215 protein-coding genes, 6 tRNA genes, 1 rRNA gene, 3 other RNA genes and 2 pseudogenes (1 of these 227 running past the window's edge) are annotated in these 226,448 nt (G+C 67.3%); 105 read left to right on the top strand and 122 right to left on the bottom strand.

Annotated features, from left to right (window positions below):
* Positions 1 to 221: ribosomal RNA gene (locus BM009_RS14770) — 16S ribosomal RNA — on the bottom strand; the annotation flags it as partial.
* Between the two features lie 307 nt (positions 222 to 528).
* On the opposite strand from BM009_RS14770, the gene BM009_RS22650 reads away from it, so the two are divergent.
* Complete coding sequence (locus BM009_RS22650; RefSeq protein WP_175488045.1) at positions 529 to 705, top strand: hypothetical protein; 177 nt, start codon at positions 529 to 531, stop codon at positions 703 to 705.
* 39 nt (positions 706 to 744) lie between these two features.
* Here BM009_RS22650 and thiE read toward each other — a convergent pair whose 3' ends face one another.
* Positions 745 to 1,443, bottom strand: a complete 699-nt coding sequence (thiE, locus tag BM009_RS14775; protein WP_093297408.1) for a thiamine phosphate synthase — start codon at positions 1,441 to 1,443, stop codon at positions 745 to 747.
* Between the two features lie 141 nt (positions 1,444 to 1,584).
* The gene (locus BM009_RS14780) at positions 1,585 to 2,502 is read right to left on the bottom strand and encodes a class I fructose-bisphosphate aldolase (protein ID WP_093297409.1); all 918 of its coding nucleotides are present in this window, start codon (positions 2,500 to 2,502) and stop codon (positions 1,585 to 1,587) included.
* A 228-nt stretch (positions 2,503 to 2,730) separates the two neighbouring features.
* Between BM009_RS14780 and BM009_RS14785 the strand changes: the two genes are divergently transcribed.
* On the top strand, positions 2,731 to 3,237 hold the full coding sequence (locus tag BM009_RS14785; RefSeq protein WP_093297411.1) for a TlpA family protein disulfide reductase: 507 nt from the start codon (positions 2,731 to 2,733) through the stop codon (positions 3,235 to 3,237).
* Positions 3,238 to 3,400: 163 nt separating this feature from the next.
* On the opposite strand, the gene pgk is transcribed toward BM009_RS14785, so the two are convergent.
* The 3 genes from pgk to tkt all read right to left on the bottom strand — a co-directional run bounded on the left by pgk (position 3,401) and on the right by tkt (position 7,921).
* Positions 3,401 to 4,591 (bottom strand): phosphoglycerate kinase, encoded by a 1,191-nt coding sequence (pgk, locus tag BM009_RS14790; protein WP_093297412.1) that lies wholly within the window; start codon positions 4,589 to 4,591, stop codon positions 3,401 to 3,403.
* Between the two features lie 361 nt (positions 4,592 to 4,952).
* Positions 4,953 to 5,957, bottom strand: coding sequence for a type I glyceraldehyde-3-phosphate dehydrogenase (gene gap, locus BM009_RS14795; protein WP_093297414.1), 1,005 nt, complete (start codon positions 5,955 to 5,957; stop codon positions 4,953 to 4,955).
* A complete protein-coding gene (gene tkt / locus BM009_RS14800; protein ID WP_093297415.1) occupies positions 5,954 to 7,921 on the bottom strand; it encodes a transketolase in 1,968 nt (655 codons plus the stop codon). Before tkt ends, gap begins: the two co-directional genes overlap by 4 nt.
* Before the next feature lie 135 nt (positions 7,922 to 8,056).
* Here tkt and BM009_RS14805 point away from each other — a divergent pair, with 135 nt between their 5' ends.
* The 5 genes from BM009_RS14805 to BM009_RS14825 all read left to right on the top strand — a co-directional run bounded on the left by BM009_RS14805 (position 8,057) and on the right by BM009_RS14825 (position 9,565).
* On the top strand, positions 8,057 to 8,284 hold the full coding sequence (locus BM009_RS14805) for a hypothetical protein (protein WP_254772302.1): 228 nt from the start codon (positions 8,057 to 8,059) through the stop codon (positions 8,282 to 8,284).
* Complete coding sequence (locus BM009_RS14810) at positions 8,284 to 8,592, top strand: cell division protein ZapA (protein ID WP_093297418.1); 309 nt, start codon at positions 8,284 to 8,286, stop codon at positions 8,590 to 8,592. The genes BM009_RS14805 and BM009_RS14810 overlap by 1 nt, the downstream gene beginning before the upstream one ends.
* 13 nt (positions 8,593 to 8,605) lie before the next feature.
* Positions 8,606 to 8,765, top strand: a non-coding RNA gene (ssrS, locus tag BM009_RS14815) — 6S RNA.
* 21 nt (positions 8,766 to 8,786) lie between these two features.
* A complete protein-coding gene (locus tag BM009_RS14820) occupies positions 8,787 to 9,341 on the top strand; it encodes a 5-formyltetrahydrofolate cyclo-ligase (RefSeq protein WP_175488046.1) in 555 nt (184 codons plus the stop codon).
* Positions 9,338 to 9,565 carry a DUF2842 domain-containing protein gene (locus tag BM009_RS14825; protein WP_093297419.1) on the top strand — a complete coding sequence of 76 codons (228 nt, stop codon included), beginning with the start codon at positions 9,338 to 9,340 and terminating at the stop codon, positions 9,563 to 9,565. Before BM009_RS14820 ends, BM009_RS14825 begins: the two co-directional genes overlap by 4 nt.
* 166 nt (positions 9,566 to 9,731) lie before the next feature.
* On the opposite strand, the gene BM009_RS14830 is transcribed toward BM009_RS14825, so the two are convergent.
* From BM009_RS14830 to BM009_RS14845, 4 genes are all read right to left on the bottom strand, one after another.
* Positions 9,732 to 11,387, bottom strand: a complete 1,656-nt coding sequence (locus BM009_RS14830; RefSeq protein WP_093297421.1) for a M28 family metallopeptidase — start codon at positions 11,385 to 11,387, stop codon at positions 9,732 to 9,734.
* Positions 11,388 to 11,473: 86 nt separating this feature from the next.
* Positions 11,474 to 11,550 (bottom strand) — tRNA-Asp (locus tag BM009_RS14835).
* Positions 11,551 to 11,620: 70 nt separating this feature from the next.
* Positions 11,621 to 11,697, bottom strand: a tRNA-Asp gene (locus BM009_RS14840).
* Between the two features lie 46 nt (positions 11,698 to 11,743).
* Positions 11,744 to 12,850, bottom strand: coding sequence for an AI-2E family transporter (locus BM009_RS14845; protein ID WP_254772319.1), 1,107 nt, complete (start codon positions 12,848 to 12,850; stop codon positions 11,744 to 11,746).
* A gap of 244 nt (positions 12,851 to 13,094) precedes the next feature.
* Between BM009_RS14845 and BM009_RS14850 the strand changes: the two genes are divergently transcribed.
* Positions 13,095 to 14,561, top strand: coding sequence for an FGGY family carbohydrate kinase (locus BM009_RS14850; RefSeq protein ID WP_093297424.1), 1,467 nt, complete (start codon positions 13,095 to 13,097; stop codon positions 14,559 to 14,561).
* 9 nt (positions 14,562 to 14,570) lie between these two features.
* A complete protein-coding gene (locus BM009_RS14855) occupies positions 14,571 to 15,305 on the top strand; it encodes a carbon-nitrogen hydrolase family protein (protein WP_093297425.1) in 735 nt (244 codons plus the stop codon).
* Here the strand turns inward: BM009_RS14855 and BM009_RS14860 are convergent.
* Entirely contained in the window at positions 15,298 to 15,801 is a 504-nt protein-coding gene (locus BM009_RS14860; protein ID WP_175488047.1) for a DUF2306 domain-containing protein, read from the bottom strand. The two genes, BM009_RS14855 and BM009_RS14860, sit on opposite strands and share 8 nt — an antisense overlap.
* A 137-nt stretch (positions 15,802 to 15,938) precedes the next feature.
* Here BM009_RS14860 and BM009_RS22280 point away from each other — a divergent pair, with 137 nt between their 5' ends.
* Positions 15,939 to 16,751, top strand: a complete 813-nt coding sequence (locus tag BM009_RS22280) for a LytTR family DNA-binding domain-containing protein (protein WP_139216635.1) — start codon at positions 15,939 to 15,941, stop codon at positions 16,749 to 16,751.
* 67 nt (positions 16,752 to 16,818) lie between these two features.
* Here BM009_RS22280 and BM009_RS14870 read toward each other — a convergent pair whose 3' ends face one another.
* Entirely contained in the window at positions 16,819 to 19,518 is a 2,700-nt protein-coding gene (locus BM009_RS14870; protein ID WP_093297428.1) for a TonB-dependent receptor, read from the bottom strand.
* 179 nt (positions 19,519 to 19,697) lie between these two features.
* Between BM009_RS14870 and BM009_RS14875 the strand changes: the two genes are divergently transcribed.
* The gene (locus BM009_RS14875; protein ID WP_254772303.1) at positions 19,698 to 20,483 is read left to right on the top strand and encodes a DeoR/GlpR family DNA-binding transcription regulator; all 786 of its coding nucleotides are present in this window, start codon (positions 19,698 to 19,700) and stop codon (positions 20,481 to 20,483) included.
* A gap of 222 nt (positions 20,484 to 20,705) precedes the next feature.
* Here BM009_RS14875 and BM009_RS14880 read toward each other — a convergent pair whose 3' ends face one another.
* Positions 20,706 to 22,469, bottom strand: a complete 1,764-nt coding sequence (locus BM009_RS14880) for a class I adenylate-forming enzyme family protein (protein WP_093297431.1) — start codon at positions 22,467 to 22,469, stop codon at positions 20,706 to 20,708.
* A gap of 144 nt (positions 22,470 to 22,613) precedes the next feature.
* Between BM009_RS14880 and BM009_RS14885 the strand changes: the two genes are divergently transcribed.
* The 6 genes from BM009_RS14885 to BM009_RS14910 all read left to right on the top strand — a co-directional run bounded on the left by BM009_RS14885 (position 22,614) and on the right by BM009_RS14910 (position 30,451).
* Positions 22,614 to 23,837, top strand: a complete 1,224-nt coding sequence (locus tag BM009_RS14885) for a serine hydrolase domain-containing protein (RefSeq protein ID WP_093297433.1) — start codon at positions 22,614 to 22,616, stop codon at positions 23,835 to 23,837.
* 206 nt (positions 23,838 to 24,043) lie between these two features.
* Positions 24,044 to 26,068 (top strand): 3-hydroxyacyl-CoA dehydrogenase NAD-binding domain-containing protein, encoded by a 2,025-nt coding sequence (locus tag BM009_RS14890; protein WP_093297434.1) that lies wholly within the window; start codon positions 24,044 to 24,046, stop codon positions 26,066 to 26,068.
* A 275-nt stretch (positions 26,069 to 26,343) separates the two neighbouring features.
* Entirely contained in the window at positions 26,344 to 27,528 is a 1,185-nt protein-coding gene (locus BM009_RS14895) for an acyl-CoA dehydrogenase family protein (RefSeq protein WP_175488049.1), read from the top strand.
* Positions 27,529 to 27,688: 160 nt separating this feature from the next.
* A complete protein-coding gene (locus BM009_RS14900; protein WP_093297438.1) occupies positions 27,689 to 28,813 on the top strand; it encodes an acyl-CoA dehydrogenase family protein in 1,125 nt (374 codons plus the stop codon).
* The gene (locus BM009_RS14905; protein ID WP_093297440.1) at positions 28,813 to 29,688 is read left to right on the top strand and encodes an acyl-CoA thioesterase; all 876 of its coding nucleotides are present in this window, start codon (positions 28,813 to 28,815) and stop codon (positions 29,686 to 29,688) included. The genes BM009_RS14900 and BM009_RS14905 overlap by 1 nt, the downstream gene beginning before the upstream one ends.
* Before the next feature lie 145 nt (positions 29,689 to 29,833).
* Positions 29,834 to 30,451: a CAP domain-containing protein gene (locus BM009_RS14910; protein WP_254772304.1), complete on the top strand. Its 618-nt coding sequence runs from the start codon at positions 29,834 to 29,836 to the stop codon at positions 30,449 to 30,451.
* A gap of 7 nt (positions 30,452 to 30,458) precedes the next feature.
* Here the strand turns inward: BM009_RS14910 and mutL are convergent, their stop codons facing one another.
* Positions 30,459 to 32,297 carry a DNA mismatch repair endonuclease MutL gene (gene mutL / locus BM009_RS14915; protein WP_093297444.1) on the bottom strand — a complete coding sequence of 613 codons (1,839 nt, stop codon included), beginning with the start codon at positions 32,295 to 32,297 and terminating at the stop codon, positions 30,459 to 30,461.
* A gap of 152 nt (positions 32,298 to 32,449) precedes the next feature.
* On the opposite strand from mutL, the gene BM009_RS14920 reads away from it, so the two are divergent.
* The 7 genes from BM009_RS14920 (at position 32,450) to BM009_RS14950 (ending at position 38,345) form a co-directional block, all read left to right on the top strand.
* The gene (locus BM009_RS14920; protein WP_064313791.1) at positions 32,450 to 33,490 is read left to right on the top strand and encodes a rod shape-determining protein; all 1,041 of its coding nucleotides are present in this window, start codon (positions 32,450 to 32,452) and stop codon (positions 33,488 to 33,490) included.
* 16 nt (positions 33,491 to 33,506) lie between these two features.
* Positions 33,507 to 34,406 carry a rod shape-determining protein MreC gene (mreC, locus tag BM009_RS14925; protein WP_093297445.1) on the top strand — a complete coding sequence of 300 codons (900 nt, stop codon included), beginning with the start codon at positions 33,507 to 33,509 and terminating at the stop codon, positions 34,404 to 34,406.
* Positions 34,406 to 34,915: a rod shape-determining protein MreD gene (gene mreD / locus BM009_RS14930; protein WP_093297447.1), complete on the top strand. Its 510-nt coding sequence runs from the start codon at positions 34,406 to 34,408 to the stop codon at positions 34,913 to 34,915. The genes mreC and mreD overlap by 1 nt, the downstream gene beginning before the upstream one ends.
* Before the next feature lie 3 nt (positions 34,916 to 34,918).
* Positions 34,919 to 36,946: a penicillin-binding protein 2 gene (gene mrdA, locus BM009_RS14935; RefSeq protein WP_093297449.1), complete on the top strand. Its 2,028-nt coding sequence runs from the start codon at positions 34,919 to 34,921 to the stop codon at positions 36,944 to 36,946.
* Entirely contained in the window at positions 36,946 to 38,064 is a 1,119-nt protein-coding gene (rodA, locus tag BM009_RS14940; protein ID WP_093297451.1) for a rod shape-determining protein RodA, read from the top strand. The genes mrdA and rodA overlap by 1 nt, the downstream gene beginning before the upstream one ends.
* Before the next feature lie 101 nt (positions 38,065 to 38,165).
* Positions 38,166 to 38,241, top strand: a tRNA-Lys gene (locus BM009_RS14945).
* Between the two features lie 28 nt (positions 38,242 to 38,269).
* Positions 38,270 to 38,345: transfer RNA gene (locus BM009_RS14950), tRNA-Lys, on the top strand.
* Positions 38,346 to 38,515: 170 nt separating this feature from the next.
* On the opposite strand, the gene BM009_RS22290 is transcribed toward BM009_RS14950, so the two are convergent.
* Together BM009_RS22290 and BM009_RS14955 are read right to left on the bottom strand one after the other, a co-directional pair.
* Entirely contained in the window at positions 38,516 to 38,962 is a 447-nt protein-coding gene (locus BM009_RS22290; RefSeq protein ID WP_139216637.1) for a hypothetical protein, read from the bottom strand.
* 76 nt (positions 38,963 to 39,038) lie between these two features.
* Positions 39,039 to 39,287, bottom strand: coding sequence for a hypothetical protein (locus BM009_RS14955; protein ID WP_093297453.1), 249 nt, complete (start codon positions 39,285 to 39,287; stop codon positions 39,039 to 39,041).
* A 515-nt stretch (positions 39,288 to 39,802) separates the two neighbouring features.
* Here BM009_RS14955 and cyoA point away from each other — a divergent pair.
* The 5 genes and pseudogenes from cyoA to BM009_RS14975 all read left to right on the top strand — a co-directional run bounded on the left by cyoA (position 39,803) and on the right by BM009_RS14975 (position 45,098).
* Positions 39,803 to 40,717, top strand: coding sequence for a ubiquinol oxidase subunit II (gene cyoA / locus BM009_RS14960; protein WP_093297454.1), 915 nt, complete (start codon positions 39,803 to 39,805; stop codon positions 40,715 to 40,717).
* A gap of 3 nt (positions 40,718 to 40,720) precedes the next feature.
* Positions 40,721 to 42,676 (top strand): annotated as a pseudogene (cyoB, locus tag BM009_RS14965) (cytochrome o ubiquinol oxidase subunit I); the annotation flags it as partial.
* A gap of 33 nt (positions 42,677 to 42,709) precedes the next feature.
* Positions 42,710 to 43,378 (top strand): cytochrome o ubiquinol oxidase subunit III, encoded by a 669-nt coding sequence (cyoC, locus tag BM009_RS23015; RefSeq protein ID WP_302847368.1) that lies wholly within the window; start codon positions 42,710 to 42,712, stop codon positions 43,376 to 43,378.
* A complete protein-coding gene (cyoD, locus tag BM009_RS14970; protein ID WP_093297457.1) occupies positions 43,375 to 43,761 on the top strand; it encodes a cytochrome o ubiquinol oxidase subunit IV in 387 nt (128 codons plus the stop codon). The genes cyoC and cyoD overlap by 4 nt, the downstream gene beginning before the upstream one ends.
* 131 nt (positions 43,762 to 43,892) lie before the next feature.
* Entirely contained in the window at positions 43,893 to 45,098 is a 1,206-nt protein-coding gene (locus tag BM009_RS14975; RefSeq protein WP_093297459.1) for a DUF2252 family protein, read from the top strand.
* A 52-nt stretch (positions 45,099 to 45,150) separates the two neighbouring features.
* Here BM009_RS14975 and BM009_RS14980 read toward each other — a convergent pair.
* Positions 45,151 to 45,240: transfer RNA gene (locus BM009_RS14980), tRNA-Ser, on the bottom strand.
* A gap of 214 nt (positions 45,241 to 45,454) precedes the next feature.
* On the opposite strand from BM009_RS14980, the gene hspQ reads away from it, so the two are divergent.
* From hspQ to BM009_RS15005, 5 genes are all read left to right on the top strand, one after another.
* Positions 45,455 to 45,835 carry a heat shock protein HspQ gene (gene hspQ, locus BM009_RS14985; RefSeq protein WP_093297460.1) on the top strand — a complete coding sequence of 127 codons (381 nt, stop codon included), beginning with the start codon at positions 45,455 to 45,457 and terminating at the stop codon, positions 45,833 to 45,835.
* 136 nt (positions 45,836 to 45,971) lie between these two features.
* On the top strand, positions 45,972 to 46,277 hold the full coding sequence (gene rplU, locus BM009_RS14990) for a 50S ribosomal protein L21 (protein ID WP_064313799.1): 306 nt from the start codon (positions 45,972 to 45,974) through the stop codon (positions 46,275 to 46,277).
* Positions 46,278 to 46,307: 30 nt separating this feature from the next.
* Entirely contained in the window at positions 46,308 to 46,577 is a 270-nt protein-coding gene (gene rpmA, locus BM009_RS14995; protein ID WP_064313800.1) for a 50S ribosomal protein L27, read from the top strand.
* A 174-nt stretch (positions 46,578 to 46,751) separates the two neighbouring features.
* The gene (locus tag BM009_RS15000) at positions 46,752 to 47,297 is read left to right on the top strand and encodes a GNAT family N-acetyltransferase (RefSeq protein WP_093297810.1); all 546 of its coding nucleotides are present in this window, start codon (positions 46,752 to 46,754) and stop codon (positions 47,295 to 47,297) included.
* Positions 47,298 to 47,502: 205 nt separating this feature from the next.
* The gene (locus BM009_RS15005; protein WP_254772305.1) at positions 47,503 to 48,090 is read left to right on the top strand and encodes a TetR/AcrR family transcriptional regulator; all 588 of its coding nucleotides are present in this window, start codon (positions 47,503 to 47,505) and stop codon (positions 48,088 to 48,090) included.
* 59 nt (positions 48,091 to 48,149) lie between these two features.
* On the opposite strand, the gene BM009_RS15010 is transcribed toward BM009_RS15005, so the two are convergent.
* From BM009_RS15010 to obgE, 8 genes are all read right to left on the bottom strand, one after another.
* On the bottom strand, positions 48,150 to 50,114 hold the full coding sequence (locus BM009_RS15010) for an ATP-binding protein (RefSeq protein WP_093297462.1): 1,965 nt from the start codon (positions 50,112 to 50,114) through the stop codon (positions 48,150 to 48,152).
* 44 nt (positions 50,115 to 50,158) lie between these two features.
* On the bottom strand, positions 50,159 to 51,361 hold the full coding sequence (locus BM009_RS15015) for a serine palmitoyltransferase (protein WP_175488050.1): 1,203 nt from the start codon (positions 51,359 to 51,361) through the stop codon (positions 50,159 to 50,161).
* A 5-nt stretch (positions 51,362 to 51,366) separates the two neighbouring features.
* Positions 51,367 to 51,609 carry an acyl carrier protein gene (locus BM009_RS15020; RefSeq protein WP_066720263.1) on the bottom strand — a complete coding sequence of 81 codons (243 nt, stop codon included), beginning with the start codon at positions 51,607 to 51,609 and terminating at the stop codon, positions 51,367 to 51,369.
* 83 nt (positions 51,610 to 51,692) lie between these two features.
* Complete coding sequence (locus tag BM009_RS15025; protein WP_093297463.1) at positions 51,693 to 53,246, bottom strand: hypothetical protein; 1,554 nt, start codon at positions 53,244 to 53,246, stop codon at positions 51,693 to 51,695.
* Positions 53,247 to 53,281: 35 nt separating this feature from the next.
* Positions 53,282 to 54,187: an NAD-dependent epimerase/dehydratase family protein gene (locus BM009_RS15030; protein ID WP_093297465.1), complete on the bottom strand. Its 906-nt coding sequence runs from the start codon at positions 54,185 to 54,187 to the stop codon at positions 53,282 to 53,284.
* On the bottom strand, positions 54,184 to 55,329 hold the full coding sequence (gene proB / locus BM009_RS15035) for a glutamate 5-kinase (RefSeq protein ID WP_093297814.1): 1,146 nt from the start codon (positions 55,327 to 55,329) through the stop codon (positions 54,184 to 54,186). The genes BM009_RS15030 and proB overlap by 4 nt, the downstream gene beginning before the upstream one ends.
* Positions 55,330 to 55,371: 42 nt before the next feature.
* Positions 55,372 to 56,112 (bottom strand): suppressor of fused domain protein, encoded by a 741-nt coding sequence (locus tag BM009_RS15040; protein ID WP_093297466.1) that lies wholly within the window; start codon positions 56,110 to 56,112, stop codon positions 55,372 to 55,374.
* 51 nt (positions 56,113 to 56,163) lie between these two features.
* Positions 56,164 to 57,219 carry a GTPase ObgE gene (gene obgE, locus BM009_RS15045; protein ID WP_093297468.1) on the bottom strand — a complete coding sequence of 352 codons (1,056 nt, stop codon included), beginning with the start codon at positions 57,217 to 57,219 and terminating at the stop codon, positions 56,164 to 56,166.
* 191 nt (positions 57,220 to 57,410) lie between these two features.
* Here obgE and lptF point away from each other — a divergent pair, with 191 nt between their 5' ends.
* From lptF to BM009_RS15060, 3 genes are read left to right on the top strand one after another with little or no spacing between them, the layout of a single operon-like run.
* Positions 57,411 to 58,622: an LPS export ABC transporter permease LptF gene (gene lptF / locus BM009_RS15050; protein WP_175488051.1), complete on the top strand. Its 1,212-nt coding sequence runs from the start codon at positions 57,411 to 57,413 to the stop codon at positions 58,620 to 58,622.
* On the top strand, positions 58,619 to 59,716 hold the full coding sequence (lptG, locus tag BM009_RS15055) for an LPS export ABC transporter permease LptG (RefSeq protein WP_093297470.1): 1,098 nt from the start codon (positions 58,619 to 58,621) through the stop codon (positions 59,714 to 59,716). The genes lptF and lptG overlap by 4 nt, the downstream gene beginning before the upstream one ends.
* A 38-nt stretch (positions 59,717 to 59,754) precedes the next feature.
* Positions 59,755 to 60,843, top strand: coding sequence for a hypothetical protein (locus BM009_RS15060; protein WP_093297472.1), 1,089 nt, complete (start codon positions 59,755 to 59,757; stop codon positions 60,841 to 60,843).
* 6 nt (positions 60,844 to 60,849) lie between these two features.
* Here BM009_RS15060 and BM009_RS15065 read toward each other — a convergent pair whose 3' ends face one another.
* Together BM009_RS15065 and BM009_RS15070 are read right to left on the bottom strand one after the other, a co-directional pair.
* Positions 60,850 to 61,635 carry a polysaccharide deacetylase family protein gene (locus BM009_RS15065; RefSeq protein ID WP_093297473.1) on the bottom strand — a complete coding sequence of 262 codons (786 nt, stop codon included), beginning with the start codon at positions 61,633 to 61,635 and terminating at the stop codon, positions 60,850 to 60,852.
* Between the two features lie 125 nt (positions 61,636 to 61,760).
* Positions 61,761 to 62,867, bottom strand: coding sequence for a fatty acid desaturase family protein (locus BM009_RS15070; RefSeq protein ID WP_093297475.1), 1,107 nt, complete (start codon positions 62,865 to 62,867; stop codon positions 61,761 to 61,763).
* A 150-nt stretch (positions 62,868 to 63,017) separates the two neighbouring features.
* Between BM009_RS15070 and BM009_RS15075 the strand changes: the two genes are divergently transcribed.
* The gene (locus tag BM009_RS15075) at positions 63,018 to 64,175 is read left to right on the top strand and encodes an N-acetyltransferase (RefSeq protein WP_093297476.1); all 1,158 of its coding nucleotides are present in this window, start codon (positions 63,018 to 63,020) and stop codon (positions 64,173 to 64,175) included.
* 49 nt (positions 64,176 to 64,224) lie between these two features.
* On the opposite strand, the gene BM009_RS15080 is transcribed toward BM009_RS15075, so the two are convergent.
* The 8 genes from BM009_RS15080 to BM009_RS15115 all read right to left on the bottom strand — a co-directional run bounded on the left by BM009_RS15080 (position 64,225) and on the right by BM009_RS15115 (position 71,503).
* Complete coding sequence (locus BM009_RS15080) at positions 64,225 to 64,488, bottom strand: hypothetical protein (protein WP_093297478.1); 264 nt, start codon at positions 64,486 to 64,488, stop codon at positions 64,225 to 64,227.
* A 93-nt stretch (positions 64,489 to 64,581) separates the two neighbouring features.
* Positions 64,582 to 64,860, bottom strand: a complete 279-nt coding sequence (locus tag BM009_RS15085; protein ID WP_093297479.1) for a hypothetical protein — start codon at positions 64,858 to 64,860, stop codon at positions 64,582 to 64,584.
* A gap of 221 nt (positions 64,861 to 65,081) precedes the next feature.
* Complete coding sequence (gene xth / locus BM009_RS15090; RefSeq protein WP_093297481.1) at positions 65,082 to 65,852, bottom strand: exodeoxyribonuclease III; 771 nt, start codon at positions 65,850 to 65,852, stop codon at positions 65,082 to 65,084.
* Between the two features lie 10 nt (positions 65,853 to 65,862).
* Positions 65,863 to 66,207, bottom strand: coding sequence for an iron-sulfur cluster insertion protein ErpA (gene erpA / locus BM009_RS15095; RefSeq protein WP_093297482.1), 345 nt, complete (start codon positions 66,205 to 66,207; stop codon positions 65,863 to 65,865).
* 40 nt (positions 66,208 to 66,247) lie between these two features.
* Positions 66,248 to 67,423, bottom strand: coding sequence for a M23 family metallopeptidase (locus tag BM009_RS15100; RefSeq protein WP_093297483.1), 1,176 nt, complete (start codon positions 67,421 to 67,423; stop codon positions 66,248 to 66,250).
* 123 nt (positions 67,424 to 67,546) lie between these two features.
* Positions 67,547 to 68,350: a ferritin-like domain-containing protein gene (locus tag BM009_RS15105; RefSeq protein WP_175488052.1), complete on the bottom strand. Its 804-nt coding sequence runs from the start codon at positions 68,348 to 68,350 to the stop codon at positions 67,547 to 67,549.
* On the bottom strand, positions 68,347 to 68,817 hold the full coding sequence (locus BM009_RS15110) for a peroxiredoxin (RefSeq protein ID WP_093297485.1): 471 nt from the start codon (positions 68,815 to 68,817) through the stop codon (positions 68,347 to 68,349). The genes BM009_RS15105 and BM009_RS15110 overlap by 4 nt, the downstream gene beginning before the upstream one ends.
* Positions 68,818 to 68,827: 10 nt before the next feature.
* On the bottom strand, positions 68,828 to 71,503 hold the full coding sequence (locus tag BM009_RS15115; protein WP_093297486.1) for a bifunctional [glutamine synthetase] adenylyltransferase/[glutamine synthetase]-adenylyl-L-tyrosine phosphorylase: 2,676 nt from the start codon (positions 71,501 to 71,503) through the stop codon (positions 68,828 to 68,830).
* Positions 71,504 to 71,583: 80 nt separating this feature from the next.
* Here BM009_RS15115 and BM009_RS15120 point away from each other — a divergent pair, with 80 nt between their 5' ends.
* The gene (locus BM009_RS15120; RefSeq protein ID WP_093297487.1) at positions 71,584 to 71,784 is read left to right on the top strand and encodes a hypothetical protein; all 201 of its coding nucleotides are present in this window, start codon (positions 71,584 to 71,586) and stop codon (positions 71,782 to 71,784) included.
* Between the two features lie 3 nt (positions 71,785 to 71,787).
* Here BM009_RS15120 and BM009_RS15125 read toward each other — a convergent pair whose 3' ends face one another.
* From BM009_RS15125 to BM009_RS15135, 3 genes are read right to left on the bottom strand one after another with little or no spacing between them, the layout of a single operon-like run.
* Positions 71,788 to 72,120, bottom strand: a complete 333-nt coding sequence (locus tag BM009_RS15125) for a 2Fe-2S iron-sulfur cluster-binding protein (protein WP_093297489.1) — start codon at positions 72,118 to 72,120, stop codon at positions 71,788 to 71,790.
* Positions 72,117 to 73,235 (bottom strand): cysteine desulfurase family protein, encoded by a 1,119-nt coding sequence (locus BM009_RS15130; protein ID WP_093297819.1) that lies wholly within the window; start codon positions 73,233 to 73,235, stop codon positions 72,117 to 72,119. Before BM009_RS15130 ends, BM009_RS15125 begins: the two co-directional genes overlap by 4 nt.
* A complete protein-coding gene (locus BM009_RS15135; protein ID WP_093297490.1) occupies positions 73,232 to 74,308 on the bottom strand; it encodes a cysteine desulfurase family protein in 1,077 nt (358 codons plus the stop codon). The genes BM009_RS15130 and BM009_RS15135 overlap by 4 nt, the downstream gene beginning before the upstream one ends.
* Here BM009_RS15135 and BM009_RS15140 point away from each other — a divergent pair.
* Positions 74,282 to 75,058 carry an alpha/beta hydrolase gene (locus BM009_RS15140; RefSeq protein ID WP_302847366.1) on the top strand — a complete coding sequence of 259 codons (777 nt, stop codon included), beginning with the start codon at positions 74,282 to 74,284 and terminating at the stop codon, positions 75,056 to 75,058. The genes BM009_RS15135 and BM009_RS15140 overlap by 27 nt on opposite strands.
* 13 nt (positions 75,059 to 75,071) lie before the next feature.
* Here BM009_RS15140 and BM009_RS15145 read toward each other — a convergent pair whose 3' ends face one another.
* The 4 genes from BM009_RS15145 to BM009_RS15160 all read right to left on the bottom strand — a co-directional run bounded on the left by BM009_RS15145 (position 75,072) and on the right by BM009_RS15160 (position 77,515).
* Positions 75,072 to 75,959, bottom strand: a complete 888-nt coding sequence (locus tag BM009_RS15145) for an alpha/beta hydrolase (RefSeq protein ID WP_093297493.1) — start codon at positions 75,957 to 75,959, stop codon at positions 75,072 to 75,074.
* Positions 75,960 to 76,192: 233 nt separating this feature from the next.
* Positions 76,193 to 76,381 carry a hypothetical protein gene (locus BM009_RS15150; RefSeq protein WP_093297494.1) on the bottom strand — a complete coding sequence of 63 codons (189 nt, stop codon included), beginning with the start codon at positions 76,379 to 76,381 and terminating at the stop codon, positions 76,193 to 76,195.
* Positions 76,363 to 76,575, bottom strand: coding sequence for a hypothetical protein (locus BM009_RS15155; RefSeq protein ID WP_093297496.1), 213 nt, complete (start codon positions 76,573 to 76,575; stop codon positions 76,363 to 76,365). Before BM009_RS15155 ends, BM009_RS15150 begins: the two co-directional genes overlap by 19 nt.
* On the bottom strand, positions 76,547 to 77,515 hold the full coding sequence (locus tag BM009_RS15160) for a threonine ammonia-lyase (RefSeq protein ID WP_093297497.1): 969 nt from the start codon (positions 77,513 to 77,515) through the stop codon (positions 76,547 to 76,549). Before BM009_RS15160 ends, BM009_RS15155 begins: the two co-directional genes overlap by 29 nt.
* 154 nt (positions 77,516 to 77,669) lie before the next feature.
* On the opposite strand from BM009_RS15160, the gene BM009_RS15165 reads away from it, so the two are divergent.
* Both BM009_RS15165 and BM009_RS15170 read left to right on the top strand, forming a co-directional pair.
* Positions 77,670 to 78,896 carry a type III PLP-dependent enzyme gene (locus BM009_RS15165; protein WP_093297499.1) on the top strand — a complete coding sequence of 409 codons (1,227 nt, stop codon included), beginning with the start codon at positions 77,670 to 77,672 and terminating at the stop codon, positions 78,894 to 78,896.
* A 200-nt stretch (positions 78,897 to 79,096) separates the two neighbouring features.
* Entirely contained in the window at positions 79,097 to 80,176 is a 1,080-nt protein-coding gene (locus tag BM009_RS15170; RefSeq protein WP_093297500.1) for a 1,9-bis(guanidino)-5-aza-nonane synthase, read from the top strand.
* 416 nt (positions 80,177 to 80,592) lie between these two features.
* Here BM009_RS15170 and BM009_RS15175 read toward each other — a convergent pair whose 3' ends face one another.
* Positions 80,593 to 81,366, bottom strand: a complete 774-nt coding sequence (locus BM009_RS15175; RefSeq protein WP_093297820.1) for an SDR family oxidoreductase — start codon at positions 81,364 to 81,366, stop codon at positions 80,593 to 80,595.
* A 102-nt stretch (positions 81,367 to 81,468) separates the two neighbouring features.
* Here BM009_RS15175 and BM009_RS15180 point away from each other — a divergent pair, with 102 nt between their 5' ends.
* The gene (locus tag BM009_RS15180; RefSeq protein ID WP_093297501.1) at positions 81,469 to 81,870 is read left to right on the top strand and encodes a winged helix-turn-helix transcriptional regulator; all 402 of its coding nucleotides are present in this window, start codon (positions 81,469 to 81,471) and stop codon (positions 81,868 to 81,870) included.
* Between the two features lie 9 nt (positions 81,871 to 81,879).
* Here the strand turns inward: BM009_RS15180 and BM009_RS15185 are convergent, their stop codons facing one another.
* Entirely contained in the window at positions 81,880 to 82,947 is a 1,068-nt protein-coding gene (locus tag BM009_RS15185) for an extracellular catalytic domain type 2 short-chain-length polyhydroxyalkanoate depolymerase (RefSeq protein WP_093297503.1), read from the bottom strand.
* A gap of 290 nt (positions 82,948 to 83,237) precedes the next feature.
* On the opposite strand from BM009_RS15185, the gene BM009_RS15190 reads away from it, so the two are divergent.
* Positions 83,238 to 84,002 (top strand): alpha/beta hydrolase family protein, encoded by a 765-nt coding sequence (locus BM009_RS15190; protein ID WP_175488053.1) that lies wholly within the window; start codon positions 83,238 to 83,240, stop codon positions 84,000 to 84,002.
* 211 nt (positions 84,003 to 84,213) lie between these two features.
* Here BM009_RS15190 and pspF read toward each other — a convergent pair whose 3' ends face one another.
* Positions 84,214 to 85,260, bottom strand: coding sequence for a phage shock protein operon transcriptional activator (gene pspF / locus BM009_RS15195; protein ID WP_093297506.1), 1,047 nt, complete (start codon positions 85,258 to 85,260; stop codon positions 84,214 to 84,216).
* Between the two features lie 403 nt (positions 85,261 to 85,663).
* Between pspF and pspA the strand changes: the two genes are divergently transcribed.
* The 8 genes from pspA to BM009_RS15235 all read left to right on the top strand — a co-directional run bounded on the left by pspA (position 85,664) and on the right by BM009_RS15235 (position 88,905).
* Positions 85,664 to 86,332, top strand: coding sequence for a phage shock protein PspA (pspA, locus tag BM009_RS15200; protein WP_093297507.1), 669 nt, complete (start codon positions 85,664 to 85,666; stop codon positions 86,330 to 86,332).
* A 3-nt stretch (positions 86,333 to 86,335) separates the two neighbouring features.
* A complete protein-coding gene (pspB, locus tag BM009_RS15205; RefSeq protein ID WP_093297509.1) occupies positions 86,336 to 86,608 on the top strand; it encodes an envelope stress response membrane protein PspB in 273 nt (90 codons plus the stop codon).
* Between the two features lies 1 nt (position 86,609).
* The gene (pspC, locus tag BM009_RS15210) at positions 86,610 to 86,981 is read left to right on the top strand and encodes an envelope stress response membrane protein PspC (protein WP_084580530.1); all 372 of its coding nucleotides are present in this window, start codon (positions 86,610 to 86,612) and stop codon (positions 86,979 to 86,981) included.
* A gap of 11 nt (positions 86,982 to 86,992) precedes the next feature.
* On the top strand, positions 86,993 to 87,322 hold the full coding sequence (locus BM009_RS15215) for a hypothetical protein (protein ID WP_175488054.1): 330 nt from the start codon (positions 86,993 to 86,995) through the stop codon (positions 87,320 to 87,322).
* A gap of 14 nt (positions 87,323 to 87,336) precedes the next feature.
* On the top strand, positions 87,337 to 87,603 hold the full coding sequence (locus tag BM009_RS15220) for a hypothetical protein (protein WP_093297510.1): 267 nt from the start codon (positions 87,337 to 87,339) through the stop codon (positions 87,601 to 87,603).
* A gap of 196 nt (positions 87,604 to 87,799) precedes the next feature.
* A complete protein-coding gene (locus BM009_RS15225) occupies positions 87,800 to 88,078 on the top strand; it encodes a hypothetical protein (protein ID WP_093297511.1) in 279 nt (92 codons plus the stop codon).
* 24 nt (positions 88,079 to 88,102) lie between these two features.
* Positions 88,103 to 88,351, top strand: coding sequence for a hypothetical protein (locus BM009_RS15230; protein WP_093297513.1), 249 nt, complete (start codon positions 88,103 to 88,105; stop codon positions 88,349 to 88,351).
* Between the two features lie 149 nt (positions 88,352 to 88,500).
* Positions 88,501 to 88,905 (top strand): SufE family protein, encoded by a 405-nt coding sequence (locus BM009_RS15235; protein WP_093297514.1) that lies wholly within the window; start codon positions 88,501 to 88,503, stop codon positions 88,903 to 88,905.
* A 186-nt stretch (positions 88,906 to 89,091) separates the two neighbouring features.
* On the opposite strand, the gene BM009_RS15240 is transcribed toward BM009_RS15235, so the two are convergent.
* From BM009_RS15240 to BM009_RS22300, 13 genes are all read right to left on the bottom strand, one after another.
* Entirely contained in the window at positions 89,092 to 89,391 is a 300-nt protein-coding gene (locus BM009_RS15240; protein WP_093297516.1) for a hypothetical protein, read from the bottom strand.
* Positions 89,388 to 89,924, bottom strand: a complete 537-nt coding sequence (locus BM009_RS15245; protein ID WP_093297517.1) for a J domain-containing protein — start codon at positions 89,922 to 89,924, stop codon at positions 89,388 to 89,390. The genes BM009_RS15240 and BM009_RS15245 overlap by 4 nt, the downstream gene beginning before the upstream one ends.
* Positions 89,925 to 89,996: 72 nt before the next feature.
* Positions 89,997 to 90,375, bottom strand: an RNA gene (gene rnpB / locus BM009_RS15250) — RNase P RNA component class A.
* A 41-nt stretch (positions 90,376 to 90,416) separates the two neighbouring features.
* Positions 90,417 to 90,974, bottom strand: coding sequence for a hypothetical protein (locus BM009_RS15255; protein WP_093297519.1), 558 nt, complete (start codon positions 90,972 to 90,974; stop codon positions 90,417 to 90,419).
* A gap of 105 nt (positions 90,975 to 91,079) precedes the next feature.
* Positions 91,080 to 91,781, bottom strand: a complete 702-nt coding sequence (locus BM009_RS15260; protein ID WP_093297520.1) for an N-acetylmuramoyl-L-alanine amidase — start codon at positions 91,779 to 91,781, stop codon at positions 91,080 to 91,082.
* Between the two features lie 43 nt (positions 91,782 to 91,824).
* Complete coding sequence (locus BM009_RS15265) at positions 91,825 to 92,676, bottom strand: CheR family methyltransferase (protein ID WP_254772306.1); 852 nt, start codon at positions 92,674 to 92,676, stop codon at positions 91,825 to 91,827.
* Entirely contained in the window at positions 92,673 to 93,758 is a 1,086-nt protein-coding gene (gene cheB / locus BM009_RS15270; RefSeq protein WP_093297522.1) for a chemotaxis-specific protein-glutamate methyltransferase CheB, read from the bottom strand. The genes BM009_RS15265 and cheB overlap by 4 nt, the downstream gene beginning before the upstream one ends.
* Before the next feature lie 25 nt (positions 93,759 to 93,783).
* The gene (locus BM009_RS15275; RefSeq protein WP_093297523.1) at positions 93,784 to 94,149 is read right to left on the bottom strand and encodes a response regulator; all 366 of its coding nucleotides are present in this window, start codon (positions 94,147 to 94,149) and stop codon (positions 93,784 to 93,786) included.
* A 76-nt stretch (positions 94,150 to 94,225) separates the two neighbouring features.
* Positions 94,226 to 94,654, bottom strand: a complete 429-nt coding sequence (locus BM009_RS15280) for a chemotaxis protein CheW (RefSeq protein ID WP_093297825.1) — start codon at positions 94,652 to 94,654, stop codon at positions 94,226 to 94,228.
* The gene (locus BM009_RS15285) at positions 94,654 to 96,972 is read right to left on the bottom strand and encodes a chemotaxis protein CheA (protein WP_093297525.1); all 2,319 of its coding nucleotides are present in this window, start codon (positions 96,970 to 96,972) and stop codon (positions 94,654 to 94,656) included. Before BM009_RS15285 ends, BM009_RS15280 begins: the two co-directional genes overlap by 1 nt.
* Positions 96,973 to 97,069: 97 nt before the next feature.
* Positions 97,070 to 98,983, bottom strand: a complete 1,914-nt coding sequence (locus BM009_RS15290; RefSeq protein ID WP_139216640.1) for a phosphatase PAP2 family protein — start codon at positions 98,981 to 98,983, stop codon at positions 97,070 to 97,072.
* 304 nt (positions 98,984 to 99,287) lie between these two features.
* Entirely contained in the window at positions 99,288 to 99,932 is a 645-nt protein-coding gene (locus tag BM009_RS15295; protein ID WP_093297528.1) for a histidine phosphotransferase family protein, read from the bottom strand.
* A 247-nt stretch (positions 99,933 to 100,179) separates the two neighbouring features.
* Entirely contained in the window at positions 100,180 to 100,323 is a 144-nt protein-coding gene (locus BM009_RS22300; protein ID WP_121078233.1) for a lmo0937 family membrane protein, read from the bottom strand.
* Positions 100,324 to 100,459: 136 nt separating this feature from the next.
* Here BM009_RS22300 and BM009_RS15300 point away from each other — a divergent pair, with 136 nt between their 5' ends.
* On the top strand, positions 100,460 to 101,116 hold the full coding sequence (locus BM009_RS15300; protein WP_093297529.1) for a DsbA family oxidoreductase: 657 nt from the start codon (positions 100,460 to 100,462) through the stop codon (positions 101,114 to 101,116).
* Positions 101,117 to 101,199: 83 nt separating this feature from the next.
* Positions 101,200 to 102,072 (top strand): hypothetical protein, encoded by an 873-nt coding sequence (locus BM009_RS15305; protein WP_093297531.1) that lies wholly within the window; start codon positions 101,200 to 101,202, stop codon positions 102,070 to 102,072.
* A 149-nt stretch (positions 102,073 to 102,221) separates the two neighbouring features.
* On the opposite strand, the gene BM009_RS15310 is transcribed toward BM009_RS15305, so the two are convergent.
* Positions 102,222 to 102,587 (bottom strand): M67 family metallopeptidase, encoded by a 366-nt coding sequence (locus tag BM009_RS15310; RefSeq protein ID WP_093297532.1) that lies wholly within the window; start codon positions 102,585 to 102,587, stop codon positions 102,222 to 102,224.
* A 54-nt stretch (positions 102,588 to 102,641) separates the two neighbouring features.
* Between BM009_RS15310 and BM009_RS15315 the strand changes: the two genes are divergently transcribed.
* From BM009_RS15315 to mtgA, 3 genes are all read left to right on the top strand, one after another.
* Positions 102,642 to 103,598 carry an RluA family pseudouridine synthase gene (locus tag BM009_RS15315; protein WP_093297533.1) on the top strand — a complete coding sequence of 319 codons (957 nt, stop codon included), beginning with the start codon at positions 102,642 to 102,644 and terminating at the stop codon, positions 103,596 to 103,598.
* A 60-nt stretch (positions 103,599 to 103,658) separates the two neighbouring features.
* Positions 103,659 to 104,564 (top strand): RNA polymerase sigma factor RpoH, encoded by a 906-nt coding sequence (gene rpoH, locus BM009_RS15320; RefSeq protein ID WP_093297535.1) that lies wholly within the window; start codon positions 103,659 to 103,661, stop codon positions 104,562 to 104,564.
* Positions 104,565 to 104,701: 137 nt separating this feature from the next.
* The gene (gene mtgA / locus BM009_RS15325; RefSeq protein WP_217644213.1) at positions 104,702 to 105,370 is read left to right on the top strand and encodes a monofunctional biosynthetic peptidoglycan transglycosylase; all 669 of its coding nucleotides are present in this window, start codon (positions 104,702 to 104,704) and stop codon (positions 105,368 to 105,370) included.
* Between the two features lie 141 nt (positions 105,371 to 105,511).
* Here the strand turns inward: mtgA and BM009_RS15330 are convergent, their stop codons facing one another.
* The 5 genes from BM009_RS15330 to BM009_RS23165 form a co-directional block, all read right to left on the bottom strand.
* Positions 105,512 to 105,772, bottom strand: a complete 261-nt coding sequence (locus tag BM009_RS15330; RefSeq protein WP_093297538.1) for a hypothetical protein — start codon at positions 105,770 to 105,772, stop codon at positions 105,512 to 105,514.
* Positions 105,773 to 105,843: 71 nt separating this feature from the next.
* A complete protein-coding gene (locus tag BM009_RS15335; RefSeq protein WP_093297540.1) occupies positions 105,844 to 106,167 on the bottom strand; it encodes a YbaB/EbfC family nucleoid-associated protein in 324 nt (107 codons plus the stop codon).
* A complete protein-coding gene (locus BM009_RS15340) occupies positions 106,164 to 107,822 on the bottom strand; it encodes a DNA polymerase III subunit gamma/tau (RefSeq protein WP_093297541.1) in 1,659 nt (552 codons plus the stop codon). Before BM009_RS15340 ends, BM009_RS15335 begins: the two co-directional genes overlap by 4 nt.
* Before the next feature lie 76 nt (positions 107,823 to 107,898).
* Positions 107,899 to 107,996: signal recognition particle sRNA small type (gene ffs / locus BM009_RS15345), an RNA gene on the bottom strand.
* A gap of 67 nt (positions 107,997 to 108,063) precedes the next feature.
* A complete protein-coding gene (locus BM009_RS23165; protein ID WP_302847367.1) occupies positions 108,064 to 108,192 on the bottom strand; it encodes a hypothetical protein in 129 nt (42 codons plus the stop codon).
* Positions 108,193 to 108,375: 183 nt separating this feature from the next.
* Here BM009_RS23165 and BM009_RS15350 point away from each other — a divergent pair, with 183 nt between their 5' ends.
* Complete coding sequence (locus BM009_RS15350; RefSeq protein WP_093297543.1) at positions 108,376 to 109,152, top strand: carbonic anhydrase; 777 nt, start codon at positions 108,376 to 108,378, stop codon at positions 109,150 to 109,152.
* On the opposite strand, the gene BM009_RS15355 is transcribed toward BM009_RS15350, so the two are convergent.
* The 3 genes from BM009_RS15355 to BM009_RS15360 form a co-directional block, all read right to left on the bottom strand.
* On the bottom strand, positions 109,136 to 109,786 hold the full coding sequence (locus BM009_RS15355; protein ID WP_093297544.1) for a sigma-70 family RNA polymerase sigma factor: 651 nt from the start codon (positions 109,784 to 109,786) through the stop codon (positions 109,136 to 109,138). The two genes, BM009_RS15350 and BM009_RS15355, sit on opposite strands and share 17 nt — an antisense overlap.
* A 96-nt stretch (positions 109,787 to 109,882) precedes the next feature.
* Positions 109,883 to 110,020, bottom strand: coding sequence for a hypothetical protein (locus BM009_RS22655; protein WP_175488055.1), 138 nt, complete (start codon positions 110,018 to 110,020; stop codon positions 109,883 to 109,885).
* A gap of 65 nt (positions 110,021 to 110,085) precedes the next feature.
* Positions 110,086 to 110,883 carry a response regulator gene (locus BM009_RS15360; RefSeq protein ID WP_093297546.1) on the bottom strand — a complete coding sequence of 266 codons (798 nt, stop codon included), beginning with the start codon at positions 110,881 to 110,883 and terminating at the stop codon, positions 110,086 to 110,088.
* A 273-nt stretch (positions 110,884 to 111,156) separates the two neighbouring features.
* On the opposite strand from BM009_RS15360, the gene BM009_RS22660 reads away from it, so the two are divergent.
* From BM009_RS22660 to BM009_RS15370, 3 genes are all read left to right on the top strand, one after another.
* On the top strand, positions 111,157 to 111,327 hold the full coding sequence (locus BM009_RS22660; protein WP_175488056.1) for a NepR family anti-sigma factor: 171 nt from the start codon (positions 111,157 to 111,159) through the stop codon (positions 111,325 to 111,327).
* 12 nt (positions 111,328 to 111,339) lie between these two features.
* The gene (locus tag BM009_RS15365; protein WP_093297547.1) at positions 111,340 to 112,908 is read left to right on the top strand and encodes a sensor histidine kinase; all 1,569 of its coding nucleotides are present in this window, start codon (positions 111,340 to 111,342) and stop codon (positions 112,906 to 112,908) included.
* A gap of 269 nt (positions 112,909 to 113,177) precedes the next feature.
* Positions 113,178 to 113,312: an entericidin A/B family lipoprotein gene (locus BM009_RS15370; protein ID WP_093297549.1), complete on the top strand. Its 135-nt coding sequence runs from the start codon at positions 113,178 to 113,180 to the stop codon at positions 113,310 to 113,312.
* A gap of 42 nt (positions 113,313 to 113,354) precedes the next feature.
* On the opposite strand, the gene tatC is transcribed toward BM009_RS15370, so the two are convergent.
* The 8 genes from tatC to argS form a co-directional block, all read right to left on the bottom strand.
* Positions 113,355 to 114,152, bottom strand: coding sequence for a twin-arginine translocase subunit TatC (tatC, locus tag BM009_RS15375; protein ID WP_093297550.1), 798 nt, complete (start codon positions 114,150 to 114,152; stop codon positions 113,355 to 113,357).
* The gene (locus tag BM009_RS15380) at positions 114,149 to 114,598 is read right to left on the bottom strand and encodes a twin-arginine translocase TatA/TatE family subunit (protein ID WP_093297552.1); all 450 of its coding nucleotides are present in this window, start codon (positions 114,596 to 114,598) and stop codon (positions 114,149 to 114,151) included. The genes tatC and BM009_RS15380 overlap by 4 nt, the downstream gene beginning before the upstream one ends.
* Before the next feature lie 98 nt (positions 114,599 to 114,696).
* Positions 114,697 to 114,930, bottom strand: coding sequence for a twin-arginine translocase TatA/TatE family subunit (locus BM009_RS15385; RefSeq protein ID WP_093297553.1), 234 nt, complete (start codon positions 114,928 to 114,930; stop codon positions 114,697 to 114,699).
* Positions 114,931 to 115,036: 106 nt separating this feature from the next.
* Complete coding sequence (gene scpB / locus BM009_RS15390; RefSeq protein ID WP_175488057.1) at positions 115,037 to 115,636, bottom strand: SMC-Scp complex subunit ScpB; 600 nt, start codon at positions 115,634 to 115,636, stop codon at positions 115,037 to 115,039.
* Positions 115,633 to 116,367, bottom strand: coding sequence for a segregation and condensation protein A (locus tag BM009_RS15395; protein WP_093297554.1), 735 nt, complete (start codon positions 116,365 to 116,367; stop codon positions 115,633 to 115,635). Before BM009_RS15395 ends, scpB begins: the two co-directional genes overlap by 4 nt.
* 204 nt (positions 116,368 to 116,571) lie before the next feature.
* The gene (nagZ, locus tag BM009_RS15400; protein WP_093297555.1) at positions 116,572 to 117,576 is read right to left on the bottom strand and encodes a beta-N-acetylhexosaminidase; all 1,005 of its coding nucleotides are present in this window, start codon (positions 117,574 to 117,576) and stop codon (positions 116,572 to 116,574) included.
* Positions 117,577 to 117,618: 42 nt separating this feature from the next.
* Positions 117,619 to 118,332: an SPOR domain-containing protein gene (locus BM009_RS15405; RefSeq protein WP_093297557.1), complete on the bottom strand. Its 714-nt coding sequence runs from the start codon at positions 118,330 to 118,332 to the stop codon at positions 117,619 to 117,621.
* 5 nt (positions 118,333 to 118,337) lie between these two features.
* The gene (gene argS, locus BM009_RS15410; protein WP_093297558.1) at positions 118,338 to 120,062 is read right to left on the bottom strand and encodes an arginine--tRNA ligase; all 1,725 of its coding nucleotides are present in this window, start codon (positions 120,060 to 120,062) and stop codon (positions 118,338 to 118,340) included.
* Positions 120,063 to 120,438: 376 nt separating this feature from the next.
* Here argS and BM009_RS22305 point away from each other — a divergent pair, with 376 nt between their 5' ends.
* Complete coding sequence (locus tag BM009_RS22305) at positions 120,439 to 121,056, top strand: DUF5343 domain-containing protein (RefSeq protein WP_139216641.1); 618 nt, start codon at positions 120,439 to 120,441, stop codon at positions 121,054 to 121,056.
* Positions 121,057 to 121,058: 2 nt separating this feature from the next.
* Positions 121,059 to 121,571: a DUF4145 domain-containing protein gene (locus tag BM009_RS22790; protein ID WP_217644209.1), complete on the top strand. Its 513-nt coding sequence runs from the start codon at positions 121,059 to 121,061 to the stop codon at positions 121,569 to 121,571.
* A 39-nt stretch (positions 121,572 to 121,610) separates the two neighbouring features.
* On the opposite strand, the gene BM009_RS15420 is transcribed toward BM009_RS22790, so the two are convergent.
* Together BM009_RS15420 and BM009_RS15425 are read right to left on the bottom strand one after the other, a co-directional pair.
* Positions 121,611 to 122,765 (bottom strand): DUF1501 domain-containing protein, encoded by a 1,155-nt coding sequence (locus BM009_RS15420; protein WP_175488058.1) that lies wholly within the window; start codon positions 122,763 to 122,765, stop codon positions 121,611 to 121,613.
* A 4-nt stretch (positions 122,766 to 122,769) separates the two neighbouring features.
* Positions 122,770 to 124,269, bottom strand: coding sequence for a DUF1800 domain-containing protein (locus tag BM009_RS15425; RefSeq protein WP_093297559.1), 1,500 nt, complete (start codon positions 124,267 to 124,269; stop codon positions 122,770 to 122,772).
* 239 nt (positions 124,270 to 124,508) lie between these two features.
* Here BM009_RS15425 and BM009_RS15430 point away from each other — a divergent pair, with 239 nt between their 5' ends.
* Positions 124,509 to 124,790, top strand: a complete 282-nt coding sequence (locus BM009_RS15430) for a hypothetical protein (RefSeq protein ID WP_093297561.1) — start codon at positions 124,509 to 124,511, stop codon at positions 124,788 to 124,790.
* A 91-nt stretch (positions 124,791 to 124,881) separates the two neighbouring features.
* Here the strand turns inward: BM009_RS15430 and BM009_RS15435 are convergent, their stop codons facing one another.
* Positions 124,882 to 125,145, bottom strand: coding sequence for a hypothetical protein (locus BM009_RS15435; protein ID WP_139216642.1), 264 nt, complete (start codon positions 125,143 to 125,145; stop codon positions 124,882 to 124,884).
* 261 nt (positions 125,146 to 125,406) lie between these two features.
* Between BM009_RS15435 and BM009_RS15440 the strand changes: the two genes are divergently transcribed.
* Positions 125,407 to 126,222, top strand: coding sequence for a TorF family putative porin (locus tag BM009_RS15440; RefSeq protein ID WP_093297564.1), 816 nt, complete (start codon positions 125,407 to 125,409; stop codon positions 126,220 to 126,222).
* Between the two features lie 300 nt (positions 126,223 to 126,522).
* Here BM009_RS15440 and BM009_RS15445 read toward each other — a convergent pair whose 3' ends face one another.
* The 22 genes from BM009_RS15445 to BM009_RS22665 all read right to left on the bottom strand — a co-directional run bounded on the left by BM009_RS15445 (position 126,523) and on the right by BM009_RS22665 (position 151,499).
* Entirely contained in the window at positions 126,523 to 127,689 is a 1,167-nt protein-coding gene (locus tag BM009_RS15445; protein WP_093297565.1) for a deoxyguanosinetriphosphate triphosphohydrolase, read from the bottom strand.
* Between the two features lie 38 nt (positions 127,690 to 127,727).
* A complete protein-coding gene (locus BM009_RS15450) occupies positions 127,728 to 129,509 on the bottom strand; it encodes an SPOR domain-containing protein (protein ID WP_093297567.1) in 1,782 nt (593 codons plus the stop codon).
* A gap of 84 nt (positions 129,510 to 129,593) precedes the next feature.
* A complete protein-coding gene (ftsZ, locus tag BM009_RS15455) occupies positions 129,594 to 131,078 on the bottom strand; it encodes a cell division protein FtsZ (protein WP_093297569.1) in 1,485 nt (494 codons plus the stop codon).
* Between the two features lie 112 nt (positions 131,079 to 131,190).
* Positions 131,191 to 132,453, bottom strand: coding sequence for a cell division protein FtsA (ftsA, locus tag BM009_RS15460; protein ID WP_064313874.1), 1,263 nt, complete (start codon positions 132,451 to 132,453; stop codon positions 131,191 to 131,193).
* Positions 132,453 to 133,415 (bottom strand): cell division protein FtsQ/DivIB, encoded by a 963-nt coding sequence (locus BM009_RS15465; protein ID WP_093297570.1) that lies wholly within the window; start codon positions 133,413 to 133,415, stop codon positions 132,453 to 132,455. The genes ftsA and BM009_RS15465 overlap by 1 nt, the downstream gene beginning before the upstream one ends.
* The gene (locus BM009_RS15470) at positions 133,412 to 134,332 is read right to left on the bottom strand and encodes a D-alanine--D-alanine ligase (protein WP_175488059.1); all 921 of its coding nucleotides are present in this window, start codon (positions 134,330 to 134,332) and stop codon (positions 133,412 to 133,414) included. Before BM009_RS15470 ends, BM009_RS15465 begins: the two co-directional genes overlap by 4 nt.
* Before the next feature lie 163 nt (positions 134,333 to 134,495).
* Positions 134,496 to 135,386, bottom strand: coding sequence for a UDP-N-acetylmuramate dehydrogenase (murB, locus tag BM009_RS15475; protein WP_175488060.1), 891 nt, complete (start codon positions 135,384 to 135,386; stop codon positions 134,496 to 134,498).
* A 133-nt stretch (positions 135,387 to 135,519) separates the two neighbouring features.
* Positions 135,520 to 136,932: a UDP-N-acetylmuramate--L-alanine ligase gene (murC, locus tag BM009_RS15480; RefSeq protein ID WP_093297573.1), complete on the bottom strand. Its 1,413-nt coding sequence runs from the start codon at positions 136,930 to 136,932 to the stop codon at positions 135,520 to 135,522.
* Between the two features lie 12 nt (positions 136,933 to 136,944).
* Entirely contained in the window at positions 136,945 to 138,099 is a 1,155-nt protein-coding gene (murG, locus tag BM009_RS15485; protein WP_093297574.1) for an undecaprenyldiphospho-muramoylpentapeptide beta-N-acetylglucosaminyltransferase, read from the bottom strand.
* A complete protein-coding gene (locus BM009_RS15490) occupies positions 138,096 to 139,328 on the bottom strand; it encodes an FtsW/RodA/SpoVE family cell cycle protein (protein ID WP_093297576.1) in 1,233 nt (410 codons plus the stop codon). The genes murG and BM009_RS15490 overlap by 4 nt, the downstream gene beginning before the upstream one ends.
* On the bottom strand, positions 139,325 to 140,728 hold the full coding sequence (murD, locus tag BM009_RS15495; protein WP_254772307.1) for a UDP-N-acetylmuramoyl-L-alanine--D-glutamate ligase: 1,404 nt from the start codon (positions 140,726 to 140,728) through the stop codon (positions 139,325 to 139,327). The genes BM009_RS15490 and murD overlap by 4 nt, the downstream gene beginning before the upstream one ends.
* Complete coding sequence (mraY, locus tag BM009_RS15500; RefSeq protein WP_093297577.1) at positions 140,725 to 141,798, bottom strand: phospho-N-acetylmuramoyl-pentapeptide-transferase; 1,074 nt, start codon at positions 141,796 to 141,798, stop codon at positions 140,725 to 140,727. Before mraY ends, murD begins: the two co-directional genes overlap by 4 nt.
* Positions 141,786 to 143,171: a UDP-N-acetylmuramoyl-tripeptide--D-alanyl-D-alanine ligase gene (gene murF / locus BM009_RS15505; RefSeq protein WP_093297579.1), complete on the bottom strand. Its 1,386-nt coding sequence runs from the start codon at positions 143,169 to 143,171 to the stop codon at positions 141,786 to 141,788. Before murF ends, mraY begins: the two co-directional genes overlap by 13 nt.
* Before the next feature lie 154 nt (positions 143,172 to 143,325).
* Complete coding sequence (locus BM009_RS15510) at positions 143,326 to 144,741, bottom strand: UDP-N-acetylmuramoyl-L-alanyl-D-glutamate--2,6-diaminopimelate ligase (RefSeq protein WP_093297580.1); 1,416 nt, start codon at positions 144,739 to 144,741, stop codon at positions 143,326 to 143,328.
* Entirely contained in the window at positions 144,738 to 146,441 is a 1,704-nt protein-coding gene (locus BM009_RS15515; protein WP_093297582.1) for a peptidoglycan D,D-transpeptidase FtsI family protein, read from the bottom strand. Before BM009_RS15515 ends, BM009_RS15510 begins: the two co-directional genes overlap by 4 nt.
* Complete coding sequence (locus BM009_RS15520) at positions 146,438 to 147,139, bottom strand: hypothetical protein (protein ID WP_093297583.1); 702 nt, start codon at positions 147,137 to 147,139, stop codon at positions 146,438 to 146,440. Before BM009_RS15520 ends, BM009_RS15515 begins: the two co-directional genes overlap by 4 nt.
* Positions 147,139 to 148,086, bottom strand: a complete 948-nt coding sequence (rsmH, locus tag BM009_RS15525) for a 16S rRNA (cytosine(1402)-N(4))-methyltransferase RsmH (RefSeq protein WP_093297584.1) — start codon at positions 148,084 to 148,086, stop codon at positions 147,139 to 147,141. The genes BM009_RS15520 and rsmH overlap by 1 nt, the downstream gene beginning before the upstream one ends.
* The gene (locus BM009_RS15530; RefSeq protein WP_093297586.1) at positions 148,083 to 148,565 is read right to left on the bottom strand and encodes a division/cell wall cluster transcriptional repressor MraZ; all 483 of its coding nucleotides are present in this window, start codon (positions 148,563 to 148,565) and stop codon (positions 148,083 to 148,085) included. Before BM009_RS15530 ends, rsmH begins: the two co-directional genes overlap by 4 nt.
* A gap of 485 nt (positions 148,566 to 149,050) precedes the next feature.
* The gene (locus BM009_RS15535) at positions 149,051 to 149,338 is read right to left on the bottom strand and encodes a hypothetical protein (RefSeq protein WP_093297587.1); all 288 of its coding nucleotides are present in this window, start codon (positions 149,336 to 149,338) and stop codon (positions 149,051 to 149,053) included.
* Positions 149,339 to 149,435: 97 nt separating this feature from the next.
* A complete protein-coding gene (locus BM009_RS15540) occupies positions 149,436 to 150,416 on the bottom strand; it encodes a cysteine synthase A (RefSeq protein ID WP_093297589.1) in 981 nt (326 codons plus the stop codon).
* A 46-nt stretch (positions 150,417 to 150,462) separates the two neighbouring features.
* Positions 150,463 to 150,792: an Mpo1-like protein gene (locus tag BM009_RS15545; protein WP_093297833.1), complete on the bottom strand. Its 330-nt coding sequence runs from the start codon at positions 150,790 to 150,792 to the stop codon at positions 150,463 to 150,465.
* A gap of 71 nt (positions 150,793 to 150,863) precedes the next feature.
* Entirely contained in the window at positions 150,864 to 151,499 is a 636-nt protein-coding gene (locus tag BM009_RS22665; protein WP_175488061.1) for a PEP-CTERM sorting domain-containing protein, read from the bottom strand.
* A 201-nt stretch (positions 151,500 to 151,700) separates the two neighbouring features.
* Here BM009_RS22665 and BM009_RS22670 point away from each other — a divergent pair, with 201 nt between their 5' ends.
* From BM009_RS22670 to BM009_RS15575, 5 genes are all read left to right on the top strand, one after another.
* The gene (locus BM009_RS22670) at positions 151,701 to 152,210 is read left to right on the top strand and encodes a hypothetical protein (RefSeq protein WP_093297592.1); all 510 of its coding nucleotides are present in this window, start codon (positions 151,701 to 151,703) and stop codon (positions 152,208 to 152,210) included.
* 30 nt (positions 152,211 to 152,240) lie between these two features.
* A complete protein-coding gene (locus BM009_RS15560) occupies positions 152,241 to 152,639 on the top strand; it encodes a DUF1801 domain-containing protein (RefSeq protein ID WP_093297593.1) in 399 nt (132 codons plus the stop codon).
* Complete coding sequence (locus tag BM009_RS15565; RefSeq protein ID WP_093297594.1) at positions 152,636 to 153,154, top strand: DNA-deoxyinosine glycosylase; 519 nt, start codon at positions 152,636 to 152,638, stop codon at positions 153,152 to 153,154. Before BM009_RS15560 ends, BM009_RS15565 begins: the two co-directional genes overlap by 4 nt.
* Before the next feature lie 102 nt (positions 153,155 to 153,256).
* Positions 153,257 to 154,588 (top strand): sensor histidine kinase, encoded by a 1,332-nt coding sequence (locus tag BM009_RS15570; RefSeq protein WP_093297596.1) that lies wholly within the window; start codon positions 153,257 to 153,259, stop codon positions 154,586 to 154,588.
* A 114-nt stretch (positions 154,589 to 154,702) separates the two neighbouring features.
* A complete protein-coding gene (locus BM009_RS15575; RefSeq protein WP_093297597.1) occupies positions 154,703 to 155,830 on the top strand; it encodes a glycoside hydrolase family 43 protein in 1,128 nt (375 codons plus the stop codon).
* 147 nt (positions 155,831 to 155,977) lie between these two features.
* On the opposite strand, the gene BM009_RS15580 is transcribed toward BM009_RS15575, so the two are convergent.
* Positions 155,978 to 156,418 (bottom strand): hypothetical protein, encoded by a 441-nt coding sequence (locus BM009_RS15580; protein WP_175488062.1) that lies wholly within the window; start codon positions 156,416 to 156,418, stop codon positions 155,978 to 155,980.
* Positions 156,419 to 157,039: 621 nt separating this feature from the next.
* Here BM009_RS15580 and BM009_RS22675 point away from each other — a divergent pair.
* Entirely contained in the window at positions 157,040 to 157,180 is a 141-nt protein-coding gene (locus BM009_RS22675; RefSeq protein WP_175488063.1) for a hypothetical protein, read from the top strand.
* Between the two features lie 69 nt (positions 157,181 to 157,249).
* Here BM009_RS22675 and BM009_RS15585 read toward each other — a convergent pair whose 3' ends face one another.
* Positions 157,250 to 157,759, bottom strand: a complete 510-nt coding sequence (locus tag BM009_RS15585) for a hypothetical protein (RefSeq protein ID WP_093297835.1) — start codon at positions 157,757 to 157,759, stop codon at positions 157,250 to 157,252.
* Between the two features lie 221 nt (positions 157,760 to 157,980).
* On the opposite strand from BM009_RS15585, the gene BM009_RS15590 reads away from it, so the two are divergent.
* The 3 genes from BM009_RS15590 to aat all read left to right on the top strand — a co-directional run bounded on the left by BM009_RS15590 (position 157,981) and on the right by aat (position 159,926).
* A complete protein-coding gene (locus BM009_RS15590; protein WP_093297600.1) occupies positions 157,981 to 158,370 on the top strand; it encodes a hypothetical protein in 390 nt (129 codons plus the stop codon).
* 84 nt (positions 158,371 to 158,454) lie between these two features.
* Entirely contained in the window at positions 158,455 to 159,189 is a 735-nt protein-coding gene (locus BM009_RS15595; RefSeq protein WP_093297602.1) for a ParA family protein, read from the top strand.
* 2 nt (positions 159,190 to 159,191) lie between these two features.
* Positions 159,192 to 159,926, top strand: a complete 735-nt coding sequence (gene aat, locus BM009_RS15600) for a leucyl/phenylalanyl-tRNA--protein transferase (protein WP_093297603.1) — start codon at positions 159,192 to 159,194, stop codon at positions 159,924 to 159,926.
* A 35-nt stretch (positions 159,927 to 159,961) separates the two neighbouring features.
* Here the strand turns inward: aat and BM009_RS23240 are convergent.
* From BM009_RS23240 to BM009_RS15620, 4 genes and pseudogenes are all read right to left on the bottom strand, one after another.
* Positions 159,962 to 160,387 (bottom strand): annotated as a pseudogene (locus tag BM009_RS23240) (DUF2155 domain-containing protein); the annotation flags it as partial.
* The gene (locus BM009_RS15610; RefSeq protein ID WP_093297605.1) at positions 160,384 to 160,776 is read right to left on the bottom strand and encodes an NADH:ubiquinone oxidoreductase subunit NDUFA12; all 393 of its coding nucleotides are present in this window, start codon (positions 160,774 to 160,776) and stop codon (positions 160,384 to 160,386) included. The gene BM009_RS15610 and the pseudogene BM009_RS23240, both read right to left, overlap by 4 nt.
* Before the next feature lie 51 nt (positions 160,777 to 160,827).
* Positions 160,828 to 161,412 carry a cold-shock protein gene (locus BM009_RS15615; RefSeq protein WP_093297606.1) on the bottom strand — a complete coding sequence of 195 codons (585 nt, stop codon included), beginning with the start codon at positions 161,410 to 161,412 and terminating at the stop codon, positions 160,828 to 160,830.
* A 66-nt stretch (positions 161,413 to 161,478) separates the two neighbouring features.
* Entirely contained in the window at positions 161,479 to 162,021 is a 543-nt protein-coding gene (locus BM009_RS15620; protein ID WP_093297608.1) for a regulatory protein RecX, read from the bottom strand.
* 121 nt (positions 162,022 to 162,142) lie between these two features.
* Here BM009_RS15620 and BM009_RS15625 point away from each other — a divergent pair, with 121 nt between their 5' ends.
* The 8 genes from BM009_RS15625 (at position 162,143) to BM009_RS15655 (ending at position 172,812) form a co-directional block, all read left to right on the top strand.
* Positions 162,143 to 163,909, top strand: a complete 1,767-nt coding sequence (locus BM009_RS15625; protein ID WP_093297609.1) for a fatty acyl-AMP ligase — start codon at positions 162,143 to 162,145, stop codon at positions 163,907 to 163,909.
* Between the two features lie 405 nt (positions 163,910 to 164,314).
* A complete protein-coding gene (locus tag BM009_RS15630) occupies positions 164,315 to 166,579 on the top strand; it encodes a putative bifunctional diguanylate cyclase/phosphodiesterase (RefSeq protein ID WP_254772322.1) in 2,265 nt (754 codons plus the stop codon).
* 121 nt (positions 166,580 to 166,700) lie between these two features.
* A complete protein-coding gene (locus BM009_RS15635) occupies positions 166,701 to 167,249 on the top strand; it encodes an FxDxF family PEP-CTERM protein (RefSeq protein WP_093297612.1) in 549 nt (182 codons plus the stop codon).
* 143 nt (positions 167,250 to 167,392) lie between these two features.
* Positions 167,393 to 167,469 (top strand) — tRNA-Trp (locus tag BM009_RS15640).
* A gap of 467 nt (positions 167,470 to 167,936) precedes the next feature.
* On the top strand, positions 167,937 to 168,098 hold the full coding sequence (locus tag BM009_RS22680; protein WP_175488064.1) for a hypothetical protein: 162 nt from the start codon (positions 167,937 to 167,939) through the stop codon (positions 168,096 to 168,098).
* Positions 168,099 to 168,237: 139 nt separating this feature from the next.
* Positions 168,238 to 168,774, top strand: a complete 537-nt coding sequence (locus BM009_RS15645; protein ID WP_093297614.1) for an RNA polymerase sigma factor — start codon at positions 168,238 to 168,240, stop codon at positions 168,772 to 168,774.
* Positions 168,771 to 169,718: a FecR family protein gene (locus BM009_RS15650; protein WP_093297615.1), complete on the top strand. Its 948-nt coding sequence runs from the start codon at positions 168,771 to 168,773 to the stop codon at positions 169,716 to 169,718. Before BM009_RS15645 ends, BM009_RS15650 begins: the two co-directional genes overlap by 4 nt.
* 124 nt (positions 169,719 to 169,842) lie before the next feature.
* Positions 169,843 to 172,812, top strand: a complete 2,970-nt coding sequence (locus tag BM009_RS15655) for a TonB-dependent receptor (RefSeq protein ID WP_254772308.1) — start codon at positions 169,843 to 169,845, stop codon at positions 172,810 to 172,812.
* A 191-nt stretch (positions 172,813 to 173,003) separates the two neighbouring features.
* Here the strand turns inward: BM009_RS15655 and BM009_RS15660 are convergent, their stop codons facing one another.
* Together BM009_RS15660 and BM009_RS15665 are read right to left on the bottom strand one after the other, a co-directional pair.
* Positions 173,004 to 173,468: a hypothetical protein gene (locus BM009_RS15660; protein ID WP_139216646.1), complete on the bottom strand. Its 465-nt coding sequence runs from the start codon at positions 173,466 to 173,468 to the stop codon at positions 173,004 to 173,006.
* A gap of 60 nt (positions 173,469 to 173,528) precedes the next feature.
* A complete protein-coding gene (locus tag BM009_RS15665; RefSeq protein ID WP_175488065.1) occupies positions 173,529 to 174,389 on the bottom strand; it encodes an NPP1 family protein in 861 nt (286 codons plus the stop codon).
* Positions 174,390 to 174,798: 409 nt separating this feature from the next.
* On the opposite strand from BM009_RS15665, the gene BM009_RS15670 reads away from it, so the two are divergent.
* Positions 174,799 to 175,317 carry a PEPxxWA-CTERM sorting domain-containing protein gene (locus tag BM009_RS15670; RefSeq protein ID WP_139216647.1) on the top strand — a complete coding sequence of 173 codons (519 nt, stop codon included), beginning with the start codon at positions 174,799 to 174,801 and terminating at the stop codon, positions 175,315 to 175,317.
* Positions 175,318 to 175,341: 24 nt separating this feature from the next.
* Here BM009_RS15670 and BM009_RS15675 read toward each other — a convergent pair whose 3' ends face one another.
* Positions 175,342 to 177,279: a glycoside hydrolase family 127 protein gene (locus BM009_RS15675; RefSeq protein WP_093297622.1), complete on the bottom strand. Its 1,938-nt coding sequence runs from the start codon at positions 177,277 to 177,279 to the stop codon at positions 175,342 to 175,344.
* A 137-nt stretch (positions 177,280 to 177,416) separates the two neighbouring features.
* Here BM009_RS15675 and BM009_RS15680 point away from each other — a divergent pair, with 137 nt between their 5' ends.
* From BM009_RS15680 to BM009_RS15725, 10 genes are all read left to right on the top strand, one after another.
* Entirely contained in the window at positions 177,417 to 178,046 is a 630-nt protein-coding gene (locus BM009_RS15680) for a DedA family protein (RefSeq protein ID WP_093297624.1), read from the top strand.
* Positions 178,047 to 178,546: 500 nt separating this feature from the next.
* The gene (secE, locus tag BM009_RS15685; protein WP_093297625.1) at positions 178,547 to 178,744 is read left to right on the top strand and encodes a preprotein translocase subunit SecE; all 198 of its coding nucleotides are present in this window, start codon (positions 178,547 to 178,549) and stop codon (positions 178,742 to 178,744) included.
* A 16-nt stretch (positions 178,745 to 178,760) separates the two neighbouring features.
* Positions 178,761 to 179,300: a transcription termination/antitermination protein NusG gene (gene nusG / locus BM009_RS15690; RefSeq protein WP_010542827.1), complete on the top strand. Its 540-nt coding sequence runs from the start codon at positions 178,761 to 178,763 to the stop codon at positions 179,298 to 179,300.
* Between the two features lie 152 nt (positions 179,301 to 179,452).
* A complete protein-coding gene (locus BM009_RS15695) occupies positions 179,453 to 181,846 on the top strand; it encodes an ATP-binding protein (protein WP_175488066.1) in 2,394 nt (797 codons plus the stop codon).
* Positions 181,847 to 181,941: 95 nt separating this feature from the next.
* Complete coding sequence (locus tag BM009_RS15700; RefSeq protein WP_093297628.1) at positions 181,942 to 183,417, top strand: PAS domain S-box protein; 1,476 nt, start codon at positions 181,942 to 181,944, stop codon at positions 183,415 to 183,417.
* Between the two features lie 126 nt (positions 183,418 to 183,543).
* Positions 183,544 to 183,729 (top strand): CsbD family protein, encoded by a 186-nt coding sequence (locus BM009_RS15705; protein ID WP_093297630.1) that lies wholly within the window; start codon positions 183,544 to 183,546, stop codon positions 183,727 to 183,729.
* Positions 183,730 to 183,764: 35 nt separating this feature from the next.
* Positions 183,765 to 184,637, top strand: coding sequence for a hypothetical protein (locus BM009_RS15710; RefSeq protein WP_093297631.1), 873 nt, complete (start codon positions 183,765 to 183,767; stop codon positions 184,635 to 184,637).
* A 25-nt stretch (positions 184,638 to 184,662) separates the two neighbouring features.
* The gene (locus tag BM009_RS15715) at positions 184,663 to 184,920 is read left to right on the top strand and encodes a CsbD family protein (RefSeq protein ID WP_093297633.1); all 258 of its coding nucleotides are present in this window, start codon (positions 184,663 to 184,665) and stop codon (positions 184,918 to 184,920) included.
* Between the two features lie 29 nt (positions 184,921 to 184,949).
* On the top strand, positions 184,950 to 185,093 hold the full coding sequence (locus BM009_RS15720) for an entericidin A/B family lipoprotein (protein WP_093297634.1): 144 nt from the start codon (positions 184,950 to 184,952) through the stop codon (positions 185,091 to 185,093).
* Positions 185,094 to 185,149: 56 nt separating this feature from the next.
* Positions 185,150 to 185,332 (top strand): hypothetical protein, encoded by a 183-nt coding sequence (locus BM009_RS15725; protein ID WP_093297636.1) that lies wholly within the window; start codon positions 185,150 to 185,152, stop codon positions 185,330 to 185,332.
* Positions 185,333 to 185,426: 94 nt separating this feature from the next.
* On the opposite strand, the gene BM009_RS15730 is transcribed toward BM009_RS15725, so the two are convergent.
* Together BM009_RS15730 and BM009_RS15735 are read right to left on the bottom strand one after the other, a co-directional pair.
* Positions 185,427 to 186,035 carry a general stress protein gene (locus BM009_RS15730; protein ID WP_093297637.1) on the bottom strand — a complete coding sequence of 203 codons (609 nt, stop codon included), beginning with the start codon at positions 186,033 to 186,035 and terminating at the stop codon, positions 185,427 to 185,429.
* Positions 186,036 to 186,062: 27 nt separating this feature from the next.
* The gene (locus tag BM009_RS15735; RefSeq protein ID WP_254772309.1) at positions 186,063 to 186,374 is read right to left on the bottom strand and encodes a hypothetical protein; all 312 of its coding nucleotides are present in this window, start codon (positions 186,372 to 186,374) and stop codon (positions 186,063 to 186,065) included.
* Between the two features lie 169 nt (positions 186,375 to 186,543).
* On the opposite strand from BM009_RS15735, the gene BM009_RS15740 reads away from it, so the two are divergent.
* From BM009_RS15740 to BM009_RS15760, 5 genes are all read left to right on the top strand, one after another.
* Positions 186,544 to 187,626 (top strand): AI-2E family transporter, encoded by a 1,083-nt coding sequence (locus BM009_RS15740; RefSeq protein WP_175488067.1) that lies wholly within the window; start codon positions 186,544 to 186,546, stop codon positions 187,624 to 187,626.
* 660 nt (positions 187,627 to 188,286) lie between these two features.
* Positions 188,287 to 188,718, top strand: a complete 432-nt coding sequence (gene rplK, locus BM009_RS15745; protein ID WP_093297642.1) for a 50S ribosomal protein L11 — start codon at positions 188,287 to 188,289, stop codon at positions 188,716 to 188,718.
* Between the two features lie 4 nt (positions 188,719 to 188,722).
* Positions 188,723 to 189,415, top strand: a complete 693-nt coding sequence (gene rplA / locus BM009_RS15750; protein WP_093297643.1) for a 50S ribosomal protein L1 — start codon at positions 188,723 to 188,725, stop codon at positions 189,413 to 189,415.
* A 421-nt stretch (positions 189,416 to 189,836) separates the two neighbouring features.
* Positions 189,837 to 192,479: a TonB-dependent receptor gene (locus tag BM009_RS15755; RefSeq protein ID WP_093297645.1), complete on the top strand. Its 2,643-nt coding sequence runs from the start codon at positions 189,837 to 189,839 to the stop codon at positions 192,477 to 192,479.
* Between the two features lie 180 nt (positions 192,480 to 192,659).
* On the top strand, positions 192,660 to 194,474 hold the full coding sequence (locus tag BM009_RS15760) for a transferrin-binding protein-like solute binding protein (RefSeq protein ID WP_093297647.1): 1,815 nt from the start codon (positions 192,660 to 192,662) through the stop codon (positions 194,472 to 194,474).
* 72 nt (positions 194,475 to 194,546) lie between these two features.
* On the opposite strand, the gene BM009_RS15765 is transcribed toward BM009_RS15760, so the two are convergent.
* Together BM009_RS15765 and BM009_RS15770 are read right to left on the bottom strand one after the other, a co-directional pair.
* A complete protein-coding gene (locus BM009_RS15765) occupies positions 194,547 to 196,286 on the bottom strand; it encodes a hypothetical protein (protein ID WP_093297649.1) in 1,740 nt (579 codons plus the stop codon).
* Complete coding sequence (locus BM009_RS15770; RefSeq protein WP_093297651.1) at positions 196,286 to 197,980, bottom strand: Hsp70 family protein; 1,695 nt, start codon at positions 197,978 to 197,980, stop codon at positions 196,286 to 196,288. The genes BM009_RS15765 and BM009_RS15770 overlap by 1 nt, the downstream gene beginning before the upstream one ends.
* Positions 197,981 to 198,297: 317 nt before the next feature.
* Between BM009_RS15770 and BM009_RS23170 the strand changes: the two genes are divergently transcribed.
* The 3 genes from BM009_RS23170 (at position 198,298) to BM009_RS15785 (ending at position 204,281) form a co-directional block, all read left to right on the top strand.
* Entirely contained in the window at positions 198,298 to 201,990 is a 3,693-nt protein-coding gene (locus BM009_RS23170; protein WP_093297653.1) for a TonB-dependent receptor domain-containing protein, read from the top strand.
* A 170-nt stretch (positions 201,991 to 202,160) separates the two neighbouring features.
* The gene (locus BM009_RS15780; protein ID WP_175488068.1) at positions 202,161 to 203,261 is read left to right on the top strand and encodes a DUF47 family protein; all 1,101 of its coding nucleotides are present in this window, start codon (positions 202,161 to 202,163) and stop codon (positions 203,259 to 203,261) included.
* A 6-nt stretch (positions 203,262 to 203,267) separates the two neighbouring features.
* The gene (locus BM009_RS15785) at positions 203,268 to 204,281 is read left to right on the top strand and encodes an inorganic phosphate transporter (protein WP_093297655.1); all 1,014 of its coding nucleotides are present in this window, start codon (positions 203,268 to 203,270) and stop codon (positions 204,279 to 204,281) included.
* Between the two features lie 51 nt (positions 204,282 to 204,332).
* Here BM009_RS15785 and BM009_RS15790 read toward each other — a convergent pair whose 3' ends face one another.
* The 3 genes from BM009_RS15790 to BM009_RS15800 all read right to left on the bottom strand — a co-directional run bounded on the left by BM009_RS15790 (position 204,333) and on the right by BM009_RS15800 (position 211,149).
* Positions 204,333 to 207,185, bottom strand: coding sequence for a TonB-dependent receptor domain-containing protein (locus BM009_RS15790; protein WP_093297657.1), 2,853 nt, complete (start codon positions 207,183 to 207,185; stop codon positions 204,333 to 204,335).
* A gap of 444 nt (positions 207,186 to 207,629) precedes the next feature.
* The gene (locus tag BM009_RS15795) at positions 207,630 to 210,098 is read right to left on the bottom strand and encodes an SIR2 family protein (protein WP_093297659.1); all 2,469 of its coding nucleotides are present in this window, start codon (positions 210,096 to 210,098) and stop codon (positions 207,630 to 207,632) included.
* Between the two features lie 286 nt (positions 210,099 to 210,384).
* The gene (locus tag BM009_RS15800; RefSeq protein ID WP_093297661.1) at positions 210,385 to 211,149 is read right to left on the bottom strand and encodes a hypothetical protein; all 765 of its coding nucleotides are present in this window, start codon (positions 211,147 to 211,149) and stop codon (positions 210,385 to 210,387) included.
* A 777-nt stretch (positions 211,150 to 211,926) separates the two neighbouring features.
* Here BM009_RS15800 and rplJ point away from each other — a divergent pair.
* Both rplJ and rplL read left to right on the top strand, forming a co-directional pair.
* Positions 211,927 to 212,442, top strand: a complete 516-nt coding sequence (gene rplJ / locus BM009_RS15805; protein ID WP_064314118.1) for a 50S ribosomal protein L10 — start codon at positions 211,927 to 211,929, stop codon at positions 212,440 to 212,442.
* Between the two features lie 60 nt (positions 212,443 to 212,502).
* Positions 212,503 to 212,880 (top strand): 50S ribosomal protein L7/L12, encoded by a 378-nt coding sequence (gene rplL, locus BM009_RS15810; protein WP_066720675.1) that lies wholly within the window; start codon positions 212,503 to 212,505, stop codon positions 212,878 to 212,880.
* Between the two features lie 85 nt (positions 212,881 to 212,965).
* Here rplL and BM009_RS22320 read toward each other — a convergent pair whose 3' ends face one another.
* The 6 genes from BM009_RS22320 to BM009_RS15840 form a co-directional block, all read right to left on the bottom strand.
* Positions 212,966 to 214,012: a hypothetical protein gene (locus BM009_RS22320; RefSeq protein ID WP_175488069.1), complete on the bottom strand. Its 1,047-nt coding sequence runs from the start codon at positions 214,010 to 214,012 to the stop codon at positions 212,966 to 212,968.
* 130 nt (positions 214,013 to 214,142) lie between these two features.
* Positions 214,143 to 214,670, bottom strand: a complete 528-nt coding sequence (locus BM009_RS15820; protein WP_093297665.1) for a hypothetical protein — start codon at positions 214,668 to 214,670, stop codon at positions 214,143 to 214,145.
* Positions 214,671 to 214,791: 121 nt separating this feature from the next.
* A complete protein-coding gene (locus BM009_RS15825; protein ID WP_093297666.1) occupies positions 214,792 to 215,349 on the bottom strand; it encodes a hypothetical protein in 558 nt (185 codons plus the stop codon).
* Between the two features lie 173 nt (positions 215,350 to 215,522).
* The gene (locus BM009_RS15830; protein ID WP_093297668.1) at positions 215,523 to 217,427 is read right to left on the bottom strand and encodes a CocE/NonD family hydrolase; all 1,905 of its coding nucleotides are present in this window, start codon (positions 217,425 to 217,427) and stop codon (positions 215,523 to 215,525) included.
* 123 nt (positions 217,428 to 217,550) lie between these two features.
* Entirely contained in the window at positions 217,551 to 218,864 is a 1,314-nt protein-coding gene (locus BM009_RS15835; protein ID WP_139216650.1) for a hypothetical protein, read from the bottom strand.
* Positions 218,865 to 219,076: 212 nt separating this feature from the next.
* Positions 219,077 to 221,368, bottom strand: coding sequence for a TonB-dependent receptor (locus BM009_RS15840; protein ID WP_093297671.1), 2,292 nt, complete (start codon positions 221,366 to 221,368; stop codon positions 219,077 to 219,079).
* Positions 221,369 to 221,740: 372 nt separating this feature from the next.
* Here BM009_RS15840 and rpoB point away from each other — a divergent pair, with 372 nt between their 5' ends.
* Positions 221,741 to 225,895: a DNA-directed RNA polymerase subunit beta gene (rpoB, locus tag BM009_RS15845; protein WP_093297673.1), complete on the top strand. Its 4,155-nt coding sequence runs from the start codon at positions 221,741 to 221,743 to the stop codon at positions 225,893 to 225,895.
* Positions 225,896 to 226,057: 162 nt separating this feature from the next.
* A protein-coding gene (rpoC, locus tag BM009_RS15850; protein ID WP_093297674.1) for a DNA-directed RNA polymerase subunit beta' crosses the window boundary here: on the top strand, positions 226,058 to 226,448 show its start. The gene runs 3,893 nt beyond the window's last position; 391 of the gene's 4,284 nt are visible here — the first part of the coding sequence; the start codon lies at positions 226,058 to 226,060; its stop codon lies beyond the right edge, outside the window.

A 226,448-nucleotide genomic window follows, 5' to 3' on the forward strand; every position in this document is an offset into this window, starting at 1 on the left:
AACTAGCTAATCCTACGCGGGCTCATCTCAGGGCGATAAATCTTTGGTCTTTCGACATCATCCGGTATTAGCACCCCTTTCGGGGAGTTATTCCGAACCCCAAGGCAGATTCCCACGCGTTACGCACCCGTGCGCCACTAGATCCGAAGATCTCGTTCGACTTGCATGTGTTAGGCATGCCGCCAGCGTTCGTTCTGAGCCAGGATCAAACTCTCAAGTTTGATGTTCCACCACATAGCCGCCGGAATGTGCGACCATGCAGCAGCTCATTTCTAGGAGCCGTTCCTGCACATTCTTGTGGAACCGTCCGATCAGGCGAACCCGACCAAACAGCTCCCACGTATGGAAACGTGTAAGGACATGTATGAAACGGCTTGGCTTTTACCGAGCACCTTGCACCTAGAAGCTGCAAGACCCGGAGCCGCCGCCCACATGTCCCTTCATCTAAACCAACAATGTCAAAGAGCGACAAAAATCGACGCTGCGCCTTTCCCCTTTTTCCGGGGCGGCCGCTGCGCCTGAATTTCGGTGACCGCCGCTGCCTCAGTGAAGAGCACCGCGTCGGTGAAATGGCTTCTATGCGCCGTTCCCAACACCGTCAACGAGAAAATGAAACTTTCTGTCGTTTTCGTGACAGCACCCCAGAAAATGGCGGTTTTCTGCGGTTTTTGGTCGCCGCTGACGCCGTCGGGTATGACCTTTTGATGACCATCCCCGCCGAATCAGCGGCGAATCTCCCGAGAATCAGCCCTGCATTCCCGGAATCGCGGTGAATGCGCGCACCATTTCGGCCTCGTCGCCGCCCCACACGGCATGGCTCACCGCCAGGAAGTCGGCACCCGCCTGGACGAGCGGCGCTGCATTGGCCGGGGTGATTCCGCCGATCGCCACGCAGGGAATCTCGAACAGCGTCGACCACCAGGACAGGATCACCGGTTCGGGGCGATACTCGGTCGTCTTGGTGCTCGTCGGATAGAAGGCGCCGAACGCGACATAATCGGCCCCCGCCTCCCCGGCATCCATCGCCAGGTGGCGGCTGTCATGGCAGGTCACGCCGATCTGGACGTTGGGGCCAAGGATCGTGCGCGCCTCGCGGGCGTCGCCGTCCCCCTGCCCCAGATGCACGCCGTCGGCGCCGAGGCGCTTGGCCAGGCTCACACTATCGTTGACGATGAAGGCGACCTCGGCATCGGCGCAGATGCGCTGCAGCGGCTCGGCGAGCTTGGCGGCCTGGTGCTGATCGACATCCTTGACGCGGAACTGGAAGGCGGCAACCGGGCCGGCATCGAGCGCGCGGCGCAGGCGATCGGCAAAGCCGCCGGTCACGTCGAGCGGCGAGATCAGGTAGAGCTGGCAGGGCGGGCGCCGATCGTCGCGGACGAATTTCTCGGCAAAGCCATCGAGGTTCGCTTCGTCGTCGAGATCGTCGAAGGGATCGGACATTATGTACTCCGCTGCTGAAATCTGGCGGAACTCTACCGCCTTTGTCGGCGGGCCTTCCACCCCCTGTCGGTCGGGGTCAAGCAGCGGCAGTTATACGGCGGCGCCGTCCGGGCGAACCCGTCGGCGCCGCCGGGGCAGGTTTCAGGCCTCCTCGCCCTTGTAGATCGCTACCAGCTTGTCGAGCATCGCCAGCGCTTCGGCGCGGGGACGCTGGAAGGTATTGCGGCCGATGATCGAGCCCTGGCCGCCGCCGGCGAGAATGTCGCGGGCGTCCTGGTACACTGCATCCGCGCCCTTCGATGCGCCGCCCGAGAAGACGACGATGCGGCGGCCGGCGAAGCAGCTCTGCACGACATGGCGCACGCGGTCGGCCTGGTTGGACCAGTCGGTGCCTTCGTAGAGCTTCTTGGCTTCGGCCTGCTCGATGTTCGACGCGGGCAGCTTGACCTTGATGATGTGCGCGCCGAGCAGCGCCGCCATGTGCGCGGCATAGGCGCCGACGTCGAGCGCCAGTTCGCCTTCCTTGCTGAGCTTGCCGCCGCGCGGATAGGACCAGATCACCGTCGCGATGCCGACCGAGGCGGCCTGGGCGCGCATTTCCTTGATCTCTTCCATCATCTCAAACACGCCGTCGGCGCCCGGATAGATGGTGAAGCCGATTGCCGAGCAGCCGAGCCGCAGCGCATCGTCGACGCCGCCGGTCACCGCCTGGTCGATGCCGGTCGCCCAGCTGTTCGAGCTGTTGACCTTGAGGATCGTCGGGATCTGGCCGGCAAAGGTGTCGGCGCCTGCCTCGATCATGCCGAGCGGCGCGGCATAGGCCGAGAGGCCGGCGTCGATGGCGAGCTGGAAATGGTAATGCGGATCATAGGCATCGGGGTTGACCGCAAAGCTGCGCGCCGGGCCGTGCTCGAAGCCCTGGTCGACCGGCAGGATGATCAGCTTGCCGGTGCCGCCGAGCTTGCCCTGCATCAGGATGCGCGCGAGATTCGCCTTCACGCCCGGATTGTCGGAGCCGTAATTGTCGAGGATCGCTTTGACGGCCGGCGTAATGCCCATGATGGTTCCCTCAATGGTGTTCGATGCCGCGTCCCTATCGCGCCAAATTGGTAACGCAAAGGCTGACAACGCTGGTCACTTGCTGCGGAGCAAAACTTCTTTCGCAGTAGCGTAACAGCTCGGATACCTGCCGGTAAATTGGTGCTCCATTGGTGTACCCGCGGGTCGCGATTGACGCGGTGCGGCGGCGCGCTAGCCTGTGCTGGGGGAACAAGGGGGGACAGACTCATGTGGAATCGACGTCGGGTGCTGCAGGGAAGCGCTGCGTTGCTGCTGCCGAGCGTGCCGGCCAATGCGGCGCCGAAGCCGGTGGTGGGCCAGCCCGCTCCCGAAGCCGAGCTGACGCTGGTCAGCGGGGAGAAGCTCCGCCTGTCGGAGATGCGCGGCGACGTGGTAGTGCTCAACATCTGGGCGACCTGGTGCGTGCCCTGTCGCGAGGAATTGCCGCTGCTCGACCGCTATTACGCGATTCAGAAGCGCCATGGCCTGCGCGTCTATGCGCTGACCACCGAGTCTTCGGTACCGCTGCACAAGCTGAAGCCGCTGTTCGAGACGCTGAGCATCCAGCCGACGAAGAAGATCAAGGGGCCGTACGACGCCATCGATGGCGCGGTGCCGTCCAACTATGTGATCGATCGCGCGGGGGTGCTGCGCTACGCCGAGGCGGCAGCGTTCGATCTGGACGATCTGAACCGGGAGCTGGTGCCGCTGCTGAAGGAAGCCCGGCCGGATTAAGGGGCTTCGTATCCTCCCCCGCCAGGGGGAGGTGGCGCCGGAGGCGACGGAGGGGGAGGTCCGCGACCAACTGGCCGGCGTGCTTCCGCCCCCTCCGTCAGGCTGCGCCTGACACCTCCCCCTGGCGGGGGAGGATACGGCTTTGTTTCTGTCCGAGGGGGGGTCAGCGTGCCAGCGCAGCGACGCCGGGGAGTTCCTTGCCTTCCATCCATTCGAGGAAGGCGCCGCCTGCGGTCGAGACGAAGCTGAACTCACCCGCGACACCGGCCTGGTTGAGCGCCGCCACCGTGTCGCCGCCACCGGCGACCGAGACAAGCTGGCCTTCCTTGGTGAGCGCCGCCGCGGTGCGGGCGAGCGACACGGTCGCCGCGTCGAAGGGCGGGATCTCGAAGGCGCCCATCGGGCCGTTCCAGACCAGGGTCTTGCAGGTCTTGAGCACGTCGGCGAGCGCCTCGGTGGCGGCGGGGCCGACATCGAGGATCATCTCGTCCGCCGCGACCTCATGGACGTTGACGGTGCGGACCGGCGGGTTGGCGCGGAATTCCTTCGCCACCACCACGTCGTACGGCAGGTGGACGGTGCAGCCCGCGGCGTCGGCCGCGTCGAGGATCTCCTCGGCGGTACCGGTCAGGTCGTGCTCGCACAGGCTCTTGCCGACATCGACACCGCGCGCGGCGAGGAAGGTGTTGGCCATGCCGCCGCCGATGATCAGGTGATCGACCTTGGCGACGAGGTGCTTGAGCACGTCCAGCTTGGTCGAGACCTTGGCGCCGCCGACCACCGCCGCGACCGGATGCTCGGGGTTGCCGAGCGCCTTGTCGAGCGCGTCAAGCTCCGCTTCCATCTGGCGGCCGGCGAAGGCGGGCAGCTTGTGGGCCAGCCCCTCGGTCGAGGCGTGTGCGCGGTGCGCGGCTGAGAAGGCATCGTTGACATAGAGGTCGCCGAGCGCTGCGAAGCGATCGACCACGGCCGGATCGTTCTTTTCCTCGCCGCCGAAGAAGCGGGTGTTCTCGAGCAGCGCGATGTCGCCGTCGTTCAGCGTCGCGACCGAGGCGGCATCACCCTCCCAGTCGATATAGCGGACCGGGCGGCCGAGCACCTGCTCGAACGGCTTCACCATCTGGGCGAGCGAAAGCTCCGCGCTGGGATTGCCCTTGGGTCGGCCGAAATGGGCGAGGACCAGCACCTTGGCGCCCTTATCGGCCAGTTCGGCGACCGTCTGGATCGCGGCGCGCAGGCGCGTGTCGTCGCTCACCTTACCGTCGGCCATCGGCACGTTGAGGTCCTCGCGGACCAGCACCCGCTTGCCGGTGATATCGCCCATGTCGTCGAGCGTCTTGAAAGTGCGCGCCATGCTGAACCCCTCGCGTTTGAATTTGCTGCGCGAGCGGCATCCTGTCGGCGGAGCGCTCGCATCCTGCGCTTGTGCCCTTGTTCGCCGTGCCGCCCTCGCCCCACCATCGTCATCCCGGCGGAAGCCGGGATCCATTGGCCTGGACGTCTTCGCTCCTGCCTCGCCCGAGTGGCGAATGGATCCCGGCTTTCGCCGGGATGACAGAAGAAGCATTGCCCAGCGACACTAAGGCCGCCTTCGAGATGGGAGGGGCTGATCCTCGGGCCGATCGCCCGTGCAGCCGTCCTCCCCTCCCCTAGCCCCTCCCGCAAGCGAGAGGGGAATTTAGAAGAGTCCCCCGCCGAAGCGGAGGACTTCCGTCTTAGAGCCCCGCCATCACGGTCGCGGTATCGACCATGCGGTTCGAGAAGCCCCATTCGTTGTCGTACCAGCTGACCACGCGGACCAGCTTGCCGTCGATCACCGCGGTCTCCAGGCTGTCGACGGTCGAGGAGGCCGGCGTGTGCACGATGTCGGCCGAGACGATCGGATCGGCGGTGTAGACCAGCACGCCCTTGAGCGGGCCGCTCTCCGACGCCGCCTTCAGCACGGCGTTGACTTCCTCGACCGAGGTGTCGCGCTTCGGCATGAAGGTCAGGTCGACCAGGCTGCCGTCCGGCACCGGCACGCGGACGGCCGAACCGTCGAGCTTGCCCTTGAGCTCCGGGAGCACCTCGCCCACCGCGCGGGCGGCGCCCGTCGTGGTCGGGATGATCGACATCGCGGCAGCGCGCGCACGGCGCAGGTCCGGGTGGATCTGGTCGAGGATCTTCTGGTCGTTGGTATAGGCGTGGACCGTGGTCATCAGGCCGCGCTCGATGCCGATCGCGTCGTTGAGGACCTTGGCGACCGGCGCCAGGCAGTTGGTGGTGCACGACGCGTTCGAGACGATGGTGTGCTCGGCGGTCAGCTTGTCGTGGTTCACGCCGTAGACGACGGTGAGGTCGACATTCTTGCCCGGGGCCGAGATCAGCACCTTCTTGGCGCCGGCGTCGATGTGCTTCTGGGCATCTTCGCGCTTGGTGAAGAAGCCCGTGCACTCGAGCACGATGTCGACGCCGTTCTCGGCGTGCGGCAGGTTGGCGGGATCGCGCTCCGCGGTCACCTTGATGCGCTTGCCGTCGACGACGATGTCGTTCCCGTCGGCTTCGACCGTGCCCGGATACTTGCCGTGGATGCTGTCCCGCGAGAACAGCCAGGCGTTCGACTTCGCGTCCGAGAGATCGTTGATCGTGACCAGCTCGAGCCCGCTTTCCGGGCGCTCAAGGATCGCGCGTGCCACCAACCGGCCGATACGTCCGAAACCGTTGATCGCAACCTTGGTCATGCCTGTTCTCCGTTCAGCTTAGCGAGGATCTGCGGAACGATGGCGTCCGCAGTGAGACCGAAATGTTCGTAGAGCTTTAGATAGGGACCCGAAGCGCCGAAGCCATCGACACCGAAGCGCAAACCATCGTTTCCGGTATAGCGCTCCCAGCCGAAGGTGGTGCCAGCCTCGATCGACACCTTGAGCGCATCCTGCGGCAGGATGTCGCGGCGATAGCCGGCGTCCTGCGCATCGAAGCGCTCGAAGCAGGGGACCGACACGACGTCGGCGCCGATACCTTGGGCTTCCAGCGCCTCGCGCACGGCAACGGCGATCTCGACTTCGGAGCCCGTCGCCAGCAGCACCACCTTGCGCGGCGCCTCGGCCTCCAGCAGCGCATAGGCGCCGCGGGCCGAGCGGTTCTCGGCGGCTTCGGTGCGCAGCTGCGGCAGATTCTGGCGGCTGAGCGCGATCAGTGCGGGGCCGTCGGTCTTGGCGAGCGCGGCTTCCCAGGCCTCGGCGGTCTCGACCGCGTCGCACGGGCGCCACACGTCGAGGTTGGGGATCACGCGCAGGCTCATCAGATGCTCGACCGGCTGGTGGGTCGGGCCGTCTTCGCCGAGGCCGATCGAGTCATGCGTCATCACATAGACGACGCGGGCATGCTGGAGCGCCGAGAGGCGGATCGCGGCGCGGGCGTAGTCGGCGAAGACCAGGAAGGTGCCCCCGTACGGGATCACGCCGCCGTGCAGCGCCATGCCGTTCATCGCGGCGGCCATGCCGAATTCGCGGATGCCGTAATTGACGTAGCGGCCGCCATAATTGTCGGCGTCGAGCCGCTGCAGCCCCTTGGTCAGCGTGTTGTTCGAGCCGGTGAGGTCGGCCGAGCCGCCGATCGTCTCGTCGAGGATCGCGTTGACCGCTTCCAGCGCGAGCTCGGACGCCTTGCGGGTCGCGACCTTCTGCGGATTGGCGAGCAGGCTCTGCACATGCGGCTGGAGCAGGTTCGGCTGCACGTCGCCGCGGCGTTCCCAGCCGAGGCGATCGGGGTGCGCCGCGAGGCGCTCGGCCCAGGCGGCGTGCGGCGCGGCACCGCGGGCACCGGCGGCGAGCCACGCGTCGCGGACGTCCTGCGGGATCTCGAACGCCGGATGGTTCCAGCCGAGCGCTGCGCGCGCGGCAGCCACTTCATCCTTGCCCAGCGGCGAGCCATGGACCTTGGACGTGCCCTGCTTGTTGGGCGCGCCCCGGCCGATCACGGTGCGGCACTTGACCAGCACCGGCTTTTCGCTGGCGACCGCCTCGTCGAGCGCGCGGACGATATCCGCCTCGTCATGGCCGTCGCATTCGACGACGTGCCAGCCGGTAGCGCGGTAGCGCGCCGGAATGTCCTCGACCGAGGAGAGCGACACCGCGCCGTCGATCGTGATCTTGTTGTCGTCCCACAGCACGATCAGGCGGTTGAGCTTGAGATGCCCGGCGATACCGATGGCTTCGTGGTTGATGCCTTCCATGAGGCAGCCGTCGCCGGCGATCACCCAGGTCTTGTGGTTGACCAGGTCGTCGCCGAACACCGCGTTGAGGTGCCGCTCGGCGATCGCCATGCCCACCGCCATCGCCAGACCCTGGCCCAGCGGGCCGGTGGTGCATTCGACGCCCGCCAGCTCGAAATTCTCGGGGTGGCCGGCGCAGGGGCTGCCGATCTGGCGGAAGTTCTTGATGTCCTCCAGCGTCGGGCGGGCATAGCCGGTGAGGTGCAGCAGCGAATAGAGCAGCATCGAGCCATGGCCGGCCGACAGCACGAAGCGATCGCGATCGGGCCAGGCGGGGTCCGCCGGATCGAACTTCAGATAGCGCTGGAAGAGGACGGTCGCGACGTCGGCCATGCCCATCGGCATGCCCGGGTGACCCGAATTGGCGGCCTCAACCGCGTCCATGGAAAGCGCGCGGATGGCGTTGGCGCAATCGGCGAAGGATGCTGTCACGTAATATTCCCCGTCTGGTCGCGCACGCCTTTGGAAGCATGGCGCTCCGCCGTCAACCGTTCGGCGCAAGCGTTACGACCTGCATTAACCGTGCTGCCCTTGCCGCTGCGGCGAACCATGCTATCCGGCAGGATAATGTCCGACTTAGTAGCAGATCGTATCGAGCGAGCGCTGAAGCGTATCGAAGTCGCCGCGGCCGCGCAGTCGCAGGTGCGCACCAAGCTCGAGACCCGCAATGCGACATTGCGCACGCGGATCGAGTCGGCGCTGGTCGATCTGGACGCGCTGATCGCACGCGAGCGCGAGCTGGAAGCCCAGTTGGCCGGCGACGAGGAGAATGCAGCCGACGAGGAGCAGGGCTGATGGCGGAGATCACCCTCCAGGTCGCCGGGCGCAGCTACACGGTATCCGCACGCGACGAGGACATGCCGCATTTGCGCGAGCTGGAGGCGCGGATCGGACAGCATGCCGATGCCGCGCTGCGCGCGGCCAGCGGGCAAAGCGGCGAGCGCACCCTGCTCTATCTCGCGCTGATCCTCGCCGACGCGCTGGACGAGGCGGAGAAGAAGCCCGCCCCCGCGCCTGCCGTTCCCGACGGACTGTTGGAACGGATCGCCGATCGGCTCGAAGCCGTCGCATCGGCCCTTGAGGAAAGCGACGCGACGTCCTAGATTAGAGCCGTGGCGGGAACTGCCCGGTGCGAGCCTTAGCAATTATCCCTGAGGCTATAATCTTCATCCATGGGAGCTGTCCCTGTGCAGATCCTGGTCTGCAACACATGGTTCCCACCTGACGTTCTGTGCGTCGGTGGATATTCAGGCCAACGGCCCATGGTGGTTCCCGTCACACCTTGCCCGCGAAACCGATGCTGAGCGACAAGCCCGCCCTCCGGGCCCGGCTGCGCGCCGCGCGCGACCTGTTCGCAGCTGAATCCAGCACCGCGATCCGCGCCCCCGAAGCCTTTGTCGAACGGCTGACGCCCGGCATGATCGTCGCCACCTATTGCCCTGTGGGCAGCGAGGCCGATCCGACCCAACTCGCCGCCGCCGCCGCCGAGCGCGGCTGTGCCCTCGCCCTGCCTCACGTGATCGACCGCGCCGCGCCGATCCGCTTCCTCGCCTGGGAGATGGGCGCGCCGCTGGTTGCGGGGCCGTTCGGGCTGCGCCAGCCGGATACTGCCAGTCCCGAGGTCGCGCCGGACGTGATCCTGACGCCGCTGATCGGCTACGACCCCCGCCTCAACCGCCTCGGCCAGGGTGCCGGGCATTACGACCGCGCCTTTGCCCGGTTCGAGCAGGCGTGGCGGGTGGGCGTTGCCTGGTCCGCACAGGAAGTCCCTGCCCTCCCCGCCGACATCTGGGACGTACCGCTCCACGCCGTGGTGACCGAGCAGGGCATGCTGTGGCACGAAGAGCCATGAACCCCAGCTGGCGCAAACCCGCCGGGGCGCTGGCGATCGTCGGGCTGATCCTGGTCTGGGTGGTGCTGGTCGCGAGTTTCTCGGGGCAGATCGGGCGGCTGCCGATCCTGGTGCAGACGCTGGTCTATCTCGCGCTGGGGATCGTGTGGATCCTGCCGCTCAAGCCGCTGCTGCGCTGGATGGAGACGGGGCGCTGGCGGATGCCCCCTCCACCGCACCGCTGACGCGGCGGCGGAGGCCCCCTCCACCACGCCGCTGGCGCGGCGCGGTCCCCCTCCCCCGCTATCGCGGGAGAGGAGACACTAAGAGCAGCAGTAGAATAGCGTTTCCTCTCCCGCGAAGCGGGGGAGGGGGACCGCCGCCGAAGGCGGTGGTGGAGGGGGCCCTGCCTCAGCGCCGCTCCCGCACCGCCTTGAACTCCGACCCCGCCTTCCACGTCGGCCACCCCGACCCGTTCGCCAGTTCAGCCCCGATCGTCCCCAGCAGGTCGATGTCCTGCACCGCGCCCGCCAGGTTCCAGTCCGGCCCCCAGGCGTCGCAGGCCTGGTGGTAGCATTGGCCCGTATAGGCGTCGATCCACGCCTGCCCCGCCGCCACACCGCCCTGCTTGAGGTCTGACGCACCGGCGATGCCCATCAGCAGCAGCGTGGGCACGCCCTGCTTGGCGAAGGAGAAGTGATCCGCCCGGTAGAACAGCCCGCGCTCGGGCAGCCCCTCGGGCGTCACCCGCCGCCCCTGCGTCGCGGCGACGCGGGCCATGTCGTCCTCCAGCGTGTTCTGGCCCTTGCCGACCAGCACCACGTCGTTGGCGAGCCCCGCGGTCTGCAGGATGTCGAGCGTCAGGTTGGCAACGGTCTTGGCCATCGGCACCACCGGGTGCTGGGTGTAGTAGAGCGAGCCGAGCAGCCCGCGCTCCTCCGCCGTCCAGGCCGCGAAGACGACGCTGCGCTTCGGCGCCGGGCCCGCCTTCATCGCCCGCGCGATCTCGAGCAGCCCGGCGATGCCCAGCGCATCGTCATTGGCGCCCGCGCGGTAGATGCGGCCCTTCGCATCGGGCTTGCCGACACCATAGGCATCCCAGTGCGCGCCGAACATCACCGCCTCGTCGGGCCGTTCGCTGCCGGGGATCTTGGCGAGCACATTATAGCTGTCGACCTGCTCGGCGGTGACCGGCACGTCCGCGGTGAAGCGCACGCCTTCGAGCGGCACCGGCCGGAAGCTCGCCTTGCGCGCCTCGACGCGCAGCTTGGCAAGGTCCAGCCCGGCCGAGGCGAACAGGCGCGTCGCCGCCGCGCCCTCCAGCCAGCCCTGCAGCGCCACGCTGGTCAGCTCCTCGGACTTGCGGACGATGTCGTAATTCTCGCCGCCGCTGCTCACCACGACGTTCCAGCCATAGCCGGCGCCGGGCGTGTCATGGACGATCAGCGCGCCCACCGCACCGCGCCGCGCCGCTTCCTCGAACTTGTAGGTCCAGCGGCCATAATAGGTCATCGTCCGCCCGCCGAACTTGCCGGCGACCGGCTCGCCCTTCCCGGCCGCAAAATCGGGATCGTTGACCAGGAACACGGCGACCTTGCCCTTCAGGTCGACGCCCTTGAAATCATCCCACTGCCGCTCGGGCGCAGTGACGCCATAGCCGACGAACACCACCGGTGCGCCGGCGATTCGCGCGGCGGGATCGGGGCGAATCGTCGAGACGTAGAGGTCCTTGGCCTGCTCGACGGGCATCGCACCCTTGGGGCCGTCGAATCGCAGCGTCTGCGGCGGGCCGAGGCGGGTGTGGAGCAGCGGCACCTTCTGCAGCCACTGGCCGTCCGGACCGGCAGGCTCCAGCCCCAGCGCCTCGAATCGCGCGACCAGATAGCCGAGGGTGCGGTCCTCGCCGCGGGTGCCGGGTGCGCGGCCCTCGAACGCGTCCGACGCCATCGTGCGGACGGTCTGTTCGATTCGCTTCGAATCGGCAGCGATCTGGGCCGAGGCCGGAAAGGCGGTGGTGGCGAGGAGGAGCGCGGAGAGCGCGACGGTGCGAGCAGAAGTGCGGATCATCGCAGCGGCTTAGCGCAGAAACGGGAGGGCCTGCAAAGGGCCCGGCCAGCGCGCATGTCCCTCTTTTCCTGAGGAGATGCGCCGCATGGCGCGAGTGACGGGGCTCGAACCCGCGACCTCCGGCGTGACAGGCCGGCGCTCTAACCAACTGAGCTACACCCGCTTGCTTCCAAGCGAGGAAATCTTGAACGGCCAATCGCCGCCGGATTCCATAAGGAGTCACGCAAGGCGAGTGGCGCGAGTGACGGGGCTCGAACCCGCGACCTCCGGCGTGACAGGCCGGCGCTCTAACCAACTGAGCTACACCCGCTTGAGCCAAGCGAGGAGGCGGCACCTAGCCGCGTGTTTTCAGGCTGTCAACCGGATTGATCGAGGTTCGCGCGACGACGCGAACGAATGTCCGAAGGATCGCGCACCAGCGTGCCCTGCTCGAACAGGAAACCGGCGATATCGGGCTTGCCCGCGGCGTTGAGCACGGTCTGGATGATGATCAGCAGCGGCACCGCCAGCAGCGCACCGGTGGTGCCCCACACCCAGCCCCAGAAGCTCAGTGAGATCAGGATCATGATCGGGTTGATGGTCAGCCGGTGGCCGACGATCAGCGGGGTGACGACGTTCGCCTCGACGAGATGCGCCGCGATCATGATCGCCGGGGGCACCATCGCCGTGCCGATATCGGCATAGGACATGAGGCCCCCCACCGCGAGCAGCAGCGCGGCGATGACGGGCCCGATATAGGGGATGTAGTTGAGCAGCGCGACGAGGCCGCCCCACATCAGCGGTGTCGGCATGCCCATCAGCCACAAGGCGCCCGCGACGATCAGGCCGAGGGTGACGTTGATCAGCGTGATCGTGCCCAGATAGGCGGAGGTATCGTCCACCACGTCCTGGATCACCCGCGCCGTGGCCATCGCGCCGCCGAAGCTCGACCGGCTGGTGATCGCGCGCCGGCGCAGCCGGGTCCAGCCCGAGAGGAAGAAGTAGATGACGAGGATCGCGAAGAACATCTCGATCAGCGCCGACGGGGCCGAGGTGGTGAACAGGTCCATCAGCGACGTCGGCGGCTGCGCCGTCTGCACCACCGGCTGGCGCACCGGCGCCGAGGCGAAGTTGTTCAGCGTCTTGTTCACGAACCGCTCGAGGTTCGAATAGAAGCGGATCAGCGGTTCGAGATTGTGCTGGATCTTGGGGATGCTCTCGGGCAGCCGGCGGATCCACTGCCAAGCAGGCACCACGATCGAGGCGAGCGCGACGTTCGCCGCGGTGAGGAACAGCAGCACGCAGATGAACGCGGCGATCGGCGCCGGCAACCGGTGCCGCTCAAGCCATTCGAGCAGCGGCACCAGCGCGATCGCGATCACCAGCGAGGCGGTCACCGGCAGGAAGAAGCGCGAGCCTGCCTGGAGCGCGAAGGGCAGCGCGAGCACCAGGCCCATGCCGGCGATCAGCACCAGCGCGGCCATCAGCCGGTCGCGGCGCAGGCTCGGCTCCGGCTCTTCGTTTTCCCAGTCTTCCGGCAGATCGGCGGCCGCGATCGGATCGGGAACGCCCCCTGCGCCACCGCCGTCTCCACCCATCATCCCGGTACGCTGGTCCACGCGAAAATCCCCTTCTGGTACAGTGTAGAGGCGCGATTGTGTTGCGGCAATGCAAGGCTCTAACACGGCGCAATTGCGGCGGCAGGTGTTGCCAGCTAGCCTCAATTGCATGGCCGAATTGCTTCTGGTGATCGACGAGGGCACCACCTCGACTCGGGCGATGCTCTTCACGCCTTCCGGACAATGTGTTGCGAGTAGATCTGCAGAACTGACGCAGCATTATCCCGGTCCTGGCCTCGTCGAACATGATGCGGGCGAGATCTGGCGGCAGAGCCATGCCTGCGCCGCGGCGATGGTGACGCTGGCGGGCGGGCCCCAGCGGATCGCCGCGATCGGCATCACCAACCAGCGCGAGACGGTAGTGTTCTGGGACAAGGCGACCGGCGAGCCGCTCGCCCCCGCGATCAGCTGGCAGGACCGCCGCACCGCGCCCCTGTGCCAGGCGATGCGGGAGGCGGGCGAGGAACCCGGCATCCAGGCGCGCACCGGGCTGCTGCTTGATCCCTATTTCTCCGGCACCAAGATCGCCTGGGCGATGACCAACTGGCCGCAGCTCAAGGCCGCGGGCGACCGGCTGGCGATCGGTACGGTGGAAAGCTGGCTGGTGTGGAAGCTCACCGGCGGGCTCCACATCACCGATGCCACCAACGCCTCGCGCACCCTGCTGATGGGCCTGAACAACGGCGGCTGGAGCGACGGGCTGGTCGAGCAGTTCGATGCGCCGCGCCCCGCGCTGCCCGAAATCGTCGACTGCGCCGGCCGCTTCGGCGTGACCAAGGCATTCGGCGGCGCGATCCCGATCTGCGGCCTCGCCGGCGACCAGCAGGCGGCAACCATCGGCCAGGCCTGCATCACCCCCGGCGACACCAAGGCGACCTACGGCACCGGCGCCTTCGTGCTGACCAATGCCGGCACGCGCCAGCCCCGTTCGCGCCACCGGCTGCTGTCGACGGTGCTGTGGCAGCTGGGCGGGCGGCGCACCTATGCGCTGGAGGGATCGGTCTTCGTCGCGGGCAGCCTCGTCCAGTGGCTGCGCGATTCGCTCGGCCTGATCGCCACCGTGCAGGAGAGCGAGGTGATGGCGCGCTCGGTGCCCGACAATGCCGGCGTCTATTGCGTGCCGGCGCTCACCGGCCTCGGCGCGCCCTGGTGGCATCCGGAGGCGCGCGCGGCGATCTCCGGGCTGAGCTTTTCGTCCGGCCGCGCGCATATCGTCCGTGCCGCGCTGGAGGCGATGGCGCATCAGAGCCACGACCTCGAGACCGCCTTCGCCGCCGATGGCGCGCGGTGGGGCCGGTTGCGCGTCGACGGCGGCATGATCACCAACGACTGGATCGCGCAGGATCTCGCCGACATGCTCGCCCTCCCCGTCGACCGGCCCGATTTTGCGGAAACCACCTCGCTGGGCGCGGCGATGCTGGCGGGGCTCGGCTGCGGCATGTTCGACAGCCTCGACGACGCCGTGATGATGCGCGGCACGATCCGGACGTTCGAGCCGCAGATGGAGCCGGACGTGCGGGCGGCGCGGCTGGCGGGATGGCGGGATGCGATCAGCCGCGTCCTTGCCGGCGACTGAGCCTTTGCCGTGCGCATCGCCGCGGTCCAGTGCCGCCCCGTGTTCGACGACGCCGAACGGACCATCGCGGCGATCGTCGCGCGGCTGCGCTGGGCCGAGGCGGAGGGGGTCGATCTGCTGCTGTTCCCCGAGGCGTGGCTGCTCGGCCATGCCTATGACGCGGCCGTGATCCGGGCGCGTGCCGAAGTCGCCTCTAACGACGCCCTCCCCGCGCTGTGCGCGCGCATCGCCCGGTTTCCCACCACGCTCGTGGTCGGCGCGCTCGAAGCCGTTGATGGACAAGTCTTCAACAGCGCGGTGGTGATCGAAGCGGGCCGTATAGTCGGCCGCTATGCCAAGGCGCATCCGAACGAGGACGGCGTCACGCCGGGCACCGACTTTCCGGTCTTCGCGCGATCGGACCGGCGCTGGGGCATCAACATCTGCAACGACGCCAACTTCCCGGACGCCGCGGCGCGGCTGGCGGAGCAGGGCGCCGGCCTGATCCTGTACCCGCTGAACAACTTGCTGCGCCCCGAAACCGCCGCGCGCTGGCGCGAGAAGAGCCTCGCCAATCTCATCGCACGTGCGCGGGAGACCGGGTGCTGGGTCGCCTCGGCCGACGTCGCGGGAACGGCGAACGACCGTCTCAGCTATGGGTGCACGAGCATCCTGTCACCGGCAGGAGACGTAATGGCCCGGGTGCCGGAACTGGCAGAAGGCGTCGCGATGTTCGATCTGCCGGGAGCGACGGCGCTCAGCTGAACAGCCAGCTGCCGAGCAGTCGTCCCGGCAGCAACGTGAATAGTGCGGCGACCGCCAGCCCCAGATAGGTGAGCGACATCACCCGGCGGTGCGCCTCGATCCGGTGGCGGCGGGCGAGCAGGATGCCGCGCGGGATCATCAGCAGCACCACCACCGACAGCAGATGGATCGGGCTAAGGCTGCCGGTCATGCCACGCAGCCCGAAGCTGGAGAGCGCCGCGACCAGCATCAGCACCGCCCAGAGCTTGCCCAGCATGCGGTGCAGCGCATCGCCCTTGCGCCGGACCAGCACATAGGCGCCGAGCGGCAGCGCCGGCAGCACCGCGACCAGATGCATGACCAGCCAGAGGTTGCGCATGCTTGACCGGGCGACCGCGCCGCTTGCAAGGCCATGCACGAAGGCCAGCAGGATGGCACCACCGGCGATCACGCCCAGGGTGACGATCAGCCGGTCGCGCGCGGGGAGCAGGAAGCCGGAATGTGCAACGTCGTTCATCAGTATCTCCTTTCCGGCCATGATGCCGTCGGCCGCATCGCGGGCGAGCGGCTTTGCGGGAATGGTCGGATCGGCTTCGCGAGCGGCTCCCTCTACGCGCGGGCGTACCGTTCGCGAAGCGTGAACGGGCTCGCCGCATGATCGGCAAGCGCAGGCTGTTCGCGGAGCTTGCCATTCTGGGCGGGCTGATCCTGGTGCTGACGGCGCTCGGGCCGTTCGGATCCTATGCAACGCCGCTGGGGCCGCGCCTGCTGCATTGGGCGCTGTACCTCGTCACCGGCTATGCCTCTTTCCGCCCGGTGATCGCGGCCGGGAGCGCGCTCAGCCGCCAGACGGGGATGTCACGGCTCGTCGCGATTGCGGTCGCCTGCGTGTTCGGGGCCTTCCCGACCAGCATCCTCTTCGTCTTCGTGGCCGCCGGTCCCGCGTGGCGGTCGGTGACGGCCGCCAATCTTGCCGGCGCCTATCTGCAGACGCTGATCGTCGGCGCGACGGTGACGATCGTGCAGCTTCTCGCCGAGCGCGGCGCTGGTCCCGCCGACGCCGCCCCTGCCCCCTCAGCCACGCCGCTTCCGGATCCACAACCAGTCGCGGCTGTCGATGCGATCGAGGAAGAGGTCGCGCCCGCGCTGCTCGACCAGCTTCCGCCCCATCTTCGCGGACCGATCCTCTGCCTCGAGAACGAGGACCATTATGTCCGCGTGCACACCGCCCAGGGCAGCGCGCTGGTGCTGATCCGGATGCGCGATGCCGTCGCCCAGCTGGAGGGCCAGGGCGCGCGCGTCCATCGCAGCTGGTGGGTCGCGCGCCGCGCGGTGGCCGGTGCCGTCCGGCAGGATCGCAACTGGAAGCTGCGCCTGGTCGACGGTCGGGACGTGCCGGTGGCGCGCGCCAGCGTGCCGGAACTCCGCGCGCTGGGCTGGCTGGGCGACGAACCGCCCGCCGCCTGATCCATAAAAAAACCGGCCCCGGGGCGTACCCCAGGCCGGCCAGGTCAATCCTCGGGGAGAGGAAAGCTCAGAACTTCACGCCGATCCCGGCGAAGTAAGTGGTGCCGCTGCGCGTCTCGTTGTGCAGGCGGTGGTAGATGCTGTTGTACTGGACCTCTGTCTCGTTGGTCAGGTTGATCGCGTCGAGCGTCAGCCGCACCCGGTCGGTCACGTTGAAGAAGGCTGCGGCGTCGACATAGACGGTGCCGTCGAAGCCGTCCTTGCTCGCCGCGTTCTTGCCGTCATAGGCGGTGCGCAGATACGACGAACGATAGTTCATCGAGCCGCGGATGCCCCAACGCTTGGTATCATAATAGAGCGTCGCATTGGCGTTGGTGTTCGACAGGCCCGGGATCGGGCTGTCGACGCCCTTGTTCGGTGCGTTGGAGTCGAGCAGCGTCAGGTTCGCCGCCATGCCCAGCTTGTCGAACGGCGCAGGCAGGAAGGTGAAGTTGGTCTGCGCGGCCATCTCGACGCCGGTGACATAGGCCTTGGCGAGGTTCACCGGCTGGGTGAACTCGGCGACGATCGTGCTGGGGGTCGCGCCCGCCACCATCGAGGTCGGCAAGCCGGTGCTGCTGTAAGGCACGTTCAGCAGCGTCTGGCTGGCGACCAGGTTGCTGATGTCCTTGTGGAACACGCCCAGCGAGACGAGGCCGATCTTGCCGAAATACCATTCGGCCGAGGCTTCGACCGAATTGTCCTTGTAGGGCTTGAGGTTCGGGTTGCCGATGCTCGCGGTGATCTTGCCGTTATCGGCATTGGCGCTGCCCGAGGCCGCGACCGAGCTGAGGCCCGGGCGGTTGATGTTCTTGGCGGCGGCAACGCGGATCAGGAAGCTCGGCGTCACTTCCAGCGTGGCGTTGAGCGTCGGCAGCACGCCCGAATAGTGCGAGCTGGTGACGTTGGTGCCGATCGGCGTGTCGTTGCTGTTGGTGACATAGCCGGTGCTGTCGAGATCGGTGAAGTATGCCCGCAGGCCGATATTGCCGCGCAGGCGCATGCCGCCCAGCGGCGCGTTCCACTCGAGCTGGCCATAGCCGGCGGTGGTGGATTCGATCACCTTGTAGGTGTTCTCGATATCGGTCGCGCCAGCCACGGTGTGCGCGGCGTTGTAGGTCGCGAACGCCTTGGCATAGTCGCCGGTGATCCAGCTGGCCGCCTTGTTCTGGTCGAACACCACCGCGTAGGGCGTGACCGCCGTGCCGGTGACGTTGTGGAACTGGCCGTCATTGTAGATTTCCGAGCCCGAGGTATCGTAGCGGCGATAGCTGCCGCCGGCGCGCAGCGTGAAGACGTCGTTGAGCTTCAGCGCGGCGTTGCCCACACCTTCCTTCAGGCTGGTCTTGTTCCAGAATTCGCGGAAGTAGAATTCCTTGAACGTGTAGTTGGCCGGATCGGTGGTGTTCCAGCGATAGGCGTTGGTCGCGCCGGTGCCGTCGGCGTCATAGGTGGTCGTCATGCCGCCCTGCGCGCGCAGGTACAGCTTGTCGTCACACGGGGTGGTGTACTTCGAGTCCTCATAGCCGACATGGCCGTCGAAGGTCAGGCTGTCGCTGGCGTCCCACTTGCCGGTCAGCGCGATCTGGTTGAACTTGTTCTTGTTGAGCGAGCGGCGATGCTCGCTGGCATAGGTCGCCTTGTCGACGCTGATCGCATCGACGAAGCTGGTGCTGTCCCAGTGGATCGAATTGATCTTCGAGCCGGTGTCGAAGATCACCGAGCCCGAGGTATTATCCGGCCGCGTCGCCAGGTGATATTCGTCGCGATGGGTGGTGAACTCGCCGTGGAGCCCGTCGATCGTGAACAGCAAATTGTCGGACGGACGCCACTGGGTGGCGAGCGTCAGGCCGAGGCGCTCCTGCCTGGCATCCCATACCGACAGGCGGTTGCCCGAGGCGAACACCAGGTCGCCCGACTTGAACTTGGCCTGCTGGTCGGCGGTGAGCGCCGAGATGTCGAGGCCCTTGTCGAGATAGCCGGCGATCTGCTTCGCGCTCAGCTGCGTCGGCGAATAGGTGTTGTAGCCCTGCTCCTCGGTCTTGCGCTTCGAATAGGCGACCGAAAGGAGGATGCCGAAGCGATCGCCCCAATTCTGGCTGAGCATCGCGGCGACGCGCGGCTGCGCATCCTTGGTGAAGCTGTTGGTGCCGAGCTTGGCCGAGATCGCGCCGGTCAGCCCCTGCTTCTGCTCCAGCGGCTTGGCGGTGAACAGGCCGACGGTGCCGGCCATGCCGCCCTCGGCCTGCGAGGCCTGGTAGCTCTTCTCCACCTCGACGCGCGAGAACAGCTCGGAGGCGAAGATGTTGAAATCGAAGGCACGGTCGCGCGAGCGCTGGCCGCGGCTGTCCATCGCCGAATCGACATTGCCCAGCACTTCCATGCCGTTCAGCTGGACGCGGGTGAAATCGGGGCCGAGGCCGCGCAGCGTGATGCGGCGGCCCTCGCCGGCCTCGCGGTTGATGGCCACGCCCGGCAGGCGCTGGATCGATTCGGCGAGGTTGAGCTCCGGGAACTTCGCCATGTCCTCGGCGACGATCACGTCCTTCATGATGTTGGAATCGCGCTTCAGATCGCGCGCTTTGGCGAGCGAAGCGATGTAGCCGTTGACGACGATCTCGCCGTCTTCCTGGGCCTGCGACGCTGCGTCCTGCGCAGCGGCGGCCATCGAGATGCAGCTCGCGCCGACGGCCAGCGCGGCGAGCGCCGCGCGGTAGGTGAATGCCATAATGCCCTCCCTTGTGGTGTGTGGGGGCGTGCCTGCCCTGGCTGCCCCGCAGCGGCGCCTAGGTTCGGTTCATGACGCGTATGTGACATTGCATGTTGTTTTATGTGGGTTTGAACGTTCTCGTGTGGGTTCTCCAGGACCGGCATCGCTGATACAGTACTTGGATGGAAAGCTTGGACATGCCCGCCAGAGCCCCCTCGGCCCGCGCCACGCAGACCGCGCGGCTGACGACGTTGCTCGAATTGCTCGAGCAGCGCGGCCAATGGTCGATCAGCGAACTGGCCGAGCGGTTCGACGTGTCCGAGGAGACGATCCGTCGCGACGTCCGCCAGCTCGAACAGGCCGGGCGGGTGCAGAAGATCCATGGCGGCGTCTGCCTGCCGGGCGGCGTGCTCGAGCCGCCCTATCGCCAGCGGCTGCGCGACCAGGCCGAGGCCAAGCAGCGCATCGCCGAGCGCGCGGTGGCGCTGGTCCGGCCGGGCATGACGCTGCTGCTCGATTCGGGCACCACGACGCTGTGGCTGGCGCGCGCGCTGGGGCATGTGCGCGACCTGACGGTGATCACGAACAGCATGGAGATCGCGGCGCAGGTGCTCGGGCACCCGGGACAGCGGCTCTATGTGGCGGGCGGCGCGGTCGACCCCGACTATCACGCGGCGTTCGGCAGCGATGCGATCGACTATTGCCGCCAGTTCGCCCCCGACCTGACCGTGCTGTCGATGGGCGCGGTCGACCCGGTGCGGGGGTTCCTCGATTTCGACGCGGGCGAGGCGGCGTTCAAGCGCAGCCTGCTCCCCCAGGCACGGCGGGTGGCGGTGCTGTGCGATGCGACCAAGTTCGACAAGTCGGGCTTCGTGCATGTCGCCGGGTTCGGCGATGTGCACGACCTGGTGACCGATCAGGCACCGCCGCAGGAGATTGCGGCGGCCGCCGCTGCGGCCGGGACGGCGATACACCTGGTTTGAGGGGCTGATGCCTCATCCCGCCTGCAATGCTCTCCTCCCGCTTGCGGGAGGGGGACTAGAAGAAGTGGGAGGGGCTGGAAGGCTCTATCCTCCCCCGCCAGGGGGAGGTGGCGCCGAAGGCGACGGAGGGGGAGGTACGCGACCAACCAGCCGCCGGGCGTCCTCCCCCTCCGTCAGGCTGCGCCTGCCACCTCCCCCCGGCGGGGGAGGATACGCACTACCTCACGCCGCCTTGTCGGTGAGGAACAGCGCCTTGAGGTCCTTCTTCAGGATCTTGCCATTGGCATTCCGTGGCAGCGTCTCGGCGGAGAAGCGGATCGCCACCGGCACCTTGAACGCCGCGATCCGCTCGCGAACGAAGGCCTGCAGTTCCGCCTCGGTCGCCGACATGCCCGGCGCGAGATGCACCACCGCGACGGGCTCCTCGCCCAGCGTGCGATGGGGCACACCGATCAGCGCGGCGTCGGTCACCGCCGGATGCGCGTAGAGCACGTCCTCCACTTCCGACGAGTAGATGTTCTCGCCGCCGCGGATGATGATGTCCTTGGCGCGATCGACGACATAGAGGAACCCCTCCTCGTCCAGCCGGGCGAGGTCGCCGGTGCGTACCCAGCCGTCGCGGAAGGTCTCGGCGGTCGCCTCGGGCTTGTTCCAATAGCCCTTCACGATCATCGGTCCCTTGGCCCAGAGCTCGCCGACCTCGCCGACGGGCAGTTCGCGCACACCCTCGACATCCATGATCTTGAGCTCGGCGACCGGCACCGGCGGGCCGGCGCTGGTCGGCCGCGCGAGATATTCCTCGCCGAGGTGATGCGTCACCGTCGCCATCGTCTCGGTCATGCCCCAGCCATTGCCGGGCAGCGCGCCGAATTCCTGGAAGATGCGCTTGACCAGTTCGGGCGCCGAGGGCGCACCGCCATAGGAGATGCTCTCCAGGCTCGACAGATCGTAGTTGTGGCGCTCGGGATGTTCGAGCAGCTGCCAGGCGATGGTCGGCACGCCGCCGGTCTGGTTGACCTTTTCGCGCTGGATGATCTCCATCGCCTCGATCGGCTCCCAGCGGCGCATGAACACCACCGTGCCGCCCGCCGCGATCAGCGCCATCAGCCCGGCGCTGCACGCAGTGACGTGGAACAGCGGGATCACCAGCAGCCCGACCTTGTAGGGGGGCGCGGCCGGCGGCACCTCACCCCGGCGCAGCATCGAGCGGGCGACCGAATAGCCGGCAGTGAGGATGTTGGTCATCAGGTTGCGGTGCGTGCCCACCGCGCCCTTGGGGTTGCCGGTGGTGCCGCTGGTATAGAAGAGCGTGACGTCGTCCTCGGGTGCGACTGCCACTTCCGGGAAGGCGATGTCGGCCAAGTCGGCCCAGCTATTGCAGGTTCCCAGGATCGATTCGAGCGCGACCGCGTCGCCCTCCAGCGGTGAGCAGGCGCGGCTCACCACAACCTGCTCCAGATCGGGCAGCGCGGCATAGCACTGCTTGAGCCGCTCATGCCGCTCGCCGTCGACGAACAGCAGCTTGGCGCCCGAATCGCGCAGGCCATAGTCGAGCTCGGCGCCGGTCCACCAGGCGTTGAGCGGCACCAGGATCGCGCCGATGCTCACCGCGGCGAAGAAGATCGTCGGCCACTCGGGCAGGTTGCGCATCGCCAGCGCGACGCGGTCGCCCTTGGCCACGCCCTTGGCCTGCATCCACGAGGCAAGATGGCAGGTGGCGCGGTAGTTCGCCTCGTAGCTGACCCGCTCGTCCTGGTAGATGGTGAAGGGCCGGTCGCCATAGCCGCGCGCCAGCCGGGCGAGGATCGCGGCGGTGGGCGGGGCGTTCTTCCACACGCGCGTCGGCACGCCGCGGATCTCCACAGTATCCATTTCGAACTTGGCGCCGGGCGCGGTGAGCATGGCATCCACGGCGGCGAGCGGGGCTTTGGGCCAGTCGGGGGGCAAGGGCACGATCGGTTCAAGGGTCAAGGCAGCGCTCTCCATCGACTTTCTGAACTTTGGGTTTGGCTCGTTGACCAACCGGTGCCCACGTTAGTGTTGATTTGCCGCGCGCTCAAGGCAATAGAAAGCGGGCATCCGCCAGAAGGTGCATTGAACCGAATTCGAACGAGAGGTATGCCGCCAAGCATGGAAGTCGACGACCCGATCGCCCATGGATTCGATGCCGCCCGGCTGGCGCGGATCGATGCCTTTGTGAAGACGCGTTATCTCGACACCGGCAAGCTGCCGCATGCGCAGCTGCTGCTCGCGCGCGACGGGCGGATCGTCCATTTCTCGCACCAGGGTGCGGCGCGCGAGGGCGGCGCGGCAGTCGACGAATCGACTCTGTTCCGCATCGCCTCGATGACCAAGCCGATCACCAGCCTCGCCTTCATGATGCTGCTGGAGGAAGGGCTGGTCGCGCTCGACACGCCGGTGCACCATGTGCTGCCGGAGCTGAAGGGCGTCGGCGTCTATGCCGGCGGCGGCAATGGCGAGCCCTTCGACACGACGCCGACCGCGCAGCCGATGCGGATGGTCGACCTGCTGCGGCATACCGCCGGCTTCACCTATGGCTTCCAGGAGCGCACCCCGGTCGACGCCGCCTACCGCGCCGGGCGGATCGAGAGCTGGCACGGCAACCTCACGCTCGACCAGTTCGTCGCCACCCTCGGCACGCTGCCACTGGAATTTTCGCCGGGCGAGGCCTGGACCTATTCGGTCGCCACCGACGTGCTGGGGGCGGTGGTCGAGCGGCTGTCGGGCCTGACGCTCGACCGCTTCTTCGCCGAGCGCATCTTCGCGCCGCTGGGCATGCACAACACCTTCTTCCAGGTACCCGCCGACAAGGTCCATCGCCTCGCCGATTGCTGGACGATGAAGGAAGGCGAAAGCCGGGTGCTCTACGATCGCGGCGAGGCATCGGCCTGGTCGCGCTTCCCCCGGCTGCTGTCGGGAGGCGGCGGGCTCGTCTCTACCGCGCTCGACTATCACCGCTTCAACACGCTGATGCTGAACGGCGGCGAACTCGACGGCGTGCGGCTGGTCTCGCCCAAGACCGTCCAGCTGATGACGATCAACCATCTGCCCGGCGGCCGCGATCTCGCCAGCCTCTCGCGCGGGCTGTTCAACGAGACGACCAATGCCGGGGTCGGCTTCGGCCTGGGCTTCGCGATCAATCTCGACGTCGCCAAGACGATGATCCCCGGCTCGGTCGGCGAGTTCTACTGGGGCGGCATGTTCTCGACCGCCTTCTTCGTCGATCCCGTCGAGCGCCTCTCGATGGTGTTCATGACGCAATTCTCGCCGTCGATGCTCTACCCGATTCGGCGCGAGCTGAAGACGCTGATCTATTCGGCGCTCACGCGGTGATGGCGGACTTTTCTCGATCCTCCCCTGGAAGGGGAGGTGGCGCGCAGCGCCGGAGGGGTGTCCCCGCCTCGGCCGCAGCCAGACGCCCCCAGCGGCGACACCCCTCCGTCAGGCCTTCGGCCTGCCACCTCCCCTTGCAGGGGAGGATCTGCCTTCTCTTTACCCTCCCGGCCCCGGCCGGAACTGCGAACTAGGAGTTCGAACGCATGTCCGTGATTACCACCAGCCGTCAGGGCCCTGTCCTGATCCTCACCTCCGACAATCCGCCGGTGAACGCGCTCGGCGCGGCGGTGCGGCAGGGGCTGCAGGCCGGCATCGAGGAAGCCAAGGGTGACGATAGCATCCAGGCGGTCGTCATCCTCTGCGCCGGCAAGACCTTCTTCGCAGGCGCCGACATCACCGAATTCGGCAAGGCGATGGCCGAGCCGTCGCTGCCGGTGCTGGTCGACCAGATCGAGGCGCTCGACAAGCCGGTGATCGCCGCCGTCCACGGCACCGCGCTCGGCGGCGGCTGCGAAGTGGCGCTGGCATCGCACTATCGCATCGCCGTGCCCTCGGCGAAGTTCGGCCTTCCGGAAGTGAAGCTCGGCATCCTTCCCGGCGCCGGCGGCACCCAGCGCATGCCGCGCGTGGCTGGCGTTGAGGTGGCGCTGGAAATGGCCACCAAGGGCGATCCGATCTCGGCAACCCAGGCCAAGGACGCAGGCCTCGTCGACCGCCTCGCGGGTGAAGGCAGCCTGCTCGCCGACGCCGTCGCCTTCGCGAATGAGGTGATCGGCCAGCCGGTGTCGCGCTCCAGCGAGCGTCCGGTCACCGTCGATGCGGAGACCTTCGCGAAGTTCCGCGCGACCAACGCCAAGCGCTTCCGCGGGCTCGACGCGCCGAACACGATCATCGACATCATCGAGCAGACCGCCGGCAAGCCCTATGCCGAGGGCGTCCAGGCCGAGCGCATGGGCTTCATGAAGCTGATCATGGGCCAGCAGTCGGCCGCGCTCCGCCACATCTTCTTCGCCGAGCGCAAGGCCGCCAAGATCGACGGCATCGCCGACGACATCCAGCTGCGCGACATCAAGCGCGTCGGCGTGATCGGCGCCGGCACGATGGGCGGCGGCATCAGCATGAACTTCCTCTCGGCCGGCGTGCCGGTCACCATCGTCGAGATGGCGCAGGACGCGCTCGACCGCGGCACGGCCACGATGCGCAAGAATTACGAGGCGACCGCCGCCAAGGGCCGCATGACCGCCGAGCAGGTCGAGAAGGCGATGGGGCTCCTCAAGCCCACGCTCAACTTCGACGATCTCGCCGAGTGCGACCTGATCATCGAGGCCGTCTATGAGAGCATGGACGTGAAGAAGGACGTGTTCGGCCGGCTCGACAAGATCGCCAAGCCGGGCGCGATCCTCGCGTCCAACACCAGCTATCTCAACATCGACGAGATCGCCGCCGCCACCAGCCGCCCGCAGGACGTGGTGGGGCTGCACTTCTTCTCGCCGGCCAACGTCATGAAGCTGCTCGAGATCGTGCGCGGCGCCAAGACCGCCGACGACGTGCTGGCGACCGCCATGGCGCTGAGCAAGAAGATCAAGAAGGTCGCGGTGATCGCGGGCGTCTGCTACGGCTTTATCGGCAACCGCATGCTGATGCCGCGCCAGGTGGAAGCCACCAAGATGCTGCTCGAAGGCGCCACGCCCGAGCAGATCGACAAGGTCCATGTCGCCTTCGGCATGCCGATGGGGCCGTTCCAGATGGCCGACCTCGCCGGTGTCGACATCGGCTGGCACCGCGATCCCAACCGCATCGAGAATATCCGCGACGCGCTGGCCGCCGAGGGCCGCTGGGGCCAGAAGAAGGGCGCGGGCTTCTATGACTATGACGAGAAGCGACAGCCCTCGAACAGCCCGCGCGTCGCCGAGCTGATCGAGGAATGGCGCGGCAAGCTCAACGTGCCGAGCCACGAGATCACCGAGGAGGAGATCGTCGTCCGCACGCTCTACACCATGGTCAACGAAGGCGCCCTGATCCTCGCTGAGGGGATGGCCCAGCGGGCGAGCGATATCGATGTGGTGTGGGTCTATGGCTATGGCTGGCCGCCGTACCGGGGCGGGCCGATGTTCTGGGCCGACACTGAGGGTCTGAAGAAGATCGTCGAAGGCCTGGAGAAGTACGGCTTCGAGGTCGCCCCGCTGCTCCGCGAAAAGGCGGAGAAGGGCGAGAAGTTCAATAGGTGATGCCCCACGCTCCCTCTCCCCTTGGGAGAGGGAGGGAGGCGCGCAGCGCCGGAAGGGTGAGGGTGAGCGGGGATAACAGGCTAATTTGGCCACCCTCACCCTCCCACCGCCTGACGGCGGGACCATTCACTCCTCCCCGGCACGGGGAGGGGGACCAGCCGCAGGCTGGTGGAGGGGCGGCGGACGCAGTCCGCCGTCTGCGACAGCGTCCCCTCCACCACCGCCTTCGGCGGCGGTCCCCCTCCCCGTGCCGGGGAGGAATTTGGGAGAGGATGATGACCGAGCAGCTTGAGCAGTTCCGTACGGAAACCCGCGCCTGGCTGGAGGCGAAATGCCCAGCCACCATGCGGGAGCCGATCCGGTCCGAGAAGGACATTGTCTGGGGCGGGCGCAATCCCGACTGGGCGCATCCCGACCAGAAGCTCTGGATGGACCGCATGGCCGCGCGCGGCTGGACCGTGCCCGACTGGCCCAAGGCATATGGCGGCGGCGGGCTCTCCCCGGCCGAGACCAAGATCCTGCGCGAGGAAATGAAGCGCATGGGCGCGCGCACGCCGCTCAACAGCTTCGGCATCTCGATGCTCGGGCCAGCGCTGCTGAAGTACGGCACCGAGGAACAGAAGCTCGAGCATCTCCCCAAGATCGCCCGCGGCGAGATCCGCTGGTGCCAGGGCTATTCCGAACCCAATGCCGGTTCGGACCTCGCCGGCCTGCAGACCTGGGCCGAGGATGCCGGGGACCATTATGTCATCAACGGCCAGAAGGTTTGGACCAGCTATGCCGACAAGGCCGACTGGATCTTCTGCCTGGTCCGCACCTCGAAGGAGACCAAGCAGGGCGGGATCAGCTTCGTGCTGTTCGACATGGCCTCGCCGGGCGTCTCGACCAAGCCGATCCTGCTGATCTCCGGCTACTCCCCTTTCTGCGAGACCTTCTTCGACAATGTGAAGGTGCCCAAGGCGCAGCGCGTGCATGAGGAGAACAAGGGCTGGGACGTCGCCAAGTACCTGCTCGGCCATGAGCGCGAGATGATCTCGGGCATGGGGCTGGACCGCGCCGGCGGCAATCCGCTGATCGAGGGCGCGATCGCAACGATCGGGCTCGACGACCAGGGCCGGCTCGCCGATCCGATCCTGCGCGCCCAGATCGCGCTGTTTGAGGTGCGGATGCGCGCCTTCTCGGCGATGTCCGAGCGCTTCCTCGACGAGCTCAAGGCCGGCCGCGCCCATCCTGCCCAGCCGAGCATGATGAAATATGTCGGTACCGAGCTGAACAAGCAGCGCCACGAGCTGATCATGGCCGCCGGCGGATCGGCTGCGCTGGAATGGGAAAGCGACGCCTCGGCCAAGGGCGCGAAGCCCCGCGCCTGGCTGCGCACCAAGGCCAATTCGATCGAGGGCGGGACGAGCGAGATCCAGCTCAACATCGTCGCCAAGCGGATCCTGGAGCTGCCGGGCTGAGGGACGGACTTTCCCTCTCCCGCCTGCGGGAGAGGGAGGGAGCCGCCGACAGGCGGCGGAAGGGTGAGGGTGTGTGGGGCGAAGGATGGCCCCGCCCTTCGCCCTACTCACCCTCACCCCGACCCTCTCCCGCAGGCGGGAGAGGGAGATGGAGATACCGATGCCGCTCTACCTCAACGACGAACAGACGATGCTCCGCGACACCGCCCGCGAGTTCGTCGCCGAACATGCCCCCGTCCGCCACCTCCGCGCCCTTCGCGACGCCAAGGACCCCACCGGCTTCAGCCGCGACCTGTGGAAGCAGTTCGCCGAGATGGGCCTTACCGGCATCCTGATTCCCGAAGCCTCTGGCGGCCTGGGCTTGGGCCATGTCGAGGCGGGCGTGGTGCTGGAGGAGATCGGCCGCAACCTCACCCCCTCCCCCTTCCTCTCCACCGCCGTCGCTGCGGTCGAGGCGCTGAAGGGCACGGCGCACGCTGAGCGCTGGTTCCCCGGCATCGCCGCCGGCGAGGCGGTGATCGCGATCGCGCATGACGAGAAGCCCAAGTTCGGCCGCGCGGTGGCGCTCAAGGCCGAGCGCGCCGGTAACGGCTTCCGCCTGACCGGCACCAAGCGCTTCGCCCACCATGCCCATGCCGCCGACCTCCTCCTCGTCACCGCGCGCACCGCCGGCAGCGATACGGACGCGGCAGGCATCACCCTGTTCGCGATCGACCCCAAGGCCGCCGGGCTCGACCTCCGCCCCGAACGCCTCGCCGATTCCAGCCTCGCCGCGCACGCCAGCTTCGACGGCGTCGAAGTCACCGCCGATGCGGTGGTCGGCGAGATCGACGCGGGTGCCGATCCGCTCGGCCGGCTGCTGCGCGCCGCCGGGGCCGGCGCCTCGGCCGAGCTGCTCGGCGTCGGCGCAGGCGCCAGCGACATGACGCTCGACTATCTGAAGGAACGCAAGCAGTTCGGCACGCTGATCGGCAGCTTCCAGGCGCTCCAGCACCGCGCTGCGCATCTCTACAGCGAGATGGAGGTCGCCCGCGCCGCCACGCTCAAGGCGCAGCAGCTGCTCGATGCCGGCGAACCCGCCGACGAGGCGGTCGCCATCGCCAAGGCGATGACCGGGCTTGCCACCACGCTTGCGGTGCAGGAGGGTATCCAGATGCACGGCGGCATCGGCATGACCGACGAATATGACATCGGCTTCTACATGAAGCGCGCCCGCGTGCTCGCCGAAATGTTCGGCGATTCCAACTATCACGCCAATGCACTGGCGGAGGCAGCCGGCTACTGATGACCGACGCGACATCGCCCGAAGACTTGGTCGCTGGCCTCACGGCCCTGCTCGACGTCGAAACGCTCGATACCGATCTCTATCGCGGCGCGCGCCAGCCGGGCGGCGTCGGCCGCGTGTTCGGGGGGCAGGTGATCGCCCAGGCGCTGCAGGCGGCGCAGCGCTCGGTCGAGGACGGCAAGGTCGCGCATTCGCTCCACGCCTATTTCATGCGGCCCGGCGACGAGAACTACCCGATCCTCTACCGGGTGGTGCGCGATTTCGAGGGGCGCAGCTTCGCCAACCGCCGCGTGATCGCGATGCAGAAGGGCAAGCCGATCCTCAACATGGCGGCCTCGTTCCAGCTGCCCGCCGAAGGGCTGCACCATCAGGATGCGATGCCCGAGGTGCCGCCGCCCGAGGACCTCCGCTCCGAGGCCGAGCTGCGCGAGGCGATCCGCGACCAGATCCCGGAGAAGTTCAAGCGCTTCTTCCTGCGCGCCCGCCCGATCGAGATCCGCCCGGTGAGCCCGCGCAACTGGTTCAACCCCGAACCCCGCGAACCGCGGCAATATAGCTGGTTTCGCGTCATCGCCCCCCTGCCCGACGAGCCCGCGCTCCACCGCGCGATGCTGGCCTATGCCAGCGACATGACCCTGCTCGGCACCTGCATGCTCCCCCACGGGGTCAGCTGGATGAGCGGCCAGGTGCAGACCGCCAGCCTCGACCATGCGCTGTGGCTGCACGAGCCGTTCCGCTTCGACGACTGGCTGCTCTACGCGACCGACAGTCCTTGGGCCGGCCACACGCGCGGTTTCAACCGTGGCAGCATCTATGCGCGCGACGGCCGGCTGGTGGCGAGCGTGACGCAGGAAGGGCTGATCCGCGCCGCCTGACCATTCGTCTCGCGAGCGATCGTTTTCATCTCGCCTGCGCAATTATTACGCTTGATTATCCACGAGTCGTGCAGATAAACCCGGAGCGGGAGGTTCGGGGTTTATCCTTATGTCGTATCGCGTCTCCGCGATATGCAGCCTTCTCGTGTGGCTTTTCGCCGCAACGGCGCTGCATGCGCAAACTCTTGAGGAGTCGGTCCTCGCCCAGATCAACGCCGCACGGGCCGATCCTCGTGCCTATGCCGAGAAGCTCCGAGAATATCGCGGCTATTTCGACGGCGCCGTCGTCTACATGCCGGGCGACTATAACGGCATTCTCACCCGCGAGGGTACGGTCGTGGTCGACGAGACGATCGCCTTTCTCGAACGCCAGGCGCCGCTCCCACCGCTCACCCAGGCGGACATACTGGCGCTGGCTGCGGTGGACTTTTCCCGCGAACAAGGCGCGATCGGCGCACGCGGGCACCGCGGCGCCGATGGCAGCGATCCCGGCGTCCGCGTGAAGCGCCATGGCGGCGACATCTTCGTCGGCGAGGCGATCGCCTATGGCTTCGACAATGCCGAGGAAGTGGTGCGCCAGATGATCGTCGACGACGGCGTGCCCGATCGCGGCCACCGCCGCCTGCTGTTCGATTCCAAGCTCAAATTTGCCGGGATCGGCTGCGGGCCGCACAGCAAGATGGAGCATATCTGCGTCGTCGACGTCAGCGCGACCAAGGATGGCCGACCGGTGCGCCTCCACTACGCCCTGCAGCAGCGCTGATCGGCCGTCACTTCCGGCCGAACAGCTTCTCGATGTCGCCATGGGCCAGCTTCACCCAGGTGGGGCGGCCATGGTTGCACTGGCCCGAATGCGGGGTGACTTCCATTTCGCGGAGCAGCGCGTTCATCTCGGCGACCGAGAGGATGCGCCCGGCGCGGACCGAGCCATGGCAGGCCATCGTCGCGGCAACATGGTCGAGCCGTTCCTTCAGGCTCAGCGCCTCGTCGAAGCTGGCGAGTTCGTCGGCGAGATCGGTGACCAGGCCGTGGACGTCGCCGGTGCCGAGCGCGGCGGGCACGGCGCGGACCAGCATCGCGCGCGGGCCGAAGCGTTCGAGCTCGAGCCCGAAGGCGCGCAGTTCCTCGATCCGGGCTTCCAGGCGGTCGCAGCCGGGTTCGTCGAGCTCGACGACTTCGGCAAGGAGCAGCGCCTGACTGGGTACGGTGCCGCCGGCCATGGCGCGGCGCATGCGCTCCAGCACGAGCCGCTCGTGCGCGGCGTGCTGGTCGACCAGGACGAGGCCGTCCTGCGCTTCCGCCACGATATAGGTCTTGGCAACCTGGCCGCGGGCGACGCCGAGCGGGAAGTCGGTGGCGAGCGGGGCTTCGTGGCGCGCGGGTTCGGCGCGGGCATAGGGCGCAGCGGCGAAGAAGGAGCCGGAATCGCGGACGGCACCGGAATAATGCCTTAGCCCCTCCTCCTGAGAGGAGGGGTTGGGGTGGAGGGATTCCAGGTCATAGCTTGGTCTCGGTGAGACACTGCCCCACCCCAACCCCTCCCCTGAAGGGGAGGGGCTATGGCTCCCCCCGCCCCCCGGCTGCCACAGCCCCAGTGCCGCCTCGCTCGGCCGCTGGACGCTGCGATGCCCCGCAGCGTCCAGCGCCCGCCGCAGGCCGCTGACGATCAGCCCACGCGTCAGCGCCGGATCGCGGAAGCGCACCTCCGTCTTGGCCGGGTGGACGTTCACATCGACCACCTCGGGCGGCACGTCGAGGAACAAGGCCACGACCGGATGCCGGTCGCGCGCGAGCATCTCGGCATAGGCGCCGCGCACTGCGCCGACGAGCAGCCGATCCTTCACCGGGCGGCCGTTGACGAACAGATATTGGTGGTCCGCCACGCCGCGGTTGAACGTCGGGATGCTGGCGACCCCGCCGAGCACCAGCCCCTCGCGTTCGAAATCGATCGCCACGCTGTTCTCCTGCAGCGCCCGATCGGTCAGCGCCGCCACCCGCGCCGGCCGGCTCTCCCCGCCCTGCACGCTCAGCACGCGGCGGCCGTCATGCTCGACCGTGAAGGCGATGTCGGGCCGCGCCATCGCCAGCCGCTTCATCCCGTCGAGGCAGGCGGCATATTCGGCCCGCGTCGAGCGGAGGAACTTGCGCCGCGCGGGTACGCGCCCGAACAGTGCCTCCACCCGCACCCGCGTCCCCGGCGGCAGCGCGGCGGGGCCTTCGGCGATCCGCGCGCCGTTATCCACCGTCAGCGACCAGCCTTCGGCGCCGCGCACCCGGCTTTCCAGCGTCAGCTGCGCGACGCTGGCGATCGAGGGCAGCGCCTCACCGCGAAAACCGAGCGTTGCGACGTGCTCGATATCGTCGGTCGGCAGCTTGGAGGTGGCATGGCGCTCCAGCGCCAGCGCCATTTCGGGCGGCGCCATCCCGCAGCCATCGTCGATCACCTCGATCAATTCGATGCCGCCGCCGGCCAGCTTCACGGTGATCCGTGTAGCGCCTGCGTCGATTGCGTTTTCAACCAGTTCCTTCAGCGCACTGGCAGGACGTTCTACGACCTCGCCGGCAGCGATACGATTGACGAGGTGTTCGGGCAGGCGGCGTATTGACATGCCATTCGCTGTAGCCCAAGCGACGGCCTCCCGCGACCCGCATCCGCATGACACCAGGCCGGATTAAACTCCGTCCCGGAAAGGGTTCGGGCCAAACAATTTGTGCGAGCAGCCGGACGGGGGGCGCCCAACCCGGCAGGACGGATCAATAGATGGCTTTCTCCCGCATTTTCAAATTCATGTCGCATGACATGGCGATCGATCTGGGTACTGCGAATACCGTTGTTTATCTGCGTGGACGCGGCATCGTGCTGAACGAGCCGTCGGTCGTGGCGGTCGAGACGCTGAACGGCGTGAAGAAGGTCAAGGCGGTCGGTGACGACGCCAAGCTGATGATGGGCAAGACCCCCGGCTCGATCGAGGCGATTCGTCCGCTGCGTGACGGCGTGATCGCCGACATTGATGTCGCCGAAGAGATGATCAAGCACTTCATCCGCAAGGTGCACGGGCAGCGCCGCTTCATGCGCTGGCCGGAGATCGTGATCTGCGTGCCGTCGGGCTCCACCTCGGTCGAGCGCCGCGCGATCCGCGATGCCGCGTCGAACGCCGGCGCCAGCCAGGTGTGGCTGATCGAGGAGCCGATGGCGGCCGCGATCGGGGCCGACATGCCGGTGACCGAGCCGATCGGCTCGATGGTCGTCGACATCGGCGGCGGCACGACGGAAGTCGCGGTGCTCAGCCTGCGCGGGCTCGCCTACTCCACGTCGGTGCGCGTCGGCGGCGACAAGATGGATGAGGCGATCGTCTCGTACGTCCGCCGCAACCACAATCTGCTGATCGGGGAGGCCACGGCCGAGCGGATCAAGCAGGAAGTCGGCGTCGCCAAGCCGCCGGTCGACGGCATCGGCAAGACGATCCACATCAAGGGTCGCGACCTCGTCAACGGCGTGCCCAAGGAAATCCAGATCAACCAGGGCCAGATCGCCGAGGCGCTGTCCGAGCCGGTCAACACGATCGTCGAGGGCGTCCGCATCGCGCTGGAGAACACCGCGCCGGAACTGGCCGCCGACATCGTCGACCAGGGCATCGTGCTCACCGGCGGCGGCGCGCTGCTCCACGGGCTGGACGAAGTGCTGCGCGACGAGACCGGCCTGCCGGTCACCGTCGCCGACGATCCGCTGACCTGCGTGGCGCTGGGCACCGGCCGTGCGCTCGAAGATCCGATGTTCCGCGGCGTTCTCCTCCAGGTCTGACGAAAGGCCAACGGCGATGGCGCCGCCACGGAATCGGCGCCCGGGGTTTTCGCGACGGGCGCAATATGGGCTGTTCTTCAGCTATGTGGCGGCGATCGGCCTGTTGCTGATCGGCGGCGGCTTAGTGCTGGTCTCGCGCTACAACCCGCATCTGTTCGCCGCGCTGCGCAGCACCGTCGCCGAAGTGACCACGCCGGTCTCCTCTGGGCTCGATACGGTGCGGCGCGGCGTGGGCAGCGTGCCGACGGCGATCGGCAGCTATTTCGGCGTGCGCGGCGAGAATGCCCGGCTCAAGCGCCAGATCGAGGCCGAGCATGCCGCGCTCCAGCGCGCGCTTGGGCTCGAACGCGAGAACCAGCGACTGCGGCAGTTGCTCAAGGCCCGCGACGCCACGCCGGAGACGATCGTCGTCGCCCGACTGGTCAATTCCTCCGCCTCCAGCACCCGCCGCTACGCGACGCTCAACGCCGGCAGCTGGCAGCGCGTCGGCCAGGGCCAGCCGGTGCGCGACGGCGACGGGCTGATCGGCCAGGTGGTCGAAGCCGGGCCGAACGCTTCGCGCGTGCTGCTGATCACCGATCCGGACAGCACCATTCCCGTCCGCCGGGCGAGCGACGGGCTGCCCGCCATCGTCACCGGCAAGGGCGACGGCACGCTCGACGTGCGCGCCGCCAATGCCGCCGCCAACCCGTTCCGCACCGGCGATCTGCTCGTCACCTCGGGCACCGGCGGCGTGTTCCCGCCCAACATCCCGCTCGGCAAGGTCAGCGCGACCGGCCGCGATTCCTCGGTCGTCACGCCGGCGAGCAACCCCGACATGGCCGATTTCGTGATGGTGCTGCGCGTGTTCCTGCCCGAGCCTGCGCCGCCGCCCCAGGCCTTTCCGACCCCCGCCGCGACCCCCAAGGCCAAGTGATGGCGCTCGACCTCCAGCCGCTGGGAGTGCCCTCGCCGCGCCCCCGGGCGCGCTGGCTGGCGCCGCTGTCGATCGCGCTCGCCTCGCTGGTGACGCTCCTGCCGGTGGTCGCCACCGTGCCCTTCCTGCCGCCGTTCGGGCTGCTGATGCTGCTCGGCTGGCGATTGCTGCGACCCGATGCGCTGCGCGTCTGGGTCGCAGCACCGCTGGGGCTGTTCGACGATCTGCTCAGCGGCCAGCCCTTCGGCTCGGCGATGTTCCTGTGGATGGCATGCATGTTGATCATCGACGTGCTAGAGACGCGCATCGTGTGGCGAAACTTCTGGCAGGACTGGCTGATTGCCGCGGGCGCGACCGCCTTCGTGCTGATCGCGGGGCGGTTCCTTGCGTCCCCCATCTCGGCCAAGGTCGATGCGGCGCTGCTGTTCCAGGCCGGCGCGTCGGCGATGCTGTTCCCGCTCGCCTCGCGGCTGTGCGCCTGGCTGGACCGTGACGTGGTGAAGGCCTGAGCCATGGTGCGGATCACCGAAGCCGCCCAGACCTACAGCTTTTCCCGCCGCGCAGTCGTGCTCGGCGCGGCGCAGGGTGCCGTCGGCATGGTGCTCGCCGGGCGCATGGCCTGGCTGTCGGTCGTCGAGAACGAGCAGTACAAGCTCAAGGCCGAGAGCAACCGGGTCAACAACACGCTGATCCCGCCCCGCCGCGGCTGGCTGCTCGATCGTAGCGGCAAGCCGCTCGCCAGCAACCGCACCGATTTCCGCGTCGACCTGATCCCCGATCGCATCGTCGACAAGGACAAGCTGCTCGCCGAGCTCACCCGGCTGCTCAACCTCGCGCCCGAGGACCTCGCCCGGATCGAAACCGACCTCAAGCGTGCCGGCGGCTTCCGCCCGGTGCAGGTGGCGGAGAATCTCGACTGGGACCGCTTCGCCGCGGTGCTGGTCCGCCAGCCCGAGCTGCCCGGCGTGGCGCCGACCCGCGGCTATGCCCGCCACTATCCGCTCGGCGCCGGCGTCGGCCATCTGATCGGCTATGTCGGCACCGCCTCGGCCGAGCAGTTCAAGGCGGATCATGATCCACTGCTCGTCACGCCCGGCTTCAAGCTGGGCAAGGATGGGCTGGAAAAGACGCTGGACAAGCGCCTGCGCGGCAAGCCCGGCGCCAAGCGCGTCGAGGTGACCGCGCATGGCCGCCCGGTCCGCGAGCTGGAAACCCGTGCCGACCAGCCGGGCGAAAGCATCAAGCTCACCATCGACGCCGGTCTCCAGGAATATGTCGCACGGCGGCTGGGCACCAATTCGGGCTCGGCGATCGTGATCGACGTGGCGAGCGGCGACATCCTCGCAATGGCGTCGATGCCGGCCTATGATCCCAACAGCTTCTCCGACGGCATCAGCCAGACCGAATGGAAGATGCTGTCCGAGGACGATCACGTTCCCCTGATGAACAAGGTGCTGCAGGGCCTCTATCCGCCTGGCTCGACCGTCAAGCCGATGAACGGCCTGGCGCTGCTCGCGGCCGGCGTGGGGGCACATGACCGCGTCGTCTGCTCGGGTGCGCTGCGCGTCGGCAACGGCGTGTTCCACTGCCACAAGAAGGGTGGGCACGGACCGCTCGACCTCAAGAACGCGATCATGCAGAGCTGCGACATCTATTTCTACGAGATGGTCCGCCGCGTCGGCTATGATGCGATCGCGCCGATGGCCCGGATGCTGGGCATGGGCCAGAAGTTCGACATGCCCTTCACCACCCAGCGCTACGGCACGGTGCCGGACAGCGCCTGGAAGCTGAAGAAATACCATCACCCCTGGACGGTGGCGGATTCGCTCAATGCGTCGATCGGCCAGGGCTATGTGCTGGCCAACCCGCTGCAGCTGGCGGTGATGGCCAGCCGGCTGGGATCGGGCAAGATCCTCGTCCCGCGCCTGCTCGCCAACGGCCCGTCGGGCGCCCAGCCGCTGCCGGTGAGTCCGGAGGATCTCGCGATCGTGCGCGACGCGATGTACGGCGTGGTCAATGGCGGCGGCACCGGCGGCGCGGCGCGCATGTATGTGCCGGGCGTGGCGCTCGCCGCGAAGACGGGTACCGCGCAGGTCCGCCGCATCACCATGGCGGAGCGCCGCACCGGCGTGCTCAAGAACGGATCGCTGCCGTTCAAGATGCGCGACCACGCGCTGCTGGTGTGCTTCGCGCCGCACGACAATCCCAAATATGCCGCGGCGATCGTGCTCGAGCATAACGGCCACACCGTCCGCAACCTCGACGCGCCGCTGATCGGCCGGGACATCATGACCTATCTGTTCGATCGCGACCTGGCGATGAAGACGCTGGCCGAAGTGGAGCCCACCTGGGGCGGCGACTATACGACGCGGATGGCCGCGCAGTCGGCGGCGTTCCGCGCCGCGCAGGCCACGCCGCCGCCGCCGACGCCTGAGGACACGGAGGAAGCGGCGAGCAGCCTCGCCGATCAGGCCGCGAACAGCACCGCCGATTCGACCAAGCGCGACGTGGCGCCCACCGGCAGCGTGGAGGGCGACTGATGGCCCGGCCCGGCAACGGCATTGTCCCCATGCAAGTCGCGCAGCTGCCCTGGAAGGTGCTGTTCCTCGTCCTGGCGATCGGCGGCTTCGGCCTGGTCGTGCTCTATTCGGCGGCCGGCGGCAGCATCAAGCCCTGGGCGTTCAACCAGGGAATTCGTTTCCTGCTGTTCCTCGCCGTCGCGCTGGCGATGTCACGCGTGCCGGTACGGTTCTGGTCGCAATGGTCGCTGCCCATCTACGGCGCGCTGGTGGTCGCGCTGCTCGGCGTGGAGGCGCTGGGCAAGGTCGCGGGCGGCAGCCAGCGCTGGATCAGCCTGGGCGGCTTCCAGTTCCAGCCTTCCGAGCTGATGAAGCCGATGATCGTGCTGGCGCTCGCCCGTTTCTATGAAATGCTGCCGGCCAGCGAGACGCGCAAGTTCGTCGCGATCTGGCCTGCCTGCATTTTGATCGGAGTCCCGGCACTGCTGGTGATCATGCAGCCCGATCTCGGCACCGGGCTGATGATCACCGGCTGCGGCGTCATGGTGATGTTCCTGGCAGGCGTGCCGCTGCGGCTGTTCATCGCCGGTGCGCTGGCGGTGGCGGTGGCCGCCCCCCTCGCCTTCAACTTCGTGCTGCACGATTACCAGCGCAACCGCGTGCTGATCTTCCTCGATCCCGAGCGCGATCCGCTGGGCACCGGCTATCACATCACCCAGTCCAAGATCGCGATCGGTTCGGGGGGCATCTTCGGCAAGGGCTTCCTCCAGGGGACCCAGAGCCATCTCGACTATCTGCCCGAGGGCCAGACCGACTTCGCGCTGGCGACGATGATGGAGGAATGGGGGCTGGCCGGCGGCGTGTTCCTGATCGTCACCTTCGGCATGCTGATCGCCTGGGGGATCGGCGTAGGCATGCGCGCGAAGACCCGGTTCGGGCGGCTAACCGCAGCGGGGCTCTCGGGGACGATGTTCCTCTATTGCTCGATCAACATGGCGATGGTGATCGGCCTGGCGCCGGTGGTGGGCGTGCCGCTGCCGCTGATCAGCTTCGGCGGCACCGCGGTGATGACGTTCATGCTGTGCCTGGGAATCCTCCTCTCGATCGACCGCGACGGCCGCACCAAGACGCGCTGGTGATTTTTTCATTTTGGGGCTTTACAAGCCGCGAGGGGCGACGCTAAAGGCGCCCCTCCGATGCGGCGGTGCCCCACCAAAGGGCGCCTTGCAGAAGCCGGAATGGACACATAGCTCAGTTGGTAGAGCAGCTGACTCTTAATCAGCGGGTCCTTGGTTCGAGCCCAAGTGTGTCCACCACCGCCTCTGTCGATACGCCTTCCGGTATGGACACATAGCTCAGTTGGTAGAGCAGCTGACTCTTAATCAGCGGGTCCTTGGTTCGAGCCCAAGTGTGTCCACCAAACTTTCTAAGCAAAACCAAGTATTTATGCAAAGGTCCACCTCGCCGGGCGCTTTTGCGTTGCGGGCGCTTTTAGCGGATTTTTAGCAGCGCGACGGTTGCTGCTAAAAACAACGACAACCGCTCACGACAGCGCCCTGCACCGAGGGGATGCAAGGCGCTGGCAGCGCGTTAGTGGCGATGAAAACTGGCCGGGTCGGGCATGCAAATGAAGTCGTAACGGTCTGACGAGAACCAAATTGTTTCCGGACCGTATTCGCCGACAATATCGCTATAGGACATGATTGCTGTCCTTTGCTGTCCATCTGACCCCTTCCAGCGAAGGCCTTGAGAACCACCCATACTACCAGTGTCAGCAATAAAGCTGTTTGCGCGGACCGGGGTCGAACCGCTCGTTTGGACGCTCCAAACGGCGGGTTCCCCTATGTTCCTGTCCGCAATCAGCTTCACTTCTACAGGGCCATTACAATTATAAGTTATGGCACCCGCCACTGTGCCGTGCACAATTTTATCAAGCCGTTGACGCTCTCGCTCTCTGCTGACGAAAACTGTAATCGTGATGCCCCCGACAATCATCAGAGTAAGTATGACGGCAACCATTTTTCTGAATCGGGTCATCCCGCTACACTATCGAAATATCACACTCCGGCAAACGGTAGAGAAACGCCTCCGTTACCAAGGAATTTGGGATCCTTCACCGAACCATTTCCCATATCCGGTCCCGATGCCACAGCCCCCAAACACCATCGTCATGCCAGCGGCGGATGCAATTCAGGATGACCGGCATCTCGCGGCTGTCGAACTGGCCTGCGTCAATGCCCGCCTGAGTCTCGGCGGCAAAGGCATCGAACGACCCATAAGCTGCCACGAACGGCGAGCGTGGGGCGATGCGTGCCTGTTCAAGGCGCTGGACGCGGGCAAGGAGTGCGCGAGGCGATGCCATGTGGTCAGCCCTGCGCGATCTTCCGCCACTTGAACCCGACGCGGACCAGCACTTCCATGCCGGTCGTCGGGGGCAACGGTAACGCCGCGTTCGACATAGCCGATGGACTTGATAACGTTGGCTGGGGTTGCGGTGACCGCGAGCGTTCGCACGCTGCGGCCAGTAAGCTGTGTCCACCATCTCTCCGCTGTCTTTGCACCTCTTCACCTAGGGCCGGCACGTCCGTACCGCAGGCAACCTACGTCTGTGTGCCCCTCCCGGAGGTACCCACACCGCCGGCGACGCCTGATACCCGTCCAGTGATAGTCGATAGTTGCGCAGGTTAGCTGCCACCGTTGCAGCGCAACATGCGACCAGCCGCGCCAATCCGATCCAAGACCCCTCCGGCACCCGCATGTCACGTTCGCCCCAAGCGAGGACGCGTCCTCCTTAGACCGTCGCAACATGTCGAGGTGCAACGTGAGAAAGCAGCAAAGGCTCGCCCGATCGAGGCGACGCGCCGGGGTCGGATCGCTATGAGCGCGCCCAGCCCCAAACCGAATTTCCCCTGGCGGCGTACCGGCGCGGGCGCACTCGCGCTGCTGCTCGGTGGATGCAACCGCGGCGTGCTGGACCCGCAAGGGCCGGTCGGCGTCGCCGAAAAGACGCTGCTGCTCAACGCCACCGGCATCATGCTGTGCGTGGTGGTGCCGGTGATGATCGCCACGGTGTGCATCCCGTGGTGGTTCCGTGCCAGCAACACCAAGGCGCGCTATCGCCCGACCTGGGCCTATTCGGGCAAGGTCGAGCTCATCATCTGGTCGATCCCGGCGATGATCATCCTGCTGCTCGGCGGCGTCACCTGGATCGCCTGCCACGAGCTTGATCCGGCCAGGCCGCTGGCCTCGTCGCAGAAGGCGATCGAGGTGCAGGTGGTGTCGCTCGATTGGAAGTGGCTGTTCATCTATCCGAAGGAGGGCATCGCCAGCGTCAACCGCATCGTGGTGCCGGTGGGCACGCCGGTGCACATGCGGCTCACCTCCGCCACGGTGATGAACAGCTTCTTCGTGCCTCAGCTCGGCGGCCAGATCTACACGATGACCGGCATGGTCTCGCAGCTCAACCTGATCGCGGATCGCGCGGGCAGCTATGACGGCCTTTCCGCGCAGTTCAGCGGCGACGGCTTCTCGGACATGCACTTCCGCTACGACGCGGTATCGCGCCCGGCCTTCAACGCCTGGATCGCCGCCGCCAAGGCCGCCGGCTCGGCGCTCGACGCGCGCGGCTATGCCGCCCTCGCCAGGCCCAGCTCGGCGGTGGCGCCGATCACCTACGCCACGATCGATCCGACGCTGTTCGATCGCATCAGTGTCGGCAAGCCGATCGCGACCGCTGCGGTCGCCCCCCACCCCATGGCTGCCGACCACGGCGCCAGCAACAAGGGCTTTTGACGGATGCTCGGCAAACTCACCTGGAGCGCCATCCCGTTCACCGAACCGCTGCCGCTGATCACCTCGGTGGTGGTGCTGGCGGTGATCGGGAGCGTGCTCGCCTGGATCACCGCCAAGGGCCATTGGGGCTATTTGTGGCGCGAATGGATTACCTCGGTCGATCACAAGCGCATCGGCATTATGTACGTGCTGCTCGGCCTGATCATGCTGCTGCGCGGCTTCTCAGATGCGCTGCTGATGCGCACCCATCTGGCCATGGCCTCGGGCGTCAACCAGGGCTACCTGCCGCCGGAGCATTTCAACCAGATCTTCTCCGCCCACGGCACGATCATGATCTTCTTCGTGGCGATGCCGCTGGTGATGGGGATGATGAACTTCGTGCTGCCGCTCCAGCTAGGCGTGCGCGACGTCGCCTTCCCGACGATGAACTCGATCAGCTTCTGGCTGACCGCGTCGGGCGCGCTGCTGATCAACGTCAGCCTGTTCGTCGGCGAGTTCGCGCGGACCGGCTGGCTCGGCTACCCGCCGCTCAGCGAGCTGCAATATTCGCCCGGGGTGGGCGTCGACTATTATCTATGGTCGGTGCAGATCACCGGCGTCGGCACCGTGCTGTCCGCGGTCAACCTGGTGACGACGATCCTCAAGCTGCGTACGCCGGGCATGGCCTATACGCGCATGCCGGTGTTCTGCTGGACCGCACTCGCCTCGAACCTGGTGATCCTGGCGATCTTCCCGATCCTCACCGCCTGCCTCGCGATGCTGACGCTGGACCGCTATCTCGGCTTCCACTTCTTCACCACCGATGGTGGCGGGAACGCGATGATGTTCGTCAACCTGGTGTGGATGTGGGGGCATCCCGAGGTCTATGCCCTCGTGCTCCCCGCCTTCGGCATCTATTCGGAAGTCGTCTCGACCTTCTCGAGCAAGCCGCTGTTCGGCTATCGCTCGATGGTCACCGCCTCGATGGTGATCTGCGTGCTGTCGTGCATGGTGTGGCTGCACCACTTCTTCACCATGGGCGCGGGCGCCGACGTCAACGCGTTCTTCGGCATTGCGACGATGATCATCGCCGTGCCGACCGGCGTGAAGATCTTCAACTGGCTGTTCACCATGGTCGGCGGCCGCGTCCGGTTCGAAGTGCCGATGCTGTGGACGGTCGGCTTCATGATCACCTTCGTGACCGGCGGCCTCACCGGCGTCCTCCTCGCGGTGCCCCCGGTCGACTTCATCGTCCACAACTCGCAGTTCCTCGTCGCCCATTTCCACCACGTCATCATCAGCGGCGTCGTGTTCGGGCTGTTCGCCGGCTATTCCTACTGGTTCCCCAAGGCGTTCGGCTTCCGCCTGCACGACGGGTGGGGCAAGGCGGCCTTCTGGTGCTGGTTTGTCGGCTTCTATCTCGCCTGGATGCCGATGTACGTGATCGGCCTGCAGGGCGCGACGCGACGCATGCAGCATTACAACGACCCCAGCTGGCAGCCCTATGAGATCGCCTCGGCATGCGGTGCGCTCGTCATCCTGTGCGGCGTGCTCTGCCAGGCGATCCAGCTGTTCGTCTCGATCCGCAACCGCGACCAGTTGCGCGACCGGACCGGCGATCCCTGGGACGGCCGTTCGCTCGAATGGTCGACCAGCTCGCCGCCCCCGGCGTTCAACTTCGCGGTGCTCCCCGACGTGCGCGGCGAGGAGGCTTATTGGGGCATCAAGCAGCGCGCCATCGCCCAGCTGCAGCTGGCCGAGGCACCCGCCTATCATGCGATCGAAATGCCCCGCCCGTCGCCGATCGGTGTCATCACCGCCTTCTTCGCCAGCTTCGCCGGCTTCGCGTTGATCTGGCACATCTGGTGGCTGGTGGTGCTGAGCGTGGCGGCAGGGTTCGTCGCGCTCGCCAGGTTCGGCTGGCGCCGCGAGGACGAGATCGAGATCCCGGCGGCCGAGGTTGCCCGGCTCGACCAGGCCCGGCGCGGCGTCCGCACCAGCGCACTCGCCGAGGTGACGGCGGAGCACCAGGAAGCCGCACACGCCGCCTTGGAGATCACCGATCCCCACCAGCTGGGCCATAGGGGTGCCGAGGCCGGCGTCCGCGACACCGGCCCTGCCGACAAGACCGTCGTCGCCGGCTTCGGCTTCTGGGTCTTCCTGCTGACCGACATCATCATGTTCTCGGCACTGTTCGCCACCTATGCGGTGCTCGCGCACGCCACCGACGGCGGCCCGACCGCGAAGATGCTGTTCAGCCGGACGACGGTGGGGATCGAGACGGTCTGCCTGCTCTTCTCGACCTTCACCTGCGGCCTGGCCTTCCTCGCGGCCAAACGGCGGAACGTCGGGACCACCCAGCTCATGCTCGCCCTCACCGGCTTGCTGGGCGCCGCCTTCCTTGCGATCGAGCTGCGCGAGTTCGCCGGCATGATCGCAGAAGGCGCGGGTCCGTCGCGATCGGCGTTCCTCTCGGCCTTCTTCACGCTGGTCGGCTATCACGGCTTCCATGTCGCCGCCGGGCTGGTCTGGCTGGTGTCGCTGGCCGCGCAGATCGCCACCCGCGGGTTCGAGCCGAAGGTGCAGCGCAAGCTGCTGTGCTTCAGCCTGTTCTGGCACGCCCTCGACATCGTCTGGGTCGCGGTTTTCACCATCGTCTATCTGTTTGGAACCAGCCTATGACCGACCATCACACGCATGCCGGCCACAGCGATGCTGCGCCGGGCGAAGAGCGGGACAGCTTCCTGTCGGGCAGCGCCGGCTACATCATCGGCCTGCTGCTGGCCTTGGCGCTGACCGCGACCTCCTTTTGGGCAGCGCAATCCGGAGCGCTCTGGCGACCCGGCGTGCCGATCGGGCTGTGCGTGCTGGCGGTGGCGCAGATGGGCGTCCACCTGGTGTTCTTCCTCCACATCACCACCGCGCCGGACAGCACCAACAACGTCCTCGCCCTCGCCTTCGGCATCATCATCGTGGTGCTCGTCGTCGTCGGATCGATCTGGATCATGGACAATCTCAACGCCAACATGATGCCGATGGAGCAGATGATGCGCATGCAGTCCTGAGACTGCCGCTGCCACGCACAAGATCAGGGGAGAATGCCGGGCGCAGGAAGCGTCGTCCCGACAGGCGACGCGTCCTGCGCCCGAGCGCGCAACAGTTCGTTACGTTTGCCGCGTTCGTGCGTTGCAGCATCATGGCCAAGAAACCCGCACCGCTCTCCCCCGCCGAACGCTCCACCATCCTCGAAGCCAACCGCACACTGAAGATGGCGCGCTCGGCGCATGCCTATGTCCGCGGGAACACCGCGAAGTTCTACGACTGGCTGGAAAGTTCGCCGGTCTCCGCGCGCGTGCCGCAGGGGCCATCGATCTGGATCTGCGGGGACTGCCATGTCGGCAATCTCGGCCCCCTCTCCAACGGCGACGGTCGGGTCGAGGTGCAGATCCGCGACATGGACCAGGCGGTGATCGGCAATCCCGCGCACGACATCATCCGCCTCGGCCTGTCGCTCGCCACCGCGGCGCGCGGTGCCGATCTTCCCGGTGTCGTCACCGCGCAGATGCTGGAGGAGATGATGGAAGGCTATGTCGCCGCCATCCACGATCCGACCAGCGGCGATCCCGGCGTCGAGCCCGAGGTGGTGCAGAGCGTCAAGCGCCGCGCGCTGGGGCGGCGCTGGCGCCACCTCGCCAAGGAGCGGCTCGACGCGGTGGAGCCGCAGATCCCGCTCGGCAAGCGCTTCTGGCCGATCGAGGACAAGGAACGCGCAGCACTCGAGGCCGCGCTCGCCAAGCCTGCGGTGCTCGGCACCGTGCTCGGCGCCGAAGACGCCGATGCAGCCCGCGAGATCCGGCTCGTCGACGCCGCCTATTGGATGAAGGGGTGCAGTTCGCTTGGCCTGCTCCGCTATGCCGCCATCGTCGCCATTCCCGATGACAAGGGGCGCAAGGACTATGCGCTGATCGACCTCAAGGAAGCGATCGATCCGATCGCCCCCGCCGCGCCGGGTGCCGAACTGCCGAAGGACAATGCCGATCGGGTGGTCGCCGCCGCCCGCGCGCTCTCGCCGCATCTCGGTAGGCGGATGGCGCCGGTGCGGATGCTCGGCCGCTCGCTGTTCGTCCGCGAGCTGGCGCCGCAGGACCTCAAGCTGGAGCTCGACCAGTTCAGCCGCGGCGAGGCGGTGAAGTCCGCCCGCTATCTCGCCTTCGTCGTCGGCAGGGCGCATGCCCGGCAGATGGACACCGATGCGCGCGCGGCGTGGCTGGAGATCCTCGCCGAGGATCGCCGCGGCAATCTCGATACGCCGTCCTGGCTGTGGGAGAGCGTCGTCTCGCTCGCCGGCCGCCATGAGGTCGGCTATCTCGAGCACTGCCGGCGCTATGCCGTCGCTGCGTGATGCTGTCCGGGAGAAAGGCGTCGATCCGGTCGACGCGGCAGCGTGGTCCCCGTGGCGGAGAGGGAGGGATTCGAACCCTCGGAACCCTTACGAGCTCAACAGTTTTCGAGACTGCCCCGATCGACCACTCCGGCACCTCTCCGCTAGGGAGGATACGCGCTTCGGGAAGGCCCGAACTGCGTACCGGTCGCTGTGAGGCGCGGCCACTAGCGCAAAGTTCTGGGGGCCGCAAGCAGGGTCTTTCAAGTTTTTTCGCCGGCGCGGAAACGGCTCGCGCCACCCCGCCCCCTCCCGCATCGGGAACGCCGGGCCGCGCCACCGTTGCCGTTGCGCGTCCGCAACCCTAGATTGGTGCCATGTCAGAAACCAATGGTTCGCTTCTTTCCATCGACTCGGGCACGCCGATGCCGCCGATCGCCAGCGCGCGTTTCGCCATCGGCGACGTGGTGCGCCACCGCCTGCTCGATTTCCGCGGCGTGATCTTCGATGTCGATCCGGTCTTCGCGAACAGCGACGAATGGTATGATTCGATTCCCGTCGACATGCGGCCGGCCAAGGACCAGCCCTTCTACCATCTGCTCGCCGAGAATGCCGATTCGACCTATATCGCCTATGTCAGCCAGCAGAATCTGGTGGCCGACGACAGCGACGAGCCGGTCGACCATCCCGGAATCAGCGGGCTTTTCGACAGCTTCGATGCGGGTCGCTACCGGCTGAAGCCGAATCATCGCCACTAAGGCGCGGTGACTCGGAAAATCGCTGTTTCGTCTTGCGGAACGGTTGACATTCCTGCCCCCCTCGCATAGTTGCGCCCTTCCTCCTGCCGAGGTGCAACCTTGGCGGGCACATGCATTTGAACCAGAGAAGAGACCGATGTTCGCTATCGTGCGCACGGGCGGCAAGCAGTATCGCGTTGCCGCAGGAGACAAGATCGTCGTCGAGAAGCTCGACGGCGAAGCCGGTTCGTCGGTGACGCTGGGCGACGTCCTGCTGGCCGGCGAAGGCGGCGAGCTTAAGGCTACCGACGGCCTGACCGTTTCTGCCGAAATCGTCGCGCAGGCGAAGGGCGAGAAGGTCATCGTCTTCAAGAAGCGTCGTCGTCACAACTATCGCCGCAAGAACGGCCATCGCCAGCAGCACACGATCCTCAAGATCACTGCTATTGGCGCGGCCAAGTAAGCGACTGACGAGACACGAGGAGTATAGACAATGGCACATAAGAAGGCAGGCGGCTCGTCCCGCAACGGTCGCGACTCTGCTGGCCGCCGTCTTGGCGTGAAGAAGTTCGGCGGCGAGACGGTTCTCGCCGGCAACATCCTCGTGCGTCAGCGCGGCACCAAATTCTACCCGGGCGTGAACGTGGGCATGGGCAAGGACCATACCCTTTTCGCGCTCGTCGAAGGCCGCGTGTCGTTCAAGGAAGGCAAGCTTGGTCGCAAGTTCTGCTCCGTAGACATGATTGCCGAGGCAGCCGAATAACATCGGGTGACCGCTCGGGTTGCCCACCAGGGCGACCCGGGTTCGGATGAACCAACCGAAAAAGGGAGACGGGTCGCCCCGGTCTCCCTTTTTTCATGCTCCCTGCAATCGCAGCGCAACACCCGCACGCCATGGAAACGGCGTGGGGAGCTGCAGGACCGAGGAGTGGTGGTCATGTTCGTGCGGACCCAGAGATTGACGTTACGTCCCGGCTGGCTCGAGGACGCCCCTGCCCTGGCCCGGGCGATCGATCACGAGGCCGTCGTGCGCAACCTGTCGCGCGTGCCCTGGCCCTATTCGATCGAAGCGGCGGAAACCTTCCTCCAGCATTGGACCGACACGCGATTCCTGGTGTTCGAGCACCAGGGCGGCAGCGTCGCGCTGATCGGCTGCGTCGGCATCGACGGCGTCGGGGACGCGCAGCATGAGCTCGGTTATTGGTTCACGCCCTCCGCCTGGGGCAAGGGCTATGCAACCGAAGCGGCGCGCGGCGCGCTCGCCGCGGCACGGGCCGCCGGCATCCGCCGGGTGACGTCGCGCCACGCCGTCGACAACCCCGCCTCGGGGCGCGTCCTGCGCAAGCTGGGCTTTCAGCCGACCGGCACGGTCGCGCCGGTCTGGTCCAAGGGGCGCGGCTGCGAGATGGCGTGCATCGGCTTCGAGCTCGACCTCGACGCCGAAGACTGCCGACCGGGCCCCCAACCCCGCCTCGCGGCGTGATCCGCCCTCCATCCTCCCCCGCCAGGGGGAGGTGTCAGGCGCCGCCTGTCGGAGGGGGAGGAAGCCCTGCCGCCAATTGGCTGCGCACCTCCCCCTCCGTCGCCTCCGGCGCCACCTCCCCCTGGCGGGGGAGGATCAGGTGCAGCGCTTCCCCCCGCGCCCAAGCTCGACTAAGCCGGCAACATATGGACACAAGGCCAACAGCTTGACCACCAACGCGGTGCGCCGGCGCCTCTCCCCCGAAGAATCGCGCGATGCCGCGCTCGAGGCCGCCCGCGCGCTGCTGATCGAGGACGGGCCGCAGGCGGTGACGCTCAAGGCGGTCTCCGCGCGGATCGGGCGGACGCATGCCAACCTCCTCCACCACTTCGGTTCGGCCGCGGGGCTGCAAAAGGCGCTGGCAGCGAGCATGGCCGAGGCGGTGACCGCCAAGATCGGCGAAGCGGTGCTGCGTGCGCGGACCACCGACCATGACCTGCGCGAAGTGGTGAACCTCACCTTCGACGCGTTCGATCGCGAAGGCGCCGGCGCGCTGGCCAGCTGGATGCTGCTAACCGGCAACCAGGATGCGCTCGATCCGATCCTGGAGGCGATCCACCGGCTGGTCGACCGGATCAGCGAAGGCGAGGACGCCCGCGCACCCCTGCGGGAGGAGACGCTGCAACTCACCCTGATGGCGCTGGGCGACGCGCTGCTCGGCGCCCCCATGGCCCGCGCGCTGGGCCTGCCCCGCGACAAGGCGCGCGAGCTGGCGGCGACGATGCTGCGCGCGCGGATCGAGGCAACAGAGTAACCGCGGCACTCGCGCAAGGCAGCGCAAGGCGATCGACGATGTCCGCGCCAGCCGCGCGCCTACTCCGCCGCCTGCCCCATCCGCTGGGCCTCGCCCGCCACCGCCTCGCGCACCGCGCGCGACAGTGCCGCGACGGTGAACGGCTTGCGCAGCACCGGGCGATCGCGGAGCTGCTCGGCGCTTGCCTCGCCGGTGAAGCCGGTGACGAACAGCACCGCCACCCCCGTCAACGTCGCCTCGACGCTGGCGATCATCTCCGGTCCGGTCTGGCCCGGCATCAGCACGTCGGTCATCACGAGATGGAGCGAGGCCATCGACTTGATCGCGGCGGGGGCATGCAGCGGATCGGCGCAGCCGACCGCGCGGTGGCCGAGTTCGCGCAATGCCGCCAGCGTCGCGGCCAGCACGCGCGGGTCGTCCTCCACGACGAGGATGTCGTAGCTGTCGCCCGCCTTCTCCTCGGTCGGCTCAATCGCGACCGGCAGTGTGGCAGCCCCGGTGAGCGCGCCCTTGTAGCGCGGCAGGTACAGGGTGACCGTGGTGCCCGCATCGGGCGCGGTCTCGATCGCGATGCCGCCGCCCGACTGTCGGACGAAGCCGAAGATCTGGCTGAGCCCGAGGCCCGTGCCCTTGCCCACCGGCTTGGTGGTGAAGAAGGGCTCGAACACGCGCTCCAGCACGTCGGGCGTCATGCCACAGCCATCGTCACGCACCGCGACCGAGACATAATCGCCGGCCGCGCAATGCCCCACTTCGTTCGCCGCCAGCCGCGATTCGCCGGTGGTGATCACCAGCGTGCCGCGTCCGTTCATCGCATCGCGCGCGTTGACCGCGAGATTCAGCACCGCATTTTCGAGCTGGTGACGATCGACCCAGATCCGCCAGCCCATGCCGCGGTCCTGCGCCTCGACCCGGATCGCGTCGCCCAGCGTGCGATCGAGCAGGTCACGCATGCCGCGAATCAGCGCGCCGGCATCGACCGGCTCGGGCGCCAGCGATTCGGAGCGCGAGAAGGCGAGCAGCTGGCGGGTCAGTGCGGCGGCGCGGTGGGCGCCCTCCATTGCGTTGTCGAGATGGCGCGCGGCCTCGCGGGGATCGCTTTCGATCTGGCGGCGCGCCAGTTCCACCCCGCCCAGCACCACCGCCAGCATGTTGTTGAAATCATGCGCGATGCCGCCGGTGAGCTGGCCCACCGCGTCCATCTTCTGCGCCTGGCGGAGCTTGGCCTCCGCAACCTCGCGCTCGCGCGCTTCCTCGCGCAGCTGGGCGGTGGCGGCAGCGACGGCTTCGCGCAATTGCCCGGTCCGCTCGCGCTCCCAGGCGGCATCGGCATCGGCGAGCGCGCGGTCGCCCTGCGCCTCGATCGCCAGCCAGCCGAACACCACCGCGCCCAGCGCGATCACCAGGCCGAAGCCGCTGAGCACGCGCGAGGCATAGCTGCTGTTCTCGATCAGCTGCGCCGCCGCGCGGGTGCGGTCGCGCAGCAGCCGCCGTTCCTGCTCGACGATGTCGTCGAGGATCGCTTCCACCTGCTTGCGCGCCGGGCTCTCGCGGACCTGGTAATAGGCGCCGTACGCGTCGTTGTTGCGCTTGAAGGTGGTGTAGAGCGCGGTCGCGTCCAGCTCCTTGCCGCGTTCGTTGAACGCCTGCTTGAGTTGGCGGACCTGGGCAAACAGTGTCGGGTTGTCGCCGGTCAGCTGGCGCAGCCGCTGGAGCTGTTCGCCGGCCTTGCCCCATTGATCGCTATACTGCTGGCCGAGATTGCGGTCCGCGCTCACCACATAGCGCCCCAGCGCCGCCTCCGCCGAGGCAATCCCGCCAGCGAGCTGGTTGGCGCGCAGGATCACTTCGAAGCTGTGCTGCTGGAGCGCGATCGCACGATCACGTTCCAGATCGGTGCGCTGCTGGATCAGGATGAGCGCGCCGAGCACGAGCACCCCGGCCACCGCCAGGGCACCCAGCAGGACCAGGCGCCAGTTCTTCGCGTGAACCGAACGCTCCAGAGACGGGATCGCTTCGCTCATCCGGACCCGACTCTAGGCGCTTGGGACGAAAGTGAAAAGGCCGGTTAGGCGATGACCCCCACGGCCTGGCCGGCCGCACGGAACATGCCCAGCACCCGCTCGATCTGTTCCGGCCGATGCTCGGCGCAGAGCGAACAGCGCAGCAGGAAGGTGCCGGCCGGAGTCGCGGGCGGACGCGCCATGTTGACGTAGAGGCCGTTCTCGAGGAGCGCCTGCCACATCATCACCGCCTGTTCCTGGTCCTCCAGGATCACCGCCACGATCGCGCTTTCGGGCTTTTCGGTGCCGAGCTTGAAGCCCATTTCGGTGAGGCCGCCATGCAACGCACGGGCATTTTCCCACAGCCGGGCGCGCTTCTCGTGCGCGGTCATCAGCTTGCGGATCGAGGTCGCCGCGGTCGCCACGACGCTGGGCGGCAGCGAGGCGGTGAAGATGTACGGGCGGCAGGCCAGCCGGATCGCCTCGAACTTCGGGTGGCTCGAGATGCAGAAGCCGCCGACGGTGCCGACCGACTTGGAGAAGGTGCCGACGACGAAATCGACATCCGCTTCCAGCCCCTGATCCTCGTACACGCCGCGGCCGTTGGGGCCGAAAAAGCCCATCGAATGTGCCTCGTCTACCAGCACCATCGCGCCGTGCTTCTTGGCGACGGCGACCATCTCCTTGAGCGGCGCGATGTCGCCGAGCATCGAATAGACGCCCTCCAGCACCACGAGCTTGCCCGCTTCGGCCGGCAGGCGGCCGAGGCGCTTGTCGAGGTCGGTCACGTCATTGTGGCGGAAGCGGACGATCTCGGCATTGCCCTGCTTGCAGCCGTCATAGATCGAGGCGTGGCTGTCGGCGTCGAGGATGATGTACTCGCCCTTGCCGGCGAGCGTCGAGAGCATGCCCAGATTGGCCATATAGCCGGTGGAGAACACGATCGCGCCCGACACGCCGTAGAAGTCCCGCAGCGCCTGCTCGACTTCCATATGATCGCGGAAGGTGCCGTTGAGCATGCGGCTGCCATTGGTGCCCGAGCCGAACTGGTCGAGCGCGTCCTTGCCGGCCTGGATCACGTCCGGATCGAACGTCATGCCCATATAGTTGTAGGTGCCGAGCAGGATCGTGTCCTTGCCCTTGATCACCGCCTCGGTCGGCGACTTGACCTGCTCCATCACGATCGCGAACGGATCGATCACGCCGCTGTCGAGCAGCGCCTGGCGCTCGGCGATCAGGCCGTCGAACTTGCTCATCAGGTCGGTCATGACGGTCAGCCCTTGAGCTTCTGCACGGCGTCGACCAGCTGGCCGACATTCTCGATCTCGGCCTGCATGTTCATGGTGATGACGATGTCGAACTCGTCCTCGATCGCGGCGACGAAATCCATCACCGTCAGGCTGTCCCATTCGAGATCGCCCGCGAAGGTGGTGGTTTCGGAAAGCGCGACGCCCTTCTTGTTGAAGGGCTCGATCTGCGCGGCGACGATGTCGAAGATTTCTGCACGGTCAGTCATGCGGCCGGTCCTTAGATTGATCGGCCGCAGGTGCCAAGCGAATGCGGCGAAACCGGGCCCGTGGCGGGGCAGTACCCCAAAGGTCAGGCCGCCGCCGCCGCATCCGCGCTGCCTGCAGTGAGCACGCCGTGCACCCACAGGTCCATCTGGTCGGCGATCTTCTGGAGCAGGCCGGGGTGGAAATGGGTCACGTCCGCCATCTCGTCATAGCTGTCGAGCAGGTCCGGTACTTCGAGGACGAAGATGCGGCCGGGATTCTCGCGTGCCACCTGCCGCCAGATCGCGTTGAACAGCCGGCACCGCTCGGGCGAGTGGTTGAGGCCCAGGCGATATTTCTCGATCGGCGCGTCCTCGGGCGGCAGCACCACTAGCATGCGCAGATCGTTCTCGATCAGGTGGACGCACAGCCGCAGCACGCACTTCTGGTAGACCCCGCGTTCCAGCAGGTGCCACTTGCCCGGCCAGCGATTGTCCAGATAGTCGACGGTGGCGCCGTAGACGAGGAAGGGCGGGAAGTGCTGCGCCTTGTAGCTGTCGTCGTCCATCATCCGCAGCGCGAAGAGGCGCGGGTTGTTGTCGAAGTCGATCGCCGGGCGATACTGGCTGTAATGCGCGATGCCGCCGGACTGGCAGTCGAACATGATGCGGATCCCCGCCTCGCCCGCCGGCTGGCCGCTGAGTTCGGCGCGGATGGCGGCGCGTACCTCGGGCTCGTCGAAGCCGTGATCCTCGATCCAGTCGGGAGTCACGCGGCTGAACCGGCCGTCGAGCGCGCTGAAATCGGCATGCGGCCAGTTCACCCGGATCTTGCCCAGCGCATATTCCTCCAGCCCCATGTGCATCGCGCGGCACGAGAAGGTGAAATGTACCAGCTTCTGGTCGATCCGGTCGTACATCACGAAGCCGACCAGCCCGTAGCGGCCATATTTGTCCCAGGCGAAGATCGACCAGCTGTCGTGGCGGGTGACATTGATGATGTCCGCCTCGAGCTGGGCAGGATCGACGCGCGACTGGGTGTAGTTGAGCTGGTTGGCGCGGTTGATCAGTTCGGCGATGCGCGGCACGAACTCGAGGTTGTCCATGATGAACGGCGCGCAGGCGCAGAGGCCCGAGGCGCGCAGGAAGGCCTCGTTGGACTGGCCCGCCACCGCGCTGCGATCGCGCTTTTTGGCCTCCAAGATGCGGTACTCGGCGACGCGGCTGCGGGTACCGGTCTGGAGTGCGAGCAGGCCGGCGAGTTGGTCGTCGGCATCGGGCGCGGTAGCGTCCAGCGCCTGGATCTCTGGCATCGCATGGCGCACTTCGGCGAGATTGTGCGGGTTGTCGTCGATGAAGAGGACGTTGACCGCGCGCAGCTGCATGTCGGCGATGATGCCGCGGATCGCCTCGGCCTTGGGGGTGAAGGCAATGTGGGGAAAGACAAACTCGTCCCACAGCCCGAACGCCTCCAGCCGGGCCTTGGCCGCGTCGAAGTCGTTCTTCGAGCAGATCGAGGAGACCACGCCGCGCGCGTTGAAGGCGCGGACCATCTCGGCGCGCGGCTCGAACAGCGCCACCGCATCGCCGTCAGCCAGCGTGCCGCGCCAAAGCGTGTCGTCGAGGTCCCAGAGGATGAGCTTGATCGGGGCGTTCCACATGCCCCCTTTATAGAATGGTTAAGCGCCGCTTGGGCTCAGAGCAGGTCCTTGGCGCGATACCAGCGCGCGGTCTCGACCAGCCCCGTCTCCGTCTCCACCTGCGGCACCCACAGATTGGCGGGCGCCCGATGCGCCGGATCGGCCACCCAGTCGGGATGGCAGAAATAGGAGACGCGATCGGGGGTGAGCTTGGCGCGCTTGCCCCGCAGCGCCCGGTCGACATAGGCGCCCGCCATCAGCACCGCCTTGGGCAGCGACAATGCGAGCACCTTGCGTCCCACCGCGCGGCCGATCGCGCGGGCGAACTCGGGATGGGTCCAGCCCCCTGCCCGGCCGTCATCGGGATCGATCTCGCCGGGGAAGCGGTCCGCCGCGGCGAGCGCGAGCAGCAGGCGGCCGAGGTCGCTGACCTCGATCACCGAGATGCGGCCACCCGACGGCAGCAGCGCGAGGCCGAAGCGCGCGACGCGGAACAGCTCGAGCATCTCCAGGTCGCCGGGACCATAGATCGCCGGCGGACGGACGATGGTCCAGTCGAGCCCGGAGGCGCGGACGAGCTTGTCGGCCTCGCCCTTGGACCAGCCATAGGCCGAAAGCTCGGGCTCGCGGCTGGCCAGCGAGGAGACATGGACGTAGCGGCGCACGCCTGCCTGCCTGGTCGCCGCGAGCATGTTGGCGGTGCCGGTGATGTTGCCGTGCGCGAAGCCGTCGCGGTCAGGCGCGTTGACCACCCCGGCGACATGGATCACCGCATCCGCGCCGGTGCACAGCGCGGCCAGCGCTGCCGTGGCGTCGAGGTCGCCGCGAATCCAGGTGACGCCGTCGCGCGCCGGCTGGTCGCGGCGGGTGAGCGCACGCACCTGATGCCCGGCCTCCAGCGCAAGCTCGATCAGCCGCGATCCGACGAATCCGGTGCCCCCGGTGACGGCGAACACGCTCACAGCAGCGCCATGTGGCTGCGGTGGACCAGCGCGGCACGCGGAGCATAGCCGAGGATCCCGACCAGCTCTTCGCTGCGCCGCCCGACGATGCGCGAGGCATCGACATGGCCATATTCGGCCAGCCCGCGGGCCAGATGCTTTCCGTCCGGCCCGACCACCACCACGAGGTCCCCGCGCGCGAAGCGGCCCTCGACGCGAGTCGCCCCAGCCGAAAGCAGGCTGCGGCCTTCCTTGAGCGCCTGCGCTGCGCCCTCGTCGATATGGATCGCGCCCTTGGCGGTGAGCCCACCGCGCAGCCAGGCCTTGCGTGCCGCCGCGCCCTTCTGCCCCAGGAACAAGGTACCGCGCCGCGTCGTCGCCAGCCGGGTGAGCGGATGCTCCACCCGGCCATCCGCGATGGCGAGATGCGCGCCCGCGCTGGTCGCGATCCGCGCCGCCTCGATCTTGGAGACCATGCCGCCCGATCCCATGCCCGAAGCGGAGCCGCGATCGGCCATCGCCTCGATCCGCTCGTCGATCACGTCGACCAGCTCGATCAGCTGCGCATCGGCATTGGTGTTGGGATTGGCGGTGTAGAGCCCGTCGACGTCGGACAGCAGCACCACGCCCTCGGCATTGGCAGCGCTCGCCACCCGCGCGGCGAGCCGGTCATTGTCGCCGAAGCGGATTTCCTCGGTCGCGACCGAATCATTCTCGTTGATCACCGGCACCACCCCCAGCCGCAGCAACCGGTCGAGCGTCGCCGAGACGTTGAGGTAGCGGCGGCGGTCCTCGAGATCGTCGAGCGTCACCAGTATCTGCGCGGCGGTCATGCCCTGGTCGTGGAGCAGCTCAGCCCAGATGCTCGACAGCGCGATCTGGCCGGTGGCAGCGGCGGCCTGCGCATCCTCCAGGCTCGCTCGGCCGCCCTTGGGCAGCTTGAGCCGGCGGGCGCCGAGCGCGATCGCGCCCGAGGAGACGATGACGAGCTGCTGCCCCTCGCGCGCCCGCGTGCCGAGATCGGCAGCCAGCGCCGCCAGCCAGTCGCGGCGGATCTGCCCCTCGCCATCGACGAGCAACGAGGAGCCCACCTTCACGACCAGCCGGCCGCAGGTCGAGGGGCTGAAGCCGATGGCGTCGGCATGGCGGGCGATCGCGGACATGGCCGCGCTCTTAGCGGTGCGGTTCGGCATCTGCCAAGCCGATCAGACGATCGATTCGCGCTGGAGGTCGCTGCAATGGCCGACACCGGTCGCCTTCAGCCGCGCGATCACCGCGTCGCGCGTGTCGCTGTCGCCGGCGCGGATCTCGCCGAGCTCGGCGGCGGTGAGCAGCACCACGGGCACCGCGCGGACGGGCGAGAGCGGCATGTCCTCGATCCGCGTGTCGAAATCGGGCTCGGGCCCGCCGATCATCACGCCCAGCACGTCGTCGGCGGTGAGGAAATGCGCCGGCAGCCGCGCCGCGATCGCCGCCGAGCTGGAGACGTTGGTGAGTTCGAGCGGGATCGGGCCATGGCGTTCGAGCGGGCGGAGGATGCCCTGCTCCTCGGCGACGATCGCCGCCACCCGCCGCAGCACCTCGAGCATCCAGCCGTCACCCGCGACCTGCGCCGGCGCGCCCTCGCCCGGTCCTTCGACGAACAGCTCGATCTCGAAGCCGTTGGCGGTGGCACTCTCGTCGAACGGATCGGACAGCCCGTCGGTCGCCAGCAGGATCGCGCTGCCGCGGTGGATCAGTCGGTACGCCTCGTGCCCGCCCGGCCAGAGCGAACCGGCCGGCGCGGAGGAGAGGATGCGATCGCTCGCCGGCCCCAGCGCCGACCAGAAAAGCCCGCGCGCTTCGGCCGAGCGTTCGGCAACGCTGGCGACTCGGTGTGGCTCAGGTCGGCTGACCGCCTGCACCTTCGCACCAAATAGCCCACGCAACCAGCCGAACGCACCCATCCGCGTCTCTCCCGAAAGGAATCAGACGGGCAGCGTTGAACTAGAAATGCGTCAGACCGGCGACCATTGAACGGCTTCTTCACCATCTTCGGCGGTTTCGTCAGCCGCCCGGTTCTCGTTCGGGCCGATGATTTCGAGCAACTGGTCGAGTACCCAGTCGACCCCGGTGCCGGCCGCGCCGGACAGCGGAATGACTTGCGCGCCGCTCGCCTCTTCGAGCTCGGCGGAGAGCGCCGCGATCAGTTCGTCGTCGAGCGTATCGATCTTGTTGAGCGCGATCACCGTCGGCTTGTCCGACAGCCCGGCGCCGTACGCTTCCAGTTCGTCGCGGACGATGCGGTAGCTGGTCGCCACGTCCTCGTCATTGGCGTCGATCAGGTGGAGCAGCACGCGGCAGCGCTCGATATGGCCGAGGAAACGGTCGCCGATGCCGGCGCCGTCCGCCGCACCTTCGATCAGGCCGGGAATGTCGGCGATCACGAACTCGCGCTGCTTGTGGCGCACCACGCCCAGCTGGGGACGCGTGGTGGTGAAGGCATATTCGCCCACCTTGGCCTGCGCGTTGGTCACCGCGTTGATGAAGGTCGACTTGCCGGCGTTGGGGAGGCCCACCAGCCCGGCATCGGCGAGCAGCTTGAGCCGCAGCCAGACCCAGGCTTCCTCGCTCGGCCAGCCGGTGCCGTGCTGGCGGGGCGCGCGGTTGGTCGAGGTCTTGTAGGTCGCATTGCCGCGGCCGCCGTCGCCGCCGCGCAGGAAGACGATGCGCTGGCCTTCCTTGGTGAGGTCGGCCAGCAGCGTGCGCTCGTCGTCGTCGGCGAGGATCTGGGTGCCGATCGGCACCTTGATCACCAGGTCGTCGCCGCCGGGGCCGGTGCGGTTCGAACCCGAACCGCCGCTGCCGCGCGGCGCCCGGAAATGCTGGGTGTAGCGGAAGTCGATCAGCGTATTCAGGCCGGCAACGGCTTCAAAGATAATGTCGCCGCCCTTGCCGCCATTGCCGCCGTCTGGGCCGCCATATTCGATGAACTTTTCACGGCGGAAGCTCACGGCACCGGGTCCGCCGGCACCCGAGCGGACGAAAATCTTGGCTTGATCGAGGAAATGCATCGCGGGCCCATATACGTTCGGCGCAATTTCGTCACCCCCGGCAGCACCCTTGCCGGCAATGTGGCTAACGGCATGACACTTTCCGGGTGGCATCGGCGTTCAGCACGGCTATACGCGACCGGATCGTTTCCGCCCGTTTTCCGTTTCAGGGGCGCAAGGATCCCAGCTCTGAAGGACGTTCAGCGAACAGCATGAATTCGATCGATCGCTACATGGCGCGGCTGATCGCGGTGCCGCTGATCTCCACCCTGATCATCTCCGCGATGCTGCTCGTGCTCGATCGCATGTTGCGGCTGTTCGAGTTCGTCGCGACCGAGGGCGGTCCGGTGAGCGTGGTGTGGCGCATGCTCGCCAACCTGCTCCCGGAATATCTCGGCCTCGGCATCCCGATCGGGCTGATGCTCGGCGTGCTGCTCGCCTTCCGCCGCCTCGCGACTTCGTCCGAGCTCGACGTGCTGCGCGCCGTGGGCGTCAGCTACACCCGCCTGCTGCGCGTGCCCTATATGTACGCGATCGTGCTGGCGGCGGTGAACTTCGCGATCGTCGGCTTCGTCCAGCCGACCTCGCGCTACAATTACGAGCAGCTCCGCTTCGAGCTGCGCTCGGGTGCGCTCGGCGCCTCGATCAAGGTCGGCGAGTTCACCAGCTTCGGCTCGAAGATGACGCTGCGGATCGAGTCGAGCCAGGACGAGGGCCGCGACCTGCGCGGCATCTTCGTCGAGATGACCAACAAGGACGGCACGCCGCTGGCGGTGACCGCGCAGAAGGGCCAGTTCCTTCGCTCGGACGATCCCGACACGATCATTTTCCGGCTGACCAACGGCACGCTCGTCCATTACGACAAGAGTTCGCCGGTGCCGCGGGTGCTGACCTTCACCACCCACAATCTGCCGATCCCGCTCCCCAAATATGAGCAGTTCCGCAAGCGCGGCGACAGCAATATCGAGCGCACGTTGCCCGAGCTGGCGGTGATCGGCCGCAACCGCTCGGCGAACGAGATCGATCGCGAGACCAGCCGTTCGGCCTTCCACTATCGCATGGCGGAAGTTACGACGATGTTCCTGCTGCCGATGCTGGCGGTGGCGCTGGCGATCCCGCCCAAGCGCTCCACCTCGATGCTCGGCGTGTTCCTGTCGATCCTGATGATCGTTACCTATCACAAGGTGAACGAATATGCGCAGGGCGTGGGCAGCCTGGGGCTGATCGATCCGATCATCGCGCTATGGGTGCCGTTCTCGATCTTCGCGGGGCTTACCGTCTGGATGTACTATACCGTCGCCTATGTGCCCGGCGGGCAGCCGATCGGCGCGCTGGAGCGCGTCTTCGCCAAGATCGGCAAGCTGATCGGCCGGCTGTTGCCCGGGGCCAAGCGACGGCGCCGCAAGGCGGAGGCGGCACGATGAGCCTGCGCGGCCTGTTCCCCTCGCCGACCGTCTCGCTCTACATGGCGAAGCTGTTCGTGTTCCGCACCTTCGCGTTGCTCGGCGCGCTGGTGCTGGTGCTGACCTCGCTCGACCTGCTGACCGAAAGCGCGGGCATCCTGGCCTATCCGGGCAACGGCAACGCGCAGATCCTGCACTATGCCACGCTGCGGGTGCCGCAGATCATCTCGACCTTCCTGCCCTATTCGGTGCTGGGCGGCGCGATCTTCACGCTCGCCCAGCTCAACCAGAACAGCGAGATCATCGCGCTCAAGTCGGGCGGGCTCTCGGCCCACCAGGTGCTGGCGCCGCTGATGCTCTCGGGCCTCGTCGTCGCCGGCCTGTCCTTCGCGTTCAACGACCGCATCGTCAGCCGCGCCACCTCCACGCTGGAGCAGTGGAAGAAGGTGGAGTTCGCGCCGCTGCCGGTCGATCGCGGCGACCGCGCCAATGTGTGGGTGCAGGCGAACGGCAATCTGATCAACGTCCAGCAGATTAAGGGCAAGGGCGAAGCCGCCCATCTGTACGACATCACCGTCTACCAGCGGAACAAGGGCTCGCTCGTATCGATCCTCACCGCCAAGCACGGCGCGCGCGCGGGCGATGGCTGGCGGGTCGACAACGTCAAGCGCTTCGACGTGGCAAGCGCCACGCTGACTCCGGTCCCCGACACGATCATCGGGCAAGGTGTGCGGCCGGACCAGTTCACCCTCGCCCATGTCGATCCGAACTCCAGCTCGTTCGGCGAGCTCAGCGTTGCGATCGGCGAGTTGAAAGCCGCCGGCCGGCCGACCAAGGCGCTGGAAGGCTCGCTGTGGCACAAGCTGTCGGGGCCGCTTTCGGCCTTCCTGATGCCGCTGCTCGGCGCCGTTTCGGCGTTCGGTCTGGCGCGCTCGGGCAAGCTGTTCGTCCGCGTGGTGATCGGCATGGCGCTGGGCTTCCTCTATTTCGTCGCGGACAATTTCGCGCTGGCGATGGGCAATCTGGGCGCCTACCCGCCCTTCCTCGCCGCTTGGGCGCCGTTCCTGCTGTTCCTGATGATCGGCGAAGCGGTGCTGCTGCGGACCGAGGAATAGGCTATGCAGGCGGCAACCACCGCCTGAGGCCTTTCGCAATGGTCCGACCTACCGCCTGCTTCCTTGCCGCTACCGTGCTGCTCCCCACCGTCGCCTGGGCCGCGCCGGAGCAGGTCTACCAGGGCACCGTCGGCACGGCGCGGATCGTGATGATGCTCAGCGAGGACAAGGCCGAGATATTCGGCCAGTATTTCTATCTCACCAGGCGGCTCGACATCGACCTCTCGGGCAGCGTCCGCGGCCAGACGCTCGATCTCGAATCGCGGGTGACCGGCGACAAGCTGCATCTGACCCGCAGCGGCGCGACGCTCGGCGGCACGCTGACCACCGCCAAGGCCAAGCGCCTGCCGGTCAGCCTGCGTCCGGCGGGGGCGCCGGAGGGGCTCCCCGCCGATCTCCCGCCCAAGCTGAACGCCTATGAGCGCTGGCACCTCACCGGCCTCCAGCTCACCCCGCTGCAGGCAGAGACGATCAACGGCAAGACGATCCGCTGGTATCGCGAACCGCTGTCCGGCATCCGCCTGTTCCGCATCGAGAGCGGCTATGCCGCGCCTGCGCTGGCGGCGGTCGACCATGCGCTCACCCGCAACCAGTGGCAGGACGTGTCGGCATGGTTCGCCTGCACCGGTTATGAGGGCGGCCCCGGCACCGACGTCTCGGAGGCGCAGAAGCCCTGGCTGGGCACGAACCATATGAGCTATGTGTGGAGTGCGAGCTGGAGCTGCGCAGGCACCGCACATCCGGACTTCGCCACCGCTGGCCATAGCTTCGACATGCGCACCGGCCGCGAACTCAAGCTGGACGACCTGCTCCATTTCGGATCGACACCGGTTCCCGCGGAGGAGAGCGACGCCTGGTACAGCTATCGCAGCAAGCGCTTTGCGCCGGCCGTGGTGGCACTGCTCAAGCGCTACCATCCCGACGAGATGGCAAAGCCGGCCGAGGGTGACGAGGACGGCTGCGACTATTCGGATCCCGACGTGTGGGACTTCCCCGGCTGGGCGCTCTCCGAAAAGGGCCTGTGGCTCGGCGCCTATTTCGCCCGGGTGCAGCGCGCCTGCGATGCACCGGACTGGGCGATCCTCCCCTGGTCTGCGCTGGGGCTGAAGCCGGGCGAGCGGCCGTAGTGCACTTCAGGGGTGCGCCTTCGCCCAGTCGAGCGCACCCTGCAGCGTCGTCACCCACAGCTCGCGGCGATGCTGGGCCAGCCAGGCGATGAAGGCGCGGTGCTCGGCATCGGGCACCGCCTGATAGTCCCCGCCGACACCGTGGAACAGGAACACCGCCCAGCCGCCGCCCTGCTCGGCTTCGCGAGCATAGGCGATCATCTTCGCCGCCGTCGCGCCTTCGCCGAAGCCGCGCGCCGGCACGTGCATGGGATCGGCCTTGGCAACATCGGCGCGGGCGTCCGCAGGCGTGTCGACCACGCCGCGCACATAGGTGACCGTGCCCGCCTTGCGCAGGTCCTCCAGATAGTCCTTGCCGCCCGCCAGGCTCTGTCCGCAGGGGGTGGCGAAGCCGTGGCGGTCCTTGCCGTCCAGCGCGCGGAGCAGCACGTTCTGCTGGGCGATCTCGCGGAGCATGCTGGTGATCGTATAGGCCTCGCTCACATAGCGCGGATCGGCGGGATAGACGTCGTGCGTGCAGGGGTGGAAGATCGTGTGATTGGCGAGCTCGTGGCCGTCCATCGCCGCCGCGCGCCAGCGATCGACATCGGCTTCCTTCACATTGGCGAGGAAGAAGCTGCCCTTCATCCCGGCGGCGTCGAGCGCCGGTATGGCGTGATCGAGCTGCGAATCGAGTGCGTCGTCATAGGTGAGCACCACCGCCGCCCTGGCGCCGTTCGGCCAGCGCGTCTGCGCCGTCGCCGGCAAGGCCATCCACGCGCAAAGCATCGCCGCTGCGAAAAGCCGCTGCATCACCCTCTCCTCCGATCCTGGCGACAGCCTAGCCCGGGAGCGGGTGCGCGCAAGGGACCGCGCCGAAAAAGAAAAGGGCCGGCGCACCGCCCGGTGCCCGGCCCCTTGCCCGTTGCCCGCGCCGGTCAGCGCTGGCGCATCGTGCCCTGTGCAAGCTTCACCACCAGCCCCGAGAGCGTCGGGTAATTGGCCTTGTGATAGGCCGATTCCGGCCCGACCGCCGCGGCCAGACGGCGATGTGCCTCGCCAAGCGCATGGTAGGGCACCGCCGGCAGCAGGTGGTGCAGCGCGTGGTAGCGCAGGCCCACCGGCGCCCAGAGATAGGGCAGCAAGCCCGGCTCGGGCACGTTGACGCTGTCGAGATACTGGGCGGTCACCGTCAGCGGCTCGCCCTCATTCTCCCACAGGTGCGCGACCAGCGTGCGGACCTGGTTGATCACCGCCGAGCAGGCGACGATCGCAATGTAGGCGAGGAAGGCACGCAGCGGCAGGATGCCCGCCACGGTGATGCCGATCAGCGTGATCGCGAACAGGCTCGCGCCCAGTTCCTGCCAGAACCACTGGCGACGGAACTCGCCCTCGGGCGCGCGGCGCTCGAACTTCGGGTTGATCTGCAGCCCCGAATAGCGCGCCACGACGAGACGGCGCAGCTTCGGCGAGAAGAGCGACAGCGGCGCCAGCACCGCGAAGCGGAGCAGCAGCCCGATCGGCATCAGCACCGACACGAGCAGGAACAGCGGCAGCGTCCACGGCTTCATCAGCGCGAGCGGCAGATATTCCGGATCCTGATCGGTGCCGTAGCGGGTGCGGGCATGGTGGATCGTGTGGATGCCCTCATACATGAACGAGGGCAGCAGCAGCGGCACGCCGACGAACGCGTTCCACGCGGTGCGGAAGCCCGGCAGCAGCGAATGCTTGAGATGGGTGATCTCGTGGATGAACAGCTCGGCACGGTACAGCGCGAGCACCGCGATGATGCCGCCGATCACCGCCACCCAGGGCGAGGCCGCGAACATCGCGGTCGCCATGCCGGCATAGCCGATCGCCGCGGAAAGGAAGCAGTCGGTCCAGTACATCGCCTTGTTGGGCGTGTGGAGATCGCGGGTCAGCTCCGCGGCGGCGCGCAGCATCGCGCGGTCGTCGGGAACGCCCGACAGCCGGATGCGCGCAATCGTCGCCGAGATTTCGGCGTCCGGGGCGTCCGGATGATCGAAGGCTAGCGATTGGGTCATAGGTGATGCCATTGGCCTTAGATAGTGGCTACAAGGTGGCATTACAGGGCCCGGAAGGGGCAAGGCGCTGCACTGCCGCGTATGGCTTGACAGGCGCCTCCGGACGCAAGACTGCATTGCGCCGTATCAAGAATTTCTGGGGGACTCCGCGTGGCTAGTGCCGATCTCAAGGTCCGGCCCGTTTTGGGCAAGGCCGACACCAAGGCTTTCATCGAACTCGCCTATCGCCTGAACGGCGACGATCCCAATTGGGTCGCGCCGCTGCGCGACGAAGTGGCGGGCACGATCGATCCGAAGAAGAATGGCTGGTTCAGCCATGCCGAGGCGCAGCTGTTCCTCGCCGAGCGCGGCGGCAAGGTCGTCGGCCGCATCTCCGCGCATATCGACACGCTGGCGCTGCAGATGCCGCCCGAGCAGGGCTTCGGCCCCGGCACCGGCTTCTGGGGCCTGTTCGAGGCGGAGGATCAGGAGGTCGCCGCCGCGGTGATCGCGCAGGCCGAGGACTGGCTGCGCGCCAAGGGCATGACCAAGGCGCTCGGCCCGGTCAGCCTGTCGATCTGGGAAGAGCCCGGCCTGCTGGTGAAGGGCCATGACCATTCGCCGACGGTGCTGATGGGCCACCATCCGGCGCGCTACCAGGGCTGGATCGAGGCGCAGGGCTATGGCCCGGCCAAGAAGATCGTCACCTATGAGCTGGACATCAGCAAGGAATTCCCGCCGATCGTGCAGCGCATCGTCGCCGCCGGCGAGAAGAATGCCCGCATCCGCATCCGCGAGGTCAACAAGGCCAAGTTCGCCGAGGAAGCGGCGATCATCCTCGCCATCCTCAACGATGCCTGGGGCGACAATTGGGGCTTCGTGCCGCTCACCCAGCCCGAGGTGGACGATGTCGGCAAGAAGCTGAAGCCCTTGGTGTTCAACGACCTGATCCGCATCGCCGAATATGATGGCGAGCCGGTGGCGTTCATGGTCACCCTGCCCGACCTCAACGAGCCGCTGAAGCCGCTCAAGGGTTCGCTGCTGCCGTTCGGCTGGGCCAAGCTGCTGCTGTGGCTGCGCAAGCCCAAGGCGCGGACGATGCGGGTGCCGCTGATGGGGGTGGTGAAGCGCCTGCAGAGCTCGCGCATGGCGAGCCAGCTGGCCTTCATGATGATCGAATATATCCGTCGCGCCTCGGTCGCCAATTACGGCGCGAGCCGGGGCGAGATCGGCTGGATCCTCGACGACAACCAGGGGATGATCGCCATCGCCGACGCGATCGAAAGCAAGATCAATCGCGAATATCTGATCTACCAGAAGGCACTCTGATCGCGAAGGTGGCAGCGGGCGGTGCTTGCCGCCCGCTGCCGACCCAGCCTCAGCGCCGCGCCAGCGGATCGATGCCGGTGTCCTTGATCCACTGATCGCGCGTCTTGCACTGGCGCGGCCGTGCGATGTGGCTGCCGGTGACCACTTCCGGCTGCACGCAAACGCGCACCGAGCCGGCTTCCGTCTTCGCCGTGCTGTCGACGCGCTTGTCCTTGTCGGGGGCGGCGCTGGCCGGAACGGCGGCGACGGCGATCAGCGCGCAGGCGCCGAACAGGGTGGCGCCGATACGAGCAGTACGAGCGAAATTGGTCATGTTGCTTCTCCTGGAAATGGCGTGCGGGATCGTTCCGCCGCACGCGATGCGGGGGTTGTTCGAGGTATTGCGATGTCGGTCGCTGCCGGGTGATCAATATTCGTGGAAAGGATCGTTGCCCTCGCGGATCCAGGCCTCGCGGGTCTTGCACTCCTTGGTCTTCTTGTCGGTGCCGTCCGCCGCCTTGCGCTCGACGCACCAGACCAGCTTGCGCGCGGTCCGGTTCAGCGTGCTGATGTCCTTCTTTGCGGCGACGGGAGTCGCTTCCGGATCCGGTGCCGCCTGCGCGGAGGCCGCGGCCGTCAGCGTCGTGGCGAGCAGCACGGCGGCGGGGATCAGGCCGAGGAATTTGGGGGTGCGATACGTGGTCATGTCAGGCTCCTGTGGACTTAGGGATCCGACGCTCCTTCGTTTCCGCCGGTACCCAAGTGTTTTGCAGGAGCCGTGCCAGTTTCACGGATGCTTGTTTTTCAACTACTTAGCGATATTCATTGTAGTGTAATAGCGCTATACAACAGCACGTCACGCCAAAGCTTGGCACTTTCCACCAATCGCGATGCCAAGCCGAACGCAAAGATCGGATTCGACGCGCCCTAGCGCAGCGTCACCCAGGTCGGCGCATGGTCGCTGGCCTTTTCCCGGCCGCGATAGTCCTTGTCGACGCCGGCGCCGGTGAAGCGGTCCGCCGCCTGCGGGCTGAGCAGCAGATGGTCGATGCGGAAACCCGCGTCGCGCTGCCAGGCGCCCGCCTGATAGTCCCAGAAGGTCCACACACCGCCCTTGGGGAAGCGCGTGCGCAGCGCATCGGTCCAGCCCTGCGCGAGCAGCTTCCGGTAGCGCTCGCGCGATTCCGGCTGCATCAGCGCGTCCTCGGCCATGGCGCGGACCGAGAAGGTATCGTCGTCATTGGGGATGACGTTGAAATCGCCCGCCAGGATCGCCGGCCGCTCCTCCGCGAGCAGCTGCGCCGCACGATCGTAGAGCCGGTCCATCCAGCGCAGCTTGTAGTCGAACTTCGGCCCGGGCTGCGGATTGCCGTTGGGCAGATACAGCCCGCCGATGATCAGGTCGCCGACCTCGGCCTCGATATAGCGGCTATGGGCATCCTCGGGATCGCCCGCGAGGCCGCGCTGGCGCTCGACCGGCTGCTGGCCCTTGGCGAGGATCGCGACGCCGTTGAAGCCCTTCTGGCCGTGCCACACCGCGCCGTAGCCGGCGGCCTCGATCGCGGCGACCGGCAGCGTGTCGTCGGAGCTCTTCAACTCCTGCAGGCACACGATGTCCGGCTGCTGCTCGGTGAGATACTCGACCAGGCGGTCGATCCGCGCCTTGATGCCGTTGACGTTGTAGCTGACGATTTTCAAAGGGCTGCGCTCAGATCGAGAAGCTGGTGCCGCAACCGCAACCGGATGCCGCATTGGGGTTGGTCACCGCGAAATGCGCGCCGCCGAGATTGTCGATGAAATCCACCTGCGCGCCACGCACTAGGTCCAGGCTGACCGAGTCGACCACCAGCCGCACGCCATCCACTTCGGCGACGCTGTCATCGGCCTCCACCCCCTCGGCCAGGCCGAAGCGATACTGGAAACCCGAACAGCCGCCGCCTTCCACCGAAAGCCGCAGGATCGCGGGCTTGGCCTGCTTGGCGGCGATCGCGGCGACGCGCGCCGCGGCGGCGGGCGTCAGTGCGATGGCGGACTGGTCGATGGTCGTCGTCATGGGCGTCAGATAATGCGCCCATGCCCGTCCGGCAATGCGCTCAGCGCTGGCCGCGCGGACCGCCGACGCCGCCCGCCACCGGAGCCTGCGCGATATATTCGCCTGACTGGATGAACGGGATCGGATTGATCGCGCGGCCGTCGAGACGGACCTCGTAATGGAGGTGCGTGCCGGTCGAGCGGCCGGTCGAGCCCATCAGGCCGATGATCTGGCCGCGATGGACGCGGGTATTGTCCGCAACCAGAATCTTCGAGAGATGGCCGTAGCGCGTCTCCATTCCGCGACCATGGTTGATCTCGACGAGGTTGCCATAACCGCCCTGGCGGCCGGCATGCGAGACGATGCCGTCCGCGGTCGCGTAGATCGGCGTGCCCATCTGGCCGGGAATGTCGACACCGGCATGCATCGCCGCGGTGCCGCGGAACGGATCCGAACGGACGCCATAGTGCGAGGTGAAGCTGACATGCTGCACCGGCTGCATCGACGGGATCGAAATGGTGCTCGATTCGATCGAGTCGAGCTTCTTCCAGGTCTCGAACAGCGAGCGGAACTGGGCATCGGCGTCGGCAGTGGTCGCGGCAGCCGCGTCCTCGTCGCTGACCGGCTCGTACGGGCCGCCCATGGCGACGTTCACCTTGACGAAGCGATTGGGCGCGAGGCCGAGATGCTGGATGCGGGCGGCGGCCTGGCGCACGCGCGCCTCGCCGACCTTCTGTGCCTGTGCAGCCAGCGCGACCTGGCGCGCCTCGACCTTGCGCAGCGGCGCGACGATCTCGTCGGTGAGCGCGCTGGTCTGCTGGGGCAAGGCCTTGAGATCGGCTTCGAGCACCGAGCGATCGGCCTTGCCCGAGACGACCGCGTTCAGCACCGCCTGGCGCTGCTCGATCTTGGCGGCCTGGAGCTTGGCGGCATCCTTGGCAGCGGCGACTTCGGCGCGCATCCGGGCAACCTCGGCACGCATCGCGGCGACCTGCGCCTCGGGCGAGCCTGCCACCGGCGCGGTGTAGGAGATCGCGCCGGCCATCGCCTGCGACATGCCATAGCCGGAGAAGAGCACGGTCAGCGTTGCAGCAGTGGCGAACAGCGCCTGCGAACGGCCGCCCACGCTGAAGCGGCGCAGCTTGCCGCCTTCGTGGAGAATCACATCACGGGTGGTGAAGAAGTCCCGGAACTTGCGTGCGAATTCGTCGTTCTTGCGTTCAGACGGTACAGCCATGAGTCCCCGGCGCATTCATGGAAGCGAAGCCGGTGCGACCCGACATTCTACTTCAGGATGATGCGGACGGATTGGGCAGCCCCTGACCTCGCCGTCCCGCTTGGGGACTCTTTTGGAGGATAATCAGCCAGCGGCAAGCGCTTGGTAGTAATCCCGCGTCAAACCGGCTGCTTCGCGCGCCGAGTCGTTGAACGGCGGCTTAACAGCCCCCCGAAAATGGGTGCGGACCAGTGCCCGCCACGTCGTTTCGGGTGTGCAATCGTCGGCCTTGCAGGCCGACTCAAACCACTCCGTACCAGCCCTTACGTGCCGTACCTCATCGGTGACAATGCGGGTCAGGATCTTCACGGTAACGGCGTCGCCGGCAGCGTCGAACCGCTCGATCGTGGCGGGCGTGACATCGAGTCCGCGCGCTTCGAGCACCATCGGTACTACCGCCAATCGCGCCTTGACATCATGGGCGGTCTCGGTCGCCGCATCCCATAGCCCGTCATGCGCCGGCAGTGCGCCATAATGGCTGCCGAGGCTGCGCAGCCGCCGGTCGAGCAGCGCGAAATGCATTGCCTCGTCGGCGGCGACCCGCATCCAGTCGTCGGTAAAGCCGGTCGGAAACTGCGCACCGAAGCGGCCGATCAGGTCGAACGCCAGGTCGATCGCGACAAATTCGATATGCGCCAGCGCATGGATCAGCGCGATCCGGCCGCGTTCGGAGCCGCCCCGCCCGCGCTTGGGCATGCGGTTGGGCGGCAGCAGCTCGGGCGCGGCGGGTCGCGCAGGGCGATCGGGCATGGCAACGTCGAAGCGGAAGTCGAGCCGCCCCAGCAGCCAATCGCGCGCGGCGGCGCGGGCCCGCATCACCTTGTCGGTCGGATCGGCGGCGTCGAGCACTGCCCGCACCGCCGCGCCTACGCTGCGCCGTTCGGTCACCCGAGCGCCTTTGCCGCGTCCAGCACCTCGGCGGCATGGCCGGGCACCTTCACCTTGCGCCACGCGCGGACCAGCTTGCCCGAGGCATCGAACAGGAAGGTGGAGCGCTCGATGCCCATATATTTCTTCCCGTACATCGACTTCTCGACCCACACGCCCAGCGCCTCCATCAGCGCACCTTCATCCGTGGCGAGCGGCACGGTGAGGTCGTATTTGGCGGTGAACTTCTGATGCTTGGCGGGCGGGTCCTTCGAGATGCCGAGGATCTTCACGCCGAGCGCGGTGAACTCGGGCATCAGCTCGGTGAAGTCCTGCGCCTCGCGGGTGCAGCCCGAGGTGTCGTCCTTGGGGTAGAAATAGAGGACGAACGGCGCGCCCGCGCCCCATGCGGGAAGCGCGATCGCGCTGCCGTCCGCCGCCACCAGCGCGCTGTTGGGGAGCGCGTCGCCCTGCTCGATGCTCATCATCTGGTCTCCGTCAGTTGCCGGCCTGGATGGCGGCCCAGCATTGGCGCACCTCCTGCCGCGTCGCGTCCAGCGTCGCAACCACCGCTTCCCAATCGGGCAGGCCGAGCGCACGGGCGATCAGCGCGCGGGTGCGCTCGCCCGGCGGCTGCGCGTCGGGGGCGACCAGCCGCAGCGTCACCAGCAGCCGGGTGAGGAAGTCGTGCGCCGGGCGCAGCGCCGCGGGGACGATCCCCTGCCCCACCAGCGCGGCGATCGCCTTGCCCAGCTGCGGGTCGAAGCCGGTGCGGTGGCAGAGCTGCTGGACGTGCACCGCGAATTCTAGGTCGACCAGCCCGCCATCGAGCAGCTTGGCGTCGAGCGGCCCCGCCGGCGGCTTGTGCGCCGCCATGTCGGCCCGCATCTTGGCGGCATCGGCGAGGATGTCGCGCTCGGGCCGGGCGCCGTGGAGCACGCGGGTGATGATCGCCTGCACCTGCTCGCGCGCTTGCGGAGAGCCGAACACCGGCCGGGCGCGGGTGAGCGCCATATGCTCCCAGGTCCAGGCGTCCTTTTCCTGGTAGTTCGCAAAGCCCTCCAGCGAGACCGACAGCGGCCCCTGCGTGCCCGATGGACGGAGCCGGGTATCCACTTCGTACAGCGGGCCCGCGGCGGTGGGCACCGACAGCGCCGCGGTCACCCGCTGCGCCAGACGGTTGTAATAGGTGACCGCGCCAAGCGGCCGCCGCCCGTCCGATTCCGCGGCATAGTCGCCGGTGAACAGGTAGATCAGGTCGAGGTCCGAGGCGTGGGTGAGCGCGCCGCCGCCCATGCGACCGAGCGCCAGGATCACAAGCTCGCTGCCGGGCACCTGCCCGTGCTGGCTGGCGAACTCCTCGACCGTCGCGGCGGTGAGCACCTCGATTGCCGCCTCGGCCACCCGAGCGTATCCGGCGGAGACTTCGAGCGGATCGCTCGCGCCCGCGACGATCTGCGCGCCGAGCGCGAAGCGCTTCTCGTTTACGATGCGGCGGGCATGTTCGAGCAGCCACTGATAATCGGCCCCCCGCTCGGCCGCGGCCATGGTCGCCATCAGCTCGGGTACGGCGCCGACGGGCGCGAGGGCGCTGGCATCGATCAGCCCGTCGAGCAGCTCCGCGCGGCGGCCGAGCTGCTCCGCCAGCGTCGGCGCGTGGCTGAGGATCGCGCTGAGCAGCCGGGTGAGCGCCGGCTGCGCCTCGAGCAGGCGGAAGATGTTGACCGCGCTCGGCAGCCGCTTGAGCATCGCGTCGAAGCGGGTGATCGCATGCTGCGGATCGGGCGCGCCGCCGAAGCCGGTCATCAAGGTCGGCAGCACTGCTTCGAGCGCGCTCTGCGCCGCCGGGCTGCGCAGCGCAGGATAGGTCGGCCCGCGCCAGCCTTCCACGATCCGGCGGGCGGTTGCAGGGTCGGGGAAGCCCGCCTCTCCCAGTCGATCGCCCAATGTGTCGGGATCGCTGGGCAGGCCGCTGCCGCCACCCTCTGCCAACGCGTCGTAGGTCCGGCCGACCCGCTCGACATGCGGCTGGAGCAGCGCGATCAGCGCCGCGCCGTCCTCCAGCCCGTGCAGCCGCGCGACATGGTCGAGCGCCGCCGGATCGCTTGGCAACGTATGCGTCTGGCGATCGTCGATCATCTGCAGCCGATGTTCGATGGTCCGCAGCAGGACATAGGCCTCGTCGAGCGCCGCCGCCTCGCCCGCATCGATCCGCCCCGCCGCCGCCAGCGCGGCGAGCGCATCGCGGGTGGCGGGCACACGCAGCGCGGGGTCGCGGCCGCCATGGATCAGCTGGTGGATCTGCGCGAAGAACTCGACCTCGCGGATGCCGCCCCGGCCCCGCTTGAGATCATAGCCGGGGCCGAAGCGCTGGCCCTGCTGATAATGGTCTCGGATGCGGCGCGAAATCTCCTGGATCTCGCGGATCGTCCCATAGTCGAGCGCGCGCCGCCACACGAAGGGGCGGATCGCGTCCAGGAAGCTCTCGCCCAGCGTGCCATCGCCCCCGGCGACGCGGGCGCGGATGAAGGCGGCGCGCTCCCAGGGCAGCGCCTGGCTCTCATAATAGCTGATCGCCGCTTCCACCGGCAGCGCGATCGGCGTCACCTCGGGGGAGGGGCGTAGCCGCAAGTCGACGCGCAGCACATAGCCGTCGCCATCGCGCGCCTGGAGGATCTCCAGCACCCGCCGCGCGATCCGCACCGCCGCTTCCTCGGGCACTTCGCGCGGGCGGCAGGGCAGCGTCGCGGGATCGAAGATCAGGATGGGATCGATGTCCGACGAGTAGTTGAGCTCGCGGCTACCCTGCTTGCCCAACGCGATGGCGGCGAAGCCCCGCGGTTCGGCATCGGGCGTGCGCTCGCGGATCGCGGCGCGGATCGCGCGATCGAGGGCGTCGTCGGCAAAGTCGCTGAGCAGCCGCGTCGTGCGGCCGAAATCATAGGCGCCGGACAGGTCGCCGATCGCCGCGATCAGCGCCAGCCGCCGCCGCTGGATGCGCAGCGCCTGCGGCTCGCCCATGTCCCGGGTCAGGGCGGCCGAGACAGTAATCGGATCGGCAATCGCGGCGGCGGGTTCGGCCGCGATGTCCTCCTCGCGCCGCAAGACGAGGCCAAGAAACGGGGAATGTTCGGAAATCCGCGTCAGCGCGGTGGAAATGGCAGGTTCGCGCACTGGAAGACCCTATCGTCCAAAAACCGTAAATCTGCGATGAATTGCAACTATCACAGGCAACGAATGCATCGGATGGCCGTTTGGACACCGTGGTTCAGACAATTCCCTCCCAGGCCCAGGCGGCAGACACGGCGACTCCCTGTCGCATCGAGCCGCCGCGCGCATGCGACGGGATCGGTCGAGCGATCGCCAACGCCTATGCGCGCGACCTTGGCCTGCCGCAGGACATGGCGGTGCTGCTCGCCAAGCTGAACGATCGCGATCCCCGCTGCCACTGGTAGGCGTCACCGGCCCTGCATGTCCCGGTGCGCGCTCGGCATGCGCACGGTCAGCCCGTCCAGCGCCTCGGTAAGCAGGATCTGGCAGGCGAGCCGGCTGGTCCGCACCGCGCCCATCGCCAAGTCGAGCATGTCCTCTTCCGCCTCGCTCGCGGGAGGCAGCCGCTCGAAATCGGCGGGGGCGACGATCACATGGCAGGTCGAGCACGCCATCTGCCCCTCGCACGTCCCCTCCAGCGGCTGACCGGCATTCTGCGCCACTTCGAGCAGCCGCGCGCCGGGCGGCGCCTGCACTTCCTGCACCGCCCCGCCAACGCCCTCGAACCGCACCCGGATCATGCGGCCACCCGCTGGGCGTCGGCGGCGGCGCAAATGCGGTCGAGTGCGGTCATCAGTTCTTCCTCGGTGGTCATCCGGCCGAAGCCGATACGGATACTGGAACGTGCCTGCGCGTCCGAAAGTCCCAGCGCGCGGAGCACATGGCTCGGCCGCCCCGAGCCGCTGGCGCAGGCCGAGCCGGCGGAAAAGGCGATGTCGCGCAGATCCGACATCAACCGGGCGACATCGAGGCCCTCGCGGCGGAGGTTGAGGTTGCCGTGGTAGCGGTGGATGGCGGAGCCGTTGAGGGTCCAGCCTCCAGTCCCCCTCCCGCTTGCGGGAGGAAGGGAGGCTAGTTGGAGGCGCTCGGCGGCCAGTGCGAACAGGCGAGCGACATGGCCTGCGTCGGCGTCGACCCGGATCGCAGCCACCTTCGCCGCAGCCCCGAATCCCGCGCACAGCGCCGGCGACAGCGTCCCCGATCGCCCGAGCGCTTCCTGCCCGCCGCCATGGAGTAGCGGCGCCAGCGTCACCCCGTCGCGCACCCATAGCGCGCCGATGCCCTTCGGCCCGTGGATCTTGTGCCCGGAGATCGCCACCAGGTCGCACGTCGGCGGGATCGGCACCCGGCCATAGCCCTGCACCGCATCGCACAGGAACAATGCGCCCGCTTCATGCGCGATCTCCGCCAGCGCTGCGATCGGCTGGACCACGCCGATCTCGTTGTTGACCAGCATCGCCGCGACCAGCCCCGTGCCCGGCACGATCGCCGCCCGGGCCGCCGCCAGATCCAGCAGCCCGTCAGGGCCAACCGGCAGTACCGTCACCTGCCGCCCGGTCGCCGCCACGGTATCCAGTACCGCAGCATGTTCGGTGGCGAGCGTCACGATCGGCCCGGTCGTGCCTTTGATCGCCCAGTTCAGCGCCTCGGTCGCCCCGCTGGTAAAGGCGAGGCTGCCCCCCGGCGGCAATAGCGCGCCGACCTGCGCCCGCGCGACCTCCACCGCCGCCCGCGCCGCGCGGCCCGGCGCGTGGGGCGAATGCGGGTTGGCGTGCTGCAATTCCAGCCAGGGCAGCATCGCCGCGAGCGCTTCCGGCGCGAGCGGCGTGGTCGCCTGATAATCGAGATAGATCATGCCGCTCGCGCCCGCGCCTCGGCGAAAGTCGCGCGCCACAACTCGGCGAAGCGATCGACGTCCGCCTCGGTGGTGCTGCGCCCGAAGCTCACCCGCACCACTTCGCGCAAGGCGGGCTCGGCCCAGCCCATCGCGGTCAGCACATGGCTGGGCCGCATGCTCCCCGACGAGCAGGCGCTGCCCGCCGAAACCGCCACCCCGGCAAGGTCGAACCGGATCAGTTGCGCCGCCGAGGAGACGCCGGGCATCCGATAGGCGCCGATCAGCGGGCTACGCGGACTCTCCGCCCCCACCACGTCGCCGCCTTCCGCGAGGATCGTCGCCTCGAGCCGGGCGCGAAGCCGGGCCATCGCCGTGATATCCTCGGACACCTCCACCGCGGCGGCATAGCCAAGCGCGCCCGGCAGGTTCTCGGTGCCGGCGCGATAGCCCTTTTCCTGCCCCCCGGTCGGCAGCAGCACGCCCAGGTCGCGCACCAGCAGCGCGCCGATCCCCGGCGGCCCGCCGCGCTTGTGCGCGGAGACCGCGACCAGATCGGCATGCCGCAGCACCTCGGCATCGGCATGCGCGGGCATCTGCGCGGCATCGACCAGCAGCAGCCCGCCTGCGCCGTGAACAATGTCGGCAATCGCTGCGATCGGCTGGCGCACCCCGGTTTCGCTGTTCGCCCATTGCACGCAGACCAGCGTCCGCTCTGCGCGGTCGAGCGCAGCCTCGAGGGCCTCCCGATCGACGATGCCGCCGGCGGTCACCGGCAGCACCGCCGCGCCCTCACCGAGCCGCAGCACCGCATCATGCTCCACCGCCGTGATCAGCCGCCGCGCCGCGACACTGCGCCCCACCGCGATCGCCAGCGATTCGCTTGCCCCGCTGGTCAGCAGCAGCTCGTGCGCCCAGCCATAGGCCGCCGCGATCCGCCGCCGTGCATGCTCCAGCGCCGCCCGCGCCGCGCGCCCGTCGGCGTGCGGGGACGAAGGGTTCGCCCAGCGCGTCATGCCCTCCGTCACCGCGGCCACCGCTTCCGGCAGCATCGGGGTCGTCGCGGCGTGATCCAGATAGAGTCGAGCGGGCAATGGCGTTCCAATTTGCGTGACGGGACCGGCTGCTTATATAGCGGCCATGTTCCTGCGCTCCACAGCGCATCTCCCTATTCGACAGGATCTGCCTTGCCCGAAGTCATTTTCCCCGGACCCGAAGGCCGCCTCGAGGGCCGCTTCGCCCCCGCTCCGCGCCCGCGCGCACCGGTTGCGATGATCCTCCACCCGCATCCCAATGCGGGCGGCACGATGAACAACCGCATCGTCCAGGATCTCTACAAGACCTTCCAACGCCGGGGCTTCGCCACGCTGCGCTTCAACTTCCGCGGCGTCGGCAAGAGCCAGGGCGTGTTCGACAACGGTATCGGCGAGCTTTCGGACGCCGCCAGCGCGCTTGACTGGGTGCAGAGCTTCCACCCCGAAGCGTCGTCCACCTGGGTCGCCGGCTTCGGCTTCGGCGCCTGGATCGGCATGCAGCTGCTGATGCGCCGTCCGGAAATCCGCGGCTTCATCTCGGTCGCGCCGCCGGCGAACATGTTCGACTTCACCTTCCTCGCGCCCTGCCCCAGCTCGGGCATCATCATCCAGGGCGAGCAGGACGAGGTCGTGACCCCCGGTGCGGTGCAGAAGCTGGTCGACAAGCTGCGCACCCAGAAGCACATCACCATCCACCACGATACCATCCCGGGCGCGAACCACTTCTTCGAGCACGAGATGGAGCAGTTGATGGGCTCGGTCGACCGCTATCTCGACATGCGGCTCGATCCCAACTGCCCGATCCGCTGAGATCGACGCTGGCTCAGCGGCGCGTGAACGTGTCGCCGAGCCAGCGGTCCACGATGGCGGTGGCGGGATAGTCCGCCTCGCCCAGCCGGCGGTTGAGCGCGACATGTCCGCGCAGTCCCTGCCCTTCGACGCTCTCCACCCGCACCTTCGATCCTTCCGCACGCAGCGCCTTGGCGAGGGCTTCGGACTGCCGCGTGCCGTCCTCGCGCTGGACATGCAGGACCAGGAACGACAGCACGTTCGGCCCCTTGGTATGCGCGATCGGCGACAGTGCGCGCTGCCGCGCCGGATCGGTGCCGAACGCCTCGGTGTAGATCGGCCGCATGAAGCGCCCGGCCTCGGCCATCTGCGCGGGCACGTCATAGGCCGCGCCATCGAGCAGCACCACGCCGCGCAGCTGGTCGAGCATCAGGTCCTGGCCATGCATGTAACGCGGATCGGTGGCGACCAGCGCGGCGAGATGCGCGCCGGCGCTATGCCCCATCAGCACCATGCGGCTCGGATCGAAGTGCAACTCGCGGGCATGCGCCACCAGCCAAGCCAGTGCGGTCGCCACGTCCTGTGCCTGCTGCTCCACCGTGGCGCCGGGCACCAGCCGATAGTCGATCGTGGCAAAGGCATAGCCCTCGCTTGTGAAGTGCCGGATCTTGGCCGCCCCGGTCGCATTGTCCTTGGAGCCATGCTCCCAGCCGCCGCCATGGACGAACACGATCAGCGGCGGCGCGGTGCGCGTGGCGGCGGTCGGCGGATAGTAGTCCAGCTTCTGCTCGGGCAGCGCGCCATAAGCGAGGTTGCGCCTGGGCGCGAAGGCGGAGGGCGCCGCCGGCTCTATCTGCTGCTGGGCGAGCACGGGCGGGCCCGCGAGGAACAGTCCGGCTACCACCCACCCGATCGCGCGCATCCCGGTTCTCCTGCTGCGGGCGGAAGGTATCGCGAATGGGCAAGCGGGGGCGACTGGAAATAGGTCGCAAGATGTAACGGGCTTCAGATCCTCCCCTGCAAGGGGAGGGGGACCGCGCCGAAGGCGTGGTGGAGGGGTGTCCCGGCGCAAGGTGTGGCCGCCGCCACCAGCGCGGACACCCCTCCGTCATGCCTTCGGCATGCCACCTCCCCTTCCAGGGGAGGATTGGAGGGTCAGACCGTCCAGATCAGCACATTGCCCAGGATCACCAGCGCGCAGACCAGCATCAGCACCCCGCGCTGCCGGTCGCCGCGGCGGAGTACCGTCACGCCACCCCAGGCGAGCGCGAGCACCGCCAGCATGGCGATGCCCATCGTCAGCGGATAGAGGCTCGAAAGGCCGCTCAGGTCACTACCACCCACACCGTCACGCCGGTGACGACGCAGACGCAGCAGCAGGCCGCGGCCGCCGCCAGCTTGGGATCGCTGCGATAGGCGATGCGCAGCGTGAACCAGAGGAAATGGCCGAGCGCGAGCGTGCCGATGCTGGCGACGCGGGCGATCGCCCCGCCCAGCGGCTTCCCGCGATCATTCCGTGCCCCCGAGCGCGCGCGCATAGTCCTCCTGGTCGACGTTGCCGCCCGAAACGATCACCAGCGTTCCGGGTTCCGCCGGTATCTTGCCGGCGAGCAATGCGGCGATTCCCGCCGCCCCGCCCGGCTCCACCACCAGGCGCAGCTTTGCCGCTGCCCAACGCTGTGCCGTTCTGATCTCCCGCTCACTGACCGCGATGCCGGTGGCGCCGCGCCGCGCAAGCACCTCGAAGGTAAGCGCGGAAACCCGCAGCGTCTGTAGCGAATCGCAGGCCGTCGGCGGCGGATTGTCCCCCACCGGTTCGATCCAGCCCGCTTCGAGACTCCGCCGCATGTCGTCCCAGCCTTCAGGCTCTACCGGGAATATTTCCGCGTCGGGCAGCGCGAGCGCGAGTCCGGCGGAGAGCCCGCCACCGCCGCACGGCACCAGCACCCGCGCCGGGCCGTCCAGCCCAGCCTCGGCCATCTGCTTTGCAGCTTCGATCCCGGCGCTCCCCTGCCCCTCGATGATCCAGGGATCGTCAAAGCTCGGTACCAGCGCGGCGCCGCGGGCATGGGCCAGCTGCGCGGCGATCTTCTCGCGGCTCTCGGACCTGCGGTCATAGCGCACCACCTCCGCGCCCAGCGCCAGCGTCGCCTCCAGCTTCACCTTGGGGGAGTCCGCCGGCATCACGATCACTGCCGGGATGCCCAGCCGCTTGGCGGCCCAGGCGACGCCCTGCGCGTGGTTGCCGGAAGAGAAGGCGACCACGCCCTTGTCGCGGACCCGCGCGTCCAGCGCCGTGAGCCGGTGCCATGCACCGCGGATCTTGAACGCCCCGACCGGTTGCAGGCTTTCGGCCTTGAATGCGACCGGCACGCCCCGCACCTCGTGCACCAACAACGGGGTCGGCGGGAGGATCGCCGCCACCTTCGCCGCCGCGTCGCGGACCCCGGCCCGGGTCGGCTGTCGCAAAATCGTCACAGAACATCCCCCGCCGTAGAAAAACGTACCCCAGAATCACTTTACACGGGGGTCCGACGCGCATATGTGCGCTCCTCCGCTGCCCCATGGGACTTCCAACCGCAAGGCAGCTTTTCGTCAATGTTTGCCTCGCGGCATTTGGAGGTCCCTTGAGTTGCACAAGCATCATCGCGCGCTGGGGTTAGCGACCACCCATCTCGGCACCACCCGTGTTGCCGACATCGCTAAGCTTCGTCCGGTCCAGCCGGTAACGCTCGTCCGCCCGCACGCCGCATCGCGTGCGGCCCGGTTCTTCGCAGAGAAGTTCCCGGGTCGTTCGATGTATGCCGTGAAGGCCAACCCCTCGCCGGATCTGATCAAGATCCTGTGGGAGAGCGGAATCACGCATTTCGACGTCGCATCGATCGCCGAGGTTCGCCTCGTCGCCGGTGTCGCGCCGGAAGCAACCCTGTGCTTCATGCACCCGGTGAAGGCTGAGGAAGCCATCGCCGAGGCGTATTTCGAGTACGGCGTTCGCGTATTCAGCCTGGACAGCATGGAAGAGCTGGACAAGATCGTCCGCGCCACCAAGGGCGCTACCGATCTCACGCTGTGCGTACGCCTCCGCGTCTCCTCGGATCACTCGAAGCTGAGCCTCGCGTCGAAGTTCGGCGTCGGCCCGGGCGAGAGCAAGGACCTGCTGATCGCGGTTCGCCAGGTGGCGGATGCCCTGGGCATCTGCTTCCATGTCGGCAGCCAGGCGATGTCGCCGGAAGCCTATGCCAATGCGATGGAGCGCGCCCGCGCCGCCATCGTCGAGGCGGGCGTCACGGTCGATGTCGTGGACGTCGGCGGCGGGTTCCCGTCCAGCTATCCGGGCATGGAGCCGCCGCCGCTCGAGCGCTATTTCGCGACGATCCACCGCGCCTTCGAAAGCCTGCCGATTTCCTATTCGGCAGAGCTGTGGGCCGAGCCGGGCCGTGCGCTGTGCGCCGAATACAGCTCGCTGGTCGTGCGCGTCGAGCGTCGTCGCGGCGATGAGCTGTACATCAACGACGGCGCGTATGGCGCGCTGTTCGATGCGGCGCATCTCGGCTGGCGCTTCCCGGTCCGTCTCCTCCGCGAGCCGGATTCGAACGCCAAGGACATGGGCTTCAGCTTCTACGGCCCCACCTGCGACGACATGGATCGCATGGCGGGCCCGTTCGAGCTGCCGGCCGACATCCAGGCAGGCGACTATATCGAGATCGGCATGCTCGGCGCGTACGGCGCGGCGATGCGCACCGGCTTCAACGGCTTCACTGCCGGCGACACCGTGATCGTCGACGACGAGCCGATGGTCTCGCTCTATACCGGCGAAGACGAGGCAACTGCGGTTCCCTCGAACGTCGTCAAGCTGTAACGCTGCACTCGTAGCGACTGAAGGCACTCCCCTCCCGCTTGCGGGAGGGGCTGGGGGTGGGCCCCCGCCATCCGCATGCCGCATCGTCGGTGGCGAGCGGGCGCCCACCCCCCGGCCCCCTCCCGCACGCGGGAGGGGGAGCAAGACGGGTTTCCGCGTCCCCTTTGAATGACGGCGGCCATGTGAAAATGGGAGTTCCCATGTCCGACAGCCTCACCAAGACCGCGGCGGCCAACGCCCCGATCAACGACAACCGCAAGGCTGAGCTGCTTTCGAAGCAGGTCAAGCATATCGACATCAAGAGCTTCGACGCGCGTCCGATCGTCGACGCGATGAGCGACATGAGCTTCACCAGCCGCGATCTCGGCCGCGCGACCAAGATCTACAACGACATGCTGGCCGACAAGGACTGCACGGTCTGCCTCGTGATCGCGGGCTCGACCTCGGCCGGTGGCTGCATGGACCTCTATGCGGATCTGGTGCGCAACAACATGGTCGACGTGATCGTCGCCACCGGCGCCACCATCGTCGACATGGATTTCTTCGAGGGCCTGGGCCACAAGCACTATCAGGCGCTCGAGATCCCCGACGACGACACGCTGCGCTCGCTCTACATCGACCGCATCTACGACACCTATATCGACGAGGAGCAGCTCCAGGACTGCGACTTCACGATCAACAAGATCGCGAACGAGCTGGAGCCGCGCGCCTATTCGAGCCGCGCCTTCATCCGCGAAATGGGCAAGTACCTGTCGGAGCACGGCAAGAAGGAAAACAGCCTCGTCAAGCTCGCCTATGAGCATGACGTGCCGATCTTCTGCCCGGCGTTCGTCGACAGCTCGGCCGGCTTCGGCCTCGTCAAGCACCAGGTCGACCAGATGAAGGCGGGCAAGCCCTATCTGATGATCGACGCGGTCGCGGACTTCCGCGAGCTGACCGAGATCAAGATCCAGGCGGGCACCACCGGCCTGCTGATGATCGGCGGCGGCGTGCCGAAGAACTTCATCCAGGACACCGTCGTCTGCGCCGAGATCCTCGGCCACGAGGATGTGGAAGTGCACAAGTACGCGGTGCAGATCACCGTCGCCGACGTGCGCGACGGCGCCTGCTCGTCCTCGACGCTGCAGGAAGCCGCCAGCTGGGGCAAGGTGAACACCGGCATCGAGCAGATGGTGTTCGCGGAAGCCGGTTCGGTGATGCCGCTGCTGGCGTCCGACGCGTACCACCGCGGCTACTGGAAGGACCGCGCCAAGCGCGGCTGGGCGAAGCTGTTCGCCTGAGCCTTTCGGGACCGACAAACGGAACGGCCGGGGAGCGATCCCCGGCCGTTTTGTTTTGACGCTGGCAAAGAATGCGAGCGGTCATCGCACGCCTTAGCCCTCCCCTTCGGGGCAAGGGTTATCGCATTGGAAAAAGGGACGGCCGTAGACCCGAAACCGCCGTCATCCCCGCGAAGGCGGTGATCCATTCGCCTGTGCGCTTGAGGAAAGAACCGCGGCACCAGCGCCAATGGATCCCCGCCTTCGCGGGGATGACAGCGCATTTTTGAACGATCGCTGCCGCAAATTTTATGTGCGATAGCCCCTCCCCTTCAGGGGAGGGGTTGGGGTGGGGCTGTGTCTCACCGAGACAAACAGGCGTTCTGGAATCCCTCCACCCCAACCCCTCCTTGAAGGAGGAGGGGCTTAGTTTCACGTCACCCCTCCACCGCTGCCCGCGCTGCCATGACCATCGCAGTCAGCTGCCCGAGCGTCTCGTCGAACCGCCCCTCGCGCTCGGCGAAGCGCAGCGGCTTTACCCGCTCGACCAGGATTTCCTGCGGCGTGGGGTTCTGCCCGAACAGCGCCATCACCTCGTCGGCGAAGTCGTCGAGCGGCTGGTAGGTCGCTCGCTGGCTCTGCCCCGGGGTGATTTCGGTCTGCACGGCGGGCGGCGCGAGTTCGATTACCTCGACGCGTCCCGCCAGCGCCGTGCGCAGCGACACGGTGTAGCTGTGGATCGCCGCCTTGGTGGCGTTGTAGGTCGCCGCGATCACCAGCGGCACGAAGGCAAGGCCCGAGGTGACGTTGACGATCGCCGCGTCGGGCGCCGCCACGAGATCGTCGATCAGCGCGTTGGTCAGCCGGATCGGTCCGAGCAGGTTGGTGGTAATCGTCGCCTCGGCATCGCTCAGGTCCCGCTTCGCATCCAGCGCCTCGTAACGCATGATCCCGGCGTTGTTGACCAGCACGTTGAGCCCCGGATGCGCCGCAAGCAGCCGCGCCGCGAAATCCTCCACGCCTGCCGCGCTTTCCACGTCGAGCGTGATCGCGTGCATGTTGGCTCGGCCCTCGCACGCCGCCTCCAACGCGTCCAGCCGTCGCCCGGCGACGATCACGGTATTGCCCGCGTCGTGGAAGCGGTGCGCGAGTGCTGCGCCGATACCCGAGCCGCCGCCGGTGATCAGGATCGTGTTGCCCTTGGTCTTCATCATAGCCTCCGGTGCTGATTGCTGGCGGCGATGTACGCCGCTAGGCTCCGAACGAAAGAAGGCACCCGAAAGATTTATACGCACCCGAAAGAGAGTGACTTGATGCCCGCCCCCACCGCTGCGCCCCATGCCGACTATCCCGACCTCGACCCGCGCGTCGAAGCGCTGGTGACCGAGGTGATCGGCCGCGTCGCCGACAAATGGACGATGCTGATCCTCGAGGCGCTCACCGAGCAGGGCGAGTTGCGCTTCACCCAGATCGGCAAGGCGGTGCCCGGCATCAGCCAGAAGATGCTGACCCAGACGCTGCGTCAGATGGAGCGCGACGGGCTGGTGATCCGCACCATCCACCCGGTGATCCCGCCGCGCGTCGACTATCGCCTCACCGATCTGGGCGGCACGCTGGCCGAGGCGTTCTGCGGCGTTTGGATCTGGGCGGCGACCCATCTCGAGCGGATCGAGGCGGCACGGGCGGCGTTCGACGCGCGCATCGCCAAGGCGTGACCGGCTCGGTCAGGGCTGCTCCTCCAGCCGCGCGACCATCCGCCGCACCGTGTCGATCTGCAGCCCGTGGCGGAGCTGGAAGCCGAACGTCTGGCTATAGCCCCACCAGTCCCAGCAGCCGAAGGGATTGGCCTGCCAGGTCAGCGGGATGCCGCCCTGCTCCACCGGGATGTTCCACCAGGTCGCCGATCGGTCCACCTGCGGATAGAGCAGGATGATCCGGTTCTTGTCGGCCCAGCGATTATAGCCGAGCTGCGCATAGATCACGTCGCTGCCGCCGAGCGAATCGACGCTCTGCACACAGCCGTGGAACACCACGTGCACCCGGCATCCCGGGGCCGCCCTGCAGTCTGCGGGCACATAGGCATAGCCCGTATCCGCCATCGCGGCCGCACCACTGCCATAGCGGCGCTGGTCGAACGCGATCGGACTGGCCGAGAGCGCTGTCGGCGCCTCCTGCTTCAACCCGTAGATGTGGTTCAGGATCTGATAGGGCTGGTCGTAGGGCCGGCCATCGTCGGTGCACTGCACGACATAGACTGGCGATTTGTCTTCGCACCGGCCACCCACCTCGGCGGAAACGAAGGCGTGGCTGGCGGGCAGCGCATCGACATAGCGCAGCGCCGATTTAGGCACGCGCGCGAGCGTGTAGAAGGCGAATACCGAGCGCATCACCGCCGGGTTGACCACCTTGTCGTTGCTGCCGCTGAACAGATATACCCGCTGCCGGGCGATATTGGACACCGGATCGATCACCCGGTCGCGTGCGAATCCGGTTACTGCGCGCCAGCTGTCCTCCGCGGACCAGGCCCGGTCCATACAATTGGCGATCACCGCTTGGGCGCCCAGCCCGGCGAACCGCGCGCCGCAATTGTAGAGCCCGCCCGCTACCACGCCGACGCCCATCACCTCGCTCGACCAGGCGACCGAATATTGCACCGCCATGAAGCCGCCCGAGGAAAGTCCCGAGACGGAGACTTGGGTGCGATCCGCCCCCAGCGCGGGCAGTTCCTGTGCGGTGACAAAAGGTGCCCAGCACAAGCCAAGCAGCGACAGAAGCAACGAAAAGGCGCGCATCGTTCACCCCCCGGTGACCATGATGATCCGCGCCGCGACCGCTCCCCGGCGACCGCTGGACGCAGCTGCGACCTGCACTGTCTGTACCATGATTCGCTGCATCCGCGAAGGCAAAACAGGACGTCCAGCGATCCCCTCGCCAGTCGCGCAGGGCAACGCTATAGCGCATGACCGCAATTCCCCATGTACGCCGTCAGGACCAGGATCGCCCGATGCTTCGCCCGCTGCTCCCGCTGCTATTGTTAACCATGGCGGTTCCCGCGCGCGCGCAAGATGAAAGCTCCGGACGATTGGCGGCGCCGTCCCAGGCGACGCTGGTCGCCCGCTATGGCGTCAATCCGCAGCAGATGGGCGAACTGCGCCTCCCGCGCGGCAAGGGCCCCTTCTCCGTCGCGGTGGTGATCCATGGCGGCTGCTGGGACGCGACACGGGGCGACCTGCGCGACACCGCACCGCTTGCCGAGGCGCTGGCGGCACGTGGAATCGCGACCTGGAACATCGAATACCGCCGCACCGGCACCCCCGGCGGCGGCTGGCCCGGCACCTTCGAGGATGCCGCCGCCGCGACCGACCATCTCGCGGTGCTCGCCCGCTCCCAGCCGCTGGATCTCGCCCATGTCGCCATGGTGGGACATGATGTGGGCGCGCAGCTTGCCTTGTGGGTCGCCGCCCGGCCGAAGCTCAACTATCCAATCGCCGGCGCCGTGGCGGTCAAACCGGTGACAGCGGTCGCGATCGACGGGCCGGGCGCCGACGCGCAGCTTTGCGGCGACACCGCCGCTACCCGCCTCATGGGCGGCACGCCGGCGGAGAAGCCCGAGGCCTATGCGCTCGCCAGCCCACAGGCGCATCTGCCGCTCGGCGTCCACCAGCTGATCGTGGCCGGCGCGCTCGGCGATCAGATGGCGCCCTATGTTCAGGCGGCGCTCGCCTCGGGCGACACGGTGGTGAAGCTCGCCCCGGGCGGCGCGGACCATCGCAACGTGATTATGCCCGGGACGCCGCAGGGGAAGCAGGTGGCGGACTTCATCGCGGCGCAGGCGTTCGGGGAGTAGCGGGCCCCTAGCCCCCTTCGTCATCCCCGCGAAGGCGGGGATCCATTGGCGCTGCAGCCGCGGTTCTTTCCGCAAACGTCCTGGCAAATGGATTCCCGCCTTCGCGGGAATGACGATCTATGGTTTGAAGAGCCCTTTGCCCTACTGCGAACGCCACTAGCGCCCCTTATCGCTAACCGCTCGCAACAATATCGCGAACAGTTCGCAATACCTACCCTCCCGCCCCCAGCAGATCGTGCCGCCGCAAGGCGTGGCGGAGCTGGTCATAGGTCAGCCCCAGCGCTTCGGCGGTGGCGCGCTGGTTGAAGCGATGCTCGGCCAGCGCCTGCGACAGGAGCTGCTTTTCGAACCGCGAAACCCGCGTCTTGAAGTCGCCGCCCAGATCCGCCGGGGCCGGCGGCGCGGCGGCAGGCGCGGCAGCTGCCGGCGCGGCCGGCTCGACGGGCGTCTCGACCGGGCTCATCGACGAGGCCATCGGTCGCGGCCGATAGGGCGAGGCGAAGGGGTCGATCTCGATCCGGTCGATCGGGCCGCCGCGATCCCAGCGATAGACCGCGCGCTCCACCACGTTGCGCAGCTCGCGGACATTGCCCGGCCAGTCGTAGGACAGCAGCGCATCCAGCGCATGCGGCCCCCAGCCGGGCCAGTCCTGCCATCCCAGTTCGGAGGCCATGCGCCGGCCGTAGAACTCGGCCAGCACTTCCACGTCACCACCCCGGTGACGCAGCGGCGGCAAGGTCACCACCTCGAAACTCAGGCGATCGAGCAAATCGGCGCGGAAGGTGCCCTTCTCCACCCGGCCCGGCAGATGCTCATTGGTCGCCGCGACGATGCGCACGTCCACGCGTACCGGGCGCGAGGAGCCGATGCGGGTGATCTCGCCATATTCCACCGCGCGCAGCAGCCGCTCCTGCGCCCCCATCGAGAGCGTGCCGAGCTCGTCGAGAAACAGCGTGCCGCCATCGGCTTCCTCGAAGCGGCCGGTGCGCGCCTTGGTCGCGCCGGTGAAGGCGCCGGCCTCGTGCCCGAACAACTCCGCTTCGATGAGCGTCTCGGGCAGTGCGGCGCAGTTCATCGTGACCAGCGGCTGATCCCAGCGCGGGCTCAGGCGGTGAAGACGCTCGGCGACTAGCTCCTTGCCGGTACCGCGCTCGCCGATCACCAGCACCGGACGATCGAGCGCCGCCGCCCGGCTCGCCTGTTCCAGCGCGTCGATAAAGGCCGAGGACTGGCCGATGACCTGGGTGATCCGTTCCATTCCCCAAGCTTGGCGAATTTTCCCAACTGTTAGCAAGGGCAATTTGTCGAACTACATTTGTAATCGTCTAAAAGCGGCGATTTTCTGCGGTTTTCGAAAATTGGCACGCCTCCTGCAAAGATGGAGACAAGCCCGATGACGGGCAGCTACTTCAACCTACCAAGGTTCAGGAACACGACGATGACCAACCAGATCCACACCCTCCGCAACGCCTTCGTGGCGGTTTCCTTCGCCTTCCTCGCCAGCGTGGTTCTCACCGCCGGCGCGGTGGCCCCGGCGATCGCCTGACGCGGGCAGACGAGGTCTCCCCGGCACCGCCTCCCTCGGAGGTGCCGGGGCCGCCGGAAGGGCCCCCATCCCTTCCGGCGGCACCCCCAAAGAACATACGAAGGAGCGCAATATCATGGGTATCTTCTCGCGAACCCGCGACATCATCGCCGCCAACGTTACCGACCTGCTCGACAAGGCCGAAGATCCGGCCAAGATGATCCGCATGATCATCCTCGAGATGGAGGAAACCTTGGTCGAGGTTCGCGCCAGCGCCGCCCGGACGATCGCCGATCAGAAGGAAATGCGCCGCCACATCGCCAAGCTCGAAAAGCTTCAGGAGAGCTGGACCGAGAAGGCGGAACTCGCCCTGTCCAAGGACCGCGAGGATCTTGCCAAGGCCGCGCTGATCGAACGCCAGAAGGCCGCCGACATGTGTGACCAGCTGCAGCAGGAGATCGCGGTGCTCGACGACGCGCTCCGCGCCTCGGAAGAGGACATCAACAAGCTGCAGAACAAGCTGCGCGAGGCACGCACCCGGCAGAACACGATCGTCGCCCGCCTGGAAAGCGCCAACAACCGCGCCCGCTTGCGGGAAATGACCAACGGGTCGAAGATGCAGGACGCTTTCTCGCGCTTCGACATCCTGGAACGCCGCGTCGATCTGGCCGAAGGCCGTGCCGATGCGATGGGCCTGGGCGGCAATCCGAAGACGCTCGAAGAGGAAATCGCCGAACTCCGCTCGTCGGAAAAGGTCGATGCCGAACTCGAAGCGCTGAAGGCTCGTCTCAACAAGGGAGCCTGACGCGTGAACGACTTCCTCATCCCGGTCTTCATCTGTGCCATCCTCTTCATCGGGCTGCCCTGGATCGTCTTCCACTACGTAACCAAGTGGAAGCAGGCAGGGACCATCACCCGGGAAGACGAGAACCTGCTCGACGACCTCTACCGCACGGCGCGGATGCTCGAAGACCGGCTGATGACGGTCGAGCGCATCATCGCCGCCGACAACCCCGACTATCGCCCGCTCTCGGCCCAGCGCCCCGAGCAGGTGCCGTACGATCCTTCACGGAGGAACTGAGATGTCCGCTCGCACCAAATTCTATCTCGACAGGCAGAACCGCAAGTTCATGGGCGTCTGCGCCGGCCTGGCGGATTATACCGGGATCGACGTGACCTGGGTGCGAGTGGCCACCGTGCTGCTCACCGTCGCCACGGGCTGGGTCGCACTGGGCTATTTCGTGATCGCCTGGCTCGCCAACCCCAAGCCGGTGGGCCTGTACGACACACCGGAGGACGAACGCTTCTGGCAGGGCGTCCGCTCGAGCCCCAAGCGCTCCACCGCCGAGGTCCGCTCCAAGTTCCGCGACATCGATCGCCGGCTCGCCGACATCGAGCTGTTCTACACGAGCCGCAACACCCGGCTCGCCGACGAGATCGACAGCCTGCGCTGAGGAGATAATCGATGATCGAAGTAGCGCTCGCACCCTTCATGCCCTGGATCATCCTCTCGGGGATTTCGCTGGGGTTCTTCGGGATCGCCGCGGGAATTTTCAGCCACTGGCTTCGCATCAAGCACGGCTATCCGCTGGAAAATGCCTGGGGCAAGTCGGTCTACCCGCAGCGCAATGACGAGACGGTCGAGCGGGTCAGGCTGCTCAGCCAGGAAAATGCCCAGCTTCGCGCCGAACTCGGCGCGGTGAAGGACCGGCTCGCCAATGTCGAGCGCATCGTCACCGACGGCGCGCACCAGCTCGATCGCGAGATCGACGCGCTCCGCAGCCGCTCAAACTGAAAGGAACGAAAGCCATGCTTTCCCCCCTTCTCATCCCGATCCTCGGCATCAGCTGCGGCCTGGTGGCGATCATCGGCGGCGTCTTCTTCCGCCCGCTGTTCAAGCTCTGGGAGCGCCGCATGGAAATCGAAGCCCAGATGACCGCGGAAAAGGCCGCGCAATACGCCGCCCAGACCGCACGGCTGGAACAGCGGGTCCAGGTACTCGAACGGATCCTCACCGACCGCGGCATGGGCCTCGCCGAAGAGATCGAGAAGCTGCGCGACGCGCCGCTGAACTGAAGAAACGTTTCCACCTTCTTCTAAGCAAGGAAATTTCGATGATTGTCATGCTCGCAGTGCTTGCCGCACTGTGCGGGGGAGCTATTGCCCTCGCAGAAAGCCGCGATCGCCCCCGCCGCCGCGCCCTCCGCGCCGCCCAGGCATCGCAAGCAGGGAACTGAGGCGCCATGCGCGCCGATTAGGGGAGTAAGGTGCAATGAACCCGTTCGAAATGGTCGTGGCCATCATCGTCGTGATCACGATCGGCAAGGTTCTCCAGGCGCGCTACGGCGTGGTCAAGGGAGGCCGGGGCGACAGGATGGAAGGCCTCGCCGTCCGCGATCCCGCCGAGAAGTTCGAGGCCGACCGCCTCCGCGACGAGATCCGCAGCCTCAAGGAGCGCGTCCAGGTGCTCGAGCGCGTCATCACCGACAATGAAAACAGCCTGCGTCTCGACCACGAGATCGAGAAGCTGCGCGACAAGAACCGGATCTGAGCCATGTTTCTGGGAGCGAACCCCATGACCATCGACCCGCAAACCACCCTCACCCTCGCCGTCTCGGGCCTGGCCGGGCTGGGCATGATCACCGCCGCGGCGCTGTCCGGCTGGCGCGGCTGGCTGGCGCTGAAGCACCGCGAGCTGGCCGAGCTCCGCCGGCCGGAGGCGACCACGACGACGATGCCCAGCCCCGCCTCGCGGATCGAGCTGGCCGACCTCAAGGAACGCATCCGCAAGCTCGAGGCGATCGCCGCCGGGGTGGACCTGTGAACCAGGCAACCCCGCCGGGGGCGGAGGCCAAGCCCGCCCCGGCGCCGGTGCGGGCACCCCGCCCCCGGCTCGGCCTGCGCTACGACGCGCCCACGGCCAAGTAACCACGAGGCTGGAAAAGCGCGCCGGGTGCGGCTAGCGCGATGCCCATGACCAGCCTCGACGATCTCCAGGAAGAATACGGGTTTCTCGACGCCGACGATCGCTATCGTCTGCTGATCGATCTCGGCAAGGCGCTCGAGGAAATGCCCGACCCGCTCAAGACCGATGCGACGCTGGTGCGCGGCTGCTCGGCCTCGGTATGGGTCTACCCGACGCGGACCGACGACGGCCGGCTCCACTTCCTGGCGGATTCGAACGCGGCGATCACCAAGGGCATCATCGCGCTGGTGCTGCTGACCGTGCAGGACCGCAGCCCCGCCGAGATCCTCGCGACCGACATCGAAGGCGCGCTGGCCCCATTCGACCTGAAGAACCAGCTCAGCTCGAACCGGACCCAGGGCATTCCCAACATGATCGCGCTGATCCGGGAAACGGCGGGGCGGTACGCGTAAAACCCCTTTCCCCTCCGGGGAGAGCGCAAGCCGTTCGCTTCAGCACTCTACATCGTCATCCCCGCGAAGGCGGGGATCCATTGCCGCTGAAGGCACGGTTCTTTCCCCAAGCGCACAGGCGAATGGATTCCCGCCTTCGCGGGAATGACGATGGGAGGTTGGAGAGAGCACCGCTTTGCGCGGGACTCAGGAAAGCCCGAGCTCTTTGCCGACCTCTTCCAGGTCCGCGCCCTTCTTCACGATCAGCCATTCGCGCGCCTGCGCGCCGTTGACCACGGTCACCGCCCCGCCGGGGCATACCCCCAGGCACTTGGTCTCGACCACGCCGACCTCCGCCTTGCGGCCCTTGCCGAGCCCGAATTCCTTGCGCAGCGCCTTGGCGAGCGAGGTCTTGCCCTTGGGCCCGAAGCCGCCGCCGAGCTTCTTCGAGCATTTCCCGCAGACCAGCACCGCATTGCCCCAGTTGGAGGCGACCAGCTGGCTCATTGCGGCTTCCACTGGCGCCGGTCCTCGGCGGTCTTGAGCACGTCGTACGCCGCCTGGATCGCCTGGAACTGCTTGGCCGCGGCGGCATCGTTGGGGCGCACATCGGGGTGATATTCCTTGGCGAGCCGGCGCCACGCGCCGCGTACCGCCTCGAAGCTGGCATCGACCTCCAGCTCCAGCACTTCCAGCGCCTTCATCTCGTCGCGCGAGCGGCTGCCGTCGCCGGGCCCCGCCCAGCTATTGGTCGCCGAATGGGCATAGCCGTTGGCGGTGCGGCGCTCGTTCGCTTCACGCTGCGCTGCCTCTTCGGCGGTCAGCCCGGCGAAATAGTCCCAGTTGCGGTTATATTCCGCGGCATGTTCCTCGCAGAAATACCAGCGGTCCGGGTTGTTCGGCGATTTGGGCGCGGGCCGGTCGCCCGGCTTCTCGCAGCCGTGCCGATCGCACAGCCGCACGCGCGCGGCCTCGCGCTCCGAGCCATACTCGCGCCAGCGGGGAAAGCCCCAGTCCATCGATCGCGTGTGTCGCGCCATAACTCGCCCAAATAGGCATGGGGGCCGCCAAAGGCCAGAGCCCGCCGCACCGCAGCAGCTACCAAAAACCAAAATGCCAGAGGGTCTGTAAGCCGGGTTCTGTCCACCCCGTAAGGGGATAGGCGACCATTCCTCTAGGCGACGGATCGCTCCGCCGCTCCAGCAACCAACCCGGACGACGCGCCGGAACGAGGCGCATGTGCCGTCCCTATTCGGTCTTGCTCCCGGTGGGGTTTACCAAGCCGCTTCCGTTACCGGTCGCGCGGTGCGCTCTTGCCGCACCCTTTCACCCTTGCCCTTACCCCGGCGAACCGGGGCAGTGGGCGGTCTGCTCTCTGTGGTACTTTCCCTGGGGTCACCCCCGGCGGGCGTTACCCGCCACCGTCGTTCCGTGGAGCCCGGACTTTCCTCCCCTCGCATCGCTGCAAGCGGCGGCCGCCCGACCCTCTGGCGCGGTCCGCTCTAGCGGCTTCGCGCCGGTGCGCAAGCGGTTCAGCGCTCGGAGGTCGCGGGGGCGCTCGGTGCGGGCGTCGAGTCGGTGGTGGCCACCGCCGGGGTTTCGGCACTGGCCGCGGGTGCTGGCGCAGCGGCGGGCGGCGCCGCCTCGACGTGCTGTGCGGCGACCTGCTCGGCGGCGGCTGCCTCGCGCGACTTTGCCTGCTCGGCCGAATCCCGCGCATCGGCGCGGGCATCCTGCGCCTGTTTGGCGGCGTCCTGGTCCTTGGCCCGGTCCTTGACCTTGTCCGCGTCCTGCGCGCGCTGTTCCTCGGGCGGCTCGCTCGGCTCGACCTTTACCGGCGCCATCGCGGTGCCCCAGGCCTGGACCTCGATGCGCCACTGGGTGCTGGTCGTTCCGCCAGCGAGCGCGGCACGGCGATAGTCGGCGGCAACGCTCACCACCTTGTCGGCTCCCGCCACGCGGGCGACCCGGTGCAACTCCGCGGTCGCCTCGGCAGCGGTGGGCGCGTTCATGATGCCGATGCCGGGCCCCTTCGCGTCACCGCGAACGAAGCTGGTCAGGCGGACATGCACCGGGCCCAAAGGTGCCATTGCAGCGCGAATCGTGTTGCTCACCGTTCGTACCTCCGGCGTGCAGCCAATCAAATTCCGCTTAGAATTCCGTAACCAAACATGGTTACCGGGCACCGATTCGCGTCAATCCTCCCCCTGCGGGCGCGGCAGCAGCAGCGCGAGCAGGATGCAGCGGCACTCCATGTCGATCTCGCCGTCGATCAGTTCGGGGCGGAAGCGCCGCTGGAAGGCGGTGACTGCCGCGACCGGATCGGTCACGTCATAACCGAACCGCTCCAGCGCCAGCATGAAGCCGCCGTCGGGCCAGCCGGGATCGACCAGGTTGCGCGTCGGCCGCGGGAGTGCCAGGCGAAGGCGGGCGAGCGCGTGCCAGTTGAACAGCTCGCCCGGATCCTGCTTGCGCGCCGGCGCCACGTCGGAATGGCCGACGACATTGCCGCGGGTGATGCCGTGCCGCTCCTTGATGTCCGCGACCAGCGGGATCAGCGAACTCATCTGCTCGGGCGTGAACGGGCGATAGCCGAATTCATGGCCGGGATTGACGATCTCGATCCCGATCGAGGCCGAATTGACGTCGTCGATCCCCCGCCAGTGCGCGCGGCCGGCGTGCCAGGCACGCTTGGCCTCGTCGACCAGCCGGAAGATGCGGCCATCCTCCTCGATCAGATAATGCGCCGATACCTGCGCCTCGGGATCGCACAGCCGCGCCAGCGCCGCCTCGCCGCTCTCCATGCCGGTATAATGGAGCACGATCATCGAGACGGGGGAGAGGCGCTCGCCGAAATTGGGCGAAGGCGCGTCGAGGATGTCGAGGCCACTGGTCATGCATTCTTCTACTGCACGCATCGGCGCTGACAATCCGCCCGGCTCAACCCGTCGCCGCAATCGGCGCGGGTTCGGCTTCGGCGGTGCGGTAGAAGCCGCGGAACACCTCGCTCGGGGTGAAATGCTCGGTCAGCCCGATCACCGTCTCGCCCGCGCCGAGCACCAGGAGCCCGCCCGGCTGGATCGCGGTCGCCAGCCGGTCGAACACCTGGCGGCGCAGCGGCAGCGAGAAATAGAGCATGACGTTGCGGCACAGGATGATGTCGAACTTGCCCGGCGGGGGTACATCGGCGGTGAGGTTCTGCTGGCGAAATTGCACCCGGCGGACCAGCTCCTGCCGCGCGACCCAGTCACCGCCTTCGGTATCGAACCACTGGACCATCCGCCGCACGGGGAGCCCGCGCTGGATCTCGAACTGCGAATAGCGCCCTGCCCGCGCCCTTGCGAGCGCGGCGGGGGAAACGTCGGTGGCGACGATCTCGGGCGGCATCGGGAAGGCGTCGGCCTTCTCGTCGAACAGCATCGCCAGCGACAGCGGCTCCTGGCCCGTGGAGCAACCGGCGGACCAGATGCGCAGCCGGCGGTTGCCGATCGCCACCTGCGTCGCGACTGCGGCGGCCGCGATCTGGTCGAGCACCGCCACGTCGCGGAAGAAGCTGGTTTCCTGGTTGAGCAGTACGTCCACCACCTGATCGGCCAGTTCGCCCGATCGCGCGCCGAGCAACTGCCCCACCAGCGCGTCGAGGCTGGGCAGCCCGCGCTCGCGCAGCACCGGCTTCAGCGCCGTCTCGATCCGCCACGCGCGGTTGGCGGCGATCTGCTGGCCGGTCCGCTGCTCGAGCAGCGACCCGATCAGCTGCATCGCTCCGCCGCTCGGCGCCATATTCTCGATCATCGCGCCCCTCCCCTGCCGATCAACCGGCCGATTTCATCGGGCGGCAGCACCGCGCTCGCCCGTCCTGCCGTCGCCACCGCGCCGGGCATGCCCCAGACGACGGACGTTGCCTGGTCCTGCACCAGCACCTTGGCGCCGGCTTCGACCATCCGCCCGGCGCCTTCGCAGCCGTCCCGGCCCATGCCGCTCAGCACCACGCCCAGCGCCCGCGCGCCGAACACCTCGGCGATGCTGTCGAACATCGGGTCGACCGAAGGCATGCAGCCGCTGCGCGCCCATTCGGTGCTCAGCCGGATCGCCGCGCCCTCGGAGGTACGGACCACCTTCATGTGCGCGTCGCCGGGCGCGATCACGATCCGGCCGGGGCGGATCCGCATCCGGTCGGTCGCGACGTCGCACGGCCGGCTGCCGAGCACGGCAAGCTGGGTGGCGAAATAGCTCATGAAGCTCGGCGGCAGATGCTGGGTGACCAGGATCGGCAGCTGGAAGCTTGCCGGGATCTGGCGGAAGAACTGGCTGAGCGCATGGATCCCGCCGGTCGAGGCGCCGATCGCGACGATCTGGAAGGCATCGAGCTGGACGCTTGCGCTCGCCAGCCTTGCCGCCTGCGCAGGCGGACAGGCCGCGATGGGATCGCTCGGCATGTCGAACAGCTTGGCCAGCCGTTCCTCGAGCACTTCGGCGAAGCGCCCGCCAAACGCCCCGACGCCCGGCTTCACCAGCGTATCGGCGGCGCCCAGCGCCAGCGCCTGCAGCGTCGTCGCCGCGCCTTCATCAGCCGAGGAGGAGACGATCAGCACCTTCGCGCCCTTGCCCGCGGCAACCATGTCAGGCAGCGCGGTGAGGCCGTCGATGCCGGGCATGGCGATGTCGAGCAGGATGATGTCCACCGTCTCGCGCGACAGATAGTCGAGCGCCGCGCGCGCCTCGCTCAGCGCCGCCGCTACCCGGAAGCGCCGCGTGCCTTCGATCATCCGGCTCAGCACCGATCGGGCGACGACCGAATCGTCGACGATCAGCACCCGCCCCGTGGCGAGGGCAGCGGCTGGATCGATCGGCTGCGGGGAGGACAGGCTCGTCACGCGGGCGCGCTCCGGCGGGAGGAAGTCAGGCGACGCCGACGATCTGCAGCTTGCTTTCCAGCGTCTCGCGATCGAACGGCTTCATCACATATTCGTCCGCGCCAGCTTCGATCGCGGCGCGGATATAGGCCATGCCGTTCTCGGTGGTGCAGAACACCACCTTGGGGCGCTTCTCCAGCCCCGCATTCTTGAGCGCGCGCAGGAAATCCATGCCGCTCATCACCGGCATGTTCCAGTCGAGCAGCACCACGTCGGGCGTGGCGGCCAGGCAGGAATCGAGCGCCTCGCGCCCGTCACCGGCCTCGCGGACTTCGAAATCGAGCGTTTCGAGAATGTGCCGGGCGACTTTCCGGATCACTTTCGAATCGTCCACGACGAGGCACGTCTTCATGGGTCCCTGATCCCCTGGCAGGTGTCTTTGAAATTTCACTTTACCTGCAAGGTGTAAGCTTCGCGTTAATCCGCGTTCAGGAAAGCAGCGCCGATGCCGGGACCAAAGCCGCGAGGTCGACGACGAGGATCGGCTCGCCGTCACGCTCGACCAACCCGCGCGCCGCGTTCCGCCAATTCCCCTCCAGCGCGATGCCGCCGGCGAGCGGGCGCAGCTCGAACGGCTCGACATCCTCCAGCGTGTCGACCAGCATCGCGTAATGATGCCCGTCGATCGCGGTGATCACCGCGCGGCGGGCGAGCGTGCAGCCGTTCATCCCCAGCGCCGCCTCGGTATCGACCACGGTGACGACGCGGCTGCGCAGCGCCGCGAGCCCGCGCACCGCCTTCGCCGCGCGCGGCACCGCGGTAACCTCACCGATATCGACCACCGATTCGACCTGGTCCGAATCGATCGCGACGGTTCGGCCCGCCACTTCGGCAATCAGGTATAATTGCTGTGCCATCAGCACCCTCCCCGTGCGCCGACCCGCGCCTCCAGCGCGAAGAGCAGCCCCGCGCGGTCATAGCGGTAGACGCTGTCGTCGCCGGGCTCGGCCTGGCGCTTGCGGCGCAGGCGGACCACCGGCGCGGCAGGTGTCCCAGGATCGGCGGAGTCGGCGGCGAGCACCACTGCCGGGATCTCCCCTGGCGCGAGGCTCGCAGACACACGATAGCCTGCGGTCTCCAGAAGCGGCCGGACGAAGGTCGCCAGCCAGCCATCCTTGTCGCCGGCCAGCAGGCACAGGGGCGCGTCCTCCGCCGCGATGCGGTCGACATGCATGTCGAACACCCACAGCACGTCGAGCACCTCGATCTGCTCGCCCTCGACCAGCGCCACCCCCATCGCTGCGCCGGGCGAGCGTGCCGGGGCGATTTCGGCGGGCAGGGTCACGATCTCGATCGCCTCGTCGATCGCATAGGCGACTTCGGCGTCCTCGTCCTTCAGCCGCAGCACGCTCAGCCGCTCGCGGCCGTCGAGCGGCCCTTGCATCGCCAGCGGCACGATGCGACCGTCGATCGCGAGGCGGTGACTTCCCGCCGCCATCTGCACCTGCGCGGCCGAAACCTTCTCAACGCGATCGACCGCTGCCAGCGGCACCGCGCGGCGGACGCCGTCGAGATCGTCGAACAGCAAAGCCGGCAGCCCCGGCGCCGCCGCTTCCTCGATCACATCGCCGAACGCGGCGCTGAGGTCGCGGCTGAAGTCGAGGCCGCCCACCCGCGCCATCCCCGCGCTGTCGAGCAGCAGCATCGGCAGCCCGGAATCGGGCAAGGTCTGCCCGGCATAGATGCCGGTCGCCATCACCGCGGGCGAGGCGGGCTTGATCACCAGCTCTTCATTGTCGAGCACCTCGTCGACGGCGAGCGCATAGCTCCCTACCCCCGCCCCGACGATCACCAGCATCCGCGGCCCGTGGCGCTCGCGATCGGGGCAGAGTTCGAGCAGATGCCCGAGGTCGAGCAGCGGCATGCGACGGTCGCGCACCGTTGCGATCGGCGTGCCGCCCAGCTGGTCGATGCGGATCGCTTCGCCGCGCTCGCTGACGATCTCCTCGATCGACTGGCGGGGGATGGCGAAGCGCTGCTTGCCCGCGCCGACGATGATCGCCGAGATGATCGACAGCGTCAGCGGCACATGGATGGCAATGCGCAGGCCCTTGCCGGGCACGTTGTCCAGCTCCACCCGCCCGCCGATCTGGTCGATGCTCGCCTTGACCACGTCCATGCCGACCCCGCGGCCGCTGATCTCGGACACGATGTCCTTGCTCGACAGGCCGGGGTGGAACATCAGCTCGAGCTTGGCCGCATCGCTCAGCGCATGCAGGTCGCGCTCGCCGCGAATGCCGCTGGCCGCCAGCTTCTGGATCAGCCGCTCGACATTTACCCCGCGGCCGTCATCGGCGATCTCGATGATGATCTGGTTGCCCGATTGCCGCGCCGAGACGCACAGCCGGCCGACCTCGCGCTTGCCCGCGGCACGGCGCTCGGCCGGCGCCTCGATGCCATGGTCGATCGCGTTGCGGATGATGTGGACCAAGGGATCGCGCATCACCTCGATCATCTCGCGGTCGAGCTCGACGTCCGATCCCTCGACCTGCAGCGCCACCGACTTGCCGAGCCCCGCCGCGGTGTCGCGCACCATGCGTGGCAGCGGCGAGAACAGCGCGTCGATCTTCTGCATGCGGGTGCGCGTGACGGTGTCGCGCATCTCGCCGACGGTCAGCGACAGCCGCTCCAGCGCCGCCTCGACGGCCGGATCGATCTCGCCTGCTCGCAGCCGCCGGGCAAGCTCGTTGCGCGCCAGCACCATCTCGGACATGCCGCTCATCATCCGGTCGAGCAGGTCGACGCCCAGCCGCACGCTGCGCGACGGCGCCCGCTGCGCCACCGGCGAGGGCAGCACGATCTCGTCCGATCCTTCCGCCAGCGCCGCGATCAGCAATTCCTCGCCGCTGTCGTCCAGCGCCGCCCCGGCATCGATCGCCTCGACGATCTCGCCGATCCGGTCGACCACGGCGAGCACCGCATTGACCAGCGCCCGATCGGGCACGCGCGCGCCATCGCGCACCTGCGCCAGCACGTCCTCTGCGGCATGCGCCAGCCGCTCCAGCCGCGGCAGGTCGAGAAACCCGCAGCTGCCCTTCACGGTGTGGACGAAGCGAAAGATCGCATCGAGCCGCGCCCGGTCGTCGGGCTGCGACTCCCAGGCGACGATCTCGCCCGAAAGCGCCTCGAGCGTCTCGCGCGTCTCGGCGATGAAGTCCTGCAGCAGGTCGTCCATGGGGCCCCGGTGGAAATTTCCGCCTGCCACCATGGCGACCGAGGGTTAATTCCGGGTTATGGAACGGCGCGTTTCCCACACGCCGTTCCGCATCGGCTCACCATCCCAGCCGGCTGGCTGGCACTGCGACCTCGACGCCATCGACATAGACGCGCCCCTCCTGGATGTGCACCTTGCGGGGCTCCCCATCCGCGCGCCGGGCGAAGGTGCGGAAGGTGAAGAAGGGCTTTTCATTGGCGTCGGTAGTGATGGCGGCGAGCATCTCGGCGGCGAGGGCCTCGCCCAGCATCAGGCTGCGCGTATTGTCCGTCCGCCAATGCACCCCGCCCATCGACCGGCCCATCGCCACATTCTGGGCAAGCTTGTTGAGTTCGCCCTCGATCGTCAGCTTGGCAGCGTCGCCGCCGGTATATGCACGGCGATTGTCGACGCTCTCCAGGGGAGCGTGGATGCCGCCCTTCGGCGGTCCGTCCTCGTCGCCGGTACCGGTGGAATAGGCCACCCAGGGCTGGATCGCCTTCGACGGGCCATAGGGCACGTCGCGCTCGGTCAGCGTCGAGAAGGCCACCGGATGATCATTCCCGCGGGCATCCGTCATATAGGTCAAGAAATAGGCCTTGAGGACGGTGACGCAGGCGCCGGCGACCGTCGCATGGCCCGCCCCATAGGCGGGGTGCGTCGGGCTGCCCGCGGTAAAGGCGAGCGGCAGCAGCAGCGAATCTGCGTTCTTGTCCCGCACCGTTTTGGCGGCGTGCGTCTTCGCTACCCAATCGGGCAGCCCATAGTCACGGGTTTCCTCGCAGACGCCGATCGTCTGCACGTGCACCAGGCCGCCATAGGCTTCCGGCCGCAGCCGCAGATGCTGCTGCCATTTCTGCTGCCAAACCGTCTTCAGCGCCCGCGTCGCCACCTCGGAGACCAGCGCGAGCAGATGCGGCCCGCCCAGCACACCGAAGCCAGCTTCGCGACTGGGCAGGGTGGCCTGCACCAGCTTGTTGCCAAGATCGGCATATGGGTTGCCCAGCGACCATTTCGCGCCGCCGGAAAGCAGGATCAGCGCGGCGCTGAAATAGGCCTGGTGCAGCGCATCCTTGTTCACGAACCGGGCCAGATCGCGCATCGTCGCAATATAGCGGCGCTTGGTTCCGAAGAAGCTGCTGTCGAACTCATTGGACTGGCTGTAGCTCTGGCCGTGCCGATCCTTGCCGCTGTTCTGGGCCTGCAACCAGTCCTCGAAGTGGACCAGATAGTCGCGGCCCGCCGCATAGGGCAGCTCGCGCTGGTCGATCGTCTGGGTGCCATAGGGCGCCGGACGCAGGAAGAACTGGCTGACCAGCGGCCCATATTCATCGCCGGGCAAGCCGAGCCGGAACAGGGTCTGCGCCGAGAAGTCGTCGAACCCGCCGGACGATCCGGGGATATCCACCCCCAGCAGGAAATGGTCGCCATCGCCGTCGCCGTTCAGGATCGCACCCGCGGCAGAGACCGCGTTCGACGCCAGCGCCGCCTCGAACTTCGCGTTGATCTCCTTGCAGGCGGCTTCCACCGTTGCCGCCGCTGGCCAGCCCTTGGCGTGCGACGCCTTGGACCAGTCACCCAGATCGGCATCGCGCAGGATCGCCATCCAGTACAGCTCGGTCATTTCCGCAGCGGTGGTATTGCTATTCACCCGCGGCGCCGGCGGCATCGTGTAGAGCGTGGGCGCATGGACGAGCGCGTCGCGCGCCAGCCCGGCCTGGGGATTGGTGAAGGTCGCGGCGGGCCCGAATTTCTTTGCGTCCTTGTCCGGCACCAGTTCGCGCGGCGCGCCCTGCGGCACCTGCGCGAAGCCGCGACCATCGCCGCGCGTCGCGGCGACCAGCGCAGCGAACGCAGCCGGCTCGACCTCGCCGAACTGATTGTGCGGCAAGCTCTTGTGAAAGCTGCCGACGCCGTGGACCGCCTCGGGCGGTTGATCCTTTTGGGTGGTTATCTGCCAAATACGATTGGTATCGCCATTCGTGACGCTCATCCTGGCCTCCTCGCGCTCGAACTTGGGAAAGTTCACTAACAAGCACTGGCGACCACGCCCGAATTGCCATCCGGGTCGATTGGATTCCCGGGAAGTCTGCACATCCACGGTGCAAAGTAATTCCCGGCGGAACGATGTTGGCCTGAGCCAGAGCAGCCAACAGAAGCCGCCCGTGAACCCAGCGTAACGCGGGCGAGCCAAATAGGCCCGCGCGACTCGTCTATCCGAATGCGATGCTATGTATCGCGGGACGGCGGCATACTCAACTCGTCCGCGCATCGTACGCCGTGGCGGCGGACCCCGCTCAGGCTACGGGAAACGATGCCCCGAACAGCAACACTTCGGACTCGGGCGGGCTCACCTGAAGCGCGCCGCCATGCTGCACGACCAGCTCATGCGCCAGGAACGCCGCCGCCGCACGCGGGGTGATCGGCACTTCCTCGCGTCCGCCGGCGAGCGCGCCGCGCAGTTCGGGGTCGAGCACGATGCGCGGGCCGTCCGCGCGGATCACGATCTCGATCGCGCCGTCGGTGGTCTCGGCACCGATATCGAGCTGGCCGCCGCGGACCAGCGCGTCGCCGCCGATCAGCGCCAGGTTGAGCAGCACCTTGATCGCCTGCTTGGCCATCACCGGCTCCTCGACCATCCAGCCGATCTTCACCCGGTGATTGTCGCCGAACAGCCCTTCGAGCGCGGCCTGCGCCTCGCGCGTGTCCACCGTCTCGCCGAATCCGCCGGCCGCGCCGAACGCGAGGCGGAAGAACTTCAGCTTGTTGGCGCTCGCCCGCGCGCTCTCCGCCAGCAGCTCCAGGCAGCGGGCGCGCATCTCCGGATCATGTTCGTCGGCAAGCAGTTCCAGACCGTTGTTGAGCGCACCCACGGGGCTCAGCAAGTCGTGGCACAGGCGCGAACAAAGCAGACTCGCGAATTCGGTAGGGCTGATATTCAAGTTCTGAGGCTCCAGCTGTGAATCCCCTTTGGCGCAGCGCGTGGGAAGCTGCAAGCATCGTGGCAGCATCCTCGCGTGATCGGTGGCGCAGGTTGGACGAACCGGGATTGCGCGCGGCGGCCACGATAAAACGCGCCGTCTAGCTGCGCTTGCTGGTGGGGTAGAAAAGCAATCGGGGGGCGGAAAGCCCCTTTATACTTCGCGCGGGCGGCCCGGCGGGCGCGGAGGCGTCCCGCCGGGCCGTGCCTCAAACTCTGCGGCCGGTGAAGAGCTGGATCAGGCCGATCACGAGCGCGATCACGAGCAGGATGTGGATGATCCCGCCGGCGATGTGGAACGAGAAGCCCAGCAACCACAGGATGACCAGAATTACGACGAGCGTCCAAAGCATGATATCTCTCCCTGAAATCGGTCCGGTTAACGTGAGGAGGGGCAGGATCGTTCCGGCTGCGCGCGGCAAGGGCAGACTTTTCAGACGCTTCGGTCTGGTCTAGCGCCGAACGCTTACCCTTGCAGGAGCGCGCACCATGCCCCGACAGCTGACGATCGACTTCGTTTCCGACGTGGTCTGTCCCTGGTGCGTGATCGGCCTGAAGGGGCTGGAGGAAGCGCTGGCCCGCGCGAGCGACGCCGTGACGGCCGAGATCCGCTTCCACCCCTTCGAGCTCAACCCGGCGATGGCGCCCGAGGGCGAGAACATCGTCGAGCATATCGGCCGCAAATATGGCGCGACGCCCGAACAGTCCGCCGGCACCCGCGCGATGATCCGCGAGCGCGCGGCCGCGCTCGACTTCACCATGGCGATGGGCGACGATTCCCGCATCTACAACACCTTCGACGCGCACCGGCTGCTCCACTGGGCCGGGCTGGTCGGTGACCAGCGGGCGCTGAAGATGGCGCTGTTCACCGCCTATTTCACCGAGGGCAAGAACCCCGGCGACCGAGCCGTACTGCTCGCCGCTGCCGAACAGGCCGGGCTCGATGCCGCCGAGGCGGCGCGCGTGCTCGACGAGGGCCGCTATGCCGAGGAGGTGCGCGCCGAGGAAGCACTGTGGCAGTCGCGCGGTATCCAGTCGGTGCCCGCCATCGTGATCGACCAGCGCTATCTGATCTCGGGCGGCCAGCCGCCGGAGGCCTTCGAACAGGCGCTGCGCCAGATCGCCGCCGAACCGGCTAGCCTGTAACTTCAATTTTGTTACGGAATCGAATTGTTCCCAGCGAAAATCGCATGCTAGCGAGCGCAACCTAGATTCGAGGATCGAGAACGGTGCTTCAGGCGGCAACAACGGATCCGGAGGCGCTGCCTCCGCACTGGATCGAGATCGCGGAGCACCCGGCCTTCGGCACGGCCGCGCGGCGCTTCGCCGCCAACATCCTGGCGGTCGCGGACGCCGATCGCACGCTCGCCGCGGTGTTCAAGGATGCCGGCCATTACATCACGGCGATGTCGGCGGCCTATCTCGACACCCGCGGCGGCCTCACGCTCACCCTGCTCCGCCAGATCTGCGCCGCCACCGGGCTGCTGACCGCCAACCGCGCCGCCGCGCTGATCGACTTCATGCGGCATATCGGCGTGCTCGCACCTGCCGACGATGGCGGCTATCGGACTACGGAGGCGTTCCAGCGCGCCTGGTGCAGGCACATCCAGGCAGCGCTGGAGCCCGCCGCGATGCTAGATCCTGCCCTGGCGACCCTGTCACAGATGCTGGAAGACCCCGCCCGGTACCAGCATTTCCTCAGCGTCCAGGCGAGCCGGCTCTATGCGCTCGCAAGCGGTCCCGACCCCTTCCCCAGCCTGCGCGCCTCGTTCCTGCACCCGCTGGCGGGCTGCGCCATTCTCCACACGCTGGCGCTCGCCTGCACCGATGAGCGATTCACGCCGACCGATGGCGCGAGCGTCCCGCTCGTCGAGCTGGCCCGGCGCTTCGGCGTCTCGCAGCCGCATGTCCGCCGCCTGCTCAAGCGTGCCGAGGCGAACCGTTTCCTGCTGCATGTCGGCCCCAGCCGGCGCGCCTTCCACCCCGAGGGCTTCCCGACGATCCGCTATCATTATGCCGCGCATCTCAGCGAGATGATCCAGTGCGGGCGGCTGGTGCTGGCGGGGATGGCGGCGGAGGAAAGCGTGCCGGCACTGGCGTAGCTTATCCTCCCCCGCCAGGGGGAGGTGGCGCCGAAGGCGACGGAGGGGGAGGATGCCAGAACCTCTCGGGCCGTCGTGCTTCCTCCCCCTCCGTCAGGCCTGCGGCCTGCCACCTCCCCCTTGCGGGGGAGGATATGGCCCTTCCGGACCTAGACGAGGATCAGCGGCGCTTCCGCGAACCTGTCCCACAGGCCCGCATCCCCCGCGCGCCAGCAGGTGACGTCCTCTCCGCCCAGGATCACCCACAGCTTGCCGTCCGGCGCGGCCATCGCCGCGTCGGTGCGCGACGGGCTCGCATCGCCGCTCGGGTGCGAATGCCAATAGCCGAGCAGTGCTGGCCCGCCTGCCCGCTCCGCCCGCAGTGCGGCGAATAGCGCGGCAGGGTCGATCTCGAACCGGATCTCCGGCGTATCGGAAACGTTTGCACACTCGGTGAACTGCTCGATTCTCTCCCCTGCCCCCAGCAGCAGCCCGCACGCCTCCCGCGGCACCGCGGCCGCCGAAGCTTTTTTCATACCGGCCAGTATAGATCTTGAAATCGTAACGCCCATGCCCATTTCCGGTAAAACATGAATCAGGGGGTTTCCATCTTAGAAGCGCGGATCGCGGATGCGGCGCATGGCTGGCGGCTCGACCGTGCCTTGACCGATGCGCTGCCGACGCTGTCGCGTGAACGCGTGAAGGCGCTGATCTCCTCCGGCGCGGTCACCGGCCCGGACGGCGCGCTGGCGCGCGATCCGGCCCGCAAGGCGACCGGCGGCGCGGTGTTCCAGGTCGTCGTGCCCGATCCCACGCCTGCGCACAACGAAGCGCAGGACATTCCGCTCAACGTGGTGTTCGAAGACGAGCATCTGATCGTGATCGACAAGCCGGCAGGCCTCGTCGTCCATCCGGCCGCAGGCAATCTCGACGGCACGCTGGTCAACGCGCTGCTCCACCACTGTGCCGGCCAGCTCTCGGGCATCGGCGGAGTCGCGCGGCCCGGAATCGTCCACCGGATCGACAAGGATACCTCGGGCCTGATGGTCGCGGCCAAGACCGATCGCGCGCATGTCGGGCTCGCCGCGCAGTTCAAGGCGCACAGCATCGATCGGCGCTACCAGGCGATCGCCAGCGGCCGGGTGCTCGCCGCCTCGGGCACGGTGAATGCACCGCTCGCCCGTTCGCCAAGCAATCGCAAGAAGATAGCAGTCTGCGCGCCCGGTCATGGCAAGCATGCGATTACCCATTGGACCCGGCTGAACCAACTGCGCGACGCGACGTTGATCGAATGCCGGCTAGAAACCGGACGTACCCACCAGGTACGCGTGCACATGGCGTCGATCGGCCACCCGCTGGTGGGTGATCCTCTATATGGAAGTATGCGTTCCACCCACCGCGGACTTCTGGCAACCTTGGGTTTCCAGCGCCAGGCCTTGCATGCGGCACGTCTCGGGTTCATCCACCCGATCAAAAGTAACGCTTTGGCGTTCGATAGCGTAATACCTGCAGACATGCAGGAACTGTTCAACCAGCTTCTCGTATGAGTGTTGGGCGCCCGAGTCCCCTTGTTCGGACCGGCACCCGTTGGAAAGGGAGAAACGATCATGGCTAGCGGCAGCAACGTCCCCGCGACGATTCCGGCGCTTGGCGGCGAAGCGAGCCTCAATCGCTACCTGGCCGAGATCAAGAAATTTCCGATCCTGAGCCCCGAGCAGGAATATATGCTCGCCAAGCGCTTCCAGGAGCATGGCGACACCGATGCGGCGGCCCAGTTGGTCACCTCGCACCTCCGCCTCGTGGCGAAGATCGCGATGGGCTATCGCGGCTATGGCCTGCCGGTCTCGGAGCTGATCTCCGAGGGCAATATCGGCCTGATGCAGGGCGTGAAGAAGTTCGAGCCCGATCGCGGCTTTCGCCTCGCCACCTATGCAATGTGGTGGATCCGCGCCTCGATCCAGGAATTCATCCTGCGCAGCTGGTCGCTGGTGAAGATGGGCACCACCGCGGCGCAGAAGAAGCTGTTCTTCAACCTGCGCCGGATGAAGGCCAAGCTCGACGCGTTCGAGGATGGCGACCTGTCCCCGGAGAACCTCGCCAAGATCGCCACCGATCTGGGCGTGACCGAGGAAGAGGTCACCTCGATGAACCGCCGCATGGCGATGGGCGGGGATACCTCGCTCAACGTGCCGATGCGCGAGGATGGCGAGAGCCAGTGGCAGGATTGGCTGGCCGACGAAGGCCCGCTGCAGGACGAGTCGGTTGCCGACGCGCAGGAAGCGGACGTCCGCCACGACATGCTCGTCTCGGCGATGGAAGACCTGAACGAGCGCGAGAAGCACATCCTCACCGAGCGTCGCCTGACCGACGACCCCAAGACGCTCGAGGAGCTGAGCCAGGTCTATGGCGTGTCGCGCGAGCGCGTCCGCCAGATCGAGGTGCGTGCGTTCGAGAAGCTGCAGAAGGCGATGATGCGCCTGGCAGGCGACCGCCGCCTGCTCGCCACCCACTGATCCGGACGGCGGTTCCTGCCAGGTGATTGCAGGAACCGCCCCGGCTGGGGCATGGCGGGTGTGTGAGCAAGAATCGCGCCCGTCCCTCCTCCCCCCGCCGTTCCTCGGCCAAGCCCCGCAAACCCTGGTGGCGCCGGCTGATCGTGCTGGGATTCCAACTCGTTCTCGGCTTCGTGCTGCTGTCGCTGCTGATGGTGACGGTCTATCGCTTCGTGCCGCCCCCGATCACCTGGACGATGATCGGCGATGTGTTCGGGGGGCACGGCGCCACCAAGGACTGGATGCCGCTCCGCCAGATCGACCCGAGCATGGCCCGCGCGGTGATCGCCGCCGAGGACGCCCGCTTCTGCCAGCATAACGGCTTCGACTTCGCGGCGATCGAGAAGGCCTATCAGCGCAACGCGCAGGGCAATCACAAGATTCGCGGCGGCTCGACGATCAGCCAGCAGACCGCCAAGAACGTGTTCCTGTGGCAGGGCGGCGGCTATTTCCGGAAGGGCCTCGAGGCCTATTTCACGGTGCTGATCGAGAATATCTGGGGCAAAAGGCGGATCATGGAGGTGTACCTCAACGTCGCCGAGACCGGGATCGGTACCTACGGCGTCAACGCCGGCGCGATGCGCTATTTCCGCCACGACGCGTCGCAGCTCTCGGACCGCGAGGCCGCGCTGATCGCCGCGGTGCTGCCGCTGCCCAAGAAGCGCGCGGCGATCGACCCGCGCGGGTTCACCCGGCGCTATGGCAACAAGATCAATGCGCGGATCAACGTGGTGGCAGGGAACGGGCTGGATCGCTGTTTGAAGTGAATGCCGGGCTGATCACCCTCACCCTTCCGCCGCTTCGCGGCTCCCTCCCTCTCCCAAAGGGAGAGGGACTGTAACACCTCTCCCTTTGGGAGAGGGAGGGGCCCATCGCGCAGCGATGGGAGGGTGAGGGTGACGCGCTCGTTACTTCGCCGCATCCTTCGCAGCGTCGCCGACATCCTTCGCGGCATCGCCGACGCTGCTCGCAGCACTCGTCACGGCGTTGGTCTTCGCGTTCTCGCGGGCATTCTGGTTGAACAAGTAGAAGGCGCCGATCACCACCGCGATCAGCACCGCGAGGCCGATCAGCGCCATGCCGGCTCCGCCGCCGCTGCGGCGCTCGATCACCGTGGTGTGCGTCGCGCGGTCGGTCGCCACGCCGTCTTCAACGATACGGTCCGCCATGTCGTCTCTCCTCGATTGTGTCTGGCGACAGCAACCGAGGGGACGACGCTAGGTTCCCGTAAGACCTTGTCTCAGAACGGGAGCTTGAAGCCCGGCGGCAGCGGCAGGCCGCTGGTCATCTTGCTCATCGCTTCCGACGAGGCGGCATCGGCCTTGACCCGCGCATCGTTGAACGCGGCAACCAGCAGGTCCTCCAGCATCGTCTTTTCGGCGACGTTCACGAGCGAATCGTCGATCGCGATGCCGATGATCCGGCCCTTGGCGCTGGCCGTCACCTTGACGAGCCCGCCGCCCGAAACGCCTTCGACCTCGACCGTGTCGAGATTGGCCTGCGCCTTGGTGAGTTCGGCCTGGACGTTCTGCGCCATGGCCATGATTTCTTCGAGACTCTTCATCCGTCACTCCCGGTCTTGGTCCAGCCGATCAACTCGGCATCTGGAAAAGCGGCAATCGCGGCGGCGACGATCGGCGAGGCGAGCACCGCTTCGCGCTCCGCCGTTTCCTTCGCCGCCTGTTCTTCGCGCAGCGTCATCGCGGTGGCGCCGTCGACAAGGGTAATCTTCCAGTGCACGCCGGTGCTGTCCTTGAGCGCCCCGCCCAGTTCGCGCACGAAATCCTGCGGCAGCGGCCGCGCCGCGCCGAAATCGATCTCGCTGCCCTCGAACCGCACCGGCCGCATGTAATCGCGCACGAACATCGCGAGCTGGAGGCGGCGATGCTCCTCGAGGTGCTCGGCGAGTTCGGTGAGGTTGGTCGGCAGCACCGGCCCGCTTTCCTGCACGGTCGCCGGCGCAGGCGCGGTGGGCGCCGCAGTCGCTGCGGCCGGCGCACCGGCGGGCACCGCGATGCTGCCGCTGAGGATCTGCTTGGCCAGTTCGCCCGGATCGGGGAGCTGCGCCGCGTGGATCACCCGCAGCAGCGCCATCTCGGTCGCCTCGATCGGCAGCGCCGCCTTGGCGACTTCGTCATGCCCGCGCAGCAGCAGCTGCCACAGCCGGTGGAGTGCCGGGAAGGACAGACGGCTCGCCCAGCCCTCCACCGCCTCGCGCTCCTCGGTCGACTGGCCGGAGAGGCGGTGGGTGCCGAGCTTGACCAGCGTCACGCCGTGCACCGTCTCCAGCAGCGCGCGCAGCACCGCCAGCGGATCGACGCCCAGGTCATATTGCGCGCGCAGACCGGCAAGCGCTTGCTGCGCCTGGCCTTCGACCAGCGTACCGAACAGCGCCCGGTTCGCGCCGCGATCGGACAGGCCCAGCATCTGGCGCACGGCTTCCGCCTTCACGCCCTCGCCTTCCAGCCCCGCATGCGCGATCGCCTGGTCGAGGATCGACAGCCCGTCGCGCGCCGAACCTTCCGCCGCACGCGCGACCAGCGCCAGCGCCTCCGGCTCCGCCTCGACCTGCTCGGCCTCGCACACGCGCGCGAAATGCTCGGCGAGCAGCTCGGCGGGGATGCGGCGCAGGTCGAAGCGCTGGCAGCGCGACAGCACCGTCACCGGCACCTTGTTCACCTCGGTGGTGGCGAACAGGAACTTCACATGCCCCGGCGGTTCCTCCAGCGTCTTCAGCAGCGCGTTGAACGCGTTCTTCGACAGCATGTGGACTTCGTCGATGATGTAGATCTTGTAGCGCGCCGAAACCGCCGCGTAGCGCGACGCCTCGATGATCTCGCGCACGTCGTCGACGCCCGTATGGCTGGCGGCGTCCATCTCGATCACGTCGATATGGCGCCCTTCCGCGATCGCGCGGCAGGGTTCGCAGACACCGCAGGGATCGATCGTCGGGCCGCCCTGCCCGTCCGGGCCGATGCAGTTGAGCGCCTTGGCGATCAGCCGGGCGGTGGAGGTCTTGCCCACCCCGCGCACCCCGGTCAGCAGGAAGGCGTGCGCCAGCCGATCCCTGCGGATCGCATTGCCGAGCGTGGTGACCATCGCATCCTGCCCGATCAGCGCGCTGAACGTCTGCGGCCGATATTTGCGGGCGAGCACGCGATACGCTTCGCCGCGCGCGGGCTGCGGGGGTTCGTCGAGGCCAAGCAGGGAATCGGACATCACGACCCTATCTAGGGACCCGCGCTCGATTTGTCGAAGCGCCAGGCACGATGGGTTGTGGATAGCGATGTAGGTGATGGGTGGGAGCCGGAACGACCCGGGACGAAATCGTTACGGCTGCTTCCTTCCGGACCTGACCGGGTTGGCGACGATCCCGTCCGCCCGACTCCCGCGGCGCATATGGGGGAAGCGCGCGCGGGTGGCAAGGGCGCAAATTGCGACCGCATGCTCGGCCAGACCGTCAGCCGCTGCGGGCGATCAACCGCCACAGGATGATCCCGAGCGCGAGAAGCAGCGCCGTCGCGGCGATCACGGCCGCGGTACGCGCGCCAAATCCAGTCTGATGCGGGTCGAAACGATCGAGTCGCATGGGTCTGCCTCCTAGTCGAGGCGAAGACTGCGCATCCGGGGATGCACCCACCATAGGATAATTCCCGGATCTGACAAATTTCGAAACAGCCAGCCCTTCGCAAGTATTGGTAGAGATAATAGGCTCCGACTCGATGTAGAGAAGGGGCTTGGTCATCAGCAGGATCAGTTAAGGGGGGACTATATGGATAACCAGCTTAGTCGCAGACACTTGATCGGCAGCGCATTAGCCGCGTTCGGAGCCATCGCCTTGCCCGGCAACGCCGCGGCGCTGGGTGGATATCGACCGAACTGCAGCACCGGCGCTGAAGACAAGAAGCCGTGCACGCCACGCTTCACCCCGGCACAGGCCTTTGACCGCCTGCGCAAAGGCATCTTCCCGGCCGAGGGAGGCAAGCTCCAGACGAAAACGCCAGTGGAAGTGGACCTCACGAAGACGCAGGAACCGTTCTGCGCATTGCTGAGCTGCTCGGACAGCCGCGTGCCGCCCGAATTGATTTTCGGTGCGGGCCTGGGAGACCTGTTCATCGTCCGCAACGCCGGCAATGCGCTCAATACCGCCGCGATCGGCTCGCTCGAATATGCGGTGGCGGAACTCTGCGTGCCGCTGATCGTGGTCATGGGACACGAACATTGCGGGGCGGTGGAAGCCGCGCTGAGCGTGGTGGAGATGAGCAGGGAATATCCGGGCGTGATCGGCAATATGCTGGAGCCGATCCTGCCCGCAGCGATCGCGACCCGCAACGCTCCCCCGGGCGACGCTCGTCCGACGGCGGAGCGCGCCACCAGGGCGCATGTCAGCCGAATGACGGCGGCGCTCCGCCAGCGGACCGACCCGCTGCTACTGAATCCGCAGAAGGACGGCCGCTTGTGGGTGGTCGGTGCTTATTACAAAATAGGGACGAACGAGGTCGATTTCTTCGACCTTCCCCCCGGTGTCGCGCTCAGCGCTCCCGGCTGAGATCGTCCACTTCGCCCATGATCGTGTCGAGCGCGGTGCGCCCATCCTCATTGAGCGAGGTCGAGCGGCGCGAGGGCAATTGCCCCTCCGACATCAGCGCTTCGAGCGCGACGCGACCGCGGGCGACGCGGCTCTTGATCGTGCCGACCGCGACTTGGCAGATCTCGGCCGCCTCTTCGTAGGCGAAACCGCCGGCGCCGACCAGGATCAGCGCCTCGCGTTGCGGCTGCGGCAAATGGAGCAGCGCACGCTGCATGTCCGCCAGCTCGACGTGGCGATCCTGGCTCGCCGGCGCCGCCAGCAGGCGGTCGGCGACCAGATCGTCCCACTCGCCCTTGAAGCGCGCGCGGCGCATCTGGCTGAGATAGAGGTTGCGCAGGATGATGAAGGTCCAGGCGCGCATGTTGGTGCCGGCCTGGAACCGCTTGCGCGCGGCCCATGCCTTGAGCAGCGTTTCCTGCACCAGATCGTCGGCGAGATCGCGGCTGCCCGACAGCGAGCGACCGAAGGCGCGGAGGTGCGGGATGACCTGCGCAAGCTGTGTCTTGAATTCGGGATCCGACAGCGAAACATGTTCCACCGGGGCCGCCGTCGCGCCCGGTTCGTCGTGATCCGTGTGGGTAGCTTCCGTCATGCAATCCCGATCATTAGCGCGCTGGGCGTCGCGGTTCGTTGTCAAGCTGGGGTCCGACGGCGTGATGTCAAGCATCGTGCTGTGCAGCATTTCGCGTCAAACCAACAAGATAACAGCAAAAATCACAATGACCAGCAGCGTGCCGATGATCAGCACGTAGCGCGCCACTCCCGGCGTGGTGCCCGCGCGGGCACGATCCGTGGAAAGCGAGGCGGGTTCATCTTGCTCAGCCATGTCATGCTAAACACCCGAAAACCGTTTTAGGTCCGTACCGGGTGGAACCCGCCCGCATTTTCCGATCAGGCGGGAACGGTCGCCTCGTCGAAGAACAGCGCCTGGCTGATCGTCGCCTTCACCGTTTCGCGCTGGAACGGCTTGGTGATCAGGAAGGTCGGTTCGGGGCGCTCGCCGGTGAGCAGACGCTCCGGGAAGGCGGTGATGAAGATCACCGGCACCGCGAATTCGGCGAGAATGTCCTTCACTGCGTCGATGCCCGAGCTGTCGTCGGCCAGCTGGATGTCGGCGAGCACCAGGCCCGGACGATCCTCCATGGCGAGCGCGACGGCCTCGTCGCGGGTGACGGCGACGCCGGTGACGTCATGGCCGAGGTCGCGGACGATCTGCTCGAGATCCATCGCGATCAGCGGCTCGTCCTCGATGATCATCACCCGGGTGCGGGTCTGGCGTTCGATCTCGGCGACCGCTTCGGCGACCAGTTCGGTCACACGCGCGGGCTGCTCGCCGATCAGATAGGCAGCGTCCTCGGGCGGAAAGCCTTCCACCGTCGTCAGCAGCAGTGCCTGGCGCGAAAGCGGGGTGAGGCGGGCGAGCCGCTTGCGGGCGATCGCCTCGGCATCATTGCCCTGCTCGACCGCGTCGATGCTGTCGTCCCACTGGCTCGACTGCCAGATCACCTGGAAGGTGCGGTAGAGGCCGAGACGTGCATCGACGTCGCGCGGAAACTGGTCCGGTGCCTCGACGATCGCTTCGAGGGCGGCGCGGACATAGCGGTCGCCTTCGGCCTGGTTGCCGGTGAGTGCACGGGCATAGCGCCGCAGGAGCGGAAGGTGCGGCGCGAGTTGCTGACCAAGCGACATGAGCTGTGTTTTCTCCATCAGGTTCGGGAGCCGTTGTCGCCCCCGGCGGGCCGTATTTCAATTGATTCCGTCACCCGAAGAAGCCCCTCCCCGGATTTCGCATCGATGGTGGAACAATCGAGGCGCTCTTTGGTTTCATCGTCCGGACCGCGTGGATGGTTACCGCGACGTCGGGTGCTTGCACTCGGCGTCGTTATCACTATTCGCGGTAGCGGTCACATCGTTCATTCGTCCGGGTGTCCGGACATTTTCCGGACCCTTAGGGGGGAATTGGTGCATTCCGCTAAAGATGATCAGGGCAAGCAGCCGCAGCCGGAGCAGGGGAGCGACAAGAAGTCGCGCCCCAACGCCGACGTGGGGGACGTATTGCGCCGTACATATGACGAGACGCTGAACGAGTCGGTGCCGGATGACCTGCTCGACCTGCTGAAGAAGCTCGATTAAACGAATCCGCCCATGAACGGCACGGATTCTCCGCCCCGCGGCCGAGGCTTCTCGGCGGCGCTGGGGCGATTGCCCACGGGCGCCAAGGTATTCCTGATTCTGGTCGGCGCGCTGCTGCCGCTGGCGCTCATTGCGCTGTTCACCACCCTGCAGACGACGCGCAGCGCCGATGACGAGGCGCGCGAGCGACTGAGCGTCACTGCACAGGAAAGCGCGGGCAACCTCGAAAATCTGCTCGCGAATCATGTCGCGCAGCTCGGCGAGGCGCTCGCCGCCCTGGAGCGCAACCCGGACGATGCCCCCAGCTGCACGCGGCTCGCCGGCACCTATGCCGCACAGGCCCAATCGCATTTCGTGGTGCGCGACGGCCGCGGCCGGACCCTGTGCGGCCGCACGTTCGACCAGTCCGGCATGATCGATTCATCGCGCGGCGACGTCGCGGCGCGGATCGTGCCGGGCGGCCTGTTGCTGCGGATCAGCGGCGGCGACGGCGCCACTGCCACTGCCTATTATCCGCGCGACCTGCTCGCCGGCCTTGCCCGCCCGAGCGGCTTCGTCCCCGAATATGGCGCCGCGCTGATCGGCCATGGCGACCGGCTGACGCTCCGCGCGCTCAAGGACAACGGCCCGCTCGACCGCGGCAAGAGCCTGCGCAGCAACCTCGGCGTCGACGATCTCGCGCTCGAGACCACCATGCCCGGCGCGCCGATCACCTCCCCGCTGGTGATCGCGACCGTGCTGCTGGTGGTGATGTGGATCGCCGCCGCCGGCATCGGCTGGTTCGTCGTCGACATCCTGCTGATCCGCCCCTTGCGCCAGCTGCGCGGCAGCGTCGCCAATTATCAGCCCGGCGACGTGATCGACACCGAGCGGCTGGGCCCCATCCCCGCACAGGAGATCCGCGAGCTGGGCGACACGTTCAGCGATATCAGCCGCACCGTGCAGGCGCACGAGGCCGATCTCGCCAAGGGCCTGGTCCAGCAGACCCGCCTCACCCGCGAGGTCCACCATCGGGTGAAGAACAACCTCCAGGTCATCTCCAGCCTGATCAACTTCCACGCCCGCGCCGCCAAGGGCCGCGAGGCGGCCGAAGCCTATGCCTCGATCCAGCGCCGCGTCGACGCCCTCGCCGTGGTCCATCGCCACCATTATGCCGAGATGGAGGAAAATCGCGGGCTCGAGCTGCGATCGGTGATCGGCGAGCTCGCCGCTAATCTCCGCGCCACCGCGCCGGAGCAGGCGCGCGGCCTGGGCATCACGCTGGAGGTCGAGTCGCTGCTCGTCACGCAGGACGTGGCGATCGCCGTCTCTTTCCTGCTCACCGAGATCATCGAGCTCGCGGTCAGCTGCAACGAGGCGGCGCAGATCCGCATTTCGATCAAGGCGCCCGAGGATGCCGATCGCGCCGTGGTCCGCGTCTCCTCGCCCGCGCTGGTCGGCGGCGCGACCTTCGAGGGCCTGGTCGAGAAGCGCTATGGCCGCGTGCTGCTGGGCCTCGCCCGCCAGCTGCGCACCCAGCTCCACCACGACCCGCTGGTCGGCGCCTATGAGACCACGATCGCGATCAACGGACGCTTCTGAAAAAATCGTCTGCGTGGTGGAACCCGGCAACGGGGTCGACGTTCTACACTTCGGATAGCGACCTTTGCCCCCCCGCTCTCGCTGTCCACGACATGGGCCCGGAAGCGTCTACCCTCCCCCCCCCCCGGTGACGCTTCCGGGCCTACATCCCTCCTGACATCGCTGGATCGAGCTTCCCACGGCGCCTCTGCGCTGAGCTGCAGGAACGTTTCCACGCGCGCGGCATTGAACCCTTCGTCCCGGCAAACGGGGAATGAAGGAGATTTTCGATGCGTAAACTCATCGCGTGCGCCGCGCTCGCCGGCACCCTGCTCATCGCAGCCTGCAACACCGTGGAGGGCGCCGGCAAGGACGTCGCTTCCGCGGGCGACACCGTCGCCAACGCCGCAGACAAGTCGAAGTAAGGACGTCAGCAAGCCCCTGCCGCACCGCGGCGGGGGCTTCGCTTATTCGGCGGTCTCGGCCTCGGCCTCGACGTCCGCCGCTTCCGCCTCGGTCGCCGCCGTGCGCTCGCGCCGCCGCCGGGTGAAGTAGATCGCGATCAGCGACAGGAAATACAGCCCGATCAGCGGGCCCGCCAGCAGCAGCTGCGACCCCACGTCCGGCGGGGTCAGCACCGCCGCGATCGCCACAGAGGCGACGATGGCATAGCGCCACGCGCCCTTCAGCTGCTCATAGGTGACGATGCCAGCATGTTCGAGCAGCATCAGCAGCACCGGCAGCAGGAACGAGATCCCGAAGCCGAAAATGAACTGCATGATGAACTTGAGGTAGTTGTTCACGTCGGGCAGCGCGGTCTGCTCCACCCCGCCCAGATTGCCCTGGAAGCCGAGCAGGAACTTCAGCGCCACCGGGATGGCGACGAAGTACGCCATCGAGGCGCCGGCGATGAACAGGATCGGCGTGGCGAGCAGGAACGGCAGCAGCGCCTGCTTCTCGCGCCGGTACAAGCCGGGCGCGACGAACTGCCAGAGCTGGTTGGCGATGATCGGAAACGCGATCATCAGCCCGGCGAAGAACGCCACCTTCACCTCGACGAGGAAGCCGCCGAAGATATCGGTGTTGATGATCTTCGCCTGCCCCGCCGTCTTGAGCGGCGCGACGAGGAAGGAGAGGATGCCGCGCGCGAAATAGAGGCAGCCGCCGAACGCCACCAGCAGCGACAGGATCGACCAGACCAGCCGCTTGCGCAGCTCGATCAGATGCTCGAGCAGCGGGGCCTGGGTATCGTCGATCTCGCTCACGGCTGTACTTCGCTGGCAGGGGGTACGGGCTTGGCGTCGTTCGCGGCGGGTTTCGGCGCGGAAACCTCGACCGGGGCCGGATCGGCATGGATCTCCGGCTGCGGCGTCATCACCGGGGCATCGCCGTCATGCGGCACATGGTCGTGCGAGACGGGCTCCTGGGCGACATGCTCGATCGCCGGCACGGCATCGGGCGCGGCAAGCGGCTGCGGCGGATATTGCCGCATGATCCGCTCATTCTCCGCCGCCCATTGCTTCTCCAGCTCGGCCAGCTCGGCCTCGCGGACCATCGAATCGATGCCCGAGCGGAACTGACGGGCGACGCCGCGCGCCTTGCCGACCCATTTGCCGACGAAATGCATCGCCCGCGGCAGGTCCTTCGGCCCGATGAAGATGAGGGCGGCGATGGCCACGACCAAAAACTCGCCGGAATCGATATTGAACATTCTGTCGGCGCATCCACTCGCACGGCATGCCCCGGGCGTCCCGGCGCGCTGCGATCAAACCCCGGGGCGCCAGCCTTGGCGCGGCGCCCCGGCAGGGCTCAGCGCTGCTCCTCGCGGGCGCGCTCGGCTTCAGGCGTATAGCCCGGCTCGGGCGCCGGCTTGCCTTCGATCCGGGTCGGCGGCGTCTGGGTATCGTCCTCGGCCATGCCCTTCTTGAAGTTCTTGATGCCCTTCGCGACGTCACCCATCATGTGGGAGAAACGGCCGCCGCCCAGCAGCAGGATGGCGATGATGCCGACGACCAGCCAGTGCATCAGGCTGAAGCTACCCATGAGAATTCTCCTTGATATCCCGACCTATCTAAGGCCCGCGGCTCCGCACGGCAACGGTTGATCGCCCTACGTTGGCGTACACAGCGCCGAACGGAAGGTGAGGCCTCTATTCCTCGTCCGTGACAGTTTCGCTTTCCGCCGCCGCCTCGGCCGCGTCGAGCTGTTCCAAGGCGAGATCGACGGGATCGAGCAGCCCCGCCGCCTTGAGGTCCTCGATCCCCGGCAGGTCGCGCCGGCTGGCCAGCCCGAAATGGCTGAGGAAGCCCGGCGTCGTGGTATACATCAGCGGCCGCCCCGGCACTTCGCGGCGCCCGGCGGGGCGCACCCAGCCCGCCTCCATCAGCACGTCGATCGTGCCCTTGGAGATCTGCACGCCGCGGATCGCCTCGATCTCGGCCCTTGTCACCGGTTCGTGATAGGCGATGATCGCCAGCGTCTCGATCCCCGCCCGGCTGAGCTTGCGGCTGTCCTCGCGGTCGCGGCGGAGCAGATGGGCGAGATCCGCGGCGGTCTGGAAATGCCAGCGGTCGCCGCGGCGGACCAGCTCGATGCCGCGACCGGCATAGTGGTCGCCGAGCGCCGCCAGCGTGGCGCGGATGTCGACCTCGGGCCCGACATAGGCGCGGATCTCGTCGACGCTCATCGGCGCCTCGGACGCGAACAGCACCGCCTCGACCGCGCGGATCGGATCGCCGGCGTCGATCATATCGGGATCGCCTTGAGGTAGAGCGGCGCGAACGGCGAATCCTGGCGAATCTCCAGCCGCCCCTGACGCGCCAGCTCCAGCGCGGCGACGAAGGACGAGGCGAGCGCCGAGCGGCGGAACAGCTCGCTCGCGCCCTCGGGCAGGAAGCTCTCGATCACGTCCCAGTCGATCCGGGTGCCGAGCTGGGTGGAGAGCCGCTCCAGCGCCGCCTCCAGCGTCATCACGTCGCGGTGGGCGACGACGTGCATCACCGGCCGCGTACGCGCGCTGATCCGGCCATAGGCGGCGATCAGGTCGTAGATCTCCACTTCCCACTTGGCCTGGCGCTGGACGCGCAGGCCTTCGGGCGCGCCGCGCGGGAAGACATCGCGCCCCATCCGGTCGCGCGCGACCAGCCGGGCGCCGGCCTCGCGCATCGCGCTCAGCCGTTCGAGGCGGAGCTGCAGGCGGAGCGCCAGCTCCTCGGGGCTCGGGCTCTCGGCGGGGTTGCGGGGGAGCAGCAGCGCGGACTTCAGATAGGCGAGCCATGCGGCCATCACCAGATAATCGGCGGCGAGTTCCAGCCGCAGCTCGCGCGCGGCATGGACATAGGCGAGATACTGCTCGACCAGTTCGAGGATCGAGATCTGGCGCAGATCCACTTTCTGCGTGCGGGCAAGCGCGAGCAGCAGGTCGAGCGGGCCTTCCCAGCCCTCGACCTCGATCTTCAGAATGTCGTCGCCCCCGTCCACCGGGTGGTCATAGGAGGGGCACGCCCCCCAAGCAAATCCTCCCCTGCCACGCAGGGGAGGGGGACCATTTGCGCAGCAAATGGTGGAGGGGCCGCCGCGGCACGCGGCGGAGCCGTGCGGTCGCATTCCGCGCCTCCGGCGCGGCCCCTCCACCACCGCCTTCGGCGGCGTCCCCCTCCCCCAGCAAGCTGGGGGAGGAAACGCTCAGCTCACCCCCAGCAGCGCATCCCGCTTGGCCAGCAGCTCGGCGAGCGGCACGTCCTCCGCCTCCTCCACCGAGCCCATTGCCCGCGCGAGCCGCTCCAGGCACACCGCCGGCGCATCAGGAATCCGGGACGCGATCTCGACCATTTCCGGCATCCGCGCCCAGCAATCGAGCACCACGTCGCAGCCAGCCGCCAGCGCGCGCTCGGCCTTCTCGCCGGCGGTGCCGGAAAGCGCCTTCATGTCGATATCGTCGGTGAACAGCAGCCCGTCGAAGCCGATCCGGCCCCGGATGATCTGGCGGATCACCGTGGGCGAGAGTGTGGCGGGCAATTCGGCATCCCAGGCTTCGAACACGATATGCGCGGTCATCCCCATCGGCGCGTGCGCCAGCCGCTGGAACGGCAGCAGGTCCGCCTCCAGCTCCTCGGCGGAGGCCCTCACCCGCGGCAGTTCGAGATGGCTGTCGACCATCGCCCGGCCATGCCCCGGCATGTGCTTGATGACCCCGACCACGCCGCCGCGCGCCAGCCCGTCGAGCAGCGCTCGGCCCAGCGCCGCCACCCGCATCGGATCGCGCCCGAATGCGCGGTCGCCGATCGCCGGCGTGCCGCCCTCCACCGCCACATCGAGCAAGGGCGCGCAGTCCACCGACACCCCTGCCTCGCGCAGGATCGCGGCAAGCGCCTGGCCGTTCGCCCGCGCCGCCTCGACCGCCGAGATCGGCGCGCGCTCATACAGTGCGTCGAAGGCGGCGCCGGTCGGGAAGGCCGGCCAGACCGGCGGCTGCATCCGCGCGACACGGCCGCCTTCCTGGTCGATCAGGATCGGCAGGTCGCCCCGGCCGCTCAGGTCGCGGAGATCGTCGGTGAGTGCCCGCATCTGCGCGGGATCGACGCAGTTGCGCTTGAACAGGATATAGCCGAGCGGCTCGGCCTCCTTGAAAAAGGCGCGTTCGTCGTCGGTGAGCGAAGGGCCGGACAGGCCGAAGATCACGGGCTTCATGGGCGCAAGGCCTAACCGATCCGGCCGCCCCCGCAACCCCTGTCAGCTCGCGACGAAGCAGTTCTCGCCGGCGACCTTGAGCTTGCCGCAAATCTCGCGCGCCTGGCCGTTGCTGCCTGCGTTCACCCGCAGCCGGTAGACGGTCTTGCCCTCCGCCGTGGCGAACGGCACCACCAGCTTGCCCAGCGGCGCGAGATAGGCGAACCGCTTCGACATCCGCGTCCAGGCAAGGTTCGCCGCGCCCTCGCTGGGGAAGGCGCCGAGCTGGACCAGCGCGCCCGCCCCCTCGCCCGCCGAACTCGCCGCCGCCACCTTGGGCGTCGGCGTCGGCTTGACGATCGTGGGCGCAGGCAAGGCGATCGTCGCGCTGCTGCTCGCCTTGGGGCCGTTGGTCGGCGCCTGGCGCGGCTTCTGCCCCTCGACCGGCGCCTCGGGCAGCGCGCCAACATTGATGCCGGCCTCGCTCGGCCCGCCCTGGCTGGTGCGGAAGACGATGTCGCCCTCGCCGTCCACACGCATCCCGCCCGGCTGGTCCGGCCGCACCTTGTAGGGTTCGGCCGGGGCCGCGATCAGCGCGCCATTGCCGTCGCGCGAGGCCTGGTGCCGCAGCCAGTAATAGACGCCGCCCGCCGCCCCCAGCACGAGCAGGGCGAGGAAGATCGTGACGAACACGCGGCCCTGCCGCGGCTCCTCATAGGCCTCCTCCACCGTCTCCAGCCAGGGGAGCCGCTCGCTGTCGTCGTACCGGCCGCGCATCGCCGTCACATCTCCTCGACCGCCTCCACGCCCATCAGCGCGAGGCCGTTGCGGATGACCTGCTGGATCGAGCGGCCGAGGAACAGCCGCGCGCGGGTCAGCGCCGGCTGCTCGACCATCAGGAAACGCCGATCGGCAGAGTCGTTGCCCATATTGTAGAGCGCATGGAATTCCGCCGCCAGATCATAGAGATAGAAGGCGATCCGGTGCGGTTCGCGGGCGCTCGCCGCCGCTTCCACCACGCGCGGGAATTGCGCGGCGAGCTTCGCGACGCCCAGTTCGCGCCCGTCGAGCAGCGACAGGTCCGCCGCCTCGTCGAGGCTGATCCCCGCCTCGGCTGCGCGGCGATGCACCGATGCCACGCGGGCATGGGCATATTGCACGTAGAAGACCGGGTTTTCCTTGGACGTCTCCAGCACCTTGGCGAAGTCGAAGTCCATCTGGGCATCGGCCTTGCGGGTGAGCATGGTGAAGCGCACCACGTCCTTGCCCACTTCGCGGACGACGTCCGCGAGGGTCACGAAATTGCCCGCGCGCTTGGACATCTTCACCGGCTCGCCGGCGCGCAGCAGGCGCACCATCTGGACGAGCTTGACGTCGAACCGGGTCTCGCCGCCGGTCAGCGCCTGCACCGCCGCGACGATCCGCTTGACCGTGCCCGCATGGTCGGCGCCCCAGATGTCGATCAGCTGGTCGGCCGACTGCGCCTTCTGGAAGTGATAGGCGAGATCGGCGCCGAAATAGGTCCATTGCCCGTTCGACTTCTTGATCGGGCGATCCTGGTCGTCGCCGAACTGGGTCGAGCGGAACAGCGGCAGCTCCACCGGCTCCCAATCCTCGGGCGTCTCGCCCTTGGGGGCCTCGAGCACGCCGTCATAGACGAGGCCGCGCTCGCGCAGCCATGCCTCGGCCTGTTCGGGCTTGCCGGCGGCCTGCAGCTCGGCCTCGGACGAGAACAGGTCGTGCCGGATGCCGAGCAGCGCCAGATCGTCCTTGATCATGACGAGCATCGCCGCGACCGCAGTCTTGCGGAACAGCACCAGCCATTCGCTCTCGGGCGCATCGACATACTTGTCGCCGAACTCGGCGGCGAGCTGCTGGCCCACCGGCTTCAGATAGTCGCCCGGGTACAGGCCCTCGGGGATCTCGATCGTTTCGCCCAGCGCCTCGCGGTAGCGCAGATGCGCCGAGCGGGCGAGCACATCGACCTGGCCGCCCGCGTCGTTGACATAATATTCGCGGATCACCTTGTGCCCGACGAACTCGAGCAACGTCGCCAGCGCATCGCCCACCACCGCGCCGCGGCAATGGCCCATGTGCATCGGACCCGTCGGGTTGGCCGAGACATATTCGACGTTGACGGTCGTCCCCGCGCCCAGCGACGAGCGGCCATAATCCGCCCCGGCGCGCAGGATCTCGGCGACTTCGCCGCGCCAGCTGTCCTCGGCCAGCGTCATATTGATGAAGCCGGGGCCCGCGACCGACACGGCCGCGACCTCGTCCAGCTTCTCCAGCTCGGCGACCAGCTTCTCGGCGAGCGCGCGCGGATTGGTGCCGGCGGGCTTGGCGAGCACCATCGCGGCATTGGTGGCGAGATCGCCATGGCTCGGATCGCGCGGCGGCTCGACCGTGATCGCGCGTCGCTCCAGCCCCGCAGGCAGATCGCCGGCGAGGACGAGCGCATCCAGGGCCAGATTCAGATGCGCGGCGAAACGAGCATAGAGCGTCATTGAGCAATCCAATGGGGAATGGGAGCGGCGGCTGTAGCGCAGTGGCGCGGCGCCGTCATCCCTATTGGATATAAGCGGGCTTGCCGAGGGTGCGAAGCCTCCCAACCACAAAGTCCGGCCCTTTGGGATCTCCAGCTACAGCCGCACCGTGCATCGGTAGCGGAGATAAGAAATCTCCGTAACAGGTGCGCGCCAATGCCAGCTCACTCGATTTGTGATCGGCTTATTCGTAATTGATCGCCCTACCGCCCCATGAGGATGATATCGCATTCTCAAAACGAACCAGGATCATACCGATCCCCTTCAAAATTTTGCTTAACTTCGAATTCGTGTGCTGTAATGATTGCACACCATTGACTCAAAGACGGGGGCGCAAGTGGGGGACGTCATCTACACGACGGTAGCTGGGAAAATAAAACCGCTTCTGGATAAAATCAAAACTGTTGGCGTTCCACCGAAGGTGACAAACGCTTGGCTGAAGACAATTGGTTTCACATCTAGTAATGACGGCTCACTTATTGGCGTCTTGAAAGTTGCACAGTTAATAGACGGCAGTCAGGTGCCAACACCTCTGTGGCAGAAATTCCGAGGCTCTGAAGGACCCACAGCCTTGGCCGAAGGCATACGGACAGGATACGCCGAGCTTTACGGCGTTTATCCCGACGCCCATGAACGACCTAATGTTGATCTAGAAAACGTCTTTTCCCAGAGCTCCAAGGCTGGGAAGCAGGCGATAACTAAAGCCGTCGCCACTTTCAAAAACCTAGCCAAAGAAGCTGATTTCTCTAAAAACAATTCCGAGGTACCTGCGGAGGCACAACATTTTGAGACATCCACGCTGCACGCCCCTGTAGAAATGAAAGCCCCACTAAAACCTCGAAGCAGCGCCCCAAACCTCCATATTGATGTTCAGGTCCACATTTCCGCTGACGCAAGCCTAGATCAAATTGATCAAATATTTGCCAGCATGGCAAAGCATCTTTACGGCGCGTAAACGTGATTGAAGACAACGAAATATTTAAAGCTGCCAAGGCGATACAAGAGGACATATCTTATTCGCTGGGAGCTCCGGCACAGGGTATATTGGCGCCAAGAAACGCCGTTATACCAGCGATATTGTTCGACAGAACTCGCGGTTACTTGGTGAAAATAGCAAATCAAGCTAACGGAGCTTACGCCAACGGATGGTATGACGCGTGCGCAGTTATGCTGAGGCGGTTGCTTGAGACCTTAATAATAGAAGCGTTCGAATCTCGTGGCATTGCTCAAAATATCCAAAATTCAAGTGGCGACTTTCTTTTCCTGCGCGATCTAATCGACCGAACTATATCAGAAAAAGCTTGGAATTTGAGCCGAAATGCTAAATCTGCTATGCCCCGTCTGAAAGACGTCGGAGACAAGTCGGCACATAGCAGAAGGTTCAATGCCGTCAGGTCCGACATCGACAAAATCTCTGACGATCTTCGTCTGGTCGCAGAAGAGCTACTAGTCATATCTGGCCTACGATAACAACGAGGGCGCTTCTTTACGAGTAGGGCAAAGGCTCTCCTACCCCCGCACCAACCCCTCCATCCCCGCGGCCGTGGTCATCGCCGGGAACAGCGCCTTCGCCGTCTGCGCAGCCGCCAGCCCGAAATGCCGCGAGACCGCGCTCGCGATCAGCACGTCAAGCGCCGTCGTGGGCTTGAGGTCGCGCCCCTCGTACAGCGCCGCGTCGCCCAGCCCCGGCCAGTCGGCCTGCACCCGGCCGCCCTGCACCGCGCCGCCGAGCAGCATCGCAACCGAGCCGGTGCCGTGATCGGTGCCGCCGGTGCCGTTGGCCTTCACCGTCCGGCCGAACTCGGTCGCTACCACGACCAGCGTATTGTCCCAGTGCGGCCCCAGCCCGGCCTTGAGCGCCGCGACCATCGCGTCGAGGCCCTTGAGCTGCCCGCCCAACCGCCCGCGCTGGCCCGAATGCGTGTCCCAGCCGCCGGTCTCGATCATCGCGATGCGCGCGCCGCCCGGCGCCGAGAGCAGCTTGGCCGCCAGCGTGCCCGTATCCGCCGCCTTCTTGCCGCCGTCGCTGCCGAGGTCGCCGGTGAGCATCCGCGTCGCCATCGCCTCCTGCCAGAGCGGGTGGAGCTGCTTGTCGCCTTCATACATCGCGCTCACCCGCGCGAGCAGGTCGTCCGAGGCCTCGGGCAACGAGGAGGGCGCATAGCTCGCCACCTCGACGCTCCCGCGCAGCGCCATCGGCACCGCGGCGGCGAGCGCGATCGCCTTGTCGCCTTCGGGCAGCAGGCGGAGCAGCCGGTTCATCCAGCCCTCCTTGAGCTGATAGGCCGAGACGCCGCCGGTCTCGAGCACGTTCTGTCCGTCGAAATGCGAACGATCGCGATAGGGCGAGGCGACGGCATGGACGAACAGCGCCTGCTTTGCCCGATAGAGCCCGAGCGTGTTCGGCATCGCCGGGTGCAGCGCGAACATGCCGTCGAGCCTGGGCGCGCTGGCGAAGTCCGCGGCGAGGTCGCCGCGCGCGCCGGCATAGGCGGGGTCGCCGACGGGTGCGACGATGCCCAAGCCGTCGGCCGCGCCGCGCTGGATGAGGAAGACGAAGCGGCGCTCGGTCGGCGCGGCGGCGAAGGCCATGCGCGCGCCCAGCGGCGAGACCAGCAGCGCGGTGGCGCCGGCGGCGAGCAATTGACGACGGTGGAGCATCATGACGCTATCTCCGCAGGAACTCGGGTGCGACCAGCAAGAGCGCGACCCCCTGGCTGTTGCTTTCCGCCCGCGCGATCGCCTGGGCGGTGGCGGGGCTGAGCGCCTCCGGGAACATCGCCGCGGCGCGGGCGCGCGGATCGATCTGGTCGCGGGTGCGCTGCGCCATCCGCTCGGCGGCCTCGACCCGGCGCAGCACCGCATCCGGCCCGGCCCAGGCGCCGGTCACGTCATCCCACCCCGCCGGCGAGCCGGGCTTCCACACCGGCTGGCCGAGCTGATTCATCAGCCCCGGCACCGCGTTGGGCTGGAGCTGCTGGGTGCCGACCGCACGCATCGCCGAGATCGACCATTCCCAAGGCGACTTGAACTTGACCGGGGCAGGCACCCAGCATTCGGGCGAGGCGACGAGGGTACGGTAGAGGCTCGGCAGATCGCCGCCGGTCTTGCGGAAATTCGCCTCCAGCCGCGCGACCAGCTTCGGAGGCGGATCGTCCCCGGCGAAATGGCGGGCGAGCTTGGTGGCGATGTGCCGGGCGGTCGCCGGATGCGTGGCGAGATGGTCGAGCACCGCCGCCGCCTGCGCCTCGCCCGGCTGCGGCCATTGCTGGCCGAGGATCGTGCGCGCACCCGGCTCGTGGAGCGCATCGGCATAGACAAAGTCGCCCTGCCGGCCGGTGCGGCCGGTGAACTTCGCAACCGGCCCACGACCGAAGCCGGCGATGGTCCAGCCGGTCAGCGCGCGGGCGAACTCGGTCACGTCGGCCTGGCCGTAGCCGGTGCGGACACCGAGCGTGTGAAGCTCCAGGATTTCGCGCGCGAGATTCTCGTTGAGGCCCAGGTTGCGGCGGACATTGGGCCGGTTGCTCGCGCGCACCGCCAGCGGACTGTTCGGCCCCACCGACACCGCCTGGTCGAGGAACAGCAGCATCGCCGGGTGCCGCTCCACCGCGAAGAGCATGTCGCGGAAGCTGCCCATCACATGCGGGCGGATCGCTTCGAACTCGAACGCGCCGGCGAGGTTGGTCACCTCCATCTTGTCACCCGAGACGGCGAAATGATTGGCCCAGAAATGCACCAGCCGCTCGGCGAAGGGCGCAGGCGACTGGAGCGCGGCAAGCGCGCGGGCGGTGACGGCGTCGTTGTACAGCGCGCGGCTTTGCTGGCCGAACTGCTTGCGCAGCGCCTCGGCGGGATCGTCGCCGGTCTGGACGATCGGCGGCTGGGGCACCAGCGGCGCCATCGCGCCGGCCGGTCTGGAGGACATCGGCGGTGCCGCAACGGCCGCTGCCGGCTGCGCATTCTTCCGCAACTGCGAAATCTGCTCGCGATAGGCGGCGAATTGCGCGACCAGCGTATCGCTGGCCGGCTGCCCCGCGATCGGCGGCGGAGCGGCGACATAGCGGTCCAGCTGCTGCGCCAGCCAGGCGCGCGGCTCCGCACCGGGATCCTCGTCCGGGCGCGCACCCAAACCGAAGCGATTCAACGCGATACTCATACCCGCCATCGGCTACACTCCGCTGACTGATGCCTTTGCTACTGCTGGATTGTCGCAGGAGTGTGCCAGCGGCCAACGCTTCGTCGCATCCCCGGGCACTTCGTCCCGTGCGTGAACAGTTGCGCGGACTGCAATCATGACCCCCGCGCTTTGCGGTTGTCGAATCTGCTGCAGCGCAACAAAACGTCTATCAAGAACATACGAAGGATGCCGATCTGGCTCTTTTGGCCCAACGAAGGAGAAAGATCGTGACGCGTTTCACCATCGCACTCGCCGCTACCCTGTTCGCCGCTGCTCCCGCTTTCGCCGCCGACAACGCTGACGCGCGCAGCTTCACCCGTGACGGCGTGACCTACACCTACACCTCGACCACCAAGGGCGACGTGCAGGTCCTGGAAGGCGTCGCCAAGCCGGGCAACCAGAATTTCCGCCTCGTCGTGCGCAACGGCTGGGTCGATGGCAACGCCGCCGGCACCCGCGTGTCGTTCCGCGTGCCCAAGGTGACCAAGGTGCAGGTCGCGTCGCGCTAAGCGACGCCCTACCGGCTCCCGGAAAAGAAAGAACCCCGCGGCCGCCTGGGCGACCGCGGGGTTTTCCGTTCTGGGGGGACGGAACTGGAACTTATTGGCTGGCGCCGACGGTGCTGCTGCCGGTCTGGCGGCGGGCCTCTTCGGTCGGGGCCTTGCGGGTGGGCAGATACTGGTGCTTGCCGGCCTGGTGATGCGCCTGGGTGGCGGCGGGCTTGTGGTCCTTCATCCGCCAGGTGACGATCTGGCTCTTGCCGGCGGGCATCCAGACCCGCTCATGGGTCTCGTGGAGCGACTGGGCGGCCGCCGGCGCGGCGACCAGGGTCGCAGAAATCAGTGCGATGGTTGCAAGCTTCACGGTGGCGTTCCTCATGGTTGGGAGCATTCTTTCCTGTCCCCATGATCTACGCATCCGCCGTTGCGGCACACTTGCGCGGCTGTAACGAAAGGTTGCTCCCGCCAGCAACGCGCCGCCAGCAACACTTTCTTACGATGACGCCAAGAAGCAGCAATGCTGCGGCGCGAAGATATCGCATCGGAGCGACAGTCCCGTCCACGAGAACGGGTCGCCGCGCCGGCGCAGGCTGGAACTTCACTCGCCACCGAGAGGGAAGTTTCCATGAAGACTCGTCTTGCCGCCGCAGCCCTGCTCGGCCTGTCCGCGCCTGCTTTTGCGCAGGAGAACGCCCCGCCCCCACCCGTCACCGTCTCGGGCAGCGTCGCGCTGGTCTCGGACTATCGCTTCCGCGGCGTTTCGCAGACCGACAAGGAAATGGCCATCCAGGGCGGCGTAACCGTAAGCCACGAAAGCGGCCTCTACGGGTCGCTCTGGGGCTCGAACCTGTCGGGCTGGGGCACGTTCGGCGGCGCCAATATGGAGCTGGACGTGGTCGGCGGCTACAAGCTGCCGATCGGCGGCGGCGCGGCGCTCGACGTGGGGCTCACCTGGTACATGTATCCGGGCGGCGCCTCCAAGACCGACTTCGCCGAGCCCTATGTGAAGCTGAGCGGCAGCATCGGCCCGGTTTCGGCACTGGCCGGCGTCGCCTATGCACCGCCGCAGCAGGCGCTGGGCAACTGGAGCGCCACGCCCGAGAGCCGCGAGGGCGACAAGGAAGACAATCTGTATCTCTGGGGCGACATCAGCACCGCGGTGCCGAAGACCCCGATCACGCTCAAGGCGCATCTCGGCTATTCGGACGGCAATCCCGGCCTCGGCCCCAACGGCACCAGCGTCGCGCCGACGGGCAGCTATGCCGACTGGCTGGTCGGTGCGGACCTGGCGCTGGGGAAGGTCGTGCTGGGCGTCGCCTATGTCGATACCAGCATCACCAAGCGCGACAGCGCGTATCTGCTGCCAAATTTCTCGAGCACGAAGGACGGCTCGACCATCGCCGGGAGCCAGGTGGTGTTCTCGGTAAGCGCGGCGTTCTGAAGCAAGACCTATCCTCCCCCGCCAGGGGGAGGTGGCGCCGAAGGCGACGGAGTGGGAGGAAGCACGACGGTTCGAGAGGTTCTGGCATCCTCCCCCTCCGTCAGGCTGCGCCTGCCACCTCCCCCTGGCGGGGGAGGAAACGCTTGGGCGCCTTGGCTTCCCTGCTCGTGGAGGTGGCGCGCGTAGCGCGACGGAGGGGTGTCCCCGCTGGAGCGGCGCACACCACCCCCAGCGGGGATACCCCTCCACCACCGTCTTCGGCGGCGGTCCCCCTCCCCCTCCGGGGGAGGATCTCCTTCCCTAGAACCCCTCCGGCAGGTCGATCGTGCCGCAGACTTCCCGATACCGCGCGATGGCGTAGCGGTCGGTCATGCCGGCGATGAAGTCGCCGATATGGCGGCTGCGCCAGGGCTCCTCCGCCGGCAACGCGTCGCGCCATTCCGGCGGCATGCCTGCCGGATCGGCCGCATAGGCGGCGAACAGCCCCGACACGACCTGCCGCGCCGATGCCGCCGCCGCCAGCTGGCTCGGATGGTGGTACAGGTTCGCGTACATGAAGCGCTTCAGCCCGCGCTCGGCGTCGCGCATCGCGGGGGAGAAGCCGGCCAGGCAGCGCCCGGCGCGGCGGACATCGTCGACCGTCGCCACGCCCGAGTCCGCGATCCGCGCGCGGGTCTCGCCGATCAAGTCGTTGACCATCAGCCCGATCTGCGAGCGGATCAGCTCGCCGGTCAGCCGCTTCGCGCTTACGCCGGGGAAGCGCGCCTGCACATCGGCCCAGGCGGCGGCGATCATCGGCACGTCCATGATCTGGTCGAGCGTCAGCAGCCCGGCGCGCAGGCCGTCGTCGATGTCGTGATTGTCATAGGCGATGTCGTCGGCGATCGCCGCCACCTGCGCCTCGAGCGAGGGCCAGCTGTCGAGCTCGAGCGGAAACTCGGCATCGGCGGCGGCCAGCGCCCATTGCGGCTCGTGGATCGGACCGTTGTGCTTGGCGAGGCCCTCCAGCGTGTCCCAAGTCAGGTTCAGCCCGTTCCACATGGGATAGGGGCTGTCGAGCAGGGTCAGCGTGCGCAGGGTGTGGCCGTTATGGTCGAAGCCGCCCTTCCCCGCCAGCGCCGCTTCCAGCGCATCCTCGCCGGCATGGCCGAAGGGCGGATGGCCGATATCGTGCGCGAGGCAGAGCGCTTCGGTCAGGTCCTCGTTCAGCCCCAGCGCGCGGGCGATGGCGCGGCCGATCTGGGCGACCTCCAGGCTGTGGGTAAGCCGCACGCGGAAATGGTCGCCATCGGGCGCCAGGAACACCTGCGTCTTGTGGCGCAACCGGCGGAAGCTGATCGAATGGATGATCCGGTCGCGGTCGCGCTGGAAGGCGTCGCGCGGGCCGCGGGCGCCGCCGCCAGCCTCGGGATGCAGGCGGCCGCGCGTCTGGGCGGGCGTACAGGCCCAGGAGGAAAGCTGTTTCACCCGCGCGCCCTAGCCCAGCCGCACCGCCTTGCGAAGGGTCAAGGCGCGATCTTGGTGACCTTCTGCCCCGCCTCGCTGGTGACGACGAAGGCCGAGACGCCCTCCCCCGCCAGCTTATTGACGAAGGCCTGTGCCTCGCCGCTGGTCTTGAAGGGCCCCGTGACGATGCGGTTGGTCGCCTTGAACGGCATCCACCAGCCGCCGCGCGCCTTGAGCAGCCTGGGCGACTTGGCGGCGACGCCCTTCCAGGCGCGGTCGACGGTCGATTCGTTGGCGCCGCTCGCCACCTGCACCCACACGCGTTCGGGATCGGCCTTTTTCGGATCCGGCTTCTTGGGCTCGGGCTTCTTGCCCTTGACCGGCTTGGTGTCCTCGTCGTCCGCGGACTTGGCGCCCTTCTTCGTGCCGGGCTTGGTCGGCTTGGTGTCGGCGTCCTCTTCGGCCCGCGCGCCCTTCTTGGTGCCCGGCTTGACGGGCTTCGCATCGGCCTCGTCCTCGACCTGCGCACCCTTGCGGGCGCCTGGCTTGGCGGGCTTGGCGGTCTTGGCGTCTTCCTCGTCCGCGACCACCGGCCGCTTGGGCTCCGGCTTGGGACGGACGGTGACCGTCGGCTTGGATGCCGGCGCAACGGTGGTCGGGCGGGGCGCCGGGCTCCGCTCGCTGGCGGGCACATCGATATTCGCGATGATCGACGCAAGCGGCGAATTCGCGGGCGCGACGTGGCGGACCTCAGGCTGCGGCGCCGGAATCGGCTGGACGATCGGCCGGGGCGCCGGCGTCGGCTGCGGGACCGGCGTCGGCTGCCAGCTCGGCTGGGGCGTGGGCGTCGGCTGCGGCACCACCGGCTGCGGCGCGGGTTGGCTCGGCACGGCGCGGGCGACGGGCGCCACGTCCGCCCTCGCGACCTGCACCGGCGCGGTCTTCGGCGTCGAGGCGCCGCGACGCCCGCGCGTATCGGCGCGCACCGGCGTGGTGGCAGGCGCCACCGGGGCGACCTGCGCGATCTGCACCGGCGCCGGGCCAGTATAGGCCGGCAGCGACGGCGCCATGCGCGCATCCGCCAGCCGCGCGGGGGTCGGAGTCAGCTCGCCGAAATGCACCGCGAAGGCGCGATCGGCGGGGCCCAGCGTTGCGATCCGGCGGAAGAAGGGCAGCAGGTTCTTGCCCGCCGCGCCCGGCAGCACCGTGCCCGCGATCTTCTCGGCGCCCGCGACATCGCCGTTCATCGCGAGGATGAAGGCGCGGTCACGCCAGGCGGCGCGGTCCTGCGCGCGGAGCAGCGCGTCGAGCTCGCGTTCCGCCCCGGCACGATCGCCGCTGATGCCGAGCGACAGCGCATAGCGCCGCACCACGTCACTCTCGCGCTTCGTCGCCAGCGCCAGCTTATAGTCACGCTGGGCGAGCAAGGGCTGGCCGAGCAGATCATAGGCAAAGCCGCGATCGGCGGCGAACTCGCGCGGATCTACGCCGCGCTGCTCCGCCTGCTGGAACATCCGCAGCGCCTCACCCGGCCGGCCCTGCCGCACCAGCACCGCGGCGCGGTTGCTGGCGATGCGCGGGTTGGCCGCTTCGATGTCTTCCGCCCGCTGGAGCAGCGCCAGCGCGCCCGACAAATCCCCCAGCCGCGTGCTCAGCCGCGCCGCCGCGATCAGCGCCTCGACGTCGCGCGGATTCTCGGCGAGCACGCGCATCTGGGTGGCCAGCGCATCCGCATCGGGATTGTGCGCCTGCACCACTTCGGTCTGCGCGAGCGCCGGATGTGCGCCGAGGAGCAGCGCCGACGCGAACGCGCCGATGCCGAGATGTTTCTTGCTGATCATGTCGGGCTAACCGCTAGAGCCGCGGCGCTGAACCGCCGCTGACGGGGCAAGGGGTGGCCCGGCGAACCGTGCCACCCCTGCGCCTTACTGGTTGTTCTGGCTGCGCAGGAACCGCGGGATGTCGAGCGGATCCTTGTCCTCTTCCTCGGCGGCCTTGGTGCCGCGCGAGGCCGAGGCCATGCGCTCGAACAGCGTGCCGCCGGTTTTGGGACGCGGGCGGGTATCGGCATCCTCGTCACCGCCGGTCAGCCAGCGGCGGCGGCCGGCCGGCGCCTCGGGGGCCGGAGCGGGGGCAGCGGCCGGAGCCGGCGTCGGTGCCGGGACCATCGCCTCGGCGCCGAGCAGCAGCTCGTCCGAAGCCGGGGCCGGCGGGGTCGGCTCGGGGGCCGGTGCAGGCGCTGCGGCTACCGGCTCGGGGGCCGGCGCGACGGGTGCCGGCGCGGGCGCTTCCTCGGCAACCGGCGCGGGGGCCGGCTCGGGCGCCGCCGGCGCAGGTGCCGCTACCGGCTCCGGCGCAGCAGCAGCGGCCGCGGTGGTGCGGCGCGGGGTGGAGAAGGAGAAGACGCGCGGCTGCTCGGCCGGCGTCGCCGGGCGGTTCTCGACATTCGCATCGATGCCGGTGGCGACCACCGACACGCGGATGCGGCCTTCCAGCTCCGAGTTGAACGCCGAACCCCAGATGATGTTCGCGTCCGGATCGACCAGCTCGCGGATATGGTTCGCGGCTTCGTCGACCTCGAGCAGGCGCATGTCCTCGCCGCCGGTGATCGAGACGATCACGCCCTTGGCGCCGTTCATGCTCACGCCGTCGAGCAGCGGGTTGGCGATCGCCTTCTGGGCAGCGATCAGCGCGCGGTCGTCGCCGTCCGCCTCGCCGGTGCCCATCATCGCCTTGCCCATTTCCTGCATCACCGAACGGACGTCGGCAAAGTCGAGGTTGATCAGGCCGGGCATCACCATCAGGTCGGTGATGCCGCGCACGCCCTGCTGCAGCACCTCGTCGGCCATCTCGAACGCTTCCTTGAAGGTCGTGTTCGCATTGGCGATCAGGAAGAGGTTCTGGTTCGGGATGACGATCAGCGTATCGACATATTTCTGCAGCTCTTCGATGCCCGCCTCGGCCGACTGCGCGCGGCGCTTGCCTTCGAAGGCGAACGGCTTGGTCACGACGCCGACGGTCAGGATGCCCATCTCGCGTGCCGCCTTGGCGATCACCGGCGCCGCACCCGTGCCGGTGCCGCCGCCCATGCCGGCCGCGATGAAGCACATGTGCGCGCCTTCAAGCGACTGCTGGACCTGCTCGATCGTCTCCTCGGCCGCCGCACGGCCGATCTCGGGCCGCGAGCCCGCGCCCAGGCCCTGCGTGATCTTCGCACCCAGCTGGATGCGCTGGGGGGCGACCGACTGCTTCAGCGCCTGCGCATCGGTATTGGCGACCAGGAACTCGACGCCCTGCACCTCGGCGCGGATCATGTTGGCGATGGCATTGCCGCCAGCGCCGCCAACCCCGATCACCGCGATCTTCGGCGTCAGTTCGTCCACGTCGGGCGGAAGGAAATCGATACTCATTCTATGGTCTCCCGTGGCAGCGCACGCGCACGCTGCACAGCCTGATATTCTCTGATGCACGAAGCGAAGCGACGACTCCAGCCATCCCTAGCACCCCGCCACCCGCTTTTCTTCAATAATTCGCCCGGAACGCCGCGATCAACCGCTGGAAAAGCGCGCCCGGGCTCGCCCGCGTCACCAGCTGGTGCCGGCTCGGCTCGAGGGTACGCAGATCGATCGGATCGGCCGCGGCGAACTGGGTGAGCCCCGCCAGCGTCGAGAAGGCAGGACCCGCATGCGCGTTGGGCATGGCGAGCAAGCCCCGCGGCCGCCCGACGCGCACCGCATTGCCCAGCGCCTGCTGGGCGTAGTCGGCGATCCCCGCGAGTTCCGCACCGCCGCCGGTCAGCACGATCTGGCGGCCCACCGGCTCCTGGAAGTTGAGCTTCTTCAGCTCCTTCTGGATCTCGGCGACGATGCGCTCCAGCCGCTGGCGGATCACCGTGTTGAGCGCCGCCTTGGTGATGCGCGGGCCCTCGATCCCCTCGTCCGCCGTGGCGGGAGCGACATCGATCGTCTCGCGATTGTCGCGCGGGGAGAGATTGGCCGAGCCGTGGAAGCATTTGGTCCGCTCGGCCCAGGCCCGCGCGGTGCCGAAGGCGGCGGCGATGTCGTCGGTGATGTCGGCCGACCCCATCGGGATCGACGCCAGCCCCGCCAGCACGCCCTGCGCGAAGACCGACACGTTGGTCACGCCCGCGCCGATCTCGACCAGCGCGACGCCCAGTTCGCGCTCTTCCTCGGTCAGGCAGGCAAGCCCGGTCGCGACCGGCGCGGCGATGATCGAGCGCACCTCCAGATGCGCCGAGCGGACGCACAGGTCGAGATTGCGCACCGGTGAGCCGTCGGTGGTGACGACATGCACGTCGACGCCCAGCCGATCGGCATGCAGCCCCAGCGGCCGCTTGACGCCGCCCAGCCCGTCCACCGTGTAGCGCGTCGGCTGCGCATGCAGCACCATCCGGCCCTGCGGATCGATCGCCCCGCGCCCGGCCTTGAGCAGATCGTCGATATCCGCCTGCTCGACCCGGTGGCCGCCCAGATCGGCTTCGACCTTGACGACGCTGGAGACCAGCCCGCCCGCCGAGAAGCTGACCCAGACATCCTCGATGTTGAAGCCGGCGATGCGCTCCGCCTGCTCCACCGCCTCGCGGATCGCGATTTCGGTGGCGTGCATGTCGGCCACATAGCCGCGCTTCACGCCCCGGCTCTCGCGCTGGCCGGTGCCGAGCACGATCAGATTGCCCTCGTCGGTCCGCTGCGCGATCAGCGCCGAGACCTTCGACGATCCCACGTCGAGCGCGGTGATCAACCCTTCGGGTGCTACCTTCGCCATCAGCCTTCCCCCCTGCCGGTGCCCGCCGGCGGCGTCGTCGTTGGAACGGTCGGTGCAGCTGCCGGCGCGGTGGTTACCGGCGGCGGCGGCTCGATCACGCCCTGCCGACGCACAACCAACTTGTTTGCGTCGCGCATGTCAAATCCGACATAGCCCCGGCCCAGCAGGCGCTGCGTGCCGTCGATTGCCACGAACTTCTTGAGCGCGGCCACGGCTTCGTCCTCGCCTTCGGGCAGCTGCAGCTTCTCGCCCGAGGTGAAGAACAGGTCCCAGCGGCGATTGCCCACCCAGCTCGTCGCCTTGACCAGCGACCTGAGGCCGGGCTGGGTTTCCAGCAGATGCTTGCGCGCCGCTTCCTGGGTATTGGCGCCCTCGCCGATCAGCAGCGGCAGGTCGGGCATCGCGTCGGGCGAGACCGGCTCCAGCGGCACGCCCGAGGGGTCGATCAGCATCAGCTGGCCATGGTTCTGCCAGACGGCAGCCGGGGTGCGCTCCTCGATCGCGATGTGCAGCGTGCTCGGCAGGCGGCGCGAGACGCGCGCATCCTTCACCCAGGGGAATTTCAGCAGCCGCTCGCGCACATCGGCGAGGTTCACCAGCGGCATGGCGCGCGAATCCTGGTCGAGCACCTGCTCGTACACCGTCGCGCGGTCCATGCGCTTCAATCCGTCGATCTGGATCTCGTCGACCTTGAGCCCGGCATCGCCCACCGCCTGCGCGAAGCCGACGCCGATCATCTGCGGCACGCCGGCGAGGATGCCGATCGTCAGCACCACCGCGCCGACCGCGCCGACGATGCTCCACGTCGTGACCTTGTGCAGCGTTTCCGGGCTCAGCGGCAGGCCGGCGATCGCCTGGTCGAGCACGCCCGCCCGCTGCGGCCGGCGCGCGGTGCCGCGCGGCTTCGGCTTCTCGCCGCGCCTTGTGGTCGCGCGCTGTGCTTGGGCGGGCCTGCGGCTCACAATGCCTCCTCGACGATCCGTTGCACGAGACTAGCATAGTCGATGCCGAGATGGCGCGCCTGTTCGGGCACCAGGCTGAGCGGGGTCATGCCCGGCTGGGTGTTGACCTCGAGCAGGAACAGCCCGTCGACGCCCTGCGTGTCGTCCCAGCGGAAATCGGCGCGCGAGGCGCCCTTGCAGCCGAGCAGCCGGTGCGCATCGAGCGCGATCCGCTTGCACGCCTCGGCGACGTCGTCCGGAATCTGCGCCGGGAAGACATGCTCGGTCAGCCCGTCGGTATATTTGGACTCATAGTCGTAGAAGCCGCTCTTGGGCTTGAGCTCGGTCACGCCCAGCGCCCGATCGCCCAGCACCGCGGTGGTCAACTCGCGGCCACGGATGAAGGGCTCGGCGAGCAGTTCGTCGAACTCCTGCCAGGGGCCGCGTGCATCGGGGTGGATCGGGTTGCCGACATTGCTCTCGGCGGTGACGATCGCCACGCCCACCGACGAGCCTTCGTTGACCGGTTTGAGGACGTACGGCCGCGGCAGCGGGTCCTGCCGGTACAGCTCCTCGCGCGACACCATGCGGCCGCCGGGCATCGGGATGCCGTGCGGCACCAGCGCCTGCTTGGTCAGCTGCTTGTCGATCGCGATCACCGAGGTGACCATGCCGGAGTGGGTATAGCGGATGCCCATCAGATCGAGCATGCCCTGCACGCTGCCATCCTCGCCCGGCGTGCCGTGCAGGGCGTTGAACACGACGTCCGGCCTGGCCTCGGCGAGCTTGGCGGCGACGTTGCGGTCCATGTCGATGCGGGTGACGCGGTGGCCGAGACCTTCCAGCGCTTCCGCGACGCCGTTGCCCGACATCAGCGAAACCTCGCGCTCGGCCGACCAGCCGCCCATCAATACGGCGATGTGGAGGGGGCTCACCACCGGGCGCCTCCCGACATCACCGTCGTCATCCCCGCGAAGGCGGGGATCCATTGGTGGAGAGGCATCGGCGCCTGCCGCGAACGCACAGGCAAATGGATCCCCGCCTTCGCGGGGATGACGGTGGTAGTGGAGGCGCGCCGTTCAGCACCGCCGGTACGCATTCTCACTTCGCCACTCCCACGCGCTGAATCTCCCACTCCAGTTCCACGCCCGACTGCGCCTTCACGCGCGCGCGGACGTCCTCGCCCAGTGCCTCGATATCGGCGCTGGTCGCTTCCCCCAGGTTGAGGAGGAAGTTGCAATGCTTCTCGCTGACCTGCGCGTCGCCGCGGCGCAGGCCCCGGCAGCCGGCCGCGTCGACCAGCGCCCAGGCCTTGTGGCCTTCCGGGTTCTTGAAGGTCGAGCCACCGGTCTTCGAGCGCAGCGGCTGCGATTCCTCGCGCGCGGCGGCGATGCGGTCCATCTCGGCCTGGATGTCCTCCGAGGCCTTGGGGAAGCCGCGGAAGGTGGCGCTGACCACGATCGCGCCCTCGGGCAGGTTGCTGTGGCGATAGGTGTAGCCGAGATCGGCATTGGCCAGCGTGCGTCGCTCGCCCGAGCGGAGCACGACCTCGCATTCGACCAGAATGTCGCAGGTCTCGCGGCCATAGGCGCCGCCGTTCATCCGCACGAAGCCGCCGACGGTGCCGGGGATCGAGCGCAGGAATTCGATGCCGCCAATGCCCCAGTCGCGCGCCTTGGACGAGACGAGGATGCCCGAGGCACCGCCGCCGCAGCGCAGGGTCGTGTCGTCGAGCTGCTCGACCGCGGCGAAGGCCTTGCCGAGGCGGATCACCACGCCCGGCACGCCGCCATCGCGGACGATCATGTTCGAGCCGAGGCCCAGGCCCATGACCGGGGTTTGCGGGTCCAACGCAGCGAGGAAGGACGCGAGGTCGCCGGCATCGGCGGGTTCAAACAGCCACTCCGCCGCGCCGCCGCTCTTGAACCACACCAGCGGTGCAAGCGGGGCGTTCGGCGTGAGTTTGCCGCGGACGGGGGGCATGTCCGACATCAAAGCCCCTCCCCTTTAGGGGAGGGGTTGGGGGTGGGGCATGACCGATCCGCGAGTTCTCCGTTCGTGGCGGAGTCCCCCACCCCAACCCCTCCCCTGAAGGGGAGGGGCTTGAGAAGAAGAACTGCCAAGCTCACGCATCCCCCCGCGCGGCCGCGATCGCCGGTGCCAGACCCGCAGCCCATTTCGTGATGTCGCCCGCGCCCAGGCACACGACCATGTCGCCCTCGCGCACCACGCCGCCGAGCGCGTTTGCCAGCGCCGTCGCGTCGGTCGTCGCCGCCACCGCCCGGTGCCCGCGGTGCGAGATCTGCTCGACCAGCGCATCGGCATGGACGCCGTCGATGGGCGCCTCGCCCGCCGGATAGACCGGAGCGACATACACCATGTCGGCATCGTTGAAGGCCTGGGCGAACTCGTCCATCAGGTTGGCGAGCCGCGAATAGCGGTGCGGCTGCACCACCGCGATCACCCGGCCGCGGGTGCTCTCGCGCGCCGCCGCCAGCACTGCGCGGATCTCCACCGGGTGGTGGCCGTAATCGTCGATGATCGTCGCCCCCGCGACTTCGCCGACCTTGGTGAAGCGCCGCTTGACCCCGCCGAACTTGGCGAAGCCCTGCTGGATCGTCGCATCCGGAATGCCCAGCTCCAGCGCCACGCCGATCGCGGCGAGCGCGTTCTGGACATTGTGGCGGCCGGGCATCGGCAGCTCGATATTCTCGATCGAGCGCGTGCTGCCGTCGCGGTGACGGATGATCACCTCGAAGCGATTGCCCCCGCCGTGCGGCGTCACGTTGACGCCGCGCACATCGGCGCTGGCCGCGAAGCCATAGGTGACGATCCGCCGGTCGCGAACGCGCGGGATGATCGCCTGCACTTCGGGGTGATCGAGGCACAGCAGCGCCGCGCCGTAGAAGGGCACATTCTCGACGAACTCGACGAACGCCGCCTTCACCCGATCGAACGAGCCGTAGTGATCGAGATGCTCGGGATCGATATTGGTGACGATGGCAAAGGTGCCGTCGAGCCGCAGGAAGCTGCCGTCGCTCTCGTCCGCCTCGACGATCATCCAGTCGCCTTCGCCCAGCCGCGCGTTGGAGCCGTACTGGTTGATGATCCCGCCGTTGATCACGGTCGGGTCGACCCCGCCCGCATCGAGCAAAGCCGCGACCATCGAGGTGGTCGTCGTCTTGCCGTGCGTGCCGGCCACCGCGATGGTGGACTTGAGCCGCATCAGCTCGGCAAGCATCTCGGCGCGGCGCACCACGGGAATGCGGTTCTGATAAGCGGCTTCCACCTCGGGATTGGTGCGCACGATCGCGGTGGAGACCACCACCACGGCGGCCTCGCCCAGATTCTCGGCGGCATGGCCGATGGTGACGGGAATCCCGCGGTCGCGCAGTCCCTGCACGACGTAGGAGTCCGCGACGTCCGAGCCCTGCACCTTGTAGCCGAGATTATGCATCACCTCGGCGATGCCCGACATGCCGATGCCGCCGATGCCGACGAAGTGAATGGTACCGATGTCGGTGGCGACGCCCTTCATGCGCCCAGATCCTTACGCAAAAGCAGGCCTTCCGTTCTTGTTGGCTTTCTGCACCTTCCCCACCGGGGCCTTGGGCGCATGGATGGATTCGACGAGGTCCGCCAGGTCGCGCACCGCATCGGGACGCCCGACGCCCCGCGCCCGCGCCGCCGCATTCTCCAGCGCCTTGGTGTCGAGCCCCAGCTTCTGCATCTGCTTGGCGAGTTCGGGCGCGGTGAAGGCGCGCTGCGGGATGGTCCGCGCACCGCCTGCCTCGGTGATCTCGCGCGCGTTCGCGGTCTGGTGGTCGTCGGTGGCGCTGGGCAGCGGCACCAGGATCGCCGCGCGCCCCGCCGCAGTCAGCTCCGCGATGGTCGAGGCCCCTGCCCGCGCGATCACCAGATGCGCCCAGGCGAGCCGCTCGGGCATGTCGGGCAGATAGGTCGCGACCTCGGCCGGGATCTCATGTTCCTGATATTTGGCGCGGACCATCTCGATATCCTCGAGGCGCGCCTGATGGGTCACCTGCAGCCGGCGGCGGAAATGCACCGGCAGCAGCGCGAGCCCATCCGGCACCACCTGGCTGAGGATCGAGGCGCCCTGGCTGCCGCCGGTGACGAGCACGCGGAACAGCCCGTCTTCCTCGAGCATCGGATAGGGCTTGGCGCGGAGTGCCAGCACCGCCTCGCGCACCGGATTGCCGGTGAGGTGGGTCTTGGCCTCCCAGCCGGGCTTCATCCGCTCGACCTTGTCGTAGGAGGTGGCGATCGCCGCCACCCGGCCCGCGACCAGCCGATTCACGCGACCCAGCACCGCATTCTGCTCGTGGATCACGGTCGGGATCCGCGCGCTGAACGCCGCCAGCAGCGCCGGAAACGCGGGGTACCCGCCAAAGCCGATCACCGCCGAAGGGCGCAGCTGCTTGTACAGCTTCCGCGCCATCGCCCGGCCCGCCATCATCTGGCGCGCCGCCTTGAGATAGCCGATCGGGCCGCCGCCCAGCCGCCCGGCCGGCAGCACATGCGTCTCGACGCCCTCGAACAGCCCAGGGAAGCGCACGCCGCGCTCGTCGCTGACCAGCGCCACCTGATGCCCGCGCCGTGCGAGCTCCACCGCCAAGGCAGCCGCGGGCACCATGTGCCCGCCGGTGCCACCGGCGGCGAGGACGTAACTACGGCGTTCGGTCATGCGGCTTTGCTCCAGCGGCCGGTATAGGGGGAGCGCTTCAGATACGGGTTTCGTCGCGTGAAAGCGAGCAGCAGCCCATAGCCGATCGAAAGCGCGATCATCGACGAGCCGCCATAGCTGATGAACGGCAGCGTCATGCCCTTGGACGGCGCGATGCCGGTGTTCACCGCCATGTTGATCAGCGCCTGCACCCCGAACTGCGAGGCGAGCCCGGCGGCCGCCAGCAGCCGGAACGGGTCCTCCTCGTCGAGCAGCTTCATCAGCACGCGCACGACGATGGCGAGATAGAGCAGCACGATGATCCCGCAGGCGATCAGCCCGAACTCCTCGCCGATCACCGAGAAGATGTAATCGGTATGCGCCTCGGGCAGGCGGAATTTGATCTGGCCGCTGCCCGGCCCCGCGCCGAACAGTCCGCCGGCGGTGAGCGTGTCGTGCGCCATCTCGACCTGGTAGCGATCGGCGAGCGCGGCTTCCTTGGTGGGGAACAGGAAATTGTCGATGCGGGTGCGCGCGGTGCCGTAGAACAGGTACGCCGCGACCACGCCGCCGATCGCGACCCCGCCCAGCCCGGCGATCGCGGCGGGCGAGATGCCCGAGAGCATCAGCAGGATCACCCACACCGTGCCGAACAGGATGGTCTGGCCGAAGTCCGGCTGGAGCATCAGCAGCACCGCGATCAGCGCGGTGATCGCGCCGGTAACCACCATTACCGGCAGCTCTGGATCCTTGGCGCGGAAGGAGAGGATCCACGCCGTCGAGACGATGAACAGCGGCTTGAGGAACTCGGAGGGCTGCAGGTCGGAGATGCCGAGGCTGATCCAGCGCTTGGCGCCGTTCACCTCATGCCCGACGATCGGCAGCAGCATCATCAGCCCGAGGAAGACCAGCGCGCCCGCCAGCGACAGCCGCCGCGCGACCGAGGTCGGCAGCATCGAGACGAGGATCAGCACCGGCACGCAGATGCACACCCACATCAGCTGCCGCCAGAAATAATACATCGGCTGGACGATATGCGCGGCGTCCGAATAGCGCCGCGCGGTCGCGGGCGAGGCGGCGGCGACCGCCACCAGCCCGATCGCGATCAGCAGCAACGGCAGGAAGAGGAGCACGCGGTCGACTTCCCAGAACCACATCCCCGCGCGGGACTTGCTGGCGCGGCTGAGCTGGTTGGAGATACGCGGTCGGCCGGCCTGTTTTTCGTCCGCGTCTCCCGGCTGGCGGCTCACCCGAGCGCCTCCACGGCGGCGCGGAAGGCATCACCCCGCGCCTCGAAGTCGCGGAACTGGTCGAACGAGGCGCAGGCGGGCGACAGCAGCACCGCCTCTCCCGGCTGAGCCTGCGCGGCGGCGGCGCGGACGGCGGCCTCCAGCGTTCCGGATTGCTCCACGGGCATGTCGCCCTCCAGCAGCCGGGCGAACAGCGGCCCAGCCTCGCCGATCGTGTAGGCGCGGACGACATGGCCGAAACCGGGGCGGCACGCCTCCAGGTTGTCGGTCTTGGCGACGCCGCCGAGGATCCAGTGGATGCGCGGGTAGGCCGCAAGCGCCGGCGCGGTCGATTCGGGGTTGGTCGCCTTGCTGTCGTTGACGAACAGCACGCCGTTGCGGCTGGCGATCCGCTCCATGCGGTGCGGCAGGCCGGGGAAGCTCTCCAGCCCCTGGTCGATCGCGGCGCGGTCGATGCCGAGCGCCTCGCAGGCGGCGATCGCAGCGAGCGCGTTCTGGGCGTTGTGCGGCCCCTGCAGCGCCGGCCAACGCGACTGGTCCATGCACACGCCCGGCGCGATCTTGGTCAGGTCCTCGCTGCGACCGCCAAGCGCGACCTGGCGCGCGATGGTCGCCGAGGCGGCGTCGCCGATGCCGATAATCGCGGCGTGGCCCTTGCGCTGCATCGCGAACAGCCGCGCCTTGGAGGCGGCATAACCTTCGAACCCATCATAGCGATCGAGATGGTCGGGCGTGATGTTGAGGAGCACCGCGACGTCGCAGTCGAGGCTGTGGGTCAGGTCGATCTGATAGCTGGACAGCTCCAGCACATAGACGCCGCCCTCGGGGAGCGGCTCCTGCCCCAGGATCGGCAGCCCGATATTGCCGCCGAGGCGCGTCGGAATGCCCGCGGTCTGGATGATGTGGTGGATCAGCGCGGTGGTGGTCGACTTGCCGTTGGTGCCGGTGATGCCGACGACGCGGTGCGCGGGCAGATCGGCGCGCGCCTGGGCGAACAGCTCAATATCCCCGATCAGCGGCACGCCAGCCGCGCGGGCATGCGCCGCGATCGGGTGCCGGTTGAGCGGCACGCCGGGGGACACGACCATGCCCGCGAAGCCGGTGAGATCAGATTCGAGGGGGTCGGCAAATTCAATTAGCCCCTCCCCTTCAGGGGAGGGGTTGGGGTGGGGCATGACCGATGGACGCGCCGTGGCGCTCGTGGAGAGTCCCCCACCCCAACCCCTCCCCTGAAGGGGAGGGGCTATCGCATTGACCAGCCCGTCTCGCGCCCCTTGATTCGAATCCCACGCCAGCACCCCCGCCCCGCTCGCCACCAGCGCGCGCACGGTCGCCGCGCCCGAGCGTGCGAGCCCGAGCACCGCGAAGCGTTTGCCGCGCCAGGCGGGGCTGGTGATCACCGCAGCTTGAGCGTCGCGAGACCGGCCAGCGCCAGCACGAAGGCGATGATCCAGAAGCGGATCACCACCGTCGGCTCCGACCAGCCGAGCTGTTCGAAATGGTGGTGGATCGGCGCCATGCGGAACACGCGCTTGCCGGTGCGCTTGAAGAAGAACACCTGGATGATAACGCTCAGCGCCTCCATCACGAACAGGCCGCCGATGATGCCGAGCACCAGCTCATGGTGCGTGGTGACGGCAATGGTGCCGATCGCCCCGCCCAGCGCCAGGCTGCCGGTATCGCCCATGAACACCGCCGCCGGGGGCGCATTGAACCAGAGGAAGGCGAGCCCCGCCCCGATCATCGCGCCGCAGAAGATGGCGAGGTCGCCCGCGCCCGGCACGTGCGGGATGCCCAGATAGGTCGCGTAGATCTTGTTGCCGGCGAGATAGGCGATCAGCATGAACGCCATGCCCGCGATCACCACCGGCATCGTCGCCAGCCCGTCGAGCCCGTCGGTGAGGTTCACCGCATTGCCGAACGCCACGATCGTGAACGCCGCGAAGGCGATGTAGAAATAGCCGAGATCCGGGTGCACCCAGCTGAGGAACGGCACGTAGAGCTGGGTATTGCCCTCGGCGAAGATGATGATCGCGCTGGCGATGCCGGCGATCAGGAACTCGCCGATCAGCCGCACCTTCCCCGAGACGCCCGCGGTCTTCTGCTTCCGCACCTTGTCGTAATCGTCGAGGAAGCCGATCATGCCGAAGCCGAGCGTCACGAACATGCACGCCCAGACATAGGCATTGCGCAGGTCCATCCAGATCAACAGCGACAGGGTGAGGCTGGTCAGGATCATCAGCCCGCCCATCGTCGGCGTGCCGCGCTTGGCGAGGTGGCTCTGCGGCCCGTCGGTACGGATCGGCTGTCCCTTGCCCTGGCGCAGCCGCAGCCAGCCGATGAACTTCGGCCCGATCAGCAGCCCCAGCAGCAGCGCGGTCGCCACCGCACCGCCGGTGCGGAACGACAGGTACCGGAAGAGATTGAGAACGCCGGGGAAGCCCAGCTGCTCCGCGATCAGATAGAGCATGATTGCCTTTCCGCCAGCGCCGCGACGATCGTCGCCAGCCGCACGCCGTTCGACCCTTTGATGAGAACCGCGTCCCCGGGCGCGAGCGTCGATTCGAGCTCGGCCTTCGCAGCTGCGGCATCGGCCACATGGACGAAATCCAGCCGCCCCTCAAGCGCAGCGGCCAGCGGCGCCATCGCTTCGCCCACCAATATGGCACGGCTCACCCCGGCCTCCGCAATCGGATCGGCCAGTTCTGCATGCAGCGCATCGGCATGCGTGCCCAGCTCGCGCATCTCGCCGAGCACGGCGATCTTGCGGCCCGGTTCGGCGCCGAGCACCTTGAGCGTCGCGCGCATCGAGCTGGGATTGGCGTTGTAGCTTTCGTCGATGACGAGCGCAGTGCCGTCGCCGACAGACACGGTCATCCGCGCGCCGCGCCCGGCAAGGCCGCCGAGCTCCGCCAGCGCGAGACCTGCGACTTCCAGGTCGCCGCCCACCGCATCGACCGCGGCGAGGATCGCCATCGCGTTCGACACCCAATGCTCGCCCGGCTGGGAGATGGTGAAGCTCAGCTCGCGGTCGCCGAAGCGCGCCATCACGAAGGTGCCGCCACTCCGCGCGCGCATCGTCTCGACCGCGCGATAATCGGCGCCCTCGCCCAGGCCGAAGGTGACGATGCGCGTGGCATAGGGCCGCGCGGCGTCGAGCAGTCGGTCGCGATAGGGGCTGTCGAACGGCACGATCGCGGTGCCACCGGCGCCGAGCCCCTGGAAGATCTCGCCCTTGGCGTCGGCGATCTTCTCGATGCTGTCGAAGAAGCCGAGATGCGCCGGGGCGATGGCCGTGACGATCGCGACGTGGGGGCGCACCAGCCGGGTCAATTGCGCCAGTTCGCCGGCATGGTTCATGCCCATCTCGAACACGCCGTAGCGGGCCTCGCGCGGCATGCGGGCGAGGCTCAGCGGCACGCCGGTATGGTTGTTGTAGCTCTTCACCGATCGGTGCGCGCAGCCCGGGTCCATCCGATCAAGCGCGGCGAACAGCGCCTCCTTGGTGCCCGTCTTGCCGACCGAGCCGGTGACGCCGATGATCTTGGCGGAGGACCGCTTGCGCGACGCGGCACCGAGCGCGTTGAGCGCGGCGGTCGTGTCGGCCACCTGGACGCTGGGATGCGCAGTCGCGTCCGACACCACGGCACCGGCCGCGCCCTGCGCGAACGCCTGATCGAGGAAGCGATGCCCGTCGGTGCTCTCGCCCTTCAATGCGAGGAACAGGTCGCCGGGACCGACTTCACGGGAGTCGAAGGCGACGCCCGAGACGGCGAAGTCCGCCGAGGCGCTGCCGTGGGTGGCGGCGGCGATTTCGGCGGAGGTCCAAAGCGTGTTGGTCATCTTCACATCCTCCCCTGCAAGGGGAGGTGGCAGCCCGCAGGGCTGACGGAGGGGTGTCCCCGCCCGAAACGAAGGACCGCCACCCCAGCGGTGACACCCCTCCGTCGCTGCGCGACACCTCCCCTTGCAGGGGAGGATCGAAGGAGAAGCCCGCTCACGCCGCGCACTCCCGCGCCACGGCGACGTCGTCGAACGGCAGCACCATCTCGCCGACGATCTGCCCCTGCTCATGTCCCTTGCCGGCGACCAGCACGATGTCGTGCGGCGCGGCCATCGCGATGGCAGCCCCGATCGCCGCACGGCGGTCGCCGACCTCGGTAGCCTCGGGCGCGCCCTTGAGGATCGCGCGGCGGATTTCGGCGGGATCCTCGGTGCGCGGGTTGTCGTCGGTGACGATCGCCACGTCCGCCCCCGCGGCGGCCACCTGCCCCATCAGCTCGCGCTTGCCCGGATCGCGGTCGCCGCCGGCGCCGAACACCAGGATCAGCCGGCCCTCGGTATGCGGCTTCAGCGCGGCGATCGCCGCTTCCAGCGCGTCGGGGGTATGGGCGTAATCGACATAGACCGGCGCGCCATTGGCGGCGATCACCGCGCGCTCCAGCCGCCCGCGCACCGGCTGCAGCCGCGCGCAATTGGCGAGCGTCTCGCCCACATCCCCGCCGGTCGCGATCACCAGCCCCGCCGCGGTCAGCGCGTTCGCGGCCTGGTACGCGCCGATCAGCGGCAGCCGCACGGTGTGGACCTTGCCGTCCGCCTCGATCTCCAGCGTCTGGCCGAGCAGCGAGGGCGTGCGGCCCACGAGGCGCAGCGTCTTGCCATGCTCGCCCACCGTGATCAGCCGGTTGCCGCGCATCCGGGCGAGGTCCTCGACCTGCGGCGCATGGGGATCGTCCGCCCACACCACCGCGGTGCCGTCCTCGGCCAGCACCTCGGCAAAGAGCCGCAGCTTGGCGGTGAAATAGGTCGCCATGTCGCCATGATAGTCGAGATGGTCGCGGCTGAGATTGGTGAACGCCGCCGCGCGCACCGGCAGCCCCTCGGTCCGGTACTGCGACAGCCCGTGCGACGAGGCCTCGAATGCGACATGGGTCACGCCTTCGCGCGCCAGCCCGGCGACGTTCGACAGGAAAGTGACGATGTCCGGCGTGGTCAGCCCGGTCGAGACGCGCTCGTCGGCGGTGGTCACCCCCAGCGTGCCGATCGAGGCGGCGTGGAAGCCCGCCATCCGCCACAGCTGGCGGGTCATCTCGACGGTGGAGGTCTTGCCATTGGTGCCGGTGACGGCGGCAGTCACGCCGGGGAACGGGGCGAAGAACTGCGCCGCCAGCCCCGCGAAACGCTGCCGCGGATTGGCATCGGCGATGTGCAGCGCGCCTGCCACCTTCGCCTCGGGCCGCGCCACCACGGCGATCGCGCCCGCCTGCACGGCGGCGTCGATATAGTCCTCGCCGTTCACCCGCGCGCCCTCGAACGCGCCGAAGATCGTGCCCGGCGCCACCTTGCGGTGATCGATCGCGAATCCGGTGACGACCGCCGCGTCCGCGGTGCCGAGAAGTTGACCCAGTTTCATTCGGCGCTCGCTTTCGGCTCCGGGGAGCGATCGACCAGCGGCAGCAGCTCGCTTTCGTCGATGTCCTTGGCGTTGTCGGGCGCGATGCCCAGAAGGGCGCCGGTCCGCGAAATCAGGCGCGAGACGACCGGCGCGACGGTCCAGGCCGCGGTGGTGCGCGGCGTAGTGGCATTGGCCTTGGGCGAGTCGAGCATGGCGACCACCACATAGCGCGGTGCATCGACGGGGAAAGTCACCGCGAAGGTGGAGACGTTGCGGTGATGGTCGTAGCCGCCCTCGCTCGCCGCCTCAGCGGTGCCGGTCTTGCCCGCGACGCGGTAGCCCGGCGCCTCGCCCTTGCGGCCGGTGCCCTTGAGCACGATCAGCCGCAGCAGCTGGCGCATCCGGTAGCTGGTCGATTCCTGCAGCACGCGGCGGCCCTGCACCGGATGCTCGGCGTCGACCTTCATCAGCGTCGCCGGATGCCAGATGCCGCCATTGACCATCGCGGCATAGGCGGCGGCAAGGTGCAGCGGGGTGACCGCGATGCCATGGCCATAGGCGGTGGTCATCACCGTGATCCGACCCCAGTTCGCCGGCCAGAGCGGGCGCACCGCGCCGATCTCGATGCTCGGCCGCTGGTCGAAGCCGAAGCGGCGGAACATCTCCTGCATCTTCTCCGCGCCCAGCTCGTCGGCGATCCGCGCGGTGGCGATGTTGGACGAATAGATCAGCGTTTCCGGGATGTTGAGCCAGCGAAACTGCTCGTCGCCGCGATCGTCATGGATGGTGAAGCGGCCGACCTTCATCGGCGCGGTCGCATCGAAGCGCCGCGACATCGAGGTGATCGTGCCCGAATCGATCGCGGCGGCCACCGCAATCGGCTTGAAGGTGGAGCCCAGCTCGTAGACGCTCTGCGTCACGTTGTTGCGCGGCGGCGGCCCGTTCAGCTGGTTGGGATTGAAGCTCGGCAGCGAGGTCATCGCGACGACCTCGCCGGTATGCACGTCGAGCACCACCGCGGCGGCACCGCGTGCCTGCAGGTCCACCATCGCGCGGCCCAGCTCGCTCTCCAGCGCGGCCTGGACGCGGGAATCGAGCGACAGCGTCACCGGCTTGCCGCGCTGCGCGGGATCGGTCAGCCGCGCTTCCAGCACCTTCTCCATGCCGGTGACGCCGTGGCCCTTGTCGTCGAGATAGCCGAGCACATGCGCCGCCATGTCCGACTGCGGATAGAGTCGGTCGGTCTCGCGCTGGAACTCGATCGCCGGCTCGCCCAGCGCGTTCACCTGGTTGACCAGCTCGGGCAGCGCGCGGCGCTTGAGGAAGGCAAAGCCGCCGCCGGCCTTGAGCAGCGCATAATATTGCTGCTCGCTGCGCTCGGGCATCAGCTCGGCCAGCTTCTGCGCCAGCGCAGCCTTGTCGCCGATCACCTGGTTGGGGTGGATCGCGATCGTCCAGGCGTCGATGCTGCGGGCGAGCGGCGTGCCGTTGCGGTCGACGATGTCGCCGCGCGCCGGCACCAGCGCGTTGGACAGGTCGCGCGGGCTGGCGGGCCCCGCCGACAACGCCAGAAAGGCGAGCTTGACGAGGATCGCCAGCACGCCCGCACCGAACAGGATCGAGAGGATCATCAGGCGCAACTGCGCCACCGCGACGAGCGCCTCGCGCCCCCCGCCCGAACCCCGCGACCGTGCGGGAGGGGCGACGACGACGATCATCGCTGCGCCGTTTGCTCGCGCTTCGCCACCCGGCGCAGGTCGCTGATCGTCGCGGCGCTGAGCAGCGGGCGATCGGGCTGGGCGAGCCGGGACTTGTCGATCTTGCGGATCAGCCGGTCGAGATCCTGCACGGGCTTGGTATCCGACTGCGCCACGCGCACCACGGTCGACTTGACCAACGCGGCCTTGACCGGCGTCGCCGAAGCCATCGCCACCGGCTTGGCCATCACGACCTTGACCGGCGCAGCCGACGCCGTCGCCACCGGCTTGGATGCCACTGCCTTGACCGGCACGGCCGCAGCCGTCGCCACCGGCTGGGCGGCCGCCGCCGTTTCCACCGGACGCTGGCCGGTGGGGATCACGAGCGCGACGGTCTCCACCTTGGCGTCGCCGAGCGCTGCCGGCGCGGGCTGGTCGAGCGCCGCCAGCCCGCTGGCGCTGGCGAGATATTGCTGCGGCTGGGGTGCGTTCATCGCCAGCACGTCGCCGTTCCAGCGCTCGATCTGGGCCATGTTGGCGCGGGTGTCGAATTCGGTCTCCAGGCCACGGATGTCCTTGTGCGCCTGGACGATGGCGGAGTCCATCGCGCGCAGCTTCGCCCGTTCCGCCGCGCCGTGCGACGTCACCATGTAGCAGGTCGGCGCAACGATGACGCCGCACAGGAACCAGCCAATCCCCCTGAAGCCATACACTGCCATCACACCTTATCCTCACCGGACCACGGCGCCGCCTCGGTCCGCCGCGCCGCGCGCAGCGTTGCCGAACGGGCGCGCGGATTACGCACCAACTCCGCCTCGCCAGGGCGCACGGCCTTGGCGGGCGTCTCAAAACTCGGCTCCGCCCGCGGACCCACGGCCGGGCGATGCCGCGAACCCGCCGGCGTGCTGCCGCTGCGTTCGCGGAAGAAGCGCTTGACCAGACGGTCCTCCAGGCTGTGGAAGCTCACCACCACCAGCCGCCCGCCGGGCTTCAGCACGCGCTCGGCGGCGACCAGCACGTCGGTCAGCTCGTCGAGCTCGCGGTTGATGTGGATGCGCACCCCCTGGAAGGTCCGCGTCGCGGGATCCTTCTTGTCGTGCGGGCGATGGCCGAGCGCGCGGCGCACCACCGCCGCTAGCTCCGAGGTACGGGTCAGCGGCCGCGCCTCCACGATGAACTTGGCCACGCGGCGCGCGCGCGGTTCCTCGCCATAGTGGAACAGCACGTCGGCGATCTCGCCTTCGTCGGCGCTGTTGAGCCAATCGGCTGCACTCATCCCCTCGCCTGCCATGCGCATGTCGAGCGGCCCGTCCTGCTGGAACGAGAAGCCGCGCTCGGCCTGGTCGAGCTGCATCGAGGAAACGCCGATATCGAGCACGACGCCGTCGACGGGCGCCAGGCCGCGTGCCTCCAGCTCCTGCGCCATGCTGCTGAACGGCGCATGGATGAGGGTGAGCTGCCCCGCGCTCTCCGCGACCAGCCGCGCGCCGTTCGCGATCGCGGTCGGATCGCGGTCGAACGCGACCACGGCCGCGCCCGCACCGAGCATGGCGCGCGTATAGCCACCCGCGCCGAAGGTGCCGTCGACATGGGTTTCGCCAGGCGCAATGGCGAGCGCATCGAGCACTTCGTCGAGCAGCACGGGGATATGGGGCGCGTCGGTCACATCGCCCCCTTCTGCTGCATCAGGAACGCGCAGATTTCCTTGAGTTCGGGATCGGCGGTCTCGCTGGCGAGCAGCACGTCGGGCGCCCAGATGTCGAACGTGTCGCCGCTGCCGACGAAGAACGCCCATTTCTGGATCTTGGCCTTGGCGCGGAAGAAGGGCGGCAGCACGAAGCGGCCGCTATCGTCGTACGGCGCCTTTTCGACGAGGCCGAAGGCACGGCGCTTGGGCGCGGCGCTGGGCTGTTCGCCCCGGTCGAGCGCCTGCTGGTCCAGCTTGTCGATGCGGTCGTACTTCTTCTGCGACCAGCCGGTATCGTGCGCGGAGAGGCACGGATCCTCCGCATGCACGCCGACGACGATCTGGCGGACGTCCGAGTTGCGCTCGGCGGCGGCGCGCAGGTCTGCGGGTATGGCGACGCGACCTTTCTGGTCGACCGCCTGGAGCGCAAATCCTTCGAAGAGCTCCCTGTCTGCCACGCCAAATCCCAAGCCGGGCACGACGCTCCCGCCGCCGGAATCACGCGAAATCGTGTTCCGGCTGGTGATGTTCGGGAAAAGGTTCGTGCCCCCCTTTAGTGTGCCCTTTTAATCACATTATAGAGCGGGAGACAACGGGACAGATGGGGACGGCACGGGAATTTCAGCCACTGATCGCCACCGCTGAGCGCTTTTCACAGTATGGCCCCTATTTGTTCGCCATTCACCCTTGCCTCTGAGCACGGCTGTCCGGAAAAATGCTTAACCTGGGCAAGGTGACGCGAATGGAGGGAACCAAAGAGGCTTACGCCAAAACTGCCACAACCTTTCCGCAAGCAACGGAAACTGCGGCATTTTTACCACCTGCCCGGAAACGGAGGGGTTTGGCGTCCGACGCCGTCCCCAGAAAGTGGGGCGATTTCCCCGGCGATCCCCGCGCCGCGATTCCGGTGGGGGCACGTCCCCGGCCGCGCCCGAGTCCCGGCTTACTTACCCGTGGCGGCGTCCTGCCGGTGGGCCTGTTCGCGCGCCTGGGCGGCGGCAGCGGGATCGTCGGTGCTCGGCGCGACGCCGAGTTCGGCGAGCGGTTCGTCGCGGGTGCGATCGGCGGCGACATTGTCGATCCCGGTCAGATTGGCGACGACCGATGCGTTGGACGCACCCGCCGCGCTCACCGGCGCCTCGCGGTTCACCGAGGAGAAGAACGCGAAGGCGAGCATCATCAGCAGGACGACGACCGCGAGCCCGGTCATGCCGACGCGGATGCGCTGCATGGCCTGGGCGTGATCCTGGGGTGGGCCGAGTTTCATGACTGTGGCATAAATGTAACGCGCCTGCGGGCGCTTGTCGAGCGGGGCCGCCGCGCGAGGCTCATGCGGCCGTCGCCGCGAGCCCCTTCGCCGCCAGCCATTCGTCATTGTACAGCGTCGAGAGGTAGCGGAAGCCCGTGTCGCACAGGATCGTCGCAATCCGCTTGCCCGGCCCCAGCGCCCTGGCGAGCCGCACCGCGCCGGCGACGTTGATGCCCGAGGACAGGCCGAGGCACAGCCCTTCCTCCTTCAGCAGGCGGCGCACCCATTCCATTCCTTCCGCATCGGAAATGCGGAACTGCGTGTCGATCGGCGCACCCTCGAGATTGCCGGTAATCCGTCCCTGTCCGATCCCCTCGGCGACCGACGAGCCTTCGCTGCGCAGCTCGCCACAGGCATAATATTCGTAGAGCGCCGCGCCATGCGGATCGCTGAGCGCGATGGTGACCGTCTCGTCCTTGGCCTTCAGCCCGAGTCCCACCCCGGCGATCGTGCCGCCGGTGCCCGCCGCGCAGGTGAAGCCGTCGATGCGGCCGTCCATCTGCGTCCAGATCTCCTCCGCCGTCCCGTAGATATGCGCCTTGCGGTTGGCCGTGTTGTCGAACTGGTTGGCCCAGATCGCGTTGGGCGTCTCCTCGGCGATGCGGCGGCTGGTGTGGACGAAATGGCCGGGGTTCGAATAGGGCGCCGCCGGTACCAGCACCAGCTCGGCACCGAGCGCGCGCAGCGTGTCCATCTTCTCGCGCGACTGGGTCTCGGGCATCACGATGATCGTGCGATAGCCCTTGGCGTTGGCGACCAGCGCCAGCCCGATGCCCGTGTTCCCCGCCGTCCCCTCGACGATCGTGCCGCCGGGCGCGAGCAGGCCGCGCTCCTCGGCATCGTTGACAATGTACAGCGCGGCGCGGTCCTTCACCGAGGCGCCGGGATTGGCAAATTCGCACTTGGCGAAGATGTCGCAGCCGGTTTCGTCGCTGGGGCCCTTGAGGCGGACGAGCGGGGTATTGCCGATCAGCGCGAGCGTGTTCTGGGAAACGTGCATGGCGCGTAGATAGGGGGGCGCCCCCGGCCCACGCAAGCAACGCTATCTATTGGCCGACGCCAGCCTGCTTCAGATGCGGCCCCAGCCGCCCGCCGATCCACAGGAAGAACATCCGGTAATCGGAGGCGAGCGACCACAGCGGATAGGTGAAGGTCGCCGGCCGGTTGCGCTCCACCCCGAAATGCGCGCCCCAGGCGAAGCCATAGCCGGCGAGCGGGATGGCGATCAGCCACCAGGCGTTGAGCGCCAGTCCGGCGACGAGCGCGGCGAAGGTCAGCGCGGTGCCGATATAATGCAGCCTGCGCGTCGCGGGCTTGGCATGCTCGCGCAGATAATGGGGCCAGAAATCCCGGTAGCGGGTGATCGTGCGGGCCATGGCGCGAGCATAAGCGCTTTCGCCGATCGCGGGAAGGGCCGGCGCATCGCTGCCCCGGCCCCACACTGCGATCAGGCGAAGCGCACGCGAACCCTGGTCCGCTGCCGCAGCACCGCGCCCAGCATGCCGACGCCGAGGGCCATCACCGCCCAGCTCGCCGGCTCCGGCACCGCCGACAGCGAGGCGCTGAACCGCGCCGAGGCCTCGTCGTCATTGGCGAAGATCAGCGTGCCCGCGCTCGTCTCGAAGGCGGTGCCGAAGTTGAGGAAGTCGATCGGCAGGTTCGTCGCCGAGCTGATGCCGGTCTTGAGATCATAGCCCAGCAGGCCGGGATCGCGCACGTCGATCAGGTCGTTGCCGAATTGCTCGGCCTCGGTGAAACCGACCAGCGCGCGCTGCCCGCTGCCGCTGCCCAGCGTCACGCTGAACGCATTGAACGGGGTCGCGAAGGTGCCCGAGACGCCGTTGATGGTGAAGGAAAGCGTCGCCGGGCCCGAATTATAGAGGCTCGGCCGGAAGTCGGGCCGCGGCTGGAACACGGTGTCGGTATCGGTCGCGAGCGACAGGACATAGTCGCTCAAGCTGAAGGCCTGCCCGTTCAGCGTGCCGCTGATCTGCCCGGAAAAGCTGTAGAGGATCGGTGCGGCCTGCGCGGTGCTGCCGACCATCAACAGGCCGAGTGCCGCCGCCATACTTGCCGTGCGCATGTCATTTCCCCTCATCCTAGGGCCGGCGTCCCCATTGCGGAGAAGCACTGTCGCCCGCGACAACAACTGCGCGAAAGACGCGGAAATCACTATGCTTTTTCTTCGCCCCGAGCCACGCGGTGCGCGAAACGCGGTGAAGCAGGAAGCGCATCGTTTGCACTTCGAACATCCCCAACGCCTGCCGCAGGATTCTGCTAGAGAATGCCGATGATTCGCCAGCGCACCTTGGCCCTGCCCGCCCTCGCCCTGTTGCTGACCGCTGCCGCGGCCGGCCTCTACACGCCGCCGCCCGGCAGCGCCGAGCGCAGCGCGATCGTGAAAGTGCTCCACCATGGCGACGATCGGCCCGAGGCGCGCTTCACCTTCCGCACCTTCAAGGTTTTCCATCAGGGCCAGCGTGCGCTCGCCTATGTCCAGGGCAGCGGCGAGGTCGGCGACTTCGAGGCACTGCTCGAGCAGAAGGGCGCGGATCGCTGGCGCAAGGTATGGGGCGTGAGTGACGGCGGCAGCGACAGCTGCGAGGCCGGCGCGCGCCATTATGCCTGGGCGGTCCGCCTGATCCAGGGCTATGGCCTGGCGCCCGACACGCTGATCCCCGGCATCACCGGTCTGTCACGCGATCTGGCACGCCAGGCGAAGACCGAGCCCGAGCTGCAATGCGTCGGCGATCTCGACGGCGGCCCCGACGGCCCGGACGATCCCGACGCTTGACGCGGCGCCGCCGCGGGCTATCGATCGGGCATGGCAGAGGCCATCGGCACCTTCGACCAGATCGTCGCGCTCGCGCCCCGGCACGAAGCCGTGCTGCGGGCGCTGCGGGCGTTGGCGTTGGCGCTGCACCCCGGCCTGGTCGAAGTGTCCCGCCCCGGTGACCGCGCGGTGAGCTGGGGTTGGGGATCGAAGAAACTGTCCGAGGCCTATGCCTGCGCGCTGCCCTATCGCGACCATGTGAATCTGGCTTTCTACCGCGGTGCCGACCTGCTCGACCCGGAGGGCCTGCTCCGCGGCACCGGCAAGGCGATGCGCCACGTCCCGCTCACGGCGCCGGAACAGGTCGACGCGCCCGCGATCCGCGCGTTGCTGGTCGCCGCGCGCGAGGAACGCCGACACGCACTGCGCCTCGACGCCGCGACCGCATGACCGAGCGCAAGCACAGCTTCCCGCCGGTCGTCGCGCCTGACACGCGGCTGCTCGTCCTCGGCTCGCTGCCCGGCGAGCGCTCGCTGGCGGCGGCGCGCTATTATGCGCATCCGCAGAACCAGTTCTGGCAGCTGATCTCCCCCGCCGCCGGCCGCGATCTGGTGCCGCTCGCCTATGCCGAGCGCCTCGACGCACTCCGCGCCGCGCGGATCGGGCTGTGGGACGTCGTCGCCAGCGCGACTCGCCCCGGCAGCACCGACGCCGCGCTGCGCGACATCGAAGCGCACGACATCGCCGCGCTCGCCGCCACCCTGCCCGATCTCCGCGCGATCGCGTTCAACGGCGGCACCGCCCAGCGCCACGGACTGCGCCAACTTGGGACAATGGCGGCGCGCTACACCATTTTCGGCTTGCCATCGTCGAGCCCGCTCCACACCATCGGCGTCGCGGCCAAGGCCTCGGCCTGGGCCGAACTTTCGGCGTTTTCCCAACCGGTTATCGCTGAGAACGCTTAGCAATAGCACCGGTTTGCGCGACTGGCTCGCAATAGACTGATAGTCAGTAGCAATACGGAATGGCCGCTCCACAGGGCGCGGCATAGCCCTTGTTGTACCGCCATGTTGAACCGCCGCAGTGCCCTTTTCCGCTCCAGCGGCCCGGCCACCGACACGGCGGAGGATGCCCCCTCCTATCGCTTCCTCGAGCTGCTCGCGGTCAGCGCCAGCGATCTGCTCCAGGCCGAGGACCTCGCCCCCGCACTCGACGGCATCTTCGGGCTGATCCGCAGCGAGGTCGAGCTCGACGTCTTCTTCCATTACGCGTTCGACGGCAACGGCCTCGACCTCGATGCCTGGGCCGGCATCACCCCCGAGCAGGTGACCGACTGGAGCCATGTGCCGATCGGTATCGCGATCTGCGGCGGGGTGGCGGAAAGCCTGGCGCCGATGATCGCGCGCGACATCCAGCAGTCGGACGATCCCCGGCTGTCCTACGCCCGCGACATGGGGCTCGACGCCTGTTTCTGCACGCCGCTCCTGCACAACAATGTGCTGCTCGGCACGCTCGCCTTCGGGCGGCGCGGTCGTGCGACGTTCAGCGATGCCGAGATCCAGTTCCTCCAGACGCTGGCCAGCTATGTCACGCTGGCCAAGCATCGCATCGGCGTCGACCAGGAACTGCGCGCCCGGCTGCAGGAGCGCGACCGGATGCTCGCCGAGCGGGTGACGATCGAGCGCCAGATGCTCGAACTCACCCGCGCCAGCGCGCTCGGCTCGATCGCGGCGACAGTGGCGCACGAGCTCAACCAGCCGCTCTCCGCCGCCGCCAATTATATGGCCGCGCTCCGCCTGTCGCCGCAGAGTGACGAACGCATCCGCGACCTGAGCGGCGCGGCCGAGCAGCAGCTTCAGCGCGCCGGGGAGATCATCCGCCGCATCCGCCGGATGGTCCGCCAGAACGACCTGGTGCTGGAAAACCGCCCGGTGACCACCAGCATCGAAGAGGCGCTCAACCTCGTCCAGGCCGCGGCGCCGCTGCTGCTGCCGCCGGTGACGATCCAGGTCGCGCCCGACGCGGCCTTCGCCCGGTTCGACAATGTCCAGATCGTCCAGGTGCTCGCCAATTTGCTGCGAAACGCCGGCGAGGCGTGCCAGCACCACGCCGACGCCGCAATCCGCGTCACCGCCGAGCGACACGATCCGGACGAAGTCACCGTCCGGGTGATCGACAACGGCCCCGGCGTGCCGCCCGAGCAGCGCCACACGCTGTTCCAGCCCGGCCTCGGCAAGGGCGCGCGCGACACCGGCGGCGGCCTCGGCCTCGGCCTCGCCATCTCGCACCACCTGATCGAGGGCCATGGCGGGCGGATCTGGGCGGAGGAAACCCCCGGCGGCGGGGCGACCTTCGCCTTCACAATCCCCGCCGGTCGCGATGCCGGGGCGGACGCCTGACCAGCCACGTTCGGCAGCGCCGGCGCCAAACCCCTTGATGCAGGCAACCCGCGGATGGTAGCGCTATCGGGGATAGCAGCACGAGCTGCACAATCAGGACGAGAGGATAGGCTGTTGCGTCTTTCGCTGAAATTTTCGACGGCTGCGGCCGCCATCGCGCTGCTTGCCGGCTGCTCCGGGGGCAAGGCCCCGCAGAACGAGACCGCGTCCAATGCCGCCGCTCCGGCCAATGGCTCGGACGAGGCGCGCAGCCCGGACGGCAAGCGCTACCTCGCCCAGCCGCTGGTCAAGGACCTCTATTTCGCCGATCCCTCGGCGCACGTCTTCAACGGCAAGATCTATATCTATCCCAGCCATGACGTCGACATGGGTATCCCCGACGACGATCTCGGCAGCCAATATGCGATGCACGACTATCAGGTGCTGAGCATGGACCGCCCGGGCGGCCCCGTGACGGTGAACCCGGTCGCGCTCGACCTCAAGCAGGTCCCCTGGGCCTCGGAAAAGGCCTGGGCGCCCGACGCGGCGTTCAAGAACGGCACCTATTATCTCTATTTCCCGGCCAAGGATAAACAGGGCGTGTTCCGCATCGGCGTGGCGACGTCCAAGTCGCCGGTCGGCCCGTTCAAGGCCGAGCCGCAGCCGATCCAGGGCAGCTATTCGATGGACCCGGCGGTGTTCACCGACGACGACGGCCAGAGCTATCTCTATCTCGGCGGCATCTGGGGCGGCCAGCTCCAGCGCTGGGCGACGGGCAAGTACGATCCGAACGCCGGCGACACCGACCTGAAGAAGGACGACCAGCCCGCCCTCTCCGGCAAGGTCGCGCGCCTGGCGCCCGACATGAAGAGCCTGGCCGAACCGCTCCGCGACGCGGTGATCCTCGACGAGAAGGGCAAGCCCGTGCTCGGCGGCGACCATGACCGCCGCTTCTTCGAGGCGGCGTGGATGTTCAAGCGCGGCGGCAAATATTATTACATGTACTCGACCGGGGACACGCACTTCCTCGCTTATGCCGTCGGTACGAGCCCGTATGGCCCGTTCAAATATACCGGCCGCATCCTCGAGCCGGTGCAGGGCTGGACGAGCCATGGCTCGGTGTTCGAGTATCAGGGCAAATGGTATCTGGCGTACCACGACACCCAGCTGACCAATAAGAACCACCTCCGCTCGGCCAAGATCACCGAGCTGACCTTCCGTCCGGACGGCACGATCGAGACGCTGAAGCCGTTCAAGGATTGAGGCGCAGGGCGCTGCCGGTCTTTTCGGAGATCGGCAGCGGCGGCTGTCTGCGCTTATGAAGGATGCGTCGCTCGGGCGGTCGGGCAGAGCAATGCATCGTGCGCGCTAGTAGCCAATGATTCGACGAGAATTGGTGGCTAGCTGCCGTCAGCGTCGCTCAGTCAATTGCACCCAATCGGCTCGCCAATCGGTTTCATCAAAGTCGATAATCAGGGCGCAAGTCAGCGGTTGAGCGGCAGCGATAAAGCCGTCCGGATAGATCGTTCGAAGGAGCGAATCTGGCTGTGAGAGCGCTTGGCTACGGATTAGCAGCGCCGGTTCATTGTCGATGTTCCAGCCGATTATAACCGCCATGTCGCCAGCTTCCCGAAACTCGGCAACAATGCCCTGTAGGGAGCCGAACTGCCGCTTGCGGCGACCACCCCCTCGAAGCTGTTTGATAATGTCCTCTTGCCGCACGTCCGATAGCACGGATGCGGCAACCCCCGCGGCCGCCCATGCTGCCACAACTTCCGGTGCACGTGTCGCGCGAACACGACGCCGTTGAAGTTCCGCAAGTCTCGATTGATCTGGCAGCATACCGAACACTTACCGGCCCGAGGAACGTCCGCAAGTGGTGGAAAGCAGACATAGCAAGGCCACTCTTTGGAGCTGCAGCGAAGGAGGCCGAGATCTTCACTTCGAGGCGGAGGTTAGAGATTGCAATCCTTGCAGCACCGAGCGGTGGCACGCCGTCTTCGCATGATCTGAAGATCCTCATCACCAAGGATTTTCGAGCATCTCGAACACCTCACAAAAAATGTCGGTATCAGACCTACCACCGTGATGGCAACAGAAGCAAAGATAACTATTTCAGGTACCTGTGATTTGAATATAAACCCAAGCACAAAGATGGTACCGGCCAAAACCGGAAATAACCTGGAGTACAGGTACACGTAAGAGAGCAGCAATTTGGTCTCCAAGAAATTCAGTTTCGGTCTCAGGTCTTTCCATTCAGCCTCGAAAGTGTGGTAGGTGATACCCGCAGCGAGGCTCACGCGAAAGTTACGGGAGCCGCGCCGCCGATACCGCAATCCGCAAGATGCCTTGTCTCGGGATCGTCTGCAATTGGGGCGAAAGCTGACATCGAGGCGCTGCGGGCTTTCAAAAAAAGGGATCGGAGCCGCACGTCGATCCTGTGCGTTCGTGCAACGCAACGAAGGAAAAAGCATGAATCCCACACGCACGCCCGGCAACGAGCCCGACGCCGGTGATATGTCCACGGAACCAGGGTTCGAGACGCCGCACGACAACCCGGCGGAGCAAGACCTTCCCGACGAGGATGCGGGCGCGCTGGGTGACTTCGCCTAGCGCACCCGCATGGGTGGCGCGTCGTGGGCGATCGCGGCCGGAGTGGCGCCGCAGTCCAAGCTCCCCGCCCTATTCCGCGCTGCTGTTGTTCCCCGCCTCATACGGCACCGCCAGCGCCTCGTTGTACATCTCGCGATGGACCTCCTGGACGGTCATCTTGTGCGCGCAGCCCTTCAGCAGCTGCGCGCCGATCCGCACCTCGACCGCCAGCGGCGCATCCTCGGCGCAGGCGGCGGGGCGGAGGGTGATCGTCACGGGGGCGCCGTCGGGAGTCTGGGTGGGATAGGTCGCAATCCCCTGCGCCAGCCGCGGCGAGACCGGGTAGAAGGGCATCTCCTTGGCGCCCTCCTGCTGGAACTGGATGCGGCCGGGGGCAAGGTCGAGCGCCCAGTCGCGACCCTCCACGGGACGAACCTGCAGCGGCGTCGACAGGTCGACGCCGCCCAGCATCGGGCCAGGCTGCACCGCGGCATTGGCGGGGTCGTCGGCGGCGTTTTCGGTAGGCGTGCCGCCACAGGCCGCGAGCAGCGCCAGCGGCATCAGGGTCCAGCCTCGCTTCCAGCAGATCCTCGGCGTCATCGGCATCCTCTCCTCGGCCCTCCTCCCTGCGCAGTCGAAGGCGGCGGGTCAAGCACGGTAAACGTCCCCTTTCCGATCCCCTCTGCAACCTCCACGACTGTCAACCATGTCCCATTACGCGCAACATTGCGTCTGTTTCGTTGCGGCGCACCATTTCGTGTGACTCTATCACCCCTTTTCGCTTGACGATGATTACCACCTAAGGAAAAGCAACCTACGCTATGAAAAACCCCTCCCCGATCGCACTCTCCGCCGCGGCACTGCTTTCGCTCGCCGCTTGCAACAACAAGCCCGAAGTGGTCGACAGCCGCGCGCCGGATCCCATGGCTTCGCAGCTTGCGAACGCCGCGCCGGTCGAAACGCCGCCGACGATCGAAAGCTCGGTGAGCTTCCGCTGCCAGCCGGGCAACACCCTGCTGTTCGTGGACTTCTTCAAGGAAGGCAAGATGGCCTCGCTGCGCGAGAAGAAGGACTCGATGAAGTCGGTCCTGCTGCGCGCGCCGGAAGCCGGCAAGCCCTTCACCGCGGACGGCGGCTACAAGATCGACGGCAACGCCAAGGCGGCCAAGATCACCCTCGCCGACGGATCGGTCCACACCTGCAAGGCCTGAGCCTGCACCATCTCCCCGAGAACAAGGCCCGGCGGCTATTTCCGCCGGGCTTTTTTCATGCCAGCTAGGGCGCGGAGGTAGCGCGTGGCAACGATCGCAGTGTACAGCCTGAAGGGCGGCGTCGGGAAGACGACGCTGACGGTGAACCTGGCCTGGGCATCCGCCATCCGCTCCGCCCGCCGCACCCTGCTCTGGGACCTCGACCCGCAGGCGGCCGCCACCTTCCTGCTCGGCGGCGACGAGGCCGGGCGGCACCAGGCGCAGGCGATCTTCTCCAAGGACGTCGCCGCCGCCAGGCTGCTTCGCGCCACCGCGATCGACCGCCTCGCGCTGCTGCCCGCCGACACGTCCCTCCGCCAGCTCGACCATCTGTTCCACGCGCTCGACAAGAAGAAGCGGCTCAGCAAGCTGCTCGACGACCTGGCGGAGGATTTCGACCGCATCCTGCTCGATTGCCCGCCCGGCCTGACCGAGACCAGCGAGCAGGTGATGCGCGCTGCCGACCTGATCGTGGTGCCGGTGGTGCCCTCGCCGCTCTCGCAGCGCGCCTTTCAGGAGGTCGCCGCGCACCTCGCCCAGCGCGGCGCCAAGGTGCCGCTGATGCCGGTGCACGCGATGGTCGATCGCCGCCGCAAGCTCCATGCCGAGGCGCTGGAACGCCAGCCCGACTGGCCGGTGATCCCGATGGCGAGCGTGATCGAATCCGTCGCGGTGCAGCGCGCGCCGGTGGGTGCCTTCGCGCCCCGCAGCGCCGCCGCCAATGCGTTCAACGAGGTGTGGCAGGCGATCGAACGAAGCCTGGCCGCGCGCGTTCGCTGACCATGGTCCAGCGCCGCTCGCCCCCCAAGGAACTAGACCCCGCGCTGGTGCTGCGCGCCTACGCCATGGGCGTGTTCCCGATGGCCGATGCCCGCGACGCCGGCTCGGTCTATTGGGTCGAACCCAAGCTGCGCGGGGTGCTGCCGCTCGACGGCTTCCACCTCTCGCGCTCGTTGCGCAAGGTGGTGCTGTCGGACCGCTTCACGGTGACGGTCGACCGCGATTTCGCCGGCATGATCCGGCTCTGCGCCGAAAGCGCGCAGGATCGGCCCGAGACCTGGATCAACGGCGCGATCGAGCGCGCCTTTATCGAGCTGCACCGGCTCGGCTATGCCCATTCGATCGAATGCTGGGAGGGCGATACGCTCGCCGGCGGGCTCTACGGCCTGGCGCTCGGCCGCGCGTTCTTCGGGGAGTCGATGGTCACGCGGGTGCGCGACGCGTCGAAGGTGGCGCTCACCCATCTCGTCGCGCGGCTCCAGGCCGGCGGGTTCCGCCTGCTCGACTGCCAGTTCATCACCGATCACCTCGCCTCGCTCGGCGCGATCGAGATTCCGCGCGACGACTATGTCGCGTTGCTGGGCGCGGCGCTGGGCGATTCGACCGGGGCGGTGTCGTTGCCGCCCTCGGCCTCCGGCGACCTCTTCGCGCTCGATGCGCCGGGCGACGAGGCGGGCACCGTGTCCGGGCCGCTGTCACGGAAGGTCATCGCGCAGCTCTTGGGCCAGACGTCGTAGATCGCGTTCTGGACGACGTTGAGCGCGGGTTGTTCCTTGTAGAGCCAGCCGGAGAAGACGCGGTGCCAGCGCTGGTCCTCGCGATGCACGTCCATCTGCACGAAGGCGCCGGTCAGCCGATCCTGCTCCCAGGGCGCGGTGCGCTCGCAGGCGCGCAGGCGGACGGTCACCTGCCCGTCGATGCGGGCGGCCTGGCCGGGCTTGAGCGTGATCTCGCGCTCGACGCCGTTGCGCTTGTTGAGCACGCCCAGCACCGCGACGCGTTCGCGCATCGGCGTCGCGGCGGCATCCATGGTGGCGTTGTCGGGGCCGGTGGTGACGGTGTCGACGCCCTGCGCGTCGCCGCCGCCGGTGATCACCAGCTCGTCGCCGGCATTGTCGCCGCCGGCAGCGCCGTTGCCGCTTCCGCTACCCGAACATCCGGCCAGCGCGAGCGCGAGCAGCGCCGCCGCAGCCTTCATGCGTCGGGGGTCCAGGCCTCGTAATCGCCGGTGGCCTTGGCGCGATGCGCACCCTTTTCGAGCGCGCCCGGCGGACGATAGGCCAGCTCCGTGCCGGTGAGATTCGGCTCGGCGGGCTTTTCCCACACGCGCACGGGCGGCAGCGATTCGTCGGGCGTGCCCTCGATCTGGTGCGACAGCCAGCTGAACCATTCCGGCGGAATGCGGCTGGCGTCGTTGGATCCCTTGTAGATCACCCAGCGGCGCGTGATGCCGTTGGGATCCAGCCCACCCTCGAAATAGAGGTTACCGAGCGAATCCTCGCCGACGCGCTTCTTGCCGCGCAGTCCCATGCGAGTGCCGAACGTGGCGCCGTTCCACCAGGTGAAGATCGGAAAAGGAAGTCCCATGGCTTTGTCCGATACCGCCAAGCGCAGCGCTCGGCAACTCCCCTCAGCGGCTCAGAGCGGTCTTTCCACCGCGACCGCCAGCGGGCCCTTTTCGCCGTCGACGATGCGGGCGCGGAGCGGCTGGCCGGGCTCGACTTCCTCGACACCGGCGCGGCGCAGCGTTTCCATATGGACGAAGATGTCCGCGGTGTCGCTCATGCGGACGAGGAAGCCATAGCCCTTCAGCCGGTTGAACCATTTCACCGACACCGGTTCGAACGGCCCCGCCTCGCCGATGAGCTTCAGGCGCTCCACCCGTTCGGTGGGGCACTTCACCGGTTCCACTGCGGTGCTGAGGTCGATCGATAGAACCGATTTGGCCTGCAGCCCCCGCTGCCGCTGCACCGCCACGCACTCCAGCCGCGCACCTTCGGGCACGCTGCGCCGGCCATGGTCCTGAAGGACGGAGAAATGGATCAGGATGTCGCCGACGCTGGGATCGTCCGCGACCAGGAAACCGAAGCCGCGCGTGACATCAAACCATTTGATGACGCCACGATAGACCCGCTCGTCCATCTCGGAATCGCCCCCGAACCGAAGCTCGCCCTCGGCCGTCTCCGGATAGTGTTCAGACGCTAGCTGTTGCTCAGCACGCATTATCGTTATCCCCCAAGCCAGCAACATTAACACAGCATTAGCAAGGAGGGGAATCGCTTTGTGCGATCAGGAATGTCCCGCCCCGGGCGGGTCCTCCGGCTCCTCTCCCGGCGCCATCTGCAATATTCTATGCACAATCTCAGGCGGATGGCCCGCCCGTAAAAATGCGGCGACTTGCTTTTTGTGAAGATCGCGATCCGCAGGGGTAGCCGCGAAAGGTCCGAATCGGCGGCGACGCGCGAAAATGATCGCGCTGCGATAGGCGTCCGCCTCGATCGCCTCGGCCAGATCGGCACTGTCCTCGGCATCGATGCCGTCGTGGCGCAGCGCCATCTCCACCCGGCGCACGCCCAGGCCGCGCCGCCCCATCGATCGCACCCGCGCCTCGGCGAAGCTGCGATCGTCGACATAGCCGCGCTCGGCCATCCGCTCGGCCACCGCCATCGGGTCGGGCGGGCTCTCCCCTTCCCATCCCCGCTCGCGCAGCTTACGGGTGAGATAGGCGGCCAGGCGCGCGCGCGTGGTGGCGAAACGCTCGACATAGCGCAGCGCCAGACGATCGAGATCGGCGGCGACGAGGGGTGGCTTGGAACGGGATGGTTGGGGCATGCGCCTTGATTGTGCCACACTGCCAACCGATTTTGAACGATACTGCGTAGCAGAGCGCATACGGAAAACTGCGTTGTGGGGGCACAACGAACTGCTACCTCACAGGGGCATGAGAAAAAGAATGGTATTGGACGAAACGGGATCGCTCGAAACTGTGGAACTGGCAGCGCTTGCGCCCACGCCCACGCAAGACCGTCTCCCGCGCCGTTTCGCTGATTTCGAAACGCTGGGCGCCGCGCTCGATTACGCGGCCCAGGGTGCGCGTGGCTTCAACTTCCACGATGCGCGGGGCAAGCTGGTGCGGCCCTATCGCTTCGCCGAACTGCGTGCAGACGCGCTGGAACAGGCGCGCCGCCTGATCGCCGCCGGCATCCAGCCGGAGGATCGCATCGCGCTGATCGCGGAGACCGGGCCGGAATTCGCGGCACTGTTCTTCGGCGTGATCTATGCCGGCGCCTGGCCGGTGCCGCTGCCGCTGCCGACCAGCTTCGGCGGCGCGCAATCCTATATCGACCAGCTGCGCGTCCAGCTCGAGAGCTGCGACCCGACGCTGCTGATCTACCCGCCCGAAATCGGCGCGATGTGCGCCGAGGCCGCGCGGCTGACCGACGTCGCCGCCAGCGACTGGGACGCCTTCTCGGCCAACCCGGCCCCCGAGGCACCGCTGCCCCAGGCCAAGCCGGACGACATCGCATACCTGCAATATTCGAGCGGCTCGACCCGCTTCCCGCACGGCGTCGCGATCACGCACCACGCGCTGCTCAACAATCTCGCGGCGCACAGCCACGGGATGGAGCTGGTCGATTCCGATCGCTGCATCTCCTGGCTGCCCTGGTACCATGATATGGGCCTGGTCGGCTGCTTCCTGTCGCCGGTCGCCAACCAGGTCTCGACCGACTATATGAAGACCGAGGATTTCGCCCGCCGCCCGCTGGCATGGCTGGACCTGATCAGCCGCAACCAGGGCAGCAGCATCTCCTACTCGCCGACCTTTGGCTACGACATCTGCGCCCGCCGCATGTCCAGCCAGACCAAGGCGAGCGAGCGGTTCGACCTCGCCCGCTGGCGCATCGCCGGCAACGGCGCCGACATGATCCGCCCGGACGTGATGCAGCGCTTCATCGACGCGTTCGCCGATGCTGGCTTCAAGGCGACCGCCTTCATGCCGAGCTACGGCCTGGCCGAGGCGACGCTGGCCGTCTCGATCATGCCGCCGGGCGAAGGCATCGTCGTCGAGCTGGTCGAGGAGACGCAGCTCTCCGGCGGCACCGCCCGCGCCGATCGCCCGCAGCGCTATCGCGCGGTGGTCAACTGCGGCAAGCCGGTGCGGGACATGGCGATCGAGGTCCGCGAGGAAGACGGCACGCCGCTTCCCGAAAAGGCGATCGGCAAGGTCTGGTGCAAGGGCCCGTCGGTGATGGTCGGCTATTTCCGCGACGAGGCCGCCACCGAGGCGTGCATGGTCGATGGCTGGCTGGATACCGGCGACATGGGCTATATGTCGGACGGCTATATCTACATCGTCGGCCGCGCCAAGGACATGATCATCGTCAACGGCAAGAACCACTGGCCGCAGGACATCGAATGGGCGGTGGAGCAGCTGCCCGGCTTCAAGCAGGGCGACATCGCCGCCTTCGCGATCACCACCCCCGGCGGCGAGGAAACCCCGGCGGTGCTGGTCCAGTGCCGCACCTCGGACGAGCAGGAGCGCCTGCGCCTGCGCGACGAGATCCGCGAGCGCGTCCGCTCGGTCACCGGCATGAACTGCGTGGTCGAGCTCGTGCCGCCGCGCACCCTGCCGCGCACCAGCTCGGGCAAGCTCAGCCGCGCCAAGGCGCGCAACCTCTATCTGAACGGCGAGATCAAGCCCTACGCGCTCGCCGCCTGACCTGTTCGCCGGCCGTGCCCTGCGCCCGGCCGGCAGCCCTGATATGTCACGACGGCCATCTCCGACCACCGCCGTCATCCCCGCGAAGGCGGGGATCCATTGCCGCTGAAGCCGTCGTTCTTCCCCGCACGTCGCGGCGAATGGATTCCCGCCTAGGCGGGAATGACGATGGTTTTGACGAGCTCGCCACGTCCGCGCCTCTCCCCCGAGCAGCGCGTCGGGGCCGTGCCGCGAAAATGGACCTATTCACCTCCATTTTAGCCGCACCCTAACTTCTCGCTAACCTAGCGCCGCTATGTAGCCGGGGTGAGCAGCTCCTCCACGACACCGCTGAGTCAGCCGCGAGTCGACGCGCGTGCGCTGCTGGGTCTTAGTGACCCAGGCGACACGATCGACTGGCCGCGGATGCGCGCCGCGCAGCTGCAAGCGGGGCGGCGCTCGGCGTTGCTGTTCTTCTCGGCCAATGTCGGCGCCGTCGCGATGGCGGCGCTGGCGCTGGCGCCGCTTGCGTCGCACCGGCTCCTCTTCGGATGGATGGCCCTTGCGCTCGGCACCGCCATCTGGACGACGCTGCGCCGCCTTGGCTGGCGCGACGAGACTCTTCTTACCGCCACGCTTGCCGACATCCGCCGCACCGTCTTCGAGGGCATCGCGATGGGGCTGGCCTGGGCGATCCTTCCGCTCGCCTTCGGTGCGATCGCCACTGCCCGCGCCAGCCTCGATCTCTGGGCGGCGACCACGGTGGTGCTGATCGCCTCGGCGATGACGATGGGGGTGCTGCCGCTTGCCAGCCTCTCGTTCATCTTCTTGCTCGGCGGAACGTGCATCGTCACGCTGCTGCTCGTCGGCGCGCCGTTCCTGGCCGCTGCCGCCGCTTTCCTCGTCCTGCTGCTCAGTGTCGGCGCCTTCGGCCGCGCCCGTTCGCTGGTGCTGCTGCGCGCTAACCAGATGGCGCTGGCCGAGCGCGACCAGACGGTGAGCCTGCTGCTCCGTGAGTTCGAGGACGCCTCGTCCGACTGGCTGTGGGAAGTCGACGCGCAGCGCCGCGTCGTCCGCGCCAGTCCCCGCCTCGCCGCCTCGCTGGGCCTGGAGCCCGGCACGCTGGCCGGCCTGCCGCTCCTCCAGCTGCTCGCCGGTCCCGGCTGGGAGACCGGCCAGTTCACCCCGGAGCTGCACGAACTCGCCGACAGGCTGAAGCGGCGCGAACCCTTTGCCGACCTGCCGATCCCGATCGACATCGAGGGCGATCGACGCTGGTGGCAGATCTCCGCCAGCCCCAAGTTCGACGAGCGCGGGGCGTTCGCCGGCTTTCGCGGAGTCAGCTCGGACGTCACCGAGCAGCGCCGCGCGACCGACCAGATTCACCGCATGGCCCGGTTCGACACGCTGACCGGCCTGCCCAACCGCCTCCACATCAACGAAGCACTCGCCACCGCGATGGCCGAGGCCGACAAATGGGGCGCGCGCTGCGCCTTCATGATGATCGACCTGGATCGCTTCAAGGCGGTCAACGACACGCTCGGCCACCCGGTCGGCGACCGCCTGCTCCAGCGCGTCGCCCGGCGGCTGCGCAGCCTGGTGAGCGAGACCGAGATGATCGGCCGGCTGGGCGGCGACGAGTTCGCCGTGGTGGTGCGCGACGCGCGCGACACCGCGCGGGTCGAGGCGCTCGCCCAGACGATCATCGACACCGTCTCGCGCCCCTATGAGCTCGACCAGCACACCCTCTATATCGGCGCCTCGGTCGGCCTGGCCCTCGCCCCGCGCGACGGCCGCACGGCCGAGACGCTGGTCCGCTCGGCCGATCTCGCGCTCTACCGATCGAAGGACAAGGGCGGCGGGGTGTTCCACGCCTATGAGCCGCAGTTGCACGTCGCTGCCGAGGAACGCCGCGTGCTCGAGATCGCGCTGCGCGGCGCGGTGGAGAAGGGCCAGATGCAGCTCGCCTATCAGCCGGTGGTCAACGCCCGCACCGGCGGGCTGCTCGGCTTTGAGGCGCTGCTGCGCTGGACCCATCCCGAGCTGGGCGCGATTCCGCCGTCCAAGTTCATCCCGCTGGCCGAGGAAGCCCGGCTGATCGGCGCGATCGGCGAATGGGTGCTGCGTACCGCCTGTGACGAGGCCGCGCGCTGGGAAGAGCCCGCGCGCATCGCGATCAACGTCAGTTCGGAACAGCTCCACAATCCCAGCTTCGCCACCCTGGTCGCGCAGGCGCTCGCCGCCTCGGGGCTGGAGCCCGACCGGCTCGAGCTGGAAGTGACCGAAAGCGTGTTCCTGCGCGAAGGCACTGCGGCGGTGAGCGTGCTCGAACAGATCCTCGATCTGGGCGTGCGCCTGAGCCTCGACGATTTCGGCACCGGCTATTCGTCGCTCGGCTATCTCGCCCATACCCGGTTCAACTCGATCAAGATCGATCGCAGCTTCGTCCAGAACGCGGCGCGCGGCACCCGCGAGGCGATCGCGATCATCCGCGCGGTGGTCGCGCTCGCCGACAGTCTGGGCATGGCGACGACCGCCGAGGGGGTCGAAACCGAGCAGGAGCACGAGATGGTCCAGACGCTCGGCTGCACGCGTGCGCAGGGCTTCTATTTCGGACGGCCGCTGCCGGTGCACGAAGCGCGGATGATCGCGTCGCGAAACGGTAACGAAACGACCCGCGCGCGGGCGTGAGTTGCGGTGAACTGTTCCCGCATTGGGACATAACCCACTTTTTTCATTCGGAACTTTGGAACCGGCCAAGGGTCTTCGCCGCACTGCAATGGTTCACTTGCCGTTAAGGGAGACACCCCGAATGTATCGTACGCTTATGGCGGCGGCTGCCACCGCCGCAGCGCTTGTCGCTGTCGCACCTGCTCAGGCCGCAACCTATTTCGGTCCGGCCGACATGAATATCGCTACCGCAGCCGATGGCTCGATCTCGACCAGCTTCGGCCAGTCGGGCATCGCCGCAGGCGCCTTCACCCACATCTACCAGTTCACCCTGCCGACCGACGGCGTGGCGAGCGGCTCGATCATCACCAGCGCGGTGAAGTTCAACGGCCCGACCGACCTCGACCTCAAGTCGGTGTTCTTCAACGGCGTGCAGCTGACCGGCTTCTTCGGCAGCGGCATCAACGAATTCGTCTTCGCCAACGCCGTGCCGATCAAGGCCGGTGTCGTGAACGAGATCACCATCAACGGCTTCTCGCGCGGCAATGGCTCGTACGGCGGCCAGGGCGTGTTCGTGCCGTCGGGCGTGCCCGAGCCGGCAGCCTGGGGCATGATGATCGGCGGCTTCGGCCTGGCCGGTGCAGCGATGCGTCGTACGCGCCGCACGCGCGTCACCTACGCGAACGCCTAAAACAAAAAACCATCCTCGCCGTTGCAGAGGGGGCGCCGTCACGAAGGATCGTGGCGGCGCTTTCTTTTTGGCGGTGTGACGCACCAGCTTGCATCTTGGCTCTTGCCCGAAGCGGAATCGGCCGATAAAGGGGCGGACCGCACAGGGGTGTAGCTCAGCTGGTTAGAGCGTCGGTCTCCAAAACCGAAGGCCCTCGGTTCGAATCCGAGCTCCCCTGCCATCGCTTCCGCTGCCGATCCGTCGCCGGGGCGTGTTTCCTTCTCTTGGACCGGGGATAGACCCCGACCACGCTGCTTGCGCGGTGCCGGAGGGCGCCCTGCTCCTTCCTTCAGCCCCGTGCCGCGCTGCACCGTTCCCAGGACGATGCGGAGCAGCTTGATCCGTTCGAACGGCATTCGATCACGGCTGGGCGCTAGGCTGGCCGGATCCGGTTCGCGCCCTGGTGGCGCCCCGGTGCGGGTGCCCTTCCGGTGCCCGGACGCTGCGCCGGCGCGGCGGGACTCCATTCGTCCCCCAAAGCGTGGCGCTCGTCGCGCTGGCATTGTCCTTGCGCAACACCTGCGCATTATCCACAGCGACCGCCACGAACCACCGTAAATGGCTGGAAACTTTCGATGAAGCGAACGTTAGATCAAGGTTAGTTCTGGGGAATGGATTTGTCGCAAGATGCCTGAAGGGGAACCCGTGGTGGCCGTAGCCCTTCTCACCGAACGCGACATCGAGCGGTACGGCAACAATCTCAGCCGTTGTTATCGCATCGACGACAGTTCCGAATTCGATGGCCTTCTCCGCATGATCGACGAGGCCGATGTCGCGCTCCAGGCGCGCTCGCGGGAACGCACCTCCTAGCAAGCGACTGTCACGCCAGCTTCATCCAGAGCGGCTAGCCCTTCGCGAAACGCGGGCGATCTCAGGATGAAAGGGGGCGAATCGCCATGGCGACGAGCGTATTGTGCGCCGAGCGTCCGTCCTTCGGCGGGACGGGGCGATGAACGAACTGACCAGCCTGGCCGCGCACCGCCGTGCCGTGTCGGAGGAAGTCGCGCTGCGCGAGGCGCTGTTCCGCTTCGTCCAGGCGCGGCTGCGGGACTCGCATGACGGCGAGGACATCGTCCAGGAAACCTATATCCGGCTGTACGACTATCGCCGCTCGCGCAGCGTCGCCGATGTCGGCGCCTTCTGCTTCGCGGTCGCCCGAAACCTGGTGTTCGACCATTTCCGCCGGCTCCGCGCGGCGCCGCGCCAGGCCGAGCTGGCCGAGGACATCCCCTGCACTCAGCCCCGCGCCGAGGAAGTGCTCGACTATCGCCAGCGGGTCGACATCCTGGTCCGCGCGCTCAAGGTGATGCCGCCGCTCCGCCGCGAGATCTTCCTGCGCCGCCGGCTCGACGGTGTCGCGGTGGCGATCATCGCCGCCGATCTCGACATGACCCCCGCCGCGATCGAGAAGCACTGCGTCCGCGCGGTCGCCGATCTCCGCGCCGCGCTCGAGCGTCGCGGCCTGCCGGGAGGCGCGGCGCGATGAGCCTGAACCCCGCCCGCCGCACCGCGTTGCACGACGCCGCCCGCTGGGCGATGCGTGAGGACGAGGCGGTACTGCGCGAGGCCCCGCCCCCCGCCGCCGCCGAGGTGCAGGCGATGCTCGACGATCGCGCGCTGTCCGACGCGATGGCACAGCTGCCGCGCCTGTCCGATGCCGACATCCGCGCACTGCGCACCCGCCGCCGCGCTGCGATCGGCACCGGCGGGATGCTCGGCATCGCCGCGGTGCTCGGCATCGGCGGCTGGCATGCGGGCTGGTACCGCGCCGCCCCTGCCCCGCTCCATTACGAGACCGCGCGCGGCCAGATGCTCGACGTGGCGCTGGCCGACGGCTCGTCGGTCCACCTCAACGGCGCGACCAGCCTCGACGTGACGCTGGAAGACCATCGCCGCAGCGTGACGATGCAGCGCGGCGAGGCCTATTTCGACGTCGCGCATTTGCCCGATCGCCCCTTCACGGTCCATGCGGGCGGCGCGGCGACCCAGGTGCTCGGCACCGCCTTCAATATCGACATCGCGGCGGGCGGCGTGCGGCTCGCGGTCTATCGCGGCAAGGTGCGCTTCGGCGATGCGGCGGCGGCGGTGATCGTCCCCGCCGGCTGGCGGACCCGCTTCGCCGAGGGCCGCGCCCAGCCGCCGACCCGCTTCGACGCCGCGCAGAAGGACTGGCGCGACGGCTGGCTCGACATCGACGCGATGCCGCTCACCGATCTGGTCGACGCGCTCAACCGCCGCGGCGGCCCGCTGATCGCCCCGCCGCCGCCCAGCCTGCGCGGCCTCGCGGTCTCGGGCCGCTTCCGGCTGGATTCCCCCCAGGCGCTGCTCGACGCGATGGGGCTCGCCTATGGCTTCCGCACCGCGCGCGCGGGTGGGCAGTTGCGGCTCGAACCCACCGCCGGCGACGACGCCAATCCGTCACGCCCATGACACTGAAACGTAACAAAATTCTTTTGTCCGGAAGCTGATCTGCCCCCGTCTTCCTCGCTAACGGCGCACCCGCGCCGGAGCGGAGGGAAGACCAACAATGACTCGCATCCAGGGGATTTCACGCATGGCACTCGCCATCCTGCTGGCAGCGCCCGCGATCGCGCAGGCGCATGCCGCCGACGCGACGATGGCGGCGCAGCGCCGGTTCGACATCGCGCCGAGCGATCTGCGCGCGGCGATCTCGCAATTCTCGCAGGCGACCGGCCTGCAGGTCGTCGTGGCGCCCAGCGCCGTCGCCGGCCGCCGCACCGCCGGCGTGCGCGGTGCCCTCACCGTTCGCGCCGCACTCGACCAGCTGCTGCGCGGCTCGAACCTCAGCGCCGCGGTGCATGGCGGCATCGTCGTGCTAACCCCGTCGCGCGCCGCCGCCCCGGCCGCGCGCCGCATCGTCCGCAGCGAAGCCCCCGCCCCGCTCGCCGCGGCACCGGTGCAGACCGCGCAGGCGGACCCGCAGGATCCGGACACTGCCGAGATCGTCGTCTCCGGCTATCGCGAGAGCATCACAGCCGCGCAAGAGCTCAAGCGCCGCGCGGTGGGTGCCGAGGACGACATCGTCGCGACCGATATCGCCGCCTTTCCCGACCTGAACCTGGCGGAATCGCTCCAGCGCGTGCCGGGCATCACCATCACCCGCGACAGCGGCGAAGGCCGCCAGATCGCGCTGCGCGGCCTCGGCGCCGACTTCACCCGCACCCAGCTCAACGGCATGGAAGTGCTGGGCAACACTGCCTCGGGCATGGACAATCGCGGCTCGGTCAGCCGCTCGCGCTCGTTCGACTACAGCCTGTTCGCCTCCGAACTGTTCAACCGTATCGCGGTGCAGAAATCCTATGCGGCCGAGCAGGACGAAGGCGGCCTCGCCGGCACGGTGCAGCTCACCACCGCCAAGCCGTTCGACTATAGCGGCAACAAGTTCGTCGTCTCCGCCAAGGGCCAGACCAACAGCAACGCCCCCGGCGTGACGCCGCGCGCGGTGGCGCTCGCCTCGGTCCGCTCGGGCGATTGGGGGGCGCTGGTCTCGGTCGCCTACAGCAAGATCAAGAGCAACGAGTACGGCTATCGCAACTGGGGCTGGGGCCCGACCAAGTACGGCGCGAAGAATATCGGCGCCGAGATCGATGCCGACACGCGTGCCAAGCTGCTCGCCGGCGTCTACCAGCCGACCGCCCAGTCGCCCTCGACCTGGTACACCGATCGCCAGCGCCTCGGCGTGACCTCCTCGGTCCAGTACCATCCGGGCGAGAATTTCAAGCTCGACGTCGACTTCCTCTATGGCCGTCTCTGGGATCATCGCGACGATTATGCACTGGCCACCGCGGGCAGCAACCCGCTGACCGGCTCGACCGTCAACGGCACCCAGGTGATCCACAGCGCGGTGATCGACGACACCAACACCCTGCGCGCGGCGAGCTATACCAGCATCGACCTGCGCTCCGAGCACCACATCGTCGAGAACCACACCGATTTCTACCAGGGCGTCGCCAACCTCAGCTGGAAGCTCGGCGACCGGCTGACCCTGCGCGCGCTCGGTGGCTATGAGGAATCGGATTTCGGCCAGCCGGTGTTCGACAAGGTCTTCATGGAGGCCAAGCAGACCGCGTTCAGCTACGACACGCGTCCGCAGATCCCGGTCAACACCTATGGCATCGCGATCACCGATCCGAACCTGTGGACCGTCCAGCGGCTCGACGTGCAGGAAAACAGGATCGTCAACCGCTACACCAACGGCAAGCTCAGCGCCGATTATGCGCTGGGCGACGGGCTGATCTTCAAGGCGGGCGGCGCCTACAAGCACTTCACCAACAGCGGTTACACTTGGGCCAACAAGGTGTTCCACAACGTGCCGGCGAACGTGCCCGTGTCGAACGACCTGAAGCAGCTGGTCGGCCCCAAGACGCTGCTCCAGTACATCGTCGGCAATGTCGACGGCGTCTATGCCGCGATCGGCGACAAGCGCAACCTCACCGCCGCCAACCTCCAAGCGGGCAGCGACTACAAGGTCGACGAAAAGACCTGGAACGGCTTCGCCCAGCTCGATCTCGACACCATGGTCGGCGGCATGCGGCTGCGCGCCAATGCCGGCCTGCGCTATTATTCCACCGATCTCACCTCGTCGGGCAATCTCGCGGTCGGCACCGCCTTCGTGCCGGTGGTCATCAAGGACAACAGCCATGGCTGGCTGCCCGCCGCCAACCTCGCGCTCGACCTGACCAAGAGCCTCGTGTTCCGCCTCAGCGCCGATCGCAACATCAACCGCCCGGGCCTGGGCGACCTCGCCGCGGCGGGATCGATCACCACCCGCCCGAACGGCGGCAGCCTCAGCCTCGGCAACCCCTTCCTCAAGCCCTTCAAGGCGACCTCGGTCGAGACCTCGCTCGAATGGTATATGGACAGCCGCGGCTTCGCTTCGGCCGGCTTCTTCTACAAGAACATGGACAGCTATATCTCGCCGAGCACGACGACGATCCCCTATGGCCAGACCGGCCTGCCGCTGTCGCTGCTGATCCAGGGCCAGGACGCCAACACCCCCTATGACGTGAGCCAGCCGATCAACGGCCCGGGCGCGGACATCAAGGGCGTGGAAGTGGCCGTGCAGCACGACTTCACCTTCCTGCCCGCGCCCTTCGATCACCTCGGCGTCACCGCCAACGGCACCTGGTTCGAGGGCAAGCAGCAGGGCAAGGTGGGCAACAGCTTCGTCACGCTGCCGCTGTTCAACCTCTCCAAATGGGCGGCGAACGCGACGCTCTATTACGAGGACCAAAGCTGGGGCATCCGCGTCTCGGACGCCTATCGCAGCAAATATTACACCGGCCTCGGCACGGTGGGGAATGTGGGCGACTGGATCCGCGGCACCCACAATATCGACGCCCAGGCCCATGTGAACCTGCGCCCGGGCATCCGCCTGATCGCGGAGGGCATCAACCTCACCAACGTGCCGATCGAGCAGTTCGCCGGTGGCGCGATCGCACGCCGCGTGGTCTACACCACCAGCGGCCGCACCTTCACGCTGGGCTTCAGCGCGGAGTTCTGAGGCGAGACGGGCCGGTACGGACACCCTTTCCTTCGTCATCCCGGCGAAAGCCGGGATCCATTGGGGGCTCCGTACCGGCGCTTGCTGACACCGAGAGGCGACTGGATCCCGGCTTTCGCCGGGATGACGCCCCAGAGCGGGCGCACGAAAAAGGGCGGCAGCGGCAACCCCCGCTGCCGCCCTTTTGCCGTTCAGCCCCGCGGGCGCCCTTGCGCGACGGGCAGGCGGATGTGGAACAGGTTCTCCGACACTTCCTCCATCTGCACCGGCCCGGTGGCGGTGTAGCCCAGCGCCTCGATCGTGTGCGCCAGGCCGCCGAGCAGCATCGCCTGCCGCGTGGCGAGAAAGGCGTCGTCGGTGGGCGGCGGGATCGTCGCGGTGACCGCGCAGCCGCGTACGTCGCAGCCGAACGCCACCTCGCGCAGCAGTGGGTACGCCCGGCGGACCTGCGCCTCCGCCAGCGCGGGCGCGGCGGCGAGTGCGAGCGGCGCTCCCTCCCTCCGGGCCACTGGTGGCATCGGCGTGGGCCCGGCCGAGATGGTGACGACCCCTTGCGGCGAGGTCGGCGGCGGCGATCCCGCGCTGCCGAGCAACCCATAGCCCGCCGCCAGCGCCGCCAGCGCGGCGCCTGCGAGCAGCAGCGGCATCCGTTTCATGTCCCGTACTCCATGGCCGAGATCCCCGCGCCACCCGAAGGCAACGCGGGGACCATCCGATCAGCAGATCGTCGAACCGGCCGGGCAGCCCGGCGAGTTGGACCCGGAATCGCTGTTCGGATCGAAGCCCGGGGTGATGCCGGTGTTCAGCGCTCCCGCGAGCGAGGACGCGAAGCGCGCATCCTTGATCTCGAAATTGCCGCTGCCGAAATCGTAGTTGGCGATGGCATTGCGCACGGCGAGCGAGGGATAGCCGTTCCAGCTGACCAGCGGCTGGACCACCCAGCTGCCGGTGCCGTTTTCGGGCGGCTCATCCCCGCCATCGGTCTTCGAGAAGCGGAACAGGTGCGAGAAGCCCAAGGTCTCGTAGTGGAAGACCATCTTCACATGCTGGTTGCCGGTCGCGTCGCTCTGGAAGCGGAGCTGGCCGTCCTTGGTGGCGCGCGTGTCCCACTTGCCGTGCGAATCGCGGCTCACGCCGACGACGCTGCTGTTCGCGCCCGCATCGGTGGTCCAGACGATGATCGTCTCCCAGTCATAGGCGTGCGAGAAGTCGGACTGCCAGAAATAGGCATAGACCCGCGCGCAATAGCCATTGTTGCAGCGGGCGCGGACATAGGCGTTGCTGGTGCGCAGATAGTCGGAATTGCGGCACGAGGCCGGCGGCTTGGTCGCGTAGGTCGAGGCCTTGGGGCTGATCGCGCCCGAGGCGTTCACCGCGGGCACGTTGAAGCAGACATCGGTGTCGAAATCGAGCGCGGGCTGGAAGCGCTTGTCGAGTGCGGTGGCGAGTTCCGGCAGCGGCGCGACGGGGGCCGGCCAGCCCTGCGCGTGCGCCTGGAAGGGCAGCACGGCAAGCGCGGCGAGCGCCGCCCTGGGCAGAAGATGACGGGTGGTGGCGGTGGTACGTCCCTTGGTCATACGATCTCCATGCAGGTCCCAGAGCGGCTGCGCGTTACATGCGTCCATCGGCCGCGAGGGACCGCCCACGACCTGGAAGTTCAGGAAATCGAGGCGAACGGGCGTCGCGCGGATGCGCGGCCCGTCTCCGTGCTCAGCAGGAAGACGGGCTGACGTGCAGATCCGGACAATTTAAATGTGCGTGGGACGCGCTACGGGAGCGGAGCGCACACATCGCGGCTTCCTCAGCGGAACATCGCCTAACCGACTAATAACGTTACCGCTTGCGTCCCGCTTATGGTAAACGCTGCACCATGGCCAGCATATCGCTCCGATCCCCGGATGTCGTCATGGGGGTTCGGCATGAATATGCGGCAAGGCCTGTGCATCTACCTGCGTTGTCATTGGGGGAAATATGATAAGAAGCATAGTGGCGCTGGCTCTGGCCTTCCTCGCAACACCCGCTGTCGCCACCACCTATGTCGGCACATCCTCAACAAGCACCGTGATCGATATACCAGGACTTTCTACGCCGGGTACGTATCGTTTGAGTTTTAGCTTTAGCCGTCCGATCTTCGTGGGATTTGAGTCTTACATCTATTACGAGTTTTCGTGGTATCAGGATGGAGAGTACATCGCGAGCGACGACGGTCCTGCCTTCTTCTCCTACTTCCCAGATGAACCGATGCAGTCCGGTTCGATATTGTGGACCGTTCTCGGCCCCTATCGTGGTTGGCAGGGCGACATTCTTGAAGTGGGCTATTACCGCGTCGACGGAAACCACTTGTCCTTTGGCGACCCGGACGATCCGAGCCCGTACAGCTATCGGGTTGATGTAACCTCCGTGCCCGAACCTGCACAATGGACGCTGCTGATCACCGGCTTCGGCCTTGCCGGCGCGGCGTTGCGGCGTGTCCGCACCAGCACCCGTTCGGCAGCGACCGCCTGATGGCACAGCGCGCCGACGCCGGCATCAGGCCTGCGCGGGCGCGAGCTTCCAGTAGGTCGCGTAGCGCTCGTGCGCGATGCGGTGATAGGGGATCAGGCGCACCGGCGCGCCGTCGGCAGCAGCGAGCGTGAACTCGAGCGGCTTCGCCCCCGGCCGGATCGCCGCCGCCAGCGCGGCCGGATCGCCCGCCAGCACCGGCACCTGCACCGGCGCGTCATTGTAGCGGCCATATTCGCGCTCGTTGACGACGATGTCCGCCCCCGGCGCCAGTCCCTGCGCCCCCAGCGCGCCCGCCAGCACCAGCGGGCCATAGGTGAACGCAACCACATCGGGTGCCGAAGGCGCGCTCTCGAACCCGGCTTCCATCACCAGCTGCAGCTCGACCGTGTCGCCATCCTGCCAGCGCCGCGCGAGCTCGATCCGGCTGCCGGGCGCGACCGAACGCGCCGCGACCGCGCCGTTGACCCGCACGGTGGCGGTGCGGCTCCAGCGCGGGTGGCGCAGGCTGAGCGTCAGCTCCGCCGGCTTGGCCAGCTTCCAGCGCAGCGTCGTGCGCGGCTCTTCGGGGAAGCGGGTCTCCTGGACCAGCTCGGCGCCCTTCTCGCGCCAGCGCACGGTCGAGGGCAGGAACAGGTTCACGTAGAGCGCGCGCTCGTCGTGGAAGTAGATCGAGTCCCGATACTTCACATGGTTTTCCATGCCGGTGCCGGTGCAGCACCAGAAGCTGTGCTCGGGGGTATGGTAGAGCTTCATGTAGCCCGGCCGTGCGCCCTGGAAATAGGTCGCCATGCCGCTGTCCGGGTCCTGCGAGGCGAGGATGCCGTTGAACAGCGTCCGCTCGTAATAATCGGCATATTCGGGGCGCGGTTCGTGGAGGAACAGACCGCGGGTGAGCTTGAGCATGTTGTGCTGGCAGCAGGTCTCCGATCCCTTGGCCGAGAAGACATGCTTCTCGAAGTCCGCCATCGCGAAGAAATGCTCGTTGTCGCCATGCCCGCCGGTGGCGAAGGAGCGGGTTTCCGCCACCGTCTTCCAGAAAAAGGCCGCGGCATCGCGGTAGCTGGCGTCGCCGGTCGTCTCGTAGACTCGGTGGAAGCCGACCACCTTGGGCACCTGGGTGTTGGCGTGGAGCCCGTCGAGATGGTCCTGCGCCTTGGCGAGCGGAGTCAGCAGCGCCTTGTGCGAGAAACGCTCGGACAGCGTGCGATAGTCGGCCTTGCCGGTCATCGCGTAGAGATCGGCATAGACTTCGTTCATGCCGCCATGCTCGGTCTCGAGCATCGCCTCGAACTCGGCGTCCGACAGCGGCCGGCACGCCACCACGCCCCAGTCGGCGAGGCGGAGCAGCGTCGCGCGGGCGGGGGCGCTGTCGGCGAGCAGCGCGCCGTCGCGCAGGCCCGCATAGACCTTGTGCAGCGTATACCAGGGCACGCCGCTGATCTTCTCGCCGCGCAGATGCGCCGCGACCACCGCCGCGCCGTCGGGGAAGGCAGTGACGAGGCCGCTCTTCGCCGCGTCCTGGCAGGCCCCGAGTTCGGTCGCGATATAATCGATGCGCTTCTTGTATTCGGGCTTGGCGGTCGAGCGGAAGGCGAGCGCGCAGGCCGAGAGATAATGGCCGAGCGTATGTCCCTGGCAATGGATGTCCGCCCAGAGCGGATCGGATTCCCAGCCGCCATAGGCGGGCGCCTTGGGGCTGAGCCCGGCATTGACGCGGAACTGGTGGAGCAGCCGGTCGGGCTCGAGCCGCAGCAGATAGGCCTCGGTCGCGCGCTGGGCGTGGAGGAAGGGGCCCTCGCCCAAGGTCACGTCCGCGATGTCGAACGGCTGGAGCCTGGCCGGGGCAGCGGGCGCGGGAGCCGTCTCCGCTGCGGCCGGGAGCGGCACGCCCAGCCCGCCGATCGCAACCGCGCCGCTGCCCGTGCCGGCGAGAAATGCCCGCCGCGACGTTTCGATACCCATGCGCGCTACCCTCTCCGTGCGTCCGATTTACTCCGGGTTATCAGAGCCATTCCCCCTCGCCAACCCCGCGGGGCATTTCGCTGCGCCGCGCAAAAAGCGGCTTCCCAAACGCGCCCGCCTGCCCCAACCACGCGCACATGGTCGAAAAGATTCTGGGCATCCTTGCCACCTTCACCATCTGGGTCATCTCGAGCGGCGGCTATTTCGGCATCGCGGTGCTGATGGCGATCGAATCCGCGTGCATCCCGCTGCCGTCGGAGATCATCATGCCGTTCGCCGGCTATCTGGTCTCGACCGGCCGGTTCGATCTGTATCTGGCGGCGACCGCAGGCGCGATCGGCTGCAACCTCGGATCGATCGTCGCCTATGAGGTCGGCAAGCGCGGCGGGCGGCCGCTGGCGCTGCGCTGGGGCAAATATCTGCTGATCGGCCCCGGCGAGATCGACGCGGCGGACCGCTTCTTCGCGCGCTATGGCAGCATCGCGGTGCTGATCGGCCGGCTGCTGCCGGTGATCCGCTCGTTCATCGCCTTCCCCGCCGGCGTCGCGCGGATGAAGCTGGTGCCGTTCCATGTCTACACCTTCCTCGGCAGCTGGCCCTGGTGCTTCGGCCTCGCCTGGGTGGGGATGACGCTGGGCGAGAAGTGGGACAGCGATCCCCGCATGAAGGCGGCGTTCCACAGCGCCGACGCACTGATCGGGGTGGTGCTGGTCGGGCTGGTGGCGTTCTACATCTGGCACCGCGTGCGCGGGCTGAAGCAGCGCTGAGAAGCGTAGATCCTCCCCCGGAGGGGGAGGGGGACCGCCGCCGAAGGCGGTGGTGGAGGGGTGTCGACGCTGGTGTGGAGGTCTACCCCTCCAGCGTCGACACCCCTCCGTCGCGCTGCGCGCGCCACCTCCCCTTGCAGGGGAGGAATTTTCCCCGTTCCCGCCGGCCAAAAGCCCCCTCCACCATTCGCTTGCGCGAATGGTCCCCCTCCCCCGGCTTCGCCGAGGGAGGAAACGCTTTCTTCCATCGCCGTATAGCGTCTCCTCCCTCGGCGAAGCCGGGGGAGGGGGACCGCGCTGCGCCAGCAGCGTGGTGGAGGGGGCAAGCAGCACGCCGGAGGCCGCAAACGCCCCTTCCCAACCCCCGCTTGCACAACTTGCCCCGATCCTCTAGATACAGCCCCCTAGCCGAAAGCGTGGGTGGATTGCACCGGTTCCTGGGAAGGACCGGGCAGCGGACCCATGCCCGAAGCGCCATTTTTCACACGAGGATAGCCCCAGTGGCGAAGACAAGCCCCGTCGAATTCATCAAGCAGGTCCAGACCGAGACCCGCAAGATCGCCTGGCCGACGCGTCGCGAGACGATCATGACCGGCGTGATGGTGATGATCATGACGACGCTGCTCGGCAGCTTCTTCCTCGGCATCGATTCGATCTTCGATATGATCGTCAACGCACTTCTTCGCCTCGCGCAGTAAGGAAAGACCAACAACCATGTCGCGCTGGTACATCATCCACGCCTATTCCGGTTTCGAGGGCAAGGTCCGCGACCAGATCCTGGCCGACGCCACCCGCCTGGGCCTCGATCGCCTCGTCGAGGCGGTCGAAGTGCCGACCGAGACGGTCACCGAAGTACGGCGCGGCAAGAAGATCCAGTCCGAGCGGAAGTTCTTCCCCGGCTACGTGCTCGCCAAGCTCGAGATGAACGACGACGTCTATCACCTGGTGAAGAACACGCCGAAGGTGACCGGCTTCCTCGGCAGCTCGGGCAAGCCCCAGCCGATCAGCGAGGCGGAAGCCGCGCGCATCCTCAACACCAAGGAAGAAGCGGCCACCGCGGCGCCCAAGGCCAAGCTGAAGGTCGACTTCGACATCGGCGACACGGTCAAGGTGATCAGCGGCAACTTCGCCACCTTCTCGGGCGTGGTCGAGGAGCTCGACTACGACAAGAACCGCGTGAAGGTCTCGATCTCGATCTTCGGCCGCGCGACCCCGCTGGAGCTGGGCTTCGAGGACGTCGAACGGGTCAAGTAAGCCGGCCGAGCGGCCGCTGCTGCCAGAATACGGAAGGCCGGGGTGCACATCCCGGCCTTTTTCGTTTCGCCTCCGTAGTTTGTCGGACTGCCGCCGGCCGTCCCGCCGTTCCTATAATGCTGGAAGCGCGCCCTACGCGCTTTCGGGGGACGATGCGGATACGCGCGATCATTGCCGGCACGACGATGCTGATCGCAGCCCCTGCCCGCGCGCAGGCGCCGCTTGCCGAGCAGCAGGTGGCCCGCGCCATCGACCGCATGTTCGCCGATCCCGAAGCCGCGCTCGCCGCTGCCCGTGCCGCCGAGGGCGCAGCAAGCAAGGAGCCGGGCCCGAGCCCCCTCGCCGCCAAGGCCCGCTGGCTCGAAGGCGAGGCGCTGTCGCGGCTGGACCGCGACGCCGAAGCCGAGCCGCTGATCGGGCGGACGCTGGAACAGGCCCGCACCCATTGGCCGAACACCCGGCTCCATGCCGACCTCTTGATGACCTGGGGCGGCATCGAGCAGAATCGCGGCCGCGCCGCCGCCGCGCTCGATGCCTTCCAGCAGGCGCACAACCTGTTCCGCACCCTGCACGAGCCGCGCAAGCAGGCGATCGCGCTGGTGATGATCGCCAGCCTCTACAATCGCGCGCGCGACAATGAATCGGCGCTCCGCTATTTCCAGGCCGCGCTCGATGCCGATTCCGGCGATCGCAACCTGCGCATGTCGATCTTCAACAATCGCGGCAACGCGCTGCTCGACATGGGTCGCCCCGCCGATGCCGCCCGCGCCTATCAGCAGGCGCTGCTGCTCGCGACGGCGTCGGGCGAGCCGGGGCTGCAGGTGCCCATCCTCAACAATCTCGCGCGCATCGCCCTGCAGCAGGGCAGGCTCGCCGCCGCGCAGCGCTACAACGACACCGCATTCGCCGCGAGCCGCGGGCACAGCGCCGAATATGACGGCAGCCTCCACGCGATGCAGGGCCAGATCGCCCTGAAGCGCGGCGCGGTGGCCGATGCGGTCGCCGCCATCGACACGGCATTCGCGCATATCGGCGATCCGCGTTCGCCGACCTGGCGCGAGGTGCACCAGGCCGCGGTCGACATCTATACCCGCGCCGGCCGCCCCGCCGATGCACTGGCGCACCTCAAGGCGCTGAAGCGCATCGACGATGAAGTCACCAAGGTCGCCTCCGATACCAACGCCGCGCTGCTCGCCGCGCGGTTCGATGCGACCAACCAGCAGCTTCGCATCGAGAAGCTGCGCACCAACGCCGCCAACCAGCGTGCCCGCTTCGCCCGCGATCGCGCGCTGTTCCAGCTGCTGCTGGTCGGCGGCCTGCTGTTCGTCGCGGTCGGCGGCGCGGCGCTGCTCGGCTTCGCGCTGTTCCACATCCACCGCAGCCGCCGCGAGGTGCGCAGCGCCAACCGCGATCTCGCCGCGAGCAATGCGCAGCTCGGCAAGGCGCTGGAGGCCAAGCGCGAGTTCCTCGCCACCACCAGCCACGAGTTCCGCACCCCGCTCAACGGCATCCTGGGGATGAGCCAGGTGCTGCTCGCCGACACGACGCTGGGCGACGAGGCCCGCGCCCGCGTCGCGGTGGTGCAGGATGCCGGCCAGGCGATGCAGGCGCTGGTCGACGACGTGCTCGACATGGCCTCGCTCGACAGCGGCGAGATCGCGCTGGAGCAGGCGCCGTTCGACCTGCGCGCGCTCCTGGAAACGCTGGGTCGCCGCTGGGCGGCGGAGGCGGCGCAGCGGGGCCTCGCGTTCGAACTGGACGCCGCCGATTGCCCGGCGATGCTGGTCGGCGACGCGCGGCGCGTCGGCCAGATCGTCCACCACCTGCTGTCCAACGCGGTGAAATTCACCCCAGACGGCAGCGTCACGCTCGCCGCGCACCCATTGGCCGACGGCAGCGCTGGCGTTGCGATCACGGTTGCGGATACCGGCATCGGCATCGCCGGAGACCAGCACGCGCCGATCTTCCGTAAATTCTACCAGGTCGATGGCGGCACGGCGCGTGCCTTTGGCGGGATCGGCGTGGGGCTCGCGCTGGCCCAGACCTTCGCCAGCGCGATGGGCGGGACGCTCACCGTCGAAAGCGCACCCGGCGCCGGCGCCACCTTCCGTCTGCACCTGCCCGAGGCGGTGGCGCCGCCGGCCATGGCGACCGACGCCGTCCCGCCGCCTGCCGGCCCCCGGCTGCTGCTGGTCGAAGCCAATCCGCTTGCGCGCGGCGTGACGATCCATGGGCTGCTCCAGGCGGGGTTCGCCGTCGAGGCGGTCGCCACGCTGGCGGAGGTGGAAGGCCGGCTCGCCGAGTTCGACCTGCTGCTGATCGGGGCCGAGGTCGCGCCCTCTGCCGCAGCCCTCGCCGCGCCGCTCGCCGCTGCACGCACGGCCGGCACGAGCGCCGTGGTGCTGTTCGATCCGGACGGCAGCGTGTCACGCGAGGCGGTGGAGGCAGCGGGCGCCGCGCTCGCATTGGCGCGTCCTATTCCCCTCGCCGACCTCGTCGCGACGCTGGCGACGGTCATGGAGCGCCATGCCCATCTGGCGGCCTGACCGCCTCCGTAAAAATCCCTAAGCCTGCAAACATGCATCCCCGCGCAACGCTGCACGTTTCAGCGGTCGTATACCATATTGTGCCGCGCGGGTTCATGAGCATCGACCATCCCTCCATCGACCTTCCCCAGCTCCGTCACATCATCTCCGGTCTCCGCGAAGGCGTGATCCTGGTCGATACCGACCAGAAGATCCGCTGGGCCAATGATGCGGCCCTTCGCATGCATGGGGTGGAAGCCGTTGGCGACCTGGGCGCCGATGTCGACGCCTATCGCCAGCGCTTCCAGCTGCGCTACCGCAACAACCACCGGCTCGACCGCGGCGACTATCCGCTCGACCGGGTGCTGGCGGGCGAGAGCTTCGACGAGGTGGTGGTGGAGGTCGTCCCCGCCGGCGACGAGGACGCACGCTGGATCCACGAGGTGCGCAGCCTGGTGATCGGCGATGCCGAGGGCCGGCCCGACCTGCTCGTCCTCGTCCTGCAGGACGTGTCGCAGCGCTTCGAGGCCGAGCAGCGCTTCGAGCGGACCTTCAACGTCAACCCCGCCCCCGCGGTGATCCTGCGCTTGTCCGACCAGCACTATGTGAAAGTCAACCAGGGCTTCCTCGACCTGACCGGCTATGCCCGCGACGAGGTGCTGGGCCGCTCGCTCTACGACATCGACGTGCTGAAGGACGCCGCCGACCTCGATACCGCCAAGGAGCGCATCCGCGAGGGCCGCACCGTGCCGCAGATGCAGGCGGACCTCGAGCTCCCCGATGGCGGGCGCAAGCTGGTGATCGTCGCGGGCCAGCCGGTCGAGCTGGACGAGGAGGCCTGCATGCTCTTCTCCTTCGCCGACCTGGAGCCGCGCCGCCAGGCCGAGAACGAGCTGCGCCACAGCGAGGAGCGGTTCGTCACCACCTTCCGCCTCGCCCCGGTGGCGATGGCGATCACCACGCGCGACGACCTCGCGCTGTGCGACACCAACGACGCCTTCCACCAGCTGAGCGGCTGGTCGAGCGACGAGGCGATGGGGCAACGCATGGCGGCGCTGCGCCTGTTCGAGGACGGCGGCTTCCTCAAAAAGGCCTGCGCCGAGCTGGACGAGCGTCGCGACTTCCGCAGCGAGGATGCGCGCGTCCGTACCAAGGAGGGCGCGATCACCGATTGCCTGATCTCCGCCGCCGCCATTCCCCTGCGCCGCGACACCTGCATCCTGTGGGTGGTGCAGGACATCCATGCCCGCCGCCACAACGAGCTGGAGCTGATCGGCGCGATCGAGGCAGTGATGCAGGATACCAACTGGTTCAGCCGCTCGGTGGTCGAGAAGCTCGCCAACCTGCGCAATCCGCACGGATCGGCGCGGCCGGTCGAGACCAGCGAGCTCACCCGCCGCGAGAAGGAAGTGCTCAGCCTGCTGTGCGAGGGCGGCGACGATGCTACCATCGCCCGCGAGATGGGCGTCTCGCGCAACACGCTGCGCAACCATGTCGCGCGGGTCTACGCCAAGATCGGCGTCAACCGCCGCGCCCAGGCGATCCTGTGGGCGCGCGAGCGCGGCTACCCGCTCCAGCGCCCGATAAAATGACGTGATCTGGTCCGGAAGCACCAGACGAATTGGTACTTCCGCATCTCTTTTTACCCCGCTTGCCCTGCCATTTCTTCGTCATGGACGCGGGGCCCTCCCCGCGCCTCGATCAGGAGGACGAACCAAGTGAACGAGAACCGTATCAAGGGCGAAGCCCATGCGCTGAAGGGCTCGATCAAGGAAGCGATCGGCAAGATCACCGGCGATCGCCGCGTGGAAGCCGAAGGCGCTGCCGAAAAGCTGGCGGGCAAGACCCAGGCCGGCGCCGGCAAGGCCGCGGACACGGTGAAGAAGACGGTGACGGGCAAGTGACCACCGCTTTCCCCCCAAGTGCAGGAGATGCCGCAATGGCAACCGCAATCTACGATACCCGCCTGGCCGTTCGCCCGGTCCCCCGTGTCAGCTGGTCCGCGATCCTCGCGGGCGCGGTGATCGCGCTGGCCATCGAGCTGATGCTCGCGCTGCTCGGCGCGGCGATCGGCTTCTCGACGATCGACCCTGCCCAGAATAGCGGCCCGAGCGCCGGCGGGCTCGGCATCGGCGCGCTCGCCTGGTGGACGATCAGCAGCATGATCGCGCTCGGCGCGGGCTCGTACGGCGCCGCCCGCGTCGCCAAGCTCCGCCGCAAGTTCGACGGTGCCGCGCACGGCCTCGCCATCTGGGCACTGACGCTGCTGCTCACCTTCTACCTGCTCACCTCGGCGATCGGCGGGCTGGTCGGCAGCGCCTTCCGCACCGTCGGGACCGTGGCCTCGACCACCGTCGCGGGTGCCGGCGCGGTGACGCCCACGCTCGCCAAGGCGGCCGGCGTGGATGAGTCTGCGGTGGACGCGCAGGTCTCCGCGCTGCTCGACAGCACGCCGGACAATCCCAAGGACATGACGCCCGAACAGGCGCGCAAGGCGATGATCGCCGAGCTGCCGGCCATGGCCAAGGGCGGCGCCGAGGGTCAGGCCGCCGAGCAGCGGATCGCCCAGATCATCGCGGTGCAGGACAGCGTGAGCGAGCAGGAAGCCACGACCCGCGTGGAGAAGGCGCGCCGCCAGTTCGTCGAGACCAAGAACGATGCCCTCCAGACCGCGAAGAATGCGGGCAGCGCGGGCGCCAGCGTCGCCGCCGGCAGTGCCTTTGCCCTGTTCCTGGTGATGCTGCTGGGTGCGGGTGCCGCGATCGGGGGCGGCGTCGTCGCCGCCCGCCGCACCACCGAAACCGAATTCTGAAGTCTAATCGTCAAGGAGAAGAAGCATGGATACCCATCGTATCGCAGGTGCCGTGAAGGAAGTCGTCGGCGGTGCCGAGGAAGGTCTCGGCAAGGTCGCGGGCGATCGCGAGACCGAGGCACGCGGCGCTGCCCGCAAGGTCGAGGGCGGCCTTGAGCGCCGCTTCGGCGAGACGCTCGACCAGGTGCGCAGCGCGGTGCGCGATCATCCGCTGCTCGCTTTGGCTGCGGCCGGCTCGGTGGCGCTGCTCGCCGGCGCCGCGCTGATCGGCCGCCGCGACTGAACCACCCGTATCCGAACAAGGAATTTCGCATGATCCGCAAGACCCTTCCCCTCGTCGCCGCGCTCGGTCTGCTGACGCTCGGCGCCTGCAACACGGTCAACGGCGTCGGCAAGGACGTCCGCTCGGCCGGGACCGCCGTCTCGGACGCGTCGGGCCAGAACCACAAGAAGTAACCGATCCGGCATCGCGGGCACCCCGCCCGCGATGCCGCCCCTCCCGGAGTTGCCCCGTGACCGAACCCGACCCCGACTATCTGCTGAAGCGCCTCGCCCAATCTCGTCGTGCCGCAGCACGGGCGGCGGAGAGCAGCGCCCGCAGCGCCCATCTCGCCATGGCGGACCATTATGCCGCGCAGCTTCGCGCCGCAGGGCACGCCGTTCCGGCCGATCCGGCGATGGCGGCGGAACGCTGACCCCGGCCCCGGGCTTCCTACCGGCGACAAGGGCAGACAAGAAAAAAGCCGGGGCGCGAACCCCGGCTTTCTCATTCCTACGACGTTGCCCGGATCAGAGCACCGTCGGCTCGCGATAGGCGCTGCGCTCGCGCTCGATCTCGTCGCGGGTATAGGCGGGCGCCTTGTCGTCGAACGCCGTCCAGCCCGACTGGCGATAGGCCGCACCACGCGTCGCCGCATTGACGCCGCGACGGTTGAGCACTGCCTCGGCCTCGGGTGCCAGCGAATCCTCGACGCGCGCGCTCACCAGCGTGCCGCCGCGGCGGACGCCTTCGGAATAGACGTTCGCGTCGTCCTCGCTCTCGCCGGCATTCTTGAGCGCGCCGACGATGCTGCCGGTCGCGGCCCCACCGACGCCGCCGATCGCCGCACCCGCCGCGGTCGAGGCGAGCCAGCCGGCCGCCACGATCGGGCCGAGGCCGGGGATCGCCAGCAGGCCGAGCCCAGCGAGCAGGCCGCCGACGCCGCCCAGCGCCGCGCCGGTCGAGGCGCCGCGGCTGACATCGCCATGCGCGTTGACGTCGCTCACGTCATGGTCGCCATGCGTGTTGTTGGCGATGATGCTGAGATCGCTGTGCGGCACGCCAAGGCGCTCCAGCTCGTTGACCGCGGCCTTGGCATCCGAATAATCGTCGAACAGACGGGTAATGGTCCGGCTCATCGCATTTCTCCTGCAGAATTCATGGGGTTAGCGCGCGGTGACGTTGCCCTTGTAGTCGAGCGTCACGGTCACCTTCTTGCCGTTCTTCATCGCCATGCCCTGCCAGGCGCCGTTCTCGGTGCCCTTCAGGCCGGTGATGTCGGTATAGCCTGCCTTGGCGAGCCGGCCCTTGGCCTGGCTTTCGGTGAAGGAGCTGTGGCCCTTGGCCGGGGTGGCGACGTGATGCGCCGTGCCGTCCTTCACCACCGGATTGTGCGAGCCCGCCTGGCCGCTGCTCTGCGCAGCCGCGCCCGTCGTCGCGAGGCCAAGCGCCGCGACGGCCATGATGATGCGTTTCATGCCCATTCTCTCCAATATTGACGTCCACGCGCGCCGAACCCTCCCGGCTGCGTGGAGATTTGCTAAACGGGTGAGGGACTTGATTGGTTCATCGGAGCCGAACACGGTCCACCGCTTGCCAGCGCCGCCGCGCCTCGCCACTGTCCCCGCCAACACCCGGGGGACCCAGATGCCGCAGACGACCAAAGCCCAGACCCGAGCGCGCGTGGTGCTCGCCGCCGTCATCGCCGCCGCCGCACTGTGGATCGGCATGGCGTTCGTGCCGGCCGTGCTGTGGGCGGGCGTGCTGGCGATCGGGGTCGAGCCGCTGCGCGTGTGGCTGAGCGCCCGCCTGCCCCGCCCCACGCTGGTCGCCGCGCTGCTCACGCTGGGCGTGCTGCTGATCGTGCTGATCCCGCTGTCGATCGCGATCAGCCAGGCGCTGGTCGAGGCGCAGTCGGTCGCCGCCTGGATCGCCGATGCCCGCCTCCACGGCGTGCCACTGCCCGACTGGGTCGCGCGCCTGCCCTGGGGCCGCGAGCAGGTCACCGCCTGGTGGAGCCTCCATCTCGCCACCCCCGAAGCCGCCGCCGCGGAGTTCGGCAAGCTCGACCATTCGCTTTGGCGCAGCCATTCGGGCGCGCTTACCCATACGGTGATCCGCCGGGTGGTGGTGTTCGGCTTCACCCTGGTCGTGCTGTTCTTCCTGCTGCGCGACCGCGACAATATCGTCCGCCAGCTCGAGCGCGGCGCGACCCGCGCGTTCGGCGATGCGGGCGACCGGCTGGGCCGCCAGATCTTCGCGGCGGTGCGCGGCGCGGTGGACGGCATGGTGCTGCTGGGGCTGGCGCAGGGCATCCTGATGTCGATCCTGTTCGTGATCGGCGGGGTGCCGCACCCGATCCTGCTCGGCCTGTTCTCGGGCTTCGCCTCGATCATCCCGTTCGGGCTGGCGGTGGTGCTGGTGCTGGCGCTGCTGCTGCTGCTCGCCAAGGGCGCGGTGATGGCGGCGATCATCGTCGGCGCGATCGGCTATGCGCTCAACTTCGTAATCGACCATTTCCTGCGCCCGAGCCTGATCGGCGGCACCACGCGCCTGCCCTTCGTCTGGGTGCTGATCGGCATCCTGGGCGGCGTGGAGACGATCGGGCTGCTCGGCCTGTTCGTCGGCCCCGCGGTGATGGCGGCGCTGGTGCTGCTGTGGCGCGAATGGGTGGCCGAGGGCGATATCGGCGGGGCGGAGGCCGGGCACACGGCGGAACTGCGGCCGTGAGCGCGGGGCGCGGGAGAGCCGAGGGCGCGTGCTCAGGCCGGGATCTCCGGCACGCGCAGGGAACGGCTGGAAATGGTGGCTAGCGGACCCGCCTACTCATAACAGCAAGGCGCACAATTCGCGTTTCGGCCGCATTAGAGAGACAGGTCAGTTCCGCTCGTGCCCGTTCCGAAACGGGCGCATCAACGGCCTCATGGGCGCACGCTCGATGGCGCCGCCGCTCCCAATGCCGTTGGTCGCCTCGGAGTTGCGATGCAGCCTCTGCGCCCTTGCTGGCGCGAAGGCCCCGTTCCGCAAGCCTCAGCTGGCGCTGCAGCTTACGCTCTGTCTCGTTGTTGAAGGTTTCGGCTAGACACAAGCTGTATGGTCGCAAATCGTCGGGGCTCGACTGAGTACATTCCCGGGGGCCGATCTCGGCTTGGAACGCCAGCATAGCCACCCAGATCTCGATCACGAGCGAGTCCCCCAGTCCACGAGTTTCAGACTGCCTGAGAAGATCAACGTCCGCAATTGGGGCGACAGCAGACGAGCCCCCCCTTGCCCCTTGCCCCCGCCCCCGCTTTCCGCTAAGGCCGCGCGCTTCCAAGCACACAGCTCGGGAACCATGCGGGAGGCGGCCTCTGGTCGTCGCTTGTACCGCTCGACTTGAAAGAGAGTGACATGGCTAAGAAGATTACCGGCTATATCAAGCTGCAGGTGGCCGCCGGCGCCGCAAACCCCTCGCCGCCGATCGGCCCTGCCCTGGGTCAGCGCGGCGTGAACATCATGGAATTCTGCAAGGCGTTCAACGCCGCGACCGGTGACGTCGAGAAGGGCACGCCCCTTCCCACCGTCATCACCGTCTATGCGGACCGTAGCTTCTCGTTCGAGACCAAGACGCCCCCGGCGACCTATCTGCTCAAGAAGGCGATCAACCTGAAGTCGGGCTCGAAGGAGCCGGGCAAGGCTGTCGCGGGCAAGATCAAGCGTTCGCAGCTGTCGGAAATCGCCCAGGTCAAGATGAAGGACCTGAACGCGAACGACATCGAAGCCGCGACGAAGATCATCGAAGGTTCGGCCCGCGCGATGGGCCTCGAAGTGGTGGAGGGCTGATTCCATGGCAAAGCTGACCAAGAAGCAGAAGACCTGGACCGTCGACCCCGTGAAGCTGCACGGCGTGGATGAGGCGATCGCGCTGGTGAAGCAGTATGCGACCGCCAAGTTCGACGAGTCGATCGAAGTCGCGCTGAACCTCGGCGTCGATCCGCGCCACGCCGACCAGATGGTCCGCGGCGTCGTCACGCTGCCGGCCGGCACCGGCAAGACCGTTCGCGTGGGCGTGTTCGCCCGCGGCGCCAAGGCCGAGGAAGCCCTGGCTGCTGGCGCAGATGTCGTCGGTGCGGAAGACCTGATGGAAGCCATCCAGGGCGGCAAGATCGATTTCGATCGCTGCATCGCCACCCCGGACATGATGGGCCTGGTCGGCCGCCTCGGTAAGGTGCTGGGTCCGAAGGGCCTGATGCCGAACCCGAAGCTCGGCACCGTGACCATGAACGTCGCTGAGGCCGTGAAGGCCGCCAAGGGCGGTCAGGTGGAGTACCGCGTCGAAAAGGCCGGCATCATCCACTCGGGCATCGGCAAGGTGAGCTTCTCGAACGAAGACCTGCGCCGCAACTTCGACGCGCTGGTCGATGCGGTCGTCAAGGCCAAGCCGGCGGGCGCCAAGGGCAAGTACCTCCAGAAGGTCGCCCTGTCCTCGTCGATGGGCCCGGGCGTGAAGGTCGACACGACCGAAGTCGCCGCCGCCTGATCCTTCGGGAACCAGACAAACGGAAAGGGCTGGGGAGCGATCCCCGGCCCTTTTTGTTTGCGCTCCCTAAAGCCCTCTCCCGCCTGCGGGAGAGCCCCCCATCCCCCTCACCCTTCCCATCGCTGGCGCGATGGGCCCCTTCCCTCTCCCACAAGGGGAGAGGGAATTTCGATCCCCGCTCCCTCTCCCCTTGTGGGAGAGGGAGGGAGCCGCGAAGCGGCGGAAGGGTGAGGGGGATGCCGGACAGCCGCGAACCATGCCAATGTGCAACCGTTTGCAAGTCTCTGCATTGCCGTAACGCCTTAGTAACAAAAGCCCTCGCCCGTTTCACCACATTGCAATCAAACCGACACGGCGCCGTTCCGACTCCCCGTTAGGGGCGCTCCCACAAGACCAATAAGGGTCCAGGGAGAATCCAGTCATGCAACCCCATTCCGCGCTGCTTCGCGCGACCTCGGCGCTCGCCCTCACGCTGGCCACGCTCGCCCCCGCCTACGCCCAGACGACTCCGCCGCAGGACGACGCGGCCGGCACCGACGAGATCGTCGTCAACGGCAGCTATGCGCGCAGCCTCGCCGCCGCGACCGAGGCGAAGCGCCGCGCCGAATATGGCCTGGATTCGATCAGCTCGACCGACATCGGCAAGTTCCCCGCCCAGAACGTGGCGGAAGCGCTCCAGCTCGTCACCGGCGTCGCGATCACGCGGCCGCGCGGCGAGGGCCTGTACGTCTCGGTCCGCGGCCTCGGGCCCCAGTTCCAGAGCACGCTGCTCAACGGCCGCCCGGTCGCGCTCAACGACCTGATCGAAAATGGCGGCGCCAATGGCCGCCAGTTCCGCTTCGAGATGCTGCCCGCCGAGTTCGTCGCCAATATCGACGTGGTGAAAACCCCCACCTCGGACATGACCGAGGGCGCGCTGGGCGGCAATATCGACGTGCGCACCTTCCGCCCGTTCGACGTCGGCAACAAGGTCACCGCCAACCTGCGCGGTACCTACACCTCGCAGACCAAGAAGGTGAAGCCCAACGCGACGCTGATCGGCAGCCACACCTTCGGCGACACCTTCGGCATCCTGGTCGGCGCGCAGTACTGGGGCAAGGAGGTCCGCAACGACCGCTTCATGAACTTCGGCTGGAACCTCGACAAGTTCACCAAGGCCGCCCAGGGCGGCCTCCAGTCGGGCCTCTACACCCCCACCCGCACCCGTCCGACGATCGAGACCGAGGATCGCAAGCGCATCTCGGGCCTGGTCTCCGCCCAGTGGCGCCCGACACCCGAGCTCGAGACCACGCTCGACGTGCTCGCGACCCGTCTCGACGTCGCCTATGACGAGTTCGGCCTCGACATCTATCCGGACGACACCAGCGTCGCCGGCCACACGCCGAAGATCGTCCCCGGCTCGGTCAAGCTGGACGGCAACACGGTGGTCGGCGCGACGATCAACGACGTCCGCTTCATGGCCAGCCGCGAATACAGCCTCAACCGCCACGACCTGCTGACCATCGGCCTCAAGCAGACCTGGAACCATGATCGCTTCCATGTGACCGCCAACCTCAACTGGTCGTCGGCGCACAGCTTCCACCCGAGCAATGCCGAGGGCACGGTGCGCAGCCGCGCGATGTTCTTCGCGCCGTTCACCTATGACGCCTCGGGCGGCTACAAGGTGCTGCCGACGATCACCACCACGGTCGATCCCAACAACCCGGCCAACTACCAGCTCTACACCTTCAACATCGCGCCGAAGAACAGCAAGGACTGGGACAAGTTCGCCCGGCTCGACACCGCCTATGACGTCGGCGGCTTCCTCCGCAAGATCGCGGTGGGTGCGGAATATCACTGGCGCAAGCGCGATTACTGGCGCCGCGACTTCACCGTCAATCCGGCTGCCGGTACCCCGCTCAGCTCGCTCGGTGCGGGCGCCTATCAGGCCCTGCCCTATGACGACTTCCTCAAGAACGTCGACGGCAACCTGCCCCGCACCTGGCTCGCCCCGGTGACCTCGGGCTATTACAACGCGCTGTTCACCAGCGCCGTCGCCAACGCGCCGCTGACGCCGAGCGACCAGGCCGCCTCGTTCAAGACGACCGAGAAGACCGCCTCGGGCTATGCCCGCGTCGACTATGGCACGACGCTCGGCGGCGTCGAGATCCTCGGCAATGTCGGCATCCGCTATGTCCATACCGACCAGAACGCGACCGGCTTCCTGCGCACCGGCAACGTGATCACCCCGGCCGCCTTCCCCAAGACGTTCAACGACTGGCTGCCGAGCTTCAACCTCAAGGCCGATCTCACGAGCACGCTGGTCGCCCGCTTCGCCGCGAGCCGGGTGCTCACCCGCCCCAACGTGACCGACAGCGCCCCGCGCATCACCCTGTCGACCGACGCGCCGACCGCGAGCGGCGGCAACCCGCAGCTCCTGCCCTTCCTCGCCACCCAGTTCGACGGCGCGCTGGAATGGTATTTCAACCCGCGCGGCGCGCTCACCGGCGCGGTGTTCTACAAGGCGATGGACGACTATATCACCGCGCAGAACGTCAATATCGACATCCCGGGCCGCGGCACGGTGCTGCTGTCGACCCAGGTCAATGGCGGCAAGGCCAAGGTGTACGGCGTCGAGGCGGGCTACAACCAGGTGTTCACCTTCCTCCCCGCGCCGTTCGACGGCCTCGGCATGCAGGCGAGCTATACCCACACCTCGGTCAAGGCGAACTACACCGCGGGCGCGCGCCCGATCGTCGACCAGCTGATCGGCCTGTCGAAGAACAGCTTCAACGTGGTCGGCTTCTACGAGAAGGGCCCGCTCTCGACCCGCCTCTCCTATGTGTGGCGCGACCGGTATCTGTCGGGCACCGGCAGCACCACCCAGGCGCCGACCTATACCGCGCCCTTCGGCACGCTGGACGGCAGCATCGGCTACAAGCTGCTGCCCAACGTCCAGCTCAGCGTCGAGGCGATCAACCTGTCGGGCGCCAAGCTGTACACGTACAACGACGACCCCAACCGCTTCGGCGAGATCAATTACTACGGCCGCACCTTCCTTTTCGGAGTACGCGCCGAGTTCTGATCGGGACACGATCGGAGACAAGCGAAAGGGCCGGGAGCGATCCCGGCCCTTTTTGCACTGACCTATGCGCATCGGGTCCGCACGATGTCCCAAATTCGCGCTGATGTTGCACGGGTGAAATATTGACGCGAAGTGCTGAAATCTGGAGAGGATGCGCACGACCAAAGGGGGATAACGTCCATGAAGTTTCACTTGCTGGCGGTGGTGCCGCCCAGCCTGATTCTCGCCGCCTGCTCCGGCGGCGGCGGCGGCACGGGGCCTGCCACTTCCGCGCCAGTAGCGCCCGCAGCACCGGTACCGGCACCAACCCCCACGCCGACGCCTACGAATACGTCCCTGGCCGGCCCGCTGGTCAGCGAAAGCTTCGCAGCGAATGCGGCGCGGGCCGCCGCCACGTTCACGGATGCGGGCGGCAGTGCCGGAACGGCGAGCGGCGGCGATCTCCAGATCCGCTATGACGCTACGGATGGGAGCTATACGCTCACCAGTGGCGCGCGCAGCCAAACCTTCGGAAAATCGGGCACCAAGCAGCCGGGCTCCATCTCGTCTGTCTACACGGTCACGACCGGCAGCACCGTCGATGCGCTCTCGCTCACCCGGAAGGCCGCATCGGGAAGCGCCTATGAATATGTCGCGGGGGGTGTCTGGCAGACTGCGACAACGAATGGCAGCAGCGTGGATGGTTCCGTGAACGTGTTCACCTACGGCGTCACGACCCCCAACACGGCGCTGCCCCGCACCGGATCCGCCGGCTACGCGCTCGACGCGCTCGGGGTGTTCAGCTCGAAGCAGGAGCTTGAGCCCAACACGCTCAGCGGCACCGGCACGCTCACCGCGGATTTCGTCACCGGGAAGATCACGACCGGTGGCGATTTCGCCCTCACACGCCCCAGTAAGGGGCCGAGCGGCTACACCGGCCGGTGGTCCGGGACCGGCGCAATCGCCGCGTCGACCAACAGCATCAGTGGCGCGATGACGGTGTTCGCCTACGCGCAGATGGACGGGGGCTTCAACGGTCGTTTCTATGGCCCTGCCGCGAACGAGATCGGCTTGTCGTTCTGGGGAACGAGCAGCACGGGCGAAGCCGTTGCGGGCGCGCTGATCGGCCGCCAGAGCGCCGGCGTCACCTCGGCGCAGAAACTCGCCGACCTCAGCAAGGACACCAGCTTCGGCATGGGGACGAGTGCGCTGAGCATTTACGAAACCGATGCGTCAGGCCTAACCAGAGGCTCATTCGGTGCACTGCGCGCATCGAGCGTCGTCGGGTCCTCGTCTTCGGTGAAATATGTCGCCAGCTCGGGTGGATATGCGATCGAGACCCAGCGTCTCGACCTGGACGACATGTCCGTCGTCAAGTACGACCAGCCCGCCGTCACGACGGCCGACAAGCTCGCGGTCCAGAGCGATCCGAACTTCACCGCCTATCGCACCAAGGCGCCAAGCGGCGAGCCTGTGGACGTCAAGATCTATCGTCCCGGCGGCGGCAACGCCGAACTGGCGCTTTCCTATCTCAGTTTCGTTTGGACAGAGACGCTGTCGGTGCCCACATCGGCAGGGAGGTCGACCCAGCGGACCGCCTATGTCCCGTTCGGCTACGAAACCGCCGCGAGCCAAATCCCTGTGACGGGCAGCGCGACCTTCAACGGCGTGCTGTACGGCACGGGCGTGTCCAGCGCGGGCCAAGGCAGCGTCTATTCGCTGACTGGAACGTCCAAGTTCGAGGTGAACTTCGCGGGGTTCAGCAACGGCACGCTTACCCTCGTGCCCGTCGGGAAGAACCTTGCGACCGGCAGCTCGGTGAATTTTGGTTCCTTCACCATCAATGTCTCCCGATCGATCGGGGACAGCTTGGTCGGCTATGGCAGCAACAGCCCGAGCTTCTCCGGCCGTTATTATGGACCAAATGCCGAAGAATTCGGCGGCGCCTTTCAACTGACGCCGGATGTCGTCGGCAACGGCACTACGCTCACCGGCATCGCCCTCGGCAAACGGTAATCGCATCGCGAGCCCACAGGGACCGCGAGGAAGGGCCGGGAGCGATCCCGGCCCTTTTCGCATAGCAGGGCCTCACCCCCCGAACATCCCACGCAGAAGCTTCAGCCCCACCTTGTCCTGCCGGACCAGCGCGGCGTCGATCAGGGCGATCCGCGAATTGCAGATCGCGAGCTGCGGTCCCTCGCGCTTGAGCGCCTGGTCGAACGCCGCCCGGTCGAGCCGCGCGCGGACCATCGCGTCCTGCAGCAGGGTCGGCGGAATGGTGTAGCGGTTGGTGTCCTTCACGTCGTCGGCCGGCGGCATGCCGGTGCGGATCGCGCGGGCGAGCAGGCCGTAGCGCCGGTCGTGCAGATCGCTCGGCCCCGCACCGCTGTTCCCGCCGTCGAGGAGCGCGATGCATTCCTCGGGCGCGGCGCGCTCGGCCCAACGGAGGCGGGCCTCGTAAAACGCCGCATAGTCGAGCACGAGCTTCTCGTCGCCATCGCGCAGCGCGCGCGTCATCAGCTTCGAGAGGATCGAGCCGCTCGTCTGCACGAACCCCTCGAACGTCAGCCTGGAGTCGCCGCCGCGCTGCGCCCGGGCAACATTCCATTCGCGCTGCAGCCGCGCATAGAGCGCCGGGTTGACCGTCTGCAGTTCGGCCACGGTCAGCTGGCCATTGGTGTACCGGTTGAGCAGCACCTGCAGATCGTGGTTCACGTCGATCAGATTGGGCATGGGTGGCACCACGGGTGCGTAGGTGGCTGACCGTATGGCCTTCTCTCGCAGGTCCTCGTAGCGCTGGCGGCTGTAATCCTCGCCATGCCCACACATCATCGCGCCGAAGAAGAACAGCAGCGGCAGAAATGACGCCAGGCCGCGCAGACTGAACTCGCGCGTCTGCTCGATCGGCTTGTCCAGCGCATTGTTGCACCGCCGCTGGTACCAGTCGCCGAACGGATAGGCCGCGTCCCGCAGGCGCTGGCTGTGCTCGACCCACCAGTTGTACGACGTTTCGTCCAGCCCGGTCACGATCGTCGGATGATAGGTCCGGCAATAGGCCAGCATATATTCGACCCCGGGCCCCGCCCTCCAGGCATCGATCCAGCCGCGCAGCCCCGAGGGCGGCGCTTGCCGCAGCCGCTGCAGATTCCGGTACATGCGGCGGTTCTGCGCGCTTAGTTCGACCTCGAAGAACCGATCCCTGGCGCGCTGCAGGATCCAGTTGACCACCGGCGGACGGTGCAGCTCGGTATCGGTGCTGTCCCAGCGGAAATAGGCGATCGCCGGGTCGATCATCGGGTCGCTGCGCGGCGTCCCCTGGGCGATGGTGTCGGCGAAGAAGCGCTCGACATTGTCGGCATGCGCCAGATTCTGCATCGCCGGATCGGCGAGGATCCGCTCGGCCAGTGCCGTCATCTCCTCCTGCGAAACGCCGCGGTTGCGGTCGAACACCATCGCGTGCAGCGCCTGCAGCGCCTCGAAATCGGCCTGCCCGCGCAGGTCCGGCGCAACGTCGGGCGGGGGAAGATCGGGGGCCGGCGCCGCGGCGACCGGCTCGGGCGCGGCCGTGTCCGCCACCGGCGCGGGAGCATCGCCCGCATCCGGCTCGGCCTCCGCGGCCGCCGCGGGATCGGACTCGGCGTCCTCGGCGGCCTCCGCCTGGGGCTGCTGCTCCGCCAGATACATCGCCCAGTCGCGCGCGTGGCGCAGCGCGGCGAAGCCTTCGGGATCCGTCTCCGGATCCATCGCCTTCAGCAGCCGCGCATAGGCCTTGCGGATCGCCCGGGTGTCGTCGGTGGGATCGATGCCCAGCGTTGCCCAGGGAGCCATCACAGGTAGCGCTCGCCTTCGATGGCATCCAGCTGATCGGTCACCAACGCCATCGCCTCGGCGATCGCGCGGGGATCCTGGGTGGCGAGAACGCCTTCGAAATGGGCGAGCAGCTGCCCTGCGAGCGCGCGCCGCTCGCCGACGAAGGATTCGAAGCAGCGCTCGGCGCGGGCGATCAGCGCCTGGTTGGCCGCCTGGTCGCGCGGGTGGATCTTGAGCGCGGCCAGCGCGGCGCGGCGTTCCTCCGCCTCGGCCGCGTCCAGCCCGTCGCCATCATTGATGACGACCAGGCGCTTCTCGCCCGTGGCGGGCACGGTCACGTCCACTTCGAGCAGCCCGCTCACGTCATAGGTGAAGCGGCAGTCGATCGCGATCTCGCCGGCGGCACGCGGCGGCACCGCGATCTCGACGCTGCCGAGCTGGATGTTCGCCGCCACCGTGCGCGCCTCGCCCTGGTAGATGCCGAACTCCACCTTCTTCTGCTGCGCATGCGCGGTGACGAAGCGGTGGACGCGGCTGGCGGGCAGCACCGTGTTGCGCTCGAGGATCGGCTGGAACAGCCCGCCATGCGCGGCACCGCTGGCGTCGCGCGCCATCACGTCGACGCCCAGGCTGAACGGGCAGACGTCGGTCAGGCGGATCTCGGCCAGGTCGGCCCTGCGCTCGCGCAGGCCCGCCTGCACCCCGGCACCCAGCGCGATGGCATGGTCCGGGTGGACGGTGGCGTTGGGGAAGCGCGCGAACATCCGCGTCACCGCCTTGCGGACGATCGGCATCCGGGTGGCGCCGCCGACCAGCACGATCTCGCTCATCGCATCGGCGTGCAGCTTGCTGTCGCGCATTGCGCGGAGCACCGGCTCGCGCAGCCGGTCGAGCAGCGGCGCGGCGGCCGCCTCGAACTGCTCGGCGGTGATTTCGGTCGACAGCAATTCGTCCTGCCAGACGATGTCGAAGGTGGCGCTGTCGGCCTCGCTCAGCGCGCGGCGGGTGCGCTCGGCGGCGGCGCGCACCTGCTCGCGCAGCTTGGCCTGCGCCGTGCCGAGCGGCAGGCGCAGCCGTTCCTTGGCGATGCCGGCGATCACTTCGTTGAAATCCTCGCCGCCCAGCCGGTTGTCGCCGGCCGAGGCGCGCACCTCGATCACCCCGTCGAAGATCTCGACGATCGAGACGTCGAAGGTGCCGCCGCCCAGGTCGAAGACGAGGAAGGGGTCGCGGTCCTCGCGATCGGCGATGCCATAGGCGAGCGCGGCGGCGGTCGGCTCGTTGACCAGCCGCTCGACCTGGAGTCCAGCCAGCTCGCCGGCGCGGCGGGTCGCCTTGCGCTGGCGGTCGCTGAAATAGGCCGGCACGGTGATCACCGCGCTGGTCACCGCCTCGCCGCAATGGCGCTCGGCATCGGCCTTGAGGCTCTTCAGCACCAGCGCCGAGAGTTCTTCCGCGGTGAAGCGCGTGGTGCCGAACAGGATCGGCTTCTGCGTGCCGATCAGCCGCTTGAACGCGGTGGCGGTGCGATCGGGATATACCGACTGGCGGTCGCGCGCGGCCATGCCGACCAGCACGTCGCCATCGTCGGTGAGGCTCACCGCCGAGGGAGTCAGGAAATCGCCCAGGCTGTTGGGGATCAGTTCGGGCGCGCCGTCGCCCCAGCGCGCGATCGCGCTGTTGGTGGTCCCAAGATCGATGCCTACAATCACGTATATGCCCCCCTCGTCACCCCGACGACAGGGATATTCTAGAGGGCTTTTCCCAGGCAACCGACTTTTGCCGCGCGAGGCCGATGGCGGGATTAACCCCGTTCGCGCCGGCAGAAAGGCGGTCGGCACGCCGCGGGCGCGGCTCCAGGCGGCCGAAAGTTAACTACGATTTCAGCATCTTGCTGCGCAAGTGCGTAGCGTACATGTCCCTACCGGCCCCGAAAGACAACGGTTACCGCACGCGCCTATCCCCGACGGCAGGGCGATGGTTCAGGGTCGTTGCCCCCCAATAAGCAACCACAAAGGGGTCGCACCTGATGAAAATGCTCCACCTGATGCTCGGCGGGTCACTCGCCGTGCTCGCCACGCCTGCCTTCGCCAACACCCTGCCCGCCGCAGCCGACAAGGCCCCGGCCGCCAAGCCCGCCGAACAGCACGCCCCCGCGCCTGCGCCGCAGAAGGAAAGCTTCTCCACCGGCGTCGCCAAGGCCCGCGACCTGCTCGACAGCGCGATCTCGACCAGCTCGCTCGACGAAGACGATGTGCTCAAGCTCTCCCCGCTCTCGGTCTCCGACCTGCTGCGCGACCTGCCCGGCGTGCGCTCGGATGCCTCGCAGGGCGAAGGCTATGGCAATATCTCGATCCGCGGCCTGCCGATCGCCTCGACCGGCAGCAAGTTCGTCCAGCTGCAGGAAGACGGCCTCCCCGTCCTCGAATTCGGCGACATCGCCTTTGCCAGCGCCGACACCTTCATCCGCTTCGATGCGGCGGTGGGCGAAGTCCAGGCGATCCGCGGCGGCTCCGCCTCGACCTTCGCGTCGAACTCGCCGGGCGGCGTGATCAACTTCCTGTCGAAGACCGGCCTCAACGCCGGCGGCACGGTGCAGACCACGCTGGGCCTCGACAACCGCTCCTACCGGCTCGACTTCGATTATGGCGCGCCGATCTCGGACACGCTGCGCTTCAACGTCGGCGGCTTTTACCGCCGCGGCCAGGGCCCGCGGGTCACCGGCTATGACGGCCAGGACGGCGGCCAGATCAAGCTCAACGTCACCAAGACCTTCACCGGCGGCTATGTCCGCTTCTACGGCAAGTACCTCAACGACCGGACGCCCACCTACGGCTTCGTGCCGATGCAGGTCACCGGCACCGACGCCAATCCGAGCTATGCCAGCATCCCCGGCTTCGACATGAAGCGCGACACGCTGCTCAGCCGCAACTTCAACACCATTATCGGCCTGGACGAGAAGAACGCGCTGAGCACCCAGAACGTCCGCGACGGCCAGCACCCGATCGTCAAGTCGGCGGGCATCGAGGCGCAGTTCACCCTGGGCGGCTGGTCGATCACCGATCGCTTCCGCTATTCGGGGATCAGCGGCAGCATCGTCAGCCCCGAATTCCTCCAATACGCCCCCGCCGCGGCGGTGATGGGCCGCGTCGGCGGCTTCGGCGGCACGCTCACCTATGCCACCGGCCCCAATGCCGGCAAGGCGATCGCCAACCCGGCGACGCTCAACGGCAACGGCCTGCTCGCCGCCGCCACCTATGCCAGCAACAAGTTCAACAGCCTGGATGACGTGACCAACGACATCCGCGCGACGCGCTCGTGGAAGCTCGGCGACGGCGAACTCACCGCCACCGGCGGCTTCTACAAGTCGCGCCAGACCATCGACATGACCTTCCTGTGGAGCTCGGTGATCGAGGACGTGGTCGGCGGCGGCAACGCCGCGCTGGTCGACGTGCGCGCGCCGGGCGGCCTGCAGATCACCCAGAACGGCTTCTACGGCTATGGCGCGGCGCTGCTCGGCGGCTGCTGCCGCCAGACGACCAACAGCAAGTACGACGTCAACGCGCCCTATGCCTCGGTCAACTACCATATCGGCAAGCTCGCGATCGGTGGCAGCCTGCGCTACGACATGGGCCGCGCCCAGGGCGTCTTCGCGGAAGCCCATGGCTTCTCGTCCTACGACATCAACGGCGACGGCACCCTCTCGGATGCCGAGAAGCGTACCTCGCGCCTCGCCCTCGCGACGCCGGGGCTGATCGACTACAAATACAACACCCTGTCCTACTCGGTGAGCGCCAACTACCGCGTCGCGCCGACCTTCTCGCTGTTCGGGCGCTACAGCCGCGGCGGCCGCGCCAATGCCGATCGCATCGTCTCGGCCCGCTATGTCGACTTCGCCACCGGCGGCCTGCGCCTGCCCAACGCCGCCGTCGACCATGTCAACCAGGCCGAAGGCGGGTTCAAGTACCGCACCGCCTCGACCATGCTCAACCTGACGGCCTTCTACGCGGAATCGCAGGACACCAACATCGATCCGCGCAACGGCCAGCCGATCGACCGGCTGTACCGCGCCAAGGGCATCGAGTTCGAGGGCGGCTATACCCGCGGCATCTTCGCCGTCACCGCCGGCGCCACCTATACCAGCGCCAAGATCGCCCGCGACGGCGTGACTCCGCAGCTGGTCGGCAACACGCCGCACAACCAGGCGCGGCTGATCTACGAGGTCACCCCGCAGATCAACGTCCACCGCTTCACGCTGGGCGCGGTGTTCATCGGCACCACCGGCAGCTACGCGACCGACGAGAACAGCCTGCGCATCCCGGCCTACACGACGACCAACGCCTTCGTGCAGGTCCGCCCGACCGACCGGCTGCTGCTCTCGGTCAACGCCAACAACCTGTTCAACGCCACCGCGATCACCGGCGTGCTGGACAGCACCATCCCGGCGGGCGGCATCGTCCAGGGCCGCACGCTGGCCGGGCGGACGGTGTTCGCCAGCTGCGGCGGCGGCGGCAACGGGAACGTGGTTGCCCCGACGCCCACGCCCACGTCTACCCCCACCCCGACGCCCACGCCCACGCCTACCCCGACGCCGATGCAGTCGATCACCTCGATCGCCAAGGCCGTGGTCGCGACGTTCGACGCCCCCTGGGGGCTGACCTTCCTGCCCACCGGCGAAATGCTGGTCACGGAACGTCCGCTCAACAAGGATTCGAGCGGGGCGACGATCGCGAACCCCACTGCCCCCGGCACCATGTGGTTGGTGACGCAGGCCGGCGTGAAGACCGCCATCGACGGCTTGCCCGCTTCGAATGTCGGGATGCTCTGCGTCGCGCTCGATCCGCAGTTCGCGTCGAACAAGCTGGTATACATCACCTATCTGGAGCGCGATCCCACCGCGACCCGATTTGGCCGCGCTGCCGCCGATACCTCGATCGATCCCATGGGCCTCGCGCTGTTCAAGGCCCGGCTGACGACCGACAGCACGGGCACGCACCTGGTGAGCGGATCGACGATCTGGCGCGGCACCAAGGTGGTGAGCGATCCCGGCTCGGGGGAACCCGGCGGCTATCTGACCTTCTCGCCGGATGGCGCCTATCTTTTCGTGGCGGTCGGCGACCGGCAGGAATTCGCGCCGGTGCAGGACATGACCAACACCCTGGGCAAGATCATCCGCCTCAATCCGGACGGCACCGCCCCGGCGACCAATCCCTTCGTCGCAACCGCCGGCGCAAAGCCGGAAATCTGGACCCTCGGGCATCGCAACCCGTATGGCCTCACCTTCGATTCCGCGGGCACCTTGTGGGAGCACGAGATGGGCCCGAAGGGCGGCGACGAGCTGAACATCATCCTGCCCGGCAAGAATTATGGCTGGCCGAACGTGTCGTACGGTAACAATTACGACGGCTCGCCGATCCCGAAGCCGGCCGCAGGCGACGGATTCGAGCCGGCCCAGCTCTGGTGGGATCCCGTGATCGCGCCGGCCGGCATGATCATCTATTCGAGCAACATCTTGTCGGCATGGAAGGGATATGCCGTCATCGGCGGCCTGCAGTCGCGCGGCCTCGTTCTGGTCAACCTGACCGGCGCACGTGCGACCGAAGCGGCCCGTATCGACTTCGCCGCTCGCATCCGCTCGATCGCCCAGGCGCCGAGCGGGGAAGTGTGGGTGCTCGGCGACGGTCCCAACGGCAACCTGTGGAAGGTCACGCCCGCGCCTTGATCTCGGGACGCACCTGCGTCCGCCACCCCGCCGCCGCGCGCAAGTGCGTGCGCGGCGGGCTGGCGTAACATTCCCTTATCCCCCCTCCCCGCTTGCCATCGCCGGCCAAGCTTGTAACACCGCGCGCGTCCTTCACCCTGGAGCCGCTCGCCATTCGCCAGATCGCCGCCTTGCCCTATCGTACCCTCGGCACGGGGGCAGATGCGCCCACCCAGGTGCTGCTGGTCACCTCGCGGGGGACCGGTCGCTGGGTGATTCCCAAGGGCAATCCCGGCACCGGCATCAGCGCGCACGCCGCCGCGATGCTCGAGGCCGAGGAAGAAGCCGGCGTGCAGGGCGTGATCTGCCCCACCCCCCTCGGCTCCTATCGCTATCGCAAGAAGCGCGGCAACGGCGCCTCGGTGATGGCGGATGTCGAGGTATTTCCCTTCGCGGTCACTCGCGAGCTCGATGCCTGGAAGGAACAGGATCAGCGCCAGCGCCGCTGGTTCGCGCTGGCCGAGGCGGCGGAAGCCGTCGACGAGCCCGATCTGCGCGACCTGATCCGCTCCTTCGGGCCCGAAGAATTTCGCGCCGCCACCCGGCGCATGGGGGTGCTCGGCACCGTCGTCCACAAGTCAAAGGTCAATCGCATGTTTGCGTGGTTCCAACGCCTGTTGCCCAAATCGGGCAATTTCTTCGAGATGTTCGAGGCGCATGCCGCCACGGTGGTCGCCGGCGCCGATGCGCTGGCGCGGCTGCTGCAGGATGGCGGGCCCGACCATATCCGCGAAGTGATCGAGCGCGAGCATGACGCCGACGAGATTACCCGCCAGGTGCTCCAGACGGTGCGCGTCACCTTCCTCACCCCCTTCGATCGCGGCGCGATCACCGCGCTGATCGGGTCGATGGACGACGCGATCGACGAGATGCAGGCGACGGTGCGCGCGATCGACCTGTACGAGATCCGCCATTTCGAACCCGAGATGAAGGACATGGCCGGCATCGTCATCGATGCCGCGCGGCTCACCCTGGAGGCGATGCCGCTGCTGCGCGACGTGGCGAAGAACGGCGCCCGGCTGCACGAGCTGACCGAGCGCCTGGTCCGCATGGAAAGCCATGCCGACGACATCCACGCCGCCGGCCTCAAGCGCGCCTACAAGGAACTCGGCCCGCAGGATCCGCTGCAGTTCGCGGTGATGCGCGAGCTGTACAAGCATCTCGAGCGGATCGTCGACGCGTTCGAGGATGTCGCGAACGAGATCGACGGCCTCGTCATCGATCACGCCTGATCCATCATGCACGAACTTGCCCTGCCGCTGCTCATCGGGCTGATCCTGGTCGCGCTGGCGTTCGATTTCCTCAACGGCCTGCACGATGCGGCGAACGCGATCGCCACGGTGGTCGCGACGCGGCTGCTCAAGCCGGTCCATGCGGTCGCCTTTGCGGCCTTCTTCAACTTCGCGGCCTATTTCGTCACCATCGCCTTCCCCAGCATGCACAAGGTGGCCGAGACGATCGGCAAGGGGCTGATCGACCAGAATCTGGTGACGCCGGGCGTGGTGTTCGGCGCGCTGATCGGCGCGATGTTCTGGAACGTGGTCACCTGGCTCAAGGGCATCCCCTCCTCGTCCAGCCACGCGCTGGTCGGCGGCATGGTGGGCGCGGGCGTGGCGCATGCCGGGTTCGAGGGCATCCAGTGGACCGGGCTCAACAAGACGCTGATCGCCATCGTGCTGTCGCCGACCTTGGGCATGATCCTCGCAATGGCGATCATGCTGCTGACCAGCTGGCTGTTCCGCCGGGCGACCGCGAGCCGGGCGGAGCGCAGCTTCCGGGTGCTGCACCTGATCTCCTCGGGCGCCTATTCGCTGAGCCACGGCCTCAACGACGCGCAGAAGACGATGGGCATCATCACCGTGCTGCTCTATTCGACCGGCTATCTCCACGGCACGTTCGAGGTGCCGCACTGGGTGGCGATCAGCTGCTATGTCGCGATCGCGCTGGGCACGCTGAGCGGCGGCTGGAAGATCATCGAGACGATGGGCTCGCGGATCACCAAGCTGTCGCAGCACCAGGGGTTCAGCGCCTCGATGGGCGGCTCGATCATCCTGTTCGGCGCCTCGTGGCTGGGCATCCCGGTCTCGACCACCCACACCATCACCGGCGCGATCATCGGCGCGGGCACCGCCCGGCGCGCCTCGGCGGTGCGCTGGGGGGTGGCGAGCAACGTCGTCATCGCCTGGGTGATCACCATCCCTGCCTCGGCGGCGGTGGGCGCGCTGTTCTACGCGCTGACCCGGCTCTTCTGAGGCCGGCCTTGTAGAAAAGGGCCGGGATCGCGCCCGGCCCTTCCCCCCTCCTCAGAAGCCGAACGACAGCCGCAGATAGCCGAACTGGCCCGGCAGATCATAGGTCGTCGGGTCGAAATTGGCGCTCTGGCAGGTGTAGCAGGCGGGCGGCGACCGATCGAACAGGTTGTTGACGCCCAGCGTCAGCCGCGTGCGATGGTTCATCCAGGCCGGCGAGAAATAGGCCTGGAGATCGCCGTAGAACACCGCGCCCAGCCGATGGACGTCATCGCGCTCGTCGACCCCGCTGATGTAGCGCGCGGTGAACGCAATGCCGTAGCCCGGGCTCGACCAGTCGAGCGTCGCATTGCCCTTGAAGCGCGGATAGGCCTGGTCGGGGCTGCCGCGCTCGGTACCCGCATAGCGCAGCGCCGGCGCGCCGAGGTCGGCCGGCGGCACCACGTCGTAGCGGAGCAGATAGGCGGCGTTGGCGTTGAGGCCGATCGTGCCCTCGCCGATCTTGTGGGTGCGGAAGGTCAGCGTGCCGTCCAGCCCGTCGGTACGGATGCCGTTGAGGTTGAGCAGCCGCCCGCTGATCCCCGCGATGGTGCCGCTGCTGGTCCGGCGGATCGCCGCGCAGCTGACCGGATCGGCGTTGAACGCGCAGCGCCGCAGGGTGAGCGTCGCCGGCACCGAGTCGATCGCGTTGTCGAGCTTGATGTTGTAGTAATTGGCCTCGAGGCTGAACGCGCTCGACCAGGCCTTGGCCCAGTCCGGGCTGTAGACGCCGCCCGCGGTCCAGGTCTTGGAGGTCTCGGGCTTGAGCGCGGTGTTGCCCTGCGAGAAGACGCCGAGCTGGCCGCCGGTCGGCTCGTTGTAGCTGCCGTTTGCCGGCACGCCGTTGGCGATGCAGTTGGCGCGGACCGTCGCGTTGCTGGCGAACGCGCCGCCCGCAGCACTCGTGCACGGATCGTCGATCGTCGCGTCGAAGCGCGACAGCCCGGCATAGAGCTCGCCGATGCTCGGTGCGCGCAGGCTCTCGGCATAGCCGCCGCGCAGCAGCAGGTCGGCCACCGGCTTCCACAGGCCCGAGGCGGTGAAGGTGGTGTTGCTGCCGAACGACGAATAGTTCGAATGCCGCACCGCGCCGTCGAGCTCGAGCTTGTTGAAGAACGGCGTGTTCGCCAGGATCGGCACGCGCAGCTCGCCATAGATTTCGTCGACGTTGAAGCCGCCGCGCGCCGGACTGGTCGGTACGTCCGCGCCGAGGCCGGCGGTGATCACCGGATCGGGATCGTAGCTCGCATATTGGTCGCGATGCTCATAGCCGATCGCGACCCCCACCGGCCCCGCCGGCAGATCGAACAGCGTGCCCGAGAGGTTGGCGGTGGTGTCCCACATCCGCTGGCTGCTGCGGTCGCGCTCGTCGAAGGCGACATAGTCGATCATCGCCGGGGTGATCGAGCCGAGCCCGCCGAAGATGTTGAACGGCACGCACGTCCCCGTGCACGCGCTCACCGGCCCCAGCGCCTGCGCCAGCCGCGCCGCGTTGAGGTTGCCGGTGAACAGCTGCTTGGCATCGTTGATGCCGAAGGTGCCGTTGACGTCCCAATACCATTTGCGCCCGCCGACATCGAACGAGCCGTCGAAGGTCAGCGTGCCCGACATGGTGTCGACATTCTGGGTGAACACGCGCTGCCCGGCCTCGACCATGCGCCGCGCGATGTACGAGTAGTTGGCAGCACTCCCGTCCGCCCCCGAGGACAAGGTCACCCCGAACGGGTTGTACGGATTGGTCACGTCCACCGAGATCGTGTCGAGCAGATTGCCGTTGCCCGCGTCCGGCCCGATGTTGAGCGGCAGATACGCCGCCTGGGTGCGCGAATAGCGGTGGTTGTACAGCAGCTTGACCCGCATGTTGATGCTGTCGGTCAGCGCCTGCTTGAAGTTGACGAAGCCGCCATAGCGCTCCGACGGGGTCAGCAGATAGTTGAGCGGCGCGAAATTATAGCGGTCCGCATTGGTGAACGGCTTGAAGTCCGCCGGATAGCTCGGCCGCCCGGAGACCGGCGCGCGCAGCGCCAGCGTCTGCCCCAGCACCGCGAAGCGGCCATTGGGCGGCGTGCCGCTGCACCCGCCGATCGGATCGGTGCACGCGGTCTGCCCCGGATTGGGGAATTGCGAGATGGCGCGGTCGCCGGTCGAGACGCCGCCCTGCTTCACATAGCTCGCGCCGAACACCAGCGACGTGCCGGTATCGCGCGACTGGATGCCGTAGCTCGCCTCGTACTGCTGGGTATCGCCGTCCCCCTGGCGATACATGCCGTACTGGGCCGAGGCGCGCAGCCCCTCCTGCTGCTGCTTGGTGATGATGTTGATCACGCCGGCGACCGCGTCCGAGCCATAGAGCGGCGACGCGCCCGACTGCAGCACCTCCACCCGCTCGATCATGTTGACCGGCAGCGTGTTGAGGTCGACCGAGGCGGGGATGCCGCCCGCCGCCGAGCCGTTGACGAAGCGCAGGCCGTCGACGAGGATCAGCGTGCGCTTGGCGGCGAGATAGCGCAGGTCGACCTCGGCCGAGCCCGAGCTGACCCCGGTCCCGTCCGGCGGCCCGCCGACATTGCCGGCATTGTTGACCTTGGTGTTGAGCCCGCCCGCGGCGCTGGGCAGCCGCTGGAGCACGTCGGCGATGGCGGTGAGGCCGGTGCGCGCGATCTCCTCCTGGCCGACGGTGACGACCGGCTTGTCCTGATCGAGCGGGCTGCGCCGGATGCGCGAGCCGGTGACGACGATGTCGTCCTGCGGCGCCGCGGCGGAGGCGCCGGTGGTGCCATCCTGGGCAAAGGCGGGCACCGCGGCCATCCCCATGGCGAGCGCGAGTGCTACGAGACTGCAGGTCGGTCGTCGGTACGATACGTGCATGTGGTTCCCCTCGATCCAAGCCGTTTCCGTGGCGCACCCTCTCGGTTCTGTTTGCAACAAAACTGACGCATGGGGCGGGCTTGGCAAGGGGGCGATTGCGCAATTCGGTTAAAGATTGAAATTGTGTTGCCGTGGGGACACGGGTGACGATGTATGGCCCTCGCCGTTGAACGCAAACCGCGAGAGCCGTGGAGCATCATTTGCTCCCTGTTAAACAGATCGGCGGCGCGCCCGGCGTCTCGCAGAAAACTTAGGCGCAGAGACGCATCGTGATAGCATTGCGCCACCCAACTCCCCAGAAAAAACTATATTTCACTACAAGTGGACAGCCAAGAAACCTAATGGAACATTTGTAAGTTTGAAACAAGCTTACCGAACTTTCACCCCACAACGTTCAGATAAGAGAGCAGCACCGAAATTCTCCGCAACTTCTACAATGTAGGACTAAGCAAAATTCAACGTAATCAATGCATTTGCGAGAGCCTTCTTCAAAACCGGCGTCTCACCTTTCTGGGCTCGGGGAAGTCGCTGCAAGCCCTCCCCGGCATCCTTAATGCGCTCCAATAATCCACGAAGATCTGCACGAACCCCGTCATCAAGCTCATCTATTTTTTCTTCTAGAAAAGCTTCGATCAGCGGGGCAGATCGATAAAGATAAATTATTTCACTTTCTGGATTACCAAGCAGGCTACCGAGATCATTAACGGCCTGCCTTATCTCGTTTAAGCTAATGTGCGCCTTAGCTTTAGAATTTTTTCTAAAAAACAATCGAGCTCGTTGATCTAGAATCTGAAATGGCGAGTACGTTAAGCCACGCTCGGCTGCGCAGCCTAATGCGGTGTTCAGATACGTCTCGGCGTTATCCAGATCATCAACCTGCATGCGTGACATAGCATACTGAAGCCAAAACTGGGGATTGTTCCTAATAAACTGAGCCTTCGCAAGTCTCTTATAGACCCTCGATATCAGCCTTATTCCATCCTCGTTGTCGCCAAAAAGACGCGTAAGAAATCTAAACTTCATTAACTCCTTGAGATTCTCGCGAAATATATAACCCAGCCGATCATCTCCGGCCCCCTGGGCGGTCCTCTGAACTATGGTTGAATAAACGTCGACCAGAGTATCCCTGTCATCACTGACGTATTTGGTTCTTAGTATATAGTCGGCGAGCTGAGTAGAAGTTATGATGTGCCACTCTCGACCGTCGAAAAACAACTCCGCTAACTCACTTTCTTTAAGATCCACGCGAAGTCGATTCTCATCTATGTCCAGCCACGCCACCAAAGATTCCCAGGACACATGCTGCTGACAGAGTGCAGAAATCAAAAGAGCCGCAAACGTTCTTTGATAACCCCCGTCTTTAAGAAAGAAAGTAACGATTTGATTTATTTTCTCCGCGATACGCGAACTGCGAAACAGAGCCAAAATAATAGATCTATTCTCAGAAGCACAGTCTTTGGTGAGAAACTTTATTCTGTCCTCATGAGAGAGAGCTATGCGCTCCTCCCAAAGACCCCACCGCTCTAAAGACGAGTCCCACTGATCGATCTCCTCGATTGTGAGCTTATTTAAATCAATCTGCTGACTTGCCCCTCCCAGTCGATTGCAAAGCTCACGATATGCAACCTCACCCGGATCACCCCTCATGCAACAGACGATGATCGAGATAGCATTTAACCGCTTTCCTATATATTCAGCAGCAATCCTATGCCTAATAACATCGTCGATAAGGTACGCGACTGGTTGCCCACTCGCCAAAAGACGATCGAGCTCTCCGAACGCCTCCTGCAGCCCTGACGATACCTCCACCACTGTATAGCCAGATGAAAGAAGCTCTACACCCAGCTGCTGGATAAATACACTCTTCCCGTTGCCCAGATCCGACGTTATCATAAATCTGTTGACGCCGGATTTTGGCCTTTTCACGATAGTATCGATAGCTTTTGGGCGACGTATAGAGTACAGCTCGCCATTCATTGAACCTTCTATCAGCTGTCTCTGATAAAAGGCCGATTCAAACCTGCCAGTTATTATTAGCCTGACAAAATCGTCCGCGTCTATTTCATTAGCTGGTGGCGTATTTTCAATTATTTCGATGAAGTTGTAATGTTCATCTCCTGTGGAATTTTGCTTAGCCGCAGAAACAGCGGCCGAGAATCCCGCCATACCAATTGCATGCACTTCGCCAAATTTCTGTAGGCGGGCCTGAGAGAATTCTGTTTCTTGCTCTCCAGTTATTATGAGAGTCTTATCCCTAAACGCATGACCTGCCTCAATAAATATCCTAGCGACTTCCAAATCGCGAAGCGAGTATCCGATAATTACTATGTATTTTGCAGCAAAAAGCTCGTTTTGCAGTTGCGCATAAAGCTCTCTATTATCTTCATGCAGTCTAAGATAATTCCGTTCGGATAGCACTAAACGGGGATCGACAGTTCGCTCAAGCATGTCGCGCGCGCGCCCGTGCATATAGTATATTGGTAGCAAATCGACCGACCGCTCAAGGCTGTGTGACGTCGGCGTAATCACCTGCCTAGCGCTACTAGGCAAGCTTGTTTCAATGACGTCGTCAAAATTAGTCGTGAATATCGATCGCCATGGCTGACGAACTACACTAACTTGCTGATCACTTGGCTGACAAAGCGTCAACCTAGACAGCAGCAGCTTGCGCAGCTCAAGATTTAAATCAGCACGATCCTCGCAATAATCCGCTATATCCGCGAGATTATTAACTGGCTCGCCCTGAAGACCAATTGCGTTCTTAATTTCAACAATCAATTCCGACGTACTCGGCACATCTTTGCCGTTGTGGTCTTTCCCGGCTGTAGCGAATCCAGCACCTAACAGGCAGACAGCTCCCCCCGATACAACTGCCTCACAGACATTACTGATGAAGGTGTGGTCGCTACTCATGTGGTTCCCCTTATGGATTTTTTACTTTAACCGATGGGCGATAGAACGCAACCTTGAGTAGGTTGTGGTTCAATTGCACCCGACGGCCACACACCCCGGCGTCTAATGTTTCCTCCGCCATCGTGGACAAACTGATCTAGCCGACGCGTTTGGAGCTCCAAAGCATGTAGGAACCACGATCGGCGCGAGATTTGTCGACAGCTTTCAACCAGCGCGGGAGCACGCTGACAAATTATCGGACGACTGAGCCAATGAGTTCTTTTTGAACGAAATTCGCGCGCCGCCCCTACCCCTTCTCCCGCCGCAACCGCCGCTCCACCCGGTCCAGCTCGCGCGACAGCCGCGCCAGCGCCTGCTCGCGGGGGATGCGCGGCACGGCGAAGCCGGTGTGGGGCCGCCCCTCGACGATCTCCGGGCGGCGATAGCCGAGCAGCAGCAGCGCCTCGCGCGGAGTCATCAAGGTGAGCGGGTCGGTCTCGTCGACGGTCTCGCGCCATTCGCCCAAATCCTCGCCGGTGGGGTCCAGCGAGCGCAGCGCATTGTCGAGCAGCGCGAGTTCGAGCCGCTCATAGCCTTCGGCCAGCGCCGCCTCCATCGCGCGGGCGAAGTCCGCCGAGCGCCGGCGCCGGGCATAGATGGCGTTCCAGCCGATGCCGGTCGCCTCTGCCGACAGCCGCACGTTTGCGGTGGCGGCGAGATGGGCGAGGAAGCGGCGCTCGCCCTCGGTGGTCAGCACCCCCTTGGGGGCGCGGCGCACCTGCACCGCGCGGCCGCGCGAGGCGCGCACGCTATACTCGCCGCCGCCGGTGCGCGCGGCCTCGCCCTCGGGGGTCGGCGACGGCGCGCCGGCGGCGAGCTGCGCCTGGGCATAGGCGAGCGCTGCGTCCCATTGGCTCGCGAAATCGGGGTTGCGCGCGCGGCGCTTCTGGAAGGTCTTGCGCGTCTGCCCCGCAGCCTCGGCGGCCAGGGTCACGTTGGCGGTGCGGCGCAGCGCTTTCAGGAAGCGCTGGTTCTCGCGGGTACGATCGGCCTTGGTGCCGCGCATGGGCATGCCCTCCCCCCTGGGTTTGACGGACGCGGGGAAGATGGGTGTTCCGGTTTTGTTCTGCAAGGGCCACCTTCAGATCCTCCCCCGGAGGGGGAGGGGGACCGCCGCCGCAGGCGGTGGTGGAGGGGTGTCCCCGCTGGTAGGGAGGTCCGTCCCACGGACGGGGACACCCCTCCGTCAGGCCTGCGGCCTGCCACCTCCCCTTGCAGGGGAGGATCTTGTGTCGGGGTGCCCCTCCTGGTCGAGTCGGCAAGGCCTCCCTTCAGATCCTCCCCCGGAGGGGGAGGGGGACCGCCGCCGAAGGCGGGGGTGGAGGGGCCGCCGCGGCACGCGGCGGGGTCCGGCGCGCTCGGCACACCCCGCGCCTGGCGGCGCGGCCCCTCCACCCCGCCGCTGGCGCGGCGCGGCCCCCCTCCCCTGCGTGCGCAGGGGAGGATCTGCCCTCCACCCTTGACTTGCCCTCCGAATCCGCTACTAGGCGCGCTCCTTCTTCGGAAGGAATCCGTCCGAGACAGCGAGGGACCGGAATATGCCGGTCTTGATCAACTCGCCTAGACGGGGACAGAATTTACCGGCGGCTTGGCCGGCTCTCTAGCGCGATTGCGCGGGTGGGTCCAAGCGTTCCGGGTCACGCCCCAGGGACAAGCGCCCCGGCCTCGTGACGATCCTTCCCCTCGGACAATTTGAGCCTGGCCCGCGTTTGCGCGCGGGTCGTGAACCGGGGTTGCCCCTGTCCGCTTCGTGCGGGGAACGGGCAGCCTCATGTATGAGGAGACCGGCATGGATCGTTCCCAGAAGGCCGACGCCGTTGCCGAGCTGAACCGCACCTTCAACGAGGTTGGCGTGGTGGTTGTCACCCGCAATCTCGGCATGACCGTCAAGCAGTCGACGGACCTGCGCAACAAGATGCGTGCAGCCGGCGCGACCTATAAGGTCTCGAAGAACAAGCTCGCCAAGATTGCCACCCAGGGCACCGATTATGCGGTGCTCGCGGACCTGCTGACGGGTCCGACGGCACTGTCCACCTCCGTCGATCCCGTGGCTGCGGCCAAGGTGGTCTCGGACTTCGCCAAGACGAACGACAAGCTCGAAATCGTCGGCGGCGCGATGGGCAATGTGCTGCTGGATGCGGCTGGCGTGCAGGCACTCGCCTCGCTGCCGTCGCTGGACGAGCTGCGCGGCAAGCTCGTGGGGCTCATCGCAGCACCCGCGACCAAGCTCGCCACCATCACCCAGGCACCGGCGGCGCAGATCGCCCGCGTGCTTGCGGCGTACAGCGAAAAGCAGGCTGCCTGAGCTTCGGCTTCGAGCGACCTTTATTCTATCCCGAAACTATTGAACTGACTGGAGTTTATCATGGCTGACCTTAACGCAATCGTCGACCAGCTTTCCGCCCTGACCGTGCTCGAGGCCGCTGAGCTCTCGAAGCTGCTCGAAGAGAAGTGGGGCGTTTCGGCCGCCGCTGCCGTCGCCGTTGCCGGCCCGGCCGCTGGTGGCGCCGCTGCCCCGGCTGCCGAAGAGCAGACCGAGTTCGACGTGATCCTCACCGGCGACGGTGGCAAGAAGATCAACGTCATCAAGGAAGTCCGCGCCATCACCAGCCTCGGCCTCACCGAAGCAAAGGCGCTGGTCGAAGGCGCTCCGAAGCCGGTCAAGGAAGGCGTGTCCAAGGACGAAGCCGAGAAGATCAAGAAGCAGCTGGAAGAAGCTGGCGCGACTGTCGAGGTCAAGTAAGCACTTCCCAGCCCGTTTCAAGGCTTGGATATTGGAAGGAGGCGGTCCGGCGACGGATCGCCTCTTTTCATTTGTGCTGATCAACTCAAGGTTGCGGCGGCACGTAGCGGGTCGCCGAAAGCGCCGGCGGGGCGGCTCGATCCAGCCAGATCGGCCCCGGCCGAGGCCCCTGGCCCGCCGTGCCGAGGAGGAAATCGGCACCGGCGCGATGGAGGCTCAGGCCGCCGCGCCAGCGCAGGTCGCAGAGCAGCATCGCGACGAACATGGGCCTGCCACCATGCGTTACGACGTGCAGTTGGTCGCGCCGGAGCGTCAGCCGCGCCGGCAGCCGCAGCCGGCCGCCAGGCGCGAGATCCACTGGTCCGCCCTGGTTCTGCGCAGGCGGGCCGGCATGGAACGCGCTGCGCCACCGGTCCTGGTCCGGGCTTGCGCTGATCAGCGCAAGCGCCGGCCGGAGCCCCTCGGCGGCCCGATCCTGCGCATTGATCACGTCGATCTCCAGGTCGAACGCCACCGTCTCCGCCAGGAACGCGACGGTGGCGGCGACGATGTGGATCGCGAGGGGTTCGCCGCCATCCCCCGGCGGCAGAAGCAGCGGCGGCGCAGGTAGGGGCGGCGGTTCGGGCGCAGCTAGCGGCCGCTCCGGCTCGGACGCCGCCAAAGCCACGCTTGGCGCGGCCAGGCGGCGATCCCTGCTCCTATGCCACCATCCCGCGCCTGCCAGCCCCGCGACGCCGATCGCGCCCAGCACGAGCCACAACCAGCCGGACCGGTCTTGGACAGGCCCTGCCGATTCCTGCGGCGTCGGCGCGGCCAGCGGCGCTGCCGGCCGCTGGTCCGGCGGTGCGGGCGCAGGCGCCGTGGCGGTCGGTTGGGGAGAAGATGACGGCGTCGGTGCCGGGCTGGGCGCCGCAGTGGGCGACGGTCTCGGCCGCGGCGTGGCCAGCGGAACGATCACCGGCCGAACCAATGGGGACGAGGTGGGGGACGGAGACGGCGTCGGGCTGGGCGCCGGCGTGCCCGGCAGGCGGAATCGCTCCTGCAGCACGCCGGGGATCGCCTGCGGGGTGGGGTCGGCAGCCGGTGCGTCTTGCGCCCAGGCAGGCGCGCCGAGCGCACCGGCCATGATCATCCCAAATGCTGCGCGATGCCTACCCCTGCTCACGCATCGGCATTGATCCGCGAAAGCTGAACGACGGCTGCACCTGCGGCATGCACACTACCGCCGCGCGACGATCCGTTCGCCGCCGTCGCCGGATCGCTCAATTCTTCTGGCGGGAAGCGCGCGTCTCGTTGCGAATGCGCTCGGAGCGCGCCCGCTCCATCCGCTCAATCCGCTCGCGTTCGAGGCGCTCGCGGTCCTCGCGCGCCAGTTCGTCGCGTTCGCGATCCTCGCGCGCCATCCGCTCGGCGATCCGCAACCGAATGGCCTCCAGTTCGGGAGAGGCGTCCTCGCCCGTCGCCTGCTTGCGCTGGGCAGCATGACGCCCGACAGCCTCTTCCGCAGCGATACGATCGGACCAGTGACGGACCGGCAAGGGCTTCTTGCCCTTGGTCGCGCGGTTCTGGATCCGCAGCAGGGCAATGCGATACATGCGGAACATCTTGCCGGCGTGCAGCCCGGTCAGCAGCGCGGCGAGCAGTGCCACGCCGATATAGATGCCGCTGTTCGGCTGCGGCGCGCGCAGCACCAGCAACACCATCAAATAGCTGAGCAGCGTCATCAGCACGCAATAGGCGCCGAACTCCAACGACATCATCAGATAGTGACGAACGGTATCGGGCTTCATGAACGCAATCCCCATCGACGGCCCCATCGCGCGCACCCCACGCGCCGCCGCCGCTCTTTGGCACTGCATCATGAAGCAAGCGCGTTAACGAATCCTAACCGGGAGTGAAACGAACGCGCGCTCAGCTCCGGAAGATCGGCGGTCGCTCGTCCTCTTCCTCGTCTTCGTCCTGCCGCAGCACACGATCTGCGATCCGGTCGCGGATTGCCTCGACCGACATGTTGGGGTCGATCGTGAACTCCCCGCCCTCCTTATCTGGGTCGACGCCCAGCACCGCGCAGCGCTCCCGATAGGCGCGTTCGAGCGCTTCGAGCCGTTCGAGCAGGCGCACGCGCTCGGCATCGCCGCCGCGGGCCTCGAGCCGTTCGGCAGCGATCCGCTCCGACCAGCGCATCGTGCGCCGCTCTTCCTCGCTCATCTGCGCCAGTTCCACGACAAGCTCGTCTGGAAACAGCGCCAGGCGCCGCATTGCCCGGCGATAGCGGCGGAACATCCGCACCGCATAGATGCCCGTGAACACCGCCATGCCGATACAGGTGTTGATGTACCACCCGGAATTGGCTTGCGGCGCATAGTTGACGAGGACGTACATCGCCGCGCCAATCCCGGTCATGAACACGAAGTATACGAAAAACTCGATCGTCTCGCGAAGATACCCTCGAATGGCCGCGATGTTCATCGCCCTGCTCCCGAAACACAGCGACGGCGTGGCTGCTCGTTTCGGGGTCAACTCAACCTGAATAAGCTTAAAAAATGATGCAGATGCGCAGAGATTGCCTCAGGTTTTCTACGTAAATCTAAGTACTTGATCGGAGCCCGCCCTCGCCCGTGCGAAGGCGGGCTCGCGGCTCATCACGCCTTGGCCGCGCTCTGGTCGACCGGCACCACCGGCAGCAGCACCGAACTGGACTGCTTGCCGCCGTACAGGATCGTCACCGTCGCCTTCTGGTAATCGCCCGGCTTGGCGAAGAAGATGTTCTCCACATATTTCTGCGGGTTACGATCATAGACCGGGAAGAGGGTCGACTGGACCTGCACCATGATGCGGTGACCGGGCAGGAAGGTGTGGTTCACCACCGGCAGCCGGAACTTGTACTCCTGCACCTTGCCCGCCGGGATCGCCGAGGGGTGCTCGAACGAGTTGCGGTAGCGGCCGCGGAAGATGTCCATCGCGATCGGCAGCTGGAAGCCGCCCATCTCCTTGGTGGTGGCGATCTCGTCCGGATAGACGTCGATCACCTTCACCACGAAGTCGCCATCCGTGCCGGTGGTCTTGGCGAAGATGTCCGCCAGCGGCGTACCCGAAAGGCGTACGGGTTCCTTGAGCACCGGGGTTGCATAGGTCAGCACGTCCTGGCGGCCGTCGACGAAGCGCTGGTCGGTGACGAGATAGGTGCCCCAGCGGCCGTCGCTGAAGTTGATCGGGCGCGGCAGGTAGGGCACCGGCTTGGCCGGATCGGAGACATAGCTGTCCTCCCCTGCCCCCACCTTGTCGAAACCGGCAGCCTCGCCCGTGCCGAGGTAGAGCGGCGTTAGCTGCGCGCCGAGCGGCCACTTGTTCAGGAAGTCCCAGTGGTTCTCGCCGGTATTGTAGATGCTGGCGACCGGCGGGGTATAGGCGGGCGAACCGTCTTTCAGATGCGCGTTGAAGAAGGGCAGCAGGATGTCGCGACGGGCCTGCAGCGCGGTATCGCCCTCGAAGTTCAGCTCGCCGAGCTTCGAGCCGTTATAGTTGAAGCCCGAATGGCGCCACGGGCCCATCAGCAGGAAGTTGTTGGTCGCCTGCGGGGTCTTCTGCAGCTCCTCCCAGGCGTGGATCGCGCCGTACATGTCCTCGTGATCCCACAAGCCCTGCTCCCACAGCGTCGGCACGTTGGAGGGGTTGGCGGCGAGGATCTTATCGAGCGCCTGGCCCTGCCAGAAGGCGTCATAGGAGACGTGCTGGCTCAGCTTCTTCCAGAAGGGCAGCTGGTCATAACCGTACTGCTTCGCCCAGTCGCCCGCCGAGCCGACCTTGCGGAAGGTGTCGTAATCGTCCCAGCCGCCATTGGGCGGCGTCGGGCCGCCGGCCTTGTAGCCGGCGATTCCGGAGATCCAGCCGATATTGGGCAGGCGGAAGGCACCATGGTGGAACCAGTCGTCGCCCATCCAGCCATCGATCATCGGGCTTTCGGGTGCCGCGACCTTGAGCGCCGGGTGCGGATGCAGCAGCGCCATCACCACCGTCCAGCCTTCGTAGGACGAGCCGAGCATGCCGACCTTGCCGTTCGATTCGGGCAGGTTCTTCACCAGCCAGTCGATCGTGTCCCAGGCATCGGTGGTGTCGTCGACCTTGGTCGGGTTGAGCGGACCGACCGGCGCGCGGGTGACGACGAAGTCGCCTTCCGAGCGATACTTGCCGCGGATGTCCTGGAACACGCGGATATAGCCGGCCTGGGTGAACACCTCGTCGCCTTGCGCCAGCACCGACAGCATCTTGTTGCTGGAGGTGCGGCGGACCCGATTATACGCGTCATACGGGGTGCGGGTGAGCAGGATCGGCGCGTTCCTGGCCCCCTTGGGAATGACGATGGTGGTGAACAGCTTGGTGCCGTCCCGCATCGGCACCATCACCTCGCGGCGAATATAGTCCTTGGTGCCCTCGGGCAGTTCGAACTTGGCCGGGATGTCGTTGAACGGCTGCGCCTGCTGTGCGTGGGCCGTCGGGATCAGCGCCGTCGTAGCGAATGCGGCGAGGACGAGGGTACGAAGCTGCATAATGTCTCCCCAGAGAACCGAGGCTCCAGGGGATAGTGTTACATTTGAAGCAAGGGAAGCGGCCAGATAGCAAAAGGCCCGCGCTCCCTCTTGAGAACGCGGGCCGTTTGAAGATTCTGCCTATCAGGCGTGAGCGGGCGTGCCGAGCAGTTCCGCCTCAAGGTCCTCGACCAGATGCGGGCGGGTTGCACCGATCGGGCCCACCCCGTTCGCAGCCGGCGCGGCGCGGCCGATGCGGAAAGCGGCGCTGGTGCGGCCCTCGCGGCCGTCGGGCAGACGATAGCGCGCCTCGGCGACAACGACCGGGGTGAAGGTACGACCCAGCTCCCCCTTCGGCACCGCCAAATGGGCGTCGACGCGGGTGCCGTCACCGGCATCGATCGTCACCGGCGGCACATCGGCAGCCGGACCATGGCCGGTGAGCAGCTGCTCCATCTCGCTGGCCTCGACATCGGCGAGCAGGAAGGTGGAGATGCGGACATCGCGGGCAGGCGTGTCGCCCGAATTACCGACCGTCAGTTCGATGTCGACCAGCGCTTCTTCCTCGCTGGTGCCGGCGCGGACCGGGCGCAGGCCCAGTTCGAGCCACGGGCGGTTGGCGACCGGCGCCGGCGCATCGACGACATGTTCGAGCACGGCCTCGTCGGCTTCGGCCAGCTTGGCCTCGACATGGGCCTCGGCAACCGGTTCGGCGATCGGCTGGCGATCGGCGACGGGGGCCATTACCGGCGCGGCAGTGGCGGCGGCGAGACCGATGTCACTGCGCGGTGCGACCGGCTGCGCTATTGGGCGGGCCGCCACCGGTTCGGTGGTGGTCGCCGTCTCGCGCACCAGCAGATCATCGTCCGTCCGGCGGCGGCGAAGCAGGAACATCGCAGCGGCGACGGCGAGGATCACGGCGAGACCGCCGAGGATCCACGGAACCAGGGACGTCGAACGGGTGGTCTGGGTCGTGGTCTCCGTTGTCTGCGTCACGTCGGCGGCGGGCGCAGCGGGCTGCGCGGCCGGCTCGGCAGCCTGCGGCTGCGCAACCGGCGCGGGTGCCGGGATAGCGGCTTGCTGCGTGGGCGCCGACGCGGGCTGCGCGGCGGGTGCCGACGGGCGTGGTTGAGCCGCGGCGCGGGCTTCGGCGCGTGGCGCGCTACGCTCCGCGCGGGCAGTCCGGGCCGGAGCGGCGTCGGTGGTCGAGGGCGCCTGGTTGGCGCTGCCGGCCATCTGCTGCTCGACCGAGGGCACCGACTGCACGACGGGTGCGGCCGGGGCCATGCGAACTTCCGGCGCCGGAGTAGCGGCCTGCGGTGCAGGCGCCTCTACCGCTGGCGGCGGCGTCACCGTCTGCTGGGGCGCGACCTCCTGGGCGAAGGCGGGGGTGGCAAGGAACGCGGCACTGATCAACAGTGCGGCGCGGGGGCGGAGCGGGGTCTGACACTGTTTCATGACGTGGGTTCAACGGATGGAACCCGGGATTCGGCCCCGGCATCTGCGGCGAACCGTTAGAGCTGCCGGACGAGACGAGCCATTCACCACCCATTCAGGCATGGATCTTGCGCGCTCAGCCACCTGAAACATTGTAGCAACTCATTGAAAATTAAGGGGCTTGCCGCACAATAGCGGCAAGCCCCTCCCCGTTCACCGCGGCAACGAAACGATCAGAATTTTCCGGTAAGTTGCACGCCGTAGAAGCGCGGTTCGCCCGGAATATAGGTCGGGTCGTTGAACCCGCCGCCGGTGTTCCCGGCATCGAGCAGATACTTCTCGTTGGCAGCGTTGCGGACAAAGCCGGCAATCTCGTAGCGCCCTTCGGCAAAGCTCATGCCCGCCTTGACGTTGACCAGCGTGACCGGACCCTGCGAGATCGCTTCCTTGTTCGGGATTTCGAAGTAGATCTTGCTGCGATAGGTCACGCTCGGGGTGGCGAACAGGCGGATGCCGTTGCCCACCGGCGCGTCGAGCGTGAAGCCCGCCGCCCATTGCAGCCGCGGCTGCAGACGGAAGCGGTTGCCGGCGTAGATGCCGTTGGCCTTGGTCTTGTCGATGCCGCCGTCGATATAACCGGCATTGGCGAACAGCGTCGCCCAGCTGGTCGGGCGCAGCTGCCCTTCCGCCTCGAAGCCGAGATTGCCTGCGGAGCCCGCGCTCTCGGTGATGCTGCTGCCGACGGGGCGGCCCGAGGGATCGTTGGCGTCCGTGACGGTGCGGCTGATCTGGAAGTTGCGGTACTTCTGGTAATAGACGCCCAGCGAGCCGGCGAACATGCCGCTCGACAGCTTTACGCCGCCTTCATAGTTCCAAACCGTCTCCTCGGGGATGATGCCCGTGGAGGTAGCGGTCTGGTTGACCACCGGCGACCGGCGCCCCTTCGAGATGGTGGCGTAGAGGTTGACCGCGTCGTTCAGGCGATACAGCACGTTGAAGCGCGGCAGGAAGGCCTGGAAGCTGTCCTGGCTCCACAGCGTGCCCTTGGTGGTGACCTGGCCCGGGATCAGCGGCGCCTTGGAGAGCACCGAGTTCGGCGCGACCGAGACATAGCCGGACTTGCGCTGCTCGATCAGCGCGCGGATACCGGCGGTGACTTCCAGCGCATGGACCGGCATCCAGGTCACTTCGCCGAACATCGAATATTGGTCGTTGATGCCCTTGTTGGTGAAGATCGAGCTGTAGGGGATCTGCGTCGCCGCGCCCTTGGTGAGGAGCGAGGTCGCCTGTGCGGCCGTCGCTACCCCGGTGGGCGAGATGCAGCCAAGCGCCGGGATCAGGTTCGCCGCGCACTGGAGATAGATGCCCTCTTCGGTCGAGAAGGGCACCTCCTGGCGGTTGTTCTCGTGGAACACGTTCCAGCCGAAGCTCGTGCGGACATGGTCGCCGACATAGGCGAAGCGCGATTCGTGGCTGATCTGCGCGCCATAGGCGCCCTCGGCGAATTCGAGCCACGAAGCCGCCGAGCCGTCCGCGTCGAACACTTCGAGCGAGTCGAACGCGCGAAAGCCGTTGACCGTGGTGAAGCTCCAGCCGTCGCCCAGATCGTAGCGCGCGGTGAGGTTCACGTCATAGACGTCGCGGGTGAGGCCCAGCTTGTCCTTGCCCAGCACCTGCTTGGAGAAGGGCGAACCCGACAGGTTGGCCGCGCCGAATGGATTGCCGGGGCCCTGCGAAGTGGCGAAGCGCTTCGAGATGAAGGGCGTGCCGCTGTTGCGCTGGCGATCATAGGTGCCGATCAGGTCGACGGTCAGCGCGGGAGTCGGCGTGTAGCGTACCGAGGCGCGCAGGCCGAGCTGGTTCTGCGCATAGAGATCGTCCTGCGTCGGCGAGAGATTCTCGACATAGCCGTCGCGCTTCTTGAACTCGCCCGCGACCCGCGCCGCGATCACGTCGTTGCCGACGTTGAGGTGCCCGCCCACCAGATAGGCGTTGTAATTGCCATAGCCGGCGGTGAGTTCGCCCGACACGCCCGGCTTCGGCCGCGCGGAAATGATGCTGACCGCACCGACCGTCGAGGCGGTGCCGAACAGCGTCGCCTGCGGGCCCTTCACCACTTCGATGCGATCGACGTCGTAGATCGCCTGGTACGCCCCGCGCGACCGCGAGATGTCGACGCCATTATAGTAGAGCGTGACGCGCGCCGCCTGCTGGGCCGAGCCGCTGTCCGAGGTGATGCCGCGGATCACGATGCCGGGGTTGTTGGCGCTCTGCTCCTGGATGTTCAGGCCGGGCACATAGTTGGACAGCTCGTCGAGATCGTCGACGCCGATCCGCTTCATCTGCTCCTGCGTCACTGCGGTGATGGTGATCGGCACGTCGCGCAGCTTCTGCTCGAACTTCTGCGAGGTGACGATGATATCGCCCCCGAGCCCCTCGTCCTGCGACGCCTCCTGCGCGTGCACCGCCGTCGCCGAGACGGTGGCGAGCAATACCGCAATCAGACCCGTTTTCTTGTACGTCATTCTTGCCTCCCTTGGTCGGCAGGCCGGTTGGGGACGGATTGTTAAGCCTTCACGGCTCAGCTGCGTCAGAAATGTTGCGGTTGCGTAAACTGCATATGGTCAATGGTGCAGTCGGGAACCTTTTCCGCGCCGCGGCCCGCGCCCTTTGACATCCCCTCCCCTGCGCCCTATATCCCCGCTCTGGCCCTCCGATCGGGAAATGACGCGCCGTCGCGCAGCGTGTCGTACGAATGGATCGGAACGGCTTGTCAGACGCCCCTGGAGCTGCCGAATCCCGAATTAGGGGGTCGCGCGGCTTTTCGGCGTCGCTTTGCACGTCCTGGCCCCGGGATAGGGGCACCGAGTTTACGGCTGACGAGGCAACACACACCTATGGCTACCAAGGCAATCGAGGGCGGCACGCTGAAGCGCCGCATCCGCAAGGTGTTCGGCGACATCCACGAAGTGGTGCAGATGCCGAACCTGATCGAGGTTCAGCGCGAATCCTACGAACAGTTCCTGCGGTCCGACCCCTCGATCGGCTATGTGTCCGGCCTCGAGAAGACGCTCCGCAGCGTGTTCCCGATCCGCGACTTCGCCGGCACCGCCGAGCTCGACTTCGTGACCTACGAGCTCGAGGATCCGAAGTTCGACGTGGACGAGTGCCGCCAGCGCGGCATCACCTATGCGGCGCCGATGCGCGTTACCCTCCGCCTCATCGTGTTCGAGGTCGATCCCGATACGGAAGCCCGGTCGGTGCTCGATATCAAGGAGCAGGACGTGTACATGGGCGACATGCCGCTCATGACCGAGAACGGCACGTTCTTCATCAACGGCACCGAGCGCGTCATCGTCAGCCAGATGCACCGTTCGCCGGGCGTGCTGTTCGATCACGACCGCGGCAAGACCCACGCGTCGGGCAAGTATCTCTTCGCTGCGCGCGTGATCCCGTATCGTGGTTCGTGGCTGGACTTCGAGTTCGACGCCAAGGACATCGTCAATGTCCGTATCGACCGTAAGCGCAAGCTGCCGGTCACCAGCCTGCTGTACGCGCTGGGGCTGAGCTCGGAAGAGATCCTCAACTATTTCTACAACCGCGTCACCTTCCTGCGCGGTCCGAACGGCTGGCAGATCCCCTTCCAGGTGGAGAACTGGCGCGGTTCGAAGCCGATGTTCGACATCGTCGACGCCAAGTCGGGCGAGGTCGTGTTCCCGGCCGGCCAGAAGATTTCCCCTCGCGCTGCCAACAAGGCGGCCAAGGACGGTCTCGAGACGCTGCTGATCCCGACCGAGGAAATCTTCGGCCGCTACAGCGCCTATGACCTGATCAACGAGGCGACCGGCGAGATCTACATCGAAGCCGGCGACGAAGTCTCGGCCGAGAATCTCGAGAAGCTCGACAAGGCCGGCATCGACCGGATCGAGCTGCTCGACATCGATCACATCGCCACCGGTCCGTGGATCCGCAACACGCTCAAGGTCGACAAGGCCGAAGAGCGCCAGCAGGCCCTGTCCGACATCTACCGCGTCATGCGCCCCGGCGAACCGCCGACGCTCGAGACCGCGGAATCGCTGTTCGCCGGCCTGTTCTTCGATCCGGAGCGCTACGACCTCTCGGCCGTGGGCCGCGTGAAGCTCAACATGCGCCTGGGCCTCGACACCCCGGACACCGTCACCACGCTGCGCACCGAGGACATTCTCGAGGTCGTCAAGACGCTCGTGAACCTCAAGGACGGCAAGGGCGAAGTCGACGACATCGACAATCTCGGCAACCGCCGCGTGCGTTCGGTGGGCGAGCTGCTCGAGAACCAGTACCGCGTCGGCCTGCTCCGCATGGAGCGCGCCGTGAAGGAGCGCATGTCGTCGGTCGACGTGTCGACGGTGATGCCGAACGACCTGATCAACGCCAAGCCCGCGGTCGCCGCGGTGCGCGAGTTCTTCGGTTCGTCGCAGCTGTCGCAGTTCATGGACCAGACCAACCCGCTCTCCGAAGTGACGCACAAGCGTCGCGTCTCGGCGCTCGGGCCGGGCGGTCTCACCCGTGAGCGCGCAGGCTTCGAAGTTCGCGACGTTCACCCGACCCATTATGGCCGTATCTGCCCGATCGAAACGCCGGAAGGCCCGAACATCGGTCTGATCAACAGCCTCGCGACCTTCAGCCGCGTCAACAAGTATGGCTTCATCGAGACGCCGTACCGCAAGATCATCGACGGCAAGGTGACCAACGAGGTCGTCTATCTGTCGGCGATGGAAGAGCAGAAGCACACGATCGCGCAGGCATCGGCCGAGCTCGACGAGACCGGCGGCTTCGTCGACGATCTCGTCTCGGCCCGCCAGGCCGGCGAATTCCTGATGGCGCTGCGCGATCAGGTGACGCTGATGGACGTGTCGCCGAAGCAGCTCGTCTCGGTCGCCGCCTCACTGATCCCCTTCCTCGAGAAGGACGACGCGAACCGCGCGCTGATGGGCTCGAACATGCAGCGTCAGGCCGTGCCGCTGGTGAAGGCGGAAGCGCCCTTCGTCGGCACCGGCATGGAATCGACCGTGGCCCGCGATTCCGGCGCCGCGATCGCCGCCAAGCGTTCGGGCGTGGTCGACCAGGTCGACGCGACCCGCATCGTGGTCCGCGCGACGGGTGAGGTCGATGCCAGCGAGAGCGGCGTCGACATCTACACGCTGATGAAGTTCCAGCGCTCGAACCAGTCGACCTGCATCAACCAGCGTCCGCTGGTGAAGGTGGGCGACATCGTGCAGGCAGGCGACGTGATCGCCGACGGCCCGTCGACCGAGTTCGGCGAGCTGGCGCTGGGCCGCAACGTGCTCGTCGCGTTCATGCCGTGGAACGGCTACAATTACGAGGACTCGATCCTGATCAACGAGCGCATCGTGAAGGACGACGTGTTCACGTCGATCCATATCGATGAGTTCGAAGTGATGGCGCGCGACACCAAGCTCGGGCCGGAAGACATCACCCGCGATATCCCGAATGTCGGCGAGGAAGCCCTGCGCAACCTCGACGAAGCGGGCATCGTGTATGTCGGCGCCGAAGTGGAGCCTGGCGACATCCTGGTCGGCAAGATCACCCCGAAGGGCGAAAGCCCGATGACGCCGGAAGAAAAGCTCCTCCGCGCCATCTTCGGCGAAAAGGCCAGCGACGTGCGCGACACCTCGCTGCGTCTGCCCCCGGGCGTGGCCGGCACGATCGTCGACGTCCGCGTGTTCAACCGTCACGGCATCGACAAGGACGAGCGTGCCCTGGCGATCGAGCGCGAGGAAATCGAGCGGCTGCGCAAGGACGCGGACGACGAACGCAACATCCTCAACCGCGCGACCTGGTCGCGTCTGCGCGAGATGCTGCTGGGTCAGGTCGCCACCGGCGCGCCGAAGGGCCTGAAGAAGGGCGTCACCATCGATGACGACCTGCTCGACAGCGTCGACCGCCATGAATGGTGGAAGTTCGCGGTGCAGGACGATGCCATGCAGGGCAACCTGGAAGCGGTGAAGGGCCAGTATGACGAGGCCGTGAAGCGCATCAAGGACAAGTTCGAGGACCGCCGCGAGAAGCTGGAGCGGGGCGACGAGCTGCCGCCGGGCGTGCTGAAGATGGTCAAGGTGTTCGTCGCGGTGAAGCGCAAGCTGCAGCCGGGTGACAAGATGGCCGGCCGCCACGGCAACAAGGGCATCATCAGCCGCATCCTGCCGCAGGAAGACATGCCGTTCCTCGAGGACGGTACCCCGGTCGACTTCGTGCTCAACCCGCTGGGCGTGCCGTCGCGCATGAACGTCGGGCAGATCTTCGAGACCCATCTGGGCTGGGCCGCGCGCGGCCTGGGCCGGAAGATCGGCGATGCGCTCGATGCGTGGCGCGCAGCCAACCCCAACCCGCAGGCCGGCGAAGCGCCGGAAGCGGTGAAGGAGCTGCTCGGCACCGTCTATGGCGACAACTACAAGGACGAGCTGAACCGTCGCACGACCGAACAGCTGGTGGACCTGGCGCAGAACGTTCGCTCGGGCGTGCCGATGGCCACCCCGGTGTTCGACGGCGCGGTGGAAGCCGACGTCTCGGCGATGCTGCGGATGGCGGGCCTGGACGAATCCGGCCAGGTGACGCTGTTCGACGGCCGCACGGGCGAGGCGTTCGATCGCAAGGTGACCGTCGGCTACAAGTATGTGCTCAAGCTGCACCACCTTGTGGACGACAAGATCCACGCACGTTCGATCGGGCCGTACAGCCTCGTCACCCAGCAGCCGCTGGGCGGTAAGGCGCAGTTCGGTGGCCAGCGCTTCGGTGAAATGGAAGTGTGGGCGCTGCAGGCTTATGGTGCGGCGTACACGCTCCAGGAAATGCTGACGGTGAAGTCGGACGATGTCGTCGGCCGCACCAAGGTCTATGAAGCGATCGTCAAGGGCGACGACACCTTCGAGGCCGGCATTCCGGAGAGCTTCAACGTGCTCGTCAAGGAAATGCGCTCGCTGGGCCTCAACGTCGAGTTGAAGAACGCCGAACTCGGCTTCGACGACGACGGCGTGCAGATCGCAGCGGAGTAAGGAAATGCACTCCCCCTCCCGCGTGCGGGAGGGGGCCGGGGGGTGGGCTCCCGGCCTGAAGCGGAGTGATCGGTTGAAACCGGGTGCCCACCCCTTCCCAGGCCTGCGGCCTGGGCCCCTTCCCCTCCCGCTCGCGGGAGGGGAGTTGAAGGACCAGATACTATGAACGAACTTACCAACTTCGCGAACCCGCTCGCCAAGCCGGAAACCTTCGACCAGATCCAGATCGGGATCGCGTCGCCGGACCGTATCCGCAGCTGGTCGTTCGGCGAGATCAAGAAGCCCGAGACGATCAACTACCGCACGTTCAAGCCCGAGCGTGACGGCCTGTTCTGCGCGCGCATCTTCGGTCCGATCAAGGATTACGAGTGCCTGTGCGGCAAGTACAAGCGCATGAAGTACAAGGGCATCGTCTGCGAAAAGTGCGGCGTGGAAGTGACCGTCTCGAAGGTCCGCCGCGAGCGCATGGGCCATATCGAACTGGCCGCCCCGGTCGCGCACATCTGGTTCCTGAAGTCGCTGCCGAGCCGCATCGGCCTGCTGCTCGACATGC

This window comes from Sphingomonas sp. NFR04, from assembly GCF_900114095.1.
Classification (GTDB): Bacteria; Pseudomonadota; Alphaproteobacteria; order Sphingomonadales; family Sphingomonadaceae; genus Sphingomonas.

Coding starts and splice junctions, on each gene's coding strand:
- thiE (WP_093297408.1), bottom strand. CDS start 1,443: ATGTCCGATCCCTTCGACGATCTCGACGACGAAGCGAACCTCGATGGC.
- BM009_RS14780 (WP_093297409.1), bottom strand. CDS start 2,502: ATGGGCATTACGCCGGCCGTCAAAGCGATCCTCGACAATTACGGCTCC.
- BM009_RS14785 (WP_093297411.1), top strand. CDS start 2,731: ATGTGGAATCGACGTCGGGTGCTGCAGGGAAGCGCTGCGTTGCTGCTG.
- pgk (WP_093297412.1), bottom strand. CDS start 4,591: ATGGCGCGCACTTTCAAGACGCTCGACGACATGGGCGATATCACCGGC.
- gap (WP_093297414.1), bottom strand. CDS start 5,957: ATGACCAAGGTTGCGATCAACGGTTTCGGACGTATCGGCCGGTTGGTG.
- BM009_RS14805 (WP_254772302.1), top strand. CDS start 8,057: ATGTCCGACTTAGTAGCAGATCGTATCGAGCGAGCGCTGAAGCGTATC.
- BM009_RS14810 (WP_093297418.1), top strand. CDS start 8,284: ATGGCGGAGATCACCCTCCAGGTCGCCGGGCGCAGCTACACGGTATCC.
- BM009_RS14820 (WP_175488046.1), top strand. CDS start 8,787: ATGCTGAGCGACAAGCCCGCCCTCCGGGCCCGGCTGCGCGCCGCGCGC.
- BM009_RS14825 (WP_093297419.1), top strand. CDS start 9,338: ATGAACCCCAGCTGGCGCAAACCCGCCGGGGCGCTGGCGATCGTCGGG.
- BM009_RS14830 (WP_093297421.1), bottom strand. CDS start 11,387: ATGATCCGCACTTCTGCTCGCACCGTCGCGCTCTCCGCGCTCCTCCTC.
- BM009_RS14845 (WP_254772319.1), bottom strand. CDS start 12,850: ATGGCCGCGCTGGTGCTGATCGCCGGCATGGGCCTGGTGCTCGCGCTG.
- BM009_RS14850 (WP_093297424.1), top strand. CDS start 13,095: ATGGCCGAATTGCTTCTGGTGATCGACGAGGGCACCACCTCGACTCGG.
- BM009_RS14860 (WP_175488047.1), bottom strand. CDS start 15,801: ATGAACGACGTTGCACATTCCGGCTTCCTGCTCCCCGCGCGCGACCGG.
- BM009_RS22280 (WP_139216635.1), top strand. CDS start 15,939: ATGATCGGCAAGCGCAGGCTGTTCGCGGAGCTTGCCATTCTGGGCGGG.
- BM009_RS14870 (WP_093297428.1), bottom strand. CDS start 19,518: ATGGCATTCACCTACCGCGCGGCGCTCGCCGCGCTGGCCGTCGGCGCG.
- BM009_RS14875 (WP_254772303.1), top strand. CDS start 19,698: ATGCCCGCCAGAGCCCCCTCGGCCCGCGCCACGCAGACCGCGCGGCTG.
- BM009_RS14880 (WP_093297431.1), bottom strand. CDS start 22,469: ATGGAGAGCGCTGCCTTGACCCTTGAACCGATCGTGCCCTTGCCCCCC.
- BM009_RS14885 (WP_093297433.1), top strand. CDS start 22,614: ATGGAAGTCGACGACCCGATCGCCCATGGATTCGATGCCGCCCGGCTG.
- BM009_RS14890 (WP_093297434.1), top strand. CDS start 24,044: ATGTCCGTGATTACCACCAGCCGTCAGGGCCCTGTCCTGATCCTCACC.
- BM009_RS14895 (WP_175488049.1), top strand. CDS start 26,344: ATGACCGAGCAGCTTGAGCAGTTCCGTACGGAAACCCGCGCCTGGCTG.
- BM009_RS14900 (WP_093297438.1), top strand. CDS start 27,689: ATGCCGCTCTACCTCAACGACGAACAGACGATGCTCCGCGACACCGCC.
- BM009_RS14905 (WP_093297440.1), top strand. CDS start 28,813: ATGACCGACGCGACATCGCCCGAAGACTTGGTCGCTGGCCTCACGGCC.
- mutL (WP_093297444.1), bottom strand. CDS start 32,297: ATGTCAATACGCCGCCTGCCCGAACACCTCGTCAATCGTATCGCTGCC.
- BM009_RS14920 (WP_064313791.1), top strand. CDS start 32,450: ATGGCTTTCTCCCGCATTTTCAAATTCATGTCGCATGACATGGCGATC.
- mreC (WP_093297445.1), top strand. CDS start 33,507: ATGGCGCCGCCACGGAATCGGCGCCCGGGGTTTTCGCGACGGGCGCAA.
- mreD (WP_093297447.1), top strand. CDS start 34,406: ATGGCGCTCGACCTCCAGCCGCTGGGAGTGCCCTCGCCGCGCCCCCGG.
- mrdA (WP_093297449.1), top strand. CDS start 34,919: ATGGTGCGGATCACCGAAGCCGCCCAGACCTACAGCTTTTCCCGCCGC.
- rodA (WP_093297451.1), top strand. CDS start 36,946: ATGGCCCGGCCCGGCAACGGCATTGTCCCCATGCAAGTCGCGCAGCTG.
- BM009_RS22290 (WP_139216637.1), bottom strand. CDS start 38,962: ATGACCCGATTCAGAAAAATGGTTGCCGTCATACTTACTCTGATGATT.
- BM009_RS14955 (WP_093297453.1), bottom strand. CDS start 39,287: ATGGCATCGCCTCGCGCACTCCTTGCCCGCGTCCAGCGCCTTGAACAG.
- cyoA (WP_093297454.1), top strand. CDS start 39,803: ATGAGCGCGCCCAGCCCCAAACCGAATTTCCCCTGGCGGCGTACCGGC.
- cyoD (WP_093297457.1), top strand. CDS start 43,375: ATGACCGACCATCACACGCATGCCGGCCACAGCGATGCTGCGCCGGGC.
- BM009_RS14975 (WP_093297459.1), top strand. CDS start 43,893: ATGGCCAAGAAACCCGCACCGCTCTCCCCCGCCGAACGCTCCACCATC.
- hspQ (WP_093297460.1), top strand. CDS start 45,455: ATGTCAGAAACCAATGGTTCGCTTCTTTCCATCGACTCGGGCACGCCG.
- rplU (WP_064313799.1), top strand. CDS start 45,972: ATGTTCGCTATCGTGCGCACGGGCGGCAAGCAGTATCGCGTTGCCGCA.
- rpmA (WP_064313800.1), top strand. CDS start 46,308: ATGGCACATAAGAAGGCAGGCGGCTCGTCCCGCAACGGTCGCGACTCT.
- BM009_RS15000 (WP_093297810.1), top strand. CDS start 46,752: ATGTTCGTGCGGACCCAGAGATTGACGTTACGTCCCGGCTGGCTCGAG.
- BM009_RS15010 (WP_093297462.1), bottom strand. CDS start 50,114: ATGAGCGAAGCGATCCCGTCTCTGGAGCGTTCGGTTCACGCGAAGAAC.
- BM009_RS15015 (WP_175488050.1), bottom strand. CDS start 51,361: ATGACCGACCTGATGAGCAAGTTCGACGGCCTGATCGCCGAGCGCCAG.
- BM009_RS15020 (WP_066720263.1), bottom strand. CDS start 51,609: ATGACTGACCGTGCAGAAATCTTCGACATCGTCGCCGCGCAGATCGAG.
- BM009_RS15025 (WP_093297463.1), bottom strand. CDS start 53,246: ATGTGGAACGCCCCGATCAAGCTCATCCTCTGGGACCTCGACGACACG.
- proB (WP_093297814.1), bottom strand. CDS start 55,329: ATGTCCGCGATCGCCCGCCATGCCGACGCCATCGGCTTCAGCCCCTCG.
- BM009_RS15040 (WP_093297466.1), bottom strand. CDS start 56,112: ATGGGTGCGTTCGGCTGGTTGCGTGGGCTATTTGGTGCGAAGGTGCAG.
- obgE (WP_093297468.1), bottom strand. CDS start 57,219: ATGCATTTCCTCGATCAAGCCAAGATTTTCGTCCGCTCGGGTGCCGGC.
- lptF (WP_175488051.1), top strand. CDS start 57,411: ATGAATTCGATCGATCGCTACATGGCGCGGCTGATCGCGGTGCCGCTG.
- lptG (WP_093297470.1), top strand. CDS start 58,619: ATGAGCCTGCGCGGCCTGTTCCCCTCGCCGACCGTCTCGCTCTACATG.
- BM009_RS15060 (WP_093297472.1), top strand. CDS start 59,755: ATGGTCCGACCTACCGCCTGCTTCCTTGCCGCTACCGTGCTGCTCCCC.
- BM009_RS15065 (WP_093297473.1), bottom strand. CDS start 61,635: ATGCAGCGGCTTTTCGCAGCGGCGATGCTTTGCGCGTGGATGGCCTTG.
- BM009_RS15070 (WP_093297475.1), bottom strand. CDS start 62,867: ATGACCCAATCGCTAGCCTTCGATCATCCGGACGCCCCGGACGCCGAA.
- BM009_RS15080 (WP_093297478.1), bottom strand. CDS start 64,488: ATGACCAATTTCGCTCGTACTGCTCGTATCGGCGCCACCCTGTTCGGC.
- BM009_RS15085 (WP_093297479.1), bottom strand. CDS start 64,860: ATGACCACGTATCGCACCCCCAAATTCCTCGGCCTGATCCCCGCCGCC.
- erpA (WP_093297482.1), bottom strand. CDS start 66,207: ATGACGACGACCATCGACCAGTCCGCCATCGCACTGACGCCCGCCGCC.
- BM009_RS15100 (WP_093297483.1), bottom strand. CDS start 67,423: ATGGCTGTACCGTCTGAACGCAAGAACGACGAATTCGCACGCAAGTTC.
- BM009_RS15110 (WP_093297485.1), bottom strand. CDS start 68,817: ATGATGAGCATCGAGCAGGGCGACGCGCTCCCCAACAGCGCGCTGGTG.
- BM009_RS15125 (WP_093297489.1), bottom strand. CDS start 72,120: ATGATCCGGGTGCGGTTCGAGGGCGTTGGCGGGGCGGTGCAGGAAGTG.
- BM009_RS15130 (WP_093297819.1), bottom strand. CDS start 73,235: ATGATCTATCTCGATTATCAGGCGACCACGCCGCTCGCGCCGGAAGCG.
- BM009_RS15145 (WP_093297493.1), bottom strand. CDS start 75,959: ATGCGCGCGATCGGGTGGGTGGTAGCCGGACTGTTCCTCGCGGGCCCG.
- BM009_RS15155 (WP_093297496.1), bottom strand. CDS start 76,575: ATGCGCGCGCGCTCGGGGGCACGGAATGATCGCGGGAAGCCGCTGGGC.
- BM009_RS15170 (WP_093297500.1), top strand. CDS start 79,097: ATGTCCGACAGCCTCACCAAGACCGCGGCGGCCAACGCCCCGATCAAC.
- BM009_RS15175 (WP_093297820.1), bottom strand. CDS start 81,366: ATGAAGACCAAGGGCAACACGATCCTGATCACCGGCGGCGGCTCGGGT.
- BM009_RS15180 (WP_093297501.1), top strand. CDS start 81,469: ATGCCCGCCCCCACCGCTGCGCCCCATGCCGACTATCCCGACCTCGAC.
- BM009_RS15185 (WP_093297503.1), bottom strand. CDS start 82,947: ATGCGCGCCTTTTCGTTGCTTCTGTCGCTGCTTGGCTTGTGCTGGGCA.
- pspF (WP_093297506.1), bottom strand. CDS start 85,260: ATGGAACGGATCACCCAGGTCATCGGCCAGTCCTCGGCCTTTATCGAC.
- pspA (WP_093297507.1), top strand. CDS start 85,664: ATGGGTATCTTCTCGCGAACCCGCGACATCATCGCCGCCAACGTTACC.
- pspC (WP_084580530.1), top strand. CDS start 86,610: ATGTCCGCTCGCACCAAATTCTATCTCGACAGGCAGAACCGCAAGTTC.
- BM009_RS15215 (WP_175488054.1), top strand. CDS start 86,993: ATGATCGAAGTAGCGCTCGCACCCTTCATGCCCTGGATCATCCTCTCG.
- BM009_RS15220 (WP_093297510.1), top strand. CDS start 87,337: ATGCTTTCCCCCCTTCTCATCCCGATCCTCGGCATCAGCTGCGGCCTG.
- BM009_RS15225 (WP_093297511.1), top strand. CDS start 87,800: ATGAACCCGTTCGAAATGGTCGTGGCCATCATCGTCGTGATCACGATC.
- BM009_RS15230 (WP_093297513.1), top strand. CDS start 88,103: ATGACCATCGACCCGCAAACCACCCTCACCCTCGCCGTCTCGGGCCTG.
- BM009_RS15235 (WP_093297514.1), top strand. CDS start 88,501: ATGACCAGCCTCGACGATCTCCAGGAAGAATACGGGTTTCTCGACGCC.
- BM009_RS15240 (WP_093297516.1), bottom strand. CDS start 89,391: ATGAGCCAGCTGGTCGCCTCCAACTGGGGCAATGCGGTGCTGGTCTGC.
- BM009_RS15245 (WP_093297517.1), bottom strand. CDS start 89,924: ATGGCGCGACACACGCGATCGATGGACTGGGGCTTTCCCCGCTGGCGC.
- BM009_RS15255 (WP_093297519.1), bottom strand. CDS start 90,974: ATGGCACCTTTGGGCCCGGTGCATGTCCGCCTGACCAGCTTCGTTCGC.
- BM009_RS15260 (WP_093297520.1), bottom strand. CDS start 91,781: ATGACCAGTGGCCTCGACATCCTCGACGCGCCTTCGCCCAATTTCGGC.
- BM009_RS15265 (WP_254772306.1), bottom strand. CDS start 92,676: ATGATCGAGAATATGGCGCCGAGCGGCGGAGCGATGCAGCTGATCGGG.
- BM009_RS15275 (WP_093297523.1), bottom strand. CDS start 94,149: ATGAAGACGTGCCTCGTCGTGGACGATTCGAAAGTGATCCGGAAAGTC.
- BM009_RS15280 (WP_093297825.1), bottom strand. CDS start 94,654: ATGGCACAGCAATTATACCTGATTGCCGAAGTGGCGGGCCGAACCGTC.
- BM009_RS15285 (WP_093297525.1), bottom strand. CDS start 96,972: ATGGACGACCTGCTGCAGGACTTCATCGCCGAGACGCGCGAGACGCTC.
- BM009_RS15290 (WP_139216640.1), bottom strand. CDS start 98,983: ATGAGCGTCACGAATGGCGATACCAATCGTATTTGGCAGATAACCACC.
- BM009_RS22300 (WP_121078233.1), bottom strand. CDS start 100,323: ATGCTTTGGACGCTCGTCGTAATTCTGGTCATCCTGTGGTTGCTGGGC.
- BM009_RS15300 (WP_093297529.1), top strand. CDS start 100,460: ATGCCCCGACAGCTGACGATCGACTTCGTTTCCGACGTGGTCTGTCCC.
- BM009_RS15310 (WP_093297532.1), bottom strand. CDS start 102,587: ATGAAAAAAGCTTCGGCGGCCGCGGTGCCGCGGGAGGCGTGCGGGCTG.
- BM009_RS15315 (WP_093297533.1), top strand. CDS start 102,642: ATGAATCAGGGGGTTTCCATCTTAGAAGCGCGGATCGCGGATGCGGCG.
- rpoH (WP_093297535.1), top strand. CDS start 103,659: ATGGCTAGCGGCAGCAACGTCCCCGCGACGATTCCGGCGCTTGGCGGC.
- BM009_RS15330 (WP_093297538.1), bottom strand. CDS start 105,772: ATGGCGGACCGTATCGTTGAAGACGGCGTGGCGACCGACCGCGCGACG.
- BM009_RS15335 (WP_093297540.1), bottom strand. CDS start 106,167: ATGAAGAGTCTCGAAGAAATCATGGCCATGGCGCAGAACGTCCAGGCC.
- BM009_RS15340 (WP_093297541.1), bottom strand. CDS start 107,822: ATGTCCGATTCCCTGCTTGGCCTCGACGAACCCCCGCAGCCCGCGCGC.
- BM009_RS23165 (WP_302847367.1), bottom strand. CDS start 108,192: ATGCGACTCGATCGTTTCGACCCGCATCAGACTGGATTTGGCGCGCGT.
- BM009_RS15350 (WP_093297543.1), top strand. CDS start 108,376: ATGGATAACCAGCTTAGTCGCAGACACTTGATCGGCAGCGCATTAGCC.
- BM009_RS15355 (WP_093297544.1), bottom strand. CDS start 109,786: ATGACGGAAGCTACCCACACGGATCACGACGAACCGGGCGCGACGGCG.
- BM009_RS22655 (WP_175488055.1), bottom strand. CDS start 110,020: ATGGCTGAGCAAGATGAACCCGCCTCGCTTTCCACGGATCGTGCCCGC.
- BM009_RS15360 (WP_093297546.1), bottom strand. CDS start 110,883: ATGTCGCTTGGTCAGCAACTCGCGCCGCACCTTCCGCTCCTGCGGCGC.
- BM009_RS15365 (WP_093297547.1), top strand. CDS start 111,340: ATGAACGGCACGGATTCTCCGCCCCGCGGCCGAGGCTTCTCGGCGGCG.
- BM009_RS15370 (WP_093297549.1), top strand. CDS start 113,178: ATGCGTAAACTCATCGCGTGCGCCGCGCTCGCCGGCACCCTGCTCATC.
- BM009_RS15380 (WP_093297552.1), bottom strand. CDS start 114,598: ATGTTCAATATCGATTCCGGCGAGTTTTTGGTCGTGGCCATCGCCGCC.
- BM009_RS15385 (WP_093297553.1), bottom strand. CDS start 114,930: ATGGGTAGCTTCAGCCTGATGCACTGGCTGGTCGTCGGCATCATCGCC.
- scpB (WP_175488057.1), bottom strand. CDS start 115,636: ATGATCGACGCCGGCGATCCGATCCGCGCGGTCGAGGCGGTGCTGTTC.
- nagZ (WP_093297555.1), bottom strand. CDS start 117,576: ATGAAGCCCGTGATCTTCGGCCTGTCCGGCCCTTCGCTCACCGACGAC.
- BM009_RS15405 (WP_093297557.1), bottom strand. CDS start 118,332: ATGCGCGGCCGGTACGACGACAGCGAGCGGCTCCCCTGGCTGGAGACG.
- argS (WP_093297558.1), bottom strand. CDS start 120,062: ATGACGCTCTATGCTCGTTTCGCCGCGCATCTGAATCTGGCCCTGGAT.
- BM009_RS15420 (WP_175488058.1), bottom strand. CDS start 122,765: ATGATGCTCCACCGTCGTCAATTGCTCGCCGCCGGCGCCACCGCGCTG.
- BM009_RS15425 (WP_093297559.1), bottom strand. CDS start 124,269: ATGGCGGGTATGAGTATCGCGTTGAATCGCTTCGGTTTGGGTGCGCGC.
- BM009_RS15440 (WP_093297564.1), top strand. CDS start 125,407: ATGAAGACTCGTCTTGCCGCCGCAGCCCTGCTCGGCCTGTCCGCGCCT.
- BM009_RS15450 (WP_093297567.1), bottom strand. CDS start 129,509: ATGATCAGCAAGAAACATCTCGGCATCGGCGCGTTCGCGTCGGCGCTG.
- ftsZ (WP_093297569.1), bottom strand. CDS start 131,078: ATGAGTATCGATTTCCTTCCGCCCGACGTGGACGAACTGACGCCGAAG.
- ftsA (WP_064313874.1), bottom strand. CDS start 132,453: ATGGCGAAGGTAGCACCCGAAGGGTTGATCACCGCGCTCGACGTGGGA.
- murB (WP_175488060.1), bottom strand. CDS start 135,386: ATGTCGGACATGCCCCCCGTCCGCGGCAAACTCACGCCGAACGCCCCG.
- murC (WP_093297573.1), bottom strand. CDS start 136,932: ATGAAGGGCGTCGCCACCGACATCGGTACCATTCACTTCGTCGGCATC.
- murG (WP_093297574.1), bottom strand. CDS start 138,099: ATGACCGAACGCCGTAGTTACGTCCTCGCCGCCGGTGGCACCGGCGGG.
- mraY (WP_093297577.1), bottom strand. CDS start 141,798: ATGCTCTATCTGATCGCGGAGCAGCTGGGCTTCCCCGGCGTTCTCAAT.
- murF (WP_093297579.1), bottom strand. CDS start 143,171: ATGACCAACACGCTTTGGACCTCCGCCGAAATCGCCGCCGCCACCCAC.
- BM009_RS15510 (WP_093297580.1), bottom strand. CDS start 144,741: ATGAAACTGGGTCAACTTCTCGGCACCGCGGACGCGGCGGTCGTCACC.
- BM009_RS15515 (WP_093297582.1), bottom strand. CDS start 146,441: ATGATCGTCGTCGTCGCCCCTCCCGCACGGTCGCGGGGTTCGGGCGGG.
- BM009_RS15520 (WP_093297583.1), bottom strand. CDS start 147,139: ATGGCAGTGTATGGCTTCAGGGGGATTGGCTGGTTCCTGTGCGGCGTC.
- BM009_RS15535 (WP_093297587.1), bottom strand. CDS start 149,338: ATGCAGCGCATCCGCGTCGGCATGACCGGGCTCGCGGTCGTCGTCCTG.
- BM009_RS15540 (WP_093297589.1), bottom strand. CDS start 150,416: ATGCACGTTTCCCAGAACACGCTCGCGCTGATCGGCAATACCCCGCTC.
- BM009_RS15545 (WP_093297833.1), bottom strand. CDS start 150,792: ATGGCCCGCACGATCACCCGCTACCGGGATTTCTGGCCCCATTATCTG.
- BM009_RS22665 (WP_175488061.1), bottom strand. CDS start 151,499: ATGCGCACGGCAAGTATGGCGGCGGCACTCGGCCTGTTGATGGTCGGC.
- BM009_RS22670 (WP_093297592.1), top strand. CDS start 151,701: ATGCCGATGATTCGCCAGCGCACCTTGGCCCTGCCCGCCCTCGCCCTG.
- BM009_RS15560 (WP_093297593.1), top strand. CDS start 152,241: ATGGCAGAGGCCATCGGCACCTTCGACCAGATCGTCGCGCTCGCGCCC.
- BM009_RS15565 (WP_093297594.1), top strand. CDS start 152,636: ATGACCGAGCGCAAGCACAGCTTCCCGCCGGTCGTCGCGCCTGACACG.
- BM009_RS15570 (WP_093297596.1), top strand. CDS start 153,257: ATGTTGAACCGCCGCAGTGCCCTTTTCCGCTCCAGCGGCCCGGCCACC.
- BM009_RS22675 (WP_175488063.1), top strand. CDS start 157,040: ATGAATCCCACACGCACGCCCGGCAACGAGCCCGACGCCGGTGATATG.
- BM009_RS15585 (WP_093297835.1), bottom strand. CDS start 157,759: ATGACGCCGAGGATCTGCTGGAAGCGAGGCTGGACCCTGATGCCGCTG.
- BM009_RS15590 (WP_093297600.1), top strand. CDS start 157,981: ATGAAAAACCCCTCCCCGATCGCACTCTCCGCCGCGGCACTGCTTTCG.
- aat (WP_093297603.1), top strand. CDS start 159,192: ATGGTCCAGCGCCGCTCGCCCCCCAAGGAACTAGACCCCGCGCTGGTG.
- BM009_RS15610 (WP_093297605.1), bottom strand. CDS start 160,776: ATGGGACTTCCTTTTCCGATCTTCACCTGGTGGAACGGCGCCACGTTC.
- BM009_RS15615 (WP_093297606.1), bottom strand. CDS start 161,412: ATGCGTGCTGAGCAACAGCTAGCGTCTGAACACTATCCGGAGACGGCC.
- BM009_RS15620 (WP_093297608.1), bottom strand. CDS start 162,021: ATGCCCCAACCATCCCGTTCCAAGCCACCCCTCGTCGCCGCCGATCTC.
- BM009_RS15625 (WP_093297609.1), top strand. CDS start 162,143: ATGGTATTGGACGAAACGGGATCGCTCGAAACTGTGGAACTGGCAGCG.
- BM009_RS15630 (WP_254772322.1), top strand. CDS start 164,315: ATGCGCGCCGCGCAGCTGCAAGCGGGGCGGCGCTCGGCGTTGCTGTTC.
- BM009_RS15635 (WP_093297612.1), top strand. CDS start 166,701: ATGTATCGTACGCTTATGGCGGCGGCTGCCACCGCCGCAGCGCTTGTC.
- BM009_RS15645 (WP_093297614.1), top strand. CDS start 168,238: ATGAACGAACTGACCAGCCTGGCCGCGCACCGCCGTGCCGTGTCGGAG.
- BM009_RS15650 (WP_093297615.1), top strand. CDS start 168,771: ATGAGCCTGAACCCCGCCCGCCGCACCGCGTTGCACGACGCCGCCCGC.
- BM009_RS15655 (WP_254772308.1), top strand. CDS start 169,843: ATGGCACTCGCCATCCTGCTGGCAGCGCCCGCGATCGCGCAGGCGCAT.
- BM009_RS15660 (WP_139216646.1), bottom strand. CDS start 173,468: ATGAAACGGATGCCGCTGCTGCTCGCAGGCGCCGCGCTGGCGGCGCTG.
- BM009_RS15665 (WP_175488065.1), bottom strand. CDS start 174,389: ATGACCAAGGGACGTACCACCGCCACCACCCGTCATCTTCTGCCCAGG.
- BM009_RS15675 (WP_093297622.1), bottom strand. CDS start 177,279: ATGGGTATCGAAACGTCGCGGCGGGCATTTCTCGCCGGCACGGGCAGC.
- BM009_RS15680 (WP_093297624.1), top strand. CDS start 177,417: ATGGTCGAAAAGATTCTGGGCATCCTTGCCACCTTCACCATCTGGGTC.
- nusG (WP_010542827.1), top strand. CDS start 178,761: ATGTCGCGCTGGTACATCATCCACGCCTATTCCGGTTTCGAGGGCAAG.
- BM009_RS15695 (WP_175488066.1), top strand. CDS start 179,453: ATGCGGATACGCGCGATCATTGCCGGCACGACGATGCTGATCGCAGCC.
- BM009_RS15700 (WP_093297628.1), top strand. CDS start 181,942: ATGAGCATCGACCATCCCTCCATCGACCTTCCCCAGCTCCGTCACATC.
- BM009_RS15710 (WP_093297631.1), top strand. CDS start 183,765: ATGGCAACCGCAATCTACGATACCCGCCTGGCCGTTCGCCCGGTCCCC.
- BM009_RS15715 (WP_093297633.1), top strand. CDS start 184,663: ATGGATACCCATCGTATCGCAGGTGCCGTGAAGGAAGTCGTCGGCGGT.
- BM009_RS15720 (WP_093297634.1), top strand. CDS start 184,950: ATGATCCGCAAGACCCTTCCCCTCGTCGCCGCGCTCGGTCTGCTGACG.
- BM009_RS15730 (WP_093297637.1), bottom strand. CDS start 186,035: ATGAGCCGGACCATTACCCGTCTGTTCGACGATTATTCGGATGCCAAG.
- BM009_RS15735 (WP_254772309.1), bottom strand. CDS start 186,374: ATGAAACGCATCATCATGGCCGTCGCGGCGCTTGGCCTCGCGACGACG.
- BM009_RS15740 (WP_175488067.1), top strand. CDS start 186,544: ATGCCGCAGACGACCAAAGCCCAGACCCGAGCGCGCGTGGTGCTCGCC.
- rplK (WP_093297642.1), top strand. CDS start 188,287: ATGGCTAAGAAGATTACCGGCTATATCAAGCTGCAGGTGGCCGCCGGC.
- rplA (WP_093297643.1), top strand. CDS start 188,723: ATGGCAAAGCTGACCAAGAAGCAGAAGACCTGGACCGTCGACCCCGTG.
- BM009_RS15755 (WP_093297645.1), top strand. CDS start 189,837: ATGCAACCCCATTCCGCGCTGCTTCGCGCGACCTCGGCGCTCGCCCTC.
- BM009_RS15760 (WP_093297647.1), top strand. CDS start 192,660: ATGAAGTTTCACTTGCTGGCGGTGGTGCCGCCCAGCCTGATTCTCGCC.
- BM009_RS15765 (WP_093297649.1), bottom strand. CDS start 196,286: ATGGCTCCCTGGGCAACGCTGGGCATCGATCCCACCGACGACACCCGG.
- BM009_RS23170 (WP_093297653.1), top strand. CDS start 198,298: ATGAAAATGCTCCACCTGATGCTCGGCGGGTCACTCGCCGTGCTCGCC.
- BM009_RS15785 (WP_093297655.1), top strand. CDS start 203,268: ATGCACGAACTTGCCCTGCCGCTGCTCATCGGGCTGATCCTGGTCGCG.
- BM009_RS15790 (WP_093297657.1), bottom strand. CDS start 207,185: ATGCACGTATCGTACCGACGACCGACCTGCAGTCTCGTAGCACTCGCG.
- BM009_RS15795 (WP_093297659.1), bottom strand. CDS start 210,098: ATGAGTAGCGACCACACCTTCATCAGTAATGTCTGTGAGGCAGTTGTA.
- BM009_RS15800 (WP_093297661.1), bottom strand. CDS start 211,149: ATGCCCATGCGCGGCACCAAGGCCGATCGTACCCGCGAGAACCAGCGC.
- rplJ (WP_064314118.1), top strand. CDS start 211,927: ATGGATCGTTCCCAGAAGGCCGACGCCGTTGCCGAGCTGAACCGCACC.
- rplL (WP_066720675.1), top strand. CDS start 212,503: ATGGCTGACCTTAACGCAATCGTCGACCAGCTTTCCGCCCTGACCGTG.
- BM009_RS22320 (WP_175488069.1), bottom strand. CDS start 214,012: ATGATCATGGCCGGTGCGCTCGGCGCGCCTGCCTGGGCGCAAGACGCA.
- BM009_RS15820 (WP_093297665.1), bottom strand. CDS start 214,670: ATGAAGCCCGATACCGTTCGTCACTATCTGATGATGTCGTTGGAGTTC.
- BM009_RS15825 (WP_093297666.1), bottom strand. CDS start 215,349: ATGAACATCGCGGCCATTCGAGGGTATCTTCGCGAGACGATCGAGTTT.
- BM009_RS15830 (WP_093297668.1), bottom strand. CDS start 217,427: ATGCAGCTTCGTACCCTCGTCCTCGCCGCATTCGCTACGACGGCGCTG.
- BM009_RS15835 (WP_139216650.1), bottom strand. CDS start 218,864: ATGAAACAGTGTCAGACCCCGCTCCGCCCCCGCGCCGCACTGTTGATC.
- BM009_RS15840 (WP_093297671.1), bottom strand. CDS start 221,368: ATGACGTACAAGAAAACGGGTCTGATTGCGGTATTGCTCGCCACCGTC.
- rpoB (WP_093297673.1), top strand. CDS start 221,741: ATGGCTACCAAGGCAATCGAGGGCGGCACGCTGAAGCGCCGCATCCGC.